Here is a 230,686-nt window from a genome sequence, read left to right as displayed (position 1 = left end):
AAGCGACCTTTTTCAGATACTTGAAGTAAATTACTTCACACGACCAACGTATTCGCCAGTACGAGTATCAACTTTAACAACTTCACCGATTGCGATGAATAGAGGTACGCGAACTACCGCGCCAGTTGCTAGAGTTGCAGGCTTACCGCCAGTACCTTGTGTGTCGCCTTTAAGGCCAGGATCGGTTTCTGTTACTGCGATCTCAACAAAGTTTGGTGGAGTTACTGTGATAGGGTTATCATTCCACAACGTTAGAGTACATACGTCGTTTTCAACTAACCATTTAGAAGTCTCGCCTACTGCTTTTGCATCAGCAGCGATTTGCTCGAATGTTTCGTTGTTCATGAAGTGGTAGAATTCGCCATCGCTGTATAGGTAGCCTAGTTCAACGTCTACAACGTCCGCTAGTTCTACTGTATCGCCTGACTTAAATGTTTTCTCTAACACTTTGCCTGACAGCAGTTTACGAAGTTTAACACGGTTAAACGCTTGGCCTTTACCTGGCTTAACGTATTCATTTTCGATAATTGAGCAAGGCTCGTTATCCATCATGAATTTTAAACCGCCTTTGAATTCATTGGTGCTTACTGACGCCATGATTTTCTCTTCCACATCTTTGAGTTAATTTCAATGCCGCATATCATAACCCGAAAAGTCGAATCTGTTGAGCAAAACTGGCTCAAACAACTATCGAATGCGATCTCTGACCCGACAAAACTGCTTGAGGCATTGGAAATAGACCCAACACCGTGGCAAGCAGGCTTTGCTGCACGTGAGTTATTTGCACTTCGGGTTCCTCTTAGCTTTGTCGAACGAATGGAAAAAGGCAATCCACACGACCCTTTGCTGCGACAGGTTTTACCGCTAAGTGAAGAATTTGAGGTTCATCAGGGCTATTCCGCCGATCCACTAGAAGAGCAAGACAACGCTATTCCCGGGCTACTGCACAAATACAAAAACCGCGCATTGATGATTGTGAAAGGTGGCTGTGCGATCAATTGTCGCTACTGCTTCCGTCGTCATTTTCCGTATCAAGATAACAAGGGCTCAAAATCGGTTTGGCAAACCAGTCTCGACTATGTGGCTCAGCACTCGGAGATCAACGAGGTTATCTTATCTGGTGGCGATCCTTTGATGGCCAAAGACAACGAGATCGAATGGCTCATTAACGCTATTGAAAAAATTCCACATGTGAAAACCGTTCGTATTCATAGCCGATTACCAGTCGTGATTCCAGCACGTGTGACTGACGAACTGTGCCAAATATTGGCTAACACTCGCCTTAATGTGGTCATGGTTAGCCATATTAATCATGCCAATGAGATCGATGTAGAGCTAAAGCAAGCCTTCCAAAAACTGAAGCAAACGGGTGCGACTCTGCTTAATCAAGGCGTGATGCTGAAAGGTGTCAATGATAGCGCTAACTTATTGAAAGATTTAAGTGAAAGGCTATTCGACGCCGGTGTTTTACCTTACTATATGCATGTACTTGATAAAGTTCAGGGCGCAGCGCACTTCTATATTTCGGATGAAGAGGCAAAGCACCACTTCAAGGGTTTGATCTCTGAGGTTTCTGGCTATCTAGTACCAAAACTCACTCGCGAGATCGGCGGTCGCACTAGCAAGACACCACTCGACCTACACATTGAATAGAGAAGTCGTATCAATGAAACGCAATGCCTCAGTTATGCCATCAGCGATAAAACACCTTTCAAAAGGCTTCACCATTATCGAACTGGTAGTGGTGATCGTAATTCTGGGTATTGTGTCAGTCACTGCGGCTTCTAAGTTTCTCAATCTTCAAAGCGATGCTCGCATCTCGACATTAAATGGCCTCAAAGGCGGGATGGAAGGCGCAAGTGCTATGCTTTATGGTAAGACATCAGCATTAGGCTTAGATAAAGCAGCGAGTGCGTCAGTAAATGTTGAGGGCGACGATATATTAGTGGCCTATGGCTACCCTGCAGCGATGAATAAACAGACTTGGTCACAACTCATCGAATCCACCTTCTTAGATGCGGTTTGGGATACAGGTCGAGCAGACTGGTTCTTTACCAATGTAAGTGCCGGAGATGGAACAATTATCTATGCTCCTTCTAGCCGAAAAAATCAGTCTGATAACTGCTACCTGGAGTATCAAGAAGCGACTGAGACCACTACACCAGTATTCACGTTAACAACAGACGGTTGCTAGATTTTAAGTCATCTTTATCAATCGTTAAGACAAAAAGTTTTTGTTCGATCGTCCGGTCTATTATTAGCATACTCGGCTCTATTCTAAATTTTTAGGAGGGGTGATATGACACAATTTATAGAACAAACTCTCAACCTTGCCCCCTTTAGCTGGGCAGGCCTTGCAGTATGCATGCTGTGTGGTTCGTTAATCGGCATCGAGCGGCAAACACGCGGTAAACCAGTAGGCATCAGAACCTCGATTCTGATCATCAGCGGTACTTACTTCTTCCTCACCATGGCGATTAGCCTTTCCCCTAATACGCTCGATCAAGCTCGTGTGCTTGGTCAGATCATTACTGGGGTGGGTTTCCTTGGTGCAGGCGTGATGATGACGCTAGACGGCAAGATTCATGGCGTGACCTCAGCAGCCATTATCTGGGTGCTTGCTGCACTTGGGATGATGATTGCCCTTGGTCACCTTTCACAATCAGTCATTATTACGCTAATGGCGCTCGTGATTCTGCTTGGTGTCGATAAGGTGGAAAACAGCTTTCAGAGCTTGCGCCGTGGTGTTCACCAGAAGTGGATGCGCAAAGGACGCGTGAAGAAGTAGCCTCAATCTAAGACAAACATTAAAAAGGCCTAGTCGTGTGGCTAGGCCTTTTGTGTATCCGGCAAATTAATACACCTCAATACACACTTGATTCTTACCCGCGGCTTTAGCTTTGTAGAGCTGTTCATCAGACGAACGGATACTCTGGTTTTCCCACAAGTGCCCTACACTGTCGAATTTATACAGAGAGTAGAGCGTCGCGCCACCAGAGACCGAGATACTGATTTTATCGCCTGTTGGACATCGATAGCTCTGTAAGCTGATGTCGTTTTGAATTCGCTCAAAGATCGATGAAAGCAGCTCAGATGATTCGCCCGTAATCGCGACAACAAACTCCTCACCGCCAAAGCGAGCCACAATGTCTTGCTGCCTAACACTGTTCATCATCAGTTGAGCGACGTGACAGATCACCTCATCCCCTACTTTATGACCATGTTGATCGTTCACCACCTTGAAGTCATCGATATCAAACACGCCCACGCCAATAATCGGCTCTTCATCTTGCGCCAGTAATCGAGCCTCAAAACCACGTCGATTCAATAACCCTGTCAGCGGATCTTGCATCGCTAAATCATTTAAACGCTTATGTTCTTGTTTGGTATAGAAGCGCCACAGCGACAAGGCTGATACAAGATACAAAGCCAGTAAAATGAATAACTGAACCCTCTCCATCTCCAACACATGTAAGAAGTGCTCGCTCTTATCTTCTTCGATAGTCAGGTATAGCTGTGTGTTGATGCCATCGACATACAAAGGTCGTGAGTGGGTAAAATCCATCAAGCCATATTTGTTGGCACCTCTGACACTCGTCACCTCATAACCATGTGCTGGATTCGATACGAGATTAGAAACATAACCATCAACGCCTAACACCCCTTTGAACTCGCCATTGACGTAGATCCCCTTGGTTAAGGTCACGACTTTCTTTCCGGTCAGGTAGTCATCATATTGCCCGGTATACACCACCTGTTCTTTGCCTTGAGAGAGGCCAAAGCGAATCGTATTCACCCAATAAGGACGGCTATTCACGACCGAATCAAAAGTATCGCCCTTAATGTAGCTAGCAAAGTCAGAAGGCGAAGAGATGATGAACTTCTCTTTCGAGATGAAGTAAATCGTAGAGATGGTCTCTATGGTGTTGGCGAAATACGCCATGGTAGGTGCGATGAATAAGCGCTTGGCCGCTTCAGAGTGAAGTTCTGAATTAGGGTCGCACATCTCGCTCGGGCCAGAGAACATAAAGTCAAAACGAGGGGCTTGCTGCTCTTCACTAATAAAGTAACACGTCTCACCCTCAACCTTTTTGTCATGAGAAAATACGTAGGTATCTCCATGCAATGGGTAGAGCGCAGTGATGTTGTACTCAAGTGCATTAATGATCTGTGTGAGCTCGGTTAAAGAGCGTGTCACGCCTTGGTTTTCAATTCCATACTGTTTATCTGATTCTTCCGCTGAATCAACGAGCAACAAGCTCAAAACTACTAAAAAAATGGCGGTCAGGCTTAAGAAAGCCCTTTTAAAATCGACGGTATGGTGATTAATCAAAGCATATAAATCATCGTTGGGGATTTATCGAACATTGTACTTATAAATAAAAACGGCGCAACATTAAATATAAAACAACATGCTTATTGGGTAGCTTACAGGGATTAGATGAAGGCCGAGACTAAAACTAATCACACCTAAGCAGAAAAACTTAGGCGTGAGAATAGCTTTAAATCTAGATAAGAAAATCACTCGCCGATAGTGAAACTAAAGGCTCAGATACCGTCTTACTTAGCAAAGTTCACAATCGGGAAGCACGGGAAGAAGCCGTTGTCAGCACAGTTGATCAGACCAATCTGTACGCCTTCGATTTTGTTGGTTTTGTTGAAGATACCAACCTGAACCGTAGAAACATCTGAAAGGTTAGCTGCGCCAACATCGACCATAGTGTCGCCTTCAGAGTAGTTTACGAAACTTACGTTCGCGCCTTTCACATCGTTAGTGATGTTCACGGCACCTAAGTTAAGACCCGTTGTTTGGCCTGTGTTCCAGTTGAAGAAACCCAGTGACGCACCTGTCATCTCTTGGTTCACTTTAGATGCACCAAAAATACCTAGGTTCACACCTGTTGTGGTTTGTGTTTCTGACATACCAACAACCGCAAGATCAAGACCTTTAAGGTCATTTACTTGTCCGTGAAGTAAAGCCAAGCGCACACCGCCAACTGCATCTGAATCAGGTGCGTTGAAGCCGTTGATTGTTGAAAACATAACTGGCGAAGAAGCGAATGCCGCAGGTGCCATTACCGCTGCCGACACAGCAAGTACTGAAAGTAGTTTTTTCATTGGGGAGTCTCCACTGACTTATTGTTGACTTGATTTATACATTATCAATCAAGCATTTATTGTCCTTTATTCAACAGCTATCCATGTTAAATCGATGTCATAACTGTACTGTTGAATATAAGACTCTAAATCATAAAGAGCAATATAAAGAAAGGGATACGATAAGAGGTAAGAGTAGCCATCGGCACACATTTCGATGCACAACACTAAAGATTCCCTATCACGCTCGTACCTCGCAGTAGGGAATGATGATTTCTAAACATAAAAAACGGAGACCGAGGTCTCCGCTTTAAAGCTTATGTATGGCTTTCTCTGCTATAGAGAAAGAGGATGATTACATCATACCGCCCATGCCACCCATACCGCCCATGCCGCCCATATCAGGCATTGCAGGAGCTGAATCTTGAGGCTTGTCTGTCACCATCGCTTCTGTTGTGATCATAAGACCAGCAACTGATGCTGCGAATTGTAATGCAGAACGAGTCACCTTAGTTGGATCTAGGATACCCATTGCAATCATGTCGCCGTATTCGCCAGTCGCCGCGTTGTAACCGTAGTTACCTTCGCCAGCACGAACGTTGTTAGCAACAACAGACTCTTCGTCGCCTGCGTTCTTAGTGATTTGACGGATAGGCGCTTCCATTGCACGTAGTGCAACACGGATACCTACGTTTTGCTCTTCGTTGTCACCTTCAAGGTTAGCAACTTTAGATGCAGCACGGATAAGTGCAACACCACCACCAGCAACCACACCTTCTTCAACTGCAGCGCGAGTTGCGTGAAGTGCATCTTCTACGCGGTCTTTCTTCTCTTTCATCTCAACTTCAGTCGCAGCACCTACTTTGATTACTGCAACACCGCCAGCTAGCTTAGCTACGCGCTCTTGAAGCTTCTCTTTGTCGTAGTCTGAAGTTGCGTCTTCGATTTGTTGACGGATTTGAGAAACGCGACCTTGGATCATCACTTCATCACCCGCACCATCGATGATAGTCGAGTTTTCTTTAGTGATAGTAATACGCTTAGCTTGACCTAGGTCTTCTAGCGTTACTTTCTCAAGGTCTAGGCCAATCTCTTCAGAGATAACCGTACCACCCGTTAGGATAGCGATATCTTGAAGCATAGACTTACGACGGTCACCGAAACCAGGTGCTTTAACAGCTGCCACTTTAACGATGCCACGCATGTTGTTCACAACTAGAGTTGCAAGCGCTTCGCCTTCTACATCTTCAGCGATGATAAGAAGTGGACGAGATGCCTTAGCAACTGCTTCTAGAGTCGGAAGAAGTTCACGGATGTTCGAAACTTTCTTGTCGATAAGAAGAATGAATGGGCTTTCTAGATCAACAGAACCCGCTTCTTGGTTGTTGATGAAGTAAGGAGATAGGTAACCGCGGTCGAACTGCATACCTTCAACTACGTCTAGCTCGTCTTGTAGAGCCTGACCTTCTTCAACGGTGATTACGCCATCACGACCCACTTTTTCCATCGCTTCAGCAATGATGTTACCTACTGTCGAATCAGAGTTCGCAGAGATAGTACCTACTTGAGCGATAGCTTTAGTATCAGAACATGGAACGGAAAGACCTTTTAGCTCTTCAACTGCAGCGATAACCGCTTTGTCGATGCCGCGCTTAAGATCCATTGGGTTCATGCCAGCCGCTACAGCTTTTAGGCCTTCAGTGATGATAGCTTGAGCAAGAACGGTTGCAGTTGTTGTGCCGTCGCCCGCTGCGTCATTCGCTTGCGAAGCTACTTCTTTAACCATTTGTGCGCCCATGTTTTGGAACTTGTCTTCAAGTTCGATTTCACGTGCTACAGAAACACCATCTTTAGTGATTGTTGGTGCGCCAAATGATTTGTCTAGAACAACGTTACGGCCTTTAGGACCTAGCGTTACTTTTACAGCGTCAGCCAGAACGTTTACACCTTCTAGCATTTTAATACGTGCGTCGTTACCAAATTTAACGTCTTTAGCAGCCATCTTTATTTCCTTTAAATTCTTTATTCAGTCAGTTCAGTTTTATGGGTCGGATTACTCAACGATCGCCATGATGTCGTTTTCAGACATGATCAGAACTTCTTTACCGTCGATCTTTTCTGACTTAGTGCCGTAGCCTTCAGCAAAGATAACAGTGTCGCCAACTTTAACGTCCAATGGTTGTACTGAACCGTTTTCTAGGATGCGGCCTTTGCCAACAGCTAGAATTGTACCGCGAGTTGATTTTTCAGCGGCAGAACCAGTTAGAACGATGCCACCAGCAGATTTAGATTCAACTTCTTGGCGCTCAACGATAACTCGGTCGTGTAGAGGACGGATATTCATCGGTCGTATCTCCTGATAATTTCCATTTAATTTGATAGTTGCCACGATTGGCATGGGGTTAAAGAGTATGTTGGGGCGATGCGGAAGATCCCAAGGGGGTGAGTAGAACTTTTGTGAAGAAACTCAAACAACAAATGTAAACAAAAAACGGCTAGTGAGTCGCACTAGCCGTTTGAAACTTAGTCTTCTTTTCTAAACGCAAATCGTATTAGCACTATCGCAACACCCAGCATGCCACCTAATAATGTGCCTAAAACGACAATCAAAGCACGTTTGGGTTTATCTCGAGTAATTGGCTGTTCAACATTTTCTAGATAACGAAACGTTTGAAAATCAACGGTGCGGTCAATTTCAAGGTTGTTCAGCATATCTAACTTTGCGTTAATCTGTTGTAAACGAGGCTCTATAACACTTAAATTTTTAACTGATTCTAAAGCTTTAACTTTCGCACTTAAGCCTCTTGCACCCAAGTCAATACTAAACAGTTCTTTCTCATTGCCTGTTTGTATGGGTTTGTCTACACCTGCTGCTTCCGCAATTCCCATGGCGAACCTAGCTCTTTCCGTTTCTACCAATAATTGATTTTTAGCCTGGCTCTCGAGAATCCTTTTTTGCTGCATCAACTCGTTACGTTTACCATAGAGCACAGCTTGTAGGTTATTAAATGCGTCCTCACGCACTCTCGATTCAGTAAATGAAATATAAGCAGATAACAACTCGAAGCTACTTTGTTTTGTAGCAGTTTGAAATTTAACCACATAGGGGGAATTCCGCTCATTCTTACCGACGATAGATGCTGTAATTCTCTCAAACCACTCAGCGTACAACCTACGAATTACTTCATCATCTGTTGTTTTGGAAGCGCCATCAACGAGTCGGCTTTTAAGTTTTTGAAAGTCCGAGTTACTATCTAAAAAAGTGCGCTTATTGTTTGTCGAATTAAAAGAGTGTATGTAACGCTTGAATAGAGTCTCAGCATCCACTAGCCCTTCTAATTCTTTACTAACTAATACTGTTCCATCGTCTTGATAAATATTAAAAACTGGCTGGAACTGACTAACTTGATGCTGGTAAGCTGCGATATGTTGAGGTTAAGGCTCAGTGATCTTTGCTTCCGAAGACCACCACTCTTGAGTTAGTAAGGCAAAGCAAAAACTACCCACTAGAAACAATACAGTGGAAAGTATAATTATTAATTTCCCGTTCCACAATGTTCTAAAAAGCACTCGAAAGTCAATTTCTTCATTTGAATTATACATTGGTAGATTCTCAGGGGAGTACTGCTGTAGTTGACTCTTTTGCTTCACGGTAAATCTCTCAAAACATCTAAATAAATAACGGCAGAATGCTATCACACCGTATGCTGTTAGTATTGTGCGATTTGTAAACTTTATGACAACGATCTTCAGCCTACTCACAATTCACTGTATTCTAACTATATTCTAACTATATTCTAGTTCAATCGGCGTTTTACATGCAAGATAAGCACGGGCTATTAACCGCCCCAATTGCGAGTACATTACGTACCATGACCATTCCGACTATCTTCGGCATGGTTGCGATCTTGATGTTTAACTTGGTCGATACTTTCTTTATCTCATTACTAGGCACTCAAGCACTTGCAGCTGTGAGCTTTACCTTTCCAGTTACCTTCGCCATTAACTGCATCACCATGGGCATAGGTGTGGGGCTTTCCACATGTATTGGGCGGTTACTGGGCCAAGGCTGCGCACAAAATGCCGCTCGCTTTACTTGTCATGGATTATTGCTTGCTGTGCTACTTGTTGGCTTTGCATCCATACTAGGATTGGTGACACTTGAGCCGATGTTTATCTTATTGGGGACAGAACCAGAGTTATTGCCACTGATATCTGAATACATGACGGTTTGGTACTTAGCCATTCCACTGCTTGTTATCCCAATGGCAGGCAATAGCGCGATACGAGCGAGTGGCGATACCAAAACCCCCGCTAAGATCATGATGTTGGCGGGTCTGATTAACGGTATTCTCGACCCGCTGCTGATCTTCGGTTACGGGCCTTTCCCTGAACTTGGGATACAAGGCGCCGCCATCGCCAGTGGTTTCAGTTGGTTTGGTGCGTTGTGTGGTTCGCTGTATGTATTAATCAAACGAGAGAAGTTACTCGCTCTGCCAAAAGTTCAAGAAGTTGTCCGCGACTGGAAACAAATCCTCACCATTGGCACACCCGCTGCACTTTCCAATGCATTGAACCCACTCGCAGGTGCCATCATTATGATGATGTTGGCCAAACAAGGAACCGAAGCCGTGGCTGCTTATGGTGCTGCTCAGCGTATTGAATCGATTCTTATCATCGTCTTGATGTCTCTCACTTCGGCACTCACCCCTTTTATGGCGCAAAACTTTGGGGCAGAGAATCCACAACGCAGCTTCAAAGCCCTGTTCTTAAGCATGCGTTTCGCCGTGCTATTCCAAGGTTTAATCTTTTTAATGATGGTGCCTTTGAGCATACCGTTAGCCGCCCTCTTTTCTCAAGAGGAGTCAGTTCGAGGTATCTTGTGGCACTACCTATTAGTTGTGCCATTTAGCTACGGCTTCCAAGGCATTGTGATGATGTTAATAAGTGCTATGAACGCCATGCATCAACCAATGAAAGCCTTCCAATGGAGCTTCATGCGCCTGTTCGTATTTACCCTGCCATTTGCCTGGGTAGGCAGCCAACTTGATGGCGTCGAAGGGCTGTTTATCGGCCTAGCGTTAGGAAACATCATGGGTGGTATTTCAGGGTACCTGTTTGCGCTTCGTATAAGGGTTAAAGCAGATGCGGGATGCGAGTAATCGAGATGCAAAAAGATTAAAAAGCAGATGCGGGATTCGAGTTGCGGGATGCGAAAAGACAACAAGCGGATTCGATAGGATTTCAGAACGAATATCAAGCTCAAGTGACATTCGAATAAAACCACGTCATTCCCTATAGCGAGTAATGAGCACAGTAGGGAATCTATTATTCATGGCTAATGCCGCATTGTTTGAGATTCTAGTACACTTCGTCCCTCAGTTCTAGAATGACGGTTTAGAGCAGATAAGAGATTCAGGTATCAATATGAGAAAAGGGTTTAGAGCGTTAAGCGGATACTACATTCGAAGTGCTTTAGAGTAGAAAGAGACTAGAAGAAGGAAGATGACATGGAAGGCTGTACTTACAAAATGCTCTACGAAGTACCAATTGGCAAGATGATCATTGTTAGTGATGGCGTATCGATTATAGAGATCGACCATTTGAACCATGATGAGGCTATTGTTTGCAACCACGATGAATTATGCCTCAAAGTATCTCGCCAACTCGACGAGTATTTTACTGGTCAAAGAACTGAATTTGATTTGCCATTGAAAGCGACAAAAGGCACGGACTTTCAAAAATCAGCTTGGCAGGCTCTCACTTCTATTCCTTATGGCGAAACTATTAGCTATGGCGAACAAGCAAAGAGAATGGGCAAACCAAAAGCAGTAAGGGCTGTAGGTGGTGCAAACGGTAAGAACCCGTTTAGTATTGTGGTTCCATGTCATCGAGTGATTGGTGCCAATGGAACATTAACAGGCTATACCGGAGGCATGAACCGCAAGGAGTGGTTGTTGGATTTTGAACAGTCAGTTCTGAAAGCGAGATGCGAGTATACGGGGTACGAAATACATATAGCATAGATACGAGTAAACGAGTGTGATAGGGAATCTCTCTCAAGGTACTGAATGTGACACATCAACGTAACATGAGATTCCACATATTTCGTTCCTCAATTCTGGAATGATGGGATAAAGCGGATGAGAGAGGAGATATTCGGGATGCGAAAACATGTACGGTTCTCATTCTTTTCGTGACCGGCTTACTGACATCACGCCCCTCTCTTAAGATCTCCTCATCTCGTATACTAGTATCTCGCATCTATTCTCCAAGCTCTAGATACAAAAAAACGGCTACACTCGCGTGTAGCCGTTCTAGTATTCGATGACAGTTAAGTGATTACTTAACGATCACATCGCCTGACATCTCAGCAGGGATTGCGATACCAGATAAAGAAAGCATCGTTGGTGCTAAGTCAGACAGTTTACCGCCTTCTTTGAACTCAACGTCTTTGTTACCTACATAGATAAGTGGCACTGGCAGGTTAGTGTGCGCTGTGTGGATGCCGCCCGTTTCTGGGTTAACCATCATTTCTGCGTTACCGTGGTCTGCTGTGATAAGCAGTTGGCCGTCAGCTTCTTTGATTGCTTCAACCACTTTACCAAGACACTCGTCTAGAGACTCTACAGCTTTCACTGCTGCATCGTAAACGCCAGTGTGGCCAACCATGTCACAGTTAGGGAAGTTACAAACGATAGCGTCGTATTTGCCGCCTTTGATTGCTGCAACTAGCTTTTCAGTTAGCTCTGGTGCGCTCATTTCTGGCTGTAGATCGTACGTTGCTACTTTTGGAGAAGCAACAAGTTGACGCTCTTCACCTTCGAACTCGTCTTCGATACCGCCATTGAAGAAGAAGGTAACGTGCGCGTATTTCTCTGTTTCAGAGATACGTAGCTGTGTTTTACCTTCCTTCGATAGCCATTCACCATAGGTGTTCTCTAGAGAAGCCGGTGGGAATGCACATAGAAGCGGGATGTCTGCAGCATATTGAGTCAGCATAACGAAATCGATCGCTGGGAATACGTCACGAGCAAAACCATCGAAATCAGCAACAAATGTGCGTGTAATTTCACGAGCACGGTCAGCACGGTAGTTCATGAAGATAACCGCATCGCCATCAACGATAGCTGCAGACTCTTCACCTCCCGCTTTGATTTCAGTCGCTTTAACGAACTCATCGTTTTCGTCACGAGCGTAAGCCGCTTCTAGGCCAGCTACTGCAGTGTCGAATGTGAACTCAGCTTTTGCTTGAGTCAGCAAGTCGTAAGATTCTTGAACGCGATCCCAGTTGTTATCACGGTCCATTGCGTAGTAACGACCAATAAGCGAAGCCACACGACCTTTACCTAGCTTAGCGAATAGCTCTTGGAAACGTGCAAGTGTATTTTCTGCGCTACGTGGCGGAGTATCACGACCGTCTAGGAATGCGTGTAGGTAGATTTTCTCTGCGCCACGCTCTGCTGCCATTTCAACAGCTGCGTAGATGTGATCTTCATGAGAGTGAACGCCACCTGGAGACATAAGACCCATGATGTGAACCGCTTTCTCTGCTTTAACCGCTTTATCAATAGCGTTCACTAGCGTTTCAGTTTGGCCGAACTCGCCGTCTGAAATTGACTTAGTAATACGAGTAAGATCTTGGTATACCACACGACCCGCACCGATGTTGGTGTGACCCACTTCAGAGTTACCCATTTGACCATCAGGTAGGCCTACATCTAAGCCAGAAGCCGAGATTAGCGTGTTAGGTTGGTTAGCAATAAGACCGTCTAATACAGGTGTATTTGCGTTCGCGATAGCGTTGTCTTGGTTGTCTTCACGGTAACCGTAACCGTCAAGGATCACTAGAGCCATTGGCTTCTTAGCTGACATAGGACTGACCTCGTTCAATTCAAAATAAATCGGTATAAAAACAAATTAGCGTAATTTTACTACAGTTTACAGTCAAAACTGTAGCGGAAGATCAAGAAAGGGCGCAGGTAGGCGGATCGGATGTGAAAAAAAGTGTCATTTTATGTTATCAGCTCTAAACTACCTACTTCAGTAGATGGTTATCATTCAGTTTCGCTTTGCCTGTAGTTCCGCCCATTTAAATGCTCCCTTGATTTTAGCGAAGTCAAAGAGGACAAATAACACGAGCAGATATAATCAAGCACCCACGTATTTTGGAGATGTCAATATTACATGATGTGGACACCAAAGCATCGATTTAGGTTGACCACGTGCACTTGGTAGTAAAAGTTCCACCTAAGTTATCGATATGCAAGTGGATGGGCGTATTGAAAGGCAAAATAGCTTTAAAACTCTTTAGTAAATTTCCATATTTAAGGAGAAGCAAACTAGGATAACCACTTTTGGCAAAGGAACGATTTTGTCGATAGCGTAGGAGTTAATGAAAAAATCATTCGACGTTATGTAAGATATCAAGAAAAAAGAGTGCGTGAATCAGCAGTAATTGGCGCTGGACTAAACCAAGCCCTCCCCTTTTTCGGGGGCTCGCACAAAACCACCTTCTTTAGAAGGTGGTAATTTACTTAGTCGGATATTTAATCCATCTGAAAACTCAGCGCTATCGATATATTTAGCACCAAGAAAAGGCTAGCAACATAATTACTCGCTGCTTCTATTAATTATTTTTTATTGCATCTTTTTGTTTCAGAGCAGCATTCCAAACTAAATCACCAATCCCGTCAGTCGGCTTAAATCCAGTTGGTGCATCAAGTAAAAGTTGACGAATTGTATCATGTTCAAGATTGTGACAAGCAAAATCTAAAGATTCGAGCAACGCATCATATTCATCGATTGGTAGAAATACTTCTTGAGCTGTAAGAATTCGCTCGTGAGCTGTAGGTTTTACATTATCTCCAATCAATAACTCTTCGTAAAGTTTCTCGCCAGGTCGAAGACCCGAAAATTGAATTTCAATATCACCATGTGGGTTCTCTTCCGTCTTAATAGAAAGTCCTGAAAGGTTAACTAAATTTTCAGCGAGAGAAGTTATTTTTACCGATTTACCCATATCAAGAACGAACACATCCCCTCCTTTACCCATTGCACCAGCTTGTATGACAAGTTGAGCAGCTTCGGGTATAGTCATGAAAAAACGAGTAATGTCGGGGTGGGTAACGGTTAAAGGTCCACCAGTTTTAATTTGTTTTTTAAATAAAGGAATAACAGAACCAGAGGAACCAAGAACATTTCCAAAACGAACCATACAAAAACGTGTACCGTTATCTTTTTGGTTTTCTTGTTCCGCTAAAGCTTGTAAACCTAACTCGGCCATACGTTTAGTCGTTCCCATTACATTCGTTGGGCGAACCGCCTTGTCTGTTGAAATAAGAACAAAAGATTCAACGCCTGCTTCAATTGCGGCATTTGCAGTATAATAAGTACCGTAAATATTATTACGAACACCTTCGACCACATTATATTCAACCAAAGGAACATGCTTGTATGCTGCAGCATGATAAACTGTTTGAACGGCAAAGGACTTCATTGAAGTTAGCAAACGATGAGAGCGTTGAACTGAGCCTAGTAATGGTACTATTTCAACATTATAACCTTCGCTCTCTATCAGTAGAGATAGCTCACGGTCGATCTGATATAATCCGTACTCAGACACCTCAAATAAAACTAAGGTTTTAGGTTGTTGTTTCAATATTTGACGACACAGCTCAGAGCCAATTGAGCCACCAGCCCCTGTCACCATCACCACCTTGTCTTTAATATTAGCTTCCATCAACACCTGTTGGGGAGCAACTGCATCACGTCCCAACAAGTCCTCAATGGGAACGTCAGTCAGCTCATCTATTTTAGCCTTCCCTGATATGATATCAGCCATATCAGGCACAGTTTGAACTTCTATCGGGAGCGGAGCTAATAAGTCTAGAATTTGCTTGCGGCGAGCTCGTGAAGCACTAGGTATTGCTAGTAATACTTTTGAAATCTCATACTTTTTTAATATAGCTTTTGAACTATCTAGGTCTACAACCGGTAACCCTAAAATCATAGTATTAACAAGAGTTTTATCTTCATCAATAAATGCTCGAATTCGATATTTTTCCGACGCTCTAAGAGATACAGCAAGCTGACGCCCACCAGATCCTGCTCCATAGATCACAACCTCTTCTCGAGGATCTTTTGAAGTGGTTGCGACAAGATTCCTAACGACAAGACGTGAACCGCCACATAATAACGCCAGGTAAGCACCGTAAATAATAGGAACTGTGCGAGGAATTGGTTCTTGTAAGTAGTATGCAAATACAGCCAAGGCGACTGCTGATAATATTGCACCGGAGGCAACAATAAATAAGGCTTGAAAGGTAAGGTATCTAAGTACAGCTCGATACAGTCCTATTTTAGTAAAAATCAGAACTGTTGATACTACAGTTAAACCAATCAATAATATATTATCACTATCATTCAAAAACCTAACATCACCTAGCCTTGTCCACAAAGCAGCATGTAAAGAAAAAAGGATAAAAAGACTGTCAATGGTAACACTGATAAGTCTCTTATGGACGCGTGAGAGATGCCAGATAAAATTTAGACGTTGCATAAAATAATCTTATTAAATTAAAGTCGTTTGAAATTGACAAACTCCTCCAAGTAATAGCTACAGAGATACCCAAGAAGTTTGAAATAGACAGTGTATCAAGATTGAAAAATAACACTATAGAGAGTATCCCACTTCGAATAGATACTACTTTATTGCATCACCAGATCCACTTCCACTAACTGTCATAAATATATACTTAAAGTATTGACTTAACGTCATAGAGTCTATCATTTGTTTATCTACCGTCGCCAAAAGCTCTGGAGTAGACATATCAATATTTTGCACTTGGGCTAACCCTGTTATACCAGGTAAAACATTGTAAACACCTCGAGTATCTCGAGCTTCAATTAAAACTTCCTGATTGAATAAATTCGGACGAGGCCCAACTAAACTCATTTCACCTTTCAATACATTGATTAACTGCGGAAGTTCATCAAGTTTTGTATTACGTAGAAAACCACCAAACCTAGTTATAGAACTATTGCTTGCTAAATGACTAGCCACCGACTTAGTTTCCATCGACATAGTACGAAACTTAAATAGTTTAAATGGTTTTTTATTCCTTCCCACTCGCTCTTGTATAAAAATCGGACTGCCTGTATCAAATAAACCAATAATTGTTACAACAAATAGGATTGGCCATAGGAATAACAAACCCACAAGAGCGGCAGAGAAATCTAATAATCGAATCATATGTATTAATTCCTTGAGTTGCGTAATAACGACATCGATTGTTTCATGGTTAAAGGGGGAGTCCATCCAAGAATTTTTTTTATATTTGAAGAGTCAACTTGAAGGTCTCCGTATAATTGTTCTACTATTTCGGACTTTCCTAAAATCTTACCAACAATCTTTATTGCCCATACTGGGACTGGAAACTGCAAGATATTCTTACCAATACCATCACCAATTACTTTAGTAAATTCTTTGATTGAGACAGTTTCGTTGTCACTTGCAAGAAAGATGTTGCCGGCTGCATTTTCATGGGTGGTACATACAATCAATAAGTCAGCCAGGTTTTGAACAGAGATAAAATCCCTACAATTACTTGCTAAACCAAATGGTAAGACAGGCACCTTCTGAATTAACTTAATTAGCCTACCAAAATTACCTGGTGCATTTGGACCATAAACTAACGTTGGTCTTACAACAACAACCTCTAACCCTGTTTTTTTTGACAAATCCCAAAGCCCCAACTCAGCTTCATATTTTGACTGCGTATAGGAGTTATGAGGTTTTGCTGTATCGTCTGGCAAAAATGGGCCTTCGAGTGATGTAGTTCCATTAACGCCAATCGAGCTAACAAAAACAAAACGTCTGACACCGGCTTCAGCAGCTTTTAAAGCAAGCTTCAATGTCCCTTGTGTATTTATTGAACTATACTCAGATTCAGAAAATGAATTGTTATGTGCCAACCCCGCTAAATGAATAATAGAGTGGATGCCATCAAAACAATGACTCCAATTTGTTTCAGAGTCAATGGTGGGAACAACAAAATAATCTTCGAATGAATGGTCAACACCCACACGCACTACATAACGAAATCTATGTTCTCGCTTTGCAAGTTCTTTGCCTACAAACCCTGTAGCCCCTGTTACTAATGTAGTCATTACTTATATGCCTATTTAACAAGAAACCCTTGCTATGGAACCATTACCAGAAATTTGGTATTGTTCTAAAGATCCAGGAATAAACACTGATTCTCCTTTATGCAATACTCTGCTCTCTGTTTCAACAACAATCGTAACACTTTCGGATAAACAAAGTAGCACCTCTGGGGAAAATATATCAAAAGTTATAATATCCTTCGGGCTTACAACTTCAAAGCAAAAATCGTCAACAGGGACTGAATAAACCTTTCGCTCTATTCCTTCATAACTAGGGGTCAATACCAAACTTTCCAAAGCAATAGGTTCAAACTTAGTGTTCTTGAGTAGTTCTTCCACATCAATATGTTTAGGGGTTAAACCAGCACGCAAAACATTATCCGAATTAGCCATGACTTCAATCGCCAGCCCATAAAGATATGCGTGAGGAGTCTCAGCGTACAAAAACATAGCTTCCCCAGGTTGTAGTTCAACAACATTTAACAAAAGTGGTGTAAATAAACCTATATCTTCTGGGTAAATTTTATAAAGATCGTTTATGAGCATTGACGGTTGATACAAAATATGATCTTCTTTTATCATATTTACCGAAATCATAAGCTCATCGATAGCTTGTTTTTTTTGCGAACCTTCTAAGGCAAGTAAACCCCGAAAGAAAGTAGCTAAAGTGGAAGAGCTAGGCTCTTTCTTAAAAGGTTGAAAGCAATCCTTCAATACCGAGAGTTCAAGAATATCGAAATTAGAAATGATCTGATCCAATTCTCTAAAACCATTCATTGCTTTATAGGGAGTTATTGCATAGACGAGCTCAGGTTTATGATTTTCATCTTTATAGTTGCGATTTGAGGCATTCAATGGTATCCCTCGTCTATTCTCCTCGGAAAAACCGACCGTTGCAACCTCTTTAGATGGATGTACTTGTATCGAAAGAGGTTGCTCTACAGCAAGAATTTTCATAAGAAAAGGGAGTGATGATGAGTACTGTTTTACATTATTACCTAGCCAATACTCAGGGTTGCTTGAAATCATATCGTAAAGTGAAACATCAACACCATCTTGGAAAATAAATGAACTTGAGCTGGAATGCGCTCCCATCCACAACTCTGCCTGACGTTCAGAGTTGGGGTTACTTATTCCAAAATGGTCGCAAATCGCAGTACGACTTCCCCAAAGGAAGTTTTTTATCGGGTTTTTCAACGTGTAAATCATAATCTAACTCAAGAGAGCTGGTGAGGGTTACATCATACAGCTCATCTATTTTCATTTTTTATTCAAGTTAAGCCATTAAAGCCTTGTGTAGAACCAGCTCAACTAGGGTAATTGCTTCATCCTGTGTATTAGCTTCCACATAACAGCGGAGTTCAGGTGCGTTGCCTGACGGACGTAAATGAATGATTGCACGATTAGAAAGCTCTAGCCTTAAACCATCTGTATTATCAATACTAATAACATTAAGCTCTGACAAGCCCAGAGAGTTTAATAGTTGTTGAATATTATTACGACCACTTTCCAATATTGATAAACTCTTTTCTGGCGCAAAGTTTTGAATTCGGTCGCTATGCGTAAAGCGTTGTGGTAATTGACCTACCAAGCTTTTGATCGATGATGTTTTAGCTAAAGAAAGCAACATAAGTGCAGGTAAAACGGCATCTCGGGTTGGCAGTGCTTGTAGATATTTCCCATTCACCGAGACATCACTTCCGAGCAAATATCCTCCGTTGGCTTCAAACCCCGCAACTCTTTTATAAGTTTTTGCTAACTCAGAAAATTCAGCGATTACATAAGGGGAACCAATGCGTGTCTTAGAAACTGATTTAAATTCTGGCGAACTGGCAATAATGGTGTTACAGCTCACCGGAACCGCTAAAGCATCAATTTTAAGCGCTTTAGAACAAAGCAACCCCAGAATATCACCACGAAGCCATTCACCATTCTCATCGGCAACTAAGGGTCTATCGCCATCACCATCTGTTGAAAAGATAAAATCTAAATCATACTGTTTGGACCACAGGCGTGCTTTCTCCTTGTCAGATTCAGCAACAGCTTCAGTATCAATTGGCACAAATTCATTCGTGCGTTCTAATGAGATAACTTCAGCTCCTAGCGACTCAAAAATCCCTTGATAAATATCCCTTCCAGCACTTGAATGCTCATAAATACCAATACGCTTTCCTACCAGTAAACCTGCATCAAATAGATCTGTATAACGCGCTCGATAGAGTTCAGTCGCTCGGCAGTCAACCGTTAAATCAGGTAAAGTATTGATGGCATTGAAGTCAACGCTCTGAGTTAAGATGGCTTGTTCATCCGCTTTAGTTATCTCGCCATCCGGACGGTAGAACTTAATTCCATTACGATCAAATGGTATATGAGATCCCGTCACCATTATGCAAGGCATATTGTCTTGCATTGCGGTAAACGCTAGAGCCGGAGTAGGAACAACACCGTAGTAGACTGCCTTTACACCAGCATCAGTCAGCGCTTGAATAACAGCTTGGGCCATTATTGGACTACTTGGACGATTATCAATTGCCACAGCCATTTGAGTGAAAGTAAAGTTTCTACGCATTGATACAACGAACGCATGCGTAAAGGCTGCACAGACGTCAGGTGTAAACTGATTGACGAGCCCTCTTGCACCACTCGTGCCAAATTGCACACCTGAAGCACTAAGCACTTCGCTACTGATTAATTTCTTTACCATAATTTTCTATCTCAATAAGTAGTTAGTAATCGCCGCCAAATTTAGATGCTTGCTCATCAAACCGAACAATATCGTCTTCTTTTAAATACGAACCTGATCGAACCTCAATAAGCTCTAATGGTACTTGCCCTGGGTTTTCTACAGAGTGGGGGGTGCCCACTGGAATATACGTTGATTGATTTTCAGTTAGAAGGAAAGTTTCGTTGCCTTTTGTCACTTTAGCCGTACCAGAGACAACAACCCAGTGCTCAGCTCTATGATGATGCATCTGCAAAGCCGTCTTTTCTTTAGGTTTAACATACACTTGCTTGACATGATAACGCTCACCTTCCGATACCGTCTCATGGGTCCCCCATGGACGATAGACTTCTTGATGCTGCTGACATTCTGCTCTATTTTGTTGCTTTAGCTGATTCACAATTGACTTTACATCTTGAACCTTATCTTTATCAGCCACTAATACAGCATCTTTTGTTTCCACAACGATAAGGTTTTCAACACCCACAGTGGCAACGAGTTTATCTTGTGAATATATATAGCTATTATTCGTTTGCTCAGTTAACACATCACCACGAGTAGCATTGCCCCGCTCGTCTTTATTGTTCACTTCCCAAAGCGAAGACCAAGAGCCGACATCACTCCAGTTAGCGTCCATAGGAACAACCACTGCTTTTTCTGTTTTTTCCATTACCGCAAAGTCTATAGACTCGTCAGGAATCTGTGAAAACAAGTCAGATGACATTCGAATAAAATCCAAGTCCTCAAAGTGACTGTCGTACGCACTTTCACATGCTTCAAGGATATCAGGCCTGAACTTTGCTAGCTCTTCAAGATAGACCGATGCTTTAAATAGAAACATACCGCTGTTCCACAAGTAACTACTATCTTTTAGGTACTCTTTTGCGGTCTCAAGATTTGGCTTTTCAACAAAACGATCAACACTAAAACCACGACTTTCATTAGCGACAGTCACCGTATCACCAGTTTTAATGTAACCATAACCCGTTTCTGGAGCATTTGCTTTGATACCGAAAGTTACCATATCACCACGTTTAGCGTACGGGATAGCTGCTTGTACTGACTGGTGGAAAGATTCAGTATCTTTAATTACGTGATCTGCAGCAAGAACCAACATCAATGCATCTTCGTCGGTAGACAAAGTAAATTTTGCAGCTAAAGCAATAGCTGGAGCAGTGTTGCGTCCAATTGGCTCCAATAATATGCCGCTATTATCGCTATCAATACGGCGAAGTTGCTCAGCAACTAAGAAACGATGCTCTTCGTTACAGATAACAAATGGATCATTATGTTCCAAGCCTAACATACGGCTTAAAGTCTGCTGAAGCATAGTTTGCTCACCAGTTACCGCAAGAAATTGTTTAGGGTATTTGGCGCGAGATAGAGGCCACAGACGACTGCCTGACCCGCCAGCCATAATTACAGGAATAAGCATAGTCAACTCGTTATTCGTTAATTAAGTAATAGTTCTAATTATTTAAAATACCATTTAGTATGGAGATGTACTTTATCGCTAGTCAATAACTCATCTTTGTCAAACCAACTATATTGGGAATGTTGAATATTCCTGGGTAGCTTCAATTGACTGCGAGCAACAGTGAGTTTGTAAGCAATAGCAACGTAGTGAGTCGAAAATTCATTGCCAAATACATTGTCATCATAAAGGTGTGTATAAGGCCCCAGCAGTGTAGCTTGGGAGAGCTGCAACTCACGTCCGAGTTCCTCTAAAGTTAAACGAGCAAAAGCATCATCAAGCTTTTCATCTTTAAGGATACGACCTCCGGGGACGAACCAAAAACCTTGAGCTGGTCGATTTAAACGCTCTCCAAGTAAAACTTGACCACTTTCGTCCTCAATAACTAAGTCAATTGAAACTAATGGCGCACTTTCAATCACTTGAGAAAAGCGTTGTTTGCTTAAAAACATATGCTTTGTTTAAATCCTTATATTAACTCGACCCTAGGTACTTTAACCGCGATAATTGTCTTGATTCTCTAGGAACCACTGGTAAGTCATAGTCAAGCCATCCTCTAAGCTCGTCTTCGCTTCCCAGCCCAGATTCTGTAAACGTGAAACATCCATTAATTTACGAGGAGTGCCGTCTGGTTTCGTAGTGTCAAATTTAATCTCGCCGTCAAAACCAACCACTTTTGCGACAGTTTCAACAAGTTCACGGATAGTACAATCTACACCTGTACCGACGTTTACATGACTAAGCATTTCTTGTGTATTTTCTCGATACACCTCTTGAGCAAGATTCATTACGTAAATTGAGGCTGCTGCCATATCATCTACATGCAAAAACTCTCGCATAGGTTTACCACTGCCCCACGCAACAACTTTACTGTCACCATTCAATTTTGCTTCGTGGAAGCGACGCAACAATGCAGGAATGACGTGAGAATTTTGAGGATGAAAATTATCATTTTCACCATACAAATTAGTTGGCATTACTGATCGATAGTTGCGACCATATTGGCGATTATAAGACTCACACATTTTAATACCTGCAATCTTAGCGATTGCGTAAGGCTCATTGGTTTCTTCCAAAGTGTCAGTCAATAAAGAGTCTTCACGCATCGGTTGTTGTGCAAACTTTGGATAAATACAAGACGACCCCAAGAATAGTAAATCTTGAACACCATGCAGATGTGCAGAATGAATAATATTGTTTTGAATCGTCAAATTTTGGTAAATAAACTCAGCAGGGTATGTGTTGTTAGCAACAATCCCACCGACTTTCGCAGCTGCAAGGTAAACTTGATCAATATGATGAGTCGCAAAAAATGCCTCGACTGCCAGGGCATCTAACAGGTTAAGCTCGTTACGATCTTTAGTAATAACTTCTACTGAAGACTCTTTAGATAGTTGACGAACAATAGCTGAACCAACCATACCTTTATGACCAGCAACAAATACTCTTTTCATACTAGTTCCGATAATATAAATACAAAAAGCAGAGCCCAAAATGAGGAACTCTGCAATATAAACGAATCAGTACTACTGATTAATTAGCTTTCTAGTGAGATTGCAACGTTAAATCCGTGTTGTTTTAGAACTGCGTGCTGTTTTGCCTTGTCTATATCAGACGTAACCATTTCTGCACACATTTCTTCAACGGTGATCTCTGGAGTCCAGCCAAGTTTGGCTTTCGCTTTACTCGGGTCACCAAGCAGTGTCTCCACTTCCGCTGGACGGAAGAACCGAGGGTTTACTTTTACAATGACATCACCAACTTTCACCTTTGGTGCCTTTGCTTCATCAATAACAACCACAGTTGCGATTTCATCAATCCCTTCACCGGAAAACTCAAGCTCTATGCCCGCTTCCTTCGCTGACAAGCGAACAAACTCACGCACAGAGATCTGCTTACCAGTAGCAATAACAAAATCTTCAGCCTGTCCTTGTTGAAGCATCATCCATTGCATTCGAACATAATCTTTAGCATGCCCCCAGTCACGCAACGCATCCATGTTGCCAAGCTCTAGGCACGACTCTAGACCTTGAGAGATGTTCGCGATAGCTCGAGTAATCTTACGAGTTACAAAGGTTTCACCACGGCGTGGTGATTCATGATTAAACAAAATACCATTGCATGCGTACATACCGTAAGATTCACGATAGTTAACCACAATCCAGTATGCGTACATTTTTGCTACAGCGTATGGAGAGCGTGGATAAAACGGCGTTGTTTCACGTTGAGGAATTTCACGAACCTCCCCGTAAAGCTCTGAGGTCGACGCTTGGTAAAAGCGAGTTTTCTTTTCTAGCCCGTTAATACGAATCGCTTCAAGAAGACGAAGAGTACCCATGCCATCTACATCAGCAACATACTCTGGTGATTCAAAAGAAACCGCCACATGCGACATTGCGCCTAGATTATAGATTTCATTAGGTTGAATATCTTTAACCAGTCGAATCAAATTTGAAGAATCCGTTAGATCTCCATAGTGCAGTTTAATATTAGCGCCTTCATTTATTAGCGCATCAATACGTTCGGTATTATATGATGATGCTCGACGAATAAGACCATGAACTTCATAGCCCTTTTCAACCAAAAGCTCCGCTAAGTAAGAACCATCCTGGCCAGTAATACCTGTAATTAAAGCGACTTTCATCAAGCACTCCTATTTTTATACGTTTTAGTTAATTTTTAAGAACAACTTAAATAAATTTGGCGATATTGTGCATAGTGTTTACTCAAGTCAAAGTCTTTCGATTTAGAAGTAGCTTGTTCCCTGTAAAAGCTATAGTTCTGCTCTATGCATATCAGTGCTTTCTTTATACTATCTGGACAGTTCTCAACCAGCAAACCATTATTAGTGATTAACTCGGGGCAACCTCCTACATTGCTCAACATTAGAGGAATACCAGAAGAAGCAGCCTCAAGCGCAGCCATAGGGAGACCTTCACTGTCAGAGATTAAAGCAAACAAGTCATATTTAAAAAAATCATTAAAGTTATAAATTGAACCATGGAAAGTAATATTATCACTACTTTTACAAGAAGCTCTCAAAGGGCCATCTCCAACTATATCCAATTGAAAGTTTGGGTTACCAGAAATAGCCTCTATTAATAGGTCAGGTCTTTTCGGATGTTCAAGTCTACCTAAAAAGAGAACTTTAATTCGCTCACCCTTCACCTTGAAAGGTGCAGTGCTTCGAGGAAACACACAATTTCTAATATATTTAACTTTCTTAGCAGGTATTTTAATAACTTCAATTGCGTCATACTTATCTTTTTCAGAAACGCATAGTACAGCATCAGTAATGTAAGATAGCAGCTTCTCTACCATAATAAATAATTTTTTAAACCGATTACCATTATAAATACAGGACCAACCATGAGATACGTAGACAACCCTAACCTTAGGATAGAGTATCTTACACAGTCTGGCATATATACCTGCATTTGCTGAGCTGGCAACTATTGTTTTTACTGATTGGTTGCGCATTACTCTAACAATGGAGAAAAGCGTCAGTATGGAAAATATTCTTTCTATTTTTGAGAAATAAAAAATTTTAGCTAAATTTGAACATTCATCACTCAACCAACCTGGTTTATTTGTGATCAATATTTGTTTTTCCTTGCCATCAAACAAGTGAACTTGATCTCTAGTCCAAGTTTGAGCCCCACCAATATCACCTTTCGTAATCATATAAGCAATAGTCATCGAATAAACCTTTTAAAGCAGGCGATTGAAAAGCCTAGTAAAAACTTGATCTTCAACGAGGCTAAAAACTCTCGAAGAAAATATCCTGCGACTTCGCAATAAGGAAGTAAGGCCCCTTTTGATTGCCCCTCTCTTATACGGTATTTTAATACAATCTCACTAGAAAAATGAAAATTATATGACTTATTAAACATTCTGATCCATAGGTCATAGTCTTCGGACTGAAGACCTCCAAGATATCCACGAATACTTATCAATGCATCTTTTCTAATCATAGTAGCAGGGTGAACTACTGGGTTTTTATAGATTAGCTGCTTAATCGATGCAGAACCGAGATCTTTTACTCCTATTTTACGATCAGTTTCATCAATCAGTTCCGCAGAAAAAGCAACTACATCATACCCATGTCCAATATACTTCTTGCAGATAGAAAGACGCTGACTAAAACAAACATCGTCAGAGTCCATTCGAATAATATATTGACCTCTAGCTTGATCAACACCATAGTTCAAATTATAGGACAATTGACCGATTGACGTTCTAAATAATCTAATTCTCTCATCATCATACTTACATAATTTATTATATAATTCATCACTACAGTTATTTGCAACAATAACAAACTCAAAGTTTGGGTCATCTTGTTCCAAAACACTAAAAATAGCTTGGTCTAAAAATGGATTATCTACATTGACACACATTAAAAAAGAAAACAAATGACCACCAAATATCACGTTTAATTAATTGAAACTATTTTACAATCTAACTTTTCCATTTCTTCAAATGAAAGATATTTAATATTAGTAGATGAAATAAAACTTAACTCAGTAGAATCATCTGAAAATAGAAATGCAGCCCACCATGAAAAGCTACTACCTAGTAAAACATAAGAATCACATTGAGATAAAGCCAAAAAATCATCTATTGCTGAACTTCCATGATGAAAATCGACATTGTCAAACCTACTGAGCTTATCGGTACACCATTTAATATCATCTGAAAAAATCACTATCTTATCATCTTTATAGCGTTCAACAATTGAAGTTATTTCACCCTCAGAGGCAACAGCATGATTTATAGAGTTGGAGGTGAAGTAATCTCCTCTGCGGATATGAATCGCCTTGCTTTCCCCATAGGATTTTCTATAGTTTTCGATCTCAACTCGATACTTATTTTCAATCATTTTTTCAAATATAGATTTACTTTTTATTGCAGAATCTACAAACTGAAAATATCCTACATATTTATTTTTATTGAAATCAATTGATTTATAAGAGGTTGTTGCGTCAAAATCATAAAAAAAATCCAAACAACTTCTAACATTTAATAACCTCAAAGTCCATCTTATTACTTTTGATGATATCCTATCATCAATTAAAAATGGTAAGTTCTTGTTTCCCATATGACTAAAACTATAGAAATCACAACCAAGTAAGTCCCCCAAATTAGTACCTTTATGTTGATTATCATAAACTATACGACTAATATCGAAGTCACAGTTACCATTCCGAGTTGCAATGTCAAGATAAAATGCATACTGAAACAACTGATTACCTAACCCACCTTGTGAAAAGACAATTTGACTATGCATCTTTCTTCCTAATAATTTTTATAACTAATGAAATAAACAAAATAAAAAATATTGAGATAATGGTTTTCTCAATAAAGTCAAATACGGATGATCTTGCGAAATACACTAAATTTGGCAACAAAAAAAACACTAATAATATACTTGATTTCTTTTCTGAACCAGAAGATAAAATTTGGTCATAACTTAAGCTCAATAATTTTAAGCAAAAGGAAAACAAAGGTATTATTAAGATCAATATAGGCCAAAAGAAAACAAGTTCTGCAAAAAAACTTGAAGCAAAGCCACCCTCAGCAAAATAAACTCCACGACTAACGTCTACGCAATCTCCAAAAGGTATTCCTTGAATAAAATAGTCATAATAACTTATGCACTTATTTATTTCATCCAAAAAGTTTACAGCACCAAAGACAACTTCAAATGTTGCTCCTTGTTGAGCTATAGTTTTTAGGATAATTGAAAGGTAGCTATCATTTTCAAAAACATCGAAGCCTAACCGAAACGACAAAACTGATGCAGACAAAATAATAAGGGATAAGCTTAAAACAATCAGAGGGATCAGCTTTATCTTATATTTAACATCATAAGCTAACAAAAATAGGAAAAGATAAGCAATTGTATACCCTCGTAAGCCAATAGCCATAAACCCTAAAGAAGAGAGGAACAGGATAGAAGTGCTTATTAAAAGAGACTTATTACTTTTACTTAGCACGATATATAATATTAAAAAATACTTTGATATAAAGAAGTATCTAAAATATGAGAAATCTAAACTTGAAATAAAACTAAAATAATTTTCATTGTTAGAAAGCACGTTGTAATTAAAATATGAGTTCTTTAAAAACAAAAAAGAAAGAAATAATGAAAACAATAGAAAAACATTAGACCAAGTATATGACTTAATTTTTATATCCGGCATGCCGTTCAGTATAAATTTAGCAGGCTTATCAAAGAAACAGTAGAAAATATTTATCAAATAAAAAGACCACATGACAAACAACGTGGCTTTTATTATATTTTCTTCCGTAATACCTAGACCAATAGAAATGACTTCATCACCCATAAGTAAAGAAAGAAAAGGCCTTGACACCAAAAAAACAAACACAGACAAGCAAAAGCAAGTTGTAGGGTTAATGAGTCTTTCAGAATTTTTATAGTAACTATAAGCACAGTATAAAAAACCCAACCAAGAAATAATCATAGCCACATAAAAAATGAAGCCAGTATAGAACCCAGAAACAATAACAAAAATTACAATAGTAGTAGTAATAAAGAAGAAGATATTAGATACTAAAAATTTCATGTTTTTTTATACGACTTTAATTTTTTAGTTAGGTAGTGTATTAATACTTGAACTTTTATAGAGGACAGCTTATCAAACTTTTCAAAGTTAGACATTAAATCACTATAAACCTTTTCTCTACTGAAGTTATTAGAGTATTCATAGCTTTTCGAAGAAAGCACTTGAGGATTATTATTAAATTCATCAATCAATGTCTGTAAACCAAACTTGGGTTGTTCAGGCATTACATTGGAAAGCTTAAACTCACCAAGAGAAAAACCTATTGAATCGAAAACCCAGCGAGAATCAAAGTTACGCTCACCTTGGCGTAATGGGTTGACAAGAATAGTTGGAACTCCTAATTTACTTCCTTCTAAAGCAGATGTTCCCATTGCAAATACTAGTGATGCATTAATTTTCAAATACTCCTCCATTACATCATAAGGAAGATTACCATGTCTAACTATTTTAAAAGAATAATTATCGCTATCAATTAGTGAAACGCCATCTCCACCACCAATAATATTAAACACCCCATTGAACTCATGCTTTTCAAGGTTATTTAATATTTCTAACAATGTCCACACTTTAAAGTCTCTATCAACCCTTCCTAACCAGTAGAAACTTTTTGTTGCGTTATATTCATATTCATTTTTGGGGGGAATATCTATTGGTATTGGTAATATTATTTCTCGTCCAACCTCTCTACGAGCATGATTAACAGCAACTTCATCGGTAAAAGCAAAAACTCTATTTCCCCGACTAATCTTATCGAATAATGTATACAACCCCCTAAATACCAAGTTGTAAATAGGGTTTTTTATTTCACGATTATAAAACGCCGCCTCGATAGCATCATGCCCCATAGACCAAATCAAAACTTTGGCATCACCAAATAAATACTTCAATGTAAAAATAGCTGATGTTGGAAGGACAATATAATCATAATTTTCTTTACCAATAGGACTATTTTTAATTTCATCTTGCTGTACTATTGTAGCATTATAACCTTCATTCTGACACCAAGAAAAAAAGTCCGAGAGTATTCTGTCTGTACCTCCGAAAAATCCTTGTGTAATAATAAGAATACTCTTCACTGATCACCTCATAAAAATAAATATTTAATTAAAGTTAAAGTTAAAGTTAAAGTTCCCTAATAACTATTTATAACTTTAACTATATACTCAACTTCTTCCAAAGATATGATAGGGCTAATGGGTAAGCTTATTACTTCTTGATGTAGCACTTGAGTGATTGGCAATGATAGCTCATTTAAATAATTATAGGCCGCTTGTTGATGAGGAGGAGTTGGGTAGTGAATCAAAGTTTGTATGCCGTTTTGCTCCAAGTGCTCCATTAGCGCAGGTCTTTCTGAAGTACGAAGAACGAAAAGGTGCCAAACATGCCCCTCCTTCATTGTTACCTTTGGCAAGGTAACTTTTGGGTTGTTGATACCGTCAAGATACAGTTGTGCAACGTGCTGACGATGTGCGGTTTCCTTATCCAAATGCAGCAGCTTGACTCGTAACATAGCCGCTTGAATCTCGTCTAAACGAGAATTAACACCTTGATATTTATTCTCATACTTTTTATGTGAGCCATAGTTTCTAAGTGCAACAAGTACATCATATAGTTCTTTGTCACTGGTGGTGATCGCACCTGCATCGCCCAATGCGCCTAAGTTCTTTCCTGGGTAGAAACTAAACCCTGCCGCATGCCCCCAAGCACCACACTTTTTGTCTTTAATTTGCGCTCCATGAGATTGGGCACAGTCCTCTAAAACCAGTAATTGATGCTCGTTTGCAAGGTCCATAATTTCATCCATAGGAGAAATCTGGCCATATAAATGCACCGGTAAGATCGCTTTGGTTTTCTCTGTCAATGCATTCTGAATGTTCGAAATATCCAGATTAAAGGTGTCCTCATCAGGCTCAACTAAGACAGGTACCAAATCATTTTCTGTAATCGCGAGAACTGATGCAATATAGGTGTTCGCAGGTACAATCACCTCATCACCTGCTTGTAACCTTCCTAGCTCTTTCCATGCTCTCAGTGTCAATGTCAGAGCATCCAATCCATTGGCAACACCTATGCAATATTGAGTCCCACAATACGCCGCAAACTCTTGCTCAAACGTTGCAAGTTCATTACCCATGATGTACCAACCAGAATCAATGACACGCGCGCATGCCTCTTTTAACTCTTGCTGATATTGTTGATTGATACTTTTCAAATCTAAAAATGGAATCACGGCTTACTAAACCTCAATATATCGAATAATTCTCGCAGGGTTTCCTGCAACAACAGCTTTTGGCGGGACATCTTTTGTCACAACAGAGCCAGCACCAATCATAGCCTTTTCACCAATTTGAACACCAGGTAAAATCGTAGCATTAGCTCCAATTGACGCACCAGAGCCTATTTGTATTTTGGGGAAGTCATCTGGGTACTGCTTAGAGCGAGGATATTTATCATTGGTAAACGCTACACATGGTCCGATGAATACGTCATTGCCCGCTCGAATACCATCCCAAAGGTACACGCCACTTTTAACTGTAACTCGATTACCAAGCACTACATCATTTTCAATAAAGGTGTGAGCGCAAATGTTACAGTCTTGACCTATTTGTGCCCCCTTTAATACAACTGAGAATTGCCAAATCGTCGTCCCCAAACCAATATCGGTGGATGCAACATCGCTCAATGGATGAATTTTCACTTTTTTACCTCATTTTGAAACTGCTCGTAGTTTCGGATGTAATCAGCCTCATCATAGATATCGCTAGCAAGAACCAATAATACACAGTCATCAGAAAAGTTTTGCATTTCATGCCACTGCATGACATCGATGAGTAAACCTCTATCTGGAGAATCTAGCGTTACTATCTCTTTATTCTTTCCATCGTCCATTAAAATATCGCAGCGACCTTTAACACAAACGGCAACTTGAATCAGTTCTTTATGGGCATGAAAGCCACGAGGTATATCCGATTGCAAATCAAACAAGTAATAAACGCGTTTGATAGAAAACGGGATATTTTTATTCCCCTCCAGTGCAACGAGGTTGCCTCTGTCATCGCCAATTTTCGGAAAATCAATCCAATGAATCAAACTCATATCTGTTCTCTTTCAATCTCATTCTTCTAGTAGAGCTAGTAGATACTGACCATACTCATTTTTCGATAAAGCATGACCCGCTTTCAAGAGTTGCTCGCTGGATAGCCACCCTTGACGCCAAGCAATTTCTTCTAGACAAGCGACTTTAAGCCCTTGAACATTTTCTATCGTTTCAACGAAAGAAGAGGCTTCATGAAGACTCGCATGTGTTCCCGTGTCTAACCAAGCAAAACCTCGCCCTAATAGTTCAACATTGAGCTCACTTCGCTCGAGGTACATTTGATTCAATGTTGAAATTTCCAATTCACCACGAGCAGAAGGTTCGACTTTTTTCGCTAACTCTACGACGTGATTATCATAAAAGTACAACCCTGTTACCGCGTAGTTGGATTTAGGTATTTCAGGCTTCTCTTCTATTGAGATCGCTTGCATTGATTGATCAAACTCCACAACACCGAAGCGCTCTGGATCTTTTACTTGATAGCCAAAGACCGTTGCCCCTTGCTCGCGCTGCGCAGCTCTTTGAAGAATAGGCGTAAACCCTTGACCATAAAAAATATTGTCACCAAGCACCAAACATACAGAATCATTGCCAATAAACTGCTCGCCAATAATGAAAGCCTGTGCGAGGCCATCTGGGCTAGGCTGAACGGCAAATTCTAAAGAGAGGCCGAAATCGGCCCCATCGCCTAACAAACGTTTAAAACCATCTTGATCTTCTGGCGTCGTGATGATGAGTATTTCACGAATTCCCGCTAACATAAGTACAGATAACGGGTAATAAATCATGGGTTTATCGTAGACTGGCAATAGCTGTTTCGATACACCACGAGTTAATGGGTATAAACGAGTACCTGAACCACCCGCAAGTATAATTCCTTTCATTAGCTACCCTGCCCTAATCTTTCCATACTATATGACCCATCTAACACTCGGCTCCACCACTGTTTGTTACTCAGGTACCACTCTACGGTCTTGCGAATACCCGTTTCAAAACTTTCTTCTGGCGTCCACCCTAACTCACGCTCAATCTTAGAAGCATCAATTGCATATCGAACGTCATGCCCTGGGCGATCTGTAACATAAGTAATTAAATCTTGGTATTGGCTAACACCTTCAGGCTTATTGGGAACGAGTTCTTCTAGCAATGAACAGATGGTTTTAACCACTTCAATATTCGCTTTCTCGTTATGGCCACCAATATTATATGTTTCACCAACCTCACCTTCAGTCACAACCTTATAAAGTGCCCGTGCGTGATCCTCAACATATAACCAATCACGAATTTGCATACCATCACCGTACACAGGTAATGGCTTACCATCGATCGCGTTTAAAATCACGAGTGGTATCAATTTCTCTGGAAAGTGATATGGTCCATAGTTATTTGAACAGTTAGTCACAATTGTAGGTAAGCCATAGGTTCTTAACCAAGCGCGTACAAGGTGATCACTGGAGGCTTTAGACGCAGAATACGGACTAGAAGGCTCGTAAGAGGTTTTTTCCGTAAATAGGGCTTCAGTGCCTTCTAAGTCACCATAGACTTCATCTGTCGAGATGTGATGGAACCGAAAAGACGTTTTCTTTTTGGGTTCTAAATCGTTCCAATATGCCCTTACCGCTTCTAGAAGTGTATAAGTGCCGACCACATTGGTTTCGATGAAGGCTGCAGGCCCATCAATTGAACGATCGACATGCGACTCTGCTGCAAGGTGCATCACAGCATCAGGTTGATAATGAGAAAGAACTCTAGTGAGTTCAACCTTGTCACAGATATCAACTTGCTCGAAGAAGTAACGAGGGTCTGCACTCACTCGATTTAATGACTCTAAGTTACCAGCATAAGTTAGCTTATCTAAGTTAACAACCGTATGCTGAGTATTTTCGATTATGTGGCGGATGACTGCTGAGCCAATAAAACCAGCGCCACCGGTTATAAAAAATTTCATGAAAAACCTATTAGTTTAGTTTTCTTAAGATTATATAAACAAGAATCGTAAAGTATAGAAGATAGCTAACAGCATAACTATATGTAACACCGATCAAACCAAAAGAATTTATAAGTAAAATTGAAAATACAGAAAATAACAGCGAAAAAAAGATCTCTGTAAAAATATATTCCTTAGTCATACTCTTTGCCAACAACAAATAAACCATCAACCATGATGATATTTTTATTACATCTCCTATCAACTGCCACAAGAACAAGTCAAGCATAGGCTCAAACTCACTGCTAAATAATAACCAAACTATAAGCCCACGGCAAAAATACATACCCAAAGATAAGATACAGACTATCGGTATTATTACCTTATAGCCTTCTCTCAATTCTCTTTTTAACTCTGATATACATGATATCTCTGATAGTCTAGGGAGGTAATAAGTTGATAATGCCGTAGTGACAACCATTAAATACATACTTGATATATAAGAAATGGCTTGCCAATAACCAGCCGCATCCCAAGAGATAAACTCTCCAATGTAATTTCTCACAACATAACTGCTTATTGGCATCGTAAACGCTGAAGTAAATGCCATTAATGTATATGAGCTCAACAACTTAGCTTTACTTGAATCAAATCCTCTTAAAAAGTTACTAAGCTTCAATTGTTCATGTTGCCTCAACCTAATAAGTACAGTCAAAAATACGATAGACTGATTGGTTACTAAAGCGAGTAAAGCGCCTTCAATACCCCAAAGAATTACCATTGCTGTAGAAAAAACCAAACTATATAAACTTTGTGTGATATTGATAGTTATGAATAATTTAATTTCCTTTAGGCCATTTATTATCGATAACAATAGTTGATTCAAAGTAAATAAAGAGAGTGTTGCTCCCAATATTAGAAATACATATGAGTAATCACTTGTATTAAGAATAGAACTTGATAAATATGAAGAGAAAGATAGTGACAACAGTCCAATTAACCCAGAACAGAGTAAAGTAATAATTGCAGCACTACTCCATAAATTTGGCAGCTCATTATCATCGATTGAATTATATTCAGCAGTGTATTTTGTAACACCAGAATTAATTCCACCTTGAGCTAAAGTCATCATTATTTGGAGTATATTTTGAAATTGACCAATTAGCGCTAACCCAGAAGGTCCAATAAAAACAGAAACTGCTTTATTTATAACTATTCCAGAAGTAACTTTAACAGCTGTAGAAATCAAAGATAAAAAAGAGGTTTTTAATAAGTTCAAAATTATTCTTAATTTGTAAAAATCAAATTTATATCTACATTAAACATATAGAGAAAAATATAAGCTAATGTCAAACAAAAACGTTCAATCACATGTTCAACCCCTAAGATAGTAATTAAACTCATTAGTAGTAGACATATAAAACATCATATGTATTGTATAGTTACCATTCAACCCACTAACTCTACAAAACAATTGATAATCATAAATCGATAGTTACATCAACTTACCCTTTAGGTCAACTTCTCGCTCGAATAAGCGTAGTTATAATAACCATAAGCACTTGATGCTTTTTTCTCGATAGCATTGAAAATCACACCTTTAACTTCAACACCAGATTGCTCAAATCGACTGCGAGCAACATCAATCTCTTTAATCGTATTTTGACCAAAGCGAGCAACCATTAGCGTAGTTCCGGCAAAAGATCCAACAATACTAGGGTCTGTAACCGCAAGCACTGGAGGAGTATCTACTATCACTAAGTCATACTCTTTCGATGCCCATTCCATCAACTGAGATAAACGAGGATGCATTAGTAACTCAGATGGGTTAGGTGGCACTTGACCTCGAGTAATAATATCTAAATTTTTAACTAAAGTCGATTTTACTGATTGAGTAAATTGTTGTTTGCCACTTAGCAGCTCAGAAAGACCATTATCCCACTCAACACCAAAACTCTGCTGTAAGTAACCTTTGCGCATATCCGCATCGATCAACAGCACTTTTTGACCAGTTTTAGCAACAACGGCAGCAAAGTTTGTTGAAATAAACGACTTTCCAATACCAGGTGCTGGTCCCGAGATCATCAAGATATTATTTTTTGCTTCTAACATCGCGAAATGTAAACTGGTACGAAGGCCACGCAATGCTTCAACCGAAAGGTCTGCAGGGTTCGATTCAGCAAGCAACGCTTGGGCATCCTTTGCTTTCTGTTTCTTAGATTGAAAGCGGCTCGTTAGCTCAATCTGCAAATCAGATTTTGGTACGGTAGCATAAACCGGCAGACCAATTTGTTCAATTTGGTCTGGCGTTTCAACTCCACGATGGAATGCCGATTTTATTAGTACAAACGCAACACTCAGTATTCCCCCCACTAGCGTCGCTAATACAACAATCAGCGGCCTCTTCGGTTTAACGGCGCGAGTATAGGCTTGTGCGTCATCTAAGATACGAACGTTACCAACGGTACCGGCTTTGATAATGCTTAGCTCTTGAACTTTATTTAAAAGTTGAATGTAGATCTGTTGGTTTACTTCAACATCACGTGTCATTCGCAGTACTTCACGTTGTGTTTTCGGTAGCTTTTGTACTTGCTTGTTTAGGCGCTCCTTCTCACCAAATAGCGTTTTACGTTTATCAAGCAGGGCTTTGTATGCTGGGTGATCTTTAGTGAAACGCTGGCTGATTTCACTTTCTTTGAACGTCAGCTCGTTCAATTGTGCTTCAAGCTCTACCATTACCTTTAGTGTCGACTGCGCTTCTAAGCCCAAGTCGATCGATTCGTTCTTTTGGCGATAATTGTTTAGCGTGTCTTCATAGCCAGTTAACTCAGATTTAATACCAGGAAGGTGACCCTCCAAGAACTGCAGACTCTTCTCAGCTTCCGCTGAGTTACGCTTCACATTTTGTAAGAAGTAGATCTGGCTAATGTGGTTTAGGATTTCAGAAATCTGTTGTTTGTCTTCGCCTTCAAAGCTTAGCTTCAAAATGCCAGTTTGCTTACCTTGCTCAGAAAGAGACAAAGAAGATTTCAACCATTCGATCGCCTCTAGCCGGCTACGTTGACCAATCGAGAACTCAAAACCGTTGTGCGTTTCAAAGCCCGCCACAAACAAGCTGTAATCATCGGATGTTGCTAGCTCACCCACTTTGCCTTGCAAGATAACGCGCTCATCATCACGTACCAGTTGGTAAGTTCCTTGTTCAGCATCAATAATCTGAATCGTGTGCCCATAATCACTCGCATAGCTGGGCAAGGTAAAACGACTCACAACAATGTGGTTGATATCGCCGGTTAAGCGCGCGAACCCTTTACCTACAATTGGCGCATAGTTTGGAGAAGTTACTGTGGTTAAATTGAATTTATCAACTGTTTCGCCCAAGATCATGCGCGATTTGATGATCTCCACTTCTGTCGTTGCAGAAGATTCCTGAGAGAACAATTCGCCCATGTCACCAACCATTGATGATATGCCACCAGAGCTCTTTTCTTCAATTTGAATCAATGCATCGGCTTTGTATATCGGTGTTGAAAGCAGGGCAAACGCAACACCAAACACAGCAAAAGCAAATGTGGTGAGCATGATTAGCCATTTAGCATCTAATAAAATGCCAAATAGTTTTCCTAAATCTATCTCATCAGAGTTATCTGTGTGTGATTGCTGAGATGGTTGTGTTGTCATCAGGTTGCTACTTCCTAAATTATTGCTATTTAAGAGACGATATATACGCTCCGCGTACTTCTCTTTTGTATGATTCTGTTGATAGCTTAGCTACGCCTACGTGTAGAGCGTGATATTTAAAAAGCTGTCTATTTAAATAGATCTACAGTTTTTTTGCCCAAGCTTGTGCCGCTTCATCAATCAACTTATACGCATATTCAAACGCCTCACGGCTTTGACGGTGCGGATCTGGAATGTCTTTCTGGCCAATCCACTGACCAAACAGCATGGTTTTACCACGTACTTCCGGTGATATTTGAGTGAGCGCCTCCATATGCCCCTTCTCCATTACCAATATCAAATCATACTGGGCACAAAGCTGTGGTGTAACTTGCTGCGATTGATGATTTTCAACATCGACACCATTTTCAGCGGCAATTAAAATCGTAGTGTCGTCTGCGGGCATACCAATTAATCTGCTTTTTTCAGCAGCGATACCAGCAGAGGCTACCTCTTTGTTCGGTAACAGTTTTTGAAGAACGCGCTCTCCCGTAGGGGAACGACAAATGTTGCCTACGCATACGACTAAAATTTTATTAAACATAATGGTCTCTAATTGTATTGGGCTTATAAGCATAAAAAATCAGGTTACACGTTAAGTGCAACCTGATTATCAATCAGGGCTCATTACCAATTACGAACGCGCAACATGCCTTCGGTTAAATCGTTGAAGCCAGAAATGGTCGGTACAAGCTGCCCAATGACACGGTTCCAGCGACTGATTGGCGCGGCGGTAACGTAAACAATATCGTAAGGTTTTAAATCGAACTCGGTGCCAATGACTAGCGCTGAGGCGTCTTCCATATTCAGTTGATAGATATCTGCCATGCGTTCTGATTTATCATCCGAAGTTCGAATGACAAACACACCCGTTGCATCTGCAGTCAGTTGGTTAATGCCACCTACGTTACTGAGTGCTTCGGTTAGGCTCATCCCTACTCTATCGATCTTCAACAGTTGCGGGTCATTCACCTCCCCCATCACGAACACTTTTTGGTTGTCGTTGCGCGGCACGTGAACAATATCACCGGCTTGCAACAAGCGGTTTTGGGTTAGATCACCACGTTGCATTAAGCCGTAAAGCGAGAGGTTTTCTTCTACGCCATTACGCGTTAATGAAACATTACGCCAATCGGCATTTTCAGACAAACCGCCCGAACGGTTCACAGCATCCAATAACGTTAAAGGGATATTAGTGATCGGCTGCTGGCCAGGTTGAGACACTTCGCCCGTTATATAAGTTTTCTTAGAGCGGAAAGCAGCGACGTTCACGTCAACTTGGGGGCTTTCGATGTACTTAGCTAAGCGACTGGCAATATCAGTACGCACTTCACGAACGGTTTTTCCCGCTACTTCGACTGTACCAATATACGGGTAGAAAATGGTGCCGTCTGCATGAACCCAGTTACCTGCTTCGGTACTACTGCGGTAAGAGCCCGCAGGAATCGTTAGTTCAGGGTGATCCCAAATGGTGATATTTAAGATGTCACCGACACCCACTTGGTATTCATACTTTGCAATATCGACATCTAGCGTCGGGTTAGTTTGGGAAACCGATAAAGATTCACTTCGGTAACTCGATACTGATTGCGCTGTCAATGGGTAAAGGTTAACAACATCAGAGATATCAGATTCTTGCTGTTCCTCTGAGGGCTTAATCACATTCTTATTGCCAGTCGAAAGGTGAGTTCCTGGAGTAGTACACCCTGCAAGTAACACAGGAAGGAGCGCTAAAAGGAGACGATTTTTATTAATCTTCATGTTAACCAAGTCATAGAAACGGAATGTATCGTGATATCCCAAAGGACACCCTAAGAAGTTAGAACAAATAACTTTGTCAGGTATACAGCATTTTATAGAGTTAAGGGAGGCTACTACCTGTGATCTCCCTTCCTATTAATACCAGAGGAACGCTACCGCCCTTTGATATTCCGCGACATCACACTGCGTAGTTATTATGCCCATATCAATATGGAATTTGAATGGGTGTATTTTATCTAAAACGTAGCAATATAGTGTGCTTGCATACGAGTAGCTTAATCCGTAAGCATTATGCACAAATTGTGGTTTTTATCAACCTAGTTGAATGGTTTTAAGTGTAGATAAGAGCATATAAAGCTGTGACTGGATGCTTTTAGCTCCTACCTTTTATCACAATTATTGCTTCGCAGAAAATACCAAAACAAGGGACAAACTGGGAAGAGGGGGTGGTAACACAGAGATTAAAACCCCTCTCCCCCCCCTTTGATGAACATCACCGCTCACAAACGAACGGCGTTCAAGGGGGGCCAAAGCTAGACCCAATCAATATCACAAGCTCTTAAGCTATTCGTTACTCGATTATCCGAACCTCGGTACAGCCCTTTTCCTGCTCTTCGCATCCCGCTTACTCGTTACCTGCATCTGCTTTCAAGCTACTTAACACTACTCGGTCTTTGGAACCAAGGTGAGCGCGCATCGGTTTGATCGAACAAGTTGTACTGTTTATTCAACACTTGTCCGCCATCACGCGTGATCGGTAACCAGGTAAAACCTGCGCGGCTTGAGCTTGGTTTCACGGTGACTAAATCAAACGGAATCGATACGTAGAAGCCTTTGGTGTAGCTGCCCTCACCGTATTCTTCGGTTGTCATGTCGGTTAGGCTGACAAATGCGCCGGCAATCACGCCGCTCTTAAACTGTTTAGAGAAATCGACACGAGTACCGATATCACCCGCAAGGAATTTACCCACTCCTACTTTAAGCAAGGTATCACTCAAGAAATCCCATTGTGGGGTGTAGTAACCGGTGATGAAGCCCGTCGTGCCTTTATCAATCACTTTGTACGTTCGGCTGTTGTCGTCTGGGTTGACTTGGATCTCTTCATCAAACGTACCAAACCAGCTTTCAGGATCGCGTTGGCTTATTGCCGTAATGTCTGCGCCAATCGCCCAATTTTGGTTGAATGGACGATAAAGGATTTCGCCACCCACACCCGCGAACATGCTCTCTAGGTATCCACCGTAGGCTTGGGTGTAGACACCGCTGCCATAGTCTTCAAACCAAGTCAGTTGTAAACGGTCTAAACGAACTGGATCATCCACATAAGAGCGGAACAAGGTTCTTACTCTTGGCGTTTGGTCAGTGCCGTCGGATGGGATTTCGTAATTAAACTTGTCGTAGTTATCAATTAAGTTAACGTAAAGCGAACCCGACAGTTCGACATTGTTTAACGCCCAGAACGAAGCATTGGTGTATAAACCCAAACTGTATAAGTAGAAGTTTTCAGCAGAACCGAACGATTGAGCTAAGTTTGGTGAAATCGACACATCGAATCGTTCACGCCCATCATGATAAATAACGGATTTCTTGCGCTCTAATTCGTGAGTGTTTGTTGCATCACTGATTTGAGCATTGAGATAACTATTGTTAGCTGCCGCTTTGAACGCTTGCGCATCTACCGTTGTCTCGGTGAGTTCCAACGATTTGTCGTTTTCAATGATTTTGTAAGTGTCGATGTAACTCGGTACCGCATTGGCAATCACGGTCGCACCGCGCTCAAGGGCGATATCTCTGTCTCGGTATTTAACCTGAGTGCCCTTTACCACAATACTATTATCGTCGACCAAGATTTGCGCTTGTTCATAGCCAGCGATCGTTTCTAGCTCTTCCGCGAGGGCAGCCATATCAATATCATCAACCGTCTCGACATCGCTTGGGCGCAATTCTGCTGTTTCAGCATCTCGCCACACAGAATACATTTCATTGAAGTTAGTCGAGAGATCAAAGCCAAGGGTTAAGGTATCGCCTCGCTCATAGCTCACTTTCGCTGAACCCCAATCAGTGAAACGGTACACAGCACCCACGTTCCATGGCGTGTGTTGTGTCATGTCGACACCACCACGTACTACTGGAAAATCTTGAGAGTAATCGTTGCCATCGTATTCAAGCTTTAAGGTTAACGGCTTATAAGGGGTTTGGTATTCAAAACCGCCATAAATAGCAGCATCGCCTTTAAACCAACGCTCAAAATCGACACTGCCGCCATTGCCTTTAAAATCAGACGGGCGATCGCAATACTTGTCACTGGCTTTACACAATGGGTTAGTGAAGTTGCCACTAGTGCCCATGTATCCCCAAGCCATGCCCAAGGTAAAATCAACAGGGCCAAAACGCTTAGTTGCCGCGACAAATTCGCCATCAAACAAGCCTGTACCACCGAAGTCACGTACGCCTACCGACACTTCCGGTAAGTAGTACCCTTCTTCGATTAAACGCAGTTTAAAGTCGATGCCTTTATCTGTGTATTTGGTACAACCACTGAATGAGTTTTGAGAACAGTCTTGGTCTGCGCCTCCGCTATAAAGCAGGTCTTGTACTTGTGTATAACGAATGGTGGTTTCAAACCAAGGCATCACCTGTAGGCTGACGTTATAAAAGTAGTATTCGTTATTAAACGAGGCGCTAAAGTTGAACTCACCTTCTGGTGCCATTCGGCCTGTTGGCATTTGCATTAGGCCAACACCACCAAAGTTCATTTGCGACGTTCTGTATTCTGTGTCGTCGAATGATGATTTCTCTGCTCTGAACGAAGAGGAATCAATGGCTGTTTCGGCAAAAACCGACACACTACTGGTCATTAACAAGGCGCAGGTAACCGATATGCACACTGCCGATAGAGGGAATGATTTCTGTTTCAGCATTACAGGCCAACCTTATTACGTAACAAATCGACGATATCTTGGTTCAACGTTGAGTATTCCGATGGCAAAGAGTAAAACGCCATAAACACGATAGCACCTGGCGCTAAATAAACCGGCTGTTCGTTCCAGTAGGCATATTGAATGGTTTGTACCACGCCATCTGGCTGGACAACATAAGCCACGCTTTTATCTGCTGATTCGCCCATAAAACCGTTCGGTAATGCATCTAGATAATCATTCAAGGTTCCATGCTCAATCAGATTCATTGTTACCGACTCTTTCATTACCCCCATCAGCTGAATGGACGTTGGTCGTTGTGGTAAGTACAGAGAAAAGGCTTGAGTTTGGCTGTCTGACGGCTTGTTAGTATTAGAACTTGAAACAAGTAACGGGTTCTTATCTGATTGCGAGATAACCGCATTGCGATCTAGCTCAATAAAAACTCGATTGAGATATTGGAAAGAAGCTAATTGTTGCTTTACTAATTTTGCTTCTGGTTCTTCTACCGAGAAAGCGTTAAGTTGGTTAAATACATTGCGCTTTTTGGCTTCGATAGCTTTATTAGATTTGTTAGCTTCAGTATTGGTTTTATCAAACAGTTGAGCTGAAAGGGGGAAGTAACCAATACTACCGCTATCATTCACGTTAGAGCTAGCGTTCGCGTCGTCTAACACCTGAAGCAATCTAACGTTAGCTTTATACTCAAGCGTCACACCTTGAAGAGGAAGCTCGATTGTTGTTTTTACTAAAGAAGAGCCATCAGGTGTAACAAAATTAGAAGCCGCAGAAGCGGAGCTCAAAGCAAACAAAGCGCTCATCATTAGCAGAACTCTCACTGCTGGCAACCGACGCCCCGTCATTTTTGATACGTGACTAATATAATTCATCATTTTAGTTTATTACCCTGTTCGTTAATTGCTTTGATAATGCTTAAGGATGGTTAACTCAAGCCTTGTCATATCAGGGCCTAAATACTGTATGGTCTTAACCACTTTGCCATTGCTGTCGACCCAATATTCGTTGGTGATCTCTTGCTCTAACATTGGAAAGTTAATTTTTTCTTGGAACTTCTTGGTATCGATAGACGCTAACGGTGTTTCGACCGTTTGATTCCCTGCATACGTTCGGGTGATATTCGCTTTATAGCCGAATTGATAGTTAGGCTGCCAATCGTAAACCGCTTGCCACTTTTGGGGACCGGGGTTCTCTGACACATCAAACGCAGAAGAAGAGCTTGGCGACGAGCTGTTTGCAGACGAGTACGCATCCAACGGTTGGAATACCAAACCAGAAAGGTTTTCATAAGGAAGCAATAGTGTTTGTACGATGCGTCCATTTTCAGTGACGATCATCGCTTTGTCAGAAGACATCCACTTTAACTGCTCTGCACCCGTTTGCGGGTTTTCACCTACGTAGGCCAAAACCATGAAGATCTTACCTTGATCGTTCACTTCCGCGTAAATGCTGGAATACGGTAAGTTTTGAATGTATTCCTTGGATAACTCAACATCGGAGCTTCCAAAAAAGGCTTCATCAAAAGTGGAATTAACGTCTTGAAACTGCTGAGAACAACCAGCAAGAAAAAGACCAAGAGATATGATTAGAGGTTTAAGCATGACGAGTTCTGCTTCCTAGCAATCTGGTTGCTGCTGTCCAATATGGAAAATTAATCAATTAGATATAAAAAAACCACTTTATGCTTTCACATAAAATGGTTTTAAACGCCTACTCAAAAAATTATCGAGTAGTTGTTGTAGTTGTTGCGCCGCTTTCGTTAGAAGCAACCGCTACAGCTGCTGCTGCCGCTACTGCTGCTGTCGCTACTGCAACTGTTGTTGCTGTGCCTGCTGCTGCTGCAGATGCACCAGCGCCTGCTGCTGCGCCTGAGCTTGCGCCAGTACCAGCTGCCGCTGTAGTTTCAGCTGCAAATGCAGCACCAGAGAAGCTAACTGCTAATGCAGCTGCTAGAGCCATCTTTTTCATAATGATTTCCATTAATATAAACGTTTATATGCAGAAGATGATTTTCACATCCTCAAACAGTCGTTCAGCTTAAACAACTGATTGATCATCATAGATAATAACCACAATCAAGTAAATGAGTAAATCATAAGCAATACCTTATAAATCCTTCTTGAGATAACGCTTTTTGCACCACAACATGCTTCCTCTGTATTCTCCTATCCTTTCTCGCTATACTCCTGACCTATAATTTTTCGCCCAATAACGAATAAGAGTTCAAGACATGCAAGAGTTAGTTCCATTTGTTCAAGAGAATATGATTTTAGCCATCGTATGGATCGGCTTGGTTGTTGCCATCATTGCGAACGTAATCAAAACATCAAATGCAGCCTATAAAGAGATCACGGCAGCTCAAACTACACAACTGATTAACCGTGAAAACGGTGTTGTGGTTGATATTCGTACTAAAGATGAGTTCAAAAAGGGCCATATTACTGACGCACTTCACATTTTACCGTCAGACATCAAATCAAATAACCTAGGTAGCCTTGAAAGCCATAAAGCAGACCCAATCATCGTAGTATGCAAGACTGGTCAAACAGCTCAAGAAAGCGCTAACTTGCTGGTTAAAGCAGGTTTCGAAAACGTAAGCGTGCTGAAAAGCGGCTTAGTGGCTTGGAGCGAAGCGAACCTGCCTTTAGTCAAAGGCAAGAAGTAAGCTGACCGAGTTAAACCAATATGACTTTAAGGCTTTGTTCGACTGATATGGAAAACAAAGTCTAATTTAAATTTTTAAGGACAAGAAAATGGCTGAAGCAGCACAACAAGACGCACAACAAAACTTCGCAATCCAACGTATCTTCCTAAAAGACGTATCTTTCGAAGCGCCAAACTCTCCAGACATGTTTCAAAAAGAGTGGAACCCAGATGTAAAACTGGACCTAGATACTCAAAGCCGTGAACTAGGCCAAGGCGTATACGAAGTAATTCTACGTCTAACGGTGACTGTAAAAAATGCTGACGACACTGCATTCCTTTGCGAAGTTCAACAAGGTGGTATCTTCTCTGCAAGCGAAATGGAAGCTGGCCAGCTAGCACATTGCCTAGGCGCATTCTGCCCGAACATCCTGTTCCCATACGCTCGTGAAACGATTTCTAGCCTAGTGGTTAAAGGTACGTTCCCACAATTGAACCTTGCACCAGTAAACTTTGATGCTTTGTTCATGAACTACCTACAGAACCAAGCTCAGCAAGCTGAAGGCGAACAAGCTTAAGTATCAAAGTAGAACTTAACTCTAACGATTCAAGCGTTAGTTAGCTTTTAAATGCACATCGCAGCTTCTGCGATGTGCATTTTTTCTTTACACTGTTACTTAGATAAAGTGCTATTTCTTATTAGTAGCAAACTTTCCAGAACTCTTCGATTTCCCTCATTATTTTTAGGTGGAAGCATGACAGAAACAACTCGCCCGACTCACACGACAAACGCTTACGGTAAAGACATCGCCATGACGGTAATTGGCGCAGGTTCTTACGGAACCTCTTTAGCTATATCTTTAGCGCGTAACGGTGCAAACGTTGTTCTTTGGGGACATGACCCTGTTCATATGGCTCGCCTTGAATCTGAGCGTGCGAATAATGAGTTTCTGCCGAATATCGACTTTCCAGAAAGCCTGATTATAGAATCGGACCTTGAGAAAGCTGTCACAGCAAGTCGTGATCTCCTAGTCGTCGTTCCTAGCCACGTGTTTGGTATCGTTCTAAATAGTCTAAAACCTCATTTGTCAGCGAATTCTCGTATTTGCTGGGCAACGAAAGGATTGGAACCAGAGACTGGCCGACTACTTAAAGATGTCGCACACGATGTGCTTGGTGATGGTTACTCACTAGCAGTTCTATCTGGCCCTACTTTTGCAAAAGAGCTTGCGATGGGTATGCCGACCGCAATTTCAGTTGCCTCACCAGACGAGAGCTTCTTAAAAGAGCTACAAGAGAAAATTCACTGCGGCAAAACATTCCGTGTGTATGCGAACTCAGATTTCATTGGTATGCAGCTTGGCGGCGCGGTTAAAAACGTTATCGCAATTGGCGCTGGCATGTCAGATGGTATTGGCTTTGGTGCTAACGCTCGTACAGCACTGATCACGCGAGGTTTAGCTGAGATGAGTAGATTGGGTGCAGCACTTGGCGCACAACCAGAAACTTTCATGGGTATGGCTGGATTAGGCGATTTAGTACTGACATGTACCGATAATCAATCGCGCAACCGTCGGTTTGGTTTAGCGCTAGGCTCAGGTAAAGACGTCGACACGGCGCAAGAAGAAATCGGCCAAGTGGTCGAAGGTTATCGCAACACCAAAGAAGTTTGGTTACTATCAGAACGCATGGGCGTTGAGATGCCAATTGTTGAACAAATTTACCAAGTGCTGTATCAAGGGAAAGATGCTCACTTAGCGGCACAAGACCTACTTGCTCGAGACAAGAAGTCAGAGCGATAACATCACGCATCAAGTCGTGGAATGAAATAGATAAGATGGATGGAAAAATGAAACACTGTGAACAACAAAAAGTTTGGCAATGCATTGTGAAGGAAGCTCGACAGCAGTCAGAGCAAGAGCCTATGCTTGCGAGTTTTTACCATGCCACAATTATCAACCACGAAAGCTTGGGCGCCGCGCTCAGTTATATTCTGGCAAACAAATTAAAGACCGCCTCAATGCCTGCAATGGCAGTGCGTGAGGTGGTTGAACAAGCATTTAAGCAGGACCAATCGATTATTGATGCTGCCGCTTGTGATATTTGTGCAACAGTGACTCGAGATCCGGCGGTAGAGATGTATTCAATGCCTCTACTTTATCTTAAAGGCTACCATGCTCTGCAAGGTTACCGAGTCGCTAACTGGCTATGGAAACAAGGTCGTATTGCTCTTGCGACTTACCTGCAAAATCAAATTTCAGTCGCTTGCCAAGTAGATATCCACCCGGCTGCACGTATCGGCAAAGCAATCATGCTCGACCACGCAACAGGCATTGTGATTGGTGAAACCGCTGTAGTCGAAAATGACGTGTCGATTCTTCAAGACGTGACCCTTGGTGGTACCGGTAAAGAAGGCGGTGATCGTCACCCTAAGATTCGCGAAGGCGTGATGATTGGTGCCGGCGCTAAAATTCTCGGTAACATTGAAGTGGGTGAAGGCGCGAAGATTGGTTCTTGTTCTGTGGTTCTTCAGGCAGTTCCACCTCATACTACCGTGGCGGGCGTGCCAGCAAAGATTGTCGGTAAGCCAAAAACTGACAAGCCATCTTTAGACATGGATCAGGGGTTCAATGGCCGCTCTCAGAACTTCATCCATGGTGATGGGATTTAAGCAGCAGTAGCAGGAGACGAGTATCGAGATGTGAGAAGAATTGCGAGCATCGATGAGATTCGAATAAAACAAACACAACCTACAAGTAGATGAATAACAACTAAATGACGATAATGATGAAACAAATTCGAGCCATTAGTTCGACTCTCCTGATATCAGCGAGCCTCTGTATTGCTCTTTTATCTACGTCGTCATTTGCTGCATCTCAAGGTGAACTGAAAGGTGTATCTAGCGAGATATCTCGCCAACAAAAGAATCTATCCTCACAACAGAAAAAACTCGATAGCCTACAAGCAAGTCTCAAAAAACAAGAGCTTTCCATTGCGTCGCTTGAAAAAGCTATCCTAGATAGTAAGAGGCAGCTAAATACCGCTAATGCTAACATTGCTAACTTAGACACTAAGATCAAAGCACTCACAGCACAGAAAAAAGTCCATACAGATAAGTTGGAACAACTGATTCAAACTTACTACATGACAAGCCGTGCTAAAGCCTCATCGCACATCCTCAATACGGGCGTCGAAGAAGATCGCATCAGTCACTATTACCAACATCTTGCCAAAGCCCGCTCTGCAACAATCAAAACGATTGAACAAACTCAACTTGAGTTAGAAGAAAGCCATAAGCAGCGCCAACTTGAACAAGAACAAATCGCAACACTGCTAAAACAACAAACCACAAAGCGCGATACGCTAGCCAAAACCCAAACACAACGTAAGAAGACCGTTGGTAGCATCAAAAAGAATATATCTGGTGACAAAAACTATTTGGCAGAACTTCAGCGCAATGAGACTCGCTTGAAAGCCGAAATAGCGAAAGCAGAGAAGGCGGCTCGCGAGAGGCGTAATGCAGTCCCTATGGATGGTTTAGCCAAACGTAAAGGCAAACTACCCTGGCCAATCAGAGACAAAGTTCTGCATAGCTATGGTTCGCGCCAAACAGGCCAAGTTAACTGGAAAGGTATGGTGATCAACGCTAAGTATGGACAACAGGTCAAATCTGTTTACTCCGGAACGGTTGTATTCGCTGAGTACCTACGTGGTTATGGCTTGGTAGTATTACTTGACCATGGTAAAGGCGACATGACGCTCTACGGCTTTAACCAAGCGCTACTAAAAAAAGAAGGTGACAAAGTTAAAGCAGGTGAAGCTATTGCTCTAGCCGGTGACACTGGCGGTCAAACGCGTCCATCACTGTACTTTGAGATTAGAAGAAACAGCCAAGCTCAAAACCCAAAGAGTTGGTTGGTTCGATAAAAGCAGAGACGGAATTCAAGTAAACGAGATTAGAAGAACAAATCAGTTCATTGAGAATATCTATATTCGTATTCTCAAAGTCCATCATTCCAGAATTGAGGAACGAAATATCTGGAATCTCGCTATGATATTTCTAGCCTCGAGGATAAAGAAAGATTCCCTATCTCGCTCGTCCCTCGCTGTAGGGAATGACGTAGCTATACAAACATTCTTCTCTTTCCTACCCTTTGAACCTCGCATCTCGCTGAAATCATATCTCCCTATTTAGAGTTCAACGCCCTTACGCCATCTTCCAAAAGTGTCAGCTGCTCAAAACCTTGTGCTGTTGCAATCGGTTTAACAGTCGCGATCATCTGTAACATCCCTTGATGTACAACTTGCTCGGTAATTTGGGCTTTTGGAGACATCGCAGATTGATAAGCTAACCAACCCGATGCGATCAAGTGAAGAGAAGTCACCATCGACTTCATCTCTGAATCTGTCGCTTTCAGCAAGTTCAATTCAACAAACGCTCTCATGATATCGACAAGGTTAGTTTGCAATCTTTCTTGAACAGCCATGTAATCGAGATGAAGTTGCTCGTCACGAGACAAGATTTCTGGAAGATTTGCATAGAAAAATCGGTACTTCCACATCAGAGTGAAAATCGAATCTAAATAGTGCTTTAACAACGTCAGGCTTTCTTTCTGCCCTTGAATAGGAGTAAATCTTTCGAGTAACTCAGTAGAATAGAGGGTAAAAATATCACGGACAATTTCTTGTTTATTGCGAAAATGGTAGTACAGGTTACCAGGGCTGATCTCGATGTGTTCAGCTATATGATTGGTCGTAATACTACGCTCGCCATGCTCATTAAACAGCTCTAAAGCAGCGTAAACAATCTTGTCACGTGTTTTCATTGATTATAAGTATCCCTATCCGTTTAGTGGTTCAGTATATCGCCACTAAACGGATAGATCGAGCTGTTAACATCTGGTCGAATTAGCAAGCGCTAAAATTCACCTTTAATCAATCACTGCTGGAATCAATCGCTACCAAAAAGGTCTCTTGTGTACACTTTATCTGCAACGTCTGAGATTTCATCGACCATTCTGTTAGAAACAATCACGTCAGATACCGCTTTGAACTCTTCGAGATCAGAATAAACCTTCGAGTTAAAGAAGTGTTCTTCTTCTAACACAGGCTCGAACACGACTACTTCAATACCTTTAGCTTTCAAACGCTTCATTATCCCTTGAATCGACGACGCACGGAAGTTGTCTGACCCTGCTTTCATAATCAAACGATAAATACCTACAACTTTAGGCGATCGTCTAATAATTGAATCCGCAATAAAATCTTTGCGTGTGCGGTTAGCGTCAACAATTGCACCCACAATGTTGTTCGGTACATCTTGATAGTTAGCTAATAGCTGCTTGGTATCTTTTGGTAAGCAGTAACCACCATAGCCAAATGAAGGGTTATTGTAGTGATTACCAATGCGAGGGTCTAAACCCACCCCCCCTATGATCTGGCGAGAATCCAAGCCATGCGCTTCAGCGTAAGAATCAAGCTCATTAAAATAAGAAACACGCATCGCTAGGTAGGTATTTGAGAATAGTTTAACTGCTTCGGCTTCAGTCGAGTTTGTAAACAAGACATCAATATTCTCTTTTTCAGCACCTTCAACAAGAAGGTTAGCAAACACTTTAGCTCGCTCAGAACACTCACCAACAATGATTCGTGATGGGTGTAGGTTATCGTACAAGGCTTTGCCTTCGCGTAAAAACTCAGGGGAGAAGATGATATTTTCGCAGTTCAGTTCTTGTTTGATACGCTCAGTGTAGCCTACAGGAACTGTTGATTTAATGACCATCACTGCTTTAGGATTTACTGCCATCACATCTTTAATGACAGACTCAACGGAACTGGTATCAAAGTAATTATTTTTTGGATCATAATCGGTAGGCGTTGCAATGATGACAAACTCAGCATCTTTATACACTGATTTATCGGTTGTAGCCCTGAAGTTAAGCGCTTTGTTCGCCAGAAAGTGTTCTATTTCAGCATCAACGATTGGCGACTGCTTATTGTTAAGCATCGTCACTTTTTCATCGATGATATCCACCGCGATCACTTCATGATGCTGAGCTAACAACATCGCATTTGAGAGACCTACATACCCTGTACCGGCTACCGCAATCTTCATGATAATACCTATAGTTTTGAGCAATTAACTCAACAAAATTTATAACTTAGCTTGCCGTATCATACTCCGGTTGGGGAATTATTCCACTAGCCCGCCTTATCCATTCCTTGCTATACTCGTGATAGTTTTGTATTCAAAAGAGTTAGAGAATTATGATTATCGTAACCGGTGGTGCTGGCATGATTGGCAGCAATATTGTTAAGGCGCTTAACGAAGCGGGCCACAACGATATTCTAGTCGTCGACAACTTAAAAGACGGTAAGAAGTTTAAGAACCTTGTCGATCTAGACATCACAGATTACATGGATCGTGATGACTTTCTAACTCAAGTAATGGCTGGTGATGACTTCGGTCATATTGAAGCGATCTTCCACGAAGGTGCATGCTCTGCGACCACTGAGTGGGATGGCAAGTACATGATGCTTAACAACTATGAGTACTCTAAAGAGCTGCTTCATTACTGTGTCGAACGTGAAATTCCGTTCCTATATGCCTCTTCCGCTGCAACGTACGGTGAAACTGATACTTTCATTGAAGAGCGCGAATACGAAGGTGCATTGAACGTATATGGCTACTCAAAACAACAGTTTGATAACTACGTTCGTCGCTTAACGGCTGATGCAGCAGCGCACAACGAGACACTTTCACAGATCGTAGGCTTCAGATACTTCAATGTTTATGGCCCGCGCGAACAACACAAAGGTAGCATGGCATCAGTTGCCTTCCACCTAAACAATCAAATGAACGCTGGTGAAAATCCAAAACTGTTTGCAGGCAGCGAGACCTTTAAGCGCGATTTTGTTTATGTTGGTGATGTAGCGGCAGTAAACCTGTGGTTCTTAGAAAATGGCATTTCTGGCATTTTCAACCTCGGCACTGGCAATGCAGAGTCCTTTGAAGAAGTCGCAAAAGCTGTGATCAAATATCACGGTAAGGGAGAAATTGAAACCATCCCATTCCCTGAACACCTAAAAGGTGCTTATCAAGAGTTCACCCAAGCTAACCTAACGAAGCTTCGCGGTACAGGTTGCGATATTGAATTCAAATCTGTCGCCGACGGTGTTTCGGAATATATGAAGCTTGTTAACGCATAACACTTTTTCAAATATTGCTTTAATGATGGGCTCAGTTGGTGAACCTATCATTATACCAAATATAATCATTTCCTGAATAGCGAGCACATAGCTAGCTCTCTGATTAAAATAATGTAGTGAATGAATGACCACACAACGCAATGATTTTGATCCAAAAGCTTACAATCCTGAGTTTGAATGGGGTTTTCTAGCACCTAAATACTGGGGAACTTGGATTGCTGTTTTGTTATCGTCTTTAGTCTGCTTCTTGCCTAATAGCATTCGTTTAACATTAGCTAAGTTTATGGCTAAGCAAGCTGTAAGAATTAAGAATAAGGCTAACCGCCGAGCTCGTGTGAATCTTGAGATGTGTTTCCCTGAGCAATCTATCGAAGAGCGCGAAGAAACTCTCTATCAGTCATACGTTACTTCCATCTCATTTTTGATGGGGTTTGCCTCACTGACACTCAAGAGTAAAACTTGGCTAGAGAATAACACTTCGATAAACGGCCTGAGTAACCTAACCGATATTACAGACAGTGGCGAGAATGTTATCTTGTTAGTACCACACACGTGGGCTATCGACATCCCAGCAGTATTACTCGCATCACGTAATCTACCGGTGTCTGCAATGGCGAAAGCTCAGAAAAACAAACTCAGTGACTGGTTGATGCATCGTCAGCGAGTGCAATACGGCGGCCGAGTTTATGACCGTAGTGGTGGTATAAAACCTTTCATCAAATCCGTAAGAGATGGTTACCTTGGGTATTACCTACCGGATGAAGATCTAGGTCGTGAGCACAGTGTCTTCGTTGACTTCTTCGCAACCCAAAAAGCAACAATTTCAGGCCTTGGTCGGCTGTCCAAACTGAGCAAGGCTAAAATTGTCCCTCTCTTTGCTCAATACGATAGCAACACTGGCCAATATGCTCTGGACTTCTACCCTCCTCTACCTTTCCCAACAGGAAGCGAAGAGCAGGATGCACGTATGATGAACCAATGCATTGAAGATTACGTGAGCAAAAAACCTGAGCAATATATGTGGATCTTAAGACTGCTTAAGACTCGTCCTGAAACTAATGTAAATCCTTATAAGATCTAAAATGACCAACTCTACCTCAGATAACTTTTTCATATTTCTTATTTACCTACCTATTTTTAGCATCTTTAGTGTTGGTTTATTTTATTTTGGCTGGGATAAAGCTGTTATTTCTTTGTTCTTAATTTCGATCATTCTTTGTATCTTTAAATATAAGACACTCTCTATAAGGGAAAATATTAAAGACCCATATATAGTGATTTTAATACTATCAACATTATATGGTTCAGTATTATACAAAACTATTGGTTACGGTTCCGGTGAAATAAGAACTCTCATCGCCTGTTGCTTGTTTTTCCTTTTTTTTCCAAAAGAGAAAATAACCGTATCTTCACTACCTATACTAATAGTTATCGCTTCTATTTCCTCCTTTTTATTTGTGATTTATTCAAAATATATTTTACATATTGATAGGGCAACATGGCCTTTTAATCCAATAACTTATTCAATGTCGCTATGTCTTTTCGCTGTATACAGTTTGTATTACAGCCTAAAAACCAAACGTTGTATTTATATTCTGTCCTATCTGTTGTTTTCTATATCGATTTTCCTAACAGAGTCTAGGGGGCCGATCCTTTCATTTTTAATTACATCGTTACTATTAGTCGCAATTACGACATTGACACGGAAAAACATCAGAAAAACATTTCTACTAATAATAACATTCATCTTAGCCATTACGACTCTCACTCATAAGCCTCTAATTGAACGAATAGAGTCAACTAGAAATGAAATAACTACGCTAAATACTGGTAATTACAACACTTCAATAGGTCTTCGTTTACAAATGTGGATGTCAGCTCCATATATTATAGCGGAAAAACCATTTTTTGGTGTTGGTGATGAGTTTAAGAATGAGTTAAATCAACTCAGCAAGAGAGACTCTTTCTTCAAAACGATCGCAAGTTTTTCACCTAGTCATTTTCACAATCAATATATAGACAAAGCTGTAAGAAGCGGAATAATAGGTTTGATTTTATGTCTTCTTACTATTTACTTTCCATTATACCAATGCTGGAAAAAAAGAAATTTCATTAGCAAAGAAAGTCGCATAGTAATCACTTCTTTGGCAATGAGCGTAACAATATGCTCATTAACAGAAGTACCTATGAATCAGAGTTTTTTCTTATTCCCATTTCTAATACTGAACTATTTTCAACTACGAGCTCCAATCGAAGTGGGGAAATAATTATTAAAGATATATATACCGTTAGAAACCAAGTAGTTTTCTACAAAGCAGAAACTTATTGGCGCTTGAACAAATTATGATATTGTTGAGCTACAAATTTAGGATGAAATATTTCATTTTCTTTAGAAATAAATCTTTCTGGTGAAGTCAATAACTCATCAATTTTTTTAGCGAACAAATTCGTATCATCAAGCGGAACTAAGCTAGATTCATTATCAATTACAACATTTCTAATAGCCTGACTACAATCTGTTGATAATACAGGAACACTTAGATCTATCGCTTCTAAAAGAACCATCGATAACCCTTCAAAATCAGAAGTAAGTAAAAGACCTTTTGATTTTTTAATATATTGATAAGGGTTATTTTTAAAACCAACAAAAACAACCCTGTCTTTTAGACCTCTTTTTTCCACATCAGCCCTTATTATTGGTTGTAATTTACCATCACCAATCAACAATAACTTAACTTTAGTATCTTCTATCTTACTGAATATATCGATTAACCGATCATGTCTTTTCTCTCGATTAAATCGACCAACATGAACAAGATAATCGCCATCAATATCTATACTATCAGTTTTATCAATCTCCACATTGATAGGGTTATGTATCACATAACTTTCTTTATTGATGTTAAATGACAATTCAAAGCTATCTTTTGCATGTTCAGATACAAAAACTAAAGGGTGGTTCTTATACCAACTATTCACCTTCCTTTTAATTAGTAATTTCTTAATATTAGAAACCCCATTAAGGAATACATCATTATATGGACTATGAATAACATGAAAAACATTGAGTTTACTTTCAGACATTATTTTATCAGCAAGCAACATGTTAGATAATACTAAGGCATCTGCATCAATGTTATCTCTCACAAAACAATCAATAGCCTGAGCTACGTTTTTTTTATACCAAAGACGGCGTATGCCTTTCTTGGACACATTACAAAAATCGCTAACGAAATGTACGCGATATCCAGTGATATTATGCTCTACAGCTTTTTCAATAGAAACAATATGGCATTCATATCCTTGATACTTTTCCATGGCTTTATAGAGATTTAGAACAAACTTCTCAGCACCACCACCTCTCAAAGCTGATATTACAAAAACCATTTTCTTAATCAAAATATTTCCTCTAATCTTTTATCTACATCTACAAGATCATTTTGCCATTGAGCATAAATGTCAGCTTGTTGTTCCGCTTCATCGTCCTTAATTAAGGTAGCTCTCTGGCAATATCCTTCAAAGCCCATACCTGCGCTAGAGTATATTGACAGCACTGTTGGAGATTCACATGAAGAGAACACAAGCAACTCTAATGGTGTTTTACTTTCGATAAAATGCGCATCAGGAAATGCATCCATGTATTTCATTTCATTTTCACGCGGGTGAACCTTAAAAGCATATGAATGATTGTTAAGCTTAAGATAATCGACCATCTTTTGAAAAACAGCAATATCACACTCAGACTCACTCATGTTACCGATAGATATAGGTTGTGTGGCTATTATGACCTCAGGAATAGAGACCTTAGATTTATCCACTTTAAATAATGGGTAAATAAATGAATTCACATTGATATGGCTAATGAAATTTATCAGCTTAACTTTTGGTGCAAGTTGACTAGCGGCTAACTTAGGAGCAAGTAAATGAATAGCACTGCAACGTTTATCATCACCAATAAAGCGACGGCCTTTCTTACTTAAGACATGTCGTTCTGCAAAGCTCAGTTCTGAACCTGTATAATTTGACAAGCCATCTTCGATGACTTCGTACTCAACAAAAGCTAGGCGCATAAGTCTAGCTAACCTGTTACGGTCATTAAACAAATATAAAGTGGTGTCCTTTAAACCATATTCTGAACTCAACAAGTCACATTCATCAAGTTTCTTTAATGTTCTCTCTTGGAAAAACTTACTCGATATATTTGCAGTGGCGAATAACTTATGAACTAAACCTAACTTCCCACCATACACATTATCCAAAATTTGTTTTCGTTCTACAAACTTCACAGAAATAGTGCTTGGCAAAACAGATAATTCGAAGCGATTCGGGTCAAGTCCTTGTTGATCTGTAATAACAATAATATGACTCAATTCATCCCGAACACTCAAAGATTTTAGTGTTGCAAACAAAAAATGTCGCAGTGTAGAGCAAAGGTAGATATTCATTTATTTCTGGTTTCTTTAAGCTTAGCTTCTTGCTCTAAGTACCACAGGCCCGCATATTTGTTGAATGACGATTGGGCAAAGTTCATTGCCATCAATAGACCACGACTACCGTCTAAAAATCCTAATCGGATAATATAAATTAGGAAAAATGTCCAAACTGAACGCAAAATAGCGAAGGGAACTCCTAAACTTGGCTTACCTTTACTGTAATATTTTTTTGTGGTTTCCCAACCATATACTCGACTTTTTTCCATCAAATGATCAAAACCACGTAACGAGTTATGCATCAAAAAGCCTTTTTTCAGTGTAGATACCTTCCCTTCAGTTTCTACGTTTGCATGCACCACAACTTTAGTAATTGAGGCACCTTCACGCTTAAAAAGACGCTTAGGCGCTCTAGATGAACGACCAAAGCGCATTTGTTTGCCTAAGATAAGATTCCCCCAAGGTAACTTGAAGGCTACTTCTTCTAAATTTGGATCACTTAACTGACGTGTTATCTCGGACTTCATATCTTCATCCAAGTACTCATCAGCATCAATAATTAGTGCCCAATCGCACGTAGCCTGCTCAAAAGCCCTAGCCTTCTGATAACCATCACCAGGCCAATCTTCCGTAACCCAGATTTTGTCCGTATATTCTCTTGCTATTTCAACTGTCTTATCCGTACTACCAGAATCATAAACAATTATTTCATCAGCAAAACCTTTTAGCGATTCGAAACAAGGTCGAATACGGTCTTCTTCGTTTTTACAAATAATTAAAGCTGATAATGTTCTCATTGAATCAATATACCTTTTTCATTGAGCTAGTTTGAATGACCTAGTAAACGTTCAAAATACTTTAAGTGTTCAGCCACTGTCACTTTAGAGCTAAAGTGACGTGCTAGCCTCTCTTTAGCAGCAAGCCCCATATCAGAGCATTGTTGTTTATCGTGAGCCATTTTATTAATAGCTTCACCTAATGCCTGAGCATCAGCAGTGGGAACAATAAAACCTGTTTTTCCATCATCGACAAGCTCTGGCGCTCCGCCTGTAGTGGTAACAACTGATGCTGTTCCATTAGCCATCGCTTCAATAATTGTACGAGGTAGCCCCTCACCACTAACGGATGGTTGTACCTGAATATCAGCCATGGCCATTAATGACGGAATGTCTTTTCGATGACCAATATAGTGAATTCTATCTGAGACCGGGCTATTTTTCATCTCGTCAAAGTGGGGCTCATAGCCATTACCTGCGAGAACCAGATGAAAATTGGGTACTGTGATATATTTAGTCGCCTCGAGGAGAACAGATATTCCCTTGCTAGGGCGCACATGCGCAGCGCAAAAGGCAACAACATCGGTCTGATTCAATTCAAGCGACTCCCTAGAAGTGGGGTCGACTTGATACCACTCTAGTTGATGCCCCTTATATATGGTGACAACATTATCTTTGTTCTTCCAAACTCGCTTGATTACATCCTGTCGAACAGCTTCAGATACGCAAACGATGCCATCGACACGGGGGTGAAGTTGAGTTAAGTAAGCACTTGGATCATGTCGATACAAGCCACCCGTTGTTCCCCTGTAGGCGATCAACTTCACTTTAAGCCCAATACATGCAAATGCAGCATTCGGAATAGTTTTTGAGTTAAAAGCATAACAAATGTCATATTCACCACTCTTTAACTCACTACGAATGGTCTTGATCGTATCAAAACAAATCTTTCTTTTAGGATAGCAATCGATAACCTTGACACCGTTTGTTCGAAGCCGATCTACGTATTCAGACTCACCTTGGGTCATAACCGTGACGCTATGCCCTTGATTTGCTAGTTCTACAAATATCTCCGCTTCAGGGCGAATACTATTCCAAGCATGTAGATAAGATGCACAAACTAATATTTTCATTATTCAGCCCTAGAATTTCCAATAGTTTAATGATTTACGGATCTTAAAGTTACGAATCCAATTTTTTGGTTTCTTATCTTGCCAACCGCTTTCTAGCGTATCAGTAATAGCATTCAGAACTCTTGCTGAGGATTGACCGTCCAAATATGGCGTTATTGATGGACCATAATTAGCGATGGCTCTGTCTCTTGCTTCATCCGGTAACATCGCTTGTTGAATTGCTGATTCTAACTGCTCTGCTTGAGTAATATTGATGAAGCTCGCTTGAGGATCTCGGTTATTTACCGTAACAACCGGCTTATTGAGCAACAAAAATTCCTGAAAGATCGATGAGTTGTCACATACCATCACATCAGCACGATGCTGCATTTCAATCACTCGATCATTGTCGAAGAACAGAAGGTTATCGCCTTCCAACGCCTGGTATTTTTCTCGTGTATCTTGCTTCATTTTAGGATGCAGTGTGACTAACCATTGCCATTGGCTCAGTTTGCTTAGGCACTTAAGCTCTTCATAAACCAATTCAGCACAGGATAAGCTTGGCGAAAAAGTAGAAGCAAATAGAATTTGCGGTCTTTCAAAATACTTGTCACTGGCTTGGTAATTAAACAAACTATCTAGCTTCAACCAACCGGTCTCTTTGACTTGAAAATAGCCACGCTGCTTAGCTAATGGTTCCAATGAGTTGGTTCTTTCATAGCCTTCTGTGCAATACAAATCAAATAGACCACGCTCAGGATATAAGTTCCCTCGTTTACTCTCATTCAAACCGTGAAATACTTGTACCTTCAACCCAGGGATAAAAGCAGGAACGCGATCGCCCGGCACTAAAATAGCCGAAGGATTATATGCAACAGCTTCTGTCAAGGACACTCGCTGCTCTTGCTCTAATAAAAGATGTTCGGAAGCATCCTCACCAACAAGCAACCATTTTACGTCATGGCCAAATTGCTTCGCGTAGTTATAAAATGGACGAAGGATAGCAAATGAATAGTTTTGCTCGACATAGAGCAAGAAACGATAGGATTGATCGGTTTGCATAAGCGATGAGATAGAGTTCACCATTTCCATTTGAAAGTATAACTAAGCATTTAATTATAACGCTCTTTACTTTCGAGATTGAAGAAAATACTCTTCTGATTACTGATTTTACCCTCTGGTGTCACTGTTCTTATGCTTATACGACTTATATACACTCTTATATTGTCATTGGCCTCTCCACTACTCCTCTATGGGCTTTATAAGAGCAAACCCGGCAAACCAAGTTTCGGCAAGCGCTGGAAAGAACATTTCGGTATCACACCGCAAGTTCAAGGTAAAAGCCCTATCTGGATTCATGCTGTGTCCGTGGGTGAATCTATTGCTGCAGTACCTATTATCAAGCAATTGAAGCAGCGAGAACCAAATCAAGCCATCATCGTTACCACGACAACCAGCACAGGTACAGAGCAAATAGACAAGCTTGGTGATTTGGTCGAACATCGCTACATGCCGATTGATTTTTCTTGGTGTGTGCGAGGCTTCCTTAAATCAGTAAAACCAAAGCAAATGTTGATTATGGAAACAGAGCTTTGGCCAAACACGTTACATTGCGTCGCGAAAGCTGGGATTCCTATTTCAGTACTCAACGCTCGCCTTTCTGAACGTTCATACCAGCGCTACGCCAAATTCCAGCCTGTATTTAACCTTCTAGCAAAAAAACTATCTCAGGTACTCTGCCAATACCCTAGTGATGCGGAACGTTTTGTTAGGCTAGGGCTAGATAAGTCATCTGTGCATGTGACGGGCTCAATCAAATTTGATATTGAAGTCTCTGCTGAACAAGTTGAAAAAGGCAAAGCATTAAGGAAGCAAATAGGTTTTGAACGCGCTGTCTGGATTGCTGCTAGTACCCACCAAGGTGAAGACGATGTTGTTTTAGATGCTCATAAGCAACTTTTAAAAGATAATCCGAATGCACTACTTATCATCGTGCCTCGCCACCCAGAGCGATTCAACCAAGTGACAGAGCTTGCTAAGCAGCACGACTTCAACACGATTACTCGAACAAACCAGCAACCATTAACGCCTGATGTTGAAGTGTATATAGCTGATACGATGGGAGAAATGTTGGTACTACTCGGCGGCGCTGATGTCTGTTTTATGGGTGGAAGCCTTATTGGAGATAAAGTTGGAGGGCATAATCTGCTAGAACCAGCAGCTCTACAGCTACCCTTACTGAATGGCTCTAGCTACTTTAATTTTAGCGAGATCACCGACAAACTGCTTGAAGCTCAAGCTGTCACTATTTGCCAAAACAGCAATGAAATTGCAAATCAACTCAAAGAGCTTTTCACACAACCTAAGTTACGTAAAGACAAAGGTTTAGCTGCTTATCAAGTGGTTGAGCAGAATCGAGGGGCATTGGATAACACCTTACAACACATTCTTGGCTAACAACCATTCGATTTCGTTAGCCTTGGTAGCCTATTAAAAGAGACTCCCAATCCGACTCTTGCCATTGAATCTGGCGCTTGTTCACTTCTTTTAGGAATGAGCGCTTTAAGCGATTTAAGTTGCCTTCTTTCCAGTCATCACCCGCTTGCTGACCACACTTGTCAAAGTCAATAATCCACACCTTTTTTGAATCATCAAGCAGGATATTATGAATGTTGAGATCAGTGTGATTAACCCCTGCATTGTGCATTTTACGTATCTCTTGACCAATCCTTTGATAGATATCCGCACCTATCGAATTAGCCATCAATACATCAACCAGATCTTTCGCATTGGGAATTCGTTCCGACATCAGATCTGCACGATAAAATAGCCCGCTTTTCGTCGCCCGAGCCGCTATTGGCCTAGGTACATTCACGCCAGCGTTAGCCAATACATTAAGAACATTAAGCTCCATCGCGCATCGCGTACTTTCCCAATTTGAAAATCGGTACTGGTCTTCAATGAGTTTGCCAAATAGCCCACCACGGCGATAGTGACGCAACGCGGCTTGCATTCCATCAAGTTGAATAAACCAGGTGGTACCACGCCCCTGTGCACTCCCTGAAATAGCCTCACGTTGCTGCCAGTATTCTGCCTCAAAGATCTGAACCATCTCACCCTCCGGCACTTGCGCCAGAAGTTCAGGGTCATACCAAATTGTTTGGTTCTTAGTGTTAATTGTTTCCATCTATGAGGCCTTTGGGTCGCTTTTCGTCATTGCTATTTTACAACTAATGCGAGTATCTGCATAATTCTGATGTTATTCACTTTTTCGGGCTCTTTATGTCATTGTTCTCAACTGCACCTCAATCTCTTTGCATACTTCGCCTATCCGCGATTGGCGATGTTTGTCATGCTATTTCTGTGGTTCAAGCCATCCAGAAGCAGTGGCCTGAAACGAAAATCACTTGGATAACCGGGAAAATAGAAGCCATGCTGATCGGCGACCTGCCGGGTATTGAAGTGATTGTTTTCGATAAGAAACAAGGCTTCAAAGGAATGCGTGAACTATGGCGCCAATTGTCAGAACGGAAATTTGATGCGCTGCTACACATGCAAGCCGCACTCAGAGCCAGCGTACTTTCATGGGGAATAAAGGCAAAGTGCAAAGTGGGTTTTGGCAAAAACCGTACCCGTGAAATGCAGTCACTATTTACTAATCGCCACCTGCCTATTTCAGACAAATTTCATGTATTAGATAACTTTGCCGAATTTGCTCGCTACATTGGTGTTCCCTTCGATAAACCCCAATGGGACATTCCTTTAACGCCGGAAGACGAACAGCTAGCCATCGACACAATGGCTGGGAAACAAACCTTAGTCATCTCCCCTGCAGCAAGCAAAGATTCACGCAATTGGTTAATAGAACGATATGCTGCCATTACCGATTATGCAGTAGAAAAAGGGATGCAAGTGGTACTGTGTGGCTCTCCTGCTCCACGGGAGGTAAACCTTGGTAAGGACATCGAAGCATTATGTCAATCTCCTGTCATCAACTTAATTGGCAAAACTAACCTAAAGCAACTCACCGCCGTACTGAAACATGCGACCGTGGTGATAGCACCAGATACAGGTCCAGCACACCTAGCAACAACACAATCAACACCAGTCATTGGGTTGTACGCTCACAGTGATCCACGAAGAACAGGCCCCTACAATGACCTTGATATCGTAGTCAGTGTGTACCAACAGCACGTAGAGGCGCAACAAGGGAAACCTGTTCAAGACCTTCCATGGGGAACTCGAGCAAAAGGCGATGATTTAATGAAAGACATCACGCTCGAAATGGTAAAACAGACATTAGACAAAGCCTTAAATTCTATTACAACACCAAGCAAGGACAGCTAATATGACCACACACGTTATCTACCCAGGCACTTTCGATCCGGTAACCAACGGTCACCTCGATATCATTGTCCGAGCTGCAAGCATGTTTGATCATATCACTGTCGGAGTAGCCGCGAGCCCAAGCAAAAAGACCATGTTTAAGTTAGATGAGCGAGTAGAGCTGTTGCGTGATGCTGTGTCTCACTTGCCGAATGTATCTGTTGAAGGCTTTTCTGGTTTGCTTGTCGATTTTGCCAAGCAACAGAAAGCTAACGTATTGGTACGAGGCCTAAGAACAACCATGGATTTTGAGTACGAGTTCGGTCTCACTAGCATGTATCGCAAGCTTCTACCCGGACTTGAAAGCGTGTTCTTAACCCCTTCGGAAGAGTATGCCTTCCTATCTTCGACTATTGTTCGTGAAGTCGCGATACACGGTGGGGAGATAAGTCAGTTTGTGCCACAGAAAGTATCAAACGAAATCAAAATTAAAACAGCGAAGTAATACTCTTTACCTACACAAAAAACAAATATAGCGCTCAGTGAGCGCTATATTGTAGTAGATATAATACCAACCTTAAAAACTTCTCAGGACAGAGTTATGGTCTCAACAAAGGTTCCGTATTCAAGATCAAGGCGTTGAAAAGGTCGTGTATCAAAGCTACTTCGTGGTAGTCCTTCATTGAAATGAATCCATTTTTATCTAGCGTTAGAGTGAATTGCTCTTTCTACAGCTAGAATCTCTTAGAAAAGAGAACAACCATTACAAAAAATCTAAGTGGGTGATAACATATCGCTCTTATATATAAATACATACAGTTTATGAAAGCCTACTGCATTACTTTAAACGGCAATTGTAGCCGACAAATATCAACAACTAACGCTCTCAAAAGCGTTCAGGTTGATTTTGAGTTTTTTATAGGAGTAGATGCGCGCATTGATGAACATAGTTTACTAACTAAAATTCACGAAAAAAAATTTTTATATAACATGGGTAGGGCGTATGCTCCCGGTGAAGTCGGGTGCTATGCAAGTCATTATCTTGTTTGGCAAAAATGTGTAGAACTCAATGAGCCCATACTAGTATTCGAAGATCATGTTGATATTGAAACAGACACTTTTCGAAATACTTTGGCTATTGCAAAGCAGCATATTGAGCAATGTGGTTATATTCGATTGCAAAACAGTAAGAACAGATTAAATTATCCCGTCTGTAAATACGAAAACCAAAACTTAGTAAAGTACTTAAAAGTACCTCAAGGGACTGCTGGTTATGCGCTATCTCCAAATGCCGCAAAAGCATTCATTAAACATAGTCAAACCTTTAGGCACCCTGTTGATGTGTTCTTGAGAAACACTTGGATTCATAATCAACCGATGTTTGGGGTCAATCAAGCTGGAATGCAACGAAATAGTAAGCCGTCGATCATTGGTAACCGTAAGCATCAAGGAGAAAAGAATTACTTTGTTGCTTCAATGAAACTAATGAATAAGTTGAAAAGCATGGTGCTCAATCTAGTTACAAACATCAATCACTTGTTTACCTTGAATAAAGAGTACAGTCCAAAGTTATAGAATAAAAACGAAATAATCCTGTATTCAAAAACAAAAATAGCGCTCATTGAGCGCTACTTTTAATTGAGGCGTTGACTGTTAAAGTGAGTAATAAGCTTTATACCAATCCGCGAATGCTTTGGCGCCTTCTTGGATTTTAACTTGAGGCTTGTAGCCAACAGCTTCAAAAAGATCTTCCGTATCGGCATAAGTTGCGTACACATCACCTGGTTGTATTGGCATGAAGTTCTTCTTCGCTTCAATACCTAAAGCTGTTTCTAATGCTTCAACGTAATCCATCAATTTAACCGGGCTGCCATGACCTATGTTAAACACGCGATACGGAGCAGAACTGGTTGCCGGTGAGCCTTGCTCCACAGTCCAATCTGGCTGTTTAGCTGGAATGCGGTCTTGTACACGAACAATGCCTTCAACAATATCATCGATATAAGTGAAGTCTCGCATCATGTCGCCGTTGTTGTAAATGTCGATCTCCTTGCCTGCCACGATTAAGTTCGCAAACTTAAACATCGCCATATCAGGGCGACTCCAAGGGCCATAAACCGTAAAGAAGCGTAGACCTGTTGTCGGTACATCGTATAGATGAGAATAGGTATGCGCCATCAACTCATTCGACTTCTTAGTCGCAGCGTACAATGAAATTGGATGGTCAACGCTGTCTGCTGTGTGGAATGGCATTTTCTGGTTCAAGCCATAGACAGAGCTCGATGATGCATAAACTAGGTGTTCAACCTTGTTATGACGACAACCTTCTAGAATAGCCAAATGACCAACAAGGTTACTATCAGCGTATGCCATCGGGTTATCAATTGAGTAACGAACGCCAGCTTGCGCCGCTAAGTGAATCACGCGGTCAAACTTTTGCTGTGCGAAAAGCTCAGCGATGCCTTCTCTATCCGCAAGATCAAGCTCGATAAAGGTAAGGTTTTCATGTTCGATACGTTTAAGGCGAGCATGTTTCAGAGAGACTTCGTAGTAGTCATTTAGGTTATCGATACCAATAACCTCATGCCCTGCCGCACATAGTCGCTCTGACACTGCAGAGCCAATAAAACCAGCAACGCCAGTTACTAAATATTTCATTCTACTATTCTCAATTCGTATAATTATTGCAATTGTAGCTACTAGACCGTATATCTACTAGCTCAAAAAAGTGAACATAGGTTCAGTTTTTCTAGACCTGACATTGTGGGCAAAAAAACGTATTCCTTTGCCCTATCTTTTGCTCTTCAAGCTTCTCACCACAATTAGGGCACTTTTCACCCGCTTTTCCATACACTTGCAGCTCTTGCGCGAAGTAGCCGGGCTTGCCATCTGCTTGGGCAAAATCTTTTAGGGTAGTGCCACCTTGCTTGATAGCGGTCGCAAGGACTTGCTTGATCTCTTGGGTTAACAAAACCCACTCTTCTTTTGTCACTTTGCTTGCGGGGCGCAAAGGATGGATTCGTGAAGAAAACAGCGCTTCATTGGCGTAGATGTTTCCCACGCCCACCACTACTTTGTTATCCATGATGAACTGCTTGACGGCAACTTTTCGCTTTCCAGCCTTCTCGGCTATGTATTCAGCGTTAAAGTCGTCCGTTAGCGGCTCAGGGCCAGAGCCAAGCAACACAGAGTGGACTTCATCAGGCGCCGACCATAACCACGCTCCAAAGCGACGAGGGTCGTTATAACGCAGCACCTTACCATTAGTCAGCTTTAGATCCACGTGATCGTGCTTTGCCGCTGGAAAATCCGCATCTAATACACGCAGTGAGCCAGACATACCAAGGTGTACTATGGCTGTACCGGTATCAGTTTCAATCAACAAGTACTTTGCACGACGCGAAATGGAACGAATCACCTGCCCTTCTAACAGCTTAAGCTCTTGCGGGATATCCCAACGTAATTTAGGCGTACGAAAGGTAAGGGTCTTGATGGTCTCGCCGACTAAATGAGGCGAGATCCCCATGCGGCTCACTTCGACTTCGGGTAATTCAGGCATAGTTTAGTCGTCCGATTTTGAGGAATTGTCTGAGCTAAGACTTGGAAACAAGTAACTCTCTTCAATAGACACCGCCAACCACTGATCATTCCAGTTTTTTAATAACCAAAAATCAGGCAGTTGATAATAGGTAATACGCTGGGGTTCTTCCTGATCGTGATACCAGACTTCAACGGTGTGTGGTGTATTGAGCTGAGGAGAAAGATCAGTATAGGTTTGTGAGTCGACCGCGGTACCTATAAGCTGTTGCCAACGTTGTGACAGCTCTTGTGCACTCGTAGCTTGTTCTGGTGCCGGATCTTTCATTTGATAAACCCACTGACCATCTTCTTGTACGATTGACCACTTCGCAAAGTGCAACGCTTGAAGTTCTGATTCAGGATTTAATAGATAGGGGTAAGGGCTGCTTACCTGAAGTTCAGATTCGGGCTCAGGTTCAATGAGATAAGCTTTGATCAATGTTGGAAGGTTTAACACGCCAATAAAAGCAATCACGCTCAACATGAGTATGTTGTTCCACCTACGTCCACGATATCTCATCTGATTCTGCTCATCTAACCTATTGAGTAATCAGTATATCGCGAAAATGGCAATACTTTCCATGCTACGCAGTTTTCTATCGATTAGGCGCTATATCAAGTAAGAGTAATTGAGTTACTCAAAATTTAGATATAAAAAAACCCAGCGATTAAGCTGGGTTTTTCAATTCTTTCTTCTACTGAAGAAGAGCAAAAAAAGCATCAATTACTTGATTTTCGCTTCTTTGTACATAACGTGTTGGCGAACTACTGGATCAAACTTTTTGATCTCAAATTTGCCTGGCATGTTACGCTTGTTCTTATCAGTTGTGTAGAAGTGACCAGTACCTGCAGAAGATACTAGACGAATTTTCTCACGAATGCCTTTAGCCATTGCTTAATTCCTCTTAAACGTTTTCGCCACGTGCACGGATATCAACAAGAACAGCATCGATGCCTTTCTTATCAATGATACGCATGCCTTTAGCAGTTAGACGTAGTTTAACAAAACGTTTTTCGCTCTCTACCCAGAAACGATGAGTTTGTAGGTTCGGCAGAAAACGGCGCTTAGTAGCATTGCGTGCGTGTGAACGGTTGTTACCCGTTACTGGACGCTTACCAGTTACTTGGCATACTCGGGACATGAATGTCTTCTCCAATCGTTTCAGCTCGATATCAACCTTGGTGGCCGAACCTCTCTATCAATTAAAATAGAAGGTAAAAACCGTTATGGAAAATCCATACAAGGCTATCAAAGGTCGCGCATTATACTAACTTGACACGCATTGCTCAAGACCCGAACAGATCCTTTTTACGGATTTCGTGATCTTTTTTTGTGCAGCGCAGCTTGCTTGAGTAATCAGAGCTGATTTTAGGTCTAAAAATGTGGGCGGAATAATAGCAGATTTAACGTAACTAACAACCTAAAATGTGATTCAAATCCATCCACGCTCTGCAAAAGAGACAACTTCGCCATCTCCAACGACAAAATGATCGAGAATTCGGATGTCCACCAGCGCTAATGCATCAGTTAAACGGCGGGTGATTCGCCTATCTGCTTGACTTGGCTCTGCGACACCCGAAGGATGGTTATGCGCTAAAATTAATGCCGCAGCATTATGATGAAGAGCGCGTTTTACCACTTCCCGCGGGTAAACCGACGCAGCATCGATGGTTCCTTCAAACATTACCTCGTCTTTTATTACTCTATTCTGGTTATCGAGAAACAATATATAGAAGGCTTCTCGCTGGCGATCGCGCAACATGCTCGAGAGATAAAGCTTGGTATGACTTGGACTGGTTAAGGCGTCACCTCGAGATAAAGTCTCCGCGAGATAGCGCTGCGTCATCTCTAACACCGCCTGCAATTGAACGTATTTAGCCTGACCCATCCCTTTATGAGCGCAGAACTCAGCCTCTGTTGCTGAAAAAAGATGGCGAAGCGAGCCAAAATCCTTGATCAACTTGTCAGCCAACTCCAAAACGTTCATTCCTTGTGTACCCGTTCTAAGAAATATAGCTAAGAGCTCAGCATCACTTAACGAATCTGGTCCTCGATTCAATAACTTTTCTCTTGGCATCGATTCGGCGGGCATTTTATTTATCGGCATATAAAAGCTAATCATTGGTCATGAACACGATCCATCAGCTTAATGAGCTTGCACTCTGAGATCCTTTGATAAAGATAAAAGGTAGCGATTCCCTAACAAAATCGTGTAATTGATAAGTTTGATAACACCAACTTGATGAGCGTCAACTCTGTTCGAGTTCTGCTTCTAGGCACTCATCCTTTGTTCTGATATCGTAAGTCGCAGAAAAATTAAGGAACAGAATCATGCAAACACAGGTTAATCCACTGAGTAACGCTGACCAACAAGGCCTAGCAGGGAAAAAAATTCTTCTTGGTATTAGTGGTGGTATCGCTGCTTATAAATGTGCCGAGCTGACTCGTCGCCTAATTGAACGTGGCGCGCAGGTACAAGTCGTTATGACCAATGCTGCCAAGGAGTTCATCACTCCCCTTACCATGCAGGCAGTCTCGGGAAGGCCTGTGTCTGATAGTTTGCTTGATCCTGCTGCAGAAGCTTCGATGGGACACATCGAGCTCGCAAAGTGGGCTGACTTAGTATTATTAGCCCCTGCAACCGCTGACCTTATTGCACGCATGACTGCTGGCATGGGCAACGACCTACTGACGACTCTGATTTTAGCAACCGATGCGCCAGTTGCGGTATCTCCAGCAATGAACCAGCAAATGTACAGCCACCCTGCCACTCAAGAGAACATCGCAACTCTAAAACGCCGTGGTTGTGAAATCTGGGGCCCAGCAGCAGGCGAACAAGCATGTGGTGATGTTGGTATGGGACGCATGTTAGAGCCAATGCAGCTCGTGCATCGCTGTGAAGACTTCTTCCAACCTAAGCCACTTGCTGGCCGTTCTGTGCTTATTACTGCAGGCCCGACTCGTGAAGCGATCGACCCTGTACGTTACATTACTAATCACAGCTCAGGAAAAATGGGCTATGCATTAGCTGAAGCAGCCGCGAAGCAAGGTGCAACGGTGACTCTAGTCAGTGGTCCTGTATCACTTGCGACACCAAACAAAGTAACTCGTGTTGATGTAGATAGCGCACAACAGATGTTTGATACCGTTACAGCTCACGCTGCTCAACACGATATTTTCATCAGCTGCGCGGCGGTTGCCGATTATCGCCCTGAGACCATCGCAGACCAAAAGCTCAAAAAGGTCGATGGCAAAGATGACATGTCTATTCACATGGTGAAGAACCCAGACATCGTAGCCTCTGTTGCTTCAATGACTGAAGGTCGCCCATTTACTGTCGGCTTCGCAGCAGAAACTCAAGATGTTGAGAAATACGCCCGCGGCAAGCTAGAGCGAAAAAATCTCGATTTGATTTGTGCCAACGATGTGTCTGTCGAAGGCCAAGGCTTCAATAGCAGTAGCAACGAGCTGCATCTTTATTGGAAAGGCGGCGATAAATCTCTGCCACTGGATAGCAAAGACTCCCTTGGTTTCCAGATCCTCGATCAGATCCAACAACTTATTGTCGAATAAATACACGATTTAGCTCTGACAATCTGCTGACACCTCTCGATTCTGTTGACCTAGGTCTTACAAAACTAGGAAACAGAATTGAATGGTGTTTATAATCCTTCTTCACTCAATCCTCATCTTTAGGAAAGGAAGTAAATAGATGGCTGGTACTCGAAAATCAAACCGTCGTGAAGAAATCCTGCAAGCTCTCGCACAAATGTTGGAATCGACCGAAGGTGCTTCTCGTATCACAACGGTAAAGTTGGCCAAGCAAGTAGGTGTTTCTGAAGCTGCGTTATACCGCCACTTTCCAAGCAAAGCTCGTATGTTTGAAGGCCTGATCGAGTTCATTGAAGAAGCGTTGATGTCTCGAATCAACCGCATTCTGGATGAAGAGAAAGACACACTAGAGCGCATACGCTTAGTGCTACAACTGATCTTAGTTTTCTCAGAACGTAACCCAGGCCTGACTCGAATTTTGTCTGGTCATGCTCTAATGTTTGAAAATGAACGCCTACGCGACCGCATCAATCAACTTTTCGAACGCATTGAGACGCAACTTCGCCAAATCCTTCGTGAAAGAAAGCTTCGTGAAGGGAAATCATTCCCGGTTGATGAGAAAATCTTAGCCGCTCAACTGCTAGGTCAGGTTGAAGGCAGCTTGAATCGCTTTGTTCGCTCAGACTTCAAATATCAACCGACAGAAAACTTTGATGCTTATTGGGCTCTGCTAAGCGCTCAGATTAAGTAGCAATCAAATTAAGTAGCAATCAAATCTTAAGTGATGGTTATGACGACGAAAACTTCTCCGACAAGCAGCACTGCACAACACGTTATTACTAAGCCGCCCTTTACTCTGGCGCTACTCCACCCTAAATACTGGGGTGTTTGGTTCGGCTTTGGGTTATTGGCGCTTATCGTTAACGTTCTACCTTACCGTATCTTGTTACTGCTAGGTCGCTCGTTAGGCTCTCTTGGTGCTCGCTATGGTAAAAAACGTGTGGCAGTAGCAACACGTAACCTAGAACTTGCCTTCCCAGATAAGCCGGCAGACGAAGTAGCCGCAATGGTGAGTGAGAACTTTAAGAACACCGGTATGGCGCTGATCGAAACCGGGATTACTTGGTTTTGGCCTACATGGCGCTTCAAACGCATCCTAGTGGACAAAGACACACAAATGCTGCGTACGCACAAAGCCAACGGTAAAGGTGTTCTTCTGTGTTGTGTGCATGCTTTAAACCTAGAGATCACGGCGCGAGCAATGGCCGTGCTTGGTATTTCAGGTTTAGGGGTTTATCGCCCGCACAACAACCCAGCTTATGAGTTCATTCAATACCGTGGTCGCACTCAAAACGGCAACCGTCTGATTCACCGAAAAGACGTGAAGCGTATGATTCGAATTCTGCGTCAGGGGGAGATCCTTTTCTATCTGCCGGATCATGACTACGGTCGTAACAAATCAGTGTTTGTGCCTTTCTTCGCGGTAGAAGATGCGTGTACGACAACAGGCACCAGCATTCTTGCGTACACCAGCCGATGTGCACTTGTTCCTGGGTCAGGTTTTAGAAATGCCGATGGCAAGTATGAAATCATGGCTGACGAGTCGATCGAAGATAACTATCCGCAAAAAGATGAGAAAGCGGCGGCGGCTTATATGAACAGTTATCTAGAGAAGATTATCTTACGTGCTCCTGAGCAATGGATGTGGCTACACAAGCGCTTCAAGACAATGGAAGATCCAGAAGCTGAACGCGGCATTCGTTATAAATAGAGTAGCCGCTACAGATAGAACTCCTATCTTTAGATAAGAAGCTCACTTCAATAGAAAAGTAAAAGGCCCGAAAGAGTTATCTCTCTCGGGCCTTTTTGATTTTTCGATTCTAAACTTAGAACGCTAAACCGTTAGGTTCGACGCTTCAGGTATTAGATTCCGTATTGAGCGCGGTACGCTTTTACTGCGTCTAGGTGTGCTGCATCTGTGCCTTTCTCTTCAAGGAAAGTCACAAGGTCAGTCAGGCTAACGATTGAGATGATTGCACAACCGAAATCGCGTTCAACTTCTTGAATTGCAGACAGCTCGCCTTTGCCTTTCTCTTGACGGTCGATAGCAACAAGCACGCCCGCTAAGTCAGCTCCGTTAGCTTGGATGATTTCCATCGACTCACGAATTGCAGTTCCTGCAGTGATCACATCGTCCACCAGCATGATACGGCCTTCAAGTGCACTACCGACTAGGTTGCCACCTTCACCGTGATCTTTCGCTTCTTTACGGTTAAAGCAGTAAGGCGTGTCCACATCGTGGTGATCTGCCAGTGCTACAGCTGTTGTCGTCGCGATTGGGATACCTTTGTATGCAGGGCCAAATAGTACATCGAACTCAATACCTGAATCAGCCAATGCCGCTGCGTAGAAGCGACCTAAACGTGCTAGGTCACGACCTGTATTAAACAATCCAGCATTGAAGAAGTAAGGGCTCTTACGGCCAGACTTTAAAGTAAACTCACCAAACTTAAGTACTTCTTTCTCTAGTGCAAATTCAATAAATTCACGTTGATATGCTTTCATGTTCTTCCTCTACGTTTATTCAATAAAACTTAACTTACTCTCTGCACTACCCTTTCGAGTTTTACAGACAAAAAAATAGCCCCTTATGAAAGGAGCTATCTAAAAACTATTCTGCTAACGCCGACTTCTGCGCTTCAACAATATCGGCAATGCCCTTATTCGCCAGGGCTAAAAGCTGCATCAGCTCTTCGTGGCTGAACGGTTCGCCTTCCGCGGTGCCTTGAATCTCAATCATCTTACCGTCTTCCGTCATTACAACGTTCATGTCGGTATCTGCCGCTGAGTCTTCAACGTACTCAAGGTCACACAGTGCTTGTGCACCAACAATGCCCACTGAAACAGCCGCTACGTGGCCTTTCATTGGGTTCTTTTTAAGTTTGCCGCTTGCTAGTAGGCTGTTGATAGCATCAGCCATTGCTACGCTTGCACCTGAGATAGAAGCAGTACGTGTACCGCCGTCTGCTTGGATAACATCACAATCGACAGTGATCATGATTTCACCCATTACTTTCAGGTCAACAACTGCACGTAGGCTACGCGCGATCAGACGTTGGATTTCCATCGTACGACCGCCTTGCTTACCGCTCGCCGCTTCACGACGGTTACGAGTGTGCGTTGCACGTGGCAGCATGCCGTATTCAGCGGTTACCCAACCCTTACCTTGACCTTTCAACCAACGCGGTACGTTTTCTTCTACCGTCGCATTACATAGAACTTTAGTGTTGCCGAACTCAACTAATACAGAACCCTCAGCATAAGCTGTGTAGTTACGAGTAATTTTAATTGGACGAATTTGATCTACAGCGCGGTCATTTGGACGCATTGGTATCTACCTTATTAACAGTCTGAAGTGATTTACTATCGAAAGAGTGCATCACCTAAGAAAGGGGTGAGACAGTTTTGATTGGGGCGAGATTATATAGCAGTTTATCTTTCAAATCTATTTGCCGTTCAAACCTATTTATCATGAAAGGCTATTTATAGTGAAAATCAATCGACTTCGGGTGCAACTCGTATCGTGATACTATGCGTGCGCGTTATTTTCAGAATGATAAAAGACAGGAAAATTCGATGATTTATAGTATGACCGCGTACGCACGCAAAGAAGTAAAAGGCGATTGGGGTACAGCAGTATGGGAAATCCGTAGTGTAAACCAACGCTACCTAGAAACTTACTTCCGTATGCCTGAACAGTTCCGTGGTTTAGAGCCAATCCTACGTGAGCGTTTCCGTAAGCGTCTAGCGCGCGGCAAGGTTGAATGTAACCTACGCTTCGAAGCAAACCCAGCCGCTAAAGGTGAGCTAAGCATCAACGAAGGTTTGGCACAGCAAGTAATTAATGCGGCTAACCAAGTAATGACCATGACAGGCGAAGACAGCCGTTTGAACCCATTCCAAGTGATGAACTGGCCTGGTGTGATGGAAACTCCAGAGCAAGACATGGATGCGATCAACAAAGACCTGCTAGACGCATTCAACGATGCGATTGCAGAGTTCATTGATGCTCGTGCTCGTGAAGGTGAAAACATGAAAGCGCTAATCGTACAGCGCTTAGATGCGATCACTGAAGAAGTAGTGAAAGTTCGTGCACGCATGCCTGAAATCCTAGAATGGCAACGTGAGCGTCTACTTAACAAGTTTGAAGAAGCAAAAATTGAACTTGAAGGTTCTCGTGTTGAGCAAGAGCTTATCCTACTGGCTCAGAAGTCAGACGTAGCCGAAGAACTAGACCGTCTAGACTCTCACGTGAAAGAAGCAAACGCAGTATTGAAGAAAGGCGGCGCATGTGGCCGTAAGCTGGACTTCATGATGCAAGAGTTCAACCGTGAATCAAACACGCTAGCATCTAAGTCTATCAGCACAGACATCACAGCTTCTGGTGTAGAGTTGAAAGTTCTTATCGAACAGATGCGTGAGCAGATCCAGAACATTGAATAACAGTCTGTTAATAGCAGTCTTGGTTAACTAAAAATGAGCTCCTAGTTTTAGGGGCTTTTTTATTGATACAACAATAACAATCACGGCAAGTCAGTGAGTAAGCAATTACGCAGGAGATTTTTTAGAGCAAAGAATAGATACAGCTATAGATAGAACAGAGCGGGTATAACAAAAGGATTTAAGCGTTTTTTTGAAGAGGGTGTTGCGGTGGAACTGGGGGGTACAGGCTTGAGAGAAAGTGACGCAAGTTGCTGTTGCAACCTGCGCCGACTTAAAATCTTATAGAGCTACAACGTTTGCAGCTTGAAGACCTTTTTGGCCTTGCTCTACTTCGAAAGACACTTGTTGGCCTTCTTTAAGAGTTTTGAAACCTTCAGAAGCGATAGCACGGAAGTGTACGAATACGTCAGCGCCGCCGTTGTCTTGAGTTAGGAAACCGAAACCTTTCTCTTCGTTAAACCATTTTACTACGCCGTTTACTTTGTTAGACATGATGTGTCCCTTATATAAAAATAAAAAATTAATCGCCAAAAAGTGCGATGCGCTGAAAGCTTGAATTATTTAATGTATCTATGAAGCTAAGGGAAACACTGAGAATAACAATGAAGCAATACTAAGGGTTTTACTTTACAACTGGATGTTTCATTTAATAACCCTGAAAACAGAGCGAGGACATTCTTGGTGATCCTAGCTAGGTTGTAAAGCGTTATTTAAAGAAAACGACGTTTTTTCGCTCAAGCTCCCCTTATAAAAAAAACCAGCGCTATCGCTGGGCTTCATTTATAAAGTCTTAACCTTCAAAGTTTTACTCATCTGGCTGCTTGGTTCGTAGATCCACATAAGGCCAGTAATGATGTCCAACACGAATTAATAGCGTCGCTGCTGCCAAAATAAATGCAGCTAGAGACAACCAAACGATCAATACCGCATCGAGCTCTTTCATACCTAAAGTGATGTAACGAGCAATTGCCATCATCGCGATGTAGATAGGGTACCTAACAGGAATCTTACCATTCACCACAAACTGCTGAACCATGGCCAACACTTCGAGATAGATAAACATCAACAGAATATCGGTCAGTTGCACTCGGCGTTCAGCGAATACATGCATGAACTCTTCGACCATCGCAAACAGGGTCGCCAGCGTGATCGCCACTAGCAGTACCGCTTCCATAATGTGGAATACTTTTAAAAACGGCTTACTAAAAGATTTAGGTAAGTGAGAAGGCATAGTCACTCTTCAAAAAATAATTAATCCAGTCTCTACAATAGCATGCATCAATATAAGTCGCGTACTCTCAAAGCATCGACTTTAGGATAACGCCACCAGTTACACATCTAGAAGCGACAGATACAAAAATGGCTCCACATTCACTGCAGAGCCATCTACTGGTCTTTTACTTAACGCCTGTTCTTAACAAACGCTACTTACCGAGCAGCCTTATAGCAGAATCAGGTAAGTTAGAAACACCACACACAGTCCGTAGATAAGTGGGTGAACTTCTTTGCGCTTACCCGCAACAACCATAGTGAATGCGTAGCTGATGAAGCCCATCGCCATACCGTTCGCTGGTGAGAAGCTCAGTACTGTGAACATGATAGTGAAGAAGGCTGCAATGCGTGACTCTTTCTTCTCCCAGTTGATCTGACCAAGACGACCTACCATGTAAATGCCCACTACTACCATAGCAGGCGCAACCATAGCTGCCGAGAAGATAGAGAAGATTGGGTATAGGAATAGCGAAATTAAGAACAAGCCTGCAACCATCACTGCCGCTAAGCCCGTTTTTGCACCTTGAGAAGAAGCGATACCAGACTCAGAGAAAGCGGTGATCGATGTCGTACCAAGAATCGAACCAATCACCGTACCACCCGCATCCGCCACTAGAGCTGACTTCGCATTTGGCACCTTGCCATCTTTATCGATGATGCCCGCATCGCGACCAACACCAACAATCGTGCTCAAGCCATCGAAGAAATCAACAATCAGGAAGATAAGCACGATGAACAATAGGTCGAACATTTTCTCTGGAGTGAAAGCAGAGAAATCAAAGATAGCGCCGAAGCTGCCTGCCATGCTTGGTGGCATCGCAACTAGCTGTTCTGGGATTGGCGCGTTTGATGTACCCATGAATACGTCAGCAAGAATGGTTAACACGATAGCTGAAACGAACGAGATGAAGGTCGCCAACTTAATGTCACGAACCATACAACCAAGCGCGATGAAGATACTCACATAAGCGATGATCACTTTTGGATCGGAAATGTCACCTAAGCCAACCAATACGAATGGGTTAGAAACGATGATGCCTGCATTCTTAAGACCTAAGAAAGCGATGAACAAACCGAGAGAAACCGTAATCGCCAACTTCAAATCTTCAGGAATCGACTCAATCATCGATTTACGGATATTGGTTAATGAGAATGCGAGGTAAAGAATACCGGAAAGGAAGATACCAAATAACGCTTCATTCCAAAGTACCGCTACTGAACCACTTAATAGTAAACCTTTGAAGAAGCCATTCATGCTCATGCCAGGCGCAAGCATTACTGGGTAGTTACCCCAAATACCCATGATTAGGGTCGCGATAGCCGCAGACAGAGCCGTCGCAGTAAACACGGCACCTTTATCCATGCCTGGAATATCACCCAGAATCGCTGGGTTCACCGCCAGAATGTAGCTCATTGCCAAGAAAGTAATGAAACCCGCATACAGCTCAGTGCCAATCGTGGTTTTTCTTTCGGTGATTTTAAACATCGAATCAAGCGAGCCAGAGGTGTTCTGGGTTTTCAGGGTGGAATCGGTACTCACAACAAAACCTTTGCAATAAATTAAAAATTTGGTGATTCAAATGCTGTGAGAATAGAGAGGTCTCTACACTAAAAACTGTAGTCACCAAGGTAGGCTCGGTAGTAGAAACATCTAGTCCATATCACTAGATATATACAGCATTTAATCGTTTGCGCGGATTGTAAGGATTGAGATTAAAACTTCAACAAATTTTGTCCAGATCACATAAAAAAGTACCGATGGCCTGTCATTACATTTCTACGAAGATCGTCGAGAAGATCATTCGTTAATAAATAACGATCAAGCCAGTTGTTCTCAATCATCTAAATATGCTACTCTTCGCCTCCATTTTTCTGACCTAATTTTCACCAGTTGCCGCTATATACGCGCAATTACCGGAACGTAATTAAGGTCAGTGCTATCTTTTATAGTGTAGGTTTATCGCCTTCACTCAATCCAACCAACAGTGGAAATATACAGATGGGCAAAGGTACTCTTTACATCGTATCTGCACCTAGTGGCGCAGGTAAGTCGAGCTTGATCTCAGCAATGCTAGAAACCAATCCAACCTACGCAATGAAGGTATCTGTTTCACACACCACTCGCGGTATGCGCCCTGGTGAAGAAAATGGTGTTCACTACCACTTCGTAGAGAAGCACCACTTCGAAGACCTAATCAATAAAGGTGAGTTCCTAGAGTACGCTGAAGTATTCGGCAACTACTACGGTACTTCACGCGTTTGGATTGAAGAAAACCTAGACCGCGGTATCGATGTATTCCTAGATATCGACTGGCAAGGTGCTCGTCAGATCCGTGAACAGATGCCTCAAGCGAAGAGTGTATTCATTCTTCCACCATCAAATGGTGAGCTAGAGCGTCGTCTAAATGTTCGTGGTCAAGACAGCGACGAAGTTATTGCGAAACGCATGAGCGAAGCAAAGTCTGAAATTTCTCACTACAGTGAGTATGACTATGTGATCGTGAATGATGACTTTGATGCAGCCCTAATGGACTTCAGAGCAATCATTCGTGCGGAGCGTTTGAAAGAAGATAAGCAAGCAGCTAAATACAGCGGCATGCTTACAGCACTACTGGCGGAATAATCTAGAACTAGATTTTCCATTGAGATAAGTATACGGTGATCTAGAAAGTCTCTAGTTAAACTTGTATACTTTCTCGTCATCAAAAATTTATTAGTTAATTACTATTTGGAGTCCTCATGGCACGCGTAACTGTTCAAGACGCTGTTGAAAAAGTTGGCAACCGTTTCGACCTAGTTCTTATTGCGGCTCGCCGCGCACGTCAAATGCAAACTGGCGGTAAAGATTCACTAGTGCCTGAAGAAAACGATAAGCCAACGGTTATCGCTCTTCGCGAAATCGAAGAAGGTCTTATCACTAAAGACGTACTAGATGCTCGCGAACGTCAAGAGCAACAAGAGCAAGAAGCGGCTGAACTTGCAGCAGTAAGCAGCATCGCTCACACTCGTTAAGAACGTCATTCGAACTAATTAACCTTCCGGGCCTTTAATTTGTATCTATTCGATAGCCTCAAAGACGTTGCCCAAGAATACCTAACAGAGCCTCAAATTGAGGCTCTGCGTCAATCTTATGTGGTAGCGAGAGACGCCCATGAAGGGCAAACCCGCTCAAGCGGTGAACCATACATTATCCACCCTGTAGCTGTTTCAAGAATCCTGGCAGAAATGCGTCTGGATATCGAAACCCTGCAAGCTGCTCTACTTCATGATGTGATTGAAGACTGTGATGTCACTAAAGAAGATCTAGAGGAAAAATTTGGCAATACCGTTGCTGAATTGGTTGATGGTGTATCTAAGCTGGATAAGCTTAAATTTCGTGATCGCAAAGAAGCGCAAGCAGAGAACTTCCGAAAGATGGTTCTCGCCATGGTGCAAGACATCCGCGTTATCTTGATCAAATTAGCTGACCGTACTCACAACATGCGCACGCTTGGGGCACTTCGTCCTGACAAAAAGCGTCGTATTGCTCGTGAAACCCTAGAGATCTATTCTCCGCTAGCTCACCGTCTTGGTATTCATAACATCAAGACTGAACTAGAAGAGCTGGGCTTCGAAGCCCTCTACCCTAACCGTTATCGCGTACTGAAAAACGTAGTGAAAGCTGCGCGTGGTAACCGTAAGGAAATGATCCAACGTATCCATAGCGAAATCGAAGGCCGCCTTGAAGAAGTCGGTTTGCCTGCTCGCGTACTTGGTCGTGAAAAGAACCTGTTCTCCATCTACAACAAGATGAAAACCAAAGAGCAGCGCTTCCACACCATTATGGACATCTACGCTTTCCGCGTCGTGGTTGATACCCCAGATACTTGTTATCGCGTACTTGGTCAGGCTCACAGCCTGTACAAGCCTCGTCCTGGCCGCATGAAAGATTACATCGCGGTACCAAAAGCCAACGGCTACCAATCTCTGCACACATCAATGATCGGCCCTCACGGGGTGCCAGTTGAAGTTCAGATCCGTACTGAAGATATGGATCAAATGGCAGACAAAGGTGTCGCTGCGCACTGGTCTTACAAAGGCAATGGCTCACGCAGCAGTAATGGCACAACCGCACAGGTTAAAGCACAACGTTGGATGCAGAGCTTACTTGAGCTGCAACAAAGTGCCGGTAACTCATTCGAATTCATTGAAAACGTTAAGTCTGATCTGTTCCCAGATGAGATCTTCGTGTTCACGCCGAAGGGGCGCATTGTCGAGCTTCCTGCAGGCGCAACAGCGGTCGATTTTGCTTACGCGGTACATACCGATGTCGGCAACATGTGTGTAGGTGCTCGTGTAGACATGAACCCTTACCCACTCAGCAAATCGCTGAAGAACGGTCAAACCATTGAGATCATCAGTGCTCCGGGCGCACGTCCGAATGCAGCATGGCTCAACTACGTAGTAACATCTCGTGCGCGTACTAAGATCCGTCAGGTTCTGAAAACGATGCGCCGTGAAGAGTCTATTACGCTAGGTCGTCGCCTACTGAATCACGCACTTGGTGAACACTCTATTGCCGATATCGGCCAAGAGAACCTTGAGCATGTATTGTCAGACTTACGCCTAGATAACATTGAAGACTTGCTCGCATCAATTGGTCTTGGTGAGCTGATGAGTATCGTTATTGCTCGTCGCCTACTTGGTGATGCTGACGAACTGACTGAAGTGGAAAACAACAGCGACACACCTAGGAAGAAACTTCCGATCCGTGGTGCTGAAGGTCTACTGCTAACGTTCGCTAACTGTTGTCACCCGATTCCAGATGATCACATCATTGCCCATGTATCTCCAGGTCGCGGCCTTGTGGTTCACCGTGAAACGTGTCCAAACGTTCGTGGTTATCAGAAAGAACCAGACAAATACATGGCGGTTGAATGGTCTGACGATTACGACCAAGAGTTCACAGCTGAACTTCAGGTTGATCTGCAGAACCACCAAGGTGCACTGGCTGAGTTAACTAACGTTATCTCAAAAACAGGCTCTAACATTCACGGTATTTCAACCGAAGAACGCGATGGACGCTTGTACACAGTGACAATCTTGCTGACCACCAAAGATCGTGTTCACCTTGCGAGCATTATGAAGAAGCTACGTGTAATGCCACACGCGCTGAAAGTAAGACGTCGTAAGAACTAGATCTAAAAGCAGATAGATAAAGCAGATGAGAGATACGAGTCTCGAGATGCGAAGAGCAAAAGCTTTTCACCACTCAACCTATCGTATTTCGAGTCTGCTTTAATTTTTTTACTGCCCTATTCTTTCATTCCCCGATAAATCCAAGCTCCTATTTGCTCTTAATCTCTTCGAATCTCGTTTACCCGTATCACGAATCTGCTCTTATCTCTTCGTATCTCGTTTACTCGCATCACGAATCTGCTCTTATCTCTTCGTATCTCGTTTACTCGCATCCCGTATCTGCTTCTAAGCTTTATCCTGTACAAAAATCCAGTAAAATGCTTGAATAGATTATCTCTCTTACGTTTATGAGCCTTGTTATGTCACAGCTTTTATCTGCTATCCCTCTCAACTCTTTATCTGGAGTCGGCGCTAAAGTCGCAGAGAAACTGGAAAAGGTTGGGCTTAACAACGTACAGGACTTGCTGTTTCACCTGCCTTTGCGCTACGAAGATAGAACACGCATCTACCCGATCGTAAAACTGCACGCTGGCCTATGGGCTGCTGTACAAGGCAAGGTGATGCACGTCGATACCATTTTCGGTAAACGTAAGATGTTGGCGGTAAAGATCAGTGACGGTAATGGCACGATTACTCTGCGCTTTTTCAACTTCACCGCTGGTATGAAGAACAACTTTGCCGAAGGCAAACAAGTCCATGCCTATGGCGAGATCAAGCGCGGTAATATGGGGCTTGAGATCGTCCATCCGGATTACAAATTCTTTGCCCCAAGGCAGCAACCAGACGTTGAAGCGAACCTAACGCCGGTGTACCCAACTACTGAAGGGCTGAGACAAGTCACGCTGCGTAATCTGACTGATCAAGCGTTAGAACTGATCGACAAAGCAGCAGTAAACGAGCTGCTACCGTCAGGCTTATACGACCACCAAATTACCCTAGCACAAGCTCTGCATACCATTCACAGGCCACCTCCGGGCATTGACCTAGAGTTGTTTGATGAAGGTAAACACCCTGCGCAACTGCGTCTGATTATGGAAGAGTTATTGGCTCAAAACCTGTCGATGCTGTCGGTTCGCAGCAAAGGGCAGCAAGACAAAGCGATGCCTTTTCCTCCAGTAAATACTCTGAAAGATAAATTGCTGGCTCAGCTGCCGTTTTCTCCAACCAATGCTCAAGCACGAGTGACAAAAGAGATCGAAGCTGACTTAGAAAAACCGCACCCTATGATGCGCTTAGTGCAGGGTGATGTGGGATCAGGTAAAACCTTGGTTGCTGCATTGGCGGCGGTTCGAGCATTAGAACATGGCCAACAAGTCGCTTTGATGGCCCCAACTGAGCTATTGGCAGAACAGCACGCAATCAACTTTGCCAACTGGTTTGAAGCAATGGGCATTCAAGTGGGTTGGCTAGCAGGTAAACTCAAAGGTAAGGCTCGTGAGACTGAACTGGCGCGCATTGCCAGTGGCGAAGCGCAGATGGTGGTGGGCACTCATGCTCTCTTCCAAGAACATGTCGAGTTCAAAAACCTTGGTCTCGTGATCATTGATGAACAGCACCGATTTGGTGTCCACCAGCGACTAGAGCTGCGCGAGAAAGGTGCAAAGCAGGGCTACTACCCTCACCAGTTGGTGATGACAGCAACGCCAATTCCACGAACATTGGCAATGACGGCCTACGCCGATCTCGAAACCTCAATCATTGATGAATTACCGCCGGGGCGAACGCCCATTCAAACCGTGGCAATTCCAGATACCAAGCGTGATGACATTGTTGAGCGCGTGCGTAATGCGTGCCTTAACGAGGGCAAGCAAGCCTATTGGGTATGTACGCTGATTGATGAATCTGAAGTATTAGAAGCGCAAGCTGCGGCTGATACTGCTGAAGAGCTGCAACGAAAACTGCCTGATGTGAAAATAGGTTTGGTACACGGACGAATGAAGCCTACTGAAAAACAAGCGGTAATGCAGGAGTTCAAAGAGAACAAACTTCACCTATTGGTTGCGACGACTGTAATTGAAGTCGGTGTGGATGTTCCGAATTCGAGCTTAATGATCATCGAGAACCCAGAACGCCTTGGCTTAGCTCAACTTCACCAATTGCGCGGTCGTGTAGGCCGTGGGTCGGTCGCGAGCCATTGTGTATTGCTGTATCACTCACCGCTGTCTAAAACCGCTCAGAAGCGCTTGGGCGTGCTACGTGAAAGTAACGATGGCTTTGTAATAGCACAGCGTGATTTAGAGATCCGCGGCCCCGGTGAACTGCTTGGTACCAAACAAACTGGCTTGGCTGATTTTAAGATTGCCGACTTAGTTCGTGACCAACGCTTAATTCCTGAAGTGCAGCGTATCGCTCGTCATATTCATGATAGCTACCCAGACAATGCTAAAGCGATCATCAATCGCTGGTTAGGTGAACGCGATGTCTATTCTAAGGCGTAATTAGCCCTCATAATCCCGCTTAAAACGTAAAAAGGCTTCCACAAGGAAGCCTTTTTAATGCGCGTTACTTTCACAAGCAAGAGCGAGATTCCCTACTCGTTCGTTCCTCACGACAGGGAATGACGAAAGGTTGTGGATAGGTATCGTCCGACTCAGATTTTACCACCAGTCTTACTCAACCTTTTTCTCTAGCGTCAGTTCTACATAGTAAGCAAGAGCTTCAAGGTTAAGCACACCGTTTGCGCTTAATACACCAGAATACTTATCACACCGTCATCCCCGAGAGGGAAGAATGACCGAGTCGGGGATCTCTTAATAACTCCCCGAACCAAACTCATCGTAATCACACGAACCGATGACAACTAAGGCTTAACAGGGAAACTGATCTGAGCCTTCAAGCCACCTTCACTACGGTTATTCACTACGACCGCACCTTGGTGTTGGCTGACAATACGTTTCACGATCGCCAAGCCTAAGCCTGTCCCCTCACTACCACGAGCTGTGTCACCACGCGTAAACGGTTCAAACAGCTTACCGATTTGGTCTTGTGGAATACCCGGGCCGTTATCTTCTACCGTTACCCAAGCCAGTTTGTTATCTGCTGTCATGCCAGTTGATACCTTCACCCAGCCATTACCGTAACGCAGCGCGTTCACCACCAAGTTACTCACCGCACGCTTCATTGCGATCGGGTTACCCAGTGCTGGCTTCATCGATTCCGGAATATCAGTTTCAATCTGTACCTCATAGCCACCTTCTGAGCTCGACACTTCACGCGCAATATCATCCACGAATACCGCTTGGAACGACTCACGATCGACTGGCTTTAGGTAATCCATAAATTGGCTGATGATCTCGTTACACTCTTCCGTATCACTGATGATCCCTTCCGCTAAGTAACCATCTTCTGGCGACATCATCTCAGTCGCTAAGCGAATGCGGGTCAATGGGGTACGTAAATCATGACTGATACCCGCCATCAAGAGAGCCCTATCTTCTTCCAGTTCTTGAATGCCTTTCGACATCTGGTTGAAGGCTCGAGTTACCGAGCGAATCTCTTGTGCACCTTGCACTGGCAATGGTGGGGGAATGTCACCTCGCCCCACTCCTTGCGCAGCTTTCTCTAGCGCAATCAACGGGCGGTTTTGCAATCGGATAAACAGCCAACCACCAGCGACGATCAACATCGCCATGATCAAGCTGTTGCGAAATAGCGGCGCGAAATCTTCTTCTTGTAGCTCAGACAGCGGAATACGAATCAGAGAGTTGGGCAACTGATCGATATCCATCCACAGCACATAACTCTCTTTGCCGAGAATCAACCGCACTTCGGTTTCAGAGCCGAGCTCTTTGGTCATCTCCTCACTCATCAGGTCAATCGCTACTGCATGGTAATACTCGCCCGCGGCTTCACTGTCCTTGGCATGAACAGTTACCCCTAACTGCTCAAGCACACGCTGGCGCAGCGGTGCATCAATTTCGATATCACTGCCTTGGTCCAACACTAGGTTTAACTCATGTGCCAATATCTTATTAAACTGCTGCAAACTCGGCATCAAAGCATAGTTAAACACGGCGTAGTAAGAAAAGATTTGGCTAGCGACCAATAGCGTTAAGAAAAGCACTATCGACTGAGTAAAGGAGCTACGTATGCGCATGGGGCACCCAAAGTGTAGAGAGAAAAAACAAAGCGTTATATGACTATAACTCTAAACAATTATCCTGAATACAAAACGGGCCATCACATATCAATGAGATGGCCCGTAAATAGAGAATTCTGAATCACAGAATCAATAAAGCTGCTGTAGAGCTTATTAAGCTGACTTACACAGCCTTACCATCAGGAACAAAGACATAACCTAAGCCCCACACCGTTTGGATGTAGCGAGGTTTGCTTGGGTCTTCTTCCACTAGACGACGTAGACGTGAAATCTGAACATCGATAGAACGTTCCATCGCTGAATACTCACGGCCACGGGCCATGTTCATCAGTTTATCGCGAGACATTGGCTCACGCGCGTTAGTCACTAGCGACTTAAGTACCGCAAATTCCCCTGAAGTAAGCGGCATTGGCTCTTCACCACGGAACATTTCACGTGTACCTAAGTTCAAGCGGAACTCACCAAACTCAACCACAGACTCTTCTGTGCTTGGTGCACCCGGCGCTTCAATCACTTGGCGACGCAGTACCGCTTTGATACGAGCAAGCAGTTCGCGTGGGTTAAATGGTTTCGGTAGGTAATCATCAGCTCCCACTTCCAAGCCCACAATACGATCCACTTCATCACCCTTTGCCGTCAGCATCAGGATAGGTAGCGAGTTGTTTGCATTTCTTAGACGACGACAGATCGAAAGACCATCTTCGCCCGGCAACATTAAGTCCAATACCATCAAGTGAAAGTTTTCACGGGTTAACAGGCGGTCCATCTGCTCACTGTTTGCCACGCTACGCACTTGAAAGCCTTGCTCTGAAAGATAGCGCTCTAACAAAGCACGTAAACGAGCATCGTCATCGACCACTAAAATTTTGTAGTTTTCTTGCATGTAATGGTTCCACCTATTAAAACTCAAACCTAAGGTTAAGCATTCTTGGTAAATGTGTATTGGTATAAGACATTAAAAATGTAACATTCTTGGAGAAAAAGTCGCCTAAAGAATTGTTAACGTATGTTGCCTTTCTATATATTCTATCTTAGAACATCATTTCATTAAGTCAGATTTATGAAAACAAACCTAATCACTCGTGAGGGTTATGAAAGACTCACAAAAGAGCTTAACTTTTTGTGGCGTGAAGATCGTCCAGAGGTCACCAAGAAAGTGACTTGGGCTGCAAGCCTTGGCGATCGCAGCGAAAATGCCGACGTTTCCTTTAGAACCACTCTAAAAATACTAAAGTGGCTGCTGTATTGACTCTACTGAAAACAAAAATAGTACACATACTATATATGTGTACTATTTTAAAACTACCGTTATTGAGTGGTGGCGCTGCCCCCTTAGTATACAAGTACAGCTCTAAGTCACCATCGGACAAAATTCTATATCTCTTTTACTAACTTCGTTTACTCTCTACTTAGATAGTTTAATTGGAATGCTAAGAAGTTAAGCATTGCATACTATTAGTTGCTGCAGGTTGTAAGTATCGGTGCTTTTCAAAGTTAACTTTGCTCATATAAACGGTATGACGCACTAATTAAAGAAATTGCTATTTCCTTATCTGTATCATCATACTTAAGTTGTCTCAAAGCATAGGAATACAAAGATGCTGCAAGCTCTCTGTTACCGACTCCAATCTCATACGCCCACTCTCTGCAAAACCTTATACTTTTTTCTACAGGGCAACCATCCACATAAGCATCAAGATTCTCCCAATTTGCTAAATTATCTTCTGTTGGCCAACTTCCCAGTCTTCCTAAAGTTGCAGGGTGGAAAAGGAAACTACACTCCAATGTCAATGGATCTATAATGCTTATACCTTCAGAAACATCTCCATAATCAATGAGAGTAGCCTTCTTGGAAGGAACATCTAACAGGATGTTTTCTCCATGGAAATCACCGTGAGTACACGATACTTTGCAATTAACACCTTGCGATTCAAACGCTTGAGCCTCGACTAAGTTAAACTGAGAAAATAGCCTTGTTGCTGTTTCATCAGTGACCAATTGCTGCCGTATGTCTCGAATCGTTTTTCGTGCGTGTCTAGAACTTGAATGCCAGGGCATTAACATAGATTTTATTGAAGTTTCTAGTTCTTCATCTAAAACTACATTAAGACTAGCTCTGAAAAAAGAATCATCATAGTTCTCCGCTAGGCCATAAAAAACGCCACAAATAGAACCAGCTGCATACCTGAAATGACCAAGAATTCTAGGTGTTGCTTCCGGTTTAAGTCTATTGATATAGCTATTATAGTTGTCAGCGTCTGCCTTTATATCTTCCTTAGGGCCACACTTACAGATAGCTCTATGAATAATGCACCCTGAAGTGTCTTGAATTTGAACCGAATAAACTTTCGCAGCTGACAATCCTCCGCCAATTTGGCGAACCTCACCTAGACTACCACCATAAAAGTTAGTGAAGACGCGAAGTAGTCTGTCATGCTCTATCGGCAATGACTCAGCACCAGTCAAAAGTTCAACTTCTAAGATAGACGAGAAATCAGAGTATGTTTTCTTTATCTTATCAGACAACTCTCCAATTCTAGTCTTCGTAAGATGCTCGATAGTCCCTCGCTCCTTACCCGTTCCCCATATATCTACTTGGTTAGAATTCCCCAAAAAATCTTGGAACATATCAGGAGTACTTGTACCTGTGAGTATGAGGATAGGAGTACCAGCCGACACTTCAATGACTTTTCCAAGAACGGCTAACCCATTTGAAGCATCTTTTTCAAAACTTCCAGACACATCTGGGATTGAGAGATCAAGAGTTACATAATCGAAAAATGCGCCTGAACCCAAGAGCTCAAAAGCCTCATCCCGAGATGAAACAATTGAAATATTCACCTGAGCACATTCCGCTCTAAAAGTACTCTCTATAAAACCTGCTATGTCAGAGTCATCTTCGACAACTAAGACATTAAAATGCCTGTTAGACACTAAAAATTCCCCCACCTTAATAATAACTTCGCTCCACCAGTTTCAACGTTAGAAAGCTCTGCATAGCCACCAATGTTATCCATTGCTTGCTGCATAATTCCCATCCCAAACCCAGTGTGTCCTTGTTTGCTCGTATTTCCAATTTTGAAAGCAGCTTTGGGATCCCCTTGGAAGCCAATACCATTATCTATAACGGATATCCACGAGTCTTTGTCACTACGACCCCATGAAACAGTGAGTGTTTTATGCATTACCTCTTTTAGCATCAGTAAGGATTCACAACTGTTCCTTATTGCATTAGAAAGAGCTAAGGTGAGTAAATCTGGGTCGGAGTTAATGATACATGGCTGAGCACCTTCCAAGCTCACACTTATTCCCATGTCACCACAAACCTCTTCATGTACTATGTTCCTAATTAGCTGGGACAGATCTGTTTCGATACTTTCTGCTTCATGAGTCGACATTCTCAAACTTTCGATTGCGCAAAAAATCTGATTTAATCGATCGATATATAGCTTGGCCTGACTGGCTTCATAGTTACCAATCTCGCTCTTAAGGCATTCATTGAGCAGTCCTAGCTTTGGTGCTAACTCATGCAGAATAACCCCAGAAAACTCGTCAATCGCTTGGTTTTTTAGGTGCTTTCTCAAGTCTTCAGGTTGTTCACCTTCTAAACCCTGATCTATTTCAACCAAGTTGGAAGCAGAGCTATTCGATAGTCGGTAAAGCGCTTTGTCCAAAGCTAACTTTATATGACGAACCCTTTCAGTACGCCGGGTCGCCTCCAATTCCTTTTTCATATCTGTATGAGTGTGATTCGAGAAGTACACTGCACTTTCGAAGCGCTTCATTTGATCGCTAGAAGTAAGATTAGACTTGGCCAGTTGATATCCAGCATTACTCATAAAAATTAGCTCTACATCTGAATGCTTCTCTACCGCCTTCCATTACAGAAGAAATAGCGTCAACAATATTTGGTTGCATTAATGGCCCATAAGCAAGTACATACCCTCTGGTACCGTCAGAATTTAAGTGAATAACTTCTTCCGCTTCTCCCAAAACAGGTACGTTCGCATTATGCGTTGTAACTATGGTTTGCCCTTGCCCTTTCCTTCTCTTTATTGATGCAATCAATGTTTCTACGATAAATGCATTGTCGATATGATCTTCTGGTTGATCCACGATTAAAGCAAAATCTTTATGAGCTAGAATAATTGGTAAAATAACAGTGCATCGTTGTCCAGTAGAAAGCTCAGCCAACCCTTTCGTTTCAGACCCATCTAAAAGTTCTAGGATTACTTCATCCTCAAGGTTTACCGTGGCAACTGAATTAATACTCGATTTCAGAGCGTTAATAACCCTAGATGCCCTATCTTTTGTAATGCTTAGCATTAATAAAAATGAGTCGATGTCATCTTCTTCAATAATTTTTAAAAGCATTTGAGGAGGAACGGACTCTGCAATGAGAGGCGCTAGTTCATTGTACTTTATACCACTGCCTTTCAAGGCATTGATGATTACCTGTTGATACTCGTCTAATTGACTACGTTCTTCGAGGTTCACCCTAATTCTTGGAGCCAAAGCTTGGCTCAACATGTTACAAACCTGTTCTCTTTTTTGAGACTTTTCACTACGCACATTATCAAGCTTCGCAAGGGCTAGGTTTCTGTCTTGTTTTACGCTCTCTATCCTTTTAGCTTTATCGTGGTTACTCTTCTCAATACTTTCTAGTTTTGCGATTTCTTCTTTGCAAATTTGGATTTTCCTCGACAACTCACCAGCACCTTTTTGGAGAGTGTCAACTTCCGCTCGCAAGCCTTGACCTTTTTTGGTGATATCTGATTGAAGGAGAAGTAATTTTCCCAGTTCAGACTGGGCAACATCAATTAGCTCATCAAACTTAGAAAACGCATGATCCAAATAATCATATGCCTCAGTACAACTTTCTAACATCTTAGAATATTCATCATTAGAAACTGAATCTGAAAGGTTTAGATTATCTCTAGGGCTTAAAACTATGTGATGAACTTCATCTCTAGTGCTTTCATGTGTTGATATATAGTATCTTAACTGCTCAATATCACTAGTAACCTTTAGGTAATAGTCGGAAAGCTCAGATAATGCTTTGCTTTTGCTATTGACGTCTTCAGATGCCGTTGTCAAAGCTTCTTGCTCTTTAATCAAGTCGACCAAACTAAGTTTCAGCTTCGGGAGAGCTATGAGTCTATCTTCTGTCTCACTAACGTTATCTGAAAGCTTGATAATCTCTGATGAGTAAGACTCAATTTGAGATATAGACGAGAGCTCTATTAAATCCCAACTGTCTGTGTTGCCAATAAAATCATCAATAAGCTTCAAGCGCCCGCTAGAAACTAATCCGATATTTTCCACTTCTGTTTGAGAGAAGATCAAGGGAAGCTGAATATCGTTATGAACTGGTGGGATAGTTTCCCCGTCCGCTGTCCGCGAAAAAGAGTATGAGTTAACTCCGTCTGACAGTGTGACCATCACTTGTCCATCTTTCAGCACAGATTTCGCGTGTGCTAAAGACTTCGCGTGGGATTCAGCCGTATGACCTTTGATGTCCAAACAGTATCTTATGAGTTCTATAAAAGTGGACTTCCCCGTACCTCTTGCTCCGATCACGGTATTTAGCCCATTTTTCATATCTAGACTCATACCATCTAGGAAACCACCTTCCACCTGTACTTTTTCAATAAATACATTACCCATCAACAATCCCGTCCCACGAAGCTAACTGTTCAAAGCGATTACTTAGTATACATAGATATTAACTAAACACATCAATATCTTATAGTACTCTACATGTGTTGATAGACTAAATGCACTGGTAAAAGTATGCACTACTTCCTTTCACTATAATGTTCATGTGAAACTCTAAAGTAATAGGCATGAGCTAACGTTTAGTTTCCCGTTTCAAACCAAGATTGCGGATACTCTTTCCTTCCTTTCTAGACCACTTCTGAAATAACTACCCCAACAGATTTAAGCTTATGATGCGTGTTTCCTGCCTTCAAACTGTTTGAAATGCTGAAATAATACGCTTCTTGAACCTTCCAAACTGAACCTCTTTAGAGAGTTTAGGAACCGCGCCTACCATATCACCACGCTCAACGGAACCATTCCATCTCAAATCAAAACCACTACTTACGAGATCAATATTGAAACCCTTAGTCGCTTCCTCTCGACCAGATTCACTTGCGGCAAATGTTCTTTGGGTATCTATCCGAATGAAAATACAAGACTCTGGGATGTCTTGCTCAATCCGCTCAGAAAACTCTATCAGGCTTTGTTCTGCAAAAGTAAACAACCACGCTTGTTGATTTACTGCCTCATTAACTCTAAGAATACGCCCAAGCACCTGCCTAAAATACAGCTCAGTTTTGATAGAACTCATGTGGCAACAAACTTGAAGACGCGGGATATCCGTACCTTCGCTGATCATTCCAACGCTTACAATCCATTGAGCATCACTTTGACGATAACGTTCTATTTCGGCTAAAGGTTCTTCATGGCGATAAGTAACGATTGATACAGATTGAGAGTACTTTTGAGAGAGTATCTTTTGGATTGTTTGAGCGTGCTGAACAGAAGAGGCTACGACTAACCCTCCAGCATTAGGGGATTGAGTTCGAATTTCCGCAAGCTTCTTACAGCCGAGCCCAAGTAAATACTCCATCGCATCCTGATTATGTATAACACTTTGATATGAAGTTTTGGTCTGCTTGAGCATTTCTAAGATTGAAGAAAACGATTCAACTTTCTCATCGCTAGTCACTGAAAGATGTTCGTTATCAACCAGCACTAACTTTGGAGATCGGCAAACTTTATCTGCAATTGCTTGCTTTAAGGTGTATTGATAGTCAACGAGGATTTGACCTTCAGGCTCACTATATTCAGACATTACTATTGGTAGATAGTCTGAACGCCATGGGGTACCTGACATAGCAAGCGTGTAAGTCGCAAGCCCTTGAATCTTCATTAGTACTTGTTGGCCCCAAACATTCGCATTTTCAAGTTCAGACCCAGAGCAATGGTGAATCTCATCAAATACAACAAATACTCGATGGTTACGTAGCGCCTTCCAAAAATCATCATTAAGGAATTGAATAGATTGGTATGTTAGTGACTGCCCAATAGAGCCCAAGCCCCCATTAAAAGTGCAGTTCAGTATTTGGGAAAAGGTCCTTTTAATTCCATCAGAAACAGTTAAAGATGGAGAAAAACACAATACAAGGTCGACCATATCATTGTTAAGCAACCTTGATGCAACTGTTGCCGCGAGCACCGTTTTACCAGCGCCAGGAGTTGCTTGGCAGAAGAAGTGTTGTTGATTTGCCCTAAATTTCTGTAACGCTTTTTCAGAACATTCTACCTGCCACTGTCTTAACACGGTTGGTCGCCCTCTGAGAGAGTTTTCAGGACATTCTCCAATCCATTCATCTTTCCAAGCAACTGCGCTGAACGTTCTCTTGCTTGCTGTAACAGTGGAACTAACCGGCTCTCAAGTTCAGGGAAGCGACATTTTAATGAATGGTATTCATCAATTTCACCAAGCACGATCTCCAATTCACCTTTGTATTCGTTGCTCTCTCGGAATAGCACAGAGTAATCCGATGTAGATTGCGTTACCGAAACTTCACGTTCAGACTTTCTTCGAGCCACAACTTCGAGTTCTAGAAATTGTTCGGTTTGAAAATACCTTTTGTTCCTTCCTTCACCTTCACTTCGAAGCCAACCCCTTTGCTGATATTGCCATATTTGGCGATAAACCTTCTTCCGAGCTTCATCAAGGTTTTTTATGCCATCTTCAATGTTTAATGAAGCGTCCCTGGCTTCTATAACAGAAAAACCATCCATTCTTTTTTCAATCAACAACTTGTGCATTACTGCACTGATTTTTATAGAACGTTTCATGTACCAGTTATACCAATTAAAATACTAAGGATTGCTTAGTATACAGAGATCAGTAAAACTAAGAAAATCTTAGTCACATAGAGCCAATTAGTATGAATCATAAATGTCGATCGACAACCCTATTCCAATGCGGCTCAAAGAGGTACGCAAAAAAGCAAAGATCTCCCAAAAAGAATTGGGAGTGCGTATTGGTATCGATGAAAGTTCGGCTAGTGCGCGAATGAATCAGTACGAGAAAGGAAAACATACACCGGATATCAGTACATTGAAGAAAATGGCTGACGAGTTGGGTGTTCCTTTAAGCTATTTTTTTTGTGAGGAAGAAAGCTCTGCCAAGTTGGCTTGCTTGATTGCAAGACTAAGTGAGGAAGAAAGGCAGGAGCTCATCAGTAAGTTGAGTAGTTCTGAGGTAAACTAGGATTTGTTGTATCTAATTGAGTTAATAAACCATTCTTTGTCACCTTCCGGTGTACGAACCGTTGCTTCATCATCAACTTCCTTCTTCAACAATGCTCTTGCCATTGGTGAATCAATTGAGATGTAGCCTTTTGCGTCACCATAAATTTCTTCAGGGCCAACAATTCTAAATGCCTTAACATCACCGGCTTCATTCTCAATTTCAACCCACGCGCCAAAAAAGACTTTTCCTTCCTGCTGAGGAGAATAATCTACGATGGTCACTTCAGGGAGAAACTTGCGAAGGAAGCGCACACGACGGTCTATTTGACGAAGTAAGCGTTTGTTGAAGGTGTAGTCAGCATTTTCTGAGCGGTCACCCAAGCTCGCTGCCCATGTAACGATTTTAGTGATCTCTGGACGCTTCTCATTCCATAGATGGTCGTGTTCTGCTTTAAGTTTGTTATAACCTTCTCTGGTGATTAGTTTTGTTTTCACTTCTACAATCCAAGTTATCTATAAGTTCTGTAGCGCCTTTTTAATTGCATCCAAAGTCGCAACAGGGAAAAATGACTTTTGAGTATCACTCGATACTATACTGCCATTTTTTCCAAGCTCCAATTGATGTCTGCGCAAAAACTCACTAGAAATGAGGTACTCCAATGCACTTCGCTCCAGTTCAGTGAGCTTTATAGATGCAACGGATACATCAACATTATCGAACACCTCGATGACCTGATTGATAGGAACCACTTCATTGAGCAATCGCTCCGCTTCCTTTTTCTGAGAGTAGAGAATATTAGCTTGAAGTTTAACTACTGGATCGTCGAGTTCGTCTATCCAAGCATGCATTTTACCTTTCGAGGAGTTTCTAGCTGGTCGAAGTTGGTCTTTGCTTGAAGAGTTGAAGCTATGAATTAAGGTTCGATATGATTCACCGGTTTTGTTTCGAATGCTCTGTGCAGCGGGAACGCCTCGCCCTTTTCCAAGACGAGCTATCGTTGAATAACTAAAGTCGTTCAATCCGCGCTCTTGTTGTTCCTTGCATATGGTAAACACGGCCTCTAATGAGTTCTGTACCCGAGATGAAGCTTTCTTTTTTAGCTGATTCAGTACTTGCTCTGGAGTCATTTCTGACATGCTAACCGATCCTATTTAGTGGTTTCGACTGCTCAAATAGTTCACGAATAATCTTTTCGTCGAACTGGTTATCTATCGATAAGTCCTTTAAAGTCAAACTCCCACCCATAAGACGGTCGATGTCCTCCCAGCCTTTCAACCTTGTCAGCATTAACTCTGTTAACTGGTTCCCCACTAAGAGTTGTTCCTCTTCTGACAGTAAAAAGAGTTGCGGCTGAATACCGTTTTTAACCATCATTTTGTCGATCATTTGGGAGCGTCTGGTTACTGCCAAATCATCGCTACAACTATGGTATAGTTCAGCGTTCGAGCACACCTCTGATAGTTGGTGGAAATTGCTTACTTCATCTAGCTCTACACCTAATGTGAATTCATGCGGAACAATAAGTTGGTAGTGATTCGCAGTGTTTTCTGGTGGCTTACGCATAAGAGTTTGACAGTTATGGATATGTCGGTGAATCGCGTTCATGTCTGAGAGGTACAAATCTAGCTTCTTCGCTCGTGTTTCAATTTCCGAGTTCAAATGCATACGCTCTCCAACTAACTCACGTCTATCGGACTCCAAAGCCGATTTCTCTGAGCTATCTACTTTTATTTTGTAAAGTTGGTGATCAATGACATCTATCTTCTCTGCAATATCATCAAGCTTCTGTCCAAGCGAAGTGTACCGTATAGATTGAGTGTTTACGGCTAGGCTTATCTCATTGAACATAGCTGCAAGTCCAACCAAAAAAGCCGGGCCGGAAATAAAGAATCGACACTGAAAACAGTTCTGCTCTCCTAAATAACCTGCTGGTACTGGGTGGTATATGTTGGCTTTTGTGGCTACAGGGAAGCCCCCTTCCGAGCAAAAAGCACCTCCCACAGGGCAGATACCAAAGTCCTTCCATAGGTAGCTGGAGGCCGGCCGAGCATTGTCGAGTGAACTTAGTAGATCCACAGATGACCCTACCAACTGTGATTTCACTTCTTCAATTCTCTGTTGTTCCACAAACGACCTGAGCGTTTGTGTTGCTTTGCTCATCGCTTCCCTTTCTCCCATCTCCATTTTCTCTCGTAAGTTAGCGCCTGTTTTATCGCTCTTGGTATAGTAGATTGTCATTATGATGCTGGAGTGGCCTACCAATTTCATTATGACTTCTAAAGGAATACCAAACTCATACGCGTATGCGTTGATCAAGCTGACGCGCATTGAGTGGGGAGTATAAGGGGACTTAAAATGTGACAGAGCAATTTGAGTGTTATCTTTGAGTTCCTCTATAGCCTCTGTATATGATAATCCTCTGTAGGTTGCTGCTGTATAGTCACTTTTTGGTGAAAAAAAGAGTGCTGCTGCGAGTCTAGATGTTAAACGTCCCCCAAAAGTACCAGGTTCTTGTTCCCTGTAATCCCTAAATAGAAAGCAGTTAATACCCTTTTGCTTACGTTGTGTTTCATTCAGGTTGGTGCGCTTACAATTAAGCCACTTCGTCGGTTCCTTAATCGGATTGTACTTTTGTTGCCATTTTCTGAGTTTTATCAACCAATATGCTAACTCTATTGGCATAAAAGGGATGGTATAACCTGAGCCATCAAACTTGGTTTTGTTTGAGGTGTAATGGACGCCAAATTCATCTTTGCCAGACTTACTCACCATGCCTTGCCTGACGGTTAAACTAGCTAGTTTAGTCTTATTCTTCTTCCATACTACTTGACCACTTTTAAAGTCTGCGACTTCAGAATCTGCCTCACCAGAATCACAATAAACGATCTGTATTCCTCTAGCTGGAAGCTGCATAAGCGAGTAGGTATAAATCCAGTACACAGGGAACCAAAGGTAAGCTCTTCCTTCCTCAATTTTAAAAACACAATCAGGATCCTTTTTATCCAATAACGACTCGTCATCGACTAGTACCCAGTCAGCCGGAAAATTATTCAGGTGTGCTAAGTCTGAGAAAGTTAGTTTTTTAGTAATAGAATCTGCTGGAAAGATCCATTCACGTCCCTCCTTAACATACTGATAGGGTAAAGCTAGTTTGTTGGTTTCACTGACACTTTGAATATTAGTCTCGCCATTAAATTTGATGTGTCCCAAGGGGTTTTTAGCACCTTTGATATGAGCAACTTCTCCAGTTTCTTCATCTTCAATTATCAAGTAATTCAATATGACCCAATCCAAAAACTCGTTGATTGAGTAAATCCATTTTTTCTTACGCGTAACTGGGACCTGCTCTAGTAGTTCGAGCATTGGTTGAATGTTGGTTGATTTACGGGTTAAAAACTCTAGAGGGCAGTTCCCCAATTTGTTCGGTTCAATATACTCGCGCACAAACTCACATAAATCTTTAGCTTTAGTATCCCCTCCACGTGCTGTTTTTAGAAATTCTGTTATTTTCTCAGCCCAAAGTCGCCAGTCTTCTGTAAAGTACTTTACTTGATAGGGGCGTGGTATTCCCCAAAAGTCATAAGCATTAGTCCAGCCTTTTCCTTGGTAATGCTTTTCTGGTTTAACTGGTATTCTAGGGTCTTGGGATGACGTTCTGAATTCTCGGTACTCAGATAAAGTCCTGATACTATTTTTTCTAACTAAAGCTTCTAGTTCTTTATAAAAATATGGCCGCGGGATATTCAAAGCATCAAACCAATCGGTCCAATCATGAATCATTTTTTCTGGCTTAGAGGGTAGATTACTGTGTACTTTCCTAGCTTTTTTATATTCGACAGAGTTTTTTATTCTTAGCGTACGACACCATGCTTTAAATGATTTTAGATCTAGAATCTTTTTGGGTTGCAGGTAGTCCCACCAACTTAACCAATCTGTCGCATAAGTTCTTTCCGGCATTGCCGGCAGACAGGGATCTTCTTTATATCTAACTCGATACTCAACTATGGTGGTGATGCCTAAGGCCTGTACTGAGGCACGTGCAGCTTCTATGTTTGAATAAACCGTCCTTTCATTTTTAGAAAAAAAATGGTGCCAATTGAGCCATTCACCTTTGTAAAAACGTTGAGGGTTTGTGGGAAGTTTCTCATCTTCTCGGTAACGCTCTTGATATTCATTAAATGAGTTTATCCCAAGTACTTTTACCGCTCTGATTGCTTCATTTAATGTTGGATAGAAGTCCCTTACTTGCTTTCCAAGGAACCAGCACCATCCGCGCCATTCATGGGCATAGATTCTTTCAGGTTTTGCTGGTAATAAATGGTCTTCTGTATAGCGGAATCGATATTCATTAGATGATTTTATGCCTAGTTTTAATACAGAACGATGAGCTTGCTTGAGCGTACAATAATTTTTCTTTATTGGTCGACCGAGAAACGTTGGCCAATTAATCCAGTTTTCAGAGTAAAAAGTGTAGGGCTTGGAGGGCAATGACTGGTCTTCTCTATAGCGCGCTCGATACTCTGCCATGCTTTTAATACCCAGCTTTATCGCAGCCATAGACGCTTTTTCGATAGTCTCGTAATACTCTTTCTTACATTTGCTTAGGAATTGCTCCCAAGATATCCATTCAGTGGAATAATACTCATCTGGATTAGGGGGTAACTTTGAGTCCTGAACATGGAGCAGTCGATAATCAGATTTGTTTTTGATTCCTAACCTTTGTACTGCTGAAGAGGCATACCTGAGCTGAGCATAGATCTCACCATCTTCACCTCTAAGAAAGCTGGGCCAACTAATCCAATCACTTGCGTATACCTTGTCAGGATTTGCAGGTAATTTTGGATCTTCTTTGTAGCGATGTTGATACTCACTAACAAATAAGATTCTTAGTTTTCGGGCACTATTTTGAGCCTCGTGTAAACTCGAATAAAGAGCCTTTTGTTTTTTACCTAGAAAATGTGACCAGTTTTTCCATTCTGAACTGTAGGTTCTATTTGGGTTTGATGGTAGGCGATCATCTTCCTTGTAGCGCAGATAATATTCACCTCTTTTCTGCAAATTAAGCTTTGCAACTGCCTTCATTGCTTCATGCATAGAGGCATAATGTTTTTTTCTCTCGGGAATCCCCAAAAAATGGGACCAACTAATCCACTCATTTACATAAAATTTGTCTGGTGTTGCTGGAAGCAGGGAATCTTGCTTGTAAGAATATTTATACTTAGTTGGAGAGCTAAATCCTAGCTTTTTAGCCGCTAATGAAGCTTCCGACAATGTCTTATATCTATTAAGTTTCATTCAGTAGCCCTCTCATTTTAACTCGAACATCTTCATGCGTAGGCTTTAAGTACACCAAACAACTGTCCGGGCTTTTATGATGCATCGCTTTTTGAATTTCTAGCTGAGAGAAATCATTCTTACTTAACCTGTATCCATAAGAATGGCGATGTGCGTGCGGAGTTGTCCCTAGTGACTTGGAGGGTTCGAGTCCAATTCTTCGAATTGCTCTATTGTGCTTTTGATTGAAATTTTTTTTACTTTCTGGATGACCTTTTGAATTAACAAATAAGAAAGGAGATTCTGAAGTAGGCCTAGTCGCAAGGTATTTTTGCAGTAACAGAGTGAACTCAACGGCTTTACTTGCGGGATAAAACATGACATCAAAGGACAGGTTGCGATTTGTAAGCAAAGGTCCTTTCCAGCCAGCGTAGAGCCCATGGTTTCTCGAATACTCATTCCTCGGGTTCAGTCGGTATTTATGAGTTAAATATTCTCTTCGATTACTGAAACGTTCATCTGGAGACTTTCCATCACTAGGATGGAAAACCGATACAATACCTGCACCTGACTGTGGTTCTATAGATATATCATCGGTATATATATGAAAGCACTCTGACAATCGTAGCCCACCAAAATGCATCAACATTACGATTAACTGACTACCATAATCCGGTTCTCCTGAAGCAGAAACAAACCCATGCAGCAGTAAGTCTTCAATTCGGTCTTCTGGAAAGCGATATACCGCTTCGATATCAACTAGGCGCCTTTCAGGTCCTCGAATCTTTCTAACAACTGAGAATTGCTGTCGGGATGGTTTAGCTAAGTGATTCAGGAAGCTACGACTGTGCCTTCTGTAATAAGCACACCACTGCAAGCGTTCTTCTGCATAATTGGCTTTCCTCAAGGGATTTAGCTTCGGTAAATCAGTACCATGGATTGTGTCTAAGTAGTCGCAGTAATCAGTGATATGACGAAGAAGAACATTCACATCTTCACTTCTTCGAGGAGACCAGAACAAACCCGAGTTATCTTGCCCATCTTGAATCGTTCCAAACTGTAACGCTTCAACAAAAGCTCTTAGCAGATCTGTAGCCGATGAGAAGCTTGATAATTGGCGCTCTATGTACTTTAAAAGAAGCTCTACAGCGAAGGTATTGCGCTCTAGCCACGACTGAGATTTGTAGCGATTCTCGTGCAAAAATCTCAAGTGAGAAATCAGCAAGCCATTTTCAGTAAAAAGCGCTGGAAAGCGAAACGAGAGCCGGCCTGTACCAGCTATGTAGTTCACTCCACGCTTTATTACGAAGCTCATTTCTTCGTTTGTTCTAAATAGTCATGCCACCCAGACCAACTCTTGTCATAGTTCATCAGCCACCTCAAATACTAAGGAAATCTTAATATACTACTTAGTATATAGTTGATGGTTCTTACTAATTCAAATGACTCAACTATAAAGCAGGCCGGCTTAATATCAGATAGTTAGAAGTAGTATTGCAGCTATTAGTACGTTCTTAAGAGTAGAACTAATATCAGTACAACAAAAAACGCCTTCGAGAGATCGACCGCCGCGTTCGCTATCTAAGAAAACGTCTTGATCAAGTAAAGGTTGTGGATTACTCACCACAACAAGAAGGCAAGGTGTTCTTCGGAGCTTGGGTCGAGATCGAAAATGACGACGGCGACACAAAGACATTCCGCATTGTTGGCCCTGATGAGATCTATGGCGGCGTAAAAAACTACGTGTCTATCGATTCGCCGATGGCACGTGCGCTGCTGAAGAAAGAAGTGGATGACGAATTTACGGTAAGAACCCCAGAAGGCGAAAAAGAGTGGTTCGTTAACTCGATTCGCTACGCAGAAAGCTAATGTCTATCGGATTTGCAGGTAGCGAAAAAGGCCTCGCCTGACATTACAAACGCCAGATAAAAGAAAACCCCGCAAGGCTTTCGCCTAGCGGGGTTAAGTCTCTATCGCAGCAATCCGGCTACTGTTTATCTCTTCGAGATAAGGTGCTCCCTGCATCTTTCCTTGATAGTGGCTAAATCCTTTAACCAATTTCCTTTTTGTTCATCGCCATCCTAGCGGTGTCCATTCTAGCCTGTCATCCTGACTGGCGAATCTCATCCAGAGATTATCACTTCCTTGCTGACCACTCATCCTAAGTAATCAAATCTTCATCCTAAAGATACCTAGTCCATTAGGCTTTTTCCTGTTCCTGCCAACTCCCTGTCGACAAGTTAAATATTACGGGAAATGGCGCTATTTCCTAGATAGTCCCAAAAAACATTTCAGGTGAGAAATATGCCCTCAAACAATCAGCACAATTAAATCAATTACTTAAGTTAATTTTAGGAAGATTTCATCGGTTTAAAGTGACTTAGTCGCACATCACTTGTAAGAGATCTCGCACAAAGTGGGTATCACAAACGGAAATTCGACTTCTGACAGGATAATTACACAGCCAAAGCTAGAAAAAGCGTACGCTCACCCCCATGTATTTATCACGATATTAAATAAGAGATTCATCGGATGAGCCAAGCTATCTGTCGACTGATTGCTGAAGAACTGAATGTTCGTTCAGAGCAAGTCACCGCCGCAGTAAACCTAATTGACGACGGTAACACCGTTCCCTTTATTGCCCGCTACCGTAAAGAGGTCACGGGTGGCTTAGACGATACCCAACTACGTAACCTTGATAGTCGCCTTTCTTACCTTCGCGAACTTGATGATCGCCGCCAAACGATTCTTAAGTCGATTCAAGACCAAGGGAAACTCACGCCAGAACTCGAGCGTGATATCACTCAGGCTGACAGCAAGACTCGCCTAGAAGATTTATACCTGCCATACAAACCAAAGCGCCGCACCAAAGGTCAGATCGCAATTGAAGCAGGCCTAGAGCCACTGGCCGATACGCTATGGACTGAACCACAGCACGATCCTGAAACCGAAGCAGCCAACTTTGTTAGCAACGACAAAGGCATTGCCGATACCAAAGCAGCACTCGATGGCGCACGTGCGATCATCATGGAGCGCATTGCGGAAGACGCAAATCTACTTGAAAAGATTCGCCAACACCTAAACCGTAATGCAGAGCTTAGTGCTCGTGTTGTGGCTGGCAAAGAGAACGAAGGTGAGAAGTTCAAAGACTACTTCGAGCACAACGAAGCTCTGAGCAAAGTGCCATCACACCGTGCGCTTGCCATGCTGCGTGGCCGCAATGAAGGCTTCCTAACACTGGCGATGAACGCAGACCCTGAACAAGAAGAAGGTGTACGTGGTTCTTACTGCGAGAACATCATCTCTGATCATTACGGCATTACCCTAAGCAGCGCACCAGCAGATGCATGGCGCAAGCAAGTGATCAGCTGGGCATGGCGCATCAAGGTTTCTATGCACATGGAAACCGAGTTAATGGGCGCAATGAAAGAGCGTGCTGAAATCGAAGCGATTGAAGTATTCGCGACCAACCTTAAAGACCTGCTCATGGCTGCACCTGCTGGCCCTCGTGCAACGTTGGGCTTAGATCCAGGTTTACGTACCGGTTCAAAAATCGCGGTGGTGGATTCAACAGGTAAAGTTCTCGCGACAGAAACGATTTACCCTCACCCACCACAAAAGCAATACGACAAATCAGCACACGTTGTTGAGCAGATGGTTCGTCAGTTCAATGTCGACCTAATTGCGATTGGTAATGGTACGGCTTCACGCGAAACCGATAGCTTTGTGGCTGACGTAATTAAACGCGGCAACCTAAAAGCACAAAAAATTATTGTTAGCGAAGCAGGTGCTTCCGTTTATTCAGCGTCTGAGTTGGCGGCGAAAGAATTCCCGAACATGGACGTATCGATTCGTGGTGCGGTATCCATCGCTCGTCGTCTACAAGATCCATTGGCGGAGCTTGTGAAGATTGACCCTAAATCGATCGGTGTGGGCCAATATCAACATGACGTTAGCCAAACCATGCTTGCTAAGCGCCTAGATGCGATTGTCGAAGACTGTGTAAACGCCGTGGGTGTTGATGTGAATACCGCGTCTGCCGCGCTACTTACTCGCGTAGCGGGTCTTTCTAGCACCATCGCTCAGAACATCGTGGACTTCCGTGATGAGAATGGTCGCTTCGAAGCTCGTACTACGCTGAAGAAAGTCGCTCGCTTGGGGCCAAAAGCCTTTGAACAGTGTGCTGGTTTCCTACGTATTATGGATGGTAAGAACCCGTTAGATGCATCATCGGTTCACCCGGAAGCTTACCCTGTGGTGAAAACCATCGCTGAGAAAAACCAAAAAGACATCAAATCTCTGGTAGGTAATACCGACTTCTTACGTGGTTTGCACGCGGTTGATTACACCAATGAAAGCTTTGGTGTACCTACAGTTACAGACATCATCAAGGAGCTGGATAAGCCAGGACGCGACCCTCGCCCTGAGTTCAAGACTGCAACCTTCGCTGATGGCGTAAACTGCGTTTCAGATCTAGAGCCGGGCATGATTCTAGAAGGTGTGGTGTCGAACGTGGCCAACTTTGGTGCCTTCGTTGATATTGGTGTTCACCAAGATGGCTTAGTGCACATTTCAGCGCTGACCGATCGCTTTGTTTCTGACCCACGTGAAGTGGTGAAAGCGGGCGACATCGTGAAAGTGAAGGTGATGGAAGTGGATGTTCAGCGTAAACGTATTGCACTAAGCATGCGTATGAAGGACGAACCGGGACAAGACAACCGTGCTCAACGTTCAAGTGCACCTCGCACACAAAACCGCTCGAATCAAAACTCGCAAGGTGGTCAACGCCGTCGTGAGGAGCCACAACAAAATGCCGCGATGGGTGGTGCATTTGCCGCTGCTTTTGCAAAAGCGAAAAAATAATCCGTTAGCTCATCTAAAAAGCGGATTAGCTTAAAACAGAAAACCTGCATCCCTTAGGGTATGCAGGTTTTTTTTATTATGTGTTCAAAAAAGACATCGAAGCTTGGTTGTATCCTTCGTCTTTATACTCAAAATAATTGTAGCTGCAGCTAGGCAACAAGTAAGTTCAGCCCTATGAGCATAGGGGTTCTATGTGATTAGGGTGAACTTACGCAGTTAACAACGCTGCGGCTTCAAGTATGAAGAGTATAATCATAATACGACTAACATCTCTGACGGAGCATGAGGCGCAACAGCATGACCATAATGATACTTTATGACCTTACGTCGTTTCTCCATCTGTCCTTCCTGAATCGCCGCATCTAAAACATGCTTTGGCAGGCGGAAACGCATGGTATAGCCTTTGCCTTGATCAGCACTGTATGTTTTCAGTGCCAATAAGCTGAACAGCCTATCAAAAGGGTCTTGTGGCTCTTCTTGGCTAACCGAATTGGCCTCTGACTCGTTCTCCATTTCATAACCTGGATGGTCTGAAGGATCCCAAGCCGACTGCTGCCTTCGTTTATCGTCTGATTTTACCTTACGCTCTGCATTGGTTCTCGCCAATGCTACTGCGGGAGCAACAGGCTCTCGGACTCTATTATCACGCGCAACTTGCTCTGTTTGCACATTAACGGACGGGGCGATTAGTGGCACACTCACTGCAGTTGCAGGTGACACAATCATCGCGAACTCTCCTCAAGAATCGCCCATCACTATTGCCATAGCACTGTTGTACCGAGAACGCACAACAGGCATAGCCCAACTTACCGCAATCAGCTCTGGAGAGAGTTAGGTCTGAGTATCATGCAACACGTTGGTGTTATACCAATCGTAGTAAATAACTGATCATCCTAGCTTGTTAAAATGCTCGATAACGGCGTTAGATTTTTTGATTGTAGAATAACTACTTATCGAAAAACTCTGCCTTGTTCTCAAGCCTTTTTCCTACGCTATTGTTGAACACTTACTTACTGTGATTGGTATTAGCTTATATATCGACCAAGCCGGATATATATTTAGCAATTATTTTTGTGCGAAGCTGACAAGCTCACTGCAAAAGGCATCCGCTTCGGTCATAAACGGTGCATGTGAAGACTGAGTGAAAATGTATTGCTCAGTATGAGGCAGAGCATTGCCCAGATCTTTAGCGACCTTAATTGGCACGAGTCCATCTAATCGGCCATACAAGCGAAGCATAGGCACTGAGATCTCAGGTAGCTGTTCACGTAGGTCAACATCAGACAGCATCTTTAAACCAGCCAATAATGAATCAGGATTGGGTAGCGGGCGAGACAACACCGCTTGCTTGAGCTGTTTTACATCTTGCCTTGCTGATGGGCTGCCCATGGCTTGCAATGCCATAAAGCGTTCGATGGTGGTTTGGAAATCTTCCACCAGCTGTTCGGTGAATGCGGTTAATACGTTGGGCTGAATACCTCGCCATAATACAGGCTCTTTTTCGGCAGTAAATTTCGGCGAACTCGCAACCGTCACCAGTTTGCTCACGTAGTCTGAATGATGGATCGCCATGTGTGTCGCAACCAAGCCACCGAGTGACCAACCGACCCAAATCGCCTGCTTTGGCGCCTCGGCCAACAGCTGTTGAGCTATCTCTTCAAGATCTTGAGCGTGGCAGTGAGAACTGTGTCCGTACCCTGGCAAATCGACAACGTGTACGCGGAAATCGGCCTCTAATGCATTAACGGTTTGCTGCCATACCGCACCGTTCATTCCCCAACCATGAACCAATACCAAATCGGGTCCTTGCCCTGAAACATGCCAATACAACGCGTCACTCATTCTCAATATTCCCTACTTTTTCCATCAGCGATAAACTGCGCTTTTCAGTATGGTGAGCAAAAGGAACACCATAACCCAAAAGCATCACGAGCTATGTTATCCGATTGGCTACAAAAACACACACCACGTCTGGTCACACCTCAATGCCACCTGTGTAAGCTAGATAAATGCCCTAATGATACACATCCTCGATGGTGCAATTCTTGTCTCAAACTCTTTGAGCCAGTACCTCGCTGCCAACGATGTGGCTTAAAAACCGTCACCACCGTTGAGCAGTGTGGTGAGTGCTTATCAAAGCCACCACCTTGGCATCGCCTCTATTGTGTCGGCGATTACACCTTTCCAACCGCTGGTTATATTCATCAAATGAAGTACGCAGATAAGTTCTGGTTTGCTCGCGACTTGTCGAAGTTATTAGCGTCACGGATTGAAGAGCCCGCATCGTTGCTGACGAGTGTCCCACTGCATTGGCAAAGGTACATTCATCGTGGCTTTAATCAGAGTGAGTTATTGGCGCGTTACACCGCTCACGAGCTCAACATCAAAAATGCCGTTTTATTTAGACGAACCCGCTCAACGATTTCCCAACAAGGGCTCACCAAGCCGGCAAGAAAAAGTAATCTAAAGGGCGCTTTCGTTCTGAAAAATTTAAACTTTTCAGCGACGGATTATTCGCACGTCGCGATAATTGATGATGTTGTAACCACAGGCAGTACTGTGTATCAATTATGCCAATTACTACTTGAAGTAGGGGTGAAAAGGATTGATATTTACTGCATCTGCCGCACTCCTGAGCCCTCTGGATAACTGGTGTGAGTCGCTACTTGTACAGCAATCCAACAAAAAAGGGCTGAATTACAAATCTGACAGGAGTAGAATGGCGCTAATAGCCTACAAATTTACTCAGGTATTCGTCGTGTCAAATATTACTATTACAGAAACAGCTCAAACTCATTTTGCCAATCTGCTGTCACAGCAGCCTGAAGGTACAAACATTCGTGTGTTCGTGGTAAACCCAGGTACACAAAACGCTGAGTGTGGTGTTTCTTACTGCCCAACAGATGCGATTGAAGCATCTGATACAGAGCTTAAGTTCGAAGCTTTCTCTGCGTACGTAGATGAGCTAAGCCTACCGTTCCTAGACGAAGCTGAAATTGACTTCGTTACAGATAAAATGGGCTCTCAACTAACACTTAAAGCACCAAACGCTAAGATGCGTAAAGTATCGGACGATGCGCCGCTTCTAGAACGTGTTGAGTACGCAATTCAAACACAAGTTAACCCACAACTTGCTGGTCACGGCGGTCACGTTAGCTTAGTAGAAATCACTGAAGACGGTGCTGCTATCGTAGCATTCGGCGGCGGTTGTAACGGTTGTTCTATGGTTGATGTGACTCTAAAAGAAGGCATCGAAAAAGAACTTCTTCAACAGTTCGAAGGTGAACTGACTGCTGTTCGTGATGCAACTGAGCACGATCGTGGTGAGCACTCTTACTACTAATCACTAATTTAGTGTTAGTCGTTATTTAAAAGGTTGATGCGCAAGCATCAACCTTTTTTGTTTTCGGACTGAGCATACACACTTTAATCTAGGCTTCCTATGTTCTTGTATTCCTTATGCTAGTCGCCAATATTCTCGCCTCGTTACCATCTTGAGTAAGGTATTCAAGTGATCGCAATCGGTTCCTGCTTCAATAATTCTCGGATATGAAAACTCGGATCTAGGAACTCAACGTCATTTCCCCTATATTAGAATGACTTTATAAGAAAGAATTCCAATGAGCTAAGGAGCGAGCGCAATGACAAAAAGGACCAAGCCAGAAATTTTGGCTCAGCAAACTGTCGCTCAATCAAAACTATTCTCTATCGAGTCTCTCGACTTACGCTTTTCAAACGGTGAAGAGCGCACTTACGAACGCATGAAGCCCAGCGGGCGCAACGCAGTAATGATGGTTCCGATTACTGAACAGGGCGATATTCTATTAGTGCGTGAATACGCAGCGGGTACTGAACGCTATGAGCTCGGCTTTCCGAAAGGACTGATTGATCCAGGCGAACAACCGAGTGAAGCCGCGGTTCGTGAACTCAAGGAAGAGATTGGCTTTGGTGCCAACAAGCTTACTCCACTAAAGGAAGTGATCCTCGCTCCCTCTTACTTTTCTAGCAAAATGACGCTGTTTATAGCAGAAGACCTCTACCCAGAGAAGCTAGAAGGTGATGAACCTGAACCACTGGACATTGTGCGCTGGCCGCTTGCTCAAGCCGAAGAGCTATTAACGCATCTCGACTTCTGTGAGGCTCGCAGTATTACCGCCCTACTATTGACCCTTCGATCACTCAATAATAATTAAAGCCATAAGCGCACTCGAAGAGTAAGAGAATATTTATGCCAACAACAAAAGATTTGTCTCATCTCCTACCCTCTGTGATTGAGGTTGCTCGCTCTGCAGGCCAACTCATCTTAGAGATCTACGAAAAGAAAGATTACGAAGAGTTCACCAAGAGTGACGACACACCAGTCACCAGTGCCGATCTGGCAGCGCATAAGCTGATCTCGAAAAAGCTCAGTGAGCTCACGCCAGATATCCCGGTGTTGTCGGAAGAAGCCGCTGACATTAGCCTAGAAAAACGCGCGCAATGGGATCGTTACTGGTTGGTAGATCCATTAGATGGAACGCAGGAGTTCATTGCAAGAAGTGGTGATTTTGCGACAATTATCGCCCTAATCGAACATAACAAGCCGGTAATGGGTGTGGTGTATGCGCCTGTTTCTGGTGTGAGCTATTACGCTTACAGCGGCAAAGGGGCTTGGAAGATCCCAGACCTTAATGACAGCGTTAAAATCAAAACGCACCGTCACGAGTTGCCAAACCAATCCATCGCAATGGCGATCAGCCGCCGCCAAGATATCAACCGTATCACGAGCCGCATGAGTTCTGCTTGGAACTATGATTTGGTGCCTCTTGGCTCTGCCGCACTGAAAGCCTGTTTAGTCGCGGAAGGCGCTGTCGATTGTTACTTGCGCCTTGGACCTACCGGCGAGTGGGATACCGCAGCAACCCAGTGCATTGTTGAGGAAGCTGGCGGTCGTATCTTGAGTACTCAACTAGAACCGCTCTCTTACAACGAAAGAGAGACCCTTGAGAACCCGAATTTCATTGTGCTTGGTGACGCGGACTTGCCTTGGGCAGAGATATTACAGGGTAAAGACTAAAACCACTTAGTCTCATAACAATCTGATGTTCAAATAAAATGGGCACCTCAGTGAGGTGCCCATTTTTTATCTCTCGATATTGGATAACCAGCGGATACTAGCTAAGAAGCAGATACTGGGCTAGAAACGCCCTTGATAGCTAAACTGGTACTTACCTTGGCTATCTGGGTTACCTAGCCACTTAAGCTGACTCTGCATTGCTGGCGGGAACTCAGCCCCCGGTTTAAACCATGCTGCTGAGGTGTAGCTTTGATTAGGCGTAACACTCGCAGAAAACTCACTATCTACTTGGTCACTCTTCTGAGTACCTTTGGCTGCAATAGTATTGTCTTCACAGGTAATGTCGGCAATTACAGGACCTAGGTCTAATGAACCCACCGGAGAGTCAACGGCAGCACCAGACCAAGCAAGCGTACCTTCGCCCGACTGACACCAAGGTTGAGCGTGAACCGCATGTTTGATTGTCAGTTCAACTTGTCCACCAATCGAAACAGGTACTGGAATGGCTGGGGCATATTTCATCACGTTCGCAGCAGGCATTGATGCCACTAAGTTTTCCGCATACGCGCCACTCATGCTGTACCCAACACGCCCTTTTCCTGACAAGTTCATGTCACTATTGCGACCAAAACGAACCGCTAGCTCAGCTTTTGCTTGGAACAGTTTAGAGAACTGGAAGTCCCACTGTACTGAGCCGTAATTAACACGCTGCCACACGACATTGTTGGCACGACCTTGCCAAACCGTCCCTTCAACACCTTCAAGATTCAATCCACGAACAACAGGTGCATGCTTGAGAGCAAATGAGGCCGGTAAGTGCAGTAACAGGCTAACCGAGAAAAAGACAATAAAGATGCCACCAAAGAGCAGACCTAGCTTCAAAGATAAACCGCGTTTCACATTAACCTCGTTTAAACTGTAGTCGGTTGACGTCAATAACCCCAAGGCTATCAGAACGATCAATGTCCATGAACTCAACCTCAACACCCTGCTTTTCTTTCAGGTATGTTAGCCAATCTACGAACTGATTAAAGGGTACAGGTTTAACCCATACTTGCAGCATCTCGCCACGTGGCTGTACACGAATTAACTCAATCTTAAAGCGACGCATAGAAGCAGGTACGGATTGGTTCAAAGGCTGACTAGCACTGATGCCGCCACTGCCTCGTAGTTCAACCACTTCATTGGCTTTGTTGGTTACCCAAGCCAGCAGTTGCTTCTCGCTCTGAATGCGGCTTTGCGCGAGTTCAGCTCGCTGACTGAGTGGCTGTATTAGCCCCCAATAAACCACACCTACCACCAATAAAATTGAACAGCCGACAACTAATCGCTGCTCCCTTTGACTTATTGAAGTCCACCACGCTTGGAGTGGTTCAATCATATTTCTCATCACTGATCTCCTTGCGCAGGTTACTGACGGGGTTTAAGAGTAAAGCTGCCAAACACAGCATCGCCATTACGATTCAATGGCCCTTGCTCAACGGTAAACTTCTCTTCGAGCTTCACTCTCGCGGTCTCAAAATGTTGGAAGTCAGAACTTTTAGCCTGCAGTCGAACCTCTGAACGGTTGCCATCGTAGCGAATGCTTTCGACTTCAATCGATTTCACTTGCCCTAAAGTTTCTGGCAACAAGGCTAGCCATCCAAGTAAGGAGTCACCATCGCCTGAACCTCCATACTTCTTGGCTTCATCGTTCATCTGACGCTTAAGGTAGCTCACCGTTGGAATACGCTGTTTACCTGGCAATACAGTTCTGAAGATGCGCTCACTTTCCATTCTGTAAGCTTCGGCTTGCGCTTCATATTGCTGAACCTTCAACACCTGTTGAGTCACAATCACCGCCACCAGCAAACAAGCCGCAATCGCCACTTTCTGCCAAACACGCCAATATTTACTGAATGAAGATTTGGTTTTAAAGGTGCCAGTCAGTAAATTCACGCTGCTTGTGATCGCTTGTTGGCTCATTAGAGACATCACCAACTCAGCAGGCTTAGCTTGCCATTCCACTCCACTTTGCTGCTGAACGTCGTCGCTCGGCATTGAGGTGTAACTGAAGATCGTCGCAGGCTTTTCTTCATCATCAACGACAACCCAATCACTTTGCAAAAACATTGGGAGCCACGCTTCACTGATTGATACCGCCTGATAGTTGCCTTGGCGCAATAGCCAATGCTGGTCTATCTGCAACGCACTGATACCTTGTTCTTCAAAAGGTACAGCTAGTGTATCTGGCAGCACCTTACGGAAGACAATATTGGCTTCGCGGAACTGTTCTAAAGCTTGTTTTAACCATTCACGTTCAACACCACACACGGTCGCATGAGTGGCGTCTTTATCTAAAATAGTCAGGTGTAAGTCTTCGATATCTTGTGCAACTTCGTCTTCTAATAAAAACGGCAGCATAGAATCGAACTGGCGTGCAGCACCTTTCGGGATCTCAACACGCTTAATTAAGCATTCATTTCCCGGCAATAAAGCGATACAGCTGCGCTTTTCAGCGTAAGGCGTTAACTCATCAAGCTGTTCCCAGCTAGACAGTTCGCCACTTGCTATCACTTCTTGTTGGCTTGTCGACCAAACTAACCACTGCACAGGGCTTTGTGGTTCGCTACTCAGTCGAACGGTCAGAAACTCGCTCACTGATTCCTCCAAAACGACGGCGTACTACCGTCACTGTTTCTCGATTACTACTATAGAAAAGCGTCCGTATACGCACACGTGACTGCTCAACTAATACCTCTGCATCTAGCTCAAAATAGGCACTATCTACAGTTAAATATGCTTTGGCTTTTTTGCTAACTTCGCCACTGACACCAGCAATGGCAGACTCTTGCATAAAAGCATCCACCGTATCCCAACCATCAAATGGACGTTTGTCTATCAGCTGTTTCGCATCCGATTCACTTAAGCCCGGAGCAAACATCGCTTCCAATAGTGGTGCTTGTTTTTCCGTTAGTGTATTCACGTTCAAGCGGAAATCATCGCTAGGCAGAGCGCAAACAAATGGGCGAACCTTATTCATCACCTCACCCGTAACTTGATAAACGGCTCGTAGCTCTGATTCGTCTGCCATTAAGCCGTTAGCCGCCAAATAAGATGGCTTCATCGCCTCATAGGTACTGTCTTCTACGCCAGCGGAAGAGGTCGCTCGAGTATCGCTATCAACAAACTCCCAGCTTGAATTCGCGATAACCTCTGCCTGATAAGGCTCAACGTCTTGGTTCTCCAATAAGGTCTGCCAAACTGTCACTAAATAAGGTGTCTGGTTGCTTGAAGTCGTCGCAACGCCAGCTAGCGCATTGAGATTAAAACACGCCTGAGCATCAACGATGCGCCCCTTAACTTGGCCATAATCTAGTGGGTACACTTGTTCTTCTAACGCCCACGGCTGACTTAAGTTTACGGTATCACTATCTTTATAACTTTGCCTAATACCGTCTTGCACAAGCGCTTCTACGCCGATGCTGTACCAATAGGCCTGTTGGTAGTTGAGCTGGTTACCAACGCGTTTAAACTGAGTAAACAGCCGCTCAGACATACTGCCAGCAATGGTTGCCATGATCGCGAGTAGCATCAAAATAATGATCAGCGCGACACCACGTTGTTTGCGGCCGAAAGCCGAACTTGTCGCTACAAGCTTGTTAGGTCGATGAGTCATTATTCCCCTCACTACCACCTACAGAGTCACTGCTTGAAGAGTCATCAGCCTGATCTAGGGTTCCGCCGGGAGTAAGATAAACTCGTTCTATCTCACCATAATCTTTCACTGTCAGCTTGAGTCTCACCGCTTTAGGCAGTGACTTATCGGTTTGCCACTCTTTGCCCCAGCGACTCCCATCATAAAACTCGATCTCAAAGCCTTCTACACCATCTAGCAGTGGAGTAATCACACCCTCTTGGCCTGCAGGAGTATCGGGATAACGCCACCATACACGCTCAAGCGTTTCCTCTTTGATGCGATAGCCAACCTTGGTGACTTCTCCGCGAGGAAACTGTTGTTGTGGGTTATGCCAACCAAGGCGAGTAAACATGATGCCAACACTGTCGGAATCGAGTAGATACTCTTTCATTAATATCAGCTTAGATGATGCTTCTTCACCATTAGTACGAAATTGTCGTACTGCCATCTGGCGAAAATCATTATCTAAAATGACCAAACTACGTTGTAGCTGATTCAAACGGGCACTGCGCTCGATTGATAGCTCGTTACTTCGTTGAACCTGATTCACTACCTGATAAGCCGCCATGCTCAATGTGGCAAAGATAGCGATCGAGACCAAGACTTCAATTAAGGTAAAGCCTCTCCCTTTTGAAGATAGACCTTGTTTACGAGGCACACGTTTATTAAAGAACACGCTCTTAGTTGACCACATAGCTTCGCACCGTAACGACTGGAGACGCTTGCTTACTGGTTGCTGCACTCACATCAAACGCCTTTAATAAATCATCGCTGGTATCAATCGGTGTCACCTTCCAGAACCACTCTCTTCCCGCTAGCTCTTGCGTACCCTGTGCTTTTTTAAGCTTCTCAGGATGCAGCATCACCAAGGCCATTTGATTATCAACAACCATAGCGGCGAAGGTTTTTTCTTCTAAATAGCTCAGAGTATTGATGTGCTGAGTTACAGCTCGAATCACACTGATCGCTGCGGTAGCGAAAATGGCAAGCGCAACCAACACCTCAAGCAGAGTCATTCCTCGAGAACCAAGAGTCATACCACGAGAGCGATCAGGAGAACGATTATTCCTCTTCATCTTCTTCTCCTGGTTCAAGTAATCGAATGACACCATTGTCTAACACGCGAATACGCCAACCATCTTGTACTGTGTCACCCGTATTTGGGTAGAAAGAGAGCGTAAAAGGTGTTGTTTCAGCACTCGACAAGATGTAGATCTGCGGTGGCTTCGGCTTCTTTTCCTCTTCAAGGTCAGCAAACATATCTTCATCAAATAAGCTTCCCGGATTAAAAAGGCGATCGTCATATTCCCAAGCGCCACCGCCGAGTGTCAGCGTCAGTGCGAGGTCTTCTGGTAATTCAGTGGAAGAAGGGATCTTTTCGAACTCAGTTTCTTGCCAACCATCAGACTTCAAAGTCATCAGAACGTAAGTCGATTTCTTTTCATCAACACGAACGCCAAAATCCAAGCCACTTAAAATAGCTTCTTCATTGAGTAGCTGAACTCGTTGATAAAAACTTTGAGCGTATTTTTTGGCAACATCTTTACTATTGGTAGGAATGGTCGCGATAACAGCAACCGCCGTTACTGACAGTAATACCAATACCAAAAGAATCTCAATCAAGGTGAAACCTGGCTGTATTTGCTTAGTTTTCACCTTTAGACTCCATCTGTTTATGTTCTACTATCAATAACGAATCAAACAACAATAACGCATCAAGCAATGAGCCGAGGCTTATTGAAAGTCTTGCATGTTCCAATTGCCGATATCCGCAGCAATACCTTCACCACCTTCTTGGCCATCAGCACCAAGCGTAAAGATATCGATAGTGCCGTTATCACCAGGGCTTAGGTATTGGTACTCGTTACCCCAAGGGTCGTTTGGCAGACGCTTGATATAGCCACCGTCACGGTAGTTACGAGGCTCTGGGCTGCTTGGCTTAGAAACCAATGCATCAAGACCTTGATCCGTTGTTGGGTAAACGCTGTTATCCAGTTTGTACATATCTAGCGCGTTCTCTAGCGCCACGATATCAGTGATGGCTTTCTGTTGGTCAGCCTTCTCTTTGTTACCCAATAGGTTAGGTACAACAAAGCTCGCCAATACGCCAAGGATAACCACAACAACCATCACTTCTAATAGGGTAAAGCCTGATTGTTTCTTCATTTTATTTTTCATTATTTTCTCCAAATTACAGACCGCGAGTCGAAAGTAATGATGTCCTTCTTCTCGACAATCCAAAAACTAACGTCTGATGAGCAATACGTTAACCGCTCATTAAATTGTTCATTTCAAGCATCGGCATTAGGGTCGCCATCACAATGAACAGCACCAAGCCAGCCATCAAAGCAATAAGGGCTGGGGTAAATATGCCTAGAGCGATATTCACGGTCGACTCAAAGCTTTGGTCTTGGTTATCTGCCGCTCTTGTCAGCATCTGTTCCAATTGACCACTCTGCTCACCACTGGCAATCATATGCAGCATCATCGGTGGGAAGAGTTTGGTTTGATCCAAGGCTTTACGCAGGCTCGCCCCCTCTCTAACGCTATCCGATGCTTGTAATACTTGTTGCTTCACATGGTGATTCGACATCACGTCAACCGCGACCTTCATCCCTTCAAGGATAGGAATCGCACTCGAGGTACAGATTGAGAGTGTGCGTGCAAAGCGAGAGGTATTGATCCCTTTTGCTACCTTGCCGATAAGCGGAATACTCAATAATTTGCGATCCCAACTCATGCGAACACCCGGCTTTTTCAGCGCGGTCTTAACCAGAACAATCACAACAATGATCAACAACAGTAATTGGATGCCCCAATTCTGGATAAATTCACTCGATGCTAATAAAAATTGTGTCGATTGAGGCAGCTCTTGGCCCATTTGGATGATCGGCTCTACGATCTTAGGTACTACTGTCGCAAGCAAGAAGGAAACAATCGTTACTGCAAACACCACCAGCACCACCGGGTAGATCATCGCTTGCAGAAGTTTAGAACGCATCTTCTGGCGGTTTTCCGCGTAATCAGCCAATCGCTCCAATACCGCATCCAAGTGCCCCGACTTCTCACCTGCCGCCACCATAGCTCTAAACAGTTCATCGAAGATGTGTGGATAATCAGACAGGCTGTCTGCTAACGAGTAGCCTTCGGTAACCTTAGAGCGAACCGCTAATAGCATAGTTCGAATACGTGGCTTTTCAGATTGCTCAGCGACTGCCTTCAAGCACTCTTCTAAAGGCATACCCGATTGGACAAGCGTTGATATTTGACGAGTAATCAAGGCAAGATCAGGCGTGCTGATGCCACGCTTAAAGCTGGTTGATGGCGTTGAGCCTTTCGCTGTTTTCGCTTTGGCTTCGGTCATCTCGACCGGCATCAAGCCCTGCTCTTTTAAACGCTGGCGAGCCTGACGAGCGTTATCCGCCTCAATCGAGCCCTTTTTGCTTTTACCTTTAGCATCCAGCGCTTTGTATTCAAATGCCGCCATACTAGACTTCCTTGGTCACGCGCATCACTTCCTCTAGGGACGTTACCCCTTTCAGAACTTTGCTCAAGCCATCCTCTCGAATACTTGGGGTTGTGCCACGAATTGCTTTCTCGATCGCTTGTTCGCCCGCCTCGCTGTGAATCAGCTCTTGAACCGACTCATCAACCATCAGAAGCTCATGAATACCGGTACGGCCTCGGTAACCTTTGTGGCTACAGTGCTCACACCCTTTGGCATGGTAAAGCGTCAGGCTGTCTTTCTTCTTCAGTCCAAACAGCTTCTTCTGCTCTTTGTCTGCTTCGTAAGGTTCTTTACAGTCGTTACACAAGGTACGAACCAAGCGCTGAGCCAGAACACCAAGCAGTGAAGAAGAGATAAGGAAGGGTTCGATGCCCATATCACGCAGACGCGTGATGGCACCTACCGCGGTATTGGTATGGAGGGTCGACATTACTAAGTGACCCGTCAAAGAGGCTTGAACGGCAATCTCAGCGGTTTCTAAATCACGGATCTCACCAATCATAACCACATCGGGATCTTGACGAAGAATCGCACGCAAACCACGAGCAAAGGTCATATCAACCTTAGGGTTCACTTGCGTTTGACCAATACCATCAATATCGAATTCAATTGGGTCTTCAACGGTAAGGATGTTGCGTTCGTTACTGTTGAGTTCTTGCAGGCCGGCGTACAAGGTCGTGGATTTACCCGAACCTGTAGGACCCGTTACCAAGATAATGCCATGCGGACGCTGAATCAGTTTACGGAAGTTCTCGTGGTTCTCTGCCGTCATACCCAAACTGTGCAAGTCTAGGCGAGTCGCATTTTTGTCTAGTAGACGCATTACCACACGTTCACCGTGTGATGAAGGCATCGTAGACACACGAACATCGACCGCTCGGCCACCAATACGCAGAGAAATACGACCATCTTGTGGCACGCGTTTTTCGGCAATATCTAGCTTAGCCATAACCTTCACACGAGATACCAATAGCGGGGCCAGTTTACGGCTCGGAGCAAGAACATCACGTAACACACCATCAATACGGAAACGAATAGACAGTGACTTCTCAAAGGTTTCGATATGGATATCTGAAGCGCCTTCTTTGATCGCCTCACCCAGCATCGCATTGATTAACTTAATGATTGGCGCATCGTCTTCTGACTCAAGCAAGTCTTCATCTTGTGGCAGCTCTTCAGCTAGCGAGAAGAAGTCATCATTGTCGGCACCAATGTCTTCCATTAGCTGACGTGCTTCCGACGAGTCACGCTGATACGCATCGGTCAGTTTTTTATCAAATTCGTCTGCGCTGATCGCTTGTGGCGTGAAGCCGTTTTTCACCACACGGCTTACTTCAATGATCGCCGCCGATTTCAGAGGTTCCACATAATAAAGTACCGGAGCACGCTCTGGGTGTTGATATTCCAACACCATCTTGTAGCGGTTCGCAAAGCTAAACGGCAAGCGCTGATAAGTACGTGCCGCCCCTACCAATTCAGCCATTATTCTGTTTCCATTTGATCGATGAAGGCTTGAATTTCAGCCGGGTGATTCATATCAGCACCAAATTTAGGCAATACTGGGATGTTATCGTCATCAAGCAATTTCAAACCTTGCTCTGCCTTGTACAACTGCTCTGCTCGGATGAAGTTGTATTTACGCTGAGTGATACCATCTGCCGTCATGCCATCACGAATGATGGTTGGCTTAATGAATACCATTAGGTTCTTTTTCTCAACCTGAGTACTGGTTGATTTAAACAGGTGCCCAAGCACTGGGATATCACCCAAGAATGGCACCTTAGATTCACTCTCTAATGCACGCTCGTCAATCAAGCCACCAAGTACCAACATTTGACCATCTTGAACAATCACAGACGTATTCAATTGACGCTTAGCAAAACGCACATCAACTGCGCCGTTCGCGCCCAAAACGTTTGATACTTCTTGTTCAATATTCAGCTGAACAGAGTCGCCTTCGTTGATTTGTGGAACAACCTTCAGCTTGATGCCCACTTCTTTACGTTCAACGGTTTGGAATGGATTGTCGTTACTTGAGCCTGCAGTTGAACCCGTTAAAACCGGAACCTCTTCACCAACAATGAATGACGCTTCGCCGTTATCCATTACCGTAATACTTGGAGAAGATAGGATGTTTGAATTGGAATCGGTCGCTACCGCACTGATCAGTGCAGTCCAGTCACCCATCACCACACTCATAGCCGCGCCATTAACACCAGAAAGTGCTGACGCTAGTGTTGAATAGTCACCCTTTTCAGTAGTCGTCTCATTACGTTGGAAGTTACCATCAGAGTCGTAGACTGCAGTGGTCGTTTCAGTGTCTTTGGCCTCTTCCAGACCAACCATGACACCACCGATCGATGCACCGGTGTTGCCGTACTGAATCACAGCACCAGTATCAAGGTTACCCCATTGCACACCAAGGTTAATGCCGTCACCTTCAGCCATCTCGACAATTAAGGCTTCAATCAGTACTTGAGCACGACGAATATCCAGCTGAGCGATCACATCTTGCAGCGCGTTCATGATGTCTGGCTGTGCAGTAATAACCAATGAGTTGGTATCACTGTGCGCAGAGATCATCACTTGGTTGCGTTGCGATGAGCTGCCTTTGGTTGATGACTGCTTCTCTGATTGCAGGTTGTCCGATACACCTTTCAATACATCCACTAAATCTTCAGCTTTCGCATACTTAAGGTAGATAACTTGGTTATTGCCCTTCGTTGCCATTTCGACATCAAGTTGCTCGATAAGCTTTCTTAAACGACTACGAACCTTAGGGTCACCTGAGATAAGGATTGCGTTAGTACGCTCATCAGCAACCAATTTAGGCTGAAGGAAGGCAGGCGTATTCTTTGCGTCTGTGGTTTTATTGAGGGCATCAACAATGCGTACCATCTCGGCTGCTGAAGCATTCTTTAGCTCAACAACTTCAATTTCTTTGTCACCAGCTTGGTCAACACGCTTGATGATTTCAGCGAGGCGATTTACAACCGCCGCTCGGCCTGTAATTAGGATGATGTTTGCAGGGTCGTAGTGCACAACGTTACCCGCGCCTGCGTTGTCGTTCAATTGACGAAGCAAAGGAGAAAGCTCACGAACCGACACATTACGCACCGTCACAACACGTGTCACGACGCTGTCGCCGTTGATTGAGTCACGGTCACCAACCACTGGAATTGCCGATGTTTTAGAGTCTTTGGCTTTGATGATCTTCAGAACACCCGAGTCCATTTCAACGACCGCGTAGCCGTACACCTCTAAAACGTTTAAGAAGAAACTATAATATTGCTCTTCATTGAGGACGTCGTAGCTACGTACATCGATTTTCCCGCGCACCGATGGGTCAACGATGATCGTCTTCTCAAGGTTACGACCAACGATATTAATAAACTCTTGAATATCAGTGCCCTTAAAGCTGGCACTAAAATCACTAGCGATGGCTGCGGGTGTGCAGATTAAGCTTCCTGCCAGTAACCATGCACTTTTCTTAAACCAATGCTTCACGTACTTCTCCTACACTTTCGTCCTTCGTTAGACGCAAAGTTTTAAAATTCAATAAACACTTCATGTTGTTGCCCACCTCGCTCAACGACGAGGTTTAGCTCTGTTAGCTCTGAGATGGAACGGAATATGTTGCCCATAGCGGCGGGGTCTGTCAGGTCTTGCCCATTTAACTGAGTGGCAATATCTCCGTTTTGGAGCCCAACAGAGTTAAAAAGTTCTGAATCTTTGCCAGGGCTCACACGATAACCAATAACACTATCGTCGCGCTTCACCTGAGACAAGCGAACATATTGGAAGATTTGTTGCGGATCTTTCATTATCTTCGCTTTAATTTCATCCAACTTCTCTTCTGCAGAAGCGGGGTTATTACCACGAACAGATGAAGAAGCGCGAGGTGGCGCAGGGGCTGATACCGCCAAACGCTTGTACTCAATACCTTCAAGCATCAAGGTTTCATCACGACCTGAGTTATCAATGATCACGCGATCCACTAACACGGCTTTGAGCTTGGCTCTAGTGCCTTCTATCTCTTCGTTAATTCCGTAGGTTGCTTGCGTGCCGCGATTAGCAATCACAGCTAAACTTAATTTGGGATTCGAACTGGCAACCGCACCCACCAATACTAGGTTCAATCGCGTCTTTGGTGCATCTTGGATCACTTGTTGCTCAACCACTGGAGCCGTAGTTGGGTTATAGGCACCAAAAAGGTTACTCTTCTGCAAAGATGAGATATCAAGGGTCGATTGAGGTGCAGAAGACGATGAAGCGGTTGCTTTCCAAGGCACGACTGTTTGCTCGGCAGGTTCGATAAACCATGCAAGCTGTCCTAAAATCCATGCAGAAGCTGCAATCAACACACAACACGTAGCTAGGCTCAGTTTCTGCTGAAGTACAAATCCATTCTCTAATAAGCGGCTCAACACAGGAGAATTTCCTACGCTATTTTTGAGCTCTAAAAAGTTCACTTTCCTTGCCCCTTTTCATGACGACAAACGCTGCAAATCATTAAACTTTCAGCTTTTTTATTCATTCGTTCGATACCGAGCTTATTTAAGCATAAGATCCTGAACTATATCATAGCAAATCGATAAATCGGCATAACATGGCTATTTTGTAATATGACTTGAAAAAAATGCCAACCGCCTCCACTTAAAGCTTCTACTTAATGTGATAAGCATCATCAAAAACATGTTGCGCACTGTTCATTACAGTTAAACCGCATTCATTTCTCACTTAATAAGGCACAGCCCTATATGAAAACTGCTAATGAAGCTGTCAGACTCGATAAATGGTTGTGGGCAGCACGCTTTTACAAAACCCGGTCGATTGCTCGCAACATGGTCGATGGTGGCAAAGTCCACTATAATGGTCAGCGCAGCAAGCCAAGTAAAATTGTCGAACTTGGGGCAGTGATTACACTGCGTCAAGGTAATGAAGAAAAGACGGTGACTATCGAGAAAATCTCTGCCCATCGCGGTGGAGCTCCGATCGCTCAAACCCTCTATGAAGAAACCACCGAGAGCTTGGCAAAGAGAGAAGAGTTTGCCAAACAGCGCAAACTGAATGCTCATAACCCAGCTCCAGAGCGTCGCCCTGATAAGAAGCAACGTCGTGACATCATCAAGTTCAAGCATCAATAAGCTAGAAGGAATAGCCAAATGGCAAACAATGTTTTAAATCGCTACCTATTTGAAGACCTATCAGTACGTGGTGAATTGGTACAAATGGATGAAGCGTACCAACAAATTATTTCTAGCAAGGAATACCCAGCACCCGTGCAAAAACTACTGGGTGAGCTATTGGTTTCAACAACGCTACTAACTGCGACCCTAAAGTTTGAAGGTTCGATCACTATGCAATTGCAAGGTGACGGCCCAGTATCTCTAGCAGTTATTAATGGCGATCACGATCAGAAGATCCGTGGTGTTGCTCGCTTTGAAGGCGATATCGCTGACGACGCTGGTCTGCACGACCTTATGGGTAAAGGCCACCTAGTGATCACTATCGATCCTAAGAAAGGTGAGCGTTACCAAGGTATCGTTGGTCTTGAAGGCGACACGCTAGCTGAAGTACTTGAAGGTTACTTCGCTAACTCAGAGCAGCTTAAGACTCGTCTATGGCTACGTACTGGTGAGCACGAAGGCAAAGCGCATGCTGCAGGTATGTTGCTGCAAGTTATGCCTGACGGCACTGGAACACCAGACGACTTCGAGCACCTAGAGCAGCTAACAGACACAGTGAAAAACGAAGAGCTATTCACTCTAGAAGCGAACGAACTGCTTTACCGTTTGTACAACCAAGAGAAAGTACAGCTGTTCACACCGCAACCTGTTGAGTTCTTCTGTGGTTGTTCTCGTGATCGCAGCGCGGCGGCTATCATTACCGTTGCTCAAGAAGAGATCTACGACATCCTAAGCACTGAAGGTAGCGTTGCTCTGCACTGTGATTACTGTGGCACAAACTACTCGTTCGACAAGAACGATGTTGATGCTTTGTACGCAGAAGCAGCAGATAAAGGCAGCAATACGGTTCATTAATTTACGGCGTACCAAAAACACGTAATTTACCCCAAAAAGGTCAGCACTCAGCTGGCCTTTTTTGTGATCAAAATAGCGCAAACTCCTTAACATTTCGTAATAAAATCACCGCTTAATTTTAATCAATTAATAATGTTCTCGCCCCTAGCGCAAAGGTTTGCGTACAGGATAGACTAGTTGGGCCAATATGTGACGAGACGCTTAAAACCCCAAGGTTAATATGGATATTTTTTGAGCTGTATCCCTGTTTCCCCCGAGTCTCGTTGCTAGCATGGTGAGCAGATAACAATAAAAAATTAATACAAAATCCCTACAAAATATCCTACAAGGAGCACCTATGACCGTTATGGAACATACTAAGGCTGCACAAATTGATCTAACTAAGCACGGACTGACTGGCGTTACTGAAGTTCTTCGTAATCCTAGCTACGAGCAGTTATTCGTTGAAGAAACACTGCCAGGTTTGGAAGGCTACGAAAAAGGCGTAGTAACGGAACTAGGCTCTGTTGCGGTTGACACTGGTATCTTTACTGGCCGCTCACCAAAAGATAAGTACATTGTTAAAGATGACACGACCCGCGATACCATGTGGTGGTCAGATCAAGGCAAAAATGACAACAAACCGATTACAACTGAAGTATGGAATGAGCTGAAAGAGCTTGTGACAACTCAGCTATCTGGCAAGCGCCTGTTTGTCATTGACGGTTATTGTGGTGCTAACCCAGATACGCGCTTAAGCGTGCGTATTATCACTGAAGTAGCGTGGCAAGCGCACTTCGTTAAGAACATGTTCATTCGTCCAACTGACGAAGAACTAGCAACGTTCGAACCTGATTTTGTGGTAATGAATGGTGCTAAAACAACCAACCCTAACTGGGAAAAACAGGGTCTGAACTCTGAAAACTTCGTTGCTTTCAACCTAACAGAGCGCGTTCAAATCATCGGTGGTACTTGGTACGGCGGTGAGATGAAGAAAGGCATGTTCGCAATGATGAACTACCTACTGCCTCTACAAGGCATCGCTTCAATGCACTGTAGTGCAAACGTAGGCGAGAAAGGCGATGTAGCAATCTTCTTCGGCCTATCTGGTACAGGTAAAACAACGCTATCTACCGATCCTAAGCGTGAGCTAATCGGTGATGATGAGCACGGTTGGGACGACGACGGTATCTTCAACTTTGAAGGTGGCTGTTACGCGAAGACCATTCGTCTATCTAAAGAAGCAGAACCAGAAATCTACAATGCTATCCGCCGTGATGCACTACTAGAAAACGTAACGGTTCGTGGCGATGGCTCTATCGATTTTGATGACGGTTCTAAAACAGAAAACACTCGTGTTTCTTACCCGATTCACCACATCGACAACATCGTTAAGCCAGTATCAAAAGCAGGCCACGCTCAAAAGGTTATCTTCCTGACTGCTGATGCATTTGGTGTGCTACCACCAGTTTCTAAGTTGACTCCAGAGCAAACGAAGTACCACTTCTTATCTGGCTTCACAGCGAAGCTAGCAGGTACAGAGCGTGGTATTACTGAACCAACGCCAACGTTCTCTGCGGCATTTGGTGCGGCGTTCCTTACTCTTCACCCAACTCAGTACGCTGAAGTGCTTGTGAAGCGCATGGAAGCAGCTGGCGCTGAAGCTTACCTAGTGAACACAGGTTGGAACGGTACTGGCAAACGTATCTCTATCCAAGATACGCGTGGCATCATCGACGCAATCCTAGATGGCTCTATCGACAAGGCTGATACTAAGGTTATCCCTATGTTCAACCTAGAAGTGCCTCTAGCGCTACACGACGTTGACCCAGCGATTCTTGACCCACGCGACACGTACACTGACCCACTACAATGGGAAAGCAAAGCGAAAGATCTAGCAGAGCGCTTCATCAACAACTTTGACAAGTACACAGACAACGCTGAAGGTAAGTCACTGGTTGCCGCTGGTCCTCAACTGGACTAATCCAACCATCTGCTCGGGCTTAGCCAAAAGCGAACGCCCAATTTAAAATGATATTTTTGTAGCAAGCCCCTCTTTTGAGGGGCTTTTTTGTTGATGCTTGACCCTTTTTGTTCCACTCTGTTTTAAGACTATTGAGATTTAAGGCTTTCAGGGAATGAAAAAGGTATTCATGGTGTTTGGCATTGTGTTGGCTATCGCCGTTGCGGTTATCGCAGCGTTGCTATTAAGCCTACAAACTCAATACCGCGCCGATGTTGCTAACTTTTTTATCAAGCATACGATTGAACAACCTGTGCTCATTGAAGATGTTGAGTATCAGACGCCTTATCACATCACCTTGATGGGCATCATCCAAAGCCAATCTGAAAAACAACCACCTTTATATATCGACAAGGTCGACATCTGGTTCAGCCCAGACTCTCTTCTTGAAACTAAGCTGGTTTTGGACTCTGTCTTGATCAGCGGACTGCAGTTAGAAGCCGACGATCTAGACACACTCAAACAGTTATTTACTCAACCAAACCTCAAGCTCCGTCAGCTAGCGATCAATAGCCTAGATTTCTCGACTCCAGACTTTAATGCACGAGGCATCGACCTTCAGATCGCCGAACCCGTGTGGGATAACCAAAGCTCACTGCTACCTTATGGCAAAACCCAACTTTCAGCCTCACAGTTATATTGGCAAGGCGAAGCCTTCGATAACCTATTGATTGACCTAGACCTCAAACCGAGTGACAGCACCCTTTATGGCGCTTCATTTGATTGGCGTGGTGCCAAGATTTCTGGGCAAGCTGAACAATATCAACATGACTGGTCATTGGTGAATGTGACGATTGACAGTTTACGATTAAATGAAGAGCAAACTCAAAGCCTATTAAACAAAGAATGGGATGTGGCAGGTATTCAGATTAACCACATCAACAGCTTAGATATGCTGCGTAGCGACGTAGAGTGGAAGGATGGTCACCTTGCAGCCTTTGATGCCTCACTAGAAAACATCCAACTGCCTTTTGAACTGTGGAAGCAACAGAAAGCCATTTTCTCTCTGCAAGCTGAAGGCGTCACCTTAGACAATGATCAATTCATCGACCCAAGCCTCAAGCTGAATCTAAACCCCAACCAAATTTTGGTTGAAGACTTCTATACACAATTCCTGCAAGGCAGTATTCAGCTTAATGGCAAAGTTACCCCTACTGCTATTGATTTGGCACAGCTTGATATTCAAGGCATCAAGTGGATTACCGAAAGCCAAGACAATCACCTACCCGCCGCACGCTTAATACCTTGGCTTACAGAGCTTCAACAAGCCTCTATAGACCGACTAAATGTAGAACGCACCCAACTCATCCAGCTTGCAAATAAACCTTACTGGCAAGTATCAGGGCTGCATGTCGAAGGACATCACGTTCAGCTTCTGCAAGATAGAAAGCTAGGTTTATGGCAAGGCAAATTGATGGCCAGCGCCAACGATGCCAGCTACCAAAATATCCTCAGCGCTCAACCTGTGGTTGAAATGAATAGCGAACAAGGGAAATGGACGCTGACACGCCTGTTTATGCCATTAAAGAATGGTTATGTTGAAGCCAATGCAACACTCGACTTTAACCAAATCAGCAAGCCGTGGAGTATAGATATATCTGCCGATGGCTTGCCTATCTCGCCAATGTTACAACAACTGGAATTACCGCTTGATGCAACCGGTTATGGCGAATTCGAACTTCAAGCCGCGGGTTTGTATGGTGACTCACTGATGCTTGGCTATTCAACCACAGGTCAACTCACTGGTAGCGTTCGCCAAGGCGTGATGACCTTTAACGACACGCTTTCTGAAACTTCAACCGATAACGTATTCGAGATCCCAGAGCTCAATGCCAATTTTGACCGTGGCCGTTTCACACTCGAACCAATGCACATTATTGGTGCATCCGCAGTCGAGGAAGGTTCGCAAAGGGTTCAAACGTTAAATGGTGAGGTAACGGGAGAGCTCGACTTACTAAAAACCGAGCTACACACGCTTTCTATTACCCTGTCCGACCCATGCCATCAAATCTCAGGAAAGCTCGACCAAGCTGAATATTCAGGGATTAATGACTGCCAACAAAAAAGCGCCACTCCACAGGAGTAGCGCTTTCAATCAATAACTCAATCTACAATCAAGCAAGCGTTCATCAAGGAATAGTAACGCTATTCACTCACCTTGCTATCAGTCGATAGTATCTTCTTGTAGTCAGGGATCAGCATATAGGTTCCGGTAAACTCTACCGCTTCCACATCGCCACTATGAATGGTCACGTGAATAATAATACGAGCCTTTCTGCCTGATGCGAGGCGGTCCAAATCACCACTGATACCGTCTAAAGAAGTAGAAGCGACAGGGTTTTGCTCAACCGGATGACGGTAACGAATATTACTGTCTGCGAGAACGATGTCGCCGGTTAGGCCACGCTCTTTCATCAGTAACCATGTCATCCCCCAACCCGTTAAGGTTGCCAGCGTAAAGGCTGATCCAGCAAACATGGTGTTGTGTGGGTTCAGGTTTGGATTCAGTTGAGCACTACACTCAAATTGGTAACCTGTGTATTGATTAATCTTGATGCCCATCTTGTCGCTGATAGGGATCTGATGCTCCCAGCGCTGCTGCAGTTCATTACACCATTCAGGCTTGCGCAGTACGTCTGCCATTGGGTCAAGATGCTTAACCATCTGTTGGTGACGCACAGGGCCGCGTTGGTCGTTAATCTCACCACGACGTTCAAAATCATTTTTCTCGTAGAATGAGATCGCATCTTCGCGTGCATTACACACCAAACGCTTGGCACCTTCTTGGCGAGCCAGCGACTCTAGTGCGACTAAAATCAGTGAGCCCATGCCCTTGCTACGGCGAGAGTTCTTCACCGCCATATAGCGGATCTGACCTTCTAGATCAGGAGTGATATACAGACGGCCAATCGCCATCGGACGACCTCGACCATCGACAATCATGCGATGGTGACTCATGCCATCATATTCATCACGCTCGGAACCTACAGGCATTCGCCATGGCTCACGCAACATCTGCCAACGAAAATGGTAATACTTGTTCAGTTGATTTTCGGTGGTTGGAGTTATGAGTTTAAACATGCTTATTCCTTTAAGCCTAAACCTGCAGCCAGAATGTTACTGGGCCATCATTGACCAATGACACTTTCATGTCGGCTGCGAATCGGCCACGTTCCGTTGGCAACACTGATTCACATTGGTCAGAGAAATAGTTGTAAAGACGTTCAGCATCTTCTGGGTGAGCACCGCGAGAAAAGCCTGCTCGTGTGCCTTTCTTGGTATCAGCTGGCAGAGTGAATTGAGATACCACTAATACCTTGCCTTCTACCTGCTTCACGTTGAGGTTCATTTTATCGTCTTCATCTCCAAAGACACGATAAGTAGTCACTCGTTCCATCAAACGTTTGGCTTTGGCTTCGTCGTCACCTTTTTCTACGCCTAACAGAACTAATAAGCCTTGTTCAATCTCACCAACTACTTCGCCATCAACACGGACGGCAGCTTCACTTACTCTCTGGATCAGTGCTATCACTGTTGTTTCCTTGCTCTGTGATTTTGTCGTTATCCGAAGAGTGTACCATTTCTTGCGTGTCACTCCACTGTTCGTGCTCACCGAGCGCCGCCGTCACCTCAGCACCAACCAGTACGATCAGCCAACACAAATACACCCAGACAAAAAGAATCGGAATCGCCGCCAAAGCGCCATAGATCAGCTGATAAGAAGGGAATTGAGTAATGTAGGCCGCAAAGCCTTTCTTACTGAGTTCGAACAACAGAGCCGCAACCAGAGAGCCTGCCGCTGCGTGAGAAAAATGTATCTTTTTGTTGGGAACCAACAGGTACAAACCGAAGAACGCAAAGAAAGAGAGAATCAAAGGCAGTTTGCGAATCACGGTATTAAAGGCGCCAGAGACCACTTCATTTTGTAGCAGACTGAGCGATGTCACATACGATGTGGCAGCGATGCTCGCCCCAACCAAGATCGGCCCAAGTGTTAGCACCATCCAGTACATAGAGAAGGACAACACCGCACGTCGCTTCTCATTAACACGCCAGATGTAGTTGAGGTTCTTATCGATATTCGAGATCAGCATCAGTGCCGCGATAAATAAGAACACACTACCGACCGCCGTCATCTTACCCGTGTTAGCCACAAACTCGAGCAAGGCACCGTGCACCGCATCCCCTGACGCTGGAACAAAGTTGGTAATGACGAAGTTTTGAATCACGATACCGACATCAGCAAAGATAGAGAATGACGATAAGATAGAGAGCAGAACCGTCAACATCGGTACGATTGAGAGCAAAGTAATATACGCCAAGTAACCCGCATTCACGTTGACTCTATCGTGCGTCATTCGCGCCAAAAGATAGCGAGAAAAATGAATGCTGAGTGTGCCGACCTTTTTTATCTTCAACTTGTAACTCCCTTGTAACTCGTTCATAGTCCTAATTAATATTCCGTCACTTAACTATAGGAAACTAGGATGCCTTATTTAATAGTTATAGTCCTCTCTATTTTTACTCTTACTGGATGCCAATCAGCTTATTACTCCGCAATGGAGCAAGTGGGTTACCACAAACGTGACATTATGGTCGACAGAGTAGAAGACGCGAAAGAGTCACAGCAGGATGCTCAGGAAGAGTTTACCAGCGCACTTGAAGCACTTAGTAGCCTAACTAACTTCAGTGGTGGCGACCTAGAAGACATGTACAACCAAATCAACGACAAATACCAAGACAGCGAAAAAGCCGCTCAAAATGTCAGTGATCGTATTGCTGCAATTGAAGATGTGTCGGATGCACTATTTGAAGAGTGGCAGGGAGAGTTAGACCTCTACACCAGTGACTCACTGCGTCGCTCAAGCGAGCAAAAGCTGCGCGAGACTCAATCCTCTTACAAGACCATGTTGTCAGCTATGAAGCGTGCTGAGAAGAAAATGGATCCGGTACTCAATACCCTTCGAGACAACACGCTTTACTTAAAGCATAACCTCAATGCGAGCGCGGTTGGTTCACTGCAAGGCGAGTTCATGAGCTTAGAAAAAGACATCGCCTACGCGATTAAGCAGATGAATGCTGCTATCGAAGAATCGGATAAATTCCTAGCTCAACTGAACCAGAAATAACATCAGTAGAAACTCATTAGACAGCCCGTATGAACCCAATCATTATTACTGGCGGCCCTGGCGCCGGAAAGACTACACTAATTAGTGCCTTGGGAGATGCGGGCTACCCAACCTTCGCAGAGTCCTCTCGCCAATTAATAGAGCAACAAAGTCAACTTGAAGACGGTATCTTACCTTGGGTAGACCTTCCCGGCTTTGCTGAGCTATGTTTAGGTGTAATGAGCGAGCAGAAAGAGCAAGCGAGGCAGCACCCTATCGCGTTTCTCGATCGCGCTATTCCGGACATTTGTGGCTATTTGGCTCAGGCTAAACTAGATATAGATACGACTTACCGAGAAGCAAGCCAAGGTTATCACTCACAAGTCTTGTTCTGCCGCCCAGAAGCTTCTATCTATGTGCAAGATGAAGTGCGCCCTTACCCCTTTGAAGAAGCATTAGAGATTCACCACGCGCTAATCAGAGTCTATCAAAAGCTAGGTTATGAGGTGGTTGAAGTGCCGTTTATGTCGGTAGCAGAGCGAGTGCAATTCGTTGAAAGTCACCTAGGGGTCAAAAGCTAGATTCCAGATATTTCGTTCCTCAATTCTGGAATGACGATTCGGTTAGTAGAAATGGATAAAAGACAACGAGTATAGAAGATACTCATCTTCTTAGTACCTAGTTACTTCCGGTCTAAAAACGCTCTTCGAATATCGCATCTCGTTTACCCGTATCTATCCTAATACCATATAAAACAAAAGCCCTGAGCAGCTTGGCTACTCAGGGCTTTCTTATTTACTTAGCTAGAAGCTAGTCAGCTGGCAATTAAGCCTTAGCTGGACGTGCTGCGCGCTTACGTTCGTTTTCAGTAAGAAGCTTCTTACGGATACGAATGCTTTCTGGCGTTACTTCTACTAGTTCGTCTTCGTCGATGAACTCAAGAGCTTGCTCTAGAGTGTGACGGATAGGTGGCGAAAGAACCTGTGCTTCATCAGTACCAGATGCACGAACGTTCGTTAGCTGCTTACCTTTCAGACAGTTTACTGTCAGGTCGTTTGAACGGTTGTGAATACCGATGATTTGACCTTCGTATACTTCATCCGCGTGCTCAGCAAATAGACGACCACGTTCTTGTAGGTTGAATAGTGCGTAAGTCAGAGCTTTACCAGTTGCGTTCGAGATTAGAACACCGTTGTTACGTTGACCGATTACGCCGCCTTTGTGAGGACCGTAGTGATCAAATGAGTGGTAAAGAAGACCAGAACCAGACGTTAGAGTTAGGAACTCAGTTTGGAAACCGATAAGACCACGAGAAGGCATCATGAAGTCCATGCGAACACGGCCTTTGCCATCTGGAGACATATCAGTTAGCTCACCTTTACGTAGACCGATGTTTTCCATGATGCCACCTTGGTGCTCTTCAAGCACGTCGATAGTCACAGTTTCGAACGGTTCAGTTAGGTTGCCATCTTCGTCTTTCTTAATGATAACTTCTGGACGAGATACAGCTAGCTCGAAGCCTTCACGACGCATGTTTTCGATCAGGATAGACAGGTGAAGTTCACCACGACCTGAAACACGGAAGCGATCTGGGTTATCAGTTTCTTCAACACGTAGTGCAACGTTGTGTACTAGTTCTTTTTCTAGACGCTCAAGGATGTTACGTGAAGTAACGAACTTACCTTCTTTACCCGCGAACGGAGAAGTGTTTACTTGGAACGTCATTGTTACTGTTGGTTCGTCAACAGAAAGCGGAGTCATTGCTTCAACATTGTTTTGGTCACAGATAGTGTCTGAAATCTTCAGCTCACCAAGACCAGTGATTGCAATGATGTCGCCAGCGTTAGCTTGCTCAACTTCGTGACGGTCAAGACCTAGGTAACCAAGAACTGTACCTACTTTACCGTTACGCTTCTTACCGTCAGAACCAACGATAGTTACTTGTTGGTTTGGCTTAACAGAACCACGTGTAACACGAGCAACACCGATAACACCTACGTAAGAGCTGTAATCAAGTTGCGAAATTTGCATTTGTAGAGGACCGTCAAGGTCAACTGCAGGCGCGTCTACTGTATCAACAACAGCTTGGAACAATGGTTCCATGTCTGTACCAGTTTCGCCTTCTTCCATTGTTGCCCAACCGTTTAGAGCTGAAGCGTAAACAACTGTGAAGTCTAGTTGCTCATCAGTAGCACCTAGGTTGTCGAAAAGGTCGAATACTTGATCCATAACCCAATCAGGACGAGCGCCTGGGCGGTCAATCTTGTTGATTACAACGATTGGCTTAAGACCGTGTGCGAATGCTTTTTGCGTTACGAAACGAGTTTGAGGCATTGGGCCGTCAACTGCGTCAACGATAAGCAGAACAGAGTCAACCATAGACATGATACGCTCAACTTCACCACCGAAGTCCGCGTGTCCCGGAGTATCTACGATGTTGATGCGGTAATCATTCCAGTTGATTGCTGTGTTCTTAGCAAGAATGGTAATGCCACGCTCTTTTTCGATGTCATTCGAATCCATGACACGCTCTTCAGCTTCACCACGAGACTCAAGAGTGCCTGACTGTTGTAGCAGTTTATCAACCAAAGTCGTTTTACCGTGGTCAACGTGCGCGATGATCGCGATATTTCTTAACTTATCAATCTGTGGAGTAGACATGGATTCTCGATTCACTCATAAAAGTAGCCGTCACTTATCTCAAAAGTTTGGATAATAACCGCTAGCTTGATTTAAAAAACGGTCAATAATATACCAGATTCTAGACAAAAACCCAGAAATATGTGATCTGAACCAAGGCTTTTTTCTTAGTTAGCGATTCATATCCTCTTAACTTTGATTCAGTACAGTGTTGAGTAGCCCGATTCGTAGGATTCTAAAAAAGCATCACGCGCGAGTCACAAGCCAAATCTCCGGCAAAATGACAAAAGTGGATTGACAACTTAGGCAATTCATTGCTGAATGGTGTTCGCTTATTGTCTCATATTGGTGCACAGACACATGCTTGCACCAATAAAGTGCAACTAGAGATCATTTTGGTGCAAAAAGTAGATTAAGCAAAACTTAAAAACAGTTAAATTATTGAAATTAATGGAATAATTTTTTTGGCACGTTTTTGGCTATAGATAAATCAGCATCGATTAATGCACTTATAGACATTAATCAATGCTAGTTTCAACCGAATCGAGCTAATACCGAATTAATAACACTGGAGGTTATCCAAGATGTCAGTAGAAAATGTACTATCCCTGATCCAAGAGAACGAAGTTAAATTTATCGACTTACGTTTTACTGATACAAAAGGTAAAGAGCAGCATATCTCTATTCCTTCTCACCAAGTTGATGCAGACTTCTTCGAAGAAGGCAAAATGTTTGACGGCTCTTCAGTAGCTGGTTGGAAAGGCATTAACGAATCTGACATGGTAATGATGCCAGACGCAGCATCTGCTGTACTGGACCCATTCACAGAAGACGCAACACTAAACATCCGTTGTGACATTCTTGAGCCTGCAACAATGCAAGGCTACGACCGTGACCCACGCTCTATCGCTAAACGTTCTGAAGAGTACCTACGTTCTACAGGTATCGCAGACACAGTTCTAGTTGGTCCAGAGCCAGAGTTCTTCCTATTTGATGACGTTAAGTTCTCAAACGACATGTCTGGTTCTTTCTTCAAGATCGACGACGTAGAAGCAGCTTGGAACACAGGTACTGACTTCGAAGGCGGTAACAAAGGTCACCGTCCTGGCGTTAAAGGCGGTTACTTCCCAGTAGCTCCTGTAGATTCATCTCAAGACATCCGTTCAGCAATGTGTCTAGTAATGGAAGAGATGGGCCTAGTAGTTGAAGCTCACCACCACGAAGTAGCAACTGCGGGTCAAAACGAAATCGCTACTCGCTTCAACACGCTAACAGCGAAAGCTGATGAAACTCAAATCTACAAGTACGTTGTACACAACGTTGCTCACGCATTTGGTAAAACAGCGACATTCATGCCTAAGCCACTAGTTGGTGATAACGGTTCTGGTATGCACGTTCACCAATCTCTAGCAAAAGACGGCGTTAACCTGTTTGCTGGTGATAAGTACGGCGGCCTATCTGAAATGGCTCTTTACTACATCGGTGGTGTAATCAAGCACGCTCGTGCAATCAACGCGTTTGCTAACCCATCAACTAACTCGTACAAGCGTCTTGTACCTGGTTTCGAAGCACCTGTAATGCTTGCTTACTCAGCACGTAACCGTTCTGCTTCTATCCGTATCCCAGTAGTACCAAGCCCTAAAGCACGTCGTATCGAGCTACGTTTTGGTGACCCAGCAGCTAACCCATACCTATGCTACTCAGCAATGCTTATGGCTGGCCTTGACGGCATCAAGAACAAAATTCACCCAGGCGAAGCTATGGATAAAGATCTATACGACCTTCCTGCAGAAGAAGCAGCTGAAATCCCAACAGTTGCAGAATCTCTACAAGAAGCTCTAGCAGCGCTTAGCGAAGACCGTGAGTTCCTAACAGCTGGCGGCGTATTCTCTGACGACTTCATCGATTCTTACATCGCTCTGAAATCTGACGACGTACAACGCGTGAACATGGCTACACACCCACTTGAGTTTGAACTGTACTACTCAGTTTAATCTCTGGTAGAGATAAGCCATTTCTTACTGCAACCTTGTAAGAATCGCCAACTAAATATTAGGCTCGCCTCGCAGGCGGGCCTTTTTTATATTCTCTCGATGCTCCCCTCCTCGTACCATATCTTAACCAAAAGCCCTCAGAGGCTGTCGCGCTAAATACAACAAAATCAAAACCAATAAAACCAATGCCAAACGTGAAACCATCTAACGGTGGAAAGAGGCTAAAGATATGAAAAACATACTGTTCCTAATCGGGTTAACAGTCGCGTTCTCGTGCTCTGCTCAAACTGTGTATACCTGGGTCGATGAGGATGGCGTACTCCACTTTAGTGACACCCCGACCGATCAAAGCGCTAAGTCTCTTCGCCTGCCTGATGTACAAGCATCAGCACCCGCCCCGAAATTTGAGGCCTCGACTCCCGTTGACGCTGCAGCTTCAACAGCAACGCCCGCTCAAGATCAGCCACAAACCGAAACCAAAGAGCGCGAGATCCCGGCTCAGTTAACACTCACCATGCTGACACCCGTTCATGATCAAACCATCCGTAGCAACCGTGGCTTAATCCCAATACAAATCGAGCTTAACCGCAAACTCGGTATTGGAGAGCAGCTGCAATTGATGCTTGATGGCCGTCGTTACGGGGCTCCTCAAACCCAAGCTAACTGGGAATTAAAAGGTATCGATCGAGGTACTCACACCATTGCAATTCAAGCACATAGAAGCGGCAAGCTTATTGCATCTACTAGTCCAGTCACCGTGTATTTACATCGAGCGACGCTCAAGTAGGCCAATGTGTTAAAAGAGACTGAATTACCTCTACTTTTCACCTAATCGAAGCAGCTTTCAGCAACTCTAATGAATTATCTTTAGCTTCTGGTTGATATGCGCCATACTTGAACTTAGCTACGCACCAATTTGGTGCAGTGAGAAAAACACCAGTTCAAGGACGAAATAGTGAATCGATCAGCCAAAAGCGACAGCATAGATACACATCATCTTTCCAGCGCCATTCTCGACAATATGGTGACTTCGACATTAATGCTCGATGAGCAACTCTATGTGCGATACGCCAATCCGGCGGCTGAACAACTCTTTTCACAGAGTGCGCGACGCATTGTTGATCATCCACTGAGTCAGCTTATCCAACACGCCTCTCTTGACTTGGCACTGCTGACCCAACCACTACAAAGTGGCCAAAGCATTACCGATAGCGATGTGACCTTCGTTGTTGATAACCGCCCTCTGATGCTTGAAGTAACGGTTAGCCCAATCTCGTGGCAACGTGAGACGCTGCTATTAGTTGAAATGCGCAAGATAGACCAGCAAAGACGACTCAGCCAAGAGCTTAACCAACATGCACAACAGCAAGCGGCTAAGTTGCTAGTACGTGGATTAGCTCATGAAATTAAGAACCCATTGGGTGGTTTAAGAGGTGCTGCGCAGCTGCTTGGAAAGATGCTCCCTGATCAGTCTCTGAATGAGTACACCCAGATCATTATTGAGCAAGCCGACCGCTTACGCGCTTTAGTCGATCGCCTGCTTGGCCCACAAAAGCCAGGAACCAAATCAGAAGAGAACCTTCACCAGATACTCGAAAAAGTAAGGCAGCTGGTTGAACTCGAATCGGGTTCGACGCTCGCTATCGAGCGAGATTACGATCCAAGCTTACCTGCGATTTTGATGGACTCTGCGCAAGTTGAACAAGCCATGCTCAATATCGTGAGTAATGCGGCGCAGATTCTAAAGACTCAGGAATCTGGGAAAATCACCATCCGCACCAGAACGGTGCATCAAGCAAACATTCATGGGCAGCGACACAAACTCGCTGCTCGAATTGAGATCAGCGATAACGGCCCGGGTATCCCCGACGAATTAAAAGACACGCTTTTTTACCCAATGGTCAGCGGTCGAGAGGGTGGCACAGGCTTAGGGTTATCGATATCTCAAAACCTGATCGATCAGCACAACGGAAAAATTGATGTTGAGAGCTGGCCAGGTAACACCACATTCACGATTTATTTGCCGATATAAACGAAGCGACACTTCTCGATGAAAAAATGAGCTTCATGGCAACGAAGAATACCGAACAATAAAAACAACAATGATTATCACAATAGATTTGGCTGCAAAGGAATTGAATTATGAGTAAGGGATACGTTTGGGTCGTCGATGACGACAGCTCTATCCGCTGGGTAGTAGAAAAAACACTTTCATCTGCGGATATAAAGTGCGAAACATTTGCTGATGCAGAGAGCGTGTTGCTTGCTCTTGAGCGCGAAACGCCAGACGTATTAGTGTCTGATATTCGCATGCCTGGTATCGACGGGATTGAGCTGTTGCATCAAGTGCATCAACGTTCTCCCGATCTGCCAGTGATCATCATGACCGCGCACTCCGATCTTGATGCTGCAGTAAATGCGTATCAAAAAGGTGCCTTCGAATACCTACCAAAGCCGTTTGACATCGATGAGACACTCACTCTAGTAGAGCGAGCGATCGCACACAGCCAAGAACAGAAGCGCGAACAAGCCAGCGAAGTCACTGAAGAGACCAACGCGCCTGAAATCATTGGTGAAGCTCCGGCGATGCAGGAAGTTTTCCGCGCTATTGGTCGCTTATCTCGCTCATCAATATCAGTACTGATTAACGGTGAATCTGGTACTGGTAAAGAGTTAGTAGCTCATGCCTTACACCGCCATAGCCCAAGAGCAAAGAAACCCTTTATCGCCCTCAACATGGCAGCAATTCCCAAAGACCTGATTGAATCAGAGCTATTTGGCCACGAGAAAGGTGCCTTTACCGGAGCCAACAGTGTTCGCCAAGGACGCTTCGAACAGGCCAATGGTGGCACACTATTTCTTGATGAGATCGGTGACATGCCACTCGATATTCAGACCCGTCTGTTGCGTGTGCTTTCTGATGGACAGTTTTATCGTGTCGGTGGTCATTCTGCGGTGAAGGTTGATGTACGTATCGTGGCGGCAACCCACCAAGATCTTGAACGATTGGTGCATGAAGGCGATTTCCGTGAGGATTTGTTCCACCGACTCAATGTAATCCGAATTCACATACCTGCACTGCGCGAACGTAAACAAGACATTGAAAAGCTAACTCATCACTTCTTAGCATCAGCAGCAGAAGAACTCGGTGTTGAAGTGAAAACACTGCACCCTGAAACTATCATGAAGCTAAACCAGCTCAATTGGCCGGGTAACGTGCGTCAGCTTGAGAACATTTGTCGTTGGTTGACCGTAATGGCGAGCGGCAGTGAAATTCTTCCTTCGGACTTACCGCCTGAGCTATTGGAAGAGAAAGTAGTAACCACTTCCGGCACTGGAGATAACTGGCAACAACTGCTTGCGAATTGGGCAAAATGTGCGCTTGATTCAGGAGAAAAGGAGCTGCTGACTTATGCTCTGCCAGAGTTTGAACGTATACTGCTAGAGGCTGCACTCAACCATACTAATGGTCATAAACAGGATGCAGCGAAGGTTTTGGGATGGGGACGAAACACCCTAACTCGTAAGCTTAAAGAACTGTACTAGGCATTATATGACTCTCGATGCAGCTACTTTTTAACCAAAAAAGTGTCGCTTGGTTTGAATAGTGTCGGTACAATTACAGTACACTATTCACCAAAGTTGTAGCTAAAGATGTCTTTGAAAACCCAAATTACATTAAGAACCGCAGTGGTTCTGCCATTCGTGATGATATTTCTGTTCACTATGGGCGTAATGGTTTTCACTCAAAAGCAAAGCTACAAAGAGATGGTGAGTGATATTAGCGCACGTCAGCTAGCATCACTCACTGACAACGTTCATCAAAGCCTTTCCGATTTTTTAGAAAAACCATTTCACGCGAACCTCTCCCTCAGCCACAACATTGGTTACCACAAGCTCTATCAGCCCGGTAATCTTAGTAAGGTTCAAGATTACATCCTTTATAAGTTTTCCGACCATTTCACTGCCGTGCCGCAGCTGGATGTGATCGGCTTTGGCTCTGAAGATGGTAACTATGTCGGTTTTCGTAAAGAGGCCAACAACGGCTACACCTTGATGGTGCAAGATGAACGAACCCAAGATCAGCTCGTCATCTACCGTGGTAGCAAGATTAGCGAAGACATTCGCTCGGTCATTTCAGGATACGATCCGAGAGTCCGCCCTTGGTACACACCGGTTGTTAATGAGAAAAAAGCAGTATGGTCGCCAATTTACGCCAATGCGGATGAACGCCAAGAAATTACTCTTTCTGCCCTCGCCCCTATCTATTCCGACAACGAATTTAAAGCCGTCATCGTCAGCGACATCAAGATCAATACCTTTAACGCATTCCTGAAGAACCTAAAAGACAAGACCGATGCTTCTGTCTACATCATCGACCAGCAACAACGCTTAGTCGCACACTCCGGTGGCGGCAGTGTAGTTTCATGGGGCACGGGTAAAACACATAAAGGCCAACGCTTATTAGCGACAGAAAGTGCCAACCCAGTAATACGAGAGAGCGCTAATTATGTTGAACAACTGCATTTGATTGACGACATGGGCGTACAACGCTTCAGGTTCACATTGGATGGCGAGCAATACTTTAACCAAATCACACCTTATGAGGATAAACATGGCCTCACTTGGTTTATTGGTATGTCGATTCCAGAAAGTAATCTACTCGGTGAATTGCCAGAAAACCAAAGAGACAGCTGGCTGCTCGGGCTCGCACTTAGCTGCATTGGGATTATCGCAGGATTAATTGCTTTTAATCGTGTGACCCAACCCATCACCTCCACCGCAGATGCCGCAAAACGCCTTGCCAAAGGGGATTGGGACAGCAGTATGCCGAAATCGGGCAATATCTACGAAACCAGTATGTTGGTAGAGGCATTCAACGAAATGGCCAACAACCTGAAAGCGTCATTCCAGCAGTTACAGTCACAACTGACCTATGACTCGCTGACCAAACTCTACAGCCGAGAAGGCTTTATCGATGCAGCACAGAAAAATGCAGCAACCGAAAAAGGCACGCTGTACTTGGTTGGTATCGATCGCTTCCGAGATATTAATGACAGCCTAGGTCACTACAATGGCGACCAGCTGCTTATCATCTCTGCCGCTCGCTTAAGAGGCACGTTACCATCGGATTACCTATTGGCACGCACGGGCGGGGATGAGTTCGCGATATACGCACCCAACATCACCCAAGAGGAAGACGTTCAACTGCTTGCTAACCGTTTGGTTCAGACCTTTGCTTCTCCGTTCGCGATGGAATCTGAAAGTGTCGTGGTCAAGGTTTCGATTGGTGTTGTGCATGTATCAAACGATCAAGATATTACATCGTGGCTTCGTAACAGCAGCATTGCACTCAGCAATGCCAAACAAGATAAAACACGCGTCAGCATCTACAGCCCTGAGATGGGTAATGCCTCTCGACACCGCACTAAAATGTTGGCTCGATTGAACAAAGCGATTGAGCTGCAGCAATTTGAAGCCTTTTATCAGCCAATCATCGATCTAGAATCAGGTACCACGATAGGCGCTGAAGCTTTGGCTCGCTGGGTCACCGACGAAGGTATTATCTCACCACTGGAATTCATACCACTGGCAGAAGAAACCGGACTTATCTACGACATTGGTAAGCAGATCCTGCACAAATCTTGTCGAGATACTGCAATTGCGATTGAGTCAGGAAAATGGAGCGAAGACTTCTCGATTCACGTTAACTTATCTGTCGATCAGCTAAGTGAAAGTGGGTTTATTAGTTTAGTGAAAAACACGCTAAATGATACCAAACTACCGGCCAAAAACCTTACGCTAGAAATCACTGAGTCACGCATCATCGATAATGACCCAACCATCATCGACAACATGCTGACTCTCAAAGCATTGGGAATCTCAATTGCCATTGATGATTTCGGTACTGGTTATTCGTCACTGGCCTACCTGCACAAGCTGCCATTTGATTGCCTGAAGATTGATCGCAGCTTTGTCAGTAAGCTAGACAAAGAGAATCTAGACAGCTCGATTGTTGCAGCCATCGTCAACATTACCAAAGGCTTCAAGGTCAGCTTAGTCGCCGAAGGCGTTGAAACTCAGCAGCAAGCAGACCTACTTAAGCAGCTGCAATGCCCACAAGCACAAGGGTTCTTATACAGTCGTCCAGTGCCTTTTGACCAATGGCCAACCGATCTAAGCAATGCTCAACAGAGTGCCAAAATCAAACAGAACACCGAGGCTAAAGAGAGCATCAGTTAAAGAAAGCTGACGGGCTCGAGTGAACAAACCACAGATACAAAAATGCCAGCATGATGCTGGCATTTTTTATGTCTCTATTCTCAATCGAGCGATTAGATAACGCGAGAGAATTGCTGTTGGCGAGCCTTAGCGCGTAGGTATTTGTCGAAACACATACAGATGTTACGGATCAACAAACGGCCACGCAGAGTCACGCGAATCTCTTTGTCGTCGACTTCAACCAACTCATCATTAATGAAGGTTTGTAGAAGCTCTAAGTCTTCCTTGAAGTAACGATTAAAGTTAACCGAGAACTCAGACTCGATCATGGTCTTATCAAGCTTAAAGTTACAGATAAGCTGCTTGATCACTTCACGACGTAGAAGGTCATCGCTATCGAGTGCCACACCTTTCCAAAGTGCGTGGCGCAGGTCGTTGACCTGAGCGTAGTATTTCTTCAGCTCTTTTTGGTTTTGTGCGTAAGCATCACCCACCATAGAGATAGCAGAAACACCAAAACCAATTAGGTCAGCTTCACCTTGGGTCGTGTAGCCTTGGAAGTTACGATGCAGAATACCTTCACGCTGCGCAACCGCGAGCTCGTCTTCAGGTAATGCGAAGTGGTCCATACCGATGAACTGGTAACCCGCACCCGTTAGAGTCTCGATAGTATCTTGCAGGATAGCCATTTTCTCTTTTGCTTCCGGCAAGTCTTCATCTTTAATCTTACGCTGCGCCGCAAACAGTTGTGGCATGTGCGCATAGTTAAATACCGATAGACGACCCGGCTTCATCTCAAGCACTTGCTTCAGTGTTTCAGCGAATAGCGCTTGAGTCTGCTTTGGCAGGCCGTAGATCAAATCTAAGTTAGTTGAACGGAAGCCTAGCTCTTTAGCACGTTGAACCATCGCAATAATGAACTCTTCATCTTGCTCACGGTTAACCAGCTTCTGTACTTCTTTATTGAAGTCTTGAACACCGATACTCAGACGGTTAAAGCCTTCGTTACGTAGGTGATCGAGCACATCTAGCTCAATTTCACGAGGGTCTACTTCGATACTGATTTCAGCATCCGCCGTGAAGTTAAACTCATCACGCAGAATCATCATCAAACGAGTGATTTGAGTCTTGCTCAAGAAGGTTGGTGTGCCGCCACCGAAGTGCAGTTGAGTCACTTCGCGACCATTAAGCAGAGACGCACGTTGGCGGATTTCATGCTCAATCACATCAAGATACTCATCCGCTTTGTGCGAGTGACGAGTAATCACCTTATTACAACCACAGTAGTAACAAAGCTTATGGCAGAACGGGATATGCACGTAAAGAGAGAGTGGACGCTCTGGGTATTGCGTACACGCCATGTCGTAATCAGCGACGGTAAACGCTTCATGAAACTCCAACGCAGTTGGGTATGAGGTGTAACGAGGTCCCGAATAGTTGTACTTGTTTAAGATCTCTTGATCCCAAACGATTTGCTGATTCGTTGTTACTGGCTTGCTCGACATAGCGGTACTTCCAATTTAGATCCGCGAGAACCTAAGGTCTCTCAAATCATTTTACATACATTAAAATATAGACGGGTTATTTTGCCACACGACTTGTAAGGTCGTTTCAAGACAAAATCTTTTTTTCAGATAAAAACTCAGAACTGCTAGCTTGATCACTAACAATGCACCGAAATACAGGGGTGCAAGAGGTAAGAAGGCTCATTCAGCACTCGGGATTAAAGATAATGAATCTTAAATACACCGTGTATTAAACGAGCCTCTATATTAATAGTCTTAGCGACTAGATCATCTGAATATTGATTTGGTTATTGAGAGGTTTAACCTTCTCCTGCAACCTTTTCAAATCTTCGATAACCGCATCGTTCAAGCGAGTCTCGGCCTTATGGCGTGTGAGATTCTGCTGCATGCGTTCTTTCTTCGTCAGTTCCTGTCTTTCCTCTCCGCGCGCCATATCTTTAACGATGTGGTACAGCTCAGAAAGAGCAGGATATTCAGAATCTAAATCGACACGCTCATCGCCCTGAACATTATCCATGATGATACACACTCGGATACTGATCTCAGGTAAATCACACTGCCCTTGAATGCCCGCTAAACACAAAGTATTTACGTTGTCATAAATCGTCGCGTTACGTTTTTCAATGGCTAGTGCTTGATGCTGCTTTTGCAACTCCGTCTGCTTCTTCACTTGAAGTAGAAGGTAACCTGCGTAAGAGCCCAAGCCGAGAATGATAATTCCACCAGCAATTGCTAATAAGGTTACGTTCATTGGCTATTAACCTTTAAAGCTGTCTAAGTCGAAGTCTTCGAATTGAGATAACAAGTCTTCGTCAGAGCTTGCTTTCTTCTTAGAGGCAACTGGTGCTTCTTCGAAGATCTCTTCTTCGTCTTCTTCTGGCTCTAACAGACCTAAGCGACCCATTAGGTGTTCGATACGATCAAGCTTCTCGTCAACGAACTTCTGTAGACCTGCACCTAGGTTTTCACCATTTTCAAGGCGGTCTAGCAGCGTGTTCAGTTGAGCATCGTTCTCAAGCATCTCTAACTCTTGCTCGTTAGATAGCTTACGCTCTTGTTTCGTTGGCTTCTTCGCTGGTTCAATAATCAGCGGGATTTTTTTCTTGCTGCCTAAACGAGGGTCGCGAGCTTGTGCAGCTTTACGCTGTTTTGCTTCGCTACCATCTGAGTGACGGCTGCCAGATTTTAGGCCTTTGCGCTTTTTAACACGCTTACGTTCACGACCTTCAACATCAGATTCGCTACGGTTACGAGTAACCATAGGTTCCGGAGCGCCAAGAGCTCCCGGCTTTCTTGATTTTTTACTACGAGCCATTACTGCACTTTCCTCAGTAAAATTACATCATTTCCAAAAAATTCTAGTTCGAGCTTATCCCGCTCTGCCAAAAACTGGAATGTTTGACGACTAAAGAAGACAACATGAGTCGGGTCATTCTTGTAGTGCCAACCAGCAAACGCATCTACGTCTATTACTAGCTTAGTCATAAGACCAATCCAGCCTTTGGGTTTAACTAAATTCAACCATTGCTGCCACACTTTGTCTGGGTGATAAAGATGTTCAATCACCTCCGTGGCAGTCATAAAATCGTACGTTTTTTCCAACACAGAAGTCTCTGGGTGGTAATAGATATCGTACAACTCCATGGTGTGTCCGGCTTCTTCTAACATGATAGATAGCGTAGGGCCTGGGCCACAACCAAAATCCAACCCTTGTGAGTTAGATGAAATTTTGTCTGTTAGTGGATCCGCGATGCGAGATAAAAAACGGCGATAGCCTGCATCACTAGGATCGTTCTCATGGAGATCATAGTGTGCTTTTTCTTCTTTTGCTTCTAACCTTTGTTCAGGTTTAACAAATACCAGTTCACATTGCTGACACTGCAGATAGGCTCTGCGTTTGTCTTCAAAATAGTGATTCACGCCTTGGTGATGGCATAAGGGACAAGTATACATAGCACATCCTTAAACAGGGATGCGAAACATACCAGAAACTGCGTTTATAGTGGAGAGGTATTGGGTGTTTTTTCATCAAATCAATAAAAAAAGCGATAGGAAAACCTATCGCTCTCTAAATCTGCCTATATCGGCCAAAATTTGCATACTCAACTTGGTACACAAATCTCCATTTGTTATTGGTGCTTTCCATGCCAAATTTGTTTTTTGTTCATCGTCCTGATGAGTTTTGGCTATCCTTTTCTAACACCTTGTTGCTGGGCTGTCCTAGCCTGATCCGTTTCTGTCTATACCGTTAGACTAGATGATCATCCATATCTAAGTCAGCTCCTAGCTGATGGCGGTTACTTTACCGTGTTACAAAAAGACTACAATAGTGCGAGTTCACACTTTCGAACACAAATTGATCACACATAGATAAATCAGACATAAGCGATTGATTCATAACTAGTACCAATCAAAAGAAACTAGCCAAAAAGAAAACGCCCCGACCATAATTGATCGGGGCGTCTCTTCAATCTCGCTCGAACGTACATTTCTTCACTCTAGCTAAGAGCAAGAAACCGACAAATTAGTGTAGACCACCAACGTACTTCGATAAGGTATCAATTTCTGCGTCTGTTAACTTTTTAGCTACATCACGCATCATCGCATTCATGTCGTTATTACGGTTACCATCGCGGAATTTTTCAAGTTGAGCCTTGATGTAATCTGCGTGTTGACCAGAAATCTTAGGGAAACCAGAAAGTTCGGTACCGTTACCACGTGGACCGTGACAAGCAATACACGCCGTTAGGCCGCGTTCTGCGTTACCCGCCGTGTAAAGAACCTTACCTTCATCTACTACATTTTCAGGAGTAGAGTTACTAGAGATAGGTAGAGATGCGTAGTATGCCGCTAGGTCAGCCATATCTTCTTCAGATAAAGGCATCGCCATTGCACCCATTACAGGTTCGTAACGACCTTGCTTACCACCACTTGTCATACCTAGCTTAAGCTCTTTTAACTGCTTCTCTAGGTACTTCTCATGTTGACCAGCCAGCTTAGGGTACTGAGTGATCAGACTGTTGCCGTCAGCACCGTGGCAGGCAACACATGTTTGTGATTTGGCTTTACCAGCTTCAATACTACCTTGAGCCCATACTGAGCAGCTGGCTAAAAGACTCAAAATTAGCGCTAATTTCTTCATGACATTCCATTATAATTATCAAGCTTCCAGTACCACTCTATGTTGCCACTCATGGTACAATAGGCGACCTTATGCCGAGCACGGTTATTTTACACAAATTCACAAAAAAGTAATCAATCGACTACACAAAGTCGAGATGGAGTTAACAGTGAGCGTAAAAATTCATTATCAAAACACGCATTTCATTACCAGTGCACCTGATATTCGTCATTTACCAGAAGACGAAGGGATCGAAATTGCGTTTGCAGGACGCTCCAATGCTGGTAAATCTAGCGCGCTAAATCGCGTTACAAACCAAAAAAGCTTGGCGAAAACCAGTAAAACACCCGGTCGAACTCAGCTAATCAACCTATTTAAGGTAACGGACGGTTGTCATATCGTCGATTTACCTGGATATGGCTTTGCTCAAGTACCGCTTGAGATGAAGAAAAAATGGCAGAAGTCACTAGGTGAATACCTACAACGACGTGAAAGCCTGAAAGGTTTAGTGGTATTGATGGATATCCGTCACCCAATGAAAGACCTTGACCAACAAATGATCTACTGGGCTATCGATAGCCGCATCCCAGTACAGGTTTTGTTAACAAAAGCAGACAAACTGAAAAGTGGTGCGCGTAAAGCACAGCTATTGAAAATCCGTAACGATGCAAAATCTTTCGGTGGTGATGTTGCGGTTGATGTCTTCTCTTCAATGAAGGGCATCGGCGTCGACCAACTGCGTGCCAAGATGGATGAGTGGTTTGCCCCAGCGCTTGCTGATCAAATCATTGATGAGTTAGCGGACGAAGAGCACAACGACTCAGAGTAATTTCCCTACTTATCGCTATAGGTTAACTCACTGACAACACGTGATTTAGCCTTATCAATGCCCCTCCTTATATAGGTGGGGTATTTTTTGCCCAAAAATGAGTGAGTTAAGCCTAAGTTTTTAGTGTTAAAGATCGGATTTAGCCACTAAAACCAATAGAAGTGAACCATACTAAAAGACACATCTAAATAATCAGAACAATGAGAAAGGAATACTCATGTGGAAAACACCATTAGCCATCATTGCACTTATATTGGTCTCACTGACAGGGTTTGCCTCTGAAGCAGAACAAGAACAAGCCCCACTGATCAATGTCGATATGACATTAGACCTAGATGGCATGGAAAAGTACGCCCAAGATGCGAGTGAGTCTCTTGAGGTGATATCGCAATCTTTGCAGGCGATAGTCAACAACCTCAATCTAAGCGACGACCAGCAACAAGCCCTCAATCAAACCGTTGAAAGCATCAATAAGCTTGCGAGCTCCACCAAGACATCCCTCAATCAACTGCCACAGGCCTTAGACCAATCTCGACTCGCCTTTAAACAAACCAGCCAAGTGCTGTTGGATGACATTCAGACCAAGATCATCATTGCGCTGGCGGCCGTTATCGCCGTCATTATTATCGCTTTGACCGCTATCTATCTGCTTATCCTCAAACCCATGCAGCAAACCTTGGTAAAAGCGACCAACAATATCTCTTCGATGGCACAATCCATCCAGATCACCGCCGAAGCACTGAAATACAGCACCGAGAAACAACAGAAAATCATGGATTACATTGAGCATTCACCGACTCAATACACTGATAAATAAGGCGTGAGCCATCAATCCTTTATCGATAACTTGTAAAATAAAAGTTATTTCAAGTGATAAAACAATCGACTTAGAGACGGATTTAAATTACCAAAAGCTGATCGAATTCCAGAACTAAGGCAAATCAGGGGTTTATCACTGTGCTTGAGAAAGTGTAATAAAAGGCACTAAAAATGAGAGGTTTTACGGGGGAATGGTAGGTTGGAAATATTTTTCTTTCGCACAAGAAAAAACGCCCCAGTCAAATACTGACTGGGGCGGCTGAATCAGCCTAATCCAATAACGTGAAACAAAAGGTCTGAAAGATAGAACATCTTACCTCTGTACCCTACGAGATTTAATGTACAACAATTGCTCAGAAATGAAAACAATTTTTGTAGTTTTTTTTCATGAATGTTTTATTAAAACACCTAAATTCTTATTACGACTTAACTTTATTTGAGACAAAAAAAAGCCAGTGTTTGTGCACTGGCTCATACTAATTTACTTATTAAGGTCAAAAACTGATTAGTGGGCTTGATCCCAGTTGTCACCGTGGCCAGCTTCCGCGACAAGCGGAACTTCTAGCTCTGCAGCGGATTCCATCAATTCTTGTACTTTACTTTCAATTTCGGCTAAAGATGACTCTTCCACTTCAAACACCAATTCATCGTGTACCTGCATAAGCAGTTTCACACGACCATCGCCTTCCACTTGAATCCACTCGTCCACCAACAACATCGCTTTCTTAATGATGTCTGCCGCTGTGCCTTGCATTGGCGCATTGATCGCCGCACGTTCAGCAGCCTTACGACGCATGCCATTACGAGATTGAATCTCAGGAAGGTGCAGACGACGACCGTAAATGGTTTCAACGAAGCCTTGCTCTGAAGCTGCACTGCGCGTGTCTTCCATATACTGCATTACGCCAGGGTAACGCTCGAAGTAAGTATCCATGTAGTGTTGTGCTTCACCACGAGGAATACCCAGTTGCTTAGCCAAGCCAAAGGCACTCATACCGTAGATAAGACCGAAGTTAACGGCTTTAGCACGACGACGTTGTTCTGTCGTTACATCCTCAATATTAACGCCGATGATCTCAGCCGCCGTTGCCGCGTGGATATCTTTGCCTTGTTGGAATGCTTCCAGAAGCGCTTTATCACCCGAAAGGTGCGCCATGATACGCAATTCAATTTGAGAGTAATCGACCGCTAGAATCTTCCAGCCATGTTGTGCAACAAATGCTTGGCGGATACGACGGCCTTCTTCATTACGAATAGGGATGTTCTGTAGGTTTGGATCTGTTGAAGACAAACGACCCGTTGCTGTCACCGCTTGGTGATAAGACGTATGAACACGACCCGTTTCAGCGTTGATCATCTTCGGTAGTTTATCTGTGTAGGTCGACTTTAGTTTCGCAAGGCCACGATACTCAATGATCAGCTTAGGTAGCGGGTAATCAAGAGCCAACTCTTGCAGCACTTCTTCGTTGGTTGAAGGTGCACCTGATGGCGTTTTCTTGATAACAGGCAGACCCATTTTTTCAAACAGGATCGCTTGCAGCTGTTTTGGCGAGTTCATGTTGAACTCTTGCTCAGCAATCTCGTAGGCTTTCTGTTCTAGCTCATCCAGACGAACCGCAATCTCTTGCGATTGAGCGCCCAGCAACATGTCATCGATGAATACACCGGTACGTTCAATGCGAGACATTACAGGGATCAGTGGCACTTCGATTTCTTCATAGATGGCTTTTAGCTTTTCATCTTGTTCAATGTTTTCCATCAAACGGTTATGAAGACGTAGTGTCACGTCAGCATCTTCTGCTGCGTATGGAGACGCTTCACCCAGCTCAATCTGGTTGAAAGTAAGCTGTTTCTTACCTTTACCTGCGATTTGCTCAAATGAGATGCAGCTGTGCTGAAGGAAACGCAGCGCTAGGCTGTCCATATCATGCTTGCCACCTACGCTATTGAAAACGTAAGACGCCAACATGGTGTCGTGTTTGATGCCTTTCATCTCGATACCGTAGCGTGCTAGCACACTCATATCGTACTTCAGGTTCTGACCTACTTTCGCTTGTGCATCATCTTCAAGAATCGGCTTAAGCTGTTCAAGTACCCAATCACGATCCAACTGCTGCGGTGCATCTAGGTAATCATGGGCAACCGGTACGTAAGCGGCAACGCCTTCTTCAGTCGCGAATGACAGGCCAACGAGGTTCGCCACCATGTAGTCCAAGCTGTCTGTTTCAGTATCAAAGGCAAACACCTCTGACGCTTTCAGTTTCTCTAGCCACGCATTAAAAGAGGCTTCATCTAAGATGGTTTCGTAGTTGCTGCGATCAATCGTCACTGCAGAGGTATTCATTTCTACCGTAGAAGTAGTTGATGCTGTGCTGCTGCGTACTGCACCCGACTTTTCATCCGCCTCAACCACGCCGCTGCCACCTTCAAGTAGCTCATTCAGCCAAGATTTGAAGACCAGTTGACCGTATAGCTTAATCAGCTCATCCGTGTTTGGTTGCGCTTTTACAAGCGACTCAGGTGTCTCTTCTAGCTCGACATCCAGTTTGATCGTTGCAAGCTCGTAAGACATCTCAGCGTTGTCTTTATTATCAATCAGCTTTTTAGCCATGGTCTTTGAACCACGGAAGCCAAGCGCCGCGATATCATCAAGATTTTGGTACAGCTTTTCGATGCTACCGATACCTTGCAGTAACGCTGTCGCAGTCTTATCACCAACACCCGGAACACCTGGGATGTTATCGACTTTATCGCCCATCAGCGCAAGGTAGTCGATGATCAGCTCTGGTGGGATACCAAATTTCTCAATAACGCCTTCACGATCCATTACCACGTTAGTCATGGTATTGATCAAAGTAACGTTATCATCAACCAGCTGCGCCATATCTTTATCACCAGTACTAATAAGCACAGGCATACCCATCGCAGAAGCTTGAGAAGCAAGCGTACCGATCACGTCATCCGCTTCAACGCCGGGAATAGAGATAAGTGGCAAGCCCATCGCACGAATCACATTGTGCAAAGGTTCGATCTGGCAACGAAGATCGTCAGGCATGGGTGGACGGTTTGCTTTGTACTCTGGGTACATGTCATCACGGAACGTCTTTCCTTTCGCATCAAAAATAACCGCAATACGATCAGAAGCAAATTGACGCATCATGCTACGCAGCATGTTAACTACACCGTAAACGGCATTGGTTGGGATATCACCATTGCTCATTGTGCCAGGGTAAGCATGGAACGCGCGATATAGGTAAGAAGAGCCATCGATCAGAATCAATGGATTATCAGGAATACGAGCCATAATGTTTGTGTATCCAGTAAGTACAGAAATTATCTGTTAAGAATGCCACGTCTGTTGGTTGGATTCCACGTTGTCGATCCGTATCCGTTCACTCGGTTGTGTTCGTTATAATCAATTTGTTGCTATTTTTTGTTCTTAGACACAAGCGTTCTGTGGATAACTCTGTTTATATTATTTATCCACCCTGTTGAGAACTAAGGTGAACCAAGCAAAAAATACAAATAAATAACTGAAAATAAAGGATAAAATTACAGATCGAACATATGATCAACGATCTTTTTTCGATCTTGCATTGTGGAAAAGAATGCTGATGGCGTTTTATTCATAAAAATACGCGCCACTAAATATGCATCTTGTTGAAATAGAGATATAAAAAAAGCGACACCCGAAGATGTCGCCTAGCAAAAACCGGTAAAGCCATTCAAATTGAATACCACAGCTTTACCTAAAAGCTATAAATTACACTGGAAGCAATGTGAGCAATGTCGTGTCAAAAAGAACTTAGTACAAGTTCGCGAGAATTCTGTTGGGTAACCAAGTTGATACTTGAGTACTTAACATCCTTGTGAACATTTCCTCATTCCCTAAGACAGGTTTAATAATAATGATTCTCATTTAATAGTCAACCAGTAAATGATAATAAATCTCATTTAATTTCATTTTCATGTTTTATCTCGCTGCTAAAAACGATTCACAACACTGATAATTGCTTCAAAAAATGGATTCTATTTTCATTAATGTCTTCTTTTTCTTCCAGTTTTTCGATTTGATAACCGTTTCTCAATAGCAGGCGTAACATCGCAGGGAACTGGTTACGAGATTTCACTTTCAGCTGCTTATAGCCTTGTTGCTGCGCCCACAGCTCCTGAACATCTAACTGAGACTGTGCGACCCCTTTGTTTCTTGCGAGTGGTGACACACCACCAAACCAACTGTAAAAAGTCTGCTGATCCAATTCATAGCCGATCTTAAAACCAAGCAGAACTCCTGCCTCTTCTGCCACTAAGATCAGGTTCTTCTTCCCTGATAATCGCTCTGAAAGAGAAGCTACACTCTCTTTTTTCGCAAACTCAGAGATCTGCTCCACAACCGAAACCACTTCTTCCAGTGAGCCTTCACGTACGATGACTGACATCTTATTTCATCCTCATAAACGAAAGGGCTGGCACAATGGCCAACCCTTTTAGTGATCAGTTAAGCAACGCTAGATCGCTACTTTTCTTTTAGGTGCTCTGCTGCTTGTGCGTTGTCTTCTGCAAGCCACTCAGCCACATCTTTAGCGAAGTAAGTCAGAATGCCATCGGCACCCGCACGCTTAAAGCACAGCAGTGATTCCATAACGGTGTCGCGCTCTTTCAGCCAACCGTTTTGAATTGCTGCTTTGTGCATCGCGTATTCACCAGACACTTGATAAGCAAATGTCGGCGCTTGCAGTTCATGCTTCACACGGCGCACGATGTCTAGGTAAGGCATGCCTGGCTTCACCATCACCATGTCGGCACCTTCATTAAGATCCATCGCCACTTCGTGAATTGCTTCATCGCTGTTTGCAGGATCCATCTGATAGTTCTTCTTGTTACCACCTTTCAGGTTCGAGGCACTGCCGACGGCATCACGGAATGGGCCGTAGTAGCAAGATGCATACTTCGCCGAATAAGCCATGATTTGGGTATGAATATGACCTGCTTCTTCTAACGCTTCACGGATTTTACCAATACGACCGTCCATCATATCCGATGGTGCAACCACATCAGCACCCGCTTCAGCATGAGACAAAGCCTGCTTGATCAGGACTTTAGTGGTCTCATCGTTCATCACGTAGCCATCTTCATCGATGATGCCGTCTTGGCCATGTGTGGTGAACGGGTCTAGTGCTACATCAGTGATAACACCAATGTTTGGCACATGTTCTTTTAATGAGCGTACTGCACGCTGAACCAAACCTTCAGAGTTATGGGCCTCAGCTGCACATAAGCTTTTAGCATCTTGGTTCACGACTGGAAATAGAGCAATCGCAGGAACACCCAGTTTAGACAGGTAATCCGCTTCCTCAAGCATAAGGTCGATCGACAGGCGTTCAACACCCGGCATTGACTCTACAGGCTCGCGGCGGTCTTTACCCATCAGGATAAACATTGGGTAGATTAGATCATCCACAGACAATTGATTTTCTGCCATTAGGCGACGGCTAAAGTCGTGCTTACGCATACGGCGCATACGGCGACCTGGGAATTGACCTTGAATTGAAACAGACACTAGATTCTCCTTGCCTAGTCTAAGCACCGAAATACTTAGATATGAAAAGTGCTAAATACAGGCAAAAGCATATCACTGATGGCTCAGGACGCTAGCAGTAAAATATAAAACCCACTCAAAAACAGGGAGAAATGGCAAAAAATGACCTTCTCCTCACACTGCCGTATACTCATGACAACTCAGTAAAGACCGCTTTCAGGACAAAACAATGATCGACACTCATGCTCATATTTACGCGAGCGAATTTGATGAAGACCGCGAGCAAGTTGTAGAGCGCGCACTGGCTCAAGGGATTGATACCATTCTATTGCCGAACATCGACTTAGAATCTATCGAGCCAATGCTAGCGACGGAAGCTCAGTTTCCTGATGTGTGCCGTTCAATGATGGGCTTACACCCTTGTTATGTGGATGGAAATATTGAAGAAACACTAAAGACCATTCGTGCTTGGTTCGACAAGCATAACTTCATCGCCGTGGGTGAGATTGGTATCGACCTGTACTGGGATAAAACCTTCAAGGCCGAGCAAGAGATGGCGTTTGTGACTCAGTTACAGTGGGCAAAAGATCTCGATCTACCAGTCGTGATCCACACGCGCGACTCTATTGAAGAGACATTAGAGTTACTTAAAAAAGAGCAAGATGGCAGCTTACGTGGCGTATTCCACTGTTTTGGCAGCAGCTTAGAAGAAGCTCAAGCGATCAACGCGCTCGGCTTTCATCTCGGATTAGGTGGTGTTTCGACCTTTAAGAATTCAGGAATGGATAAGGTAATTCCACATCTGGATATGAATTACGTCATCCTAGAAACAGATTGCCCCTACTTGGCACCGACGCCAAATCGCGGCAAACGCAATGAGCCTGCTTACACAGAATTGGTCGCAAAACGCATCGCCGAACTGCGCGGAATTACCCTTGAAGAAGTCGAAAACATAACCACAGCAAATGCTAAGTCATTGTTTAATTTATGATAAATCTATTAATAAGATAATTTTATGAATTTATAGCCGATTTATTTGTTAAAGCAAAGTGATGTGTATAGTATCAATCACCTGCATATGGAGGTAGTTGATTATGTGTGACCATTCACAACACTTACAACGTCAGCATCGAACCCTATGGCATAAAATTTTGGGCATTAAAGAGCTCTATATATGTCAGAACTGTGGCTATCAGTTAAAAATTCGATAAACGGACATAATAAAAAAGCGGCCCTAGGCCGCTTTTTTATTCTATGATTTTTGCTTGAGAACACGCTCGAACATGTTCTCAAAGAATCTTGCGAATCAAGACTCGGCTTCTTCTTCGTCAGCATCTGGCTTACGCACATAGAAGCGCGCAAAGAACAGACCAATCTCAAACAGAATACACATTGGAATCGCCAACAGTGTTTGTGAGATCATATCTGGTGGTGTCAGCATCATACCGATGATGAAAGCACCCACGACAATGTAAGGACGCTTTTCAGATAAAGCCTTCGGAGTTGTCGCTCCAGTCCAACACAACAAGATAATCGCGACAGGCACTTCAAAAGCAATACCAAACGCAAAGAACAGCGCGAGTACAAAATCGAGATAGCTCGATATGTCTGTTGCGAACTCTACCTGCCCCAAAGAGATAGCCGTGAAGAAGCTAAATACCAGCGGGAATACCACGAAGTAAGCAAACGCTACACCACAGTAAAACAGCAAAGAACTTGATGCCAAAAGCGGCATGATCAAGCGCTTCTCATGCTTGTATAAACCCGGAGCAACAAACGCCCACACCTGATACAAAATAAACGGCACCGCGACAAAAATAGACGCGATTAAGGTTAATTTCAGTGGTGTGAAAAATGGCGATGCAACATCCGTTGCGATCATCGTCGCCCCTTCAGGTAGACGATCTACTAAAGGTGCTGATACGAATTCATAAATATCATTAGCAAAATAAATTAGCCCGATAAACACAACCAGAACCGCGACAATCGCGCGCAATAAGCGATTACGTAGTTCCAGAAGATGGCTAATTAAAGGCTGTGTCTGCTCAGTCGAAGACATGTCAAACCTCTTAAACAGGAAGATCGAAAGGAGCCGCGTGTACCTATCTACTTGAATAGTTATTTACTCAAATAGCTGTCTATTTAAGTATCTAGCTAATTAGGTATCAGACGACTCCTCCTTGCGAGACTATTCGGCTTTCTTATCTGACGGTGCTGAAGCTTCGCTGCTAGTCTGAATGGTTTCAGGCTCAGCAGTTTCCGTGACACTAGGTTTAGTCTCACTTGGCTTATCAGACTCAGGCTTAGCATACGGACGTTGGACTTCAGCAGCGGCCTGCTTAAGTTCATCGACTGATGCTTTAAGGTCTGGAGATAAATCTTCCATACCCATTTGTTCCGCCTTACGTAGGTTTTCTTGTAGCTCTTGCACTTTAAGCTCGTGAGAAAGTTCATCTTTCACACTGTTTGCCATACTTTTCGCCGCACCAACAAACTTGGATACGCTGCGAATCGCAACAGGCAAACGCTCAGGGCCTAGAACCACCAACCCAACGACAGATATTAATACCAGTTCCCAAAAACCGATATCAAACACGATTTACGCCTGCTCTTTGTCTTTCTTTGTTTCAGCAGTCGCTTCTGTCTTCTGCTGTTCAATATTCTTTGGTTCGAAGTCTGCATCTTTCTTATCTGCAGGCTTGTCTTCATCGCTCATCGCTTTTTTGAAGCCTTTAACCGCTGAACCTAAGTCACCACCCATGCCGCGCAGTTTCTTTGTTCCGAATAGCAAAATTACAATTACAGCAATGATTAGAAGTTGCCAAATACTGATACCACCCATTGTCATTGTCCTCGGGTCTGTCTACACATAAAAAAATATTAAGAGAGTCTACTGTCTAACGACGGTAAGCTCGCCAACTAAGCAACCAAAATGTGACACCTGCGATGCCACAGCCCATAGATAGCTGCTCATAAGGGCTTGAAACTAATATTGCGGAGCATACGACTAAAGTGGCTCCAACACCAAACAAAAACTTTCCAGTTGCTTGTTGGCGCTTACTATCTCTATAGCCTTGATAAAGCTGATCCATTCTATGATTCATCGCTTTACCTTGGCGTAAGCTGTCATAAAGTAGCTCTGGCAGCTCTGGCAGTTTTTCTGCCCAGAATGGCGCGCGCTCTTTCACTGCGTTGATCACAGCTTGCGGCCCCACCTGATTCATCATCCAAGTTTCAAGGAAAGGCTTAGCCGTTGCCCACAAATCAAGTTGCGGATACAACTGGCGACCTAGGCCTTCAACATACAACAAGGTCTTCTGTAGAAGCACCAACTGAGGCTGAACCTCCATGTTGAAACGTCTTGCTGTATTAAATAAGTTTAGCAACACATGGCCAAATGAGATCTCGCCAAGTGGTTTTGCAAAAATTGGCTCACACACCATGCGAATCGCGAACTCAAAGTCGTTGACGTTGGTGTCGTGTGGCACCCACCCCGAATCAACGTGCAGCTCGGCGACTTTACGGTAATCTCGGTTGAAGAAAGCCAGCAGGTTCTCTGCTAAATAACGCTTATCTTCGCTGTTGAGCGTGCCGACAATGCCGCAATCCAAACCTATCCACTGCGGGTTATCTGGGTTTTCTGGGTTAACGAATACGTTGCCCGGGTGCATGTCTGCATGGAAAAAGCTATCACGGAACACTTGGGTGAAGAATACCGTCACACCACGCTCGGCCAGCAATTTCATGTTAGTGCCGTTGGCGTTTAGCGTCTCAATATCTGAAACCTGAATACCATAGATTCGTTCTGACACCATCAAGGTTTCACTGCTTAAATCAGGGATTACCTCTGGAACATACAGCTCTTCACTGCCTTCAAAGTTACGGCGCAGTTGAATCGCATTGGCTGCCTCACGGCGCAGGTCTAGTTCATCCAGTAACGTTTTCTCGTACTCGTGAACGACTTCAACAGGTTTCAAACGACGTGCTTCAGGAAGCGACTTAGCGACTATACGCGCCATTCGGTGCATCAGTTTTAGATCTGCATCAATCACCGGGCGAATATCAGGGCGAATTACCTTGAGAACAATCTCGCGGCCGCTCTCTTTGAGTTTCGCAGTATGCACCTGAGCAATAGAAGCTGAAGCCAAAGGCTCGATATCAAAGTCGGTAAACCAGTTATCTAAGCTGCCACCGAGCGCCTTTTCCATATCTTGCTTAGCCAGTTCACCATCGAATGGCGCAACTTGGTCTTGCAACAGCGCTAGCTGATCAGCGATATGAGGAGGGAACAGATCGCGACGTGTCGACATCATCTGTCCGAACTTGATCCACACAGGGCCAAGTTCTTGCAGCGCGAGACGTAAGCGATGGCCCAACTCTTTATCTTGATGCTTGTTTTTAAGCCAAAACAGTGACTTTCGCGCCAGCAAAGGGGCTTTGGTCAATTGGTGCTCTGGCATCAATTCATCAAGGCCATATTCCAACTGTACCTTGATAATATGATAAAGACGTTTCAGTTCTGTTGGGGTCATGCTTTCTCCAACAGAGCGTTCAACTTAGCTTCAAGGCGTGCTGCTGAGCTTTTCACGTCATCAACCTGATCGCAAAAATGTGCCACTTCTAATGGCGCTGGAGCAATCTTCCACTCTTCCGTTAATACCTGAGCGAGGTGGTTTTGATGCTTAGTCGCTTGCTTAGCCACAAGGCCACCAACATTCTTAACGCCTTGTACCAAGGTATGCGCAACCACATCACCTGTCACACGCGACAACCATTCTTCCAAATCCGGCTTGCAGTCTGTCATCAGTTGAGCGAATTTTTGAGCCAGTTGAATATCACCTTCTAAGATCAGCTTATCTTGCTTGATCAGCTTGGTGATGTTCGATTGCTCACGCAGTTCAGGTAACACCGATAGGTTCAAAGATAGGTAGCAGTCAGGCTGCCCTTCGTATTCTGACAACACATCAATCTGTTGGCTGAAAACGAAAGTGAGTGTTTTGTTCAACTCTTTCAAATTGACTTGAATGATCTGCCCTTTTAAACGAGACAAACGACGAACCAAAGCTGGATCATCGTTCACGAAAGTATTTAAAGAGGTTTCAATAACCGCGGTTACCAATGGATCAAATGGCATGACTGTCCTTACCTTTGAAAACGGATAAGCCTTAACCTATCCGTTCTATCTTTATTCTTATTGTTTAGCACGCTCAGCGAGCCTGCTACCAAGTTCGACTAGAACTTGTAACCGCGGTGCAGCGCAACAATGCCGCCCGTTAGGTTGAAGTATTTTGTATTTTCAAAACCCGCTTCTTGCATCATGCCTTCCAAAGTCTCTTGATTTGGGTGCATACGAATAGATTCTGCAAGGTAACGGTAACTGTCTGCATCGTTAGCAATCAGCTCACCCATTTTTGGCAACAGGTGGAAAGAGTATGCATCGTAAACCTTTGATAGTGGCTCAAGCACTGGCTTAGAAAACTCAAGAACCAACAGACGGCCACCTGGCTTAAGCACGCGGTACATAGAACGCAGCGCTTGGTCTTTATCGGTTACGTTACGCAGACAGAAGCTGATCGTAATGCAATCGAAGTAGTTATCTGGGAAAGGCAACTCTTCAGCGTTCGCTTGTACGTAGTGTACGTTGCCAACAATGCCACTATCACGCAGCTTATCGCGGCCAACATTCAGCATTGAGTTGTTGATATCAGCAAGAACCACGTGGCCTTTTTCACCAACGATACGCGAGAATTTCGCAGTAAGATCGCCAGTACCACCACCAAGATCTAGGATACGCTGACCAGGGCGAACGCCACTGCAATCAATCGTAAATCGCTTCCACAAGCGGTGAACACCACCCGACATCAAGTCATTCATGATGTCGTATTTAGCGGCTACAGAGTGAAATACCTCTGCTACTTTCGCGACTTTTTCGTCTTTCGCGACTGTTTCGAAACCAAAGTGTGTGGTTTCTGACTCTACTGCTGAATTTGTCTGCACGCTTGTGTCCATAATGCTGTTATCTACCATGGTAAGTTCTCATCGACAGCACGCTCCGTGTTTAGAGGCGCTGCGGCCGATTAGTTTACTTTATCCTCAGCGGGTTGTCTTTCTACTAAGGAGGCATTTTCTGAAAAAGCCTCATTTTGCGCCATTTCGGCCAAACCAATCGAGATAGGTTTCTTCACCTCAACCCCGAGCTGCTTGAAGCTTTCGGCCTGACGAATCACGTTGCCGCGGCCTGTGACTAGCTTGTTCATCGCGCCTTGATAGCTTTGGTTCGCTCTATCTAACGAGCTACCAAGGCCTTCCATGTCATCGACAAACAAGCGCAGTTTGTCGTAAAGCTTACTTGCACGCTCTGCGATGACTTGTGCGTTCTGGTTCTGTCTTTCATTGCGCCACAGGTTATCAATGGTACGCAGTGCCACCAGCAAGGTCGTTGGGCTGACTAAGATGATGTTTTGCTCCATAGCGTCTTTCACCAAGCTAGGGTCGGCTTGAATCGCGACTTGGAATGCAGGTTCGACCGGGATAAACATCAACACATAGTCCAAACTCTGGATGCCTTTAAGCTGATGATAATCCTTCTGGCTCAGACCTTTGATGTGCGCTCTTAACGACACCAAGTGATCACGCAGTGCAGCATCACGCTGCTGATCGGTTTCTGCATTGAAGTAGCGTTCAAACGCGACCAACGCCATTTTCGAATCGACCACTACTTGCTTATCTTGTGGTAAATGGACAATCACATCAGGCTGATAGCGTTTGCCGGCATCGTTTTGTAGATTCACTTGCGTTTGGTATTCATGACCTTCTCGCAGGCCTGATTCAGCAAGCACACGCGCCAATACCACCTCACCCCAGTTACCTTGCTGCTTGTTATCACCCTTGAGCGCTTGAGTCAGGTTAACCGCTTCACGCGTCATGCTTTCGTTGAGGCGCTGCAGATTTTTCAGTTCATGCACTAAGGTGTGACGCTCTTTGGCTTCTTGGCTAAAGCTGTCATTAACCTGCTTCTTAAAGCCTTCTAATTGCTCTCTCAACGGCGACAACAAGCCTTCTAAGCTTTGCTTGTTCTGTTGATCGACCTTAGCGGTTTTGGTTTCAAACAGTTGATTAGCAAGGTGTTCAAACTGTTGCTTCAAACGTGATTCAGCTTGCTCTAACAGTTGCAGCTTTTCACTATTGGCGAGGTTTTCCTGATCGTGCCTTGCTTCTTGCTCTCGCAGTTCGGCTTCCAATTCAGATTTATGGTCTTTCAGCACATTGATCTCATCAGCATACTGCTGACGCTCTTGCTTCACTGCTTCAAAGTAGCGAAGCTTTTCCATCGCAGCCATCACCTTGCCGTGCGCTTGCTTAAGCTCGAGTGCCGCTTTGTCTCGGTCGTCATCCAACTCATCAAGCTCTTGCTGCGCCTCTGCGAGTGATGATTTGAGCTGCGACTGCTGAGATTCATGCAACAAACGATCGGACTCTAGCTGCTGCTCGAGCAATCGCTGCTGAAAAGAGAGCTTCTGTTTAACCCACCAACCCACGACACCACCACTGACGAGCGCGCCAGAAATTGCAGCAATAAGCGTTGCCTGATGTTCGATAATCCATTGCATGATAATGATTTAGCCTAATTGGAAATAACTCATTAAATGGTATTTTGATACTGGATAAATGTCCAGTTTGCCGTATTAAAATTCGACAGATAGACTAAGCGCTCCGTATTCTGTCCCATCAAATTAGAATGAGTTGCTATGAACGAACGTCGTGCCTTGGGCTTTGGTCTTTCCGCAGTGCTACTGTGGTCAACGGTCGCTACTGCTTTTAAGCTGACCCTTGCTGAGTTTTCACCGATTCAAATGCTGACTATTGCCAGTATTGTGTCGTCGATTGCGCTGATCGCCGTTTGCGCCTTTCAAGGTAAGCTTTCTCAGCTGAGCACTACGTTTCTTTCAAACCCTTGGTACTACCTACTGCTCGGTTTGGTTAACCCACTGGCTTACTACCTGATTCTCTTCAAAGCATACGACCTGCTGCCCGCTTCTCAAGCTCAAGCGATTAACTACAGCTGGGCAATTACCCTAACTTTAATGGCAGCGGTTTTTCTGGGACAAAAAATTCGTAAGCAAGATTGGATTGCGTGTACCTTCAGCTACGCAGGTGTCGTGGTCATTGCCACCAAAGGCGACGTGTTAGGCATGCAGTTCGATAGCCCACTTGGTGTGGCATTAGCTCTACTTTCAACTCTACTTTGGGCGGGCTACTGGATTCTCAACACCAAAAACAAAGCTGACCCTGTGGTAGGTGTACTGCTTGGGTTCTTAGTGGCGCTGCCATTCGCAATTGGTTTAACCATTTACGAGGGCGAAAGCTTTAGCCAAATTACGACAAAGGGTTGGATGGCGGTGACTTATGTTGGTCTATTTGAGATGGGCATAACCTTTGTATTATGGCTATCGGCACTGAAACTGACCAACAACACGGCACGTATCAGTAACCTAATTTTCGCCTCACCGTTTATCTCGTTGATGCTACTTTCAACCATTATCGGCGAAGAAATCCACCCGGCGACATTGTTTGGTTTGGTACTGATCATCGCCGGTTTGGTGATTCAACAGATCAAGTTTTCAAAAAATAAGACTGTTGCTAATGAGAACTAAAAGCGCCGATTGATCCCGAAAACCATCAACTTAGTTAATTTCAGGTCTGAATTAGATACAAAAATGGCGAGTCACGTGACTCGCCATTTTTATGTAACCTGAACTAATGGATAAGCGAAGTGCTTACACCCACTGACCTGCTGCGAAACCAGAACTCCAACACCATTGGAAGTTGTAGCCACCCAACCAGCCCGTCACGTCCATCACTTCGCCAATGAAGTAAAGGCCAGAAACGCTCTTACATTCCATGGTTTTCGACGATAGATGGTTGGTATCGACACCACCTAAAGTCACTTCGGCAGTTCGATAGCCCTCAGTACCATTAGGTGCGATTTTCCAGTTCTCTAGGTGCTCGACAATGTCATTCAACTGCTTTTCGTTGAACTGCTTAAGTGGTTTGTCTTCTAGCTCTTTACGATCAATCAATACCTCTACAAAGCGCTTTGGTAGTGCTTTTGCCAAGGTGTTCTTCAAGCTTTGGTTTGGGTGCTTCTCGCGAGAGTTAGCCAACAACTCAGCCACATCAACCTCTGGTACTAGGTTAATCGAAACCGACTGACCCGCTTTCCAGAACGAAGAGATTTGCAGCACAGAAGGGCCAGATAGGCCGCGGTGCGTAAACAGCAGTGCTTCTTTGAATAAGGTGCCATCTTGCGCCGTGATCTCCGCAGGAATCGCGATGCCAGAAAGCTCCGCGAAATCTTCTTTGTCTTCTTTATGTAGCGTAAACGGCACTAAACCTGCTGTGGTCGGCATGACTGATAAGCCAAACTGCTCTGCAATCTTGTAGCCAAATGGCGTTGCGCCTAGCTTAGGCATCGACAAACCACCGGTCGCGACAACTAGCGAGTCACACTCAACTTCGTCGGTATTAAGGTGCATCTTGAAGCCAGAATCGGTCTTTTCGATTGAGTGAACATCACAACGGTAGCGTTGTTCAACTTTCACTTGCTTACACTCTTCAAGCAGCATGCTCACGATGTCTTTTGCGGTGTGGTCATTCACACAGAACAATTGGCCGTGATCGCGCTCTTCGAACTCAATGCCGTACTTGCTCACCATCGAGATAAAATCCCAGTTGGTGTATTGAGATAAAGCTGACTTCACGAAGTGAGGGTTGTTACAAAGGAAGTTGTTCGCTGACACGTCATAGTTAGTGAAGTTACAACGACCACCACCTGAGATTAAAATTTTTCTGCCTGGCTTTTTCGCATGATCAACCACCAGCACTCGTCGGCCACGTTTACCAGCTTCCGCAGCACACATTAAGCCTGCGGCGCCCGCACCAATCACGATTACATCAAATTTTTCACTCATTGTGGTTCTGCTTTCTTCACTTTTGCATCACGAGTACACCCTGTTCTCGAAATGCCATCAATAAAAAAGGATGTGCATAAACAGCACATCCTTACTAATTGCTCGCTATTTTAGCGTCAATTTTTAACTTTGCAATTGATGTTCAATTGTACAAATCTCAGACAGCTGCGATTACGCTACTGAGCTTAACGAACAACCGGCACTCTATATCACACGTACTGGATCGCCTAAACGATGAACGACGACAATAACGTCACACCAAGCAGAGCAGAAGAGAGTATGAATAACTGTCTTACACGATCACACTTGGAAGTGAACACCTCGTCATGGTGATGGTGATACTCTTTGCTTTTGATGTAACTAAACAAGCGGACTTGTTTGGTCATATTGCCATGAGTTGTGAAGAACCCACCTCCGTCTACTTGTTGATAAAGTAGAGGATGTGCTTCTCGCATAATATAAATCAGTGTTCTTAGCGCAGTAAAATAACGCGCCCAGTTCACACAAGTCACAACCATTAGTGCAAATAGAATAGTGTCGCCGCTGATCATCCTTTCCTCCCTACATCTTCATAAGAAAACTCAAAAGAAAAAGATAATCAGTGTCTTTCTCGTACTACCTAAACGGCAGGAGCTTCCATAATTGAAGATGAACCATCTTTTGCCAATTGCGCTAGGTCTTTATCAATAAAGAACAATGCTTTACCGTCTTCACCAACAAGTTCTAGCTTATCCAATACACCTTTAAACAACTTCTCTTCTTCGTGTTGCTCTGCAACGTACCATTGCAGGAAGTTAAAGGTTGAGTAGTCTTGTGTGCTGAAAGCAACGTGAGCCAGTTTGTTGATCTTTTCAGTAATCATCTGCTCATGTTCATAAGTTTCACGGAACACTGCGCCAAGGCTTTCGAATTCGTGTTTTGGTGCTTCAATTGCACCTAGAATTGGCATTGCACCTGTCTCACTTACGTAAGTGAAAAGACGCTGCATATGCTCCATTTCTTCTACCGCATGAACACGCAGAAACTCGGCTGCACCTTCAAATCCTTTGTCTTCACACCAAGCACTCATTTGTAAGTATAGATTGGATGAGAAAAATTCTAGGTTAATTTGATCATTCAGTTGCTCAACCATAGTTTTTGACAGCATTTAAGACTCCTAATTACATCCTCAATTTTCTCTACTATATCACTATTTTATTAATATCTCGCAGAGCATTAGTTAACCAATTTTGAATCATCACTACGCAAGACAGTGGATATGAGATCACTTCAGCAAAAAAAGCCATCGCATAGTGCTAATCTTTAATCAGACAATGAATAAAGGAGGTAGCGATATGAGTTACAAACATATTTTGGTCGCAGTCGATTTATCAGATGACAGCAAATTAATTGTGGATAAAGCGGTAGCATTGGCAAAGCCATTGGAAGCCAAAGTCTCTTTTATCCATATCGACATTAACTACGCAGAGCTCTATACCGGCCTGATTGATATCAACATGGCAGAAACCCAACACAACGCGATGGAAGCCTCTCGTATTCAGCTGCAAAACTTTGCAGAACACGCTCAATACCCAATCACTCACACCTTAGTGGGCAGTGGTGACTTGAGCCACGAACTGTGTGACACCATCAACGAGTTCAATGTGGATCTAGTGGTTTGCGGACACCATCAAGACTTCTGGAGCAAACTACTCTCTTCAACACGCCAACTGATCAACGCCTCACCGGTTGATATGCTGGTCGTGCCTCTAAGAGATTCAGAAGACTAATGATTTAAGGTTAGGTAACATACAGCTCATATCTTATTAACGAAGTTTTACTATGAGCTATTTAGCTGGTGTTACCCTCCTATGGGCCTTCTCCTTTAGCCTGATCGGCGTCTACCTTGCTGGTCAGGTTGATGCTTGGTTCTCTGTTTTGATGCGTGTTGCCCTGGCGGGTCTCGTATTCCTTCCTTTCCTTAAGTTTCGTGGTGTCTCACGTAAGCTGATCGCTAAATTGATGGCTATTGGTGGTATTCAGCTTGGGCTGATGTATTGCTTCTATTATCAGTCGTTCTTGCTGCTGTCAGTGCCTGAAGTCCTTTTGTTTACCGTCTTTACTCCAATTTATGTCACGCTTATTTATGACTTTCTCAAAGGACAATTCTCACCTTGGTACCTAGTGACGGCTGCAATTGCGGTATTGGGCGCGGTATTCATTAAATTCGCAGGCATCAACGACAACTTTTTAGTCGGCTTCCTTGTCGTGCAAGGCGCGAACCTATGTTTTGCTATCGGTCAGGTTGGCTATAAGGTGGTGATGGAGAATGAATCTACTGAGCTGCCTCAACACACGGTATTTGGCTATTTCTACTTAGGTGCTTTGTGTGTCGCTTCGGTTGCTTTCATGCTACTGGGCAACCCTGAAAAACTGCCAACCACCGCACTTCAGTGGGGGATCCTGATCTACCTAGGCTTAATCGCTTCAGGTTTGGGTTACTTTATGTGGAATAAAGGCGCATGCATGGTGAATGCGGGCGCACTTGCGGTAATGAACAACATCCTAGTGCCTGCTGGCTTGGTAGTGAACATCCTGATCTGGAATAGAGATGTCGACTTGGTTCGACTGTCGATTGGTGGCGGGGTTATCTTGCTTTCATTGTGGGTCAACGAAACTTGGGTGAAAAAGCGTGTCGCGAGATCCGCTAGCAACGCTTAATTGGCTTGATTGAATCGATTTTGAGTTACCCCAGAAAGCAAAAGAGCGACCTAAGGTCGCTCTTTTTAATTGGGTGATATCATTACAATCAGTGAATATGGTTCACGGCCATTGATGGGCTCTCTGTGAAAACAACGTCATCAAGTTGTAGGTTGATGCGTTCCAACTTGCTTTCCATCTTCTGACTTTTCTTAAACAGCTTCTGCTGCTTCTTAATCATCTTCGCCAGTTTCTTATTGTACTTCTCTTGCTTCTTCGCGGCTTTCTTCGCTCGCTTAAGCTCTTTTTTCTCACCACTGTTCGCCATAAGCTTTTTCAGCTTGGCTTTTTTCAATGATGGTTTCTTAGCAATACTTGCAACGCTAGGGTCAAACATTTGAACGGCAGAATCAGGCGTATCCACAACTTCAGCCAGTGTTATTTCAGGCTTAGGCAATGTTTCAGCCAACAGACCACACGCCGCTTTCTCTTCGGCAGGTTTGTTTTGACAGCCAATCGGTGGAATTGCGGTTGGTTTGCATAAGTTCGCTTCGTCCGCCGATGAACGCGCACAAGAACGACACACAAACTTTGGCTGGGTAACCAAGCTGTGGATCTCGCCTAGGTGTTCGGTAATATCTCGACGGTTTAACTTACAAAAGCGTTTAGCCATGCTACAACTCCAGCTAAGAATAATAATGATTCTTAGTTAGATATACATCCGTAACGCGACTATCGCAAGTGTTAAATGGTGATTTATCGTATTTATGACGGGAAATTTTCTTAGCGTGTTGCTAAGTTATTGATGCTTTACTTAAGTCATTGATGCTTTCACATAGACGTCAAAACGATTCTTTTTAGTTTCGATCGCCATGCTTGGTTTTTGCTCGTCTAGCCATGCTGCGTAATCGGGTCTTTTGACCACAACTCGCTTTGATGCCAATTTCATTGCAGGCTCCAACAAACCATCAGCATCTAAATCTGCACCGACCAAAGATTGGAATACGCGCATCTCTTTTTTGACCAGAGCCGATTTCTTTTTGTTCTCAGGGTGCGGATACATTGGATCGAGATACACCACATCTGGCTGCTCGAAGTTAGGATCATTACTCAGCTTATCTAACGCATCATGGCTTGAAGCGTGAATCAACTTCATACGTTCACTTACCCAGCCACCGATATCTGGGTCTTGCTGGGCGCGCTGTAAGCCATCATCCAGCAAAGCTGCTACTACAGGGTGACGCTCAACCATTTGTACCTTACAACCGAGAGAGGCCAATACAAACGCATCGCGACCTAAGCCAGCCGTGCCATCAAGAATGGTTGGCGTAGCCCCTTTATTTAAGCCTGCCGCCTTGGCGATCGCCTGACCTTTACCACCACCAAACTTACGTCGATGACCAACCGCGCCGCCGACTAGATCAACAAAGATAGCGCCAAGTTTTGGTTCGTCCACTTTGCGTAACTCAAGTCGCTCGTCAGTCAGCACCAAAGCAAATTCGCTGTTTTCATCATGAGATAAATTCCAACGGGCCGCTAAGTCATTTAAATGATCGATTTGGGTAGCATCTTCGCAAATCAGTTGTAGTTGCAAGGTCGTCTCCAACAGACAGTAGTATTCAAAACAAAAGAGGCAACCAGTTTACCTGATTGCCTCAACAATACATATTAACGGAGCAAACTATTAGCTCTCAAAGCTGTTAGCTCTTAAATTACCAGAGCTAATGAATCCTCATCATGTAACTTGGTTTACTTAATTGAGGTGCTCTAGCGCTCGCTCTTTCTGTAACTCTTCAACCAGTTCTGCAAGCGGCTTAGGTCGGCCAATAATGTAGCCTTGTGCGTAGTTCACACCTAGCTCAATCAGCTTGTCGATAATCTGGGTATTCTCGACAAATTCCGCCACCGTGTATTTGCCCATTTGCTTGGCTAAATCATTGATCGAACGAACCATCACATGATCCATCTCGTTGACATCAATATCACGCACAAACAAGCCATCGATCTTCACAATATCAACCGGAAGCTTCTTCAAGTAACCAAACGACGATAAACCAGAGCCAAAATCGTCTAATGCAATCATGCAGCCAAGCTCTTTAATACGAGTGAAGAACTTGATCGCCTGCTTCATGTTGCTCATCGCAGCCGTTTCAGTGATCTCCAAACAAATCTTATGACACGGTATCGACGAGTTGCTCAAGCTATCTATCAGGAACTCAACAAACTCACGATTACCCATCGAGTGACCAGAAAGGTTAATTGAGCACATCCCTAGCTCATCAATCAGATGTGGGCGTTGCTCTAACCAACTCAGCGTTTGACCTACTACTTGGCGGTCAATCAAGTGCGCGATGTTGTAGCGCTCAGAGGCTGGCATGAAGATCCCGGGAGAGATGTATTCCCCTTTGATGTTCTTGATACGTACCAAGATTTCAAAGTGCATTTTCTCGCTTTCTTCATCTAAGCCAAGAATACGCTGTGCAAACAGCTCTAGGCGATCATTGGCTAAGGCTTCATGCACTAGGTTCACGCACTCCATCTCTAGATGACGACGACGCAGGTCTTCATCATCTTGATGATAAAGGTTATAGCGGTTACGACCTTCTTCTTTGGCCGCGTGACACGCCGCATCGGCTTGAGCATGCACCATCTGCGGTGAAGCCGCGGTATGGTCAATCAATCGGATGCCAATAGAGCAAGTCAGATTGAGGCGAATATCATCCCACAAAAATGGATTCTCACTCATCATCGAGATAATACTGCGACACACATTCACGGCGTCTCGCTCGGTACAGTCTTTGATAAGGACCGCAAACTCGTCACCGCCCATTCGTGCCAACACCGCATTGTATGGCAGCACATCTTCGAGTAATTGCGCACTAAACAAGATCGCGGCATCGCCCGCTTCATGCCCTGCGGTGTCGTTCAAGACTTTCAGTTGGTCTAGATCTAAGAACAACATCGCGTGGGTGCGCATGTGGCTCTCGACCTCTTTCAGCGCCTTTTGTAGCTCTTGCTCAAAGTGGTTGCGGTTAAAGGTGTCAGTCAACAGATCGTACTGGGCTTGATACTCTAGCTTTTCTGACAGCTCGTGTGTTTCTGTGATGTCTTCACCCACAATCAGTAGCTGATCCGACTCCACCAGCGGGCGGATATTTTCTCGAATCCAGATCGTGCTGCCGTCGGCATGGCGATACTCAATATCACGACGCCACACACCTCGAATCTTGTGTTGTGGTTGCAGCAGGATATGACGAGGAATCATCGCATTCTCATCGACATAGAACTCTCTAGGACGATGACCTAAAAGTTCATCCAGAGGGTAACCAAGCAGCTCTTCAGCAAACTGGTTCACTTGTTGAATGCGGTTATTGCCATCCAAAGTAATCATCATCACGGGTTGTTTGTCGTAATACAGCTTTAGGTTCGCTTCACGCTGGAACAGCTTGTTCTCAGCCAACTTACGTGAGGTGACATCACGTGCTTCAAACAAGAACTGAATATCACCTTCTTCACTGCCCGGCATCGGCTTCAGTGAGATATCCAATACCATCGCACCGCGGTCACGACACCATACCTCAGCCTCAAACCTCAGAGCCGGATGATCTCCTTTCTCTGCAAAGTACTCTCTCAACACCTCACCTGCAGAATCTTCCCAGTGTTGATGTTGTTGAAGCGGCGTTCCCAATTTATAGCCTTGATTGTAAAGCAGCTCATGCAGCTTGCTGTTACTCGACAGCAATACGCCACCTTTATCGATGATGCCCATAAATTGCAGGCTCTGATCGAATATCGATTCAAGCAGTCGTTGGCTTTGGCGACTTGCACGTTCACTCTTTTTGAGGCGATTAAGGTAATACACCAACACTGCGATAACACACGACATGCTCAAGAACATTAAGCCGATGGTGCGAATTTCATCACGGTAGCGCATTAAGAATGACTTAGGCTTATTGAGAAATGTCACCGAGGCTTCATTTTCAGCGCCCAGATCCCAACGAGAGATCTGTTGATAATCGAGTTTGATTTCTGGAGCGCCAGCCACCACTAACGGCAATGGCTCATCAGGGTGATTCAGCACATTCAATAACACGCGTCCGGTGTCACGCCCTTGCGTTTCGCCGCTTTGAATCACGCCACCAATAGCACCAAAACCAAGCCCCAAATCATGCACCATATACAGTGGCATTTGGGTCTTGATGTTCAGTTGTCGCCAATCTTCATCGCTGCTCACTCTGCCTTGCGCATCGCGGTAATACGCCCAAAACAGCAAGCTCTTGCCTAAATCGGCACGTTGAGAAAATTCCATTAGTTCTTGGTAAGAATCCGGCACATAGTGCTCAACGAGGTCAGAGAAGTCCGGATGGGTTTTGATGAACAGATCGATTTGAGAACGAATCGCCTCACCCGTGACCGAGTGATCGGTAACGATGTAGATCTTCTTTACGGTCGATTGAAGACGTTTAACCAGCTCGATATTGCCCACTAAGTCGATATCTTCAGTGATGCCCGTTGCGTTCAAACCTTCGATCATCTCAGGGGAGAAATTGTTGATGCCACCAAAGATGACAGGTGTGCCCTTGAGATCAGGCGCAAGACGCTTCATTAGGTTGAGTGCATTGTTATCACTAACGACAATCGCTGCAAATTCTTCATGCTGCAGCTTGGTGTGATAAAGCTGATACACACGCTCTAGGTATTCTGGGTTTTGAGTACGTTTACTATCGAGATAAACGACACGGTAAGACAGCCCATCACGATCGAGCTCGTCTGATAATCCTTTATGAAAATCATCCGTCCAGAAAAAACCTTGATGGTAGGAGTGGATCACCAATACATCTTTTGTCTGAGCCGAAGCAAATACGCTCCAACACATCGCAATAAATAACACCCAAAATCGCACTGAATTCACCCTAACATCATCGTTGCTGCTAATATTATCACCCTTGGCTATGATATGTACTCTAGCCAATATATTTTCATTAAATCTAAGGGTTAAGCATGTCCACAACCACCGCTCGTCTCGATGACCTAGACCGTGCCATTCTGAAAACCTTAATGGAAGATGCTCGTACGCCTTATGCCGAGATGGCAAAGCAGTTCGACGTTAGTCCTGCGACCATTCACGTTCGAATCGAGAAAATGAGATCGGCCGACATTATTGAGCGTACCGAGGTTGTGGTAAACACGAAAAAGCTAGGTTACGACGTGTGTTGCTTTATTGGTATCAATCTCAATGCAGCCAAAGATTACCACTCGGCGATCGCCAAGCTGAATGCGTTAGATGAGGTGGTTGAAGCGTACTATACCACCGGTGCTTACAATATCTTTGTAAAGCTGATGTGTAAGTCGATTGAAGAGTTGCAGTTTGTGTTGATCGATAAGCTGCAGGCGATTGATGAAGTGCAGTCGACAGAGACACTGATTTCATTGCAGAACCCTATCAACCGCAACGTGAACCCATAATTGTTTGATAAATAGATACAAAAAGAGCCTCACAAGGAGGCTCTTTTTACATTCTGATCAGCTCAATATTAAGCGCTGATGCCCGCATGACGCAGCATCGCATCAATTTGTGGCTCACGACCACGGAAGCGTTTGAACAGCTCCATCGGCTCTTCACTGCCACCCATTTCAAGGATGTTGTTCAGGAAGCGATTACCGGTTTCAGTGTTGAAGATACCCTCTTCTTCAAACGCTGAGAACGCATCGGCTGAAAGCACTTCTGCCCATAAGTAGCTGTAGTAACCCGCGCTGTAACCACCAGCAAAGATGTGACCAAAGCTATGAGAGAAACGGTTCCAATCAAGGCTTGGCAGCACCGATACCTTAGATTTTACGTCCGCTAGCGTTTCTAGTACGCGAGCACCCACTTCTGGGTCATATTCAGTGTGAAGCGTAAAGTCGAACAAACCAAGCTCTAGCTGACGCAAGATAAACATCGCAGATTGGAAGTTCTTCGCCGCTAGCATCTTCTCTAGCATCTCTTTTGGTAATGCTTCACCCGTTTCGAAGTGACCCGAGATAAACGACAGCGCTTCTTCTTCCCAACACCAGTTTTCTAGGAACTGACTTGGTAGCTCAACCGCATCCCAAGGCACACCATTGATACCCGCAACTGCGCCCGCTTCAACTTGCGTTAGCATGTGATGGATACCGTGGCCAAACTCATGGAACAAGGTAACCACTTCATCATGAGTAAACAGTGCTGGCTTATCACCAACTGGCTTGTTGAAGTTACACGTTAGGTAAGCGACGGGTGTTTGTAGCTCACCAGATTCAGTAATACGACGACCACGACAGTCATCCATCCAAGCGCCGCCACGTTTGTGTTCACGCGCGTATAGGTCTAGGTAGAAGCTACCGCGCAGTGCACCTGTCGCATCAAAGATATCAAAGAAGCGCACAGACTCGTGCCATGTATCGACGCCTTCACGCTCTGTTACCGACATACCAAACACACGATTCAGTACCTCAAACAGGCCTGAAACCACGTTTGACTCAGGGAAGTAAGGACGAAGCTCTTCATCAGAGATCTCAAACAGGTTCTGCTTCTGTTTTTCGCTGTAGTAAGCGATATCCCACAGGTTTAGTTCAGAAACACCAAACTCTTTTTCCGCAAACTGACGCAGCTCTTCAACTTCGCGTTCACCTTGTGGTTTTGCTTTTATTGCTAGGTCGTTAAGGAAGCCAAGAACCTGATCTGGCGTTTCAGCCATTTTAGTCGACAGTGATTTCTCGCTGTAGGTGCTAAAGCCCAGCATACGAGCGATCTCGTGACGCAGTTTAAGCTGCTCTGTGATGATCTCAGTGTTGTCCCATTTGCCTGCATTCGGGCCGCGATCCGAAGCGCGTGTTACGTAAGCTTCGTACAACTCTTTACGTAGCGCTTGGTTATCACAGTAAGTCATCACAGGTAGGTATGATGGGATATCTAGAGTCAGTAGGTAACCTTCTTGCTCTTTAGACTCGGCCGCCGCTTGAGCTGCCGCCAGTGCTGATTCAGGCATACCCGCTAATTCAGCAACATCAGTAATCTGCTTGCTCCAACCCATTGTTGCATCAAGCACGTTGTTTGAGAATTGAGAACCTAGCTCAGACTGGCGCTTGCTGATCTCGCCGTAACGGTGCTGCTCGTCTGCTGGCAAGCCAATGCCTGACAGTTCGAAGTCACGCAGTGCGTCTGTTATGTTTTTTTGTTGAGCTCGGTTTAATGCTGAGAATGCTTCACTCGCCTTGATCGCTTTGTACGCTTCAAACAAGCCTTTGTGTTGACCAACCCAAGTGCCGTACTCAGACAATACTGGCAAACAGCTCTCATACGCTTCTCGCAGTTCGTCGCTGTTCACAACAGAGTTCATGTGGCTTACTGGTGACCAAATACGGCCTAAACGATCATCCACTTCTTCAATCGGAGCAACTAGGTTGTCCCAGCTTGGTGAAGTATTACCTTCAAGTACTTGTTCTATCTTGTTGCGACACGCTTCAATCACTTGCTCAACCGCTGGCTTAACGTGCTCAGGTTTGATTTGTGAAAACGGAGGTAAGTCCGTGAAGGTTAATAGCGGATTAGACATATAAACATTCCTTTGGCTTTAGAGACTTTCGTCTTTTTTGTAATGAGGTCGTCTTACAGTCATCAGGCTCAGGTTCGCCCTAAAAAAATCACCTGCGAATAGTTATTAAATAGTGCCCAATAAAGCAAATTTCAATAGTAGAACCAATAACTAACCACATATTGCGAACGACTGTTCCTGAATTGTTCGAGAATTTATGTTCCATTGAGGGTTATAATGGTCTGATTAACCCCACCTACACTAACCACACTCTAAATCGAGAGTGTTACGAGAGTTTAATTTGTTAAGTTATCGCCACAGCTTCCACGCAGGTAACCATGCCGACGTAGTAAAGCATATCGTACAGAGCCTTATTCTTAATTCTTTGAAACAGAAGGATAAGCCTTTTGTTTATCATGACACTCACTCTGGTGTAGGTCGTTACGACTTAACGCATGAATGGTCTGAAAAAACTGGTGAATACAAGCAAGGTATTGCACGCGTGTGGGAGCAAAAAGACCTTCCTGAAGACATTCAAAGCTACCTTGAGTCTATCTCAACGCTAAACAACGGCGACAAGCTGCGCTACTACCCGGGTTCACCACGTGTTGCCCGTGCCCACCTGCGCGACCAAGACCGTATGGTACTAACTGAGCTTCACCCAGCCGATCACCCGCTGCTTGAGCAAGAGTTCCACCGCGATCGTCAGGTATCTATCTACAAAGAAGATGGTTTCCAACGCTTAAAAGGTAGCCTGCCACCAAAAGAGCGTCGTGGTTTGGTACTTATCGATCCGCCTTATGAGCTAGCAAGAGAGTACCGCGATGTAGTGACTGCGATTGCTCAAAGCCATAAGCGCTGGGCAACCGGTATCTACGCAATTTGGTACCCGGTAGTAAACCGTTGTGACATCGAAGATATGATCGAAGGCCTTGAAGGCTTAGGCATCAACAAGATTTTACAAATCGAACTTGGCGTATCACCAGACACCAACGAGCGTGGCATGACAGCATCAGGCATGATTGTTATCAACCCACCTTGGAAACTAGAAAGCCAAATGAACGAGATTCTTCCATTCTTGAAGGAAGCAATTGCACCGGCAACCGGTCACTTCAAAGTAGAGTGGATCGTACCCGAGTAATCTCGAATCCACATCATAGACTGAAGAATCTTCAACAGACTGTGATGTGGACGAATAAATTTTAAACAGGGAGATTGAGTTCAACCGATCTGCCCTCAATATAATAATTAGACAATTTAAGAATCTATAGGACGTAGGTATCCAGTGCTCTCACTGTGACTACAACCTTCAATAAATGGAGAAAGTAATGGCGACTCATTTTGATTACATCTGTATCGGTGGCGGTTCAGGCGGCATCGCATCAGCAAACCGCGCTGCTATGCACGGTGCAAAAGTTGCACTTATCGAAGCTCAAGACCTTGGCGGTACTTGTGTAAACGTTGGTTGTGTTCCTAAAAAGGTAATGTGGCACGGCGCTCAAGTAGCTGAAGCGATCAACCTATACTCTGAAGACTACGGCTTTGATGTTGACGTAAAAGGCTTCAACTGGGGCAAACTGGTTGAAAATCGCCAAGCGTACATTGGTCGTATCCACCAATCTTACGACCGCGTACTGGGTAACAACAAAGTAAACGTAATCAAAGGCTTTGCTAAGTTCGTTGATGAAAAAACTGTTGAAGTGAACGGTGAACACTACACAGCAGATCACATCCTGATCGCGGTAGGTGGTCGTCCAACGATTCCAAACATCCCAGGTGCAGAATACGGCATCGATTCAAATGGCTTCTTCGACCTGATGGAGCAACCAAAACGCGTTGCAGTTATTGGTGCTGGCTACATCGCGGTTGAAATCGCAGGCGTACTAAGCGCACTTGGAACAGAAACACACCTGTTCTGCCGTAAAGAATCTCCATTACGTAGCTTCGATCCAATGATCATCGAAACGCTAGTAGAAGTAATGGAAGCAGAAGGTCCAACACTTCACACGCACTCAGTGCCTAAAGAAGTTGTGAAAGAAGCGGACGGCACACTGACTCTACACCTAGAGAACGGCAACACTCAAAACGTTGACCACCTTATCTGGGCTATCGGCCGCCACCCAGCGACTGACGCTATCAACCTAGCATCAACTGGCGTTGAGACGAACGACCGTGGCTACATCAAAGTAGACGAGTTCCAAGCAACTAACGTTCCTGGCATCTACTGTGTTGGTGACATCATGGAAGGCGGTATCGAGCTAACTCCTGTAGCTGTTAAAGCAGGTCGTCAGCTTTCTGAGCGTCTATTCAACGGTCAAACCAACGCGAAGATGGACTACAAGCTAGTACCTACTGTTGTATTCAGCCACCCACCTATCGGCACGATCGGTCTAACGACTCAAGAAGCTGAAGAGCAGTACGGCAAAGACAACATCAAGGTATACACATCGGGCTTCACTGCTATGTACACAGCAGTAACTAAGCACCGCCAACCTTGTAAGATGAAGCTAGTATGTGCTGGCGAAGAAGAGACAGTAGTCGGCCTACACGGCATCGGCTTCACTGTTGATGAAATGATTCAAGGCTTCGGCGTTGCAATGAAGATGGGCGCAACCAAAGCAGATTTCGACTCTGTTGTGGCAATTCACCCTACGGGCAGCGAAGAATTCGTAACTATGCGTTAATCGCAGGTCATAAGATCAAAGATAGAAGCAGGCGTAGGCCTGCTTTTTATTAACCAGCTTGAACAAAAAAAGAACGCACAAAGCACTGATATATAAAAAATTATAAAAGATTGTCAAATCTCAGCAAAATCTACAGATCGTACTTATAGAATCCCGTTCATAATAATTCTTGAACGAGCGACAATGTCAGTAGTCAACCCCCGTATAACCGATCTTTTTTATCAATTATTGGATCTATCAGAGGCAGAAAAAACAAAATACCTAAAAGAATTAAAATCACACCAAGTCGAACTGTATAACAAGATTTATCCCCTTCTCTGCACGTCAGATTTAGAGCCTCTTACACACATATTTGGCGTAAGCGCCCTTCAAGCTACCGAAAAAAAAGTTAACTTCTCTGATACATACATAGATAAATACCACCTATCTTACGAAATAGGTCGTGGCGGCATTGGTATTGTCTATGCTGCTACTCGAGTGGATAAGACATTCCATCAAGATCTTGCAGTAAAACTCATTCAACCAGCTTTATCCCACATCATAGACAAAAAGTATCTGTTTCAAGAGGCACAAGCACTTGCGACGTTGAATCACCCGTATATAACCAAGGTGATCGATGGAGGGACACACGAAGGGTCTGTCTACATCGTTATGGAACATATTAAAGGTTGCACGTTGAACGAGTACCTTACGACCTGCCCCCTGAGTTACCCCAAAAAGCTTAATCTATTTTTAAAGATATGCGCGGCTATATCACACGCACACAAACACCAAGTGCTGCATACCGACTTAAAGCCAGAGAATATCTTGATCGATTGTGAGGGAAACCCAAAGATACTCGACTTTAATTTAATGAGAGGAATCAGTGACCAGTTATCAGCTCACCCACTCACTATCAATGCCTACAGTCATGACTACGCAAGTCCAGAGCAAATCAGCGGAAGCCCCCCCACATTCCAATGCGATATTTACGCTCTAGGAAAAATCTTAAGCTTCATGTTTCCTAAACTACTGATAAGTAAGGGAGACTTAAACTGCATCATTCAAAAAGCGACACGAAGCCATGCCTTACTGCGCTATTCGAGTACTAATGAACTCTATAACGACATTACGCAGCTGATCGCTTGTCGTCCAATCTCTGCATATCAAGACCAACCATTTCATTCTGCTCTAAAGCTATGTCAACGCCGCCCAATTCAATGTGCCTTATCTACTGTTCTCATTTGGTGTGGTATAGGTTTCTACACACCTTTGATAAAAAAAAACCAACAACTTCAAATAGAAAAACGCACTTCAGAAAGAGTCACAAGGCAATTTGTCCGAACGCTTTCTCAAATAAAAGAAAGCCCAAAATCGAAAGCATCGATCAATACAGTACTAAAACATACCCATAAAGCGGTCTTAGGCGATCCTGGTATACCAACAAAAACAAAGATGAAACTGTTACGAATCATTGCCCCACAAACAACTAGGACAGAATCAACAAAAGGAAACTGCTAACCATGAATAACCAACTTACTGATATAGAATCGCTCATGAGAGATTGGAAAGCTGGGCATAAATGGGCAGAACAAAAGCTCTATCGTTTCGCTTACGCCCACCTCTACACCCTCGCTCAAAAAGAGAGAAAAAGGAGCACAACCAAGCATGAGCAAAGCTGTTGGGTGTCTTGGAATAGCATCCACAACACAACGGCGTTAGTTCACGATGCTTACCTAAAGCTCTCTTCTTCCGAGACTCAATCAATAGAACACACTCGTGATTTCCTGTTGATGGCAGCAAAAATTATGCGACAAATACTCATCGATAACGCTCGACGTCAACAGGCACAGAAACGCCAACTACCCACAAAAGTCCCCTCTCAAGAAGAAAGGCATTTCGAGCAACTAATCATTATAGATAAGGTTGTTGACCACTTTACCTTGAATTACCCAAGACAATCACAAGCATTCAAACTGAAATACCTTATGGGACTTCAAACTCAAGAAATCAGCCAGCTACTAACCTGTAGCGACAGCCTAATTGAAAAGGATTTAAAGTTTTCTCGCTCTTGGTTAACGAGGAAAATAAACACGCAGCACAACCCCATTTATTGAAAAATAATTTACGGTATTTCACTCAAATTTCGTGCCTTGTGAAATCCACTCTAGAAAGGTAAAAACGCCGAAGATCTTAATTAACCTAAAAATAATTACTCTTCAGAGTAAGGATAAAAAATGAAAAAGGTAACGTTATTAGCGGCTGCGGTGGCACTAGGCTTAGCAGGTTGTGGGAGCGATAGTTCTAACTCAGGTGTAACAACACCGACAGAGCCATCGATAACAACCAACAAATTTATCGATGCAGCTGTTGAAGGTATCTACTACAACACCAGTTCTGGCTTAAGCGGGGTTACGAATAGTGAAGGCGAATTTACCGCTAAAACTAGCGACACGGTTACCTTCTTCATCGGTGGTGAAAACGGCTTAAAAGTAGGTGCAGCATCAAACCGTGATGTACTGACTCCATTTGAAGCGGCGGGAAAATATGCTCGCGCACTTAACCTAGCAATTTTACTTCAATCTCTGGATAACCAGTTTGGTAGTACTTCAGATGAAGTACTGACAATTCCAGAAGTGCTGCGTGCACCTGATGCTGCTACGTTAGTGAAGATGAAAGACCTGAGTCTTGATGACCGTGCTAGCGTAACTGATTTCCTAGATGCGATGGGTGTAGAAGCTGCAAATATCACATCTGAAGGCGACGCTCTAACTCATATGCAGTCTGCGTTTGGCTCAATGGAACGCGGTGATGACTCTGCAAACCCATTTATCACTGCTGGTAAATTCGTTCGTTACATTGATGTAACCCAGAACTCCGACAAATTCATATACGTTCACGCTGACAAACTAATGGAAGAGGAAATGTTCGATCGTACTCGCGGCATGACCGAGATGACGTTCAAAGTAAACTCTGCGGACTCAGTAACTATGTTTGCAGGATCTAACGACTATTCGCTATCAGAAAGCTTTGCTGAGCAATACCTAACATGTGTATCCAACTCTGCTCATCAATGGATAGATGAAGACAGCTCGAAGCTTCAAGGTTGTGATACAAACAAGGATGGTGCTGTAGACCAAACAAATGGCTCAATGACACCTGAAAGCAAATTCGTATTGAATAATGCGTTTGCCTACAAACTTCGAGACTTAGCAAAATCAGCAACCGCTGATGAAGAGATCACAGCCGAAGACATTAAAGGATGGAAGCCATTTGATGTCCAAAAAGCATCTGACTTGAATCACTACACAGCAAACAATCTCTGGGATGACAAAGATAAAGAAAGCGACCCATCAAACTGGATTCGTGATACTACTTCTGGCTCTTTCGATCCAGTAACTGGCATTTATTCTGAGATTGTTAAGAAAGAAACGCTGGGTAGCGACGCAAACAACCCCCAACCTCGCGTAACAGAGCGTGTTGCATACTACTACGAGATCCCAACAAAAGATTCTGAACGTTACGTAGATTTCACTGGTACATGGGAAACAAAAGAGTACTGTGACAATGGCGAAGTTGCAGTGAGTACTATGCTGTTCGGCGCAACAAAAGTAACGACATCAGGTTCTGAGTGTGACAGCGAAAACGGCGGCCAATCTTCGCCTGAAGATATGGGGCAGTTTGATGCAACCTACGCGGAGTTAGGCGCTATCGATTACTGGTGGTTTGGTCAAATAGGCCGTGCTTCAAAAGCGACATTAACAGAACTGAACACAGTAGTTCGTTTCTGCGACCAAGACAATTACGTTGCAGGCTCGTCGTGTCACTCAAACGATGAATATTTTGTTAAGTGGGAATACCAACCTGCTGGATCAAACTGGGATGAAGGCCTACTTATCCGTCGTAAGATGGATAACACAGGTAACACCGATGGTCGTGTTAGCATCATGCAGAAAATCAACTAATCACAGAGTTAGTTTGATGACTTAATCAGAAACCAGAAGCAATGCTTCTGGTTTTTTCATTTCTAACCCGCATGAACCTTAAAACAACTATTAACGTAGATACCAAAACAAAGACCTATCTAGAACAGCAATGGAGTTTGTGATGAATCTACTAATTGAATCATTTGAAGGCGGGATTTACTTAGCTTACCAAGTCGTTGGCGAGCAAAAACAGTTAATTAAGGACGACCACCAGCACCCAATGAAGTTTTTGAGTGTCAATCAAGCACGCGACCACTTCAGTGACCAAGGTGTAGCGTCGGCTACCCTCATTCATAACAGCGCTTATGATGAAATGTGTGGTGAGCACTGTGGCAGTACACAACCGTTCGAGATTGATTTGAAGTGGAGTTAAATCAACTTCAAATCAATCGTGATAAAAATGGAAAGGCTTGCACTAGTGCAAGCCTTTTTCTTTAGGGTCTCATTTCTTATCGTACTGTGCGTTTTTGTCTGCGCTTGATGTTTTGCTCTTTCACGACAAAGTCGAACAGCGGAGCGAACAGGTTAGCAAACAAGATAGCGAGCATAATGCCCTCTGGGTAAGCAGGGTTGAGCACTCGGATACCGACCGTCATTACACCAATCAAGATCCCGTAAGCCCACTTACTTTGGTTAGTAAACGCCGCAGAAACCGGATCCGTTGCCATAAAGAAAGTACCAAACGCGACACCGCCTAATACGAAGTGCCAGTAGAACGGCATCGAGAACATAGAGTTAGTCTCTGAGCCAATCCAATTCATCAAGCTCGACGCCGCCACAAGGCCGACAATCACACCCGCTACAATACGCCAAGAGGCTATCTTCATCACAATCAGAATCACACCCGTTAGCATGATCAGCAATGAAGACACTTCACCCATCGATCCTGGAATATTACCAATGAAGGCATCCATCCAAGTGATCGCCTCACCTGTTATGTTGTTGATGAGTGACGAACTACCGCCTTCATACCATTGGCTCAGTGGTGTCGCACCTGAATAGCCGTCAGCGGCAACCCATACCAAGCCACCGGACATGTTGGCAGGATAGGCAAAGTAAAGAAACGCTCGACCCGCTAATGCAGGGTTGAGGAAGTTTCGCCCAGTACCACCAAACAACTCCTTGGCAACGACGATACCGAAGGTGATACCTAGAGCTGCTTGCCATAGCGGAATCGTTGGTGGAAGAATTAAGGCAAAGAGAACCGAGCTCACAAAGAAGCCTTCATTGACCTCGTGTTTTCGTACAACCGCAAATAAGACTTCCCAAAAACCACCAACCACAAACACTGTGGCATAAACAGGAAGAAAGTAGAGAGCACCGAGAAACATCTGGCTTCCCCAGCCACTAGAGACTAAAGCTTCAGCACTACCAAACGCCCATGATAAGCGCCAACTGCTGTCGATGATGGAGGCAAGCTCTGCGCCAGAATAGGTCACAGTCAAACCCATCACGGCTTGCTGACCGACGTTGTACATACCCCAGAACATTGCGGGAAAAGTGGCTAGCCACACCAGAATCATGATGCGTTTGAGATCTATGCTATCTCGAACATGGGTTACGCCACGGTTTACGTTGCCGGGCGTGTAAAAGATGGTCGCGAAAGCCTCATACACAGGGTAGAGCTTTTCGTACTTACCACCCGCTTCGAAGCGCGGAGCCACGTCTTCTAATCGTTTTTTCAAACTCATAATCTCAATCACCTTATTGCTTGAGTTATGGTTTTCTACGCATCAACGGCTCTATTTGAACAATTTCTAACGATATTTAATCAAATTCGTTTTGAAGAAGTGAACATCAATAACTTAGACCAACATTGAAAAAGAAAAATCTAAAAACAACAAAGCCCCAGCGATGGCTGAGGCTTGTTTGGTATAACTACAGGTCGGAGTTACTTCACACACATCACGTTAAGTAGTGAGGAGCCTTTCAATTGGTTTACGTTACCGTTGGTAAACAGACCTTTCTTATCTGCGCCCCAATAAGGTAGGTGCATTGGCCAATTCTGTTTCTCCATTACCTTCGAACCTAAGATGCTCTGCCACTGCTTTTCAGTCATCAGCTTCATCTTGACCTGCTTACACACTAACTCAGCACTGGCGTAATCTAGACGACTCCAAGGCTTGCCTTGTTCCATGTAGAACTGTTGTTGGTGATCAAGAAGGTAAGGTATCGCATATTGAGAGCCAGCAACATTAGCCGTCACACGAATTTCGATATCAAGATCGTTGTTTGAGCTTGTACCACTACTTGGGAAAGCTTGAATTGCAGCAGCGCTGGTTACCGCTTGAGTTGCAACCACAGGTTTCGATGCTGGCTTAGCGACTGGTTTTAGCTTTGCCGGAGTAGGCTTAACCGCTTTGGATTCGACAGCTTTAGGTGCTGCTGCTTTTGCGACAATAGGTTGTGATGAAGTTTTCGACTTATCCACCATACGAATAAAGGCTTCACCATAGCCCGGAACCTTACGTACTTGAGCTAGGTCTTTTCTTGCATCAGAAAAGGTAGAGTAAGGGCCGATTAAACAACGGTAGTCACCGCCTTCAGGCTTCATCCAAACATTAGTCGAGATCTTTTCATATAGAGGTTTTGCACGGCTCAGCGACAAAGGCTTGTTCAGTAGGCCACATTGAACCCAGAACAGTTCGTTATCTGAATGACGTTTAGGCGCCTTGCTGCCCCAAACACCTTTACCAATCGGACATGACTGCTCTAGCTGTGGTAATTGATTGGTGCTTGCCTGAGTTGCATCACATAGAACCGACTCTGCACTAACTTGGCTCGATACCAAAAGGGATGCAGCGATAAGCCCCATACGATAATTTCTCATCACAGCACGACATACAGCATTCATTGTCAATTTCATAACCACCACTTAAACCCTTACGGGTTAATTATTACCGAATCAATGTCGATAAAACATGAATTCCATTTTAAGTATTATTGACAGTATCAATAATACTAAGTTCCAGATCCATTAAGCAAAAAAAGAGCCGTAATTGCTTACGGCTCTTAGTTTAGTGACTTTTTTTTCTAAAAATCAAACCGCGCTATCACCCTTTATAAATTTTAGGGTTAAACACGTCACGTAACCAGTCGCCTAGTAGGTTAATAACTAGAACTAATGTTACCAAAAGCACACCTGGGAATGCTGTGATCCACCATGCTCCTGAGAAAATGTAGTTAAAACCAGTACTGATCAGGGCACCCAGTGACGGTTGGTCTACCGGAAGACCTAAGCCTAGGAAAGAAAGTGCCGCCTCTGACATGATGGCATTTGCCACCTGTACTGTAGAGATAACCAAAATCGGTGATAAACAGTTAGGCAGAATATGACGGAACATGATGCGAGGCGCTCTGAAGCCCATCACACGCGCCGCTTCTACATACTCTTTCTTCTTCTCTGCCAATACCGATGCACGAATCGTACGCGCATACTGCGGCCATTCGGCAATACCGATGATCACCACCAGCATAACAACGGCATATTGCGCGTAGAAGTCACTACCGAAGCTTGCCTTAAAGATAGCCGAGACAATGATCGCAACCATCATGGTTGAGAACGAAAGCTGAACATCGGCAAAACGCATCAAGAAGCTATCGATACGGCCACCGAAGTAACCCGCAGACAGACCAATGATGATACCTAGAGTCAGCTGAAGGCCAACCGCTAAGAAACCAATCGTCAATGAAAGACGAGAGCCGTAAAGCATGGTCGATAGGATGTCACGACCTTGCTCATCAGTGCCCAGTAAGAAACGTTCTTCGCCGTCTTCCATCCAAGATGGTGGCAACTCTGAATCCATGATGTCGATAGACGTCACGTCATACGGGTCTGTTGGCGCTAAAATCGGTGCCGCGAGAGCCATCACTAAGAAGGCTGCAAAGATGGCAAAGCTGACCATTGCCACTTTGTCACGTAAGAAGTAGTACAGAATGTCTGACTGCTTGAATCGCTCCCAACGAGATGGAGCTGTTGTTGTTTGTTCCATGATTATGCTCCTTTCCCTGTGATGTTCACTGTTGGGTTAATGATGCCGTATAGCAAGTCAACAATGGTGTTCGTTACTACGAAGATAAGTCCTACGAAGATAACGTATGCGGTAATCAGTGGTGTATCCACTCGGTTAATCGCTTCAAGGAATAAGAAGCCGGTGCCCGGCCACTGGAATACAGTTTCAGTAAGAATGGTGTAAGCCACCATAGTACCGATTTGAACACCACCTACCGTTAATACTGGCAGCATTGTGTTTTTCAAAGCGTGTTGGTAGTAGATCTTGTTCAGGGCTAAGCCTTTTGCTTTACCAAACTTGATGTACTCAGAGCTAAGAACCTCTAGCATTTCAGAGCGTACTAGACGAATGAACAAAGGCAGCATGATAGATGCTAGAGCAATACTTGGCAGCACTAAGTGCGCAAGGCCATCTATCGTTAAGAAGCCAGACTCCCAACCAAACCAGTTTGCGGTCTCACCACGTCCAAACGACGGCAGCCAACCTAACTCAATAGAGAATACATACATCAACATGATTGCGGTTAAGAAAACAGGCACAGAAATGCCGATACTACTGCCCGCCATCACCAGTTTAGTGAAGAAGCTTTTTGGGTGTATTGCAGAATAAACGCCAAGTGGAATCGACAGACAAACAATGATCAGAGAAGCGCCAAACACAAGTTCAAGCGTTGCGACTAGTTTATCTAAGATTACGTCCACAGCTGGGCGTTTAAAGAAATATGAAGTACCAAGATCACCTTGTAGAGCTGCGCCCACAAAGCGAGTGTATTTTGTAATGAAGGGATCATTTAAGCCGAGTTCATCACGCAGCGCTTGACGCTCCGATTCTGAAACAGATTGACCGACTAACTCACGCAACGGGTCGCCCAGGTTATCCTGAATGGCAAACGCCACCAAACTGATCACAAACATCACTATCAGTGCCTGAAACAGGCGCTTGACCAGAAACGTAACCATTCCTTGCCCCTTATCTATCCATGACTATCTAGTCGAAATCCGCGACTAGATAACAAAATTCAGTCTTAAAAAAGGTATTTAGCCAGACTGAAGGAAGACCAAATACCGAAACTTAAATCTATTTCTTAATAACTTGAGAGCCTGAAAAGCTTCAGGCTCTCGATTCTAGCAAGCTAGATTATTTTACAACTAGGTCGCCGAAGTAAGGCATAACCATTGGGTTTACTACGTCTGCTGCACCTACGTTAGACTTCGCGCCCCACGCTTCACTTTGCCAGTGTAGCGGTACGAAAGCTGCGTCGTTGTATAGAGTTGCTTCAACGCCTTTCAGCATTTCAGAACGCTTAACAGGGTCAGTTTCGGTGTTAGAAGCTTCTACAATCGCATCCATTTCTGGGTTTGAGTAACCAGAACAGTTGTATTGACCACGGCCAGTCTCTTCGTTACGAGTCATAGTTAGGAACTCGTTGAAGTTCGCTGAATCTTCTGTATCTGAGTGCCAGCCGATCATCATCATGTCTGCTGAACATAGGTCAAACTCAGGCCAGTACTGTGCTTTAGGCATAGTCTTAAGATCAACTTTGATACCAATCTTAGACAGCATTGCCGCAGACGCTTGCGCTACTTTCGCATCGTTCACGTAACGGTTGTTTGGAGCCATCATAGTTAGCGTAAAGCCATCTTCGTAGCCCGCTTCTTTCATCAGCTCTTTCGCTTTTTTCAGATCGTAACGAGGAACTAGGTCTTCGTTGTGACCCGCGTAGCCTGTTGGGCTTTGCTGACCAGCTGCTGTTGCGAAGCCTTTCATGATCTTCTTAACGATACCTTCGTTGTTGATTGCGTGAACAATCGCCTGACGAACGCGAACATCTTTAAGAGCTTCGTTGCTGTTTTGGTTCATTTGGAACGTGATGATACGAGTACCAGGTAGCGTTACTAGATCGATGTTCTTAGCGTTTTTAACACGCTTGTGATCGTTTGGTGCTACTGGGTGAATCATATCAACGTCGCCAGAAAGAAGTGCTGCAACACGTGTCGCGTCTTCTTTGATTGGCACAAGTGTTAGCTTGTCTACGTTACCTTCAGTTTCTGTATCCCAGTAATCGTTGAAACGTTCGAACGTTACTTTAACGCCTTGCTCACGCTGCGTTACGATGAAAGGACCAGTACCTGAAACGTTAGTCGAAGCAAACGAGTTACCGTGCTTAACTAGCTCAGACTTGTCTTTACCTTCCGCTGTTTGGCCAGAGTAGAACTTGCTGTCCATTGGGAAGATGTAAGTTGCTGTTTGTAGTACTAGTGGGTAAGCCGCTTTTGATACTAGCTCAACTGTGTAGTCATCCACTTTGACCATTTTTTCGTATGGCGTGAAGATAGACTTAAAGTCTGGAGAAGCTTGTAGACGTTCAAAAGTCCACACAACATCATCAGCAGTCAGTTCGTTACCAGAGTGGAATTTCACACCTTTACGTAGGTTGAAGCGGAAAGTCGTTTCATCAACACGCTCCCAGCTAGATGCTAAGCGGCCTTCAAAATCCATCTCTTGAGTGAAACGTACTAGAGGGTCAAACACCATGTGAGACATTTGCAGTGTGCCACCAGACAGCTGCTCGTGCGGGTCAAGTGATACTGGGTCAGCTGCGTAGCCAACGGTAATATCTGCTGCTGCTGCACTAAAGCTTAGGCCAGCTGCCATTAAAGCTACTGCTAATTTGCTTTTCATGGTTTTCATTGCATAACTCCTTCATGCGGGAATCCAGATCCCTAGTTGTTGTATTTGCGTCTGTTTATTGTTGTTAGCAAGCTAAACTCCAGCCTGCTGATTTTTATACCGCGGCTTGTGCCACTGCTTTTTCTTCTCTTAAACCTGTAAATTCAGGCATTAAAGAAATCAGATGTTTGCTGTATTCATGCTGAGGCGATTGGAACAGCTGCTCTGTTGGCGCTACTTCCAATAGTTCTCCCATTTGCATCACACCAACACGGTCACACATTTGGCGAATAACCGGTAGATCGTGACTGATGAACAGCATGGTTAGGTTTAGCTCGTCTTGTAAGTCTTTTAGTAGGTTAAGGATCTGAGCCTGTACCGACACATCCAGTGCCGATGTTGGTTCATCACAAATCAAAAGACGCGGACGAGTTGCCAAAGCGCGAGCGATAGAAATACGCTGACGTTGACCACCTGAGAATTCATGCGGGTACTTCACCCCTGCCATCTTGCCTAAACCAACATGCTCTAGCAGGTCGTTCACGATCTGACGAGTTTCATTTTCGTTGCGAGTAAGCTTATGGAATCGGATAGGTTCAGCAATGATGTCGAATATCTTCATTCGAGGGTTCATTGATGTGTAAGGGTTTTGGAAAACCATCTGCATTTGACGACGCATAGGGCGACGCTCTTTTTCAGATTTCAGACCAGTAAGATCAACGCCTTCAAACGTTACCTTGCCTGAGTTCGGTGCGTATAAGCCAGCAATCACACGAGCAATTGTTGATTTACCTGAACCTGATTCACCTACTAGACCAAACGTTTCGCCTTCATGTACTTCAAAGCTCACGTTGTTTGACGCCTGAACGTACTCACGACGGCTCTCAAAGAATGAATCTTTAGTGGTGAAGCGCAGGTTTACGTTCTCAACGTTCAACAGTGGGCCAGTGTAATCACGGTGATCTTGGCTTTGACCTAACCAGTGGTTTTTTACATCCAGTGGTTCCATCTCTTGTGCTTCTTCGATGTAGCTAACAAGAGGGAAACGATCGAGTTTGCGATCTGAACGAGGCACCGCAGAGATAAGGCTGTGTGTATATGGGTGTTCAGGAGTGCCCAGCACTTTCGCTGTTGGGCCAAACTCAACTAAGTCACCACGATACATAACGGCTACGCGGTCGGTAACGTTAGATACCACGCCCATGTCGTGCGTTACCAACATACAACCTACGTTTTTCTTAATACATAGATCGCGAATCAAACCTAAAATTTGGTCTTGAATAGACACATCCAGTGCCGTTGTTGGTTCATCTGCGATGATAAGGTCAGGTTCACCTGCCAATGCGATCGCGATAACTACACGCTGACGCATACCGCCAGAGAATTGGTGTGGGTACTGCTTTAAACGGTTTTCCGGTTGTGGGATACCCACTTGGTTCATCAAGTCTAATGAACGCTGGTAGGCTTCTTGATCCGAAACCTTCATGTTGGCATGAATCGTCTCTTTTAACTGCTGTTCTACTGTGAATAGAGGGTTAAGAGACGTCATTGGATCTTGGAAGATAAAACCAATCTTTGAGCCGCGAACAGAACGCATCTGTTCAGGAGATAAGCCTGAGACTTTTTCGCCATCCAGAAATACCTCGCCGCTAGCAATGCGGCCGGGAGGGCTCAGCAAATCGATAACAGCATTACCTACTGTTGATTTACCAGCACCAGACTCGCCTACAACACCAACGATCTCACCACGTTCAATGTTGAACGAAAGCGATTTAACGGCGGCGTGAACTCCATGACGAGATGGGTATTCGATACGAAGATTTTTTACTTCTAAAAGTGACATTACCAGACCTCTACTGCTTTGGCGGCTTTCTGCCCTGTCTGCAAAATTGAATCCATTCTTACCAGAATATTGTTCTGATATTTTATACGGTTGACAATTTGGCAAATAATTCACAGAAAAGCAACAAAAATAGGATAAAAAGTCGACATTAAACGCTTAGCAAGCAAAAGTGACACATAACTATTCACCCAAAGAGCATATAGTAAGAAAAATCAACATTATATTAGCGGTAATAAATGCTCACAAACCCCTTACCACTACTTACTTGTAGACCTAAACCTGTGGTTCAAAGCAGATCTCACTACCATTCAATAAAAACAAATAATTATTCCAAAAAACAATTAACACTATAGAAACAAACGCTAACTTTGTTAATTTAAACAAACAAAACAACTAGATAGGATTATATTGACCACATATTTAACCATTTTCATTACTTATCTAAATAGAAGACAAGCAACCCAAAGGCTTAATAAATTAGATGATTTTTTGAAGTGCTTGATAGGAAGAAAGCTGTCAAATACATGCCTTAGTGGGCAGATTAAGAACCAAATTCAACTTTTCACAAAAATCTCTAGACCAGACCTATTAGTTTGTCGAATTATTGAACGGTTATTTTATATAAAATTAGATATAGATCTTTTCATTTGATAAATGGAGCGCCTCTATAAAGACGTAATAATCGAGGAGATCGAAGGTGGGATTCTTACTTATAAAAGGAGTTTACTAAAGAGAGGCGAGTCGAACTGGACTCGCGATCAAGACCGCAGCCCTCTTGGTACCAAATTATCTAAATTCCAGACGCAAAAAAGCCTTGTTATTCCTGGCGCGGACGGCTAGTTGAGGCTTCTTAAGTGATCGGTGAAGAGACATTCTTTGAACATCAGGCGAACCCCACTTAGGTTCCAATCTGTGATCTACAGATGAAAAAAAAGCTCACCATTTCTGATGAGCTTTCTTAAAGGCGGTCAGTGAAGAGAAACCCTTGAACATCAGGCGAACCCCACTTGGGTTCCAATCTGTGATCTACAGATGAAAAAAAGCTCATCATTTCTGATGAGCTTTCTTAGAGGCGGTCAGTGAAGAGAGATCCTTTGAACATCAGGCGAACCCCACTTGGGTTCCAATCTGTGATCTACAGATGAAAAAAAAGCTCATCATTTCTGATGAGCTTTCTTAAAGGTGGTCGGTGAAGAGGGATTCGAACCCCCGACCCTCTGGTCCCAAACCAGATGCGCTACCAAGCTGCGCTATTCACCGAGACGTTTCGTCTGATTTCTCAAACTGGGAACTTCAAAGAAGCTACCAAAATTAATGGGGTGGCTAACGAGATTCGAACTCGCGACCACCGGAATCACAATCCAGGGCTCTACCAACTGAGCTATAGCCACCACTAATTTTTTATATAACCGCTTAACAAGCGATTATTGAAATAGTGGTCGGTGAAGAGGGATTCGAACCCCCGACCCTCTGGTCCCAAACCAGATGCGCTACCAAGCTGCGCTATTCACCGACTAGTTTTGTATCGATTCTTGGGATAGTGAATCAACACTGGAAGCCGAAGCTACCGATATTTTGTAAAGAAAGAATGGGGTGGCTAACGAGATTCGAACTCGCGACCACCGGAATCACAATCCAGGGCTCTACCAACTGAGCTATAGCCACCATTATTTCTTTTCTGCCAATTTCTCACTTACCGAAATAAGAGACCGGATGGCGCGCCTGAAAGGATTCGAACCTTCGGCCTTTGGCTCCGGAGGCCAACGCTCTATCCAGCTGAGCTACAGGCGCATGCCCTGTCGGCGGAGTGGAATAATACGTATATCACCCAATGCCGTCTAGTACTTTTTTAACTTTTTTTTCTGTTTGGTCTCTTTTTCGACAGTTAATATGTGATAAACCCCTTATTTGAGTACTACAACCCGCCACAGCTTATAAGTTGTTGTTTATTGCAACAACTTATCGGGATATAATCACCCATTATTTACATTGGTTTAACAGTTGCTCTTTACTGCTTAAAGCCAAAACACCCCTCCAACACTATAAATTGGTAAGCATGTACTTACCTTGGGAATGTAAAGTGAGTTTAATGGATATGTCTCGTCGAATTTTAAGCGTTGTCATCGCAGTTTTAACCTTTTCAACTGGTGCAATGGCTTCAGGCCTAAGCGAAGCAGAGCAAGATGCAATTGCTGAGCGCATCAAACCAGTTGGCCAAGTATACCTAGTCGGCAGTGAGCCAGTAGCCGCAGAACCAACAGGCCCTCGTGATGGCGCAGCAGTTTACGGTACCTTTTGTATCGCTTGTCACGCATCTGGCGTAAGTGGCGCACCTAAAACTGGTGATGCTGGTGATTGGGGTCCTCGTATTGCTCAAGGTCGCGATATCCTAGCTGACCACGCAATCAACGGCTTCAACGCAATGCCAGCGAAAGGTTCATGTATGGACTGTTCAGACGATGAAATCAAAGATGCTATCGAGCACATGATTGCTGGTCTGTAATTTACCGATCTGTAATTTAAAATGCCAAATTCAAAAAAGGTGACCATCAGGTCACCTTTTTTATTGTCTTCTATATAGCGCTAATCAATCAGAACATTACTTCTTATTGAACATCGCACGAATGTTAGCAATGTGCGCCTGCCCTTTCTCCATTCGCTCTTCAGCGGACTGTGGCTTCTTCACGCTTTCCCATTCCACATCATCATGTGGCAATTCATCTAAGAAGCGGCTTTGTGTTGGCTTAATCAATTCACCATACTGGCGACGTTCACGGCACTTAGTAAAGGTCAGCTCTTTCTGTGCTCGAGTAATCCCTACATACATAAGACGACGCTCTTCTTCTACATTACCTTCATCAACACTGGTTTGGTGCGGCAAGATGCCCTCTTCAGTGCCCATCAAGAATACATAAGGGAACTCTAGACCTTTCGATGCGTGCAGCGTCATTAGTTGAACTTGGTCTGCATCGTCATCATCTTCACCACGCTCCATCATGTCACGCAGTGTTAAGCGTTGAACAACCTCACGAAGTGTTTTCTCTTCTTTATCGTAGTTGTCACCTTCTAGGTCAGCCACAATCCAGCTATACAGATCAGAGACGTTCTTCATTCGCATCTCTGCGGCTTTTGGACTTGCTGAGGTTTCGTATAACCAATCTTCGTAGTTAATATCACGAACCAACGCACGAACCGCATCCACAGTGTTACCACGTTCAGCGTTATCTGAGATGCGAACGATCCAATCAGTGAATCGGCGTAAGTTTTCTAAACCGCGGCCAGTCAGCGTTTGTTCCAAGCCCATCTCAAAACTGGCTTCAAACAGGCTCTTACCACGCATGTTGGCGTAGCTGCCTAATTTTTCGAGCGTAACCGGGCCAATCTCACGGCGCGGCGTGTTTACAATACGTAAGAAAGCGTTGTCATCATCTGGGTTCACCAACACACGCAGGTAAGCCATGATGTCTTTTATTTCTGCTCTAGCGAAGAAAGAAGTACCACCAGAGATCTTGTAAGGCACACGGTTTTGCATCAAGGCTTTTTCAATCAGGCGCGATTGGTGGTTACCGCGATAAAGCACCGCATAATCTTTGTATTCGGTACGGTTCAAAAACTTATGTGCGATGATCTCACCGGTAATACGTTCGGCTTCGTGTTCTTCGTTTTTGGCATTCAGGACCTTAAGCTTTTCACCGTCAGGGATCTCTGAGAATAGAGACTTCTCATAAACGTGCGGGTTATTGGCGATCAAGATGTTCGCGGCACGCAAGATTCGACTGGTCGAGCGATAGTTCTGTTCGAGCTTAATAAGGCGAAGGTTCGGGTAGTCCTCACCCAACAACACCAAGTTTTGCGGCTTTGCGCCACGCCATGAGTAGATAGATTGGTCGTCGTCACCAACCACTGTCAAGCGACCGCGCTCTCCAACCAGTAGGCGAACCAATTCGTACTGGCTGGTGTTGGTATCTTGGTATTCATCCACCAATAGGTAGCGAATACGCGACTGCCAACGCTCGCGTACTTCTTGATTGGTTTTGAGTAGCAATACCGGCATCGCAATCAAATCATCAAAGTCGAGTGCGTTATAGGCCTTCATCTGTTTTTGGTACATCTCAAAACAGAAAGCAAATAGCTGCTCTTGTTCACCTTGAGCGCGTGCTTTCGCCTGATCTGGCGTCAGCATGTCATTTTTCCAATTCGAAATAGTACTCATCAAAGCGCGCAACAGATCCTTATCACCATCGATCTGCTTTTCTGTTAGCTCTTTTAATAAGGCCAACTGGTCTTGGTCATCAAATAGAGAGAATCCCGCCTTAAGCCCCAGCGCTTTGTACTCACGGCGAATAATCGTTAAGCCCATGGTGTGGAACGTCGAAACGATTAATCCTTTCGACTCACCTTTACCTAAGGTTTGACCAACACGCTCTTTCATCTCACGCGCAGCCTTGTTGGTAAAGGTCACCGCAGCGATGTTACGTGCCTTGTAGCCACATTCCTGAACCAGATAAGCAATTTTATTGGTGATAACACGTGTTTTGCCTGATCCAGCGCCCGCTAATACTAAGCAGGGGCCAGAAACATACTTCACGGCTTCATCTTGTCTTGGGTTCAGTTTCATTTGATTCTCTATTTGTTCTTACAAGGTCGAATTGGTTGCGCGCCTATAATAATGCTGCAACTCCACGAAAGCTATGTTCTCTTCTACAAGAATTTTACGTCATTTATGTAAAACTTTGTTGCACATGTGTATGGTTCTTAGGCTATAATGAATGAACGTTCATTCACTGGTGATGTAAATATGACAACTCATGCACCTCAGGATAAACGCCAACAAATACTTTCTGCAGCAGAGAAGCTAATTTCAGAGGTCGGTTTTCAAGGCCTCTCAATGCAAAAACTAGCAAAAGAGGCGGGAGTGGCTGCAGGCACTATCTATCGCTACTTCGAAGATAAGGATCATTTGATCGATGACGTTCGAGTGCTCGTAACTCAACGAGTAGCAGATGCTGTTCAAGAAGGAGTTAATGATTCGGACCCAATAAAGCAACGCTACAGAACCATGTGGTTAAATATATGGGACTTAGCGGGAACGAATTTAGCTGCGATTAAAAATCGGGTTCAGTATGACTCTTTACCCATCACAAATAGCCTAAACTTCAGGGAACTAGAACGCGAAATGTTTGCCCAAGTTGAGCTGCTATTCAATGAGGGCAAAGAGCAAGGACTGTTTAAACCGCTTCATAATGAAGTATTAAGCGGCTTGAGCTTAGCGGCTAGTGTATCTCTAGCGCGAAAGCATTCTTTAGGATTTTACCAACTAGACGAGGCAGCATTAGAAGCCGCCATTGAAGCCAGTTGGGATGCAATAATTAAACACTAGATCGGAGTTTTGACCATAATGAAAAAGTGGACTTTCTTCATGTTACTCATCGCTGTAATTCTTTTCGGCAGCGTTATTGGGTTCAACATGTTCAAACAACAAAAAATTGCTGAGTATATGGCCAACCGCCCTGAACCAGAATTTCCAGTAACGGTAACTGAAGTTCAGCCGATCGATTGGGTTCCGGTAATTGAAGCTATCGGCTTCATTGAGCCTAACCAAGGTGTGACACTAGCAAACGAAACCAGCGGTGTTATTGACCAGATCTCTTTTGAGTCAGGTACTGACGTTAAGAGTGGCCAACAATTAGTTCGCCTAGATTCTGACGTAGAAAAAGCGAACCTTAAGAGTTCTCAAGCTCGCTTGCCTGCAGCGAAAGCTAAGTACAAGCGTTACCAAGGTCTATTCAAGAAAGGTTCTATCTCTAAAGAAGCATACGATGAAGCAGAAGCGAACTACTTCTCTCTATCTGCTGACATTGAAAGCCTGAAAGCCTCTATCGAACGTCGTGAAATTCGCGCACCATTCGATGGCACGGTTGGTATTCGTAACGTTTATCTAGGTCAATACCTACAATCAGGTACTGATATCGTTCGCTTAGAAGACACAAGTGTTATGCGCCTGCGCTTCACGGTTTCTCAAACTGATATCTCTCGCATCAATGTTGGACAAGCGATCGACATCTTTGTTGATGCTTACCCAGAAAAACCGTTTGAAGGCTCTATCAGTGCGATTGAACCAGCAGTAAGCATCCAAAGTGGTCTTATCCAAGTTCAAGCAGACATTCCAAACAATGATGGCAAGCTTCGTAGCGGTATGTTCGCTCGCGCTAACATCATTCTGCCTAAACTAGAGAACCAAGTAACTCTGCCTCAAACAGCGATTACTTTCACTCTATACGGTGACAATGTTTACATCCTAACTGAAGAAGACGGCGTTCAACGTGTTGCTCAACATGTTGTAAAAGTAGGTGAGCGTACAGCTGATATTGCACACATCCTTGAAGGCGTGAAAGCAGGCGATACGGTTGTAACTTCTGGCCAAGTACGTCTAAGTAACGGTGCCAAAGTTAAGGTTGTTGAAAGTGATGCAATCACTCCACCTGCTGAAACACCTAAGCTGTAACCGGAGGCACAATGCGCTTTACTGATGTTTTTATTAAACGTCCAGTTCTAGCGGTATCCATCAGCTTTTTGATTGCGCTGCTTGGCTTACAAGCAATCTTCAAAATGCAGGTGCGTGAATACCCTGAAATGACGAATACCGTAGTAACCGTAACAACGAGTTACTACGGTGCAAGTGCCGATCTTATCCAAGGCTTTATCACCCAGCCCCTCGAACAGGCTGTGGCCCAAGCGGATAACATCGACTATATGACTTCTTCTTCTGTACTTGGCAGTTCTACGATTACCGTAAACATGAAGTTGAACACCGACCCGAATGCCGCACTGTCGGACATTCTGGCCAAGACAAACTCGGTTCGTTCTCAGCTTCCAAAAGAAGCCGAAGATCCAACCGTAACTATGTCTACCGGTTCAACGACGGCGGTACTCTACATTGGTTTTACCAGTGATGAGTTGGTGTCGAGCCAAATTACCGATTATCTAGAGCGTGTAATCAACCCGCAGCTATTTACGGTAAACGGTGTATCAAAAGTTGACCTATACGGTGGTATGAAATACGCACTACGCGTGTGGCTAGATCCATCCAAAATGGCGGCAGTAAACCTAACGGCAACTGACGTAATGGCGGTATTGGATGCGAACAACTACCAATCTGCGACTGGTCAAGCTACTGGTGAATTTGTTCTTTATAACGGCAGTGCTGATACGCAAGTATCAAACACAGAAGAGCTAGAGAACCTAGTCGTTAGAAGTGGTGAAGGTGAAATTATTCGCCTATCTGACATCGCTAAGGTTTCTCTAGAGAAGAGCCACGATGTTTACCGTGCAAGTGCCAATGGTCAGGAGGCGGTTGTTGCTGCGATTAACGCGGCACCAAGTGCAAACCCGATCAACATTGCCGCTGATGTACTTGAGCTTCTTCCTCAGCTAGAGAAGAACCTTCCAAGCAACATCTCTATGAACGTGATGTATGACTCGACCATTGCGATTAACGAATCTATTCAAGAGGTTATCAAGACCATCCTTGAGGCGGCATTAATCGTACTGATCGTTATTACCTTGTTCCTTGGTTCGTTCCGTGCGGTTCTTATCCCTATCGTTACTATCCCGCTATCGCTAATTGGTGTAGCAATGGTAATGCAGGCGATGGGCTTCTCGTGGAACCTGATGACGCTACTGGCAATGGTACTCGCCATCGGTCTGGTGGTAGATGATGCGATCGTTGTACTCGAAAACGTCGACCGACATATCAAACTCGGGGAATCCCCTTTCAGAGCAGCGATCATCGGTACTCGTGAAATCGCGGTTCCAGTTATCGCAATGACACTAACGCTAGGTGCGGTATATGCTCCGATCGCAATGATGGGTGGTATCACAGGCTCACTATTTAAAGAGTTTGCGTTAACCCTAGCAGGTTCAGTATTTGTATCAGGTATTGTGGCATTAACCTTGTCGCCAATGATGTGTTCAAAAATGCTAAAAGCTCACGCTGAGCCAAGCAAATTTGAGCAAAAAGTACATAGCGTACTGGATGGCATGACGAACCGTTACGAGCGTATGCTTGGTGCGGTAATGAATCATCGCCCAGTATTCATTGGCTTTGCGGTTATCGTATTTGCAAGTCTACCAATGCTGTTTAAGTTTATCCCGAGTGAGTTAGCACCTTCAGAAGATAAAGGTGTAATCATGCTTATGGGTACAGCGCCATCAAACGCGAACTTAGACTACATGCAAAATACCATGAATGACGTAAACGCGATTCTGTCTGATCAGCCAGAAGTGGCGTACGCACAGGTATTTACTGGTGTGCCTAACGCAAACCAAGCATTCGGTATTGCATCGATGGTGCCTTGGAGCGAACGTGAAACAAGCCAGTCAGAAGTAGCAAACCGCGTTGGTGAGCTAGTAAAAGATGTACCAGGCATGGCGGTAACGGCGTTCCAAATGCCAGAACTACCAGGTGCAGGTTCAGGTCTTCCAATTCAGTTTGTTATTACAACGCCAAACAGTTTTGAGAGCTTGTTCCAGATCACGACTGACATCTTGACTGATGTCGCAACCAACCCACTGTTCGTTTACTCGGATCTCGATCTGAACTACGACTCAGCAACGATGAAAGTACACATCGACAAAGACAAAGCAGGCGCATACGGTGTGACCATGCAAGATATCGGTATCACGCTAGGTACTATGATGTCTGATGGCTATGTAAACCGTATCGACTTAAACGGTCGTTCTTACGAGGTTATCCCTCAAGTTGAACGTAAGTTCCGTTTAAACCCAGAGTCGATGAATAACTACTACGTACGTGCTGCGGATGGTAAAGCTGTACCACTAGGCAGTTTGATTACGATTGATGTTGTGGCAGAGCCTCGCTCTCTTCCTCACTTCAACCAATTGAACTCAGCAACAATAGGTGCAGTACCTGCTCCAGGCGCTGCAATGGGTGATGCAATTGCATGGTTTGAAGAGACAGCAGCGAACAAACTACCAAGTGGCTACAACCACGATTACATGGGTGAAGCTCGCCAATACGTAACGGAAGGTAGCGCACTTTACGCGACCTTTGGTCTAGCACTGGCAATCATCTTCTTGGTACTAGCGATTCAGTTCGAATCTCTGAAAGATCCATTGGTTATCATGGTATCTGTACCACTGGCTATCTGTGGTGCCCTAATCGCTCTGGCTTGGGGTGCAGCAACGATGAACATCTACTCGCAAGTAGGTTTGATCACGCTGGTCGGCCTGATTACCAAGCACGGCATCTTGATCTGTGAGGTAGCAAAAGAAGAACAACTGCATCACCACAAGACCCGTATTGAAGCAGTAATGGAGGCTGCGAAGGTTCGTCTTCGTCCAATCCTAATGACAACTGCGGCGATGATTGCAGGTCTAATCCCGCTAATGTACGCAACAGGCGCGGGTGCTGCTCAACGTTTCAGTATCGGTATTGTTATCGTTGCTGGTCTAGCGATTGGTACTATCTTTACGCTGTTCGTACTGCCGGTGATTTACAGCTACTTGGCTGAGAAACACAAACCTCTACCTGTATTTGTTGAAGACAAAGACCTAGAAAAACTAGCTCGCGTCGATGAAGCAAAAGCAGCGCACAGAGAATTAGCAGACAACAAGTAATCGCTAAGTCGTAAAACAATCAAAAAGGCTACTTCGGTGGCCTTTTTTTATACGCGATAGGCGACATCTCAGGTGTGATTAAATAGAATAGTGATAAATAGTCAGGAGTTTTAATCGATATGTTTGATCCAAAAAAACTAGAGCAAATTGCTAAGCAGATCCACGACTCTATGCCTCAGCCAGTGAAAGAACTGGGTTCAGACGTAGACCAAAAGGTTCGCCAAGTTATCCAAGGCCAACTGAATAAGCTAGACGTTGTAAGCCGTGAAGAGTTTGATGTTCAAACTCAAGTACTGCTACGTACACGCCAGAAGCTAACTGAAATGGAACAGAAGCTAGCAGATCTAGAAGCTAAGCTTGCTGACAAGTAAACTATCAGCGAAAAACATAGAAGGGTTGACGTGAAAACGTCAGCCCTTTTTTATGCGAGCGAGAATAATATAGAGAGATTCCCGACCACGCTTCTTCGCTGTTTTCGGAAATGACTCAGCTTTAAATCCATCATACTCAGGTACGCGAAGTTCTCTCAATTCCCACCCCTGAAAAACAAAAAAGGCTTGGTCAACGGCGACCAAGCCTTTTCATTAGATGTTGTGTTGCTTACTCATAACTCCAACCTGTAAGGAGTTATTGATACTGCTTTGCTTTTTCTACAAATTCGCAGTATCTAAGCGACGAATTAACCGCCTACAGCGATACGTTTCATGTCGCTCATGTAGCTACGTAGCTCTTCACCAATGTACTCTACAGGATGGTTACGGATAGCTTCATTAACTTCGATTAGCTTAGCGTTATCTACTTGGTTAGATGTTTCACCTAGACCACGACCGATTACGTCCGTTGCAACTGAAGGCATGAACTTCTCACGTAGTAGCGGTGTTGCTACGTTAGCGAATAGGTAGTTACCGTACTCAGCTGTATCAGAGATTACTACGTTCATTTCGTAAAGACGCTTACGAGCAACTGTGTTTGCGATTAGTGGAAGCTCATGTAGAGATTCGTAGTAAGCAGACTCATCGATGATACCTGATGCAGTCATAGCTTCGAATGCTAGCTCAACACCGGCACGAACCATAGCAACCATAAGAATACCGTTATCGAAGTACTCTTGCTCTGAGATTTCTACGTCAGAAGCTGGGTAGTTTTCGAATGCCGTTTCGCCTGTTTCTTCACGCCAGCCTAGTAGGTTCACATCATCGTTCGCCCAGTCAGCCATCATAGTGCTAGAGAAGTGACCAGAGATGATGTCATCCATGTGCTTGTTGTAAAGCGGACGCATTAGGTCTTTAAGCTCTTCAGAAAGCTCAAACGCTTTAACTTTAGCTGGGTTAGATAGACGGTCCATCATGTGAGTTACGCCACCGAACTTAAGTGCTTCAGTGATTGTTTCCCAACCGTATTGTATAAGCTTGCCTGCATAACCTGGTTCAATGCCGTCAGCAATCATCTTCTCGTAAGATACGATAGAACCAGCTTGTAGCATGCCACAAAGGATAGTTTGCTCACCCATAAGGTCAGATTTAACTTCTGCTACGAAAGAAGACTCTAGGCAACCTGCGCGGTGACCACCGGTACCAGCAGCCCAAGCTTTAGCAATATCCCAACCTTCACCTTTAGGGTCATTTTCTGGGTGAACAGCGATCAGTGTTGGTACACCGAAGCCACGCTTGTACTCTTCGCGTACTTCAGAACCAGGACACTTAGGTGCAACCATTACTACCGTAAGGTCAGAACGTAACTGCATACCTTCTTCAACAACGTTAAAGCCGTGAGAGTAACCAAGTGCAGCGCCCTCTTTCATTAGAGGCATTACAGTTTCAACAACGTTTGTGTGTTGCTTGTCTGGAGTCAGGTTGATTACTAGGTCTGCTTGAGGGATTAGCGTTTCGTAGCTACCAACAACAAAGCCGTTCTCGTCAGCGTTTTTGAATGATTGACGCTTCTCGTCAATTGCTGCTTGGCGTAGAGCGTAAGATACGTCTAGACCAGAATCACGCATGTTTAGACCTTGGTTTAGGCCTTGAGCACCACAACCAACAATTACGATTTTCTTACCTTCAAGATATTCAGCTTCTGTCGCAAATTCTTCACGATCCATAAAGCGGCAACGACCTAGTTGGTCTAGTTGTTCACGAAGGTTTAATGTATTGAAATAGTTAGCCATTCTAGGGCACTCCTTTAAAAATAAGTCCGTAAGGTCGATATCTCTCTATCGAATGACTTCATACTAAAACAGACACTCCGTTGCTGAAAGTGATATATTCACAATTAGTTATTGCAATAAATGCAACATGGAAACGATCGCAAAACATGAACATAAAATCTCTACAATTATTTATACATTTATGTGATAGCAAGAGTTTCAGCAAAACCGCTGCTGCTATGCACGTCAGCCCTTCAGCGCTGAGCCGTCAGGTACAAAAACTGGAAGAGGAAACAGGGCAAGAACTGCTTATCAGGGACAACCGTAGTGTTGACCTCACACCAGCAGGGAAGCACCTATTACCAGTGGCATTGAGCATTGTTGGTGAATGGCAACAGTATAACCTTCACTTGAAAGGTGGAGAGCAGGAGTTGAAAGGTGAAATACGTATATTTTGCTCCGTGACTGCTAGCTACAGCCACTTACCAGAACTGATTACTGAATTCAGAGCCATTCATCCGTATATCGAATTCAAGCTCTCTACCGGCGATCCAGCTCAATCTATCGACAAGATCTTGAACGATGAAGCGGACATCGCGATCTCAGCGAAGCCGGACATCCTGCCTTCAAGATTAGAATTCGAAACAATTAGCGATATACCACTATCCGTCATAATTCCATCAGGTGTCAGTAGCTTTAGTCAGCAACTTCAGTCTGACAAGCCAAACTGGAATGAAGTCCCCTTTATCATCCCTGAAGCGGGTACAGCGCGTGAACGTGCCAATGCGTGGTTCAAAAAGATGAAGATAAAGCCCAACATATACGCGCAAGTTTCTGGTCATGAGGCGATCGTAAGTATGGTAGCGCTAGGTTGTGGGGTGGGTATTGCTCCTGACGTAGTGATTAACAACAGCCCTGTAAGAGATAAAGTAGACCGTTTAAAGATAGAACCCATCAAACCGTTTGAATTGGGTGTTTGCTGCAAGCGAGCACAGTTAGATAACCCTCTAATTCGAGCGTTCTGGCAAGTTGCAGAAGGGAAGTATTTAACGGACTAATAGTCGTTGGTTTCAATACAAAAAGGGAAGAGCACGTCAGTGCTCTTCCCTTTTTCATTTTTGTATATCGCAGATAAGAAAAAAGCCCGCTGATTTCTCAGCGGGCTTTCTAATGGTGGTGGAGGGATAGGGATTTGAACCCTAGAACCGCTATTAACGGTTGCCGGTTTTCAAGACCGGTGCTTTCGACCACTCAGCCATCCCTCCAACAAATTGTCATCAACAGATTAGTACACTGTTGAGGTTGTTATTTGCATAGCAAATAACGAAATTAAAGCCTGGCGATGTCCTACTCTCACATGGGGAAGCCCCACACTACCATCGGCGCTATTGTGTTTCACTTCTGAGTTCGGCATGGAATCAGGTGGGTCCACAATGCTATGGTCGCCAAGCAAATTTTAAAATTCGGAAAACTGTATTTAAAAGTAACTCTTCAAACTCATTCAAGGTCTGTCTTTGAGTCCACAAAACCCCTTGGGTGTTGTATGGTTAAGCCTCACGGGCAATTAGTACAGGTTAGCTCAATGCCTCGCAGCACTTACACACCCTGCCTATCAACGTTCTAGTCTTGAACAACCCTTAAGGACGCTTATAGCGTCAGGGAAAACTCATCTCAGGGCTCGCTTCCCGCTTAGATGCTTTCAGCGGTTATCGATTCCGAACTTAGCTACCGGGCAATGCCATTGGCATGACAACCCGAACACCAGAGGTTCGTCCACTCCGGTCCTCTCGTACTAGGAGCAGCCCCCTTCAATTTTCCAACGCCCACGGCAGATAGGGACCGAACTGTCTCACGACGTTCTAAACCCAGCTCGCGTACCACTTTAAATGGCGAACAGCCATACCCTTGGGACCGACTTCAGCCCCAGGATGTGATGAGCCGACATCGAGGTGCCAAACACCGCCGTCGATATGAACTCTTGGGCGGTATCAGCCTGTTATCCCCGGAGTACCTTTTATCCGTTGAGCGATGGCCCTTCCATTCAGAACCACCGGATCACTATGACCTGCTTTCGCACCTGCTCGAATTGTCATTCTCGCAGTCAAGCGGGCTTATGCCATTGCACTAACCACACGATGTCCAACCGTGTTTAGCCCACCTTCGTGCTCCTCCGTTACTCTTTGGGAGGAGACCGCCCCAGTCAAACTACCCACCAGGCACTGTCCGTAATCCCGATTCAGGGACCAACGTTAGAACATCAAAACTACAAGGGTGGTATTTCAAGGACGACTCCACCACATCTAGCGACGCGGTTTCAAAGTCTCCCACCTATCCTACACATGTAGGTTCAATGTTCAGTGCCAAGCTGTAGTAAAGGTTCACGGGGTCTTTCCGTCTAGCCGCGGGTACACTGCATCTTCACAGCGATTTCAATTTCACTGAGTCTCGGGTGGAGACAGCGTGGCCATCATTACGCCATTCGTGCAGGTCGGAACTTACCCGACAAGGAATTTCGCTACCTTAGGACCGTTATAGTTACGGCCGCCGTTTACCGGGGCTTCGATCAAGAGCTTCGACCGAAGTCTAACCCCATCAATTAACCTTCCGGCACCGGGCAGGCGTCACACCGTATACGTCATCTTACGATTTTGCACAGTGCTGTGTTTTTAATAAACAGTTGCAGCCACCTGGTATCTGCGACTCTCGTCTGCTCCATCCGCAAGGGACTTCACTGATAAGAGCGTACCTTCTCCCGAAGTTACGGTACCATTTTGCCTAGTTCCTTCACCCGAGTTCTCTCAAGCGCCTTGGTATTCTCTACCCGACCACCTGTGTCGGTTTGGGGTACGATTCCTTACAATCTGAAGCTTAGAGGCTTTTCCTGGAAGCATGGCATCAATGACTTCACTACCGTAGTAGCTCGACATCGTATCTCAGCGTTAAGAAAGTCCGGATTTACCTAAACTTTCCGCCTACGTACTTGAACCTGGACAACCGTCGCCAGGCCCACCTAGCCTTCTCCGTCCCCCCATCGCAATTGTAAGAAGTACGGGAATATTAACCCGTTTCCCATCGACTACGCCTTTCGGCCTCGCCTTAGGAGTCGACTTACCCTGCCCCGATTAACGTTGGACAGGAACCCTTGGTCTTCCGGCGAGGGAGTTTTTCACTCCCTTTATCGTTACTCATGTCAGCATTCGCACTTCTGATACCTCCAGCAGCCCTTACAGACCACCTTCAACGGCTTACAGAACGCTCCCCTACCCCACATACCCTAAGGTACGTAGCCGCAGCTTCGGTGTATAGCTTAGCCCCGTTACATCTTCCGCGCAGGCCGACTCGACCAGTGAGCTATTACGCTTTCTTTAAATGATGGCTGCTTCTAAGCCAACATCCTGGCTGTCTGAGCCTTCCCACATCGTTTCCCACTTAGCTATACTTTGGGACCTTAGCTGGCGGTCTGGGTTGTTTCCCTCTCCACGACGGACGTTAGCACCCGCCGTGTGTCTCCCGGATAGTACTTACTGGTATTCGGAGTTTGCAAAGGGTTGGTAAGTCGGGATGACCCCCTAGCCTTAACAGTGCTCTACCCCCAGTAGTATTCGTCCGAGGCGCTACCTAAATAGCTTTCGGGGAGAACCAGCTATCTCCAGGTTTGATTGGCCTTTCACCCCTAGCCACAAGTCATCCGCTAATTTTTCAACATTAGTCGGTTCGGTCCTCCAGTTGATGTTACTCAACCTTCAACCTGCCCATGGCTAGATCACCTGGTTTCGGGTCTAATCCTAGCAACTGTACGCCCAGTTAAGACTCGGTTTCCCTACGGCTCCCCTAAACGGTTAACCTTGCTACTAAAATTAAGTCGCTGACCCATTATACAAAAGGTACGCAGTCACACCACGAAGGTGCTCCTACTGCTTGTACGTACACGGTTTCAGGTTCTATTTCACTCCCCTCACAGGGGTTCTTTTCGCCTTTCCCTCACGGTACTGGTTCACTATCGGTCAGTCAGTAGTATTTAGCCTTGGAGGATGGTCCCCCCATATTCAGACAGGATATCACGTGTCCCGCCCTACTCGTTTTCACTGATGATGAGATGTCGATTACGGGGCTATCACCCTCTATTGCGGCACTTTCCAGAGCCTTCATCTGTCTCATTAAAAGCTTAAGGGCTAATCCAATTTCGCTCGCCGCTACTTTCGGAATCTCGGTTGATTTCTCTTCCTCGGGGTACTTAGATGTTTCAGTTCCCCCGGTTTGCCTCCTGTTGCTATGTATTCACAACAGGATACTTACTTATGTAAGTGGGTTTCCCCATTCAGGAATCCCAGACTTAAAGGTTATTACTACCTAATCTGGGCTTATCGCAAGTTATTACGCCTTTCATCGCCTCTGACTGCCAAGGCATCCACCGTGTACGCTTAGTCACTTAACCATACAACCCGAAAGGGTCTTAGTGTATGGCAACTAACCAAGGTTTTTGGTTGTCATTAAGAAGGGTTAATTCTCAATGACTGTTTGCCGGACTCAATGTGATTCAAACGAATTTGAATCGAATACAAGACACTTGAATGTGTTTGTTGTGTTTATCAAAAGATAAACATTGAGAACTTTTAAATTTGATTGAATTACTCGTAAGTAATCAATCAGTCAGCTTTCCAAATTGTTAAAGAGCATGAGACTTTAAGAACAGTGTTCTAAAATTCACATTTTCTAAAGACTCTCACAGTCGAAAAATCCAACCAGCGACATAAGAAGTGGTTTGGAGTTTTAACTTCCAAGAATATTTAGAGAATGGTGGGCGATACCGGGCTCGAACCAGTGACCCCCTGCTTGTAAGGCAGGTGCTCTCCCAACTGAGCTAATCGCCCACGATAGTTTTAATTCCTTCGCGGAGAAAGAATGGTGGGTCGTGCAGGATTCGAACCTGCGACCAATTGATTAAAAGTCAACTGCTCTACCAACTGAGCTAACGACCCAATGGTATCCCGTAGGGGAGTCGAACCCCTGTTACCGCCGTGAAAGGGCGGTGTCCTAGGCCTCTAGACGAACGGGACACTGGATTGAAGAACTTGGGAGTTCTTCGTCTCTTTTACTTTCTAAACCTAATCAATCTGTGTGGACACTTATCGTGAGTATCTTCGTATAAGGAGGTGATCCAGCCCCAGGTTCCCCTAGGGCTACCTTGTTACGACTTCACCCCAGTCATGAACCACAAAGTGGTGAGCGTCCTCCCCGAAAGGTTAAACTACCCACTTCTTTTGCAGCCCACTCCCATGGTGTGACGGGCGGTGTGTACAAGGCCCGGGAACGTATTCACCGTAGCATTCTGATCTACGATTACTAGCGATTCCGACTTCATGGAGTCGAGTTGCAGACTCCAATCCGGACTACGACGCACTTTTTGGGATTCGCTTACCATCGCTGGCTTGCTGCCCTCTGTATGCGCCATTGTAGCACGTGTGTAGCCCTACTCGTAAGGGCCATGATGACTTGACGTCGTCCCCACCTTCCTCCGGTTTATCACCGGCAGTCTCCCTGGAGTTCCCGACATTACTCGCTGGCAAACAAGGATAAGGGTTGCGCTCGTTGCGGGACTTAACCCAACATTTCACAACACGAGCTGACGACAGCCATGCAGCACCTGTCTCAGAGCTCCCGAAGGCACACCTGCGTCTCCGCTGGCTTCTCTGGATGTCAAGAGTAGGTAAGGTTCTTCGCGTTGCATCGAATTAAACCACATGCTCCACCGCTTGTGCGGGCCCCCGTCAATTCATTTGAGTTTTAATCTTGCGACCGTACTCCCCAGGCGGTCTACTTAACGCGTTAGCTCCGAAAGCCACGGCTCAAGGCCACAACCTCCAAGTAGACATCGTTTACGGCGTGGACTACCAGGGTATCTAATCCTGTTTGCTCCCCACGCTTTCGCATCTGAGTGTCAGTATCTGTCCAGGGGGCCGCCTTCGCCACTGGTATTCCTTCAGATCTCTACGCATTTCACCGCTACACCTGAAATTCTACCCCCCTCTACAGTACTCTAGTTCACCAGTTTCAAATGCAGTTCCGAGGTTGAGCCCCGGGCTTTCACATCTGACTTAATGAACCACCTGCATGCGCTTTACGCCCAGTAATTCCGATTAACGCTCGCACCCTCCGTATTACCGCGGCTGCTGGCACGGAGTTAGCCGGTGCTTCTTCTGTTGCTAACGTCAAGAGATAGCGCTATTAACGCTACCCCCTTCCTCACAACTGAAAGTACTTTACAACCCGAAGGCCTTCTTCATACACGCGGCATGGCTGCATCAGGCTTTCGCCCATTGTGCAATATTCCCCACTGCTGCCTCCCGTAGGAGTCTGGACCGTGTCTCAGTTCCAGTGTGGCTGATCATCCTCTCAGACCAGCTAGGGATCGTCGCCTTGGTGAGCCATTACCTCACCAACTAGCTAATCCCACCTAGGCATATCTTGACGCGAGAGGCCCGAAGGTCCCCCTCTTTGGCCCGTAGGCATTATGCGGTATTAGCCATCGTTTCCAATGGTTATCCCCCACATCAAGGCAATTTCCTAGGCATTACTCACCCGTCCGCCGCTCGACGCCCATTAACGCACCCGAAGGATTGTTAGTGTCGTTTCCGCTCGACTTGCATGTGTTAGGCCTGCCGCCAGCGTTCAATCTGAGCCATGATCAAACTCTTCAATTTAAGATTTTGTGACTCAACGAATACTGACTTCAAAACTAATATTTACCGAAGTAAACATGTAATTCTAAAGCTATTACCATTCCAACAGAATGGTAATGAATTGACTGTGCCAAATAACCGAGGTTATTTGTATTGGTCACTCAGTTCATTGAAATCATTTTGATTCCGAAGAATCTGTTTTATCTAACGATAAAACATTTTGATATTCATCAACGAGTGCCCACACAGATTGATAGGTTTAAATTGTTAAAGAGCTTTTCCTTTTTGAGCTTCGCTCAAATCGGACGGCCATTTTAGCGATTTAAGTTTTAGTGTCAACCACTATTTTCAAAACTTTTTTCAAGCGCTTAGCTTGGCTAATTTGACCTGCTGATTCGTTTTGGTTTCCTAAGAAGCCATCCCGTGTCAGCGAGGTGGCATTATAGAGATTTCGATCACACTGGCAAGCCCTTTTTTAAGTTTTTCTCGTTTTTTTATTCGTTCGATTAAAAAGAACTCAAAACGCCTCAAAAGTAGGCTTTTCTCTTACATATTCTTTAGTTTTTCAGTGAACAAAGAGACTTTTTCCCAGTTTGTGTACTCAACTTCCTTGGTTGTATCCGTTTCGCCACCTGTCATATTCATAATGAAGCGAATCATGGTTTTATCGAACCAGTTGTAACGAGGGTAATAGAGGGCACCAGCAAATACACCGATTAACGTCGGCTGCCACGGAGACTTTATAAGAAACTTCTTAATATAAGCACTTCCTTCTGGTGTATCTTTGCCTTGGTCTTCTTTACGCGCTGTTAAGTTCACGCAGAAGAAAGCAACCTTGTTTGATTGCAGCTGATTAAGGTTGGCATCAATGAACTGATATAGCTTCTTATTAAGGTGGCCGTAACGAATCGATGCACCGATCAATACTCTGTCATATTGAGCAAAGTCGATATTACCAATTGTGTGCAAATCTTGAAGCTCACATTCGAACTCATTCATTTCTTCTTTTATATAGTTCAAGATTTTCTTGGTCTGGCCTTCACGGCTTGAATACAAAAATAGAGCTTTTGCCACAATGTTGTCCTTAGCTACGCCAAAACGTAGGGGTCAATAAGATTAATAAGGTGAAAATTTCTAATCGGCCAAACAGCATAGATACGATAAGTACCCATTTTGCTTTGTCATTCACATCGCCAAAGTGCACCGCGACTTCGCCAAGGCCCGGGCCGAGGTTATTCAATGTTGCGGCTACGGCAGAGAAAGCACTCAACTCATCCATACCAGTTGCAATAAGAGCCAACATACAAACCACAAAAACCAGAGCATATGCAGAGAAAAAGCCCCAAACCGCATCCACGACACGTTGTGGTAGTGCAGAACCACCAACCTTGATGGTATAGACAGCGCGCGGGTGAACAAGACGCTTCATTTCACGAGCACCTTGCAGAGTAAGCAGTAAGATTCGAATCACTTTCATACCACCACCGGTTGAACCTGCGCATCCTCCTATAAAAGAAGAGAACAAAAGCAGTACGGGCAAGAACAGTGGCCACTCTGAAAAACCAGTCGTAGTGAAACCAGCAGTTGTAGATATAGACACGGTTTGAAACAAGGCTTGATCGAAAGCGTCGTAATACGAGTCATAAGAGTGGTGATTCAGTAGTAATAAGAAACAAACCAAGAACAGCACTGCTTGAATAAAGATAAAAGCGCGGAATTCAGGATCTTTCCAGTAATACTTAGGATGCACACCACCTGAAGCAAATGCAGCGAAGTGAAGTGAGTAATTACACGCAGATATAAGCAGGAACACAACCGTAATCATGTTAATAGCAGGGCTGTTGAAATAGCCCATACTTGCATCGTGTGTTGAGAAGCCACCGATAGCAATAGTAGAGAAACTATGACTGATGGCATCAAAAAAGCTCATACCTGCAAGCCAAAACGCTACCGCACAAGCAATCGTTAGACTGAGATAGATGTACCACAGCGCTTTTGCCGTTTCAGCAATACGTGGGGTCATCTTGCTGTCTTTAACAGGGCCCGGAATTTCAGCACGGTAAAGTTGCATGCCACCGATGCCCAGAACAGGAAGAATGGCTACCGCCAATACGATGATACCCATACCACCAAACCATTGTAGGAACTGACGGTAAAACAGAATCGCCTTAGGGAGATCATCAAGGCCGACGATAACGGTCGCCCCTGTGGTAGTTAATGCAGAAAAGGATTCAAAGAAGGCATCGGTTACCGAAACACTCGGATTATCAGCGATCAAAAACGGTAACGCACCCGCACTGCCGATTACCGTCCAGAACAAAACAACAATCAAAAAACCATCACGCGCTTTCAATTCATGTTTATAGCGGCGGTTCGGAAACCAGCAAGTTGCTCCGCAAAACAATAGAACGAAAAAAGTCGTCACAAACGGCACACCCGCACCATCTCGATAGATAAGTGCGACTAGCGCTGGTGCGAGCATTGATACACTAAAAAGTGCTAATAATAATCCGACGATTCGAATAATTGAGCGAAATTGCATGAGCTATTGAACGAAGCGAAATGCTTCACACTTCCTAGTTATCTTTGACTTTCGTTACCAGTGCCTTAGCACCGCTTTTATTGATCATGGTTTGGGTAAACGAATCTACCTGCAGGAGCTCTATTTCAATAATAAGCTCAACTTGAACACCATAATCCGCTTGGACCTCAACAGCTTGATGCTGAGCCATGATGGATTGCGCAATTGGCACAAAACCATAGTCTAACTCTAGCCGTAATTTTGTGGTTATTTTTTTCTCGATTGTTTGAAGCAGCTTGAGAGCTTGTTGCACTCCTCCACCATAAGCCTTAACTAAACCACCCGTTCCAAGCTTAATTCCACCTGAATAACGAGTCACCACAGCCGTTAACTCACCCACACCAGAACCAGACAGTTGCGCCAAGATCGGCTTACCCGCAGTACCTGAGGGTTCACCATCATCGCTAAAACCCCAAAGCATTGAATCTTCAGGTCGCCCAGCCACAAAACCCCAACAATTATGTCGCGCTGAAGAATGCTCTTTCTTTACCTGCTCTACGAACTGTTTGGCAGCTTCTACACTTGGAGTATGAGCAAGATGAGTAATAAAGACGCTCTTTTTTATATCTTCTTCAAACAGAGCCGACGCAGACGGTATTAAATAGGGCTGTTCATTCATATCGTTAACTTAATTAATAAGAGCGGCGAAGTGTATCACGCGTGAATAATAAGGGTTAGAGGATCTGTGCTATCGCACAATGTTAAACAATTGTTTAAAAAATGTATTGAAATTCACCAAGCAGAGGTACAGACTAAGATAACTGGTCTTACCAGGTATTCTACAATAATAGAAAGATAACAAGATTCTCTCAAACAATCGTGGATTGTATGTCATGGAGATAGACAATGATTTACCAAGCTAACACCCTACAGGTAAAGGAATTACAAGATGGTATTGCAGAACTTAGCTTCTGCGCTCCGGCCTCTGTAAACAAACTCGACCTTGCTACTTTAGAATCACTAGATAAAGCGTTAGACGCTCTTAATGCTCACGCAGGATTACGTGGTTTAATCTTAACTTCAAACAAAGACGCGTTCATTGTAGGCGCAGACATCACTGAATTTCTTGGCCTATTCGCTAAGCCAGAAGCAGAACTTGATGAATGGTTAAGATTCGCGAATTCAATCTTCAGTAAGCTCGAAGACCTTCCTGTCCCAACTCTTTCAATGATGCGTGGCCATGCCCTTGGCGGCGGCTGTGAATGCGTACTGGCTACCGATTTCCGTATCGGTGACAAGACCACCAGCATTGGCCTACCTGAAACCAAACTTGGCATCATGCCTGGCTTTGGTGGTTGTGTGCGCCTGCCTCGTGTTATCGGTGCTGACAGCGCAATGGAAATTATCACCCAAGGCAAAGCATGCCGTGCTGATGAAGCGCTTAAGGTTGGCTTGCTAGATGCCATTGTAGATACAGACCAGCTATTAGAATCGGCGATCAACACCGTTTCTCTGGCAGCCAATGAAAAACTCGATTGGCAGCTACGCCGTAAACAAAAAACATCAGCGCTTTCACTAAGCAAACTAGAAGCGATGATGAGCTTTACCATGGCTAAAGGCCTAGTCGCTCAAAAAGCGGGGCCTCACTACCCTGCGCCAATCACTTCTGTGATTGCGATTGAGGAAGCGGCACGTAGCGATCGCGATGCAGCACTCGACATTGAGCGTAAGCACTTCGTTAAGCTAGCGAAATCGGAAGAAGCAAAAGCATTAGTTGGCTTATTCCTGAATGACCAGTACATCAAAGGCCTAGCGAAACAAGCGGGTAAGTCAGCAAACAAAGCAACTGAGCGTGCAGCCGTACTTGGCGCAGGTATCATGGGCGGCGGTATTGCTTACCAATCAGCGTTGAAAGGCGTGCCAGTGATGATGAAAGACATCGCACAAGCATCGCTTGATCTAGGTATGAACGAAGCATCTAAGCTGTTGAATAAACGCTTATCACGCGGTCGCCTAGACGGGTTCAAGATGGCAGGCATTCTGTCTTCTATTACTCCAAGTCTGCATTACGCAGGTGTAGAACAGTCAGATGTGATTGTTGAAGCGGTAGTAGAGAACCCGAAAGTCAAAGCAGCAGTACTGAGCGAAGTGGAAGGTTTGGTTGGTGAAGACACCGTTCTAACATCAAACACCTCTACGATTCCAATCAACCTGTTAGCGAAATCACTGAAGCGCCCAGAAAACTTCTGTGGCATGCACTTCTTTAACCCTGTGCATCGCATGCCTTTGGTTGAGATCATCCGTGGTGAGCAGACTTCAGAAGAGACGATCAATCGTGTGGTCGCTTACGCAGCGAAGATGGGTAAATCCCCAATCGTTGTTAACGACTGCCCAGGCTTCTTCGTTAACCGTGTACTTTTCCCTTACTTTGGCGGTTTCAGCATGTTGCTACGTGACGGCGCTGACTTCACTAAGATCGATAAAGTCATGGAGCGCAAGTTCGGTTGGCCAATGGGCCCTGCTTACTTACTAGACGTTGTAGGCCTAGACACTGCACACCATGCACAAGCTGTAATGGCGCAAGGTTTCCCTGAGCGTATGGGTAAAGAAGGCCGTGATGCGATTGATGCACTTTACGTTGCTGAAAAATACGGTCAGAAAAACGGTAGCGGCTTCTACACATACAGCGTAGACAAACGCGGTCGCCCGAAGAAGACCTTCTCTGAAGACATTCTTCCTATCTTGGCTGACGTATGCGAACAGCCACAAGACTTTGATGACCAAACAATTATCCAACGTGTGATGATTCCTATGATCAACGAAGTGGTGCTTTGTTTAGAAGAAGGCATCATCGCGACACCGCAAGAAGCGGATATGGCACTGGTTTACGGTTTAGGCTTCCCTCCATTCCGAGGCGGCGTATTCCGCTACTTAGACAGTGTGGGTATTGGTAACTTCGTAGAAATGGCGAAAGGCTACCAAGACTTAGGTGCAATGTACCAAGTTCCTCAACTATTGCTTGATATGGCAGAAAAAGGCGAAAGCTTTTACGACGCTCAACAAGCCAGTTCTCTGTAACCCACATTTGGAAAAGGAATAGCAAAATGAATAATGTAGTTGTTGTTGATTGCCTTCGCACCCCAATGGGACGTTCCAAAGGTGGAGCTTACCGTCACACTCGTGCTGAAGATCTGTCTGCACATTTGATGAAAGGCATTTTAGAACGTAACCCAGAAGTTAACCCTTCAGAAATTGAAGATATCTACTGGGGCTGTGTACAACAAACCCTAGAGCAAGGCTTCAACGTTGCACGTAACGCTGCTCTATTGGCTGGCTTACCGATTGAGATTGGTGCAGTCACAGTTAACCGTTTATGTGGTTCATCTATGCAAGCTCTGCATGATGCAACACGCTCAATCATGGTTGGAGATGCGGAAATTTGCCTGATTGGTGGTGTGGAACACATGGGTCACGTACCGATGACACACGGTGTTGATTTCCACCCTGGCATGTCAAAGAACGTAGCAAAAGCGGCGGGTATGATGGGCCTAACTGCAGAAATGCTTGGCAAGCTGCATGGTATTAGCCGTGAAGACCAAGATGCATTCGCTGCACGTTCACATGCTCGTGCACAAGCTGCAACGGTTGAAGGTCGTTTCAAAAACGAAATTCTACCGACAGAGGGTCACGCTGCAGACGGTTCACTGTTTACTCTGGATTACGATGAAGTGATTCGCCCAGAAACCACGGTTGAAGGCCTATCTCAGCTGCGCCCTGTATTTGACCCTGCCAACGGCACGGTAACAGCAGGCACGTCATCAGCTCTGTCTGATGGTGCATCAGCAATGCTGCTCATGAGTGAAGAGAAGGCCAACGCGCTTGGCCTTAAGATTCGAGCTCGCGTGAAGTCTATGGCTATCGCAGGCTGTGATCCTTCAATCATGGGTTACGGCCCAGTACCAGCAACCAAGAAAGCGCTTAAGCGTGCTGGCCTAACGATTGAAGACATGGGTGTGGTTGAGTTAAATGAAGCATTCGCTGCTCAATCTCTACCGTGTGCCAAAGATCTAGGTCTACTGGATGTGGTTGACGAGAAAGTAAACCTTAACGGCGGTGCAATTGCACTGGGTCACCCACTAGGTTGTTCTGGTTCTCGTATCTCTACAACCCTAATCAACCTAATGGAAGCACAAGACGTGAAATACGGCTTAGCGACCATGTGTATTGGTTTAGGCCAAGGTATTGCAACGGTATTTGAACGCCCTTAGCGCTCTTTAGTTGTAAAACTTGTCGGGTAATCTTATGTGCAGCTATCTTTATATAGCTGCACTTTTTGTATCTGGCTATCAAGTCATGTACAGATTCGTTCGGCAAGTCTAATCAGAGAAAAGCATCCAGTGACATATATGCATAGAACGCATAGATTCAATGTTGATGTTTCATTATTTTTTCTCGGATGATTCAACTAAAGTTACTTCAGTTTCCTAATATTCCTCCTACGGAGCAGATCATGTTTAAAGCACTTGTACTAAACCAAGAAGACAAAAAAACTATCGCATCAGTTTCTCAAATTGAAGAGTCACAATTACCAGAAGGTAATGTGAAGATCGATGTAAGCTACTCTTCTTTGAACTACAAAGATGGTTTGGCGATTACAGGTAAAGGGCGCATTGTTCGCAACTTCCCTATGGTTCCTGGTATCGACCTTTCTGGTGTGGTTTCACAATCTGATGACCCTCGCTACAAAGCGGGCGACGAAGTTGTTCTAACTGGCTGGGGTGTTGGTGAAGGTCACTGGGGCGGCATGGCTGAGAAAGCAAGCCTAAACGGTGACTGGTTAGTGCCAATGCCTGCAGGTCTTGACGCTAAGAAAGTAATGGCGATTGGTACAGCTGGCTTCACTGCGATGCTTTGTGTGCAAGCTATCGTAGATGCTGGTATTAAGCCTGAAGACGGTGAAATCCTAGTAACAGGTGCAAGTGGGGGTGTAGGTAGCGTGTCTATCACTCTACTGAACCAACTAGGCTACAAAGTAGCAGCAGTTACTGGCCGAGCTTCTTCAAACGGTGAATTACTTAAATCACTAGGCGCTACACGCATTGTTGAGCGTGCAGAACTAGAAGAACCAGCAAAACCACTAGAGAAACAACTGTGGGCTGGTGCTATCGATACGGTAGGCAGCAAAGTACTTGCTAAAGTATTGGCGCAAATTGATTACAACGGTGCGGTAGCAATGTGTGGTCTAGCTGGCGGCTTTGATTTACCAACAACGGTAATGCCATTCATTCTGCGCAACGTTCGCCTACAAGGTGTGGACTCTGTAATGTGCCCTCGTGAAAAACGCATTAAAGCGTGGGAACAACTAGCTGAACTACTACCAGAATCTTTCTACGCTCAAGCTACCAAAGAAGTGTCTCTAGATGGCGCAATTCAAGCAGCAGAAGACATCACTAACGGTCAAATCACTGGTCGTGTAGTTATTAAGCTGTAATCGCTAGCACTCTAAAAGCTACACGCAAAAAACAAAAGGGCTGATCATTATCAGCCCTTTTTTCTATTTGCTATTCAATACAAAACCTAGCCCAAACCTACGTCCGCAATCCGCTTTTGAATCAACTCACCACACTCCTCTTTGACCACTCTTCTTAACCACTGTTGCGAAGCAGAAGAATCGCAGCGTGAGTGCCAGATCAGCGAGTAATCAAAGGGCATAAATTCAAATGGCAATGGTTTAACGACCAAGTCATATCGCTCTGCAACTAAGTAAGCCAAATCAGCCGGTACCGTAATCACGAGCGGCATTCTATCGACGATCGCCAATGCGGCTTCAAGGTGGTAAGCACGCAGTACCATTTTTCTAGGTTGTTGATTGGCTAAGGCGTTATCCAACAGAGCCTTAACACCATCACTGATCGCAATCATCGCATGAGGTAAAGACACATAATCCTCAAGGCTCAACGAACTGTCAGCCAAAGGGTGATTCTTAGATAGCAAGCACGACACGCCCACTGGCCCTAACACCTCTTGATGAAGTGGTGCGACGCTACCACTTGGGCGGCAAATTGCCATATCAACACGCTCGGTGCTGAGCTGCTTAAACAAATGCTCATGCTGCAGCGGTGCAAACTCCAAAGAGATGTTCGGCGCTTGCTCATAAATCTTCGGCAGTGCATAAGGTAAGATGGTTTGCATCGCATAGTCAGTGGTCGCAATCAAAAAGCGCTCACTGCAATAGTAAGGATCAAAGTCACTAGGGCTAAGTAACTGACGGAATGATTCTAAAGGCTGATCAATGCGCTGGCTGATCTCAAGTGCTTTTTTGGTAGGGATAAGGTGCTGACCTTGACGCGTAAACAAGGGATCGTTGAGTAACTCTCTTAAGCGCCCTAATACTCGACTGGTTGCCGACTGACTTAAATTAAGACGAATCGCAGCCTGGCTAACGCTGCCCTCTTCAATCAATACCTTTAAAGCGACCAATAAATTCAGGTCTCTACGATAGATGTCTTCTAATTCCACGCCACTTACCTAGCTGTATACAATGATCATTAGTCACTAAGTTGTTTATAGCATGCTTTAGATAAAAAAAATCCCGCAATTACGCGGGGAAGCCCAAGAAAATTTGGGGATAGTGTCGGAATGTTGTCGTATCGGAATTTGCTTGTTGTACTCGGGTTAGTGCTCTTGCTCTTCGGCTACACCTTGCCAACGGCGCATCTCAACCCAAATACCAATAATTGTTGCTACTATGCCAAAGATAGGCATCAGTGAGGTCTCTGTCGATGAGCGTAGTACTAACGCACAAAAAGAAATAAAACAGAGAACCGAATAAATTGTTAATCTATCTAATCCTGTCAACATCGCCACTCCTTAGCTAGTTGCCTTTGCTTCAAGTTGTTATCAACTTGTTAACTAAGTTATAGGAAATGATTCTGTTTGCCAAGCACTTATTGCATATTTTTTCTGCAGACGTATTATTCACTCGTTAGATAGATATAGAGATACAAACCATGACATTCAAACCTGAACTGGCAACCCATACTTTAGAAGCTGAAGGCCTGCGTTGCCCAGAACCAGTAATGATGGTCAGGAAGACAATTAGAAACATGCAGGATGGCGATGTATTACTGGTAAAAGCTGACGATCCTTCGACAACTCGAGATATCCCGAGCTTTTGTCGATTCATGGATCACCAGTTGGTAGGCCAAGCGATAGAAACTTTGCCGTACCAGTATTTGATCAGAAAGGGATTGGAGGCGTAAGCCCCACCTAGAATCAAGCATCAAAAAAGCCGCTCGTACCTTATGTTCTTTGCAGAACTCAGAGTACGAGCGGCTTTTTGTTTATTCGTTTCTTGATCTGTTTTGCAGATGCTCAAGCTGATGTTGAAGCGATCGAATGTCTTTTCGCATAGGAATAATATGCGACACCCGAATCCAAGCCTCGACGGCAAGCGCAGTCATGATCATCGCACCAGCCACCATTGGTAGCCACATGTCCGTCAACACCATGCCTAGTAATGTAAGAGCCAAACCAAAGGTAAATAGATAGCTTTGGCTTTGTGGAGTAATACCCATATAACGCGTCAACATAATCATGCCCTCGTGTTCTTAACTCACAAGATTAAAATATCATGACAAGTATGACAGTTATATGTCCGTTCGCTCGATAAACCCCACAATACTGTAAGAGTATGACCTACAACACATTACTCCACTGGTTGAGTATCATTAGCCTCAACATCACCGATTAATAGAACGCCGCAGCAATAGCCAAACCGACGAATAACAAGGCAGTGATCTTACGAATCAGGTCAAGCGGCATCTTATCTGCCGACAATTTACCGATGATCACCACAGGCACATTCGCCAACAACATACCGATGGTCGTACCTAGAATCACCCAGGTTAATGCATCTGCGTATTGAGCCCCTAGAATGGAGGTCGCTATCTGGGTTTTATCACCAATTTCAGCAATAAAGAAAGCGATAAAACTGGCGACAAATGGGCCTCGGTTCGAGATCTGTTCATCATCGTCTAACTTATCGGGAATCAGAATCCAGCCTGCCATCGCAATGAAGCTGACCACCAGCACCCACTTTAAAACTTCTGGAGACAGGTAATCTGCGATCACTACACCGAGCCATGCAGCGAGGGCATGATTGGCGATAGTGGCAAAGAAAATAGCAGCAATGATCGGTATCGGTTTTCGATATCGACTGGCTAACAAAAGGGACAGCAACTGGGTTTTATCTCCGATCTCGGCAAGGGCCACAGTTGTAATTGAAATAGCTAAAACGCTCACGACATGCTCATTTGGGATGGAGATTATTATATTTAACCAAAGACAAACCTCGCGCCCCATCCCGGTTCACGATGCTTGTCTAAGGTCTTGCTAAGCGCCACCAAGGTGGTGGTTGCCTCGAACGCCATGATGATTTTGCATCAATTATGTTGACGAACGAACTCATTCAATAGGATATGAATAAGTAAGCTACTCCCCAAAGACCGCGAGATTCTAATCACCCACGTAGTCAAACACAAGTGTCAAACTTATCAAAATATCCACTTGTGCCGAAAAACAAACATTAAAGGCAAAAAAATCCACTAAACGACATTTTAGACCACTAATTAAACAAGATTACCCCTACTCGCTTTACGAATATCTCGGTATACTCAGAGGTTATTTTTCTCATTCATTTAAAAGAATCGCGCGAACCTGACTATGCAAAAATACGATATCAAAACCTTCCAGGGAATGATCCTCGCGCTGCAGGATTACTGGGCTCAAAACGGTTGTACCATTGTTCAACCTCTAGATATGGAAGTAGGTGCAGGCACCTCTCACCCAATGACATGTCTACGAGCACTTGGCCCAGAGCCAATGTCTACAGCTTACGTACAACCTTCACGTCGTCCTACTGATGGCCGTTACGGTGAAAACCCTAACCGTCTGCAGCACTACTATCAATTCCAAGTAGCGCTAAAACCATCGCCAGACAATATCCAAGAGTTGTACCTAGGCTCACTAGAGGTTCTTGGTGTTGACCCACTTGTTCACGATATTCGCTTCGTTGAAGATAACTGGGAAAACCCAACACTAGGTGCATGGGGCCTTGGTTGGGAAGTATGGCTAAACGGTATGGAAGTAACTCAGTTTACTTACTTCCAACAGGTTGGCGGCCTTGAGTGTAAGCCAGTAACTGGCGAAATCACTTACGGTATCGAGCGTCTAGCAATGTACATCCAGGAAGTAGATTCTGTTTACGACCTAGTATGGAACGTAGCACCAGATGGTTCTAACGTGACTTACGGTGACATCTTCCACCAAAACGAAGTTGAGCAATCAACCTACAACTTCGAGCACGCAGACGTAGATTTCCTATTCACTTTCTTCGATCAGTGTGAAAAAGAGTGTAAAGAGCTACTTGAGCTTGAGAAGCCACTTCCGCTTCCAGCTTACGAGCGCATTCTAAAAGCAGGCCACGCATTCAACATCCTTGATGCGCGCAAAGCTATCTCTGTAACAGAGCGTCAACGTTACATCCTTCGTATCCGCAACCTGACTAAATCAGTTGCTGAGGCGTACTACGCGTCACGTGAAGCGCTTGGCTTCCCAATGTGTAAGAAGGACAAATAATCATGGCGAAGAATTTTCTAATTGAACTGGGTACGGAAGAGCTTCCACCAACAGCACTTCGTTCTCTAGCAGAAGCATTTGCTTCTAACTTTGAAGCAGGTCTTAAAACGGCTGAGCTTTCTCACGAAGGCATCAAGTGGTACGCAGCACCTCGTCGTCTAGCACTTAAAGTAACAGCACTGGCTGAAGGCCAAGCGGACAAAGTCGTTGAAAAACGTGGTCCTGCTGTTTCTGTAGCATTCGATGCAGAAGGCAACGCGACTAAAGCAGCACAAGGTTGGGCTCGTGGTAACGGTATTACTGTTGAGCAAGCTGACCGTCTGAAAACAGACAAAGGCGAGTGGCTTCTTTTCAAACAAGAAGTAGCTGGCAAACCGGTTCAAGAATTGGTGATGGACATCGCTGCGAAAGCACTAGCTGGCCTACCAATCCCTAAAGCAATGCGCTGGGGTAACTCAGACATTCAATTTATCCGTCCAGTAAAAACACTGACAGTACTACTAGGTGATGAGCTTGTTGAAGGCGAAATCCTAGGCGTAGCATCTGCTCGTACTATCCGTGGCCACCGTTTCATGGGCGAACAAGAGTTCACAATAGATTCTGCTGACCAATACCCTGCGATCCTAGAAGAGCGCGGTAAAGTAATGGCGGATTACGAAGCACGTAAAGCGATCATCCTTGCTGACTCTCAAAAAGCGGCAGCAGCGGTTGGCGGTAAAGCTGACCTAGAAGATGACCTTGTTGAAGAAGTAACGTCTCTGGTTGAATGGCCAGTAGTACTTACAGCGAAGTTTGAAGAAGAGTTCCTAAAAGTACCTTCTGAAGCTTTGGTTTACACCATGAAAGGTGACCAAAAATACTTCCCTGTTTACGATGAAAACAAGAAGCTACTTCCTAACTTTATCTTCGTATCAAACATCGAGTCTAAAGAGCCTCGTCACGTTATCGAAGGTAACGAGAAAGTGGTACGTCCACGTCTTGCTGATGCTGAGTTCTTCTTCAACACAGACCGTAAGCGTCCTCTGATCGACCGTCTTCCTGAACTAGACCAAGCTATCTTCCAGAAGCAGCTTGGTACTATCAAGGACAAAACAGACCGCATCACAGAACTTGCTGGCTACATCGCTGAGCAAATCGATGCTGACGTTGAGAAGTCTAAGCGCGCAGGCCTACTGGCTAAGTGTGACCTAATGACATCTATGGTATTCGAATTTACGGATACACAAGGTGTAATGGGCATGCACTACGCGACTCACGATGGTGAAGACGAGCAAGTTGCACTAGCACTTTACGAGCAGTACATGCCTCGTTTCGCTGGTGACGACCTACCAAGCACGGGTATCTCTTCAGCAGTTGCAATGGCAGACAAGCTAGACACTATCGTAGGTATCTTCGGTATTGGCCAAGCACCAAAAGGTTCTGACCCATTCGCTCTGCGTCGTGCATCACTAGGTGTACTACGTATCATCGTTGAAAACGGCTACAACCTAGACCTAACCGATCTGATCGGTAAAGCGAAAGAGCTACTAGGCGACAAGCTAACCAACGAAAACGTAGAAGCTGACGTTATCGACTTCATGCTAGGTCGTTTCCGCGCATGGTACCAAGATGCTGGTTTCAGCGTTGATATCATTCAAGCGGTACTAGCACGTCGTCCAACTAAGCCAGCTGACTTTGACCAACGTGTTAAAGCGGTTTCTCACTTCCGTGAACTGGAAGCAGCAGAAGCACTAGCAGCAGCGAACAAGCGTGTAGGTAACATCCTTGCGAAATTCGATGGCGAGCTACCAGCTGAAATCGACCTAACGCTTCTTCAAGAAGACGCAGAGAAAGCACTGGCTGAAAACGTTGAAGTAATGACGGAAGCACTAGAACCAGCATTCGCAACAGGCAACTACCAAGAAGCCCTAAGCAAGCTTGCTGATCTACGTGAACCGGTTGATGCATTCTTCGATAACGTAATGGTTATGGCTGATGACGAAGCGCTTAAGAAGAACCGTCTAACGCTACTGAATAACCTACGTAACCTGTTCCTACAGATTGCTGACATCTCTCTACTGCAAAAATAAGCACGAGTGAGACAGTTGCTCTAAGTCATACTCTGAGTAACCAAAGGTAAATACCCAAAGGGAAGCGAAAGCTTCCCTTTTTGTTTTTGTGAACCAAGCATTTGTTTGTAGAGGTGTTATTGATTATCTGAATGAATCAGCGCTCAGACTGTAGAGGGCATTGTTTGCTATAACTGACCTGTTTATTCAGGGGAAGGGAACAATGAAAAAAACAGTACTCGCGCTTTCAATACTCGCACTCAGCGCATGCAGCCAAACCAGTGATGACAGCTTATTGCTGACGATTGATAACAACACTGTCGTATTTGAATCGACAGGAAAAGGCACTGTTATCGCTGAACAGGAACTCGCTAAAGGTAGCTATACCTTCTCTATCAGCGATACTCAAGATACCTGTGGCACCAACTATGCGTTGGCTGAAGAAAACCGCATCAAATTCAATAAACCCCTTCGCCTAGACGACTGCGCCGAGAAGTCTGAATTAGATATCAAGGTCTTTCGCGCTAACACCTATCAGTTTACGCTCAACCCACAAACCAATGAGCTGACGGTTCAGATAAAGCCGAAGCAACAACAAGTACAAAGCTTTGCTTGTCCGATTCCTAGTGACGAACCAACCACCATCGACGTTGCTCAAACCTTTGATGATGGTACCTTGGTGAGAGATGCTCTTTCAGGCAAACAAGTCACAGTAACTAATGGCAGCGTCACCATGCAGCCAGCAGAAAATAGCCAAGGTGTCCTGTTGCTAGAAAAGGTGGAGCCCGAAACCAAAACTGAGTTTAGTTGGGATAACGCCACGGTTTACTTCGTGATGACCGACCGCTTCCATAACGGTAACCCTGACAACGACAACAGTTACGGGCGTAGCCAAGACGGACAAGAAGAAATCGGCACCTTCCACGGTGGTGACTTGGCCGGATTAACCGAGAAGCTCGATTACATTGAGTCACTCGGCGCTAACGCCATCTGGATAACATCTCCGTTAGAGCAAATCCACGGCTGGGTTGGCGGTGGTGACAGAGGTGATTTCAAACATTATGGCTACCATGGTTACTACCACCAAGATTGGACTAAGCTTGATGACAACATGGGTACCGAAGACGAGCTGAAAACCTTCATCGATACCGCACACAGCAAAGGTATTCGCGTGGTGTGGGATGTGGTAATGAACCACACTGGCTACGCTACCCTTGCCGACATGCAAGAGTTCGACTTTGGTAAGCTCAACCTCACCGATGAAGAAGCAACGAAAACACTTGGCGAAAACTGGACAGACTGGCAACCCGCTAAAGGTCAGAACTGGCACTACTTCAATAACTACATCTCATACAGCGATAAAGAAGCGTGGGAAAAATGGTGGGGCAAAGCTTGGCTACGCAGCGATATCGGCGCATATGATTCACCGGGTTACAACAACCTCACCATGTCTTTGGCGCACCTGCCCGATTTCAAAACAGAATCGACAGAAACCACCGGGCTACCGAACTTCTATCGCAATAAGTCCACCAGCGCGACCGATGAACTTAAAACGCCTCGTGAACATCTGATCACTTGGCTATCAGATTGGGTGCGCGAATACGGTGTGGATGGCTTTAGGGTTGATACCGCCAAGCACGTTGAACTGGACGCTTGGGCTGAATTGAAGGAGAGCACCAATCAAGCGCTTGCAGAATGGAAGCAAAACAACCCAGATAAAGCCTTGGATGACATGCCATTTTGGATGACAGGTGAAGTATGGGCCCACAGCGTGGTGAAATCAGATTACTTCGCTAACGGTTTTGATTCGATCATCAACTTTGAATTCCAGAGCGACGTCGCCCCTAAAGCGCTGAAGTGCCTATCCGATCTTGATGCTGATTACCTTCGCTACGCAGAGAAGATCAACAATGACAGCGAGTTCAACGTGTTGAGTTACCTATCGTCTCACGACACCTCGCTATTCTGGACACAGCACGGCAGTGACTTTGCTAAACAAACCAAAGCCGCGAATGCATTAATGCTTGCTCCGGGCGCGGTACAGATCTATTACGGTGATGAAATCGCCCGTGACTTTGGCCCAACAGGTTCCGATCCAATGCAAGGCACTCGCTCAGATATGCCATGGGATCAAATCTCCGGCGAACGTGCAGAGTTGCTAGAACACTGGCAAGCGCTTGGCCAATTCCGCCAACGCCACCCAGCCGTCGCGCAAGGTAAGCACATCATCCGCAACAACAAAGGCTATTACGCCTTCGAACGCCAATACCAAGACGACAAGGTGTTGGTTGTGTATACCGGTTCGAAGTAAACACGCATCGTTCTCAAACGAAATTAATCAAAGGGGAAGCTTCGGCTTCCCTTTTTTGATCACTAAAAGTGCGTTCAATAAGCAAGCTGTCACTCATTAGCCAAACTTTATAGAAGTTTTTTTCGTGTTAGAGCATTTGGCGCTATGCGTCGCAAAAACATTGCGGTATGTTCAAGGAATACACTGATGGCAGGCATAAGGTCTGCCTTACTGACACATAACAAGCAATCACAATGAATTAGGTAAAATAAGTAATGCAGTTCTCTAAGTTTGGTGAAAAGTTTAATCGATACTCTGGAATCACTCGTTTAATGGATGATTTGAATGATGGCCTGCGCACTCCAGGCGCTATCATGCTCGGTGGTGGCAACCCAGCCGCTATCCCAGCCATGCTCGATTACTTTAACCAAGCCAGTGCCGACATGCTCGCCAGTGGAGAACTCATCGCCGCCCTCGCCAACTACGACGGTCCGCAAGGTAAAGACAGCTTCATTAAGTCATTAGCTGCGATGCTAAAAGAGACCTATGGCTGGGACATCAGCGAGAAAAACATCAGCCTGACTAACGGCAGTCAAAGCGGCTTCTTTTACCTATTCAACCTATTAGCGGGTCAACAACCAGACGGTTCACACAAGAAAATCTTACTGCCGATCGCTCCTGAATACATTGGCTACGGTGATGCAGGGATTGATGATGACATCTTTATCTCTTACCACCCAGAGATCGAGCTACTAGAAAACCGTCAGTTCAAATACCACGTCGACTTTGAACAACTAAAGGTTGATGACTCAGTAGCCGCTATTTGTGCTTCTCGCCCAACCAACCCTACGGGTAACGTACTGACCGATGAGGAAGTGCGTAAGTTGGACAAACTCGCACGTGAGAACAACATCCCACTACTGATCGATAACGCTTACGGCCTACCATTTCCAAACATCATCTTTGAAGATGTAGAACCGTTCTGGAATGAAAATACGATTCTGTGCATGAGCCTGTCTAAGCTTGGTTTGCCAGGTGTACGCTGCGGTATCGTGATTGCGAGCGAAGAAGTAACACAAGCACTGACTAACATGAATGGCATTATCAGCTTAGCGCCAAGCAGTGTGGGCCCTGCTATTGCCAACCACATGATTGAGAGCGGTGATCTATTACGTTTAAGCAGCGAAGTGATTAAGCCTTTCTATAAAGAGAAGTCTTTGCGCGCTGTTGAACTGCTGCAAGACGCTATCGACGACCCACGTTTTCGTATCCACAAACCTGAAGGCGCTATCTTCTTATGGCTATGGTTTGATGAACTGCCTATCACGACAATGGAGCTGTATGACAGATTGAAAGCTCGCGGCGTATTGATTGTTCCTGGTGAATACTTCTTTATCGGCCAAGAAGATGAGTGGGATCATGCTCACCAGTGCTTGCGTATGAACTACGTACAAGACGATGAAGCGATGCAAAAAGGTATTGCAATCATTGCTGAAGAAGTGAAAAAGGCTTACTCAGAGCAGTAATCAGAGCTTTTAGCTTACCGTAGACCAAATACTAAAAGAGCACCTCATTAGGTGCTCTTTCACTTTTACTTCCCGATAATTTTTAGCTCTAAAGAGCTAACAATAGTTAACCTTCTAGTAGGCTATTACCATTAATAGCAATCTTACGTGGTTGCATCGCTTCTGGGATTTCGCGTTCTAGGTCGATGTGAAGAAGACCATTTTCCATGCTTGCGCCCACCACTTTTACGTAGTCTGCCAGTTGGAATTTACGTTCGAAATCACGCTCTGCGATACCTTGGTATACGAAGGTTTTCTCTGCTTCTGCTTTACGCTCACCTTTAACAATTAGCATGTTCTCTTTCTGAGTAAGATCTAATTGGTCATCAGCAAAACCAGCAACGGCCATAGTAATACGGTAGTTGTTCTCGTCTTTTTGCTCGATGTTGTATGGAGGGTAACCGCCAGAAGAGTTCTTCGATGTGTTCGCTTCCATCATGTTGAATAGACGATCGAAGCCGATTGCGTTGCGGTAAAGTGGAGTGAAATCTACAGTTCTCATAATGCTATCCTTTTAGTAAGCAATAGTCTTAGCCGTGAATTTTACTTAGATCGAACCTGTGTGTGACCCAGTAAACAGCTAAGAGATTCAATTCGCATTCCTCGGGTTTCACCTCTATTGGCGACAACACTGGGACATGACAATGAATCAATTTTTAAGTTGTGTGACGCGAAAGTTATCCTCTATTGAGCGATACTTCGTCAGCGGTAATGAAGGTTCTGTTTCTTCTCTTGTAGAGCAAGACAGTCATCCTCTTCATAAATAGATATATGGTGCCACAAAGTGCTTTTCAAGCGGCGATCTTCAATTTTTTGGTTAAGAAAAACCAAACGCAATATAAATATTACTTAATTTTAATTAACTATCATTGGTCATACCCTAATCGAGTTGAGTCCTTTTTTATCGTTTTTGGTGGTAATCCTAATGCCTTCTACACATATATCTTACGCACTTCACTCTTACGATGCCTTAGCACACCTCGATATCCACATCGATAAAGTGGCTCTGGTAACAGAAGGTGGCGGCCAACGTGGCATTTTTACAGCGGGCGTATTAGATGCCTTTCTTGAGCAAAGCTTTAATCCGTTTTCACTGATGATTGGTACATCAGCGGGCTCTCTAAATCTAGCATCCTATATATGTGGTCAACATCGACATGCGTATCGCGTCATCACAGAAGCAACAGTCAGCCCTAAGTTCTTCGATACTTATAAGTTTTTACTGAAAAAGAAAGGGCTAGACCTTGATTGGTTGCTTGAGCAAACCGAAACAAGCTTACCGCTCAACTGGCAGTTAGGTCATAACAATATGAAGAATTGTAAGGTACTTGCTTGTGCATCCCACGCAACTCACCATGAGCCAACCTATTTTGACTTAGACTCACACGCTTGGCAGGACGCACTCAAAGCCTCATGTGCCATTCCTTTTATCAGTTCAAAGACTATTCAAGCGAATGATGAAGAGTGGCTTGATGGCAGTATTGCCGCCCCAATACCCGCGCAAGAAGCCTATAACCGGGGTTATAAACATATAGTCGTGATTCGAACTGTACCCATTTCAACGTCTTTTGATCACCGCTGGATGTGCAAATACAGTAAGTTATTAGGGAAAACAAAAGCCAAAGCGATGATTGATCTGCTAATCAAGCACGAAGCGCATTACCGTGCGACTCAAGACTTTCTGAGTAACCCTCCTGAAGACGCAACCATTTATGAGATTCATCCAAACAAAGCGCTGTACTCAACATTGCTCGGAAGCTCTAAACATGCACTTGAACATGACTACGAGGTAGGACTTTTATCTGGAAAGTACTTCCTCGCCACGGCAGGCCGTCATATTGAACAGACATAAAAAAGCACCGCCAGTTGGCAGTGCTTTTATAATCTTAAGTTTCTTTATTACTAAAGAGATCTATACATCAAGGTTAGCTACTTTAAGTGCATTCTCTTCGATGAAGTTACGACGAGGTTCAACTTGGTCACCCATTAGCGTCGTGAACAGTTGGTCAGCGCCAACCGCATCTTCGATCGTTACTTGCATCATACGACGAGTTTCAGGATCCATTGTGGTTTCCCAAAGCTGATCTGGGTTCATCTCACCTAGACCTTTGTATCGTTGTAGGCTTAGACCACGACGAGACTCTTTAACCAACCAGTTCAGAGCTTCAACGAAGTTCGTTACCGCTTGAGTACGCTCACCACGTTTGATGTAAGCGCCTTCTTCGATAAGACCGTCTAGTGCTTCTGCTAGGCTTGCTAGCTTGCCGTATTCTTTCGAGTTGAATAGCTCAATGCTTAGCGCATGTTCGTGTGTCACACCGTGAGTACGAACCACAATCTTAGGTAGGCTTAGACCTAGCTCTTCATGTTTTTCAACTTCTAGAGAGTACTGGCTTGCACCAACCTCTTTCGCGTTTAGTTGCTCAACCAGCTGCTTACCCCAAGTTTCTACTGCTGACTCATCGTGACACTTCTCTGCAGTTAGACGAGGCATGTAGATCATTTCATGCATCAGTGCATGTGGGTAACGGCGGCTCATGCGCTCAACCAGTTTGATACCAGAGTTGTATTGCTGAACAAGCTTCTCTAGCGCTTCACCTGCCAATGCTGGTGCATCAGGGTTAACGTGTAGAGCAGCGTTGTCTAGTGCCAATGAAACTTGGTACTGGTTCATTGCATCTTCATCTTTGATGTACTGCTCTTGCTTACCTTTCTTCACTTTGTAAAGTGGTGGCTGAGCGATGTAGATGTAACCACGTTCGATTAGCTCTGGCATTTGACGGTAGAAGAAGGTCAACAGTAGCGTACGAATGTGCGAACCATCGACATCGGCATCGGTCATGATGATGATGTTGTGGTAACGCAGTTTGTCTGGGTTGTATTCGTCGCGGCCGATACCACAACCAAGTGCTGTGATTAGCGTTGCAACTTCTTGTGAAGAAAGCATCTTGTCGAAACGTGCTTTCTCTACGTTTAGGATCTTACCTTTAAGTGGAAGAATAGCTTGGTTCTTACGGTTACGCCCCTGCTTAGCTGATCCGCCAGCAGAGTCCCCTTCCACAATGTATAGTTCAGACAGAGCAGGATCTTTTTCCTGACAGTCAGCAAGCTTACCTGGTAGGCCAGCTAGGTCTAAAGCGCCTTTACGACGAGTCATTTCACGCGCTTTACGAGCTGCATCACGAGCACGTGCTGCATCGATAATCTTAGAACAAACAATCTTAGCTTCGCCCGGGTTCTCAATTAGGAACTCAGACAGTTTCTCACCCATCGCTTGCTCAACCGCAGACTTCACTTCAGAAGAAACCAGTTTGTCTTTAGTTTGGCTTGAGAACTTAGGATCTGGCACTTTCACTGAGATTACAGCGGTTAGACCTTCACGAGCATCATCACCTGAAGTCGCAGTCTTCGCTTTCTTAGAGAAGCCTTCCTTGTCCATGAAGCTGTTCAGAGTACGCGTAAGCGCAGCACGGAAACCAGCAAGGTGAGTACCACCATCACGTTGAGGAATGTTATTTGTGAAACAGTAGATGTTTTCTTGGTAACCATCATTCCACTGCATCGCTACTTCTACAGTGATGCCATCTTCACGTTCGTGGTCGAAGTGGAAGATTTTTTGGATGATCGGTGTCTTGTTGGTGTTTAGGTGATCAACGAACGCCTGAATACCGCCTTCAAACATGAAGTGATCCGATTTATCTTCTTCACGCTCATCAATTAGCTTGATAGATACGCCAGAGTTTAGGAACGACAGTTCACGTAGACGCTTAGCAAGAATATCGTAGTGGAAAAGTACATTTGAGAATGTATCTTCACTTGGCCAGAAACGAATCTCTGTACCGGTTTTATCTGTATCGCCGATAGCAGCAAGAGGAGCTTGCGGCTCACCATGGTGATACGTTTGAGTATGGATTTTACCACCGCGGTGGATAGTAAGAGTAACCTGCTTAGACAGTGCGTTTACTACTGAAACACCAACACCGTGCAAGCCACCTGATACCTTGTATGAGTTATCATCGAACTTACCACCAGCGTGAAGAACCGTCATGATTACTTCTGCAGCAGACACTTGCTCTTCTGGGTGTAGTTCAGTTGGAATACCACGGCCGTCATCGCGTACCGATACTGAATTGTCTTCATGGATAGTAACAATGATGTCATTACAGTGACCAGCAAGTGCTTCATCAATAGAGTTATCTACTACCTCGAAGACCATGTGGTGCAGACCGGTACCATCATCCGTGTCGCCAATGTACATTCCAGGACGCTTACGAACCGCATCCAGACCCTTCAGTACTTTAATACTCGATGAATCGTAATTATCTGACATAGTTACTCTCTGACTAATTATCCTTGCTCTATTTTGCCATGTTCCACATGAAACATCCTGCTATTTTCATCATGCATATCTGCAATCTGATCAGCGGTAATAGAGCTTACAAAAACTTGAGCCTCGGTCGCCTTTAAACACTCAGCAAGACGTGCGCGGCGTTGGCTATCTAATTCGGAAGCGAAGTCATCTATTAAATAGATACACTGCTTTCCTGTCATTTGAGTGAGGTGTTGCCCTTGTGCTACTCGCAATGCACACACCATCAACTTCAATTGACCTCGTGACAAGACATCTTCCACAGGAGTGCCGTTCACTTTTATCTTTAGATCCGCTTTGTTTGGTCCACTAAAGGTGTAACCAAGCTGCTGATCCCTTTCAAAATTCTTTTCTAATATCTCGGCGTATGGGGTGTCTTTATCCCAGCCGCGATAGTAGTTAATCTTTATCTCAAATTCAGGTAGGAAGGTCGCACAGATTTCTTCGGCGACTTCTTTAAGCTGATCAACGTAGGTGGCACGCCACTGACTGATGCTTTCAGCTAAACGGGCCAGTTCTTGATCCCAATAGCTCAGCTCTCGATAGTGGGTTGCCGTTTTCAATAATGCGTTTCGCTGTTTATTGAGGCGCTTTACCCTACCCCAAGCATCATAAAAACCCGACTCACTGTGGAAGACTCCCCAATCAATGAATGCTCGGCGATGCTTAGGTCCATCTGTCAGTAAATCAAACCCTTCCGGGTGAATCAACTGCAAAGGTAAGACTTGAGCTAACTGAGCCAACTTTTGCCCAGTTTGACCGCTTATTTTAACCTCTGTCGTGCCATCGCGCTGCTTATTAATGCCAATTGGCAGCTCAAATTGATCCGAGGTCATAAAACGGCCATGTACAAACAGCTCACTACACTCGTTTTGTATGATACGACCGGTTAGCGAACTCTTGAATGAGCGGCCGTGTCCGAGCAGATACACCGCTTCAAGGACACTGGTTTTGCCGCTTCCGTTAGCCCCTATAAGAAAGTTAAAGCCTGATGACGGTTGAATGTCACAGGCTTCAATATTTCTAAACTGCTTAACGATTAAGCGCGATAAAGGCATAACGTCTTCATATTAATCTTCAATCACGACTCGGTAGGTAAACGTTGTTGATCAGTAAACATGGTTGGTTCACAAACAACGCTTATAAGCGAATTGGCATAACAACGTACATTGCGCTGTCATCCTGTGCATTTTCAATCAAAGCACTCGCATTCGCGTCTGACATTGAGATACGAACTTGTTCGCAACGCAGTGTGTTCAGAACATCCAATACGTAGCTTACGTTGAAGCCAATCTCTAGCGCATCACCGTCAAAGGTAACGTCTAGCATCTCTTCCGCTTCTTCTTGCTCTGGGTTGTTCGCGGTAATACGCATCTCGCTATCTGCAAGGTTAACGCGAACACCACGGAATTTTTCATTCGAAAGAATTGCAGCTCGAGAGAACGCAGAGCGTAATTCGTCACAACCCGCTTCTAGCGTTTTAGTGGTATTTTGCGGCATTACGCGTCGATAATCAGGGAAACGACCATCAACTAGCTTAGAAGTGAAGACATAGTTGTTCACTTCAGCACGTACGTTTGAGTTACCAATTTGCAGCGTTACTGGCTGTTCTGGGGCATCCAATAGCTTCACTAGCTCTTGAACACCCTTACGAGGAACAATGATCTGCTTTTGAGCAAAATCTGCACCTAGCTGTGCTTGAGATACCGCCATACGGTGGCCATCGGTCGCCACGCTGCGCAGGATAGAGCCTTCAATCTCAAATAACATACCGTTGAGGTAATAACGAACGTCTTGGTTCGCCATTGAGAATTGAGTTTTCTCGATAAGACCGCGTAGTTCAGCTTGTGTCACTGACACTTCAACTTCACTGCTCCAGTCTTCAATATTTGGGAAATCTGCCGCTGGCAAGGTTGCCAATGAGAAACGGCTACGACCAGAGCGAACTTGAACGCGGTCGCCGTCCAATACCACAGTGATCACTGAGCTATCAGGTAAACCACGACAGATATCTAGGAATTTACGAGAAGGCACCGTGATGCTGCCCGCTTCGAAATCACCTTCAAGCGTTACACGGCTGATCAGTTCAACTTCTAGATCTGTTGCTGTCATCGACAACACGTTATCTTCTACTTTAATCAGTAGGTTCCCTAGAATTGGAAGCGTTGGCCTGCCACCTAGCGCGCCAGACACTTGTTGTAATGGCTTAATCAGATGACTACGTTCAATGGTAAATTTCATATCTTGCTCTTACGGTCTAAATGGCACGCATCATAGTGCGTGGCCAAGATTCTGCTTATTAAGGTTAAGAATACTGTGTATTAAGAAGAAAGGGTACGAATCAAGTTCGAATAATCTTCTTTAATGTCGTGGCTCTCTTCACGTAGCTGCGCAATCTTACGACAAGCGTGCAGTACGGTCGTATGGTCACGACCACCGAATGCATCACCAATCTCAGGCAAGCTGTGGTTAGTCAGCTCTTTCGCCAGTGCCATCGCCAATTGACGTGGACGAGCAACAGAACGAGAACGACGTTTAGACAGCAGATCGGCTACTTTGATTTTGTAGTACTCAGCCACTGTCTTTTGAATGTTATCAATGGTGACCAGCTTCTCTTGTAGTGCAAGAAGGTCACGCAGTGCCTCACGTACGAAATCGATCGTGATCGGGCGACCTGTGAAGTTTGCATTCGCAATCACACGGTTCAATGCGCCTTCAAGCTCACGAACGTTAGAGCGTAGTCGCTTAGCAATAAAGAACGCCACTTCATCCGCAAGGTGAATTTGGTGGTCTTCTGCTTTCTTCATTAAGATCGCAACACGCGTCTCAAGCTCTGGTGGCTCAATCGCTACCGTCAAACCCCAACCGAAGCGAGATTTAAGACGATCTTCTACGCCGTTGATCTCTTTTGGATAACGGTCAGAAGTTAGGATGATCTGTTGGTTGCCTTCAAGCAGCGCATTAAAGGTATGGAAGAACTCTTCTTGCGAACGCTCTTTATTAGCAAAGAATTGGATGTCATCGATAAGCAATGCATCAACACTACGGTAGTAGCGTTTGAATTCTTCGATCGCGTTATTTTGCAGTGCCTTTACCATATCCTGAACAAAACGCTCAGAGTGCATGTACACCACTTTCGCATTTGGTTTGCCATCAACAATGGCGTTGCCTACGGCGTGCAACAAGTGAGTTTTGCCTAGACCGGTGCCACCGTATAGAAATAGAGGGTTGTACGCCGCGCCTGGGTTATCCGCCACCTGACGTGCCGCAGCCAAACCCAGTTGGTTCGACTTACCCTCAACAAAGTTATTGAACTTATGCTTAGGGTTCACGTTTGAACGGTGGTTAATGTCCACGGCTACAGGCTCTTCATCACGCCACGTGTTGTGAACAGGCTTACGAGCTTGTAATTGTGCAGGAGCAGATGACTCAGCGGCCACATCGGCTGCCGTACGTGTACGAGTCGGTGCTGGTGTCGCTGGCTTTGGTGCAACCACGCGCTTGCTTCCCACTTCAAAATGCAGATGCGGGATATCATTGCCGCAATATTCTTGCAGCAAGCGGTTGATGCTATTTAAGTACTTATCACGAACCCAATCGAGTACGAATCGGTTCGGAGCAAATAGAGTTAGAGTATTGTCATTGAGCTCCGCTTGTAACGGACGAACCCACATACTGAATTCTGTAGCTGGTAACTCTTCTTGAAGCTGTTGCAAACACTGCAACCAAAGCGAAGATGACAC

194 protein-coding genes, 9 tRNA genes, 3 rRNA genes, 4 pseudogenes and 2 riboswitches are annotated in these 230,686 nt (G+C 44.2%); of the genes and pseudogenes, 73 read left to right on the top strand and 137 right to left on the bottom strand.

What is annotated here, in order from left to right:
* Positions 1–30: 30 nt before the first annotated feature.
* Positions 31–597: an elongation factor P gene (gene efp, locus OCV12_RS01045; RefSeq protein WP_017067165.1), complete on the bottom strand. Its 567-nt coding sequence runs from the start codon at positions 595–597 to the stop codon at positions 31–33.
* 33 nt (positions 598–630) lie between these two features.
* Here efp and epmB point away from each other — a divergent pair, with 33 nt between their 5' ends.
* From epmB to OCV12_RS01030, 3 genes are all read left to right on the top strand, one after another.
* On the top strand, positions 631–1,653 hold the full coding sequence (gene epmB, locus OCV12_RS01040) for an EF-P beta-lysylation protein EpmB (protein WP_261885162.1): 1,023 nt from the start codon (positions 631–633) through the stop codon (positions 1,651–1,653).
* 13 nt (positions 1,654–1,666) lie between these two features.
* The gene (locus tag OCV12_RS01035) at positions 1,667–2,194 is read left to right on the top strand and encodes a prepilin-type N-terminal cleavage/methylation domain-containing protein (protein ID WP_261885161.1); all 528 of its coding nucleotides are present in this window, start codon (positions 1,667–1,669) and stop codon (positions 2,192–2,194) included.
* 105 nt (positions 2,195–2,299) lie between these two features.
* Positions 2,300–2,788 carry an MgtC/SapB family protein gene (locus OCV12_RS01030; RefSeq protein WP_048607785.1) on the top strand — a complete coding sequence of 163 codons (489 nt, stop codon included), beginning with the start codon at positions 2,300–2,302 and terminating at the stop codon, positions 2,786–2,788.
* A gap of 66 nt (positions 2,789–2,854) precedes the next feature.
* On the opposite strand, the gene OCV12_RS01025 is transcribed toward OCV12_RS01030, so the two are convergent.
* From OCV12_RS01025 to OCV12_RS01005, 5 genes and pseudogenes are all read right to left on the bottom strand, one after another.
* Positions 2,855–4,279, bottom strand: coding sequence for a sensor domain-containing diguanylate cyclase (locus OCV12_RS01025; RefSeq protein WP_261885916.1), 1,425 nt, complete (start codon positions 4,277–4,279; stop codon positions 2,855–2,857).
* Positions 4,280–4,560: 281 nt separating this feature from the next.
* A complete protein-coding gene (locus OCV12_RS01020) occupies positions 4,561–5,118 on the bottom strand; it encodes a VC2662 family protein (protein WP_176680779.1) in 558 nt (185 codons plus the stop codon).
* 334 nt (positions 5,119–5,452) lie between these two features.
* Positions 5,453–7,099 (bottom strand): chaperonin GroEL, encoded by a 1,647-nt coding sequence (groL, locus tag OCV12_RS01015; RefSeq protein WP_048607778.1) that lies wholly within the window; start codon positions 7,097–7,099, stop codon positions 5,453–5,455.
* A gap of 51 nt (positions 7,100–7,150) precedes the next feature.
* Positions 7,151–7,441, bottom strand: a complete 291-nt coding sequence (locus OCV12_RS01010; protein ID WP_017061289.1) for a co-chaperone GroES — start codon at positions 7,439–7,441, stop codon at positions 7,151–7,153.
* Between the two features lie 179 nt (positions 7,442–7,620).
* Positions 7,621–8,748: pseudogene (locus tag OCV12_RS01005) on the bottom strand (LPS O-antigen chain length determinant protein WzzB).
* 167 nt (positions 8,749–8,915) lie between these two features.
* Between OCV12_RS01005 and OCV12_RS01000 the strand changes: the two are divergent.
* Both OCV12_RS01000 and OCV12_RS00995 read left to right on the top strand, forming a co-directional pair.
* Positions 8,916–10,259 carry an MATE family efflux transporter gene (locus OCV12_RS01000; protein WP_261885160.1) on the top strand — a complete coding sequence of 448 codons (1,344 nt, stop codon included), beginning with the start codon at positions 8,916–8,918 and terminating at the stop codon, positions 10,257–10,259.
* 348 nt (positions 10,260–10,607) lie between these two features.
* Entirely contained in the window at positions 10,608–11,123 is a 516-nt protein-coding gene (locus OCV12_RS00995) for a methylated-DNA--[protein]-cysteine S-methyltransferase (protein WP_261885159.1), read from the top strand.
* A 316-nt stretch (positions 11,124–11,439) separates the two neighbouring features.
* On the opposite strand, the gene gpmM is transcribed toward OCV12_RS00995, so the two are convergent.
* Positions 11,440–12,972, bottom strand: coding sequence for a 2,3-bisphosphoglycerate-independent phosphoglycerate mutase (gpmM, locus tag OCV12_RS00990; protein ID WP_261885158.1), 1,533 nt, complete (start codon positions 12,970–12,972; stop codon positions 11,440–11,442).
* 312 nt (positions 12,973–13,284) lie between these two features.
* On the opposite strand from gpmM, the pseudogene tnpA reads away from it, so the two are divergent.
* Positions 13,285–13,629: pseudogene (gene tnpA / locus OCV12_RS00985) on the top strand (IS200/IS605 family transposase).
* 97 nt (positions 13,630–13,726) lie between these two features.
* Here the strand turns inward: tnpA and OCV12_RS00980 are convergent.
* The 27 genes from OCV12_RS00980 to OCV12_RS00850 all read right to left on the bottom strand — a co-directional run bounded on the left by OCV12_RS00980 (position 13,727) and on the right by OCV12_RS00850 (position 43,460).
* Positions 13,727–15,658: a polysaccharide biosynthesis protein gene (locus tag OCV12_RS00980; protein WP_261885157.1), complete on the bottom strand. Its 1,932-nt coding sequence runs from the start codon at positions 15,656–15,658 to the stop codon at positions 13,727–13,729.
* Positions 15,659–15,802: 144 nt separating this feature from the next.
* Positions 15,803–16,351 (bottom strand): sugar transferase, encoded by a 549-nt coding sequence (locus OCV12_RS00975; RefSeq protein ID WP_261885156.1) that lies wholly within the window; start codon positions 16,349–16,351, stop codon positions 15,803–15,805.
* 5 nt (positions 16,352–16,356) lie between these two features.
* The gene (locus OCV12_RS00970) at positions 16,357–17,268 is read right to left on the bottom strand and encodes an NAD-dependent epimerase/dehydratase family protein (RefSeq protein WP_261885155.1); all 912 of its coding nucleotides are present in this window, start codon (positions 17,266–17,268) and stop codon (positions 16,357–16,359) included.
* A gap of 15 nt (positions 17,269–17,283) precedes the next feature.
* Positions 17,284–18,474 (bottom strand): mannose-6-phosphate isomerase, class I, encoded by a 1,191-nt coding sequence (manA, locus tag OCV12_RS00965; protein ID WP_261885154.1) that lies wholly within the window; start codon positions 18,472–18,474, stop codon positions 17,284–17,286.
* Between the two features lie 67 nt (positions 18,475–18,541).
* Entirely contained in the window at positions 18,542–19,969 is a 1,428-nt protein-coding gene (locus OCV12_RS00960; RefSeq protein ID WP_261885153.1) for a phosphomannomutase, read from the bottom strand.
* Positions 19,970–19,991: 22 nt separating this feature from the next.
* The gene (locus OCV12_RS00955) at positions 19,992–21,422 is read right to left on the bottom strand and encodes a mannose-1-phosphate guanylyltransferase/mannose-6-phosphate isomerase (protein WP_261885152.1); all 1,431 of its coding nucleotides are present in this window, start codon (positions 21,420–21,422) and stop codon (positions 19,992–19,994) included.
* Positions 21,423–21,460: 38 nt separating this feature from the next.
* Positions 21,461–21,913 carry a GDP-mannose mannosyl hydrolase gene (locus tag OCV12_RS00950; RefSeq protein WP_261885151.1) on the bottom strand — a complete coding sequence of 151 codons (453 nt, stop codon included), beginning with the start codon at positions 21,911–21,913 and terminating at the stop codon, positions 21,461–21,463.
* A gap of 42 nt (positions 21,914–21,955) precedes the next feature.
* Positions 21,956–22,915 carry a GDP-L-fucose synthase gene (fcl, locus tag OCV12_RS00945; protein WP_261885150.1) on the bottom strand — a complete coding sequence of 320 codons (960 nt, stop codon included), beginning with the start codon at positions 22,913–22,915 and terminating at the stop codon, positions 21,956–21,958.
* An 83-nt stretch (positions 22,916–22,998) separates the two neighbouring features.
* On the bottom strand, positions 22,999–24,105 hold the full coding sequence (gene gmd, locus OCV12_RS00940; RefSeq protein WP_261885149.1) for a GDP-mannose 4,6-dehydratase: 1,107 nt from the start codon (positions 24,103–24,105) through the stop codon (positions 22,999–23,001).
* A gap of 35 nt (positions 24,106–24,140) precedes the next feature.
* Positions 24,141–25,160, bottom strand: coding sequence for a glycosyltransferase (locus OCV12_RS00935; protein WP_261885148.1), 1,020 nt, complete (start codon positions 25,158–25,160; stop codon positions 24,141–24,143).
* Complete coding sequence (locus OCV12_RS00930) at positions 25,157–25,876, bottom strand: glycosyltransferase (protein WP_261885147.1); 720 nt, start codon at positions 25,874–25,876, stop codon at positions 25,157–25,159. The genes OCV12_RS00935 and OCV12_RS00930 overlap by 4 nt, the downstream gene beginning before the upstream one ends.
* A 20-nt stretch (positions 25,877–25,896) precedes the next feature.
* On the bottom strand, positions 25,897–26,751 hold the full coding sequence (locus tag OCV12_RS00925) for an alpha-1,2-fucosyltransferase (RefSeq protein ID WP_261885146.1): 855 nt from the start codon (positions 26,749–26,751) through the stop codon (positions 25,897–25,899).
* A complete protein-coding gene (gene wzy, locus OCV12_RS00920; protein WP_261885145.1) occupies positions 26,744–28,051 on the bottom strand; it encodes an O-antigen polysaccharide polymerase Wzy family protein in 1,308 nt (435 codons plus the stop codon). The genes OCV12_RS00925 and wzy overlap by 8 nt, the downstream gene beginning before the upstream one ends.
* Positions 28,048–29,127 carry a hypothetical protein gene (locus OCV12_RS00915; RefSeq protein ID WP_261885144.1) on the bottom strand — a complete coding sequence of 360 codons (1,080 nt, stop codon included), beginning with the start codon at positions 29,125–29,127 and terminating at the stop codon, positions 28,048–28,050. Before OCV12_RS00915 ends, wzy begins: the two co-directional genes overlap by 4 nt.
* A 56-nt stretch (positions 29,128–29,183) precedes the next feature.
* Positions 29,184–30,281: a DegT/DnrJ/EryC1/StrS family aminotransferase gene (locus OCV12_RS00910; protein WP_261885143.1), complete on the bottom strand. Its 1,098-nt coding sequence runs from the start codon at positions 30,279–30,281 to the stop codon at positions 29,184–29,186.
* Positions 30,282–30,287: 6 nt separating this feature from the next.
* Positions 30,288–30,749: an acyltransferase gene (locus tag OCV12_RS00905; RefSeq protein ID WP_261885142.1), complete on the bottom strand. Its 462-nt coding sequence runs from the start codon at positions 30,747–30,749 to the stop codon at positions 30,288–30,290.
* Positions 30,746–31,147 (bottom strand): sugar 3,4-ketoisomerase, encoded by a 402-nt coding sequence (locus OCV12_RS00900; protein ID WP_261885141.1) that lies wholly within the window; start codon positions 31,145–31,147, stop codon positions 30,746–30,748. Before OCV12_RS00900 ends, OCV12_RS00905 begins: the two co-directional genes overlap by 4 nt.
* 18 nt (positions 31,148–31,165) lie before the next feature.
* Positions 31,166–32,032, bottom strand: coding sequence for a glucose-1-phosphate thymidylyltransferase RfbA (gene rfbA, locus OCV12_RS00895; protein WP_116869771.1), 867 nt, complete (start codon positions 32,030–32,032; stop codon positions 31,166–31,168).
* Positions 32,032–33,096: a dTDP-glucose 4,6-dehydratase gene (rfbB, locus tag OCV12_RS00890; RefSeq protein ID WP_261885140.1), complete on the bottom strand. Its 1,065-nt coding sequence runs from the start codon at positions 33,094–33,096 to the stop codon at positions 32,032–32,034. Before rfbB ends, rfbA begins: the two co-directional genes overlap by 1 nt.
* A gap of 10 nt (positions 33,097–33,106) precedes the next feature.
* Positions 33,107–34,354 carry an O-antigen translocase gene (locus tag OCV12_RS00885; RefSeq protein ID WP_261885139.1) on the bottom strand — a complete coding sequence of 416 codons (1,248 nt, stop codon included), beginning with the start codon at positions 34,352–34,354 and terminating at the stop codon, positions 33,107–33,109.
* A gap of 233 nt (positions 34,355–34,587) precedes the next feature.
* Entirely contained in the window at positions 34,588–36,756 is a 2,169-nt protein-coding gene (locus tag OCV12_RS00880; RefSeq protein ID WP_261885138.1) for a polysaccharide biosynthesis tyrosine autokinase, read from the bottom strand.
* Between the two features lie 142 nt (positions 36,757–36,898).
* On the bottom strand, positions 36,899–37,339 hold the full coding sequence (locus OCV12_RS00875; RefSeq protein WP_261885137.1) for a low molecular weight protein-tyrosine-phosphatase: 441 nt from the start codon (positions 37,337–37,339) through the stop codon (positions 36,899–36,901).
* A gap of 83 nt (positions 37,340–37,422) precedes the next feature.
* A complete protein-coding gene (locus OCV12_RS00870) occupies positions 37,423–38,556 on the bottom strand; it encodes a polysaccharide export protein (protein WP_261885136.1) in 1,134 nt (377 codons plus the stop codon).
* A gap of 653 nt (positions 38,557–39,209) precedes the next feature.
* Entirely contained in the window at positions 39,210–41,477 is a 2,268-nt protein-coding gene (locus OCV12_RS00865) for a YjbH domain-containing protein (protein ID WP_261885135.1), read from the bottom strand.
* Positions 41,477–42,367, bottom strand: a complete 891-nt coding sequence (locus OCV12_RS00860) for a capsule biosynthesis GfcC family protein (protein WP_261885134.1) — start codon at positions 42,365–42,367, stop codon at positions 41,477–41,479. The genes OCV12_RS00865 and OCV12_RS00860 overlap by 1 nt, the downstream gene beginning before the upstream one ends.
* A 21-nt stretch (positions 42,368–42,388) precedes the next feature.
* The gene (locus tag OCV12_RS00855; protein WP_261885133.1) at positions 42,389–43,093 is read right to left on the bottom strand and encodes a YjbF family lipoprotein; all 705 of its coding nucleotides are present in this window, start codon (positions 43,091–43,093) and stop codon (positions 42,389–42,391) included.
* Between the two features lie 121 nt (positions 43,094–43,214).
* On the bottom strand, positions 43,215–43,460 hold the full coding sequence (locus OCV12_RS00850) for a hypothetical protein (RefSeq protein WP_261885132.1): 246 nt from the start codon (positions 43,458–43,460) through the stop codon (positions 43,215–43,217).
* A gap of 262 nt (positions 43,461–43,722) precedes the next feature.
* Between OCV12_RS00850 and OCV12_RS00845 the strand changes: the two genes are divergently transcribed.
* The 5 genes from OCV12_RS00845 to OCV12_RS00825 all read left to right on the top strand — a co-directional run bounded on the left by OCV12_RS00845 (position 43,723) and on the right by OCV12_RS00825 (position 48,062).
* Entirely contained in the window at positions 43,723–44,157 is a 435-nt protein-coding gene (locus tag OCV12_RS00845; RefSeq protein ID WP_261885131.1) for a rhodanese-like domain-containing protein, read from the top strand.
* A gap of 88 nt (positions 44,158–44,245) precedes the next feature.
* Positions 44,246–44,713, top strand: coding sequence for a protein-export chaperone SecB (secB, locus tag OCV12_RS00840; protein ID WP_004741403.1), 468 nt, complete (start codon positions 44,246–44,248; stop codon positions 44,711–44,713).
* 177 nt (positions 44,714–44,890) lie between these two features.
* Entirely contained in the window at positions 44,891–45,937 is a 1,047-nt protein-coding gene (gene gpsA / locus OCV12_RS00835) for an NAD(P)H-dependent glycerol-3-phosphate dehydrogenase (RefSeq protein ID WP_261885130.1), read from the top strand.
* A 47-nt stretch (positions 45,938–45,984) separates the two neighbouring features.
* Positions 45,985–46,806 (top strand): serine O-acetyltransferase, encoded by an 822-nt coding sequence (gene cysE / locus OCV12_RS00830; RefSeq protein ID WP_048612489.1) that lies wholly within the window; start codon positions 45,985–45,987, stop codon positions 46,804–46,806.
* Between the two features lie 104 nt (positions 46,807–46,910).
* Entirely contained in the window at positions 46,911–48,062 is a 1,152-nt protein-coding gene (locus tag OCV12_RS00825; RefSeq protein WP_261885129.1) for a murein hydrolase activator EnvC family protein, read from the top strand.
* Positions 48,063–48,322: 260 nt separating this feature from the next.
* On the opposite strand, the gene OCV12_RS00820 is transcribed toward OCV12_RS00825, so the two are convergent.
* On the bottom strand, positions 48,323–48,961 hold the full coding sequence (locus tag OCV12_RS00820; RefSeq protein WP_261885128.1) for a TetR/AcrR family transcriptional regulator: 639 nt from the start codon (positions 48,959–48,961) through the stop codon (positions 48,323–48,325).
* Between the two features lie 125 nt (positions 48,962–49,086).
* Positions 49,087–50,250 carry a nucleotide sugar dehydrogenase gene (locus tag OCV12_RS00815; RefSeq protein WP_261885127.1) on the bottom strand — a complete coding sequence of 388 codons (1,164 nt, stop codon included), beginning with the start codon at positions 50,248–50,250 and terminating at the stop codon, positions 49,087–49,089.
* Positions 50,251–50,402: 152 nt separating this feature from the next.
* On the opposite strand from OCV12_RS00815, the gene rfaD reads away from it, so the two are divergent.
* The 3 genes from rfaD (at position 50,403) to OCV12_RS00800 (ending at position 53,611) form a co-directional block, all read left to right on the top strand.
* A complete protein-coding gene (rfaD, locus tag OCV12_RS00810; protein ID WP_261885126.1) occupies positions 50,403–51,344 on the top strand; it encodes an ADP-glyceromanno-heptose 6-epimerase in 942 nt (313 codons plus the stop codon).
* 124 nt (positions 51,345–51,468) lie between these two features.
* The gene (lpxM, locus tag OCV12_RS00805) at positions 51,469–52,425 is read left to right on the top strand and encodes a lauroyl-Kdo(2)-lipid IV(A) myristoyltransferase (protein ID WP_261885125.1); all 957 of its coding nucleotides are present in this window, start codon (positions 51,469–51,471) and stop codon (positions 52,423–52,425) included.
* Between the two features lies 1 nt (position 52,426).
* Positions 52,427–53,611, top strand: coding sequence for an O-antigen ligase family protein (locus tag OCV12_RS00800; RefSeq protein WP_261885124.1), 1,185 nt, complete (start codon positions 52,427–52,429; stop codon positions 53,609–53,611).
* 55 nt (positions 53,612–53,666) lie between these two features.
* On the opposite strand, the gene OCV12_RS00795 is transcribed toward OCV12_RS00800, so the two are convergent.
* Genes OCV12_RS00795 through OCV12_RS00775 form a run of 5 tightly spaced genes read right to left on the bottom strand, consistent with a single transcriptional unit; the run spans position 53,667 to position 58,724 of the window.
* Entirely contained in the window at positions 53,667–54,743 is a 1,077-nt protein-coding gene (locus OCV12_RS00795; protein ID WP_261885123.1) for a glycosyltransferase, read from the bottom strand.
* Positions 54,740–55,789 carry a glycosyltransferase family 52 gene (locus tag OCV12_RS00790; RefSeq protein ID WP_261885122.1) on the bottom strand — a complete coding sequence of 350 codons (1,050 nt, stop codon included), beginning with the start codon at positions 55,787–55,789 and terminating at the stop codon, positions 54,740–54,742. The genes OCV12_RS00795 and OCV12_RS00790 overlap by 4 nt, the downstream gene beginning before the upstream one ends.
* Complete coding sequence (locus OCV12_RS00785; protein WP_261885121.1) at positions 55,786–56,571, bottom strand: glycosyltransferase family 2 protein; 786 nt, start codon at positions 56,569–56,571, stop codon at positions 55,786–55,788. The genes OCV12_RS00790 and OCV12_RS00785 overlap by 4 nt, the downstream gene beginning before the upstream one ends.
* Positions 56,572–56,597: 26 nt before the next feature.
* On the bottom strand, positions 56,598–57,683 hold the full coding sequence (locus OCV12_RS00780) for a glycosyltransferase family 4 protein (RefSeq protein WP_261885120.1): 1,086 nt from the start codon (positions 57,681–57,683) through the stop codon (positions 56,598–56,600).
* A gap of 9 nt (positions 57,684–57,692) precedes the next feature.
* The gene (locus OCV12_RS00775) at positions 57,693–58,724 is read right to left on the bottom strand and encodes a CDP-glycerol glycerophosphotransferase family protein (protein ID WP_261885915.1); all 1,032 of its coding nucleotides are present in this window, start codon (positions 58,722–58,724) and stop codon (positions 57,693–57,695) included.
* A gap of 132 nt (positions 58,725–58,856) precedes the next feature.
* Here OCV12_RS00775 and waaA point away from each other — a divergent pair, with 132 nt between their 5' ends.
* Positions 58,857–60,119 (top strand): lipid IV(A) 3-deoxy-D-manno-octulosonic acid transferase, encoded by a 1,263-nt coding sequence (gene waaA / locus OCV12_RS00770; RefSeq protein WP_261885119.1) that lies wholly within the window; start codon positions 58,857–58,859, stop codon positions 60,117–60,119.
* A 16-nt stretch (positions 60,120–60,135) separates the two neighbouring features.
* Here the strand turns inward: waaA and OCV12_RS00765 are convergent, their stop codons facing one another.
* A complete protein-coding gene (locus tag OCV12_RS00765) occupies positions 60,136–60,849 on the bottom strand; it encodes a 3-deoxy-D-manno-octulosonic acid kinase (RefSeq protein WP_261885118.1) in 714 nt (237 codons plus the stop codon).
* A 95-nt stretch (positions 60,850–60,944) separates the two neighbouring features.
* Here OCV12_RS00765 and OCV12_RS00760 point away from each other — a divergent pair, with 95 nt between their 5' ends.
* The 3 genes from OCV12_RS00760 to OCV12_RS00750 all read left to right on the top strand — a co-directional run bounded on the left by OCV12_RS00760 (position 60,945) and on the right by OCV12_RS00750 (position 63,563).
* Entirely contained in the window at positions 60,945–62,009 is a 1,065-nt protein-coding gene (locus tag OCV12_RS00760) for a glycosyltransferase family 9 protein (protein ID WP_261885117.1), read from the top strand.
* Between the two features lies 1 nt (position 62,010).
* Positions 62,011–62,493 carry a pantetheine-phosphate adenylyltransferase gene (gene coaD / locus OCV12_RS00755; protein WP_261885116.1) on the top strand — a complete coding sequence of 161 codons (483 nt, stop codon included), beginning with the start codon at positions 62,011–62,013 and terminating at the stop codon, positions 62,491–62,493.
* Positions 62,494–62,810: 317 nt separating this feature from the next.
* On the top strand, positions 62,811–63,563 hold the full coding sequence (locus OCV12_RS00750; RefSeq protein ID WP_261885115.1) for a glycosyltransferase family 25 protein: 753 nt from the start codon (positions 62,811–62,813) through the stop codon (positions 63,561–63,563).
* Positions 63,564–63,641: 78 nt separating this feature from the next.
* Here OCV12_RS00750 and OCV12_RS00745 read toward each other — a convergent pair whose 3' ends face one another.
* From OCV12_RS00745 to radC, 6 genes are all read right to left on the bottom strand, one after another.
* On the bottom strand, positions 63,642–64,646 hold the full coding sequence (locus tag OCV12_RS00745) for an NAD-dependent epimerase (protein WP_261885114.1): 1,005 nt from the start codon (positions 64,644–64,646) through the stop codon (positions 63,642–63,644).
* Between the two features lie 91 nt (positions 64,647–64,737).
* Positions 64,738–65,547 (bottom strand): bifunctional DNA-formamidopyrimidine glycosylase/DNA-(apurinic or apyrimidinic site) lyase, encoded by an 810-nt coding sequence (gene mutM, locus OCV12_RS00740; protein ID WP_261885113.1) that lies wholly within the window; start codon positions 65,545–65,547, stop codon positions 64,738–64,740.
* Between the two features lie 3 nt (positions 65,548–65,550).
* Positions 65,551–66,087 carry a hypothetical protein gene (locus tag OCV12_RS00735; RefSeq protein WP_261885112.1) on the bottom strand — a complete coding sequence of 179 codons (537 nt, stop codon included), beginning with the start codon at positions 66,085–66,087 and terminating at the stop codon, positions 65,551–65,553.
* Positions 66,088–66,291: 204 nt separating this feature from the next.
* Positions 66,292–66,459 (bottom strand): 50S ribosomal protein L33, encoded by a 168-nt coding sequence (gene rpmG, locus OCV12_RS00730; RefSeq protein WP_002535344.1) that lies wholly within the window; start codon positions 66,457–66,459, stop codon positions 66,292–66,294.
* 13 nt (positions 66,460–66,472) lie between these two features.
* On the bottom strand, positions 66,473–66,709 hold the full coding sequence (gene rpmB / locus OCV12_RS00725) for a 50S ribosomal protein L28 (protein WP_004728407.1): 237 nt from the start codon (positions 66,707–66,709) through the stop codon (positions 66,473–66,475).
* Between the two features lie 291 nt (positions 66,710–67,000).
* The gene (gene radC / locus OCV12_RS00720; protein ID WP_137001075.1) at positions 67,001–67,675 is read right to left on the bottom strand and encodes a RadC family protein; all 675 of its coding nucleotides are present in this window, start codon (positions 67,673–67,675) and stop codon (positions 67,001–67,003) included.
* Between the two features lie 224 nt (positions 67,676–67,899).
* Here radC and coaBC point away from each other — a divergent pair, with 224 nt between their 5' ends.
* The 3 genes from coaBC to lpxL all read left to right on the top strand — a co-directional run bounded on the left by coaBC (position 67,900) and on the right by lpxL (position 70,891).
* On the top strand, positions 67,900–69,141 hold the full coding sequence (gene coaBC / locus OCV12_RS00715; protein WP_261885111.1) for a bifunctional phosphopantothenoylcysteine decarboxylase/phosphopantothenate--cysteine ligase CoaBC: 1,242 nt from the start codon (positions 67,900–67,902) through the stop codon (positions 69,139–69,141).
* Between the two features lie 139 nt (positions 69,142–69,280).
* Positions 69,281–69,871, top strand: a complete 591-nt coding sequence (gene slmA, locus OCV12_RS00710; protein ID WP_004741428.1) for a nucleoid occlusion factor SlmA — start codon at positions 69,281–69,283, stop codon at positions 69,869–69,871.
* 39 nt (positions 69,872–69,910) lie between these two features.
* The gene (gene lpxL / locus OCV12_RS00705; protein WP_239847957.1) at positions 69,911–70,891 is read left to right on the top strand and encodes an LpxL/LpxP family Kdo(2)-lipid IV(A) lauroyl/palmitoleoyl acyltransferase; all 981 of its coding nucleotides are present in this window, start codon (positions 69,911–69,913) and stop codon (positions 70,889–70,891) included.
* Positions 70,892–71,043: 152 nt separating this feature from the next.
* On the opposite strand, the gene pyrE is transcribed toward lpxL, so the two are convergent.
* Complete coding sequence (gene pyrE / locus OCV12_RS00700; RefSeq protein WP_026084102.1) at positions 71,044–71,685, bottom strand: orotate phosphoribosyltransferase; 642 nt, start codon at positions 71,683–71,685, stop codon at positions 71,044–71,046.
* Between the two features lie 106 nt (positions 71,686–71,791).
* Entirely contained in the window at positions 71,792–72,508 is a 717-nt protein-coding gene (gene rph / locus OCV12_RS00695; protein WP_019826449.1) for a ribonuclease PH, read from the bottom strand.
* A gap of 248 nt (positions 72,509–72,756) precedes the next feature.
* Here rph and OCV12_RS00690 point away from each other — a divergent pair, with 248 nt between their 5' ends.
* Positions 72,757–73,623, top strand: a complete 867-nt coding sequence (locus OCV12_RS00690; protein ID WP_176680710.1) for a YicC/YloC family endoribonuclease — start codon at positions 72,757–72,759, stop codon at positions 73,621–73,623.
* Positions 73,624–73,902: 279 nt separating this feature from the next.
* Here the strand turns inward: OCV12_RS00690 and cspE are convergent, their stop codons facing one another.
* The 3 genes from cspE to OCV12_RS00675 all read right to left on the bottom strand — a co-directional run bounded on the left by cspE (position 73,903) and on the right by OCV12_RS00675 (position 76,435).
* Positions 73,903–74,115: a transcription antiterminator/RNA stability regulator CspE gene (gene cspE, locus OCV12_RS00685; RefSeq protein WP_017071067.1), complete on the bottom strand. Its 213-nt coding sequence runs from the start codon at positions 74,113–74,115 to the stop codon at positions 73,903–73,905.
* A gap of 313 nt (positions 74,116–74,428) precedes the next feature.
* Positions 74,429–74,854: a phosphate-starvation-inducible protein PsiE gene (locus OCV12_RS00680; RefSeq protein ID WP_026084101.1), complete on the bottom strand. Its 426-nt coding sequence runs from the start codon at positions 74,852–74,854 to the stop codon at positions 74,429–74,431.
* A 210-nt stretch (positions 74,855–75,064) separates the two neighbouring features.
* Positions 75,065–76,435: an NCS2 family permease gene (locus OCV12_RS00675; RefSeq protein ID WP_261885110.1), complete on the bottom strand. Its 1,371-nt coding sequence runs from the start codon at positions 76,433–76,435 to the stop codon at positions 75,065–75,067.
* Positions 76,436–76,493: 58 nt separating this feature from the next.
* A riboswitch (purine riboswitch) is annotated at positions 76,494–76,593 on the bottom strand.
* 301 nt (positions 76,594–76,894) lie between these two features.
* On the opposite strand from OCV12_RS00675, the gene gmk reads away from it, so the two are divergent.
* From gmk to recG, 4 genes are all read left to right on the top strand, one after another.
* Positions 76,895–77,518 (top strand): guanylate kinase, encoded by a 624-nt coding sequence (gmk, locus tag OCV12_RS00670; protein WP_017629495.1) that lies wholly within the window; start codon positions 76,895–76,897, stop codon positions 77,516–77,518.
* A gap of 116 nt (positions 77,519–77,634) precedes the next feature.
* Positions 77,635–77,907 carry a DNA-directed RNA polymerase subunit omega gene (gene rpoZ / locus OCV12_RS00665; protein WP_009848003.1) on the top strand — a complete coding sequence of 91 codons (273 nt, stop codon included), beginning with the start codon at positions 77,635–77,637 and terminating at the stop codon, positions 77,905–77,907.
* A 39-nt stretch (positions 77,908–77,946) separates the two neighbouring features.
* Positions 77,947–80,073, top strand: coding sequence for a bifunctional GTP diphosphokinase/guanosine-3',5'-bis pyrophosphate 3'-pyrophosphohydrolase (gene spoT / locus OCV12_RS00660; RefSeq protein ID WP_261885109.1), 2,127 nt, complete (start codon positions 77,947–77,949; stop codon positions 80,071–80,073).
* A gap of 359 nt (positions 80,074–80,432) precedes the next feature.
* Positions 80,433–82,511, top strand: a complete 2,079-nt coding sequence (recG, locus tag OCV12_RS00655; protein WP_261885108.1) for an ATP-dependent DNA helicase RecG — start codon at positions 80,433–80,435, stop codon at positions 82,509–82,511.
* Positions 82,512–82,873: 362 nt separating this feature from the next.
* Here recG and envZ read toward each other — a convergent pair whose 3' ends face one another.
* A complete protein-coding gene (envZ, locus tag OCV12_RS00650) occupies positions 82,874–84,169 on the bottom strand; it encodes a two-component system sensor histidine kinase EnvZ (protein ID WP_176680708.1) in 1,296 nt (431 codons plus the stop codon).
* A 166-nt stretch (positions 84,170–84,335) separates the two neighbouring features.
* Positions 84,336–85,055, bottom strand: a complete 720-nt coding sequence (gene ompR / locus OCV12_RS00645) for an osmolarity response regulator transcription factor OmpR (RefSeq protein ID WP_008218409.1) — start codon at positions 85,053–85,055, stop codon at positions 84,336–84,338.
* A 177-nt stretch (positions 85,056–85,232) separates the two neighbouring features.
* Here ompR and OCV12_RS00640 point away from each other — a divergent pair.
* Positions 85,233–85,382 (top strand): annotated as a pseudogene (locus tag OCV12_RS00640) (transcription elongation factor GreB); the annotation flags it as partial.
* Positions 85,383–85,666: 284 nt separating this feature from the next.
* Here OCV12_RS00640 and OCV12_RS00635 read toward each other — a convergent pair.
* The 5 genes from OCV12_RS00635 to OCV12_RS00615 all read right to left on the bottom strand — a co-directional run bounded on the left by OCV12_RS00635 (position 85,667) and on the right by OCV12_RS00615 (position 92,044).
* Positions 85,667–87,106 (bottom strand): DNA-binding transcriptional response regulator, encoded by a 1,440-nt coding sequence (locus tag OCV12_RS00635; protein ID WP_261885107.1) that lies wholly within the window; start codon positions 87,104–87,106, stop codon positions 85,667–85,669.
* Positions 87,106–88,011 carry an ATP-binding protein gene (locus OCV12_RS00630; protein ID WP_261885106.1) on the bottom strand — a complete coding sequence of 302 codons (906 nt, stop codon included), beginning with the start codon at positions 88,009–88,011 and terminating at the stop codon, positions 87,106–87,108. The genes OCV12_RS00635 and OCV12_RS00630 overlap by 1 nt, the downstream gene beginning before the upstream one ends.
* A complete protein-coding gene (locus tag OCV12_RS00625; RefSeq protein WP_261885105.1) occupies positions 88,004–89,839 on the bottom strand; it encodes an AAA family ATPase in 1,836 nt (611 codons plus the stop codon). Before OCV12_RS00625 ends, OCV12_RS00630 begins: the two co-directional genes overlap by 8 nt.
* Positions 89,840–90,140: 301 nt before the next feature.
* On the bottom strand, positions 90,141–91,520 hold the full coding sequence (locus OCV12_RS00620; protein ID WP_261885104.1) for a DEAD/DEAH box helicase: 1,380 nt from the start codon (positions 91,518–91,520) through the stop codon (positions 90,141–90,143).
* On the bottom strand, positions 91,514–92,044 hold the full coding sequence (locus OCV12_RS00615; protein ID WP_261885103.1) for a hypothetical protein: 531 nt from the start codon (positions 92,042–92,044) through the stop codon (positions 91,514–91,516). Before OCV12_RS00615 ends, OCV12_RS00620 begins: the two co-directional genes overlap by 7 nt.
* A 103-nt stretch (positions 92,045–92,147) precedes the next feature.
* Between OCV12_RS00615 and OCV12_RS00610 the strand changes: the two genes are divergently transcribed.
* Positions 92,148–92,462, top strand: coding sequence for a helix-turn-helix domain-containing protein (locus OCV12_RS00610; protein WP_108195517.1), 315 nt, complete (start codon positions 92,148–92,150; stop codon positions 92,460–92,462).
* On the opposite strand, the gene greB (OCV12_RS00605) is transcribed toward OCV12_RS00610, so the two are convergent.
* From greB (OCV12_RS00605) to gmtY, 4 genes are read right to left on the bottom strand one after another with little or no spacing between them, the layout of a single operon-like run.
* Positions 92,459–92,938 carry a transcription elongation factor GreB gene (greB, locus tag OCV12_RS00605; RefSeq protein WP_108195518.1) on the bottom strand — a complete coding sequence of 160 codons (480 nt, stop codon included), beginning with the start codon at positions 92,936–92,938 and terminating at the stop codon, positions 92,459–92,461. The genes OCV12_RS00610 and greB (OCV12_RS00605) overlap by 4 nt on opposite strands.
* An 18-nt stretch (positions 92,939–92,956) precedes the next feature.
* The gene (gmtX, locus tag OCV12_RS00600) at positions 92,957–93,580 is read right to left on the bottom strand and encodes a gamma-mobile-trio protein GmtX (protein ID WP_261885102.1); all 624 of its coding nucleotides are present in this window, start codon (positions 93,578–93,580) and stop codon (positions 92,957–92,959) included.
* 1 nt (position 93,581) lies between these two features.
* Positions 93,582–97,739 carry a gamma-mobile-trio integrase GmtZ gene (gmtZ, locus tag OCV12_RS00595; RefSeq protein ID WP_261885101.1) on the bottom strand — a complete coding sequence of 1,386 codons (4,158 nt, stop codon included), beginning with the start codon at positions 97,737–97,739 and terminating at the stop codon, positions 93,582–93,584.
* Positions 97,729–99,009: a gamma-mobile-trio recombinase GmtY gene (gene gmtY / locus OCV12_RS00590; RefSeq protein ID WP_261885100.1), complete on the bottom strand. Its 1,281-nt coding sequence runs from the start codon at positions 99,007–99,009 to the stop codon at positions 97,729–97,731. Before gmtY ends, gmtZ begins: the two co-directional genes overlap by 11 nt.
* Positions 99,010–99,248: 239 nt before the next feature.
* Between gmtY and greB (OCV12_RS00585) the strand changes: the two are divergent.
* Together greB (OCV12_RS00585) and OCV12_RS00580 are read left to right on the top strand one after the other, a co-directional pair.
* Positions 99,249–99,587: pseudogene (greB, locus tag OCV12_RS00585) on the top strand (transcription elongation factor GreB); the annotation flags it as partial.
* 663 nt (positions 99,588–100,250) lie between these two features.
* A complete protein-coding gene (locus tag OCV12_RS00580) occupies positions 100,251–102,581 on the top strand; it encodes a Tex family protein (protein WP_261885099.1) in 2,331 nt (776 codons plus the stop codon).
* Positions 102,582–102,833: 252 nt separating this feature from the next.
* Here the strand turns inward: OCV12_RS00580 and OCV12_RS00575 are convergent, their stop codons facing one another.
* The gene (locus tag OCV12_RS00575; protein WP_017063078.1) at positions 102,834–103,307 is read right to left on the bottom strand and encodes a hypothetical protein; all 474 of its coding nucleotides are present in this window, start codon (positions 103,305–103,307) and stop codon (positions 102,834–102,836) included.
* A 339-nt stretch (positions 103,308–103,646) separates the two neighbouring features.
* Entirely contained in the window at positions 103,647–104,423 is a 777-nt protein-coding gene (gene bioH / locus OCV12_RS00570; protein WP_261885098.1) for a pimeloyl-ACP methyl ester esterase BioH, read from the bottom strand.
* Positions 104,424–104,516: 93 nt separating this feature from the next.
* Here bioH and OCV12_RS24895 point away from each other — a divergent pair, with 93 nt between their 5' ends.
* The 4 genes from OCV12_RS24895 to cysQ all read left to right on the top strand — a co-directional run bounded on the left by OCV12_RS24895 (position 104,517) and on the right by cysQ (position 107,637).
* Positions 104,517–105,230, top strand: a complete 714-nt coding sequence (locus tag OCV12_RS24895) for a ComF family protein (RefSeq protein WP_315972792.1) — start codon at positions 104,517–104,519, stop codon at positions 105,228–105,230.
* A 109-nt stretch (positions 105,231–105,339) separates the two neighbouring features.
* Positions 105,340–105,924, top strand: coding sequence for a Fe-S biogenesis protein NfuA (gene nfuA / locus OCV12_RS00560; protein ID WP_026084098.1), 585 nt, complete (start codon positions 105,340–105,342; stop codon positions 105,922–105,924).
* A gap of 298 nt (positions 105,925–106,222) precedes the next feature.
* Positions 106,223–106,774, top strand: a complete 552-nt coding sequence (nudE, locus tag OCV12_RS00555; RefSeq protein ID WP_176680704.1) for an ADP compounds hydrolase NudE — start codon at positions 106,223–106,225, stop codon at positions 106,772–106,774.
* 35 nt (positions 106,775–106,809) lie between these two features.
* Positions 106,810–107,637 (top strand): 3'(2'),5'-bisphosphate nucleotidase CysQ, encoded by an 828-nt coding sequence (gene cysQ, locus OCV12_RS00550; protein ID WP_048663063.1) that lies wholly within the window; start codon positions 106,810–106,812, stop codon positions 107,635–107,637.
* 120 nt (positions 107,638–107,757) lie between these two features.
* Here the strand turns inward: cysQ and OCV12_RS00545 are convergent, their stop codons facing one another.
* From OCV12_RS00545 to gspC, 12 genes are all read right to left on the bottom strand, one after another.
* Complete coding sequence (locus tag OCV12_RS00545) at positions 107,758–108,537, bottom strand: type II secretion system protein N (RefSeq protein WP_261885096.1); 780 nt, start codon at positions 108,535–108,537, stop codon at positions 107,758–107,760.
* A gap of 1 nt (position 108,538) precedes the next feature.
* A complete protein-coding gene (locus OCV12_RS00540) occupies positions 108,539–109,027 on the bottom strand; it encodes a type II secretion system protein M (RefSeq protein ID WP_261885095.1) in 489 nt (162 codons plus the stop codon).
* Positions 109,028–109,047: 20 nt separating this feature from the next.
* Positions 109,048–110,277, bottom strand: coding sequence for a type II secretion system protein GspL (gene gspL / locus OCV12_RS00535; protein ID WP_261885094.1), 1,230 nt, complete (start codon positions 110,275–110,277; stop codon positions 109,048–109,050).
* A complete protein-coding gene (gene gspK, locus OCV12_RS00530) occupies positions 110,246–111,295 on the bottom strand; it encodes a type II secretion system minor pseudopilin GspK (RefSeq protein ID WP_261885093.1) in 1,050 nt (349 codons plus the stop codon). Before gspK ends, gspL begins: the two co-directional genes overlap by 32 nt.
* The gene (gene gspJ / locus OCV12_RS00525) at positions 111,279–112,010 is read right to left on the bottom strand and encodes a type II secretion system minor pseudopilin GspJ (RefSeq protein ID WP_261885092.1); all 732 of its coding nucleotides are present in this window, start codon (positions 112,008–112,010) and stop codon (positions 111,279–111,281) included. The genes gspK and gspJ overlap by 17 nt, the downstream gene beginning before the upstream one ends.
* The gene (gspI, locus tag OCV12_RS00520) at positions 111,997–112,392 is read right to left on the bottom strand and encodes a type II secretion system minor pseudopilin GspI (protein ID WP_261885091.1); all 396 of its coding nucleotides are present in this window, start codon (positions 112,390–112,392) and stop codon (positions 111,997–111,999) included. The genes gspJ and gspI overlap by 14 nt, the downstream gene beginning before the upstream one ends.
* A complete protein-coding gene (gene gspH, locus OCV12_RS00515) occupies positions 112,379–112,972 on the bottom strand; it encodes a type II secretion system minor pseudopilin GspH (RefSeq protein WP_261885090.1) in 594 nt (197 codons plus the stop codon). The genes gspI and gspH overlap by 14 nt, the downstream gene beginning before the upstream one ends.
* Positions 112,973–113,050: 78 nt before the next feature.
* The gene (gene gspG / locus OCV12_RS00510) at positions 113,051–113,494 is read right to left on the bottom strand and encodes a type II secretion system major pseudopilin GspG (RefSeq protein ID WP_004741459.1); all 444 of its coding nucleotides are present in this window, start codon (positions 113,492–113,494) and stop codon (positions 113,051–113,053) included.
* A gap of 88 nt (positions 113,495–113,582) precedes the next feature.
* Positions 113,583–114,803: a type II secretion system inner membrane protein GspF gene (gene gspF, locus OCV12_RS00505; RefSeq protein ID WP_261885089.1), complete on the bottom strand. Its 1,221-nt coding sequence runs from the start codon at positions 114,801–114,803 to the stop codon at positions 113,583–113,585.
* A gap of 1 nt (position 114,804) precedes the next feature.
* A complete protein-coding gene (gene gspE, locus OCV12_RS00500) occupies positions 114,805–116,307 on the bottom strand; it encodes a type II secretion system ATPase GspE (protein WP_017629476.1) in 1,503 nt (500 codons plus the stop codon).
* Entirely contained in the window at positions 116,307–118,331 is a 2,025-nt protein-coding gene (gene gspD, locus OCV12_RS00495) for a type II secretion system secretin GspD (protein ID WP_132940732.1), read from the bottom strand. Before gspD ends, gspE begins: the two co-directional genes overlap by 1 nt.
* 41 nt (positions 118,332–118,372) lie before the next feature.
* A complete protein-coding gene (gene gspC, locus OCV12_RS00490) occupies positions 118,373–119,296 on the bottom strand; it encodes a type II secretion system protein GspC (protein ID WP_261885088.1) in 924 nt (307 codons plus the stop codon).
* 288 nt (positions 119,297–119,584) lie between these two features.
* Here gspC and hslR point away from each other — a divergent pair, with 288 nt between their 5' ends.
* From hslR to OCV12_RS00470, 4 genes are all read left to right on the top strand, one after another.
* Positions 119,585–119,971: a ribosome-associated heat shock protein Hsp15 gene (hslR, locus tag OCV12_RS00485; RefSeq protein ID WP_017629473.1), complete on the top strand. Its 387-nt coding sequence runs from the start codon at positions 119,585–119,587 to the stop codon at positions 119,969–119,971.
* A gap of 18 nt (positions 119,972–119,989) precedes the next feature.
* A complete protein-coding gene (gene hslO, locus OCV12_RS00480; RefSeq protein WP_261885087.1) occupies positions 119,990–120,868 on the top strand; it encodes an Hsp33 family molecular chaperone HslO in 879 nt (292 codons plus the stop codon).
* A 337-nt stretch (positions 120,869–121,205) separates the two neighbouring features.
* Entirely contained in the window at positions 121,206–122,831 is a 1,626-nt protein-coding gene (gene pckA / locus OCV12_RS00475; protein WP_048661293.1) for a phosphoenolpyruvate carboxykinase (ATP), read from the top strand.
* Positions 122,832–123,000: 169 nt separating this feature from the next.
* Entirely contained in the window at positions 123,001–124,956 is a 1,956-nt protein-coding gene (locus OCV12_RS00470) for an AsmA family protein (protein ID WP_261885914.1), read from the top strand.
* A 59-nt stretch (positions 124,957–125,015) separates the two neighbouring features.
* On the opposite strand, the gene OCV12_RS00465 is transcribed toward OCV12_RS00470, so the two are convergent.
* From OCV12_RS00465 to OCV12_RS00455, 3 genes are read right to left on the bottom strand one after another with little or no spacing between them, the layout of a single operon-like run.
* Entirely contained in the window at positions 125,016–125,951 is a 936-nt protein-coding gene (locus OCV12_RS00465; RefSeq protein WP_017633229.1) for a bifunctional GNAT family N-acetyltransferase/hotdog fold thioesterase, read from the bottom strand.
* 16 nt (positions 125,952–125,967) lie between these two features.
* A complete protein-coding gene (dtd, locus tag OCV12_RS00460) occupies positions 125,968–126,402 on the bottom strand; it encodes a D-aminoacyl-tRNA deacylase (protein ID WP_004735590.1) in 435 nt (144 codons plus the stop codon).
* Positions 126,374–127,315, bottom strand: coding sequence for a virulence factor BrkB family protein (locus OCV12_RS00455; RefSeq protein WP_123322543.1), 942 nt, complete (start codon positions 127,313–127,315; stop codon positions 126,374–126,376). Before OCV12_RS00455 ends, dtd begins: the two co-directional genes overlap by 29 nt.
* A 42-nt stretch (positions 127,316–127,357) precedes the next feature.
* Between OCV12_RS00455 and OCV12_RS00450 the strand changes: the two genes are divergently transcribed.
* Together OCV12_RS00450 and OCV12_RS00445 are read left to right on the top strand one after the other, a co-directional pair.
* Positions 127,358–127,999, top strand: a complete 642-nt coding sequence (locus OCV12_RS00450) for a DUF2959 domain-containing protein (RefSeq protein WP_239847939.1) — start codon at positions 127,358–127,360, stop codon at positions 127,997–127,999.
* Between the two features lie 29 nt (positions 128,000–128,028).
* Positions 128,029–128,559, top strand: a complete 531-nt coding sequence (locus OCV12_RS00445; RefSeq protein WP_261885086.1) for an AAA family ATPase — start codon at positions 128,029–128,031, stop codon at positions 128,557–128,559.
* A 244-nt stretch (positions 128,560–128,803) separates the two neighbouring features.
* Here OCV12_RS00445 and typA read toward each other — a convergent pair whose 3' ends face one another.
* Positions 128,804–130,639: a translational GTPase TypA gene (gene typA / locus OCV12_RS00440; protein WP_086711625.1), complete on the bottom strand. Its 1,836-nt coding sequence runs from the start codon at positions 130,637–130,639 to the stop codon at positions 128,804–128,806.
* Between the two features lie 563 nt (positions 130,640–131,202).
* Here typA and glnA point away from each other — a divergent pair.
* The 5 genes from glnA (at position 131,203) to OCV12_RS00415 (ending at position 138,855) form a co-directional block, all read left to right on the top strand.
* Positions 131,203–132,612, top strand: coding sequence for a glutamate--ammonia ligase (gene glnA / locus OCV12_RS00435; protein WP_017631962.1), 1,410 nt, complete (start codon positions 131,203–131,205; stop codon positions 132,610–132,612).
* A 229-nt stretch (positions 132,613–132,841) separates the two neighbouring features.
* Positions 132,842–133,399 carry a DUF4124 domain-containing protein gene (locus OCV12_RS00430; protein ID WP_261885085.1) on the top strand — a complete coding sequence of 186 codons (558 nt, stop codon included), beginning with the start codon at positions 132,842–132,844 and terminating at the stop codon, positions 133,397–133,399.
* Between the two features lie 168 nt (positions 133,400–133,567).
* Positions 133,568–134,644, top strand: a complete 1,077-nt coding sequence (gene glnL / locus OCV12_RS00425; RefSeq protein ID WP_017095622.1) for a nitrogen regulation protein NR(II) — start codon at positions 133,568–133,570, stop codon at positions 134,642–134,644.
* Positions 134,645–134,754: 110 nt separating this feature from the next.
* A complete protein-coding gene (gene glnG / locus OCV12_RS00420) occupies positions 134,755–136,158 on the top strand; it encodes a nitrogen regulation protein NR(I) (protein WP_017631965.1) in 1,404 nt (467 codons plus the stop codon).
* A 108-nt stretch (positions 136,159–136,266) separates the two neighbouring features.
* Positions 136,267–138,855 (top strand): phosphodiesterase GepA, encoded by a 2,589-nt coding sequence (locus OCV12_RS00415; RefSeq protein ID WP_261885084.1) that lies wholly within the window; start codon positions 136,267–136,269, stop codon positions 138,853–138,855.
* Positions 138,856–138,947: 92 nt separating this feature from the next.
* On the opposite strand, the gene hemN is transcribed toward OCV12_RS00415, so the two are convergent.
* From hemN to OCV12_RS00390, 5 genes are all read right to left on the bottom strand, one after another.
* Positions 138,948–140,339, bottom strand: coding sequence for an oxygen-independent coproporphyrinogen III oxidase (gene hemN, locus OCV12_RS00410; protein WP_176680688.1), 1,392 nt, complete (start codon positions 140,337–140,339; stop codon positions 138,948–138,950).
* Positions 140,340–140,622: 283 nt separating this feature from the next.
* A complete protein-coding gene (locus OCV12_RS00405) occupies positions 140,623–141,111 on the bottom strand; it encodes a DUF2489 domain-containing protein (RefSeq protein ID WP_017631968.1) in 489 nt (162 codons plus the stop codon).
* Between the two features lie 6 nt (positions 141,112–141,117).
* On the bottom strand, positions 141,118–141,675 hold the full coding sequence (gene yihI, locus OCV12_RS00400; RefSeq protein WP_176680687.1) for a Der GTPase-activating protein YihI: 558 nt from the start codon (positions 141,673–141,675) through the stop codon (positions 141,118–141,120).
* Complete coding sequence (locus tag OCV12_RS00395; protein WP_086711605.1) at positions 141,675–142,313, bottom strand: class I SAM-dependent methyltransferase; 639 nt, start codon at positions 142,311–142,313, stop codon at positions 141,675–141,677. The genes yihI and OCV12_RS00395 overlap by 1 nt, the downstream gene beginning before the upstream one ends.
* Before the next feature lie 571 nt (positions 142,314–142,884).
* The gene (locus OCV12_RS00390) at positions 142,885–143,502 is read right to left on the bottom strand and encodes a c-type cytochrome (RefSeq protein ID WP_017631971.1); all 618 of its coding nucleotides are present in this window, start codon (positions 143,500–143,502) and stop codon (positions 142,885–142,887) included.
* A gap of 148 nt (positions 143,503–143,650) precedes the next feature.
* Between OCV12_RS00390 and yihA the strand changes: the two genes are divergently transcribed.
* Together yihA and OCV12_RS00380 are read left to right on the top strand one after the other, a co-directional pair.
* A complete protein-coding gene (gene yihA / locus OCV12_RS00385; RefSeq protein ID WP_017060162.1) occupies positions 143,651–144,310 on the top strand; it encodes a ribosome biogenesis GTP-binding protein YihA/YsxC in 660 nt (219 codons plus the stop codon).
* A 217-nt stretch (positions 144,311–144,527) separates the two neighbouring features.
* A complete protein-coding gene (locus tag OCV12_RS00380; RefSeq protein WP_261885083.1) occupies positions 144,528–145,127 on the top strand; it encodes a GTP-binding protein in 600 nt (199 codons plus the stop codon).
* A 266-nt stretch (positions 145,128–145,393) separates the two neighbouring features.
* Here OCV12_RS00380 and OCV12_RS24995 read toward each other — a convergent pair whose 3' ends face one another.
* The 4 genes from OCV12_RS24995 to hemB all read right to left on the bottom strand — a co-directional run bounded on the left by OCV12_RS24995 (position 145,394) and on the right by hemB (position 150,689).
* Positions 145,394–145,441: a hypothetical protein gene (locus OCV12_RS24995; RefSeq protein ID WP_438356636.1), complete on the bottom strand. Its 48-nt coding sequence runs from the start codon at positions 145,439–145,441 to the stop codon at positions 145,394–145,396.
* Between the two features lie 193 nt (positions 145,442–145,634).
* Complete coding sequence (polA, locus tag OCV12_RS00375; RefSeq protein ID WP_261885082.1) at positions 145,635–148,433, bottom strand: DNA polymerase I; 2,799 nt, start codon at positions 148,431–148,433, stop codon at positions 145,635–145,637.
* A gap of 691 nt (positions 148,434–149,124) precedes the next feature.
* On the bottom strand, positions 149,125–149,568 hold the full coding sequence (locus tag OCV12_RS00370) for a GNAT family protein (RefSeq protein ID WP_261885081.1): 444 nt from the start codon (positions 149,566–149,568) through the stop codon (positions 149,125–149,127).
* 77 nt (positions 149,569–149,645) lie between these two features.
* Positions 149,646–150,689 carry a porphobilinogen synthase gene (gene hemB, locus OCV12_RS00365; RefSeq protein WP_261885080.1) on the bottom strand — a complete coding sequence of 348 codons (1,044 nt, stop codon included), beginning with the start codon at positions 150,687–150,689 and terminating at the stop codon, positions 149,646–149,648.
* Positions 150,690–150,897: 208 nt separating this feature from the next.
* On the opposite strand from hemB, the gene OCV12_RS00360 reads away from it, so the two are divergent.
* The gene (locus tag OCV12_RS00360; RefSeq protein ID WP_261885079.1) at positions 150,898–151,659 is read left to right on the top strand and encodes a TatD family hydrolase; all 762 of its coding nucleotides are present in this window, start codon (positions 150,898–150,900) and stop codon (positions 151,657–151,659) included.
* Between the two features lie 315 nt (positions 151,660–151,974).
* Here OCV12_RS00360 and tatC read toward each other — a convergent pair whose 3' ends face one another.
* From tatC to rmuC, 7 genes are all read right to left on the bottom strand, one after another.
* The gene (gene tatC, locus OCV12_RS00355; RefSeq protein ID WP_017631975.1) at positions 151,975–152,727 is read right to left on the bottom strand and encodes a twin-arginine translocase subunit TatC; all 753 of its coding nucleotides are present in this window, start codon (positions 152,725–152,727) and stop codon (positions 151,975–151,977) included.
* Positions 152,728–152,856: 129 nt separating this feature from the next.
* Entirely contained in the window at positions 152,857–153,264 is a 408-nt protein-coding gene (tatB, locus tag OCV12_RS00350) for a Sec-independent protein translocase protein TatB (protein WP_239847929.1), read from the bottom strand.
* Between the two features lie 3 nt (positions 153,265–153,267).
* Positions 153,268–153,510: a Sec-independent protein translocase subunit TatA gene (tatA, locus tag OCV12_RS00345; RefSeq protein WP_017631977.1), complete on the bottom strand. Its 243-nt coding sequence runs from the start codon at positions 153,508–153,510 to the stop codon at positions 153,268–153,270.
* Between the two features lie 55 nt (positions 153,511–153,565).
* Positions 153,566–155,200: a ubiquinone biosynthesis regulatory protein kinase UbiB gene (ubiB, locus tag OCV12_RS00340; protein WP_017631978.1), complete on the bottom strand. Its 1,635-nt coding sequence runs from the start codon at positions 155,198–155,200 to the stop codon at positions 153,566–153,568.
* On the bottom strand, positions 155,197–155,802 hold the full coding sequence (locus OCV12_RS00335; RefSeq protein ID WP_017631979.1) for a ubiquinone biosynthesis accessory factor UbiJ: 606 nt from the start codon (positions 155,800–155,802) through the stop codon (positions 155,197–155,199). Before OCV12_RS00335 ends, ubiB begins: the two co-directional genes overlap by 4 nt.
* Before the next feature lie 98 nt (positions 155,803–155,900).
* Positions 155,901–156,680, bottom strand: a complete 780-nt coding sequence (gene ubiE / locus OCV12_RS00330) for a bifunctional demethylmenaquinone methyltransferase/2-methoxy-6-polyprenyl-1,4-benzoquinol methylase UbiE (RefSeq protein WP_026012235.1) — start codon at positions 156,678–156,680, stop codon at positions 155,901–155,903.
* Positions 156,681–156,745: 65 nt separating this feature from the next.
* Complete coding sequence (rmuC, locus tag OCV12_RS00325) at positions 156,746–158,278, bottom strand: DNA recombination protein RmuC (RefSeq protein WP_261885078.1); 1,533 nt, start codon at positions 158,276–158,278, stop codon at positions 156,746–156,748.
* A gap of 138 nt (positions 158,279–158,416) precedes the next feature.
* On the opposite strand from rmuC, the gene OCV12_RS00320 reads away from it, so the two are divergent.
* Positions 158,417–159,322: a DMT family transporter gene (locus OCV12_RS00320; RefSeq protein WP_261885077.1), complete on the top strand. Its 906-nt coding sequence runs from the start codon at positions 158,417–158,419 to the stop codon at positions 159,320–159,322.
* A 123-nt stretch (positions 159,323–159,445) separates the two neighbouring features.
* On the opposite strand, the gene OCV12_RS00315 is transcribed toward OCV12_RS00320, so the two are convergent.
* The 3 genes from OCV12_RS00315 to ftnA all read right to left on the bottom strand — a co-directional run bounded on the left by OCV12_RS00315 (position 159,446) and on the right by ftnA (position 161,786).
* A complete protein-coding gene (locus OCV12_RS00315) occupies positions 159,446–160,639 on the bottom strand; it encodes a BaiN/RdsA family NAD(P)/FAD-dependent oxidoreductase (RefSeq protein WP_176680674.1) in 1,194 nt (397 codons plus the stop codon).
* 227 nt (positions 160,640–160,866) lie between these two features.
* A complete protein-coding gene (gene uspB, locus OCV12_RS00310; protein WP_009848060.1) occupies positions 160,867–161,190 on the bottom strand; it encodes a universal stress protein UspB in 324 nt (107 codons plus the stop codon).
* Positions 161,191–161,258: 68 nt separating this feature from the next.
* Positions 161,259–161,786: a non-heme ferritin gene (ftnA, locus tag OCV12_RS00305; RefSeq protein ID WP_017066029.1), complete on the bottom strand. Its 528-nt coding sequence runs from the start codon at positions 161,784–161,786 to the stop codon at positions 161,259–161,261.
* A gap of 187 nt (positions 161,787–161,973) precedes the next feature.
* On the opposite strand from ftnA, the gene uspA reads away from it, so the two are divergent.
* On the top strand, positions 161,974–162,408 hold the full coding sequence (gene uspA / locus OCV12_RS00300) for a universal stress protein UspA (RefSeq protein WP_017631982.1): 435 nt from the start codon (positions 161,974–161,976) through the stop codon (positions 162,406–162,408).
* A 52-nt stretch (positions 162,409–162,460) separates the two neighbouring features.
* A complete protein-coding gene (locus OCV12_RS00295; RefSeq protein ID WP_261885076.1) occupies positions 162,461–163,339 on the top strand; it encodes a carboxylate/amino acid/amine transporter in 879 nt (292 codons plus the stop codon).
* An 88-nt stretch (positions 163,340–163,427) separates the two neighbouring features.
* On the opposite strand, the gene OCV12_RS00290 is transcribed toward OCV12_RS00295, so the two are convergent.
* From OCV12_RS00290 to OCV12_RS00280, 3 genes are all read right to left on the bottom strand, one after another.
* Positions 163,428–163,991, bottom strand: coding sequence for a hypothetical protein (locus OCV12_RS00290; RefSeq protein ID WP_261885075.1), 564 nt, complete (start codon positions 163,989–163,991; stop codon positions 163,428–163,430).
* A 141-nt stretch (positions 163,992–164,132) separates the two neighbouring features.
* Positions 164,133–164,912: a class I SAM-dependent methyltransferase gene (locus tag OCV12_RS00285; RefSeq protein ID WP_261885074.1), complete on the bottom strand. Its 780-nt coding sequence runs from the start codon at positions 164,910–164,912 to the stop codon at positions 164,133–164,135.
* A gap of 159 nt (positions 164,913–165,071) precedes the next feature.
* Complete coding sequence (locus OCV12_RS00280) at positions 165,072–168,194, bottom strand: EAL domain-containing protein (protein WP_261885913.1); 3,123 nt, start codon at positions 168,192–168,194, stop codon at positions 165,072–165,074.
* Between the two features lie 125 nt (positions 168,195–168,319).
* Between OCV12_RS00280 and asnC the strand changes: the two genes are divergently transcribed.
* Entirely contained in the window at positions 168,320–168,784 is a 465-nt protein-coding gene (asnC, locus tag OCV12_RS00275; RefSeq protein WP_008218581.1) for a transcriptional regulator AsnC, read from the top strand.
* Positions 168,785–168,852: 68 nt separating this feature from the next.
* Here the strand turns inward: asnC and prlC are convergent, their stop codons facing one another.
* Complete coding sequence (gene prlC, locus OCV12_RS00270; RefSeq protein WP_261885073.1) at positions 168,853–170,895, bottom strand: oligopeptidase A; 2,043 nt, start codon at positions 170,893–170,895, stop codon at positions 168,853–168,855.
* 280 nt (positions 170,896–171,175) lie between these two features.
* On the opposite strand from prlC, the gene OCV12_RS00265 reads away from it, so the two are divergent.
* The 6 genes from OCV12_RS00265 (at position 171,176) to OCV12_RS00240 (ending at position 177,896) form a co-directional block, all read left to right on the top strand.
* A complete protein-coding gene (locus OCV12_RS00265) occupies positions 171,176–172,015 on the top strand; it encodes a 23S rRNA (adenine(2030)-N(6))-methyltransferase RlmJ (RefSeq protein ID WP_123950607.1) in 840 nt (279 codons plus the stop codon).
* 187 nt (positions 172,016–172,202) lie between these two features.
* On the top strand, positions 172,203–173,558 hold the full coding sequence (gorA, locus tag OCV12_RS00260; RefSeq protein WP_161753144.1) for a glutathione-disulfide reductase: 1,356 nt from the start codon (positions 172,203–172,205) through the stop codon (positions 173,556–173,558).
* 183 nt (positions 173,559–173,741) lie between these two features.
* Positions 173,742–175,058, top strand: a complete 1,317-nt coding sequence (locus tag OCV12_RS00255) for a serine/threonine-protein kinase (protein ID WP_261885072.1) — start codon at positions 173,742–173,744, stop codon at positions 175,056–175,058.
* Between the two features lie 2 nt (positions 175,059–175,060).
* A complete protein-coding gene (locus OCV12_RS00250; protein ID WP_261885071.1) occupies positions 175,061–175,654 on the top strand; it encodes an ECF-type sigma factor in 594 nt (197 codons plus the stop codon).
* Between the two features lie 120 nt (positions 175,655–175,774).
* Positions 175,775–177,502 carry a hypothetical protein gene (locus tag OCV12_RS00245; protein WP_261885070.1) on the top strand — a complete coding sequence of 576 codons (1,728 nt, stop codon included), beginning with the start codon at positions 175,775–175,777 and terminating at the stop codon, positions 177,500–177,502.
* A gap of 142 nt (positions 177,503–177,644) precedes the next feature.
* Positions 177,645–177,896, top strand: a complete 252-nt coding sequence (locus tag OCV12_RS00240; protein WP_057621839.1) for a DUF6482 family protein — start codon at positions 177,645–177,647, stop codon at positions 177,894–177,896.
* Positions 177,897–177,972: 76 nt separating this feature from the next.
* Here the strand turns inward: OCV12_RS00240 and OCV12_RS00235 are convergent, their stop codons facing one another.
* From OCV12_RS00235 to OCV12_RS00185, 11 genes are all read right to left on the bottom strand, one after another.
* Positions 177,973–179,214: an NADH:ubiquinone reductase (Na(+)-transporting) subunit B gene (locus OCV12_RS00235; protein ID WP_261885069.1), complete on the bottom strand. Its 1,242-nt coding sequence runs from the start codon at positions 179,212–179,214 to the stop codon at positions 177,973–177,975.
* Between the two features lie 200 nt (positions 179,215–179,414).
* The gene (locus OCV12_RS00230; RefSeq protein ID WP_261885068.1) at positions 179,415–180,389 is read right to left on the bottom strand and encodes an SPOR domain-containing protein; all 975 of its coding nucleotides are present in this window, start codon (positions 180,387–180,389) and stop codon (positions 179,415–179,417) included.
* A gap of 187 nt (positions 180,390–180,576) precedes the next feature.
* Positions 180,577–181,515, bottom strand: coding sequence for an ABC transporter permease (locus OCV12_RS00225; RefSeq protein ID WP_017060135.1), 939 nt, complete (start codon positions 181,513–181,515; stop codon positions 180,577–180,579).
* A 2-nt stretch (positions 181,516–181,517) separates the two neighbouring features.
* Positions 181,518–182,495 carry an ABC transporter permease gene (locus OCV12_RS00220; RefSeq protein ID WP_008218600.1) on the bottom strand — a complete coding sequence of 326 codons (978 nt, stop codon included), beginning with the start codon at positions 182,493–182,495 and terminating at the stop codon, positions 181,518–181,520.
* Between the two features lie 178 nt (positions 182,496–182,673).
* Complete coding sequence (locus OCV12_RS00215) at positions 182,674–184,227, bottom strand: ABC transporter substrate-binding protein (RefSeq protein ID WP_017631993.1); 1,554 nt, start codon at positions 184,225–184,227, stop codon at positions 182,674–182,676.
* A 94-nt stretch (positions 184,228–184,321) separates the two neighbouring features.
* Positions 184,322–186,049, bottom strand: a complete 1,728-nt coding sequence (locus tag OCV12_RS00210) for a dipeptide ABC transporter ATP-binding protein (protein WP_086774448.1) — start codon at positions 186,047–186,049, stop codon at positions 184,322–184,324.
* 1,183 nt (positions 186,050–187,232) lie between these two features.
* Positions 187,233–187,309: transfer RNA gene (locus OCV12_RS00205), tRNA-Pro, on the bottom strand.
* A 55-nt stretch (positions 187,310–187,364) separates the two neighbouring features.
* A tRNA-His gene (locus tag OCV12_RS00200) sits at positions 187,365–187,440 on the bottom strand.
* 45 nt (positions 187,441–187,485) lie between these two features.
* Positions 187,486–187,562: transfer RNA gene (locus tag OCV12_RS00195), tRNA-Pro, on the bottom strand.
* A gap of 76 nt (positions 187,563–187,638) precedes the next feature.
* A tRNA-His gene (locus tag OCV12_RS00190) sits at positions 187,639–187,714 on the bottom strand.
* A gap of 49 nt (positions 187,715–187,763) precedes the next feature.
* Positions 187,764–187,840: transfer RNA gene (locus tag OCV12_RS00185), tRNA-Arg, on the bottom strand.
* Between the two features lie 298 nt (positions 187,841–188,138).
* On the opposite strand from OCV12_RS00185, the gene OCV12_RS00180 reads away from it, so the two are divergent.
* Positions 188,139–188,552, top strand: a complete 414-nt coding sequence (locus OCV12_RS00180) for a c-type cytochrome (protein WP_009848079.1) — start codon at positions 188,139–188,141, stop codon at positions 188,550–188,552.
* A 96-nt stretch (positions 188,553–188,648) separates the two neighbouring features.
* Here OCV12_RS00180 and rep read toward each other — a convergent pair whose 3' ends face one another.
* A complete protein-coding gene (rep, locus tag OCV12_RS00175) occupies positions 188,649–190,667 on the bottom strand; it encodes a DNA helicase Rep (protein ID WP_132763853.1) in 2,019 nt (672 codons plus the stop codon).
* A 180-nt stretch (positions 190,668–190,847) separates the two neighbouring features.
* Here rep and OCV12_RS00170 point away from each other — a divergent pair, with 180 nt between their 5' ends.
* The 4 genes from OCV12_RS00170 (at position 190,848) to ubiK (ending at position 196,059) form a co-directional block, all read left to right on the top strand.
* The gene (locus OCV12_RS00170) at positions 190,848–191,429 is read left to right on the top strand and encodes a TetR/AcrR family transcriptional regulator (RefSeq protein WP_207895974.1); all 582 of its coding nucleotides are present in this window, start codon (positions 190,848–190,850) and stop codon (positions 191,427–191,429) included.
* 18 nt (positions 191,430–191,447) lie between these two features.
* Entirely contained in the window at positions 191,448–192,554 is a 1,107-nt protein-coding gene (locus tag OCV12_RS00165; RefSeq protein WP_123287362.1) for an efflux RND transporter periplasmic adaptor subunit, read from the top strand.
* An 11-nt stretch (positions 192,555–192,565) separates the two neighbouring features.
* Entirely contained in the window at positions 192,566–195,688 is a 3,123-nt protein-coding gene (locus OCV12_RS00160) for a multidrug efflux RND transporter permease subunit (RefSeq protein ID WP_176680666.1), read from the top strand.
* A gap of 119 nt (positions 195,689–195,807) precedes the next feature.
* Positions 195,808–196,059: a ubiquinone biosynthesis accessory factor UbiK gene (gene ubiK, locus OCV12_RS00155; protein WP_032551009.1), complete on the top strand. Its 252-nt coding sequence runs from the start codon at positions 195,808–195,810 to the stop codon at positions 196,057–196,059.
* Positions 196,060–196,367: 308 nt separating this feature from the next.
* Here the strand turns inward: ubiK and ilvC are convergent, their stop codons facing one another.
* Positions 196,368–197,852: a ketol-acid reductoisomerase gene (gene ilvC / locus OCV12_RS00150; protein ID WP_261885067.1), complete on the bottom strand. Its 1,485-nt coding sequence runs from the start codon at positions 197,850–197,852 to the stop codon at positions 196,368–196,370.
* Between the two features lie 146 nt (positions 197,853–197,998).
* On the opposite strand from ilvC, the gene ilvY reads away from it, so the two are divergent.
* Entirely contained in the window at positions 197,999–198,889 is an 891-nt protein-coding gene (ilvY, locus tag OCV12_RS00145; RefSeq protein ID WP_086711538.1) for an HTH-type transcriptional activator IlvY, read from the top strand.
* Between the two features lie 116 nt (positions 198,890–199,005).
* Here ilvY and OCV12_RS00140 read toward each other — a convergent pair.
* The 10 genes from OCV12_RS00140 to OCV12_RS00095 all read right to left on the bottom strand — a co-directional run bounded on the left by OCV12_RS00140 (position 199,006) and on the right by OCV12_RS00095 (position 207,711).
* Positions 199,006–199,096: transfer RNA gene (locus OCV12_RS00140), tRNA-Ser, on the bottom strand.
* A 69-nt stretch (positions 199,097–199,165) separates the two neighbouring features.
* A 5S ribosomal RNA gene (gene rrf / locus OCV12_RS00135) occupies positions 199,166–199,281 on the bottom strand.
* Between the two features lie 93 nt (positions 199,282–199,374).
* Positions 199,375–202,266, bottom strand: a 23S ribosomal RNA gene (locus OCV12_RS00130).
* Positions 202,267–202,626: 360 nt separating this feature from the next.
* A tRNA-Val gene (locus OCV12_RS00125) sits at positions 202,627–202,702 on the bottom strand.
* Positions 202,703–202,734: 32 nt separating this feature from the next.
* Positions 202,735–202,810 (bottom strand) — tRNA-Lys (locus OCV12_RS00120).
* 2 nt (positions 202,811–202,812) lie between these two features.
* Positions 202,813–202,888, bottom strand: a tRNA-Glu gene (locus tag OCV12_RS00115).
* A gap of 89 nt (positions 202,889–202,977) precedes the next feature.
* Positions 202,978–204,532 (bottom strand): 16S ribosomal RNA (locus OCV12_RS00110).
* Together the 16S, 23S and 5S rRNA genes with 4 tRNA genes alongside form the textbook arrangement of a ribosomal RNA operon.
* A gap of 525 nt (positions 204,533–205,057) precedes the next feature.
* Positions 205,058–205,585, bottom strand: a complete 528-nt coding sequence (gene hemG, locus OCV12_RS00105) for a menaquinone-dependent protoporphyrinogen IX dehydrogenase (RefSeq protein WP_261885066.1) — start codon at positions 205,583–205,585, stop codon at positions 205,058–205,060.
* 10 nt (positions 205,586–205,595) lie between these two features.
* Positions 205,596–207,053 carry a TrkH family potassium uptake protein gene (locus OCV12_RS00100; protein WP_171349890.1) on the bottom strand — a complete coding sequence of 486 codons (1,458 nt, stop codon included), beginning with the start codon at positions 207,051–207,053 and terminating at the stop codon, positions 205,596–205,598.
* 34 nt (positions 207,054–207,087) lie between these two features.
* On the bottom strand, positions 207,088–207,711 hold the full coding sequence (locus OCV12_RS00095; RefSeq protein WP_261885065.1) for a YigZ family protein: 624 nt from the start codon (positions 207,709–207,711) through the stop codon (positions 207,088–207,090).
* A 227-nt stretch (positions 207,712–207,938) separates the two neighbouring features.
* Here OCV12_RS00095 and fadB point away from each other — a divergent pair, with 227 nt between their 5' ends.
* The 3 genes from fadB to acuI all read left to right on the top strand — a co-directional run bounded on the left by fadB (position 207,939) and on the right by acuI (position 212,523).
* On the top strand, positions 207,939–210,110 hold the full coding sequence (gene fadB / locus OCV12_RS00090; RefSeq protein ID WP_261885064.1) for a fatty acid oxidation complex subunit alpha FadB: 2,172 nt from the start codon (positions 207,939–207,941) through the stop codon (positions 210,108–210,110).
* A 26-nt stretch (positions 210,111–210,136) separates the two neighbouring features.
* Complete coding sequence (gene fadA / locus OCV12_RS00085) at positions 210,137–211,300, top strand: acetyl-CoA C-acyltransferase FadA (protein ID WP_261885063.1); 1,164 nt, start codon at positions 210,137–210,139, stop codon at positions 211,298–211,300.
* A gap of 242 nt (positions 211,301–211,542) precedes the next feature.
* Positions 211,543–212,523 carry an acrylyl-CoA reductase (NADPH) gene (gene acuI, locus OCV12_RS00080; RefSeq protein WP_261885062.1) on the top strand — a complete coding sequence of 327 codons (981 nt, stop codon included), beginning with the start codon at positions 211,543–211,545 and terminating at the stop codon, positions 212,521–212,523.
* 86 nt (positions 212,524–212,609) lie between these two features.
* On the opposite strand, the gene OCV12_RS00075 is transcribed toward acuI, so the two are convergent.
* Together OCV12_RS00075 and OCV12_RS00070 are read right to left on the bottom strand one after the other, a co-directional pair.
* A complete protein-coding gene (locus OCV12_RS00075; RefSeq protein WP_176680662.1) occupies positions 212,610–213,551 on the bottom strand; it encodes a LysR family transcriptional regulator in 942 nt (313 codons plus the stop codon).
* A 156-nt stretch (positions 213,552–213,707) separates the two neighbouring features.
* Entirely contained in the window at positions 213,708–213,893 is a 186-nt protein-coding gene (locus OCV12_RS00070) for a hypothetical protein (protein ID WP_004739241.1), read from the bottom strand.
* A 149-nt stretch (positions 213,894–214,042) separates the two neighbouring features.
* On the opposite strand from OCV12_RS00070, the gene tusA reads away from it, so the two are divergent.
* On the top strand, positions 214,043–214,294 hold the full coding sequence (gene tusA, locus OCV12_RS00065) for a sulfurtransferase TusA (protein ID WP_261885061.1): 252 nt from the start codon (positions 214,043–214,045) through the stop codon (positions 214,292–214,294).
* Between the two features lie 81 nt (positions 214,295–214,375).
* Here the strand turns inward: tusA and OCV12_RS00060 are convergent, their stop codons facing one another.
* Positions 214,376–214,630: a hypothetical protein gene (locus tag OCV12_RS00060; protein ID WP_017632671.1), complete on the bottom strand. Its 255-nt coding sequence runs from the start codon at positions 214,628–214,630 to the stop codon at positions 214,376–214,378.
* Positions 214,631–214,781: 151 nt separating this feature from the next.
* The gene (locus OCV12_RS00055) at positions 214,782–215,336 is read right to left on the bottom strand and encodes a TMEM165/GDT1 family protein (protein WP_176680661.1); all 555 of its coding nucleotides are present in this window, start codon (positions 215,334–215,336) and stop codon (positions 214,782–214,784) included.
* 34 nt (positions 215,337–215,370) lie between these two features.
* Positions 215,371–215,546, bottom strand: a riboswitch (yybP-ykoY riboswitch).
* 210 nt (positions 215,547–215,756) lie between these two features.
* On the opposite strand from OCV12_RS00055, the gene glyQ reads away from it, so the two are divergent.
* The 4 genes from glyQ (at position 215,757) to OCV12_RS00035 (ending at position 222,535) form a co-directional block, all read left to right on the top strand.
* Positions 215,757–216,671 (top strand): glycine--tRNA ligase subunit alpha, encoded by a 915-nt coding sequence (glyQ, locus tag OCV12_RS00050; RefSeq protein ID WP_017632669.1) that lies wholly within the window; start codon positions 215,757–215,759, stop codon positions 216,669–216,671.
* 2 nt (positions 216,672–216,673) lie between these two features.
* On the top strand, positions 216,674–218,740 hold the full coding sequence (glyS, locus tag OCV12_RS00045; RefSeq protein WP_086712378.1) for a glycine--tRNA ligase subunit beta: 2,067 nt from the start codon (positions 216,674–216,676) through the stop codon (positions 218,738–218,740).
* Between the two features lie 202 nt (positions 218,741–218,942).
* Positions 218,943–221,030, top strand: coding sequence for an alpha-amylase (locus OCV12_RS00040; protein ID WP_261885060.1), 2,088 nt, complete (start codon positions 218,943–218,945; stop codon positions 221,028–221,030).
* Positions 221,031–221,284: 254 nt separating this feature from the next.
* Entirely contained in the window at positions 221,285–222,535 is a 1,251-nt protein-coding gene (locus OCV12_RS00035; RefSeq protein WP_261885059.1) for a valine--pyruvate transaminase, read from the top strand.
* 106 nt (positions 222,536–222,641) lie between these two features.
* Here the strand turns inward: OCV12_RS00035 and OCV12_RS00030 are convergent, their stop codons facing one another.
* Positions 222,642–223,076 carry an Hsp20 family protein gene (locus tag OCV12_RS00030; protein WP_009848140.1) on the bottom strand — a complete coding sequence of 145 codons (435 nt, stop codon included), beginning with the start codon at positions 223,074–223,076 and terminating at the stop codon, positions 222,642–222,644.
* Positions 223,077–223,499: 423 nt separating this feature from the next.
* On the opposite strand from OCV12_RS00030, the gene OCV12_RS00025 reads away from it, so the two are divergent.
* Complete coding sequence (locus OCV12_RS00025; protein ID WP_261885058.1) at positions 223,500–224,426, top strand: patatin-like phospholipase family protein; 927 nt, start codon at positions 223,500–223,502, stop codon at positions 224,424–224,426.
* A 60-nt stretch (positions 224,427–224,486) separates the two neighbouring features.
* Here the strand turns inward: OCV12_RS00025 and gyrB are convergent, their stop codons facing one another.
* The 4 genes from gyrB to dnaA all read right to left on the bottom strand — a co-directional run bounded on the left by gyrB (position 224,487) and on the right by dnaA (position 230,686).
* Positions 224,487–226,904 (bottom strand): DNA topoisomerase (ATP-hydrolyzing) subunit B, encoded by a 2,418-nt coding sequence (gyrB, locus tag OCV12_RS00020; protein WP_261885057.1) that lies wholly within the window; start codon positions 226,902–226,904, stop codon positions 224,487–224,489.
* A gap of 17 nt (positions 226,905–226,921) precedes the next feature.
* Complete coding sequence (gene recF, locus OCV12_RS00015) at positions 226,922–228,001, bottom strand: DNA replication/repair protein RecF (RefSeq protein WP_017632663.1); 1,080 nt, start codon at positions 227,999–228,001, stop codon at positions 226,922–226,924.
* 82 nt (positions 228,002–228,083) lie between these two features.
* Entirely contained in the window at positions 228,084–229,184 is a 1,101-nt protein-coding gene (gene dnaN / locus OCV12_RS00010) for a DNA polymerase III subunit beta (protein ID WP_017632662.1), read from the bottom strand.
* A gap of 80 nt (positions 229,185–229,264) precedes the next feature.
* Positions 229,265–230,686: a chromosomal replication initiator protein DnaA gene (gene dnaA, locus OCV12_RS00005; RefSeq protein ID WP_017632661.1), complete on the bottom strand. Its 1,422-nt coding sequence runs from the start codon at positions 230,684–230,686 to the stop codon at positions 229,265–229,267.

This window comes from Vibrio pomeroyi, from assembly GCF_024347595.1.
GTDB classification, from domain to species: Bacteria; Pseudomonadota; Gammaproteobacteria; order Enterobacterales; family Vibrionaceae; genus Vibrio; species Vibrio pomeroyi.
The sequence above is the reverse complement of the archived record's forward strand: the minus strand, read 5'-3'. Positions and strand labels throughout refer to the sequence as shown.

Bases quoted from the DNA above. Each gene is read 5' to 3' on its own strand.
- efp (WP_017067165.1), bottom strand. From the start codon at position 597: ATGGCGTCAGTAAGCACCAATGAATTCAAAGGCGGTTTAAAATTCATG.
- epmB (WP_261885162.1), top strand. From the start codon at position 631: ATGCCGCATATCATAACCCGAAAAGTCGAATCTGTTGAGCAAAACTGG.
- OCV12_RS01035 (WP_261885161.1), top strand. From the start codon at position 1,667: ATGAAACGCAATGCCTCAGTTATGCCATCAGCGATAAAACACCTTTCA.
- OCV12_RS01030 (WP_048607785.1), top strand. From the start codon at position 2,300: ATGACACAATTTATAGAACAAACTCTCAACCTTGCCCCCTTTAGCTGG.
- OCV12_RS01020 (WP_176680779.1), bottom strand. From the start codon at position 5,118: ATGAAAAAACTACTTTCAGTACTTGCTGTGTCGGCAGCGGTAATGGCA.
- groL (WP_048607778.1), bottom strand. From the start codon at position 7,099: ATGGCTGCTAAAGACGTTAAATTTGGTAACGACGCACGTATTAAAATG.
- OCV12_RS01010 (WP_017061289.1), bottom strand. From the start codon at position 7,441: ATGAATATCCGTCCTCTACACGACCGAGTTATCGTTGAGCGCCAAGAA.
- OCV12_RS01000 (WP_261885160.1), top strand. From the start codon at position 8,916: ATGCAAGATAAGCACGGGCTATTAACCGCCCCAATTGCGAGTACATTA.
- OCV12_RS00995 (WP_261885159.1), top strand. From the start codon at position 10,608: ATGGAAGGCTGTACTTACAAAATGCTCTACGAAGTACCAATTGGCAAG.
- gpmM (WP_261885158.1), bottom strand. From the start codon at position 12,972: ATGTCAGCTAAGAAGCCAATGGCTCTAGTGATCCTTGACGGTTACGGT.
- OCV12_RS00980 (WP_261885157.1), bottom strand. From the start codon at position 15,658: ATGCAACGTCTAAATTTTATCTGGCATCTCTCACGCGTCCATAAGAGA.
- OCV12_RS00975 (WP_261885156.1), bottom strand. From the start codon at position 16,351: ATGATTCGATTATTAGATTTCTCTGCCGCTCTTGTGGGTTTGTTATTC.
- OCV12_RS00970 (WP_261885155.1), bottom strand. From the start codon at position 17,268: ATGACTACATTAGTAACAGGGGCTACAGGGTTTGTAGGCAAAGAACTT.
- manA (WP_261885154.1), bottom strand. From the start codon at position 18,474: ATGATTTACACGTTGAAAAACCCGATAAAAAACTTCCTTTGGGGAAGT.
- OCV12_RS00960 (WP_261885153.1), bottom strand. From the start codon at position 19,969: ATGGTAAAGAAATTAATCAGTAGCGAAGTGCTTAGTGCTTCAGGTGTG.
- OCV12_RS00955 (WP_261885152.1), bottom strand. From the start codon at position 21,422: ATGCTTATTCCTGTAATTATGGCTGGCGGGTCAGGCAGTCGTCTGTGG.
- OCV12_RS00950 (WP_261885151.1), bottom strand. From the start codon at position 21,913: ATGTTTTTAAGCAAACAACGCTTTTCTCAAGTGATTGAAAGTGCGCCA.
- fcl (WP_261885150.1), bottom strand. From the start codon at position 22,915: ATGAAAAGAGTATTTGTTGCTGGTCATAAAGGTATGGTTGGTTCAGCT.
- gmd (WP_261885149.1), bottom strand. From the start codon at position 24,105: ATGAAAGTCGCTTTAATTACAGGTATTACTGGCCAGGATGGTTCTTAC.
- OCV12_RS00935 (WP_261885148.1), bottom strand. From the start codon at position 25,160: ATGACTATTGCTTATATGATTACGAAAGGTGATATTGGTGGGGCTCAA.
- OCV12_RS00925 (WP_261885146.1), bottom strand. From the start codon at position 26,751: ATGCATAGTCAAATTGTCTTTTCACAAGGTGGGTTAGGTAATCAGTTG.
- wzy (WP_261885145.1), bottom strand. From the start codon at position 28,051: ATGAAATTTTTAGTATCTAATATCTTCTTCTTTATTACTACTACTATT.
- OCV12_RS00900 (WP_261885141.1), bottom strand. From the start codon at position 31,147: ATGAGTTTGATTCATTGGATTGATTTTCCGAAAATTGGCGATGACAGA.
- rfbA (WP_116869771.1), bottom strand. From the start codon at position 32,032: ATGAAAGGAATTATACTTGCGGGTGGTTCAGGTACTCGTTTATACCCA.
- rfbB (WP_261885140.1), bottom strand. From the start codon at position 33,096: ATGAAATTTTTTATAACCGGTGGCGCTGGTTTTATTGGCTCAGCAGTC.
- OCV12_RS00880 (WP_261885138.1), bottom strand. From the start codon at position 36,756: ATGACAACACAACCATCTCAGCAATCACACACAGATAACTCTGATGAG.
- OCV12_RS00875 (WP_261885137.1), bottom strand. From the start codon at position 37,339: ATGTTTAATAAAATTTTAGTCGTATGCGTAGGCAACATTTGTCGTTCC.
- OCV12_RS00870 (WP_261885136.1), bottom strand. From the start codon at position 38,556: ATGAAGATTAATAAAAATCGTCTCCTTTTAGCGCTCCTTCCTGTGTTA.
- OCV12_RS00865 (WP_261885135.1), bottom strand. From the start codon at position 41,477: ATGCTGAAACAGAAATCATTCCCTCTATCGGCAGTGTGCATATCGGTT.
- OCV12_RS00860 (WP_261885134.1), bottom strand. From the start codon at position 42,367: ATGATGAATTATATTAGTCACGTATCAAAAATGACGGGGCGTCGGTTG.
- OCV12_RS00855 (WP_261885133.1), bottom strand. From the start codon at position 43,093: ATGCTTAAACCTCTAATCATATCTCTTGGTCTTTTTCTTGCTGGTTGT.
- OCV12_RS00850 (WP_261885132.1), bottom strand. From the start codon at position 43,460: ATGAAAAAGATGGCTCTAGCAGCTGCATTAGCAGTTAGCTTCTCTGGT.
- OCV12_RS00845 (WP_261885131.1), top strand. From the start codon at position 43,723: ATGCAAGAGTTAGTTCCATTTGTTCAAGAGAATATGATTTTAGCCATC.
- secB (WP_004741403.1), top strand. From the start codon at position 44,246: ATGGCTGAAGCAGCACAACAAGACGCACAACAAAACTTCGCAATCCAA.
- gpsA (WP_261885130.1), top strand. From the start codon at position 44,891: ATGACAGAAACAACTCGCCCGACTCACACGACAAACGCTTACGGTAAA.
- cysE (WP_048612489.1), top strand. From the start codon at position 45,985: ATGAAACACTGTGAACAACAAAAAGTTTGGCAATGCATTGTGAAGGAA.
- OCV12_RS00825 (WP_261885129.1), top strand. From the start codon at position 46,911: ATGACGATAATGATGAAACAAATTCGAGCCATTAGTTCGACTCTCCTG.
- OCV12_RS00820 (WP_261885128.1), bottom strand. From the start codon at position 48,961: ATGAAAACACGTGACAAGATTGTTTACGCTGCTTTAGAGCTGTTTAAT.
- OCV12_RS00815 (WP_261885127.1), bottom strand. From the start codon at position 50,250: ATGAAGATTGCGGTAGCCGGTACAGGGTATGTAGGTCTCTCAAATGCG.
- rfaD (WP_261885126.1), top strand. From the start codon at position 50,403: ATGATTATCGTAACCGGTGGTGCTGGCATGATTGGCAGCAATATTGTT.
- lpxM (WP_261885125.1), top strand. From the start codon at position 51,469: ATGACCACACAACGCAATGATTTTGATCCAAAAGCTTACAATCCTGAG.
- OCV12_RS00800 (WP_261885124.1), top strand. From the start codon at position 52,427: ATGACCAACTCTACCTCAGATAACTTTTTCATATTTCTTATTTACCTA.
- OCV12_RS00790 (WP_261885122.1), bottom strand. From the start codon at position 55,789: ATGAATATCTACCTTTGCTCTACACTGCGACATTTTTTGTTTGCAACA.
- OCV12_RS00785 (WP_261885121.1), bottom strand. From the start codon at position 56,571: ATGAGAACATTATCAGCTTTAATTATTTGTAAAAACGAAGAAGACCGT.
- OCV12_RS00780 (WP_261885120.1), bottom strand. From the start codon at position 57,683: ATGAAAATATTAGTTTGTGCATCTTATCTACATGCTTGGAATAGTATT.
- OCV12_RS00775 (WP_261885915.1), bottom strand. From the start codon at position 58,724: ATGCAAACCGATCAATCCTATCGTTTCTTGCTCTATGTCGAGCAAAAC.
- waaA (WP_261885119.1), top strand. From the start codon at position 58,857: ATGCTTATACGACTTATATACACTCTTATATTGTCATTGGCCTCTCCA.
- OCV12_RS00765 (WP_261885118.1), bottom strand. From the start codon at position 60,849: ATGGAAACAATTAACACTAAGAACCAAACAATTTGGTATGACCCTGAA.
- OCV12_RS00760 (WP_261885117.1), top strand. From the start codon at position 60,945: ATGTCATTGTTCTCAACTGCACCTCAATCTCTTTGCATACTTCGCCTA.
- coaD (WP_261885116.1), top strand. From the start codon at position 62,011: ATGACCACACACGTTATCTACCCAGGCACTTTCGATCCGGTAACCAAC.
- OCV12_RS00750 (WP_261885115.1), top strand. From the start codon at position 62,811: ATGAAAGCCTACTGCATTACTTTAAACGGCAATTGTAGCCGACAAATA.
- OCV12_RS00745 (WP_261885114.1), bottom strand. From the start codon at position 64,646: ATGAAATATTTAGTAACTGGCGTTGCTGGTTTTATTGGCTCTGCAGTG.
- mutM (WP_261885113.1), bottom strand. From the start codon at position 65,547: ATGCCTGAATTACCCGAAGTCGAAGTGAGCCGCATGGGGATCTCGCCT.
- OCV12_RS00735 (WP_261885112.1), bottom strand. From the start codon at position 66,087: ATGAGATATCGTGGACGTAGGTGGAACAACATACTCATGTTGAGCGTG.
- rpmG (WP_002535344.1), bottom strand. From the start codon at position 66,459: ATGGCTAAAGGCATTCGTGAGAAAATTCGTCTAGTATCTTCTGCAGGT.
- rpmB (WP_004728407.1), bottom strand. From the start codon at position 66,709: ATGTCCCGAGTATGCCAAGTAACTGGTAAGCGTCCAGTAACGGGTAAC.
- radC (WP_137001075.1), bottom strand. From the start codon at position 67,675: ATGCCGATAAATAAAATGCCCGCCGAATCGATGCCAAGAGAAAAGTTA.
- coaBC (WP_261885111.1), top strand. From the start codon at position 67,900: ATGCAAACACAGGTTAATCCACTGAGTAACGCTGACCAACAAGGCCTA.
- slmA (WP_004741428.1), top strand. From the start codon at position 69,281: ATGGCTGGTACTCGAAAATCAAACCGTCGTGAAGAAATCCTGCAAGCT.
- lpxL (WP_239847957.1), top strand. From the start codon at position 69,911: ATGACGACGAAAACTTCTCCGACAAGCAGCACTGCACAACACGTTATT.
- pyrE (WP_026084102.1), bottom strand. From the start codon at position 71,685: ATGAAAGCATATCAACGTGAATTTATTGAATTTGCACTAGAGAAAGAA.
- rph (WP_019826449.1), bottom strand. From the start codon at position 72,508: ATGCGTCCAAATGACCGCGCTGTAGATCAAATTCGTCCAATTAAAATT.
- OCV12_RS00690 (WP_176680710.1), top strand. From the start codon at position 72,757: ATGATTTATAGTATGACCGCGTACGCACGCAAAGAAGTAAAAGGCGAT.
- cspE (WP_017071067.1), bottom strand. From the start codon at position 74,115: ATGTCTAACAAAGTAAACGGCGTAGTAAAATGGTTTAACGAAGAGAAA.
- OCV12_RS00680 (WP_026084101.1), bottom strand. From the start codon at position 74,854: ATGCCTTCTCACTTACCTAAATCTTTTAGTAAGCCGTTTTTAAAAGTA.
- gmk (WP_017629495.1), top strand. From the start codon at position 76,895: ATGGGCAAAGGTACTCTTTACATCGTATCTGCACCTAGTGGCGCAGGT.
- rpoZ (WP_009848003.1), top strand. From the start codon at position 77,635: ATGGCACGCGTAACTGTTCAAGACGCTGTTGAAAAAGTTGGCAACCGT.
- recG (WP_261885108.1), top strand. From the start codon at position 80,433: ATGTCACAGCTTTTATCTGCTATCCCTCTCAACTCTTTATCTGGAGTC.
- envZ (WP_176680708.1), bottom strand. From the start codon at position 84,169: ATGCGCATACGTAGCTCCTTTACTCAGTCGATAGTGCTTTTCTTAACG.
- ompR (WP_008218409.1), bottom strand. From the start codon at position 85,055: ATGCAAGAAAACTACAAAATTTTAGTGGTCGATGACGATGCTCGTTTA.
- OCV12_RS00630 (WP_261885106.1), bottom strand. From the start codon at position 88,011: ATGAGTAATGCTGGATATCAACTGGCCAAGTCTAATCTTACTTCTAGC.
- OCV12_RS00625 (WP_261885105.1), bottom strand. From the start codon at position 89,839: ATGGGTAATGTATTTATTGAAAAAGTACAGGTGGAAGGTGGTTTCCTA.
- OCV12_RS00615 (WP_261885103.1), bottom strand. From the start codon at position 92,044: ATGAAACGTTCTATAAAAATCAGTGCAGTAATGCACAAGTTGTTGATT.
- OCV12_RS00610 (WP_108195517.1), top strand. From the start codon at position 92,148: ATGTCGATCGACAACCCTATTCCAATGCGGCTCAAAGAGGTACGCAAA.
- gmtX (WP_261885102.1), bottom strand. From the start codon at position 93,580: ATGTCAGAAATGACTCCAGAGCAAGTACTGAATCAGCTAAAAAAGAAA.
- gmtZ (WP_261885101.1), bottom strand. From the start codon at position 97,739: ATGAAACTTAATAGATATAAGACATTGTCGGAAGCTTCATTAGCGGCT.
- OCV12_RS00580 (WP_261885099.1), top strand. From the start codon at position 100,251: ATGAGCCAAGCTATCTGTCGACTGATTGCTGAAGAACTGAATGTTCGT.
- OCV12_RS00575 (WP_017063078.1), bottom strand. From the start codon at position 103,307: ATGATTGTGTCACCTGCAACTGCAGTGAGTGTGCCACTAATCGCCCCG.
- bioH (WP_261885098.1), bottom strand. From the start codon at position 104,423: ATGAGTGACGCGTTGTATTGGCATGTTTCAGGGCAAGGACCCGATTTG.
- OCV12_RS24895 (WP_315972792.1), top strand. From the start codon at position 104,517: ATGTTATCCGATTGGCTACAAAAACACACACCACGTCTGGTCACACCT.
- nudE (WP_176680704.1), top strand. From the start codon at position 106,223: ATGACAAAAAGGACCAAGCCAGAAATTTTGGCTCAGCAAACTGTCGCT.
- cysQ (WP_048663063.1), top strand. From the start codon at position 106,810: ATGCCAACAACAAAAGATTTGTCTCATCTCCTACCCTCTGTGATTGAG.
- OCV12_RS00540 (WP_261885095.1), bottom strand. From the start codon at position 109,027: ATGAGAAATATGATTGAACCACTCCAAGCGTGGTGGACTTCAATAAGT.
- gspK (WP_261885093.1), bottom strand. From the start codon at position 111,295: ATGACTCATCGACCTAACAAGCTTGTAGCGACAAGTTCGGCTTTCGGC.
- gspJ (WP_261885092.1), bottom strand. From the start codon at position 112,010: ATGTGGTCAACTAAGAGCGTGTTCTTTAATAAACGTGTGCCTCGTAAA.
- gspI (WP_261885091.1), bottom strand. From the start codon at position 112,392: ATGAAGAGGAATAATCGTTCTCCTGATCGCTCTCGTGGTATGACTCTT.
- gspG (WP_004741459.1), bottom strand. From the start codon at position 113,494: ATGAAAAATAAAATGAAGAAACAATCAGGCTTTACCCTATTAGAAGTG.
- gspF (WP_261885089.1), bottom strand. From the start codon at position 114,803: ATGGCGGCATTTGAATACAAAGCGCTGGATGCTAAAGGTAAAAGCAAA.
- gspE (WP_017629476.1), bottom strand. From the start codon at position 116,307: ATGGCTGAATTGGTAGGGGCGGCACGTACTTATCAGCGCTTGCCGTTT.
- hslR (WP_017629473.1), top strand. From the start codon at position 119,585: ATGAAAACTGCTAATGAAGCTGTCAGACTCGATAAATGGTTGTGGGCA.
- hslO (WP_261885087.1), top strand. From the start codon at position 119,990: ATGGCAAACAATGTTTTAAATCGCTACCTATTTGAAGACCTATCAGTA.
- pckA (WP_048661293.1), top strand. From the start codon at position 121,206: ATGACCGTTATGGAACATACTAAGGCTGCACAAATTGATCTAACTAAG.
- OCV12_RS00470 (WP_261885914.1), top strand. From the start codon at position 123,001: ATGGTGTTTGGCATTGTGTTGGCTATCGCCGTTGCGGTTATCGCAGCG.
- OCV12_RS00465 (WP_017633229.1), bottom strand. From the start codon at position 125,951: ATGTTTAAACTCATAACTCCAACCACCGAAAATCAACTGAACAAGTAT.
- OCV12_RS00455 (WP_123322543.1), bottom strand. From the start codon at position 127,315: ATGAACGAGTTACAAGGGAGTTACAAGTTGAAGATAAAAAAGGTCGGC.
- OCV12_RS00450 (WP_239847939.1), top strand. From the start codon at position 127,358: ATGCCTTATTTAATAGTTATAGTCCTCTCTATTTTTACTCTTACTGGA.
- OCV12_RS00445 (WP_261885086.1), top strand. From the start codon at position 128,029: ATGAACCCAATCATTATTACTGGCGGCCCTGGCGCCGGAAAGACTACA.
- typA (WP_086711625.1), bottom strand. From the start codon at position 130,639: ATGTCTACTCCACAGATTGATAAGTTAAGAAATATCGCGATCATCGCG.
- glnA (WP_017631962.1), top strand. From the start codon at position 131,203: ATGTCAGTAGAAAATGTACTATCCCTGATCCAAGAGAACGAAGTTAAA.
- OCV12_RS00430 (WP_261885085.1), top strand. From the start codon at position 132,842: ATGAAAAACATACTGTTCCTAATCGGGTTAACAGTCGCGTTCTCGTGC.
- glnG (WP_017631965.1), top strand. From the start codon at position 134,755: ATGAGTAAGGGATACGTTTGGGTCGTCGATGACGACAGCTCTATCCGC.
- OCV12_RS00415 (WP_261885084.1), top strand. From the start codon at position 136,267: ATGTCTTTGAAAACCCAAATTACATTAAGAACCGCAGTGGTTCTGCCA.
- hemN (WP_176680688.1), bottom strand. From the start codon at position 140,339: ATGTCGAGCAAGCCAGTAACAACGAATCAGCAAATCGTTTGGGATCAA.
- OCV12_RS00405 (WP_017631968.1), bottom strand. From the start codon at position 141,111: ATGAACGTAACCTTATTAGCAATTGCTGGTGGAATTATCATTCTCGGC.
- yihI (WP_176680687.1), bottom strand. From the start codon at position 141,675: ATGGCTCGTAGTAAAAAATCAAGAAAGCCGGGAGCTCTTGGCGCTCCG.
- OCV12_RS00395 (WP_086711605.1), bottom strand. From the start codon at position 142,313: ATGTATACTTGTCCCTTATGCCATCACCAAGGCGTGAATCACTATTTT.
- OCV12_RS00390 (WP_017631971.1), bottom strand. From the start codon at position 143,502: ATGAAGAAATTAGCGCTAATTTTGAGTCTTTTAGCCAGCTGCTCAGTA.
- OCV12_RS00380 (WP_261885083.1), top strand. From the start codon at position 144,528: ATGTGGAAAACACCATTAGCCATCATTGCACTTATATTGGTCTCACTG.
- polA (WP_261885082.1), bottom strand. From the start codon at position 148,433: ATGGCTCGTATTCCTGATAATCCATTGATTCTGATCGATGGCTCTTCT.
- OCV12_RS00370 (WP_261885081.1), bottom strand. From the start codon at position 149,568: ATGTCAGTCATCGTACGTGAAGGCTCACTGGAAGAAGTGGTTTCGGTT.
- OCV12_RS00360 (WP_261885079.1), top strand. From the start codon at position 150,898: ATGATCGACACTCATGCTCATATTTACGCGAGCGAATTTGATGAAGAC.
- tatC (WP_017631975.1), bottom strand. From the start codon at position 152,727: ATGTCTTCGACTGAGCAGACACAGCCTTTAATTAGCCATCTTCTGGAA.
- tatA (WP_017631977.1), bottom strand. From the start codon at position 153,510: ATGGGTGGTATCAGTATTTGGCAACTTCTAATCATTGCTGTAATTGTA.
- ubiB (WP_017631978.1), bottom strand. From the start codon at position 155,200: ATGACCCCAACAGAACTGAAACGTCTTTATCATATTATCAAGGTACAG.
- OCV12_RS00335 (WP_017631979.1), bottom strand. From the start codon at position 155,802: ATGCCATTTGATCCATTGGTAACCGCGGTTATTGAAACCTCTTTAAAT.
- rmuC (WP_261885078.1), bottom strand. From the start codon at position 158,278: ATGCAATGGATTATCGAACATCAGGCAACGCTTATTGCTGCAATTTCT.
- OCV12_RS00320 (WP_261885077.1), top strand. From the start codon at position 158,417: ATGAACGAACGTCGTGCCTTGGGCTTTGGTCTTTCCGCAGTGCTACTG.
- OCV12_RS00315 (WP_176680674.1), bottom strand. From the start codon at position 160,639: ATGAGTGAAAAATTTGATGTAATCGTGATTGGTGCGGGCGCCGCAGGC.
- uspB (WP_009848060.1), bottom strand. From the start codon at position 161,190: ATGATCAGCGGCGACACTATTCTATTTGCACTAATGGTTGTGACTTGT.
- ftnA (WP_017066029.1), bottom strand. From the start codon at position 161,786: ATGCTGTCAAAAACTATGGTTGAGCAACTGAATGATCAAATTAACCTA.
- uspA (WP_017631982.1), top strand. From the start codon at position 161,974: ATGAGTTACAAACATATTTTGGTCGCAGTCGATTTATCAGATGACAGC.
- OCV12_RS00295 (WP_261885076.1), top strand. From the start codon at position 162,461: ATGAGCTATTTAGCTGGTGTTACCCTCCTATGGGCCTTCTCCTTTAGC.
- OCV12_RS00290 (WP_261885075.1), bottom strand. From the start codon at position 163,991: ATGGCTAAACGCTTTTGTAAGTTAAACCGTCGAGATATTACCGAACAC.
- OCV12_RS00280 (WP_261885913.1), bottom strand. From the start codon at position 168,194: ATGTGTTGGAGCGTATTTGCTTCGGCTCAGACAAAAGATGTATTGGTG.
- asnC (WP_008218581.1), top strand. From the start codon at position 168,320: ATGTCCACAACCACCGCTCGTCTCGATGACCTAGACCGTGCCATTCTG.
- prlC (WP_261885073.1), bottom strand. From the start codon at position 170,895: ATGTCTAATCCGCTATTAACCTTCACGGACTTACCTCCGTTTTCACAA.
- gorA (WP_161753144.1), top strand. From the start codon at position 172,203: ATGGCGACTCATTTTGATTACATCTGTATCGGTGGCGGTTCAGGCGGC.
- OCV12_RS00255 (WP_261885072.1), top strand. From the start codon at position 173,742: ATGTCAGTAGTCAACCCCCGTATAACCGATCTTTTTTATCAATTATTG.
- OCV12_RS00250 (WP_261885071.1), top strand. From the start codon at position 175,061: ATGAATAACCAACTTACTGATATAGAATCGCTCATGAGAGATTGGAAA.
- OCV12_RS00245 (WP_261885070.1), top strand. From the start codon at position 175,775: ATGAAAAAGGTAACGTTATTAGCGGCTGCGGTGGCACTAGGCTTAGCA.
- OCV12_RS00240 (WP_057621839.1), top strand. From the start codon at position 177,645: ATGAATCTACTAATTGAATCATTTGAAGGCGGGATTTACTTAGCTTAC.
- OCV12_RS00235 (WP_261885069.1), bottom strand. From the start codon at position 179,214: ATGAGTTTGAAAAAACGATTAGAAGACGTGGCTCCGCGCTTCGAAGCG.
- OCV12_RS00230 (WP_261885068.1), bottom strand. From the start codon at position 180,389: ATGAAATTGACAATGAATGCTGTATGTCGTGCTGTGATGAGAAATTAT.
- OCV12_RS00225 (WP_017060135.1), bottom strand. From the start codon at position 181,515: ATGGAACAAACAACAACAGCTCCATCTCGTTGGGAGCGATTCAAGCAG.
- OCV12_RS00220 (WP_008218600.1), bottom strand. From the start codon at position 182,495: ATGGTTACGTTTCTGGTCAAGCGCCTGTTTCAGGCACTGATAGTGATG.
- OCV12_RS00215 (WP_017631993.1), bottom strand. From the start codon at position 184,227: ATGAAAACCATGAAAAGCAAATTAGCAGTAGCTTTAATGGCAGCTGGC.
- OCV12_RS00210 (WP_086774448.1), bottom strand. From the start codon at position 186,049: ATGTCACTTTTAGAAGTAAAAAATCTTCGTATCGAATACCCATCTCGT.
- OCV12_RS00180 (WP_009848079.1), top strand. From the start codon at position 188,139: ATGGATATGTCTCGTCGAATTTTAAGCGTTGTCATCGCAGTTTTAACC.
- rep (WP_132763853.1), bottom strand. From the start codon at position 190,667: ATGAAACTGAACCCAAGACAAGATGAAGCCGTGAAGTATGTTTCTGGC.
- OCV12_RS00170 (WP_207895974.1), top strand. From the start codon at position 190,848: ATGACAACTCATGCACCTCAGGATAAACGCCAACAAATACTTTCTGCA.
- OCV12_RS00165 (WP_123287362.1), top strand. From the start codon at position 191,448: ATGAAAAAGTGGACTTTCTTCATGTTACTCATCGCTGTAATTCTTTTC.
- OCV12_RS00160 (WP_176680666.1), top strand. From the start codon at position 192,566: ATGCGCTTTACTGATGTTTTTATTAAACGTCCAGTTCTAGCGGTATCC.
- ubiK (WP_032551009.1), top strand. From the start codon at position 195,808: ATGTTTGATCCAAAAAAACTAGAGCAAATTGCTAAGCAGATCCACGAC.
- ilvC (WP_261885067.1), bottom strand. From the start codon at position 197,852: ATGGCTAACTATTTCAATACATTAAACCTTCGTGAACAACTAGACCAA.
- ilvY (WP_086711538.1), top strand. From the start codon at position 197,999: ATGAACATAAAATCTCTACAATTATTTATACATTTATGTGATAGCAAG.
- OCV12_RS00100 (WP_171349890.1), bottom strand. From the start codon at position 207,053: ATGCAATTTCGCTCAATTATTCGAATCGTCGGATTATTATTAGCACTT.
- OCV12_RS00095 (WP_261885065.1), bottom strand. From the start codon at position 207,711: ATGAATGAACAGCCCTATTTAATACCGTCTGCGTCGGCTCTGTTTGAA.
- fadB (WP_261885064.1), top strand. From the start codon at position 207,939: ATGATTTACCAAGCTAACACCCTACAGGTAAAGGAATTACAAGATGGT.
- fadA (WP_261885063.1), top strand. From the start codon at position 210,137: ATGAATAATGTAGTTGTTGTTGATTGCCTTCGCACCCCAATGGGACGT.
- acuI (WP_261885062.1), top strand. From the start codon at position 211,543: ATGTTTAAAGCACTTGTACTAAACCAAGAAGACAAAAAAACTATCGCA.
- OCV12_RS00070 (WP_004739241.1), bottom strand. From the start codon at position 213,893: ATGTTGACAGGATTAGATAGATTAACAATTTATTCGGTTCTCTGTTTT.
- tusA (WP_261885061.1), top strand. From the start codon at position 214,043: ATGACATTCAAACCTGAACTGGCAACCCATACTTTAGAAGCTGAAGGC.
- OCV12_RS00060 (WP_017632671.1), bottom strand. From the start codon at position 214,630: ATGATTATGTTGACGCGTTATATGGGTATTACTCCACAAAGCCAAAGC.
- glyQ (WP_017632669.1), top strand. From the start codon at position 215,757: ATGCAAAAATACGATATCAAAACCTTCCAGGGAATGATCCTCGCGCTG.
- glyS (WP_086712378.1), top strand. From the start codon at position 216,674: ATGGCGAAGAATTTTCTAATTGAACTGGGTACGGAAGAGCTTCCACCA.
- OCV12_RS00040 (WP_261885060.1), top strand. From the start codon at position 218,943: ATGAAAAAAACAGTACTCGCGCTTTCAATACTCGCACTCAGCGCATGC.
- OCV12_RS00035 (WP_261885059.1), top strand. From the start codon at position 221,285: ATGCAGTTCTCTAAGTTTGGTGAAAAGTTTAATCGATACTCTGGAATC.
- OCV12_RS00030 (WP_009848140.1), bottom strand. From the start codon at position 223,076: ATGAGAACTGTAGATTTCACTCCACTTTACCGCAACGCAATCGGCTTC.
- OCV12_RS00025 (WP_261885058.1), top strand. From the start codon at position 223,500: ATGCCTTCTACACATATATCTTACGCACTTCACTCTTACGATGCCTTA.
- gyrB (WP_261885057.1), bottom strand. From the start codon at position 226,904: ATGTCAGATAATTACGATTCATCGAGTATTAAAGTACTGAAGGGTCTG.
- recF (WP_017632663.1), bottom strand. From the start codon at position 228,001: ATGCCTTTATCGCGCTTAATCGTTAAGCAGTTTAGAAATATTGAAGCC.
- dnaN (WP_017632662.1), bottom strand. From the start codon at position 229,184: ATGAAATTTACCATTGAACGTAGTCATCTGATTAAGCCATTACAACAA.